This window comes from Salinisphaera sp. T31B1 (assembly GCF_040361275.1).
Taxonomy (GTDB): Bacteria; Pseudomonadota; Gammaproteobacteria; order Nevskiales; family Salinisphaeraceae; genus Salinisphaera.
The window spans coordinates 1-230,686 of the sequence record NZ_APNH01000001.1 but is presented as its reverse complement, the minus strand read 5'-3'; the positions used below and the strand labels follow the sequence as shown (position 1 = coordinate 230,686).

Sequence of the window (230,686 nt, the reverse complement as noted above, 5' to 3'; positions counted from 1 at the left end):
GTATCGCAGTCGCGACTACCGGCTGACATCGAGCGCCGACGAATCCGAAGCCGAGTTCCGTGTGCGGGTCCATCAGGTCGCGCGTCAGGCGCGCGATCAGGCGGTGGGCAAACTGCGTGATCGCTACGATCGCCAGCTTGCAGATTTGCAAACACGGCTGGCCGCCGCCGAAGCCGAGATTGCCGCCGAGACGGCCCAGACGAACCAGAAAACCGTCGAAAGCGTCGTATCGATCGGCAGCGCGTTGCTCGGCGCCTTTCTCGGCCGCAAGGCGGTCTCTGCGACCAATGCTCGCCGGATCGGCACCGCGGCGCGTGGCGTGGGTGCGATCGCGCAACAGCGCCGTGACCTGGCCGAGGCAAGAGCCGACGCCGCCGACATTCGCGCGCGGATCGAAGCCGCCGGCCAAGACTTCGACGCTGAGGTGGCTGCACTGGCGCCGCTGCCCGGCCCGGAAGGCCTGGCACTGGAGACGGTCATCGTACGGGCGAAAAGCAGCGACATCACGGTCCAGGCGGTGGCGTTGCTGTGGCTGCCCCATGTGCGCGCACCGGACGGGCGTATGCGACCCGACTGGCCTCAGACATGAAAAAGCCCGGCAACGCGCTGGGCGTCGCCGGGCTCGGCCGGATCGCGATGTCCCGTATCAGTCGATCGTGGCCGTGATCGTCTCGCGCTGCAGGTTCTCGTCGGCGTTGATATCGGCGTTCGAATACAGCAGCTTGCGGTAGTTCTTGGCCGAATAGCGTTCGTCCTGATCACGATAATGCGCCGAGCTCGGATCGTCGGACTGGCTGTAACTGACCAGCCCATAGCCCTGCGGGCCGGCATCGGAGAAGTTCAGCCCGAAGTGCCAGCTCGTACCGTAGCCGATCAGCCAGCCCTCGCCGTCGGCAGTGGACAGCCCGCCGGTGCCGGCAATCGTGCCCTGTGGCGCATAGCGGGGATAGCGAGTGCCGTCCTCGACGGCTGAGGTGTCCACGGACACGATATTGAAGCCCCCTTCGAAGTTCTGGTTGCCGTGCCAGGGAATGACATCGCCCGTCGGCTGAGCCGCAGCGCCGGTCGGGCTCGGCGGGCGTGCATCGTAGGGCTGCTGATACTGGATATCAGCCAGCGGGGCGTCGTAGTCGATGCCGGCCTGGTCGAGCCGGTTCAGGCCGGTAGCCAGGGCAACGAGCATTGGATCGTCCGACAGATCGTCATCGGCCGGATACGGCGTGCCGGGGGTGGTCTCCGGCTGGCTCGGATCGAACGCGACGCTGAACTGGGCCGGGTAGCCCGGGCTGAAGGCGCCGATGAACACGCGGAACACCTGGGCGCCGGTGCTGTTCAGATCGTAGACCCCGTTCCAGCCGGCCAGGGCGGCACAGCCGTCGGCTACCGACCGGCTGTTGTCGTCATCGTAGGCGATGGCTGTATCGCCGGCCGCATTGCAGCGCTCACGCAGTTCGTCGAGCAGCGTTTCTGCGTAGTACGCGCGGTTGGAATACAGCGCGTCGATGATCTCCTGGCCGGTGAACTTGCCGTCGCTGCCGGCGGGTGCGACCTGCGACAGACCGGCATCGGTCGGGTTCTCCAGCATGCGCAGTCCCATGCGCGTGCGCGGCGACAGAATATTCTCGGTCGGCCCGTACAGCGGCGAAAAGCCGGTGAGGAACTGTTTCGGGTTGGTCGCCCAGTAGCTGTCGTTGGAGTTCTGAACATAGTCGCTGCGCTGCAGACGCGGCATGCCGGCATAGCCGACGCGTCCGTTGCAGTCGTTGTCGACCCAGTCGTTGAGCGAACGACTGCCGTCCAGCAGGGTGAGGTTGCTGGCGGCCAGCGCGGCGACTACCGGGTTGGACGACACGCGCGCATTGAACGCCGTCAGTGCGCCCTGCGACAGCTGCGGCACGGATGTGCCGTCGATATAGAACGCTCGGCCGGCGTCGTCGGCATACATGGTGTTGACCCACAGGACACTGCCGCAGGCCTTGAACGGCTGCTGGAACTCGGCCAGATTGTCCGCCCTTCCCATGGCCAGCCATTGGTCCACGACCTGGCGCGCGGTTTCGATATTGGCGTCGCGATAGGTCACCGCGGTGGATCGGCCGGCAAAGGTGTCGCCCCAGGCCGGCAGCGCGCCGTTGATGGTATTGGCGGCCAGCATCGGGCCGTATTCCGAGTAGTAGAAGTCACGCTGGAACGTCAGCGGCTGCGCGGCGCCGACATTGACCTCCACCGAGATACGCTTGCTGGTGATCGGCTTTTCCTGGCCATCCTTGATATAAGTCAGCGGATCGCCCGATTTGAGGGTCAGGTCGTAGAGCGTGAAGTGCTGGGCGGTGGATACCGTATGCGTCCAGGCGACGTGCTCGTTAAAACCGATCAGCGGGATCGCCACGCCGATCAGGCCGGCGCCGTTGACGTTGTAGACGCCCGGCACGGTGATCTGGCTCTGGTAGAGTCGGCGGTTGCCGGTATAGGGAAAATGCGGATTGGCCAGCAGTGCCCCACGGCCGTTTTCGGTCATGTCGCCGCCGATGCCCCAGCCGTTACTGGCCATGCCGCGTTCGTGGTAGTCGCTCTTCAGGCCCAGCGTGGCCGGGGTGGCACGGCGCAGTGCCGCGGCCAGCTCGGGGGTGTCTGTCGACAGCGCGGCCGACGTGGCTGGTGCGGCGGGAGCAGGCGCCGGGCTCACGCCGGGCGGCACGGCGGCGAACAGCGGCCCCTGAACGAAGTTGTCGCCGCTGGCATAGAGCGCCACCAGCTGATAATAGGCGTACAGATCCTCTGCGGTGATATCCCGCACCCAGGGCGCCTGGTTGCACTTGGCCGGCAGGGCGGTCGGGTCGGTCTCGTCGACATACTTGTTATAGCCGGCGGCAAAACCACGCAGCATAGCCTGGGAAGCCGGCGTGAGTTCGTCGAACTCCTCGTTGGCCCGATCCAGCAGCCCCAGCGCCTTGTAGCTGAAGTCGGTCACGACGTTGACACCGATCGGCAGCGCATCGGCGACGTTCGGGCCGGGACCGTAGAACTTGGCGCGTTCACCGCGCGCCCGGATGATCGAGTCGGCGATGATGCACACGTTGTCGCGTGCCTGAACATAGCCCGAGCCGAAGCCGGCCGACTCGAGGTTGTCGGCGGTGATATGCGGCACGCCACCGGTCGTGGTGCGAATGGTTGCCTGCAGGTTTCCGTTCGGCGCGTTGATCTGTTCGTCGGTCAACGCGCCGCTGTCGTTGCCGGCCTGGCCGACATCGTCCACTCCATCGTCGCCGCCGCCGGATGAGCAGCCGCCGATAGCCCCCGCCACGAGCAACGCCGCGCCGGCCGTGCGCAGCGTGCGCATCCATTTGTTCTCGAACATGAATATCCCCCCGGATGAATCCAGTGCACCCGACGGGTGCATGAAGCACGATTTTAGCGCCAACCGGACCTCCGCGCTCTATGTCTCAAGCTAAGACTTTAGCCGTGTACATCGGGCGGCAGTGATGAACCGCAGGCCGACGTCGTGGTCTGACCAGACAGGCCGGACAGTCTGTGTTGCGGCTGCATCCGAGGCCGTTACCCACGGGTATATCATGAGGTCATGAACACTAAATTCTTGTATCCGCTGATTGGCTGCGTGCTGCTTGCAGGCTGTGCGAGCGGACCGGCCTATCGGCCGGCAGCACAGCCCGACGACTACGGTTATCGCGATACCCTGCTGACCAGCGACCGCTACCGGGTGAGCTTTGCCGGCGACTACGGCACGGCCCGCGAAACGGTGGAGAATTTCGCGCTGTTTCGTGCCGCCGACGTCGCCCTGGCCCACGGCGCATCCCGTTTCCGGATCAATTCGCGCGAGACCTCGCCGGTCACCAGCAATAGCGGCGGCGGGCCGTCGACCAGCATCGGCTACGGGTGGGGCTATCCGTTCTGGGGTACGGGCATCGGTTACTCGACCGGTGGCTACAGTCGTACGCGCTACGAAACTGTGCTGGAGATTCAGATCGGCCCGTCGGTGCCGGAATCCGGGCCCGAGGTCTACGATGCTGTGGAGCTCAAGCGCAACCTGTCGGCCGAGGTGGCTGCAGGCACCGGTTGAATCCGACCGCTCGGCCGGTCGTCGGATGTAGTCAGCGCAGCTTGAAGCTGACCGGAACGGTCAGAGCCAGCCGTTGCATGGGCACGCTGTCCGGCAGGGCGGGCAACGGGTCGGCGTCCTTGATCATCTTCTCGACGGCCTCGTCGAGCAACGCGTGGCCCGAGCTCTGGCGAATCTCCCAGTTCAGTACATGGCCGTTGCGGTCCATGACGAAATACAGCACGGCCGTGCCTTCCTGGCGCAGCCGCCGCGCGCGACGCGGATAGTCCTTATGGCGAGCCAGCCAGGAACGCAGCTCGCTGCGATAATCGGGCGGCGTGTCGGCCACGCTGCCGGTCGATCCAGCCTGTGTCCGATCCGAGGTCTGGGCGGCCTGGGCCGGCGCGTTGGTCGCATCCTGGCCGCCGGCCGGCTGTGCGTCCGGATTGCGACGCACGGCCGCCGTGGTGTCGGACGACGACTGAGTCCGCGGTGCCGGCTTGGGCTTGGGCTGCGGCTCGGGTTTGGGTTCCGGCTTGGGCGTGGGTTTTGGCTGTGGCTTGGGCTCAGGCTTGGGCTGCGGTTTGGGCGCGGGTTCGGGAACCGGCGTCGGCTCGGGCTCCGGTTCGGGCGCAGGCTCGGGGGCCGGCGGCTCGGGAACCGGTTCAGGTTCCGGCTGCGGCTCGGGCTCGGGTTCGGGCGTCGGTTCCGGCTCGGCCTCGGGCGCTGGCTCGGCGGGCTGCTCCGCTTCGGCCGGCTCCCCGCTCGCAGCCACCTGCTCGGGCTGTGGTTCGCCCTGGGTCGGGGCGAGCGCGATCCGCACGCCTGCGCCGCCGCTGTCTGCGTCGGCGAGCGTGTCCTCGACCTGGAAACGCAGCAGCAGCGCCGCATGTGCGGTAACGGCCAGCAGCAGAACCACCAGCCAATGTCGAAAGCCGATCCGTTTCATGGGTCGCGGTGCTGGGTCAGAAGGTTGACTTCGGCGATACCCGCGCCGCGCAGTGTGTCAAACAGGCCGGTGAGGGCGTCGGCCTTGAGTTTGCCGTCGGCCCGAATCTGGAGTGGCTTGTCGTGTGGCCAGTCGGCCAGGCGCGCGCTCAGCTGTGCCGACTCGATTGGCTCACCGCCGAATGCCAGACGGCCGTCGGCGGCGATCGAGAGCACCTCGCGGTCGAGCTGCGTGCTGGCTTCGGTGGACTCGGTGCTCGGCGGATCGAGCGCGAACGGCGGGTGCTGCGCCAGAACGCCGGCCAGCATGAAGAAGATCAACAGTAGAAAGACGATATTGATCAGCGGCAGGATGTTGTCTTCACTCGAGCGGGGGCGCTTGGGCGGCGCGATGATCATGAACCGCTCCCCGTGGCCAGAGACATCGGTGCGACGCCGGCACCGGATAGCGCATCCAGCGCCGAGACTGTGTCCTCCAGGTTGGCATCGGCCTCGGGCTGCACGATCACCGCAGAGATTTCGTCACGCTGACGAGCGTCTTTGAGCTCGGCGGCCAGCGCGGGCGCGGCCATGACGCGTTGCTGGTAATGCAGCCGGCCGTCGGCGTCGACGCGGACGACCGCCGGTGGTGTCTGGCCCGGCGTGGCCGCGCTCGTGCCGGTGACCAGGCCGATGGGTCGCCAATCGGTGAAGCTCGTGGCCAGCATGAAGAACACCAGCAGGATGAAGACCACGTCGATCAGGGGCGTCAGGCTGATCGTATGCCGCCGGCGTGGAATATGCTCGATGTGCATGGATCAGTAGGCATGCGAGGTACGCGGGGCGCGACGATCGGTCACCGCGCCGGCCGGTTGCTCTGCCTGGCGATCGAAGACCGCTTCATGCCGGGTGAAAAAGCGTGTCAGGCTGTCCTGCATGTCTTCGTGAAGGCGCTCGACGACCCGTTCGCACCAGTTCAGCGCCACCACGGCCGGAATCGCCACCACCAGACCCACCGCGGTGGTCAGCAGGGCCTCCCAGATGCCGTTGGACAGCACCGACGGATCGACCTGGCTGCCGGCACTGGCCAACTGCTGGAACGCGGTGATCATGCCCATCACCGTACCGAGCAGCCCCAGCAGCGGTGCGAGCGAGCCGATGACTTCCAGGGGGCGGAAATAGCTGCGCAATTCGCTTAAATGACGTGCGCCAACGCGGGCCGCCTCCTCGCGTACGACCCGTGTCTCGGCGCCCGAGCGGATACCGCGCATGGCCACGGCCAGCGCGTCGGCAATGGGGTTGCGCTTTGCTTCCAGCCGCGCGATCGCCCCGTCGCGGTCGCCCGATTGCCACTGTTCGATGGCCGGTTCGACGAAACCCCGCTGACCGACCCGGACGCTGAAAAACTGCCAAAGCTTGAGCAGCAAGATCGCCAGGCCGACGATCGACATCAGTACCAGCACCGCAACGACCGGCCCGCCCAGGCGCAGCAACTCGAACAGGCCGTTCAGATCGAAAACCGTGGAAGTATCGGGCGTCATGCGGAATCCCATGCAGACAGAAAGCGTGATCGCCGCGAAGGCGAGCCCGTGATTATGGCGCATACCACAGGTAAATGCGAACCATTACTATTTGTGCGACGGATTGTCGCACCGCGGTCTGCTTGTACGCGATCGAAGGTTTCGCGGGTTGCCATGCGCCTTTCGTCGTATGCAGTCCGTGGCCGCAAATGCGTATCCTGCGGGTAGTTGCGACTACAGCATGGAGCTTTGTTAATGGCCGACAGCAAGATCGAATCCGTCCTCAAGGAGGACCGCCAGTTCGAGCCGCCGCAGGCGTTCGTCGACAATGCGACGCTCAAGCCTGCCGACGTCAAGGCCCTGCGCGAAGCCGCCGCCGCCGACCACGAAGGCTTCTGGGCCGACCAGGCGCGCCAGCGCATCGACTGGCACAAGCCGTTCGAGCAGGTGCTCGACGATTCCGATGCGCCGTTCTTCAAATGGTTCGCGGACGGCCAGCTCAACGTCTCCTACAACTGTCTTGATCGCCATCTGGAGACCAAGGGCGACAAGACCGCCATCATCTTCGAAGGCGACGACGGCGAAGTCGAACACATTTCGTATACCGAGCTGCATGCGCGTGTCTGCCGGTTCGCCAACGCGCTCAAGGCCAACGGCCTGGGCAAGGGCGATCGCGCGGTGATCTATCTGCCGAACATTCCGCAGGCTGCGGTGGCGATGCTGGCCTGTGCGCGTATCGGCGCGATCCATTCGGTGGTGTTTGGCGGCTTCTCGGCGGTGTCGCTGCGCGACCGTATCGACGATGCCGAGGCCAAGATGCTCATCACCGCCGACGGCAACTATCGCGGCGGCAAGCTGATCCCGCTCAAGGAGACCGCTGACAAGGCGCTGTCGGAAGGCTGCCAGTCGATCGAGAAAGTCATCGTCTACAAGCGTGCCGACGCCGATGTGACCATGGCCGAGGGCCGCGATCTGTGGTGGCACGAAGCCGTCGACGGCCAGTCCGATACCTGCGAGCCGGAATGGGTGGACGCCGAGCACCCGCTGTTCATCCTCTATACCTCCGGTTCCACCGGCAAGCCGAAGGGTATCCAGCATTCCTCGGCCGGCTACCTGCTGGGCGCGATCTGTACCTGCCGCTGGGTGTTCGACTACGGCGACGACGATGTCTTCTGGTGTACTGCCGATGTGGGTTGGATCACCGGCCATACCTATATCACCTACGGCCCGACCGCCTGCGGCGGAACCCAGGTGATGTTCGAGGGTGTGCCGACCTATCCGGAACCCGACCGGTTCTGGAAGATGGTCGATACCCATCAGGTCACCATCTTCTATACCGCGCCGACCGCCATCCGCGCGCTCATGAAACAGGGCGACGAGTATCCGCAGCGCCATGCGCTGGATTCGCTGCGCGTGCTGGGTACCGTCGGCGAACCCATCAATCCGGAAGCCTGGATGTGGTATCGCCAGATGATCGGCAAGGAACGCTGCCCGATCGTCGATACCTGGTGGCAGACCGAGACGGGCGCCCACATGATCACGCCGATCGCCTCCAGTACCTCGACGAAACCGGGCTCGGTCACCCATGCCTTGCCGGGGATCGAGGCGGAGATCCTCGACGAGTCGGGTGCGCCGGTGACCGACGCCAACGCGGGCGGCATCCTGGTCATCACCAAGCCCTGGCCCTACATGCTGCGCACGATCTGGGGCGACCCGGCGCGTTATAAGGAAACCTATTTCGGCATGTTCGATGCGCACACCTATGTGGCGGGCGACTCGGCACAGCGCGACGAGCAGGGCAATTTCCGTATTCTCGGCCGTATCGACGATGTGGTGAACATTTCCGGGCACCGCATGGGCACGATGGAGGTCGAGTCGGCGCTGGTTGCGCACAAGGCGGTCGCCGAGGCGGCGGTCGTCAGCCGTCCGCATGACGTCAAGGGCGAGTGCATCATCGCGTTCGTGATTCTCAAGAACGACGACCCCAGCGACGAACTCGCATCCGAGCTGCGCGACTGGGTTTCCGAGCAGCTGGGAGCGATTGCCAAGCCCGAGGAGATCCGCTTCGCCGACGGATTGCCCAAGACCCGCTCGGGCAAGATCATGCGTCGGCTGCTGCGGACCGTGGCCCGCGATGAGGAGATCACCTCCGACGTCTCCACGCTCGAGAATCCGCAGATTATCGATCAGCTGCAAGCCAAGGGTAGCTAGCCGCGGGCAAAACCGCCGGTCGAATGCCCTGAATCCGGGCACGACCGGCGCCGATCAGGGGGTGGCCGGGCCGGCCGTGCGCATCGCGCCAGTCGGTTCCGGCCTTTTTTTATGGGCGTGTCCTGAATGCGACGCCCGGGACCCGCGCCAACGCGGATAATTCCAGCTGCTCCCGGGCGCGGCGTTTGTTGCCCTGCACAAACCGGCGTCAATTTCGTACACTTGAAACCAGGTTTCGCCAGGCGAGCCGTATTTTCTTGTTGTTCCAGAACCGATAAATCGTGGGGAGTTCGCGTGAGTCATTCAGTCGTCATTGCAGCGGCGGGTCGTACCGCCATCGGTCGCTTCGGCGGCACCCTGGCCGGAATCGATGCGCCGGCCCTGGGCGCGCACGTGGTGCGCGAGCTGCTGGCACGCCACGATATTCCGGGTGAGGCCGTCGATGAAGTCATCCTGGGCCAGGTGCTCACCGCCGGCTCGGGCCAGAATCCCGCGCGCCAGGCATCGATCAAGGCCGGTCTGCCCGACGGCGTGCCGGCGCTGACGATCAACAAGGTCTGCGGCAGTGGCCTCAAGGCGGTGATGATGGCCGCCCAGGCCGTCGCTCTCGGCGATGCCCAGCTCATCGTGGCCGGCGGGCAGGAGAGTATGAGTCGCGCGCCGCACGTGTTGCCGCACTCGCGTGACGGCCAGCGCATGGGCGACTGGTCGCTGGTGGATACCATGGTGCGCGACGGCCTGTGGGATGCGTTCAACGACTACCATATGGGCCAGACGGCCGAGAACATTGCCGCCAAGTACCGGATCTCGCGCGACGAACAGGATGCGTTCGCAGCACGCTCCCAGCAGCACGCCGAAGAAGCGCTCAAGCATGGTCGATTCGAAGACGAGATCCTGCCGATCGAGGTGCCACAGAGAAAAGGCGACGCGATCGCGTTCGCCCGCGACGAGGGCCCGCGCGCGGGCGTGACCGCCGAATCGCTGGCCGGGCTCAAGCCCGTCTTCACTCGCGATGGCAGTGTGACGGCGGGCAACGCCTCGGGTATCAATGACGGCGCGGCGGCGGTGATCGTGACCACCGAAGCGCGATGCCGGGAGCTCGGTCTGACCCCGCTGGTCACGATCGCCGGACATGCCAGCGCCGGCGTGGACCCGGCGTTCATGGGAATTGGCCCGGTCCCGGCGACCCGACGCTGTCTGGATCGCGTGGGCTGGCAGGTCAGTGATCTCGATCTGGTGGAGGCCAACGAGGCCTTCGCTGCCCAGTCGATCGCGGTGGCCCGACAGATGGAATGGGATATGGATCGCGTCAACGTCAACGGCGGTGCGATTGCGCTGGGGCACCCGATCGGTGCATCGGGCTGTCGTATTCTGGTCACGCTCGTCCACGAAATGATCAAGCGCGATGCCAAACGTGGCCTGGCGACGCTGTGTATTGGTGGCGGCCAGGGCGTGTCGCTGGCGGTCGAACGCTGAGCGGGCATGCACCGCCGGAGTGCAGCGGCGCTCGACAAACCGGATGGCGGATGCGTTTGGTCGGCATACGACCATGCGCGACCCGCCGTTTGCGGCCGATCGTGGGCCCCTGACCTGGCATCGGTCTTGCATTATCGATAGCGCATTACGATCCAGCGCCGTGTTGTTCTCCTCCAATACGCCCGCTCCCATCCCAACTCGATCGTGGTGCAATCGCGGCTTCCGGCCGGCGTGTTGTTGCGCCGGCCGGTTTTCTTCCGGCGGGATCAGCGGGCCCGCCGTGATGCGGGCAAACGCTAGTTCTGCCCGCCCAGTACGGGGGCGCGTTCACCGGGCGCATCGATCAGGCGCCGGCTGAGCAGGCTGCCGTCGGCGACGTACAGTTGGATCAGTGCCTGACGATAGGCGATGAAGGCATTGATCCGATCCAGCCGGGCACCCAGCAGATCGCGTTGGGCCTGGGCGACCAAAAGTGCGGTCGACCGGCCAACATCGAAACGGGCTTTTTCAGCCGCGAGTGTCTGTTCGCGAAACCGTACGGTCGCCGCCGAGGCCTCGATCTGGGCGGCGGCACGCCGTGCTTCGATCAGCGCATAGCGTACTTCCGCCTCGATCACTCGACCCAGATTGTCCAAGCTGGCACGGGCCTGTTCAGTGCTGGCCCGGGCGCGCCGGGCCAGGGCGTCGCCCGCCCGGTTGCCCAGCGGATATTCGAACTCGAGTGCGCCGGCTAGATCGTAGGTATCGCCGTTGTCGAGATTGCCGTAAGCATCGCTGTAGTTGCGGGCGAACCCGGTCTGGCCGAAGGTCACGAACAGATCCAGACGTGGCAGCAGCCCATTGCGGGTGGCCACGACCTCCAGTTCGTTGCGGGTGACCTCCAGCCGAGCTTGGTTGAGTTCGGGCCGCCGATCGCGTGCGAGCGCGACATAATCGGCCGGCGCATCCAGGGGCGCGGCTTCGGTGACCACCGGCGTGATCGGCACGATCGCCCGGCCGTAGAAGTCGCGGTCGGGGCGGCTGATCAGTTGTAACAGACGGGTCCGCAGGCGGGCCGCTTCGGCGCGACCATCGATGAGATCCTGGCGCCGGCGTGCTGCCTCGGCGGCGAATGCGGCCTGCTCGACTTCGGCGACCGTGCCGGCCTGGATCCGCAGTGCGGCCTCGCGCGACTGCTGCTCGGCCACCTCCAGCGCGTTCTCCAGAATGTCGATCCGCTCGCCTGCGCCGAGATAATTCCAGTAGGTCGATTCGACGTCGGCCACGAGCGACGTCACGAAACCGCGCAGCTGGTAGGCCGATGCCAGCGCATCGGCACGCGCCTGGCGCAGGGCAACGAGGTTACTGCGGATGCCGAAGCCGGCGAGCAGCGCCTGAGTGATCGTGATGCCGGCGCGCGTGCCAGCCTGACGCGGCGAGCGGTTCGAGGTCGCGAGATCCTGTTCCAGGCTCAATTCCAGTTCGGTACCGGTCGGCAGTCGCTGGCGAATCCCGGCTGTGGCGGTGTCCTGTTCGCTGCGAACGCTGAAATTGGACTGGATATCCTCGGACACCCGTTGGGTGACTTCGCGCGAGCGCTCCACGCGGGCGAATACGCTCGGGTCGAATACGGCGCGCTCGACGGCCGCGAAGGTCCCGGCAATGATCGGCGACTGGCGCTCGGCGCGCAGCGATGGGTTGTTCGTCAGCGCGTCGGCGACGGCCTGTTCCACACTTAGTTGCTTGCCTGTGTCGTTGTCGTCCCGGCCATAACCGGCCGGTAGCGGCAGACGGGCGAAACGCTGGCGATCACCCGGGGCGGGGGCATCGGGCTGGACGGCTGCTGCCGGGCTAGCCGGTGGCTCGGGCCAGACCAGGGCATCCGGGTCGAGATAGGCCAGCGCCGGCGTGGCGAGCGTGATCAGCGCGCCGGCCAGTGCACAGCGGAAACCAGCGATCGCCCGGCTCATGAGGCGGTTCCGCGCCGCGCCGGCCAGGCGCCGTGCACGCCGGCATAGACGACCGGGATCACCACCAGCGTGATCAGCGTGGAGGTCGTCATGCCGCCGATGACCGCCCGCGCCAGCGGCGCCTGTGACTCGGATCCCTCGCCCAGGCCGATAGCCAGAGGCACCAGCGCGAAGACGGTGGTCGCCGCGGTCATCAGGATCGGACGCAGCCGGCGCCGGCCCGCTTCGCGGACCGCGGCCAGCGGCGTATGGCCTTCCTGCTGCAGGTCGTTGGCCTGATCGACGATCAGGATCGCGTTATTCACCACGATGCCGATGAGCATCAAACAGCCCAGCAGCGACTGCGAGTTGATGCTTGTTCCGGTGGCCAGCAACGTGGCGACCACGCCGATGAGCGCCAGCGGCACGGTCACCATCACGATGAGCGGATCCACCAGCGACTCGTACAGACAGGCCATCACCATATAGACCAGCAGCAGTGCCAGGGCCACGTTCACGCCCAGTTCGCGAAACGCTTCGACCTGCTCTTCGTATTCACCGACCAGCTGGATATCGTAGTTGGCCGGCAGGGCGACCTCGTCGAGTGCGGTGTTCACGTCGGCAACCACCGAGCCCAGGTCGCGGCCGGCGATGTTGGCATAGACGGTGATCAGTCGCTGCTGGTTCTTGCGGTCGATCACGATCGGCCCGGTCGTGGATACGATCCGGGCGACATCGCCGAGTCGTACACGGGAGCCGTCCAGTGCAGCGACGGGCAGGTCAAGGATCTGTTCAGGGCTGACCTGCATCGGGTTGGCCAGTTGTACGCGGACCCGCACCTCGTCGCCGTCGTCCAGGAAATAGCCGGCGTTGGTCCCGGCGATCGCGGTCTCCACCGTCTGACCGATGGATTCGACGGTCACCCCGCGGTCGGCCGCGGCAGCCCGGTCGATGACGATATCCCGTTGGGGCGCGCCGCCCGAGCGCGAGGCGCGCAGATCGGTGATGCCATCGACGTTGCCAATGGCTTGTTGTACGCGCTGCGACAGTGTTTCGAGCACGCGGAAGTCATAGCCGCGTATCTCCATCTGCAGGCTTTCGTCCTCGCCGCCGCCGCTGAGCATGCGAAAGAAGAACGGCTGACGCGTACGCACGCGGATATCGGTATCCGGCAGCGTGCCGATGGCCGCGCGCAGATCGGCGGCCACCTCGCTACTGGACCGTTCGCGCAGGGCGCTGCCCGGCAGCTCGATCCGGATATCGGCCTCGGCGCCGGCTTCGGCTCGACGGCCGCCGCTGCCTACGGTGGTGACGATGCTGGCCCCGGCCGGCAGATGCTGGCGCACGATCGCCTCGGCGCGACGAGTCTGTTCGTCCATCAGCGCCAACCGGGTACCCGGCGGCATCTCCAGGCTGACGCGCACCTCGCCCTCGTCGGTGGCCGGCATGAACTCGGTGCCCAGCTGGGTGAGCCCGGCCATGGCCACCCCGCTTGCGATCGCGACCGCGCCGACCACCCAACGCGGCCGGCTCAGACCCGCATCCAGTGCGCGCGCGTAGCCATCGTGCAGGCGTTGATAGCCGGCGCTGGCCGCGACCACCAGACGCCGTGCACGGGCCGAACGCGGGGGCATCGGGCGGCCGATCAGATGGGCCGTGAGCATCGGCATCACCGACAATGCGACCGCGAGCGAGCACGCCAGCGCGAACGCCACGACCACGGCCAGCTCGCGAAACAGCTGGCCGGACAGTTCACGCGCGAACAGCATGGGTATGAAGATCGCCAGCGTGGTCAGCGTGCTGGCGATGATCGCGCCGGTGATCTCTTCGGTACCTCGGATGGCCGAGGCCTGGAGATCCTCGTCGAGTTCGGTCCGGCGCCGCTGGATGTTCTCCAGCACCACGATCGCCGAGTCGACCATCATGCCCACGCCCAGTGCAAGCCCGCCGAGCGTCATCAGGTTGATGGTGAACCCGGCGCCGTACATGAGCCCGAAGGTGGCGATCAGCGATACCGGTATGGCCAGTGATACCGCCAGCGCGGAGCGTAGATGACCGAGAAAGGCCAGCAGCACCAGCAGCGCGAGCACGCTGCCGTAGATCAGCGCGCGCGAGACGTTGGCGATCGAGCGGTTGATGTAGTCGGCGGTGTTGAAGAACGGTGAGATACGGACCTGCGGGAACTCACGGTTGAGTCGTGCGATTTCGCGTACCAGCCGGTCGGCCACTTCGACCGTGTTGGCCCCGGATTGCTTGCGCACGCCCATGCGCACGCCGCGCTCACCGTTGATACGTACCAGCCGCTCTTCGCGCTGCTGAGTGTCGGCCACGGTGGCGATATCAGCCAGGGTGATCGGTGTCCCATCGCGCACGAGCACCACCGAGCGGCGCAGGTCGTCGAGATCGGTGAACCGCCCGGGCGTACGCAATACCAGTTCCTGATTGCCGATCTCGATCGAGCCGGCCGGCAGGTTGCGGTTGGCCGAGGCCAGCGTGTCGCGGATGTCGGTCAGCGACAGATCGAGTGCGCGGACCCGGTCGATATCGAGATTGACCTGGATTTCGCGCTCCGGTTCGCCCCAGATCTCGACCGCGGCCACCCCGGGCAGCTGCTGGAGCCGGTACGACAATTGATTGTCGATCAGACGGCGCAGTTCGATGGGGTCGATGCCGCTGGCCAGGCCCAGCCCCATGACCGGCAGATCGGCGCTGTCGAACTTGCGCAGTCGGGGCCGGCCGGCATCGTCCGGCAACTCGTCGAGCTCCGAGAACAGCCGGTCGCGCACGTCGTTGGCCGCCTCGTCGATATCCACACCCCAGCCGAAGCGCAGGGTGACTTCGGCCCGGCCTTCCACTGACGCCGACTCCATCTCCTCGAGCCCCGGGGTGGCCGCCACGGCCTGCTCGACCCGTCGTGTGACCAGCTCTTCCATGGTCTCGGGCGATGCGTTTTCGTACTCGATCGAGATCGACAGCGTCGGGGTTTCGATATTGGGCAGCAGATCCACCGGCAGACGCGACAGGGCGACGCCGCCGAGCAGCAGTGCAATGGCGGTGATCATGCAGGTGGTGACCGGCCGGGCGACCGAAAACGCCGGCAACGACCTCATGAGGCGCGATCGGTCTCGCGGGCCGGGTTCGACCGGGCAGCGGGGCGGCTGTTGTCGTCAGCCTGCGCCGAAATGGCGATGCCATCCTCGAGCTGGGCCTGGCCGAGCGTGACGACGTCTCCGTCGAGATCGGCCGGCGCGGCGATGGCAGCGCGCTGGCCCGCCTCGAAGGCGACGGTCACAGCCACGAAGCGCGCCCGCAAAGGGCCGTCGGCCCCTGCATCGACCCGGAATACGCCGCGGCGTCCGTCCCGGGTGACCAGCGCGCTGCGCGGCACCACCGGCGCGTCGACCAAGCGCTGAGCTACCAGCCCCACCTGCACGAACATGCCCGGCGCGAGGTGGGCGTCGGCGTTGTCCACGCGCAGTTCGACCCGTGCCCGGCGTGTCTGTGGGTCGAACACCGGCGCGATACGTGTGATACGCGCGGTAAAGTCTGCCTCGGCGGCGCCGGCGACGCGCAGGCGGGCCTCCTGGCCTACCCGCAGGCTCGTGAACAGGTCTTCAGGCACCTGGATGATCGCGGTCAACGGGTCGATGGCGACCACCCGCATAAGGGCAGTGTTCGCGGCCACCGTATCGCCCGGCTCGACCATGCGCTGGCCGACCACGCGCGGACTCGTCTCGCCCGGCCAAACGGCGCGGATATCGGTATAGCCCAGGCGCACGCGCGCGGTCTCCACCTGGGCGCGGGCCTGGCTGATGCCGGCGCTGGCCACGGCGACGGCGGCACGGGCGTTGGTCGCTTCGGCCTGGGCGGCGTCGAGCTCCGCGGTGGCCGCGATGCCCTTGTCGTTGAGCGAGCGCACTCGCCCGAGCGTACGGTTGGCGGTGGCGGCATCGCCACGTGCCTGTGCCAGCTGGGCCTGGGCGACTTCGAGCTGGGCCTGTGCCTCGGCCAGTGCCTGACGGTATTCCTCGTCGTCCAGAGCGACCAGCGTGTCGCCACGTTCGACCGGATCGCCGATATCGACATTCACGGCCTGAACCTGGCCGGCGATCTTGGGGGCCACGGTCAGCACGGCGCTGGCTTCGAGCGTGCCGGCGAATTCGCGTACGTCCTCGACGGCCGTGCGCAGCACGGCTGTGGTCTGGACTGCGATGGTGGCCTCGGCATCGTCGGGCGGGACGGCCGGACCGCCGGTCAGGCGCCACAGGGCGAGCACGATCAGGCCGCCGACGATCAGGCCGATCAGTCCATAGCGGCGGCTCATGTGGATCGCCGGGTCGAGGCAGTGCAGGCAGGCATGGCAACAGTCTAGAGCAAAGCGAAAACCCTGGCGCGTGCATCCAAAAGCGTTGCGCGGCGCGATATCTATCCGGTAAAACAGATAGCGCGTACAGGGGGAGACAAATACAACGGCTGCGTCACGGCGCGGTCATCCGTGCCCGGCAGACTGATACGCCGGGTGCGACAACGAGGATGCGATTCGTGGCCATCATTCCACGCATACTCAAACTCGACGCCGGCGGACTGCCCGTGGAATGGGTGGATTGGCGCGAGGCGGTGAGTCTGTATTTCACCGACAAGATCGCCTGGGAGGCCGGCAGCGAGAAGATTCGGCTGCGTGGCGGCCGCTCGCGCGATACCGGGGCCCGCAGCGAGCTGTCGATCGACTCCATCATCGCGGTACGTGATCGCTCGCACCGGTTTGCACGAAACCTTGTGCCCGCGTTGACCCGGCGCGAGCTGTTTCATCGCGACGGCGGATTGTGTCTGTACTGTGGCACGCGGCTGTCGTTCGGCCAGATGCAGATCGAACACGTGCTGCCGCGCTCCAAGGGCGGCGCCCATGCCTGGACCAACGTCGTGTCCACCTGCGAGGCCTGTAACCGCTACAAGGACGACCGCACCCCGGAACAAGCCGGCATGAGTCTGCTGGCCCTGCCCTACGAGCCCAACTTGGCGGAATGGCTGATTCTGGCCAACCGCCGCATCCTGGCCGATCAACAGGCCTTTCTCGAACGGCTCGCGCCGCGCCGCTCAACCCGGCTTCAAGCCTGATCAGTTCGACGTCGTCGAGAACACCTTGCGTGCGATCGCGCTGCCGGCCGCGGCCGGATTGGCACGGATTCTGGCTTCCTGCTGGCCGATGACCGCAAACAGCCCGTCCAGGGCCTGCTGGGTGACATAGTCGTTGAGATCCAGGTTCAGCCCCGGCACGAACTTCAGCATGGGCTTGGCCTGTGAGGTGAGTGCTTCGTAGCGTGCCACGGCCTGGGACTCGGCGGTGGTACGTTCGATGATCGGCTGGAATCGGCTCGCGAGCTGGTCGCCGGAATGCTCGCGCAGATAATCGGTGGCCGCGGTGTCCGAGCCCTGCAGGATGCGATAGGCGTCGGCCATGCTCATCTGATTGATGGTTTCGCGCACGATCGGGCCGGCCTCGGCTGTGGCCTGTTCGGCGGCACGGTTCATCGACAGTTGCAGTGCGTCCATCTGGTCGCCGTAGCCGGCGGTGCGCAGCATGCTCGATGCCCGGCCCATCCAGCCGGGCAGGGCGATACGCAAGGCCGCATCGCCCCAGAAACCGTCGGTCTGGCCGAGTTGGGTCACCGCAGCTGATGCGCCATCGGCGAGCGCGGCCTTCAGGCCTGCAGCCACCTCGCTCTGCGGCAGGCCGCGTGCGCTGGCATCGGCGCTGGCCTGGCCGTTCATTCCTCCGACCATCTGCTTGACCCGGTCGCCCCAGTTCTGGGCGCTGGCCGCGGTTGTCGCCCAGAGCGCGCTGACGGTGATCAGGCCGATGAATACGCGTCGCATGGGCTCTCTCTTGGTGGCGGGGACACGATCATACCGTCTGTGACCGGCTGCACGGGCCCCCGTTCCCCAAGCGGTGCGCGCATACTCTGTCTCGCCGGCGCTCGGCCGGTGTCCGTCATGCGGGAGCGCAGCTCGTGCACACACAGTCGGTCGCTGGTTCGACCAGCCTTCGAGCGCTGGACGCGCTGAATTTCTTTCTGGCCGACGTGCGCGACGGCGTCGGCCCGTATCTTGCGATCTATCTGTTGGCTTCGCGATCGTGGTCGGCTGGCGATATCGGCATCGCCATGGCGTCGATGAGCGTTGCCACGCTTTTGGCTCAGACCCCGGCCGGTGCCTTGGTCGATGCCGTGGCCGCGCGCCGTCTGCTCATGGGCCTGGCCTCGACCGTCGTCGCCGTGGCCTGCGTGATGATGACCTGGTTCGAGGGGCTGTGGCCGGTGGTGATCGCCCAGGCCATGATCGGCGTGGCCGTGGCCGTTCTGGCGCCGGGTGTGGCCGCGATCACGCTGGGGCTGGTCGGCTATCGTGGCCTGTCACGGCGAACCGGGCGCAATGAAGCCTTCAACCATGCCGGCAATATCGCGGCCGCGGTCTGTGCCGGGTTGATCGGCCACTACGTGGCGCGAGAAGGCATTTTCTATCTCGTGGCCGTGTTCGCACTGTTCAGCGTGGTGTCGATCGCCTGTGTCAAACCCGACGAGATCGATGTGCGGCTGGCGCGTGGCGAACAGGCCGGTCATGACGAGGGCCCGGGGCGGCTGGCCGCGCTGCTGGCCGATCGGCGTGTGCTCGTGCTGGCCGCTGCGGTCACCCTGTTCCATTTCGCCAACGCGGCCATGCTGCCGCTGGTCGGACAGTATCTGTCATTGGGCAGAAACAGCGCCGCGTCGCTGTACATGTCGGCCTGCATCATCGTCGCCCAGCTGGTCATGATTCCGGTGGCGGTTGCCGCCGGCCGGCTGGCCGAACGCTGGGGGCGCCGGCCGGTATTCATGATCGGCTTCGCGGCGCTGCCGCTGCGCGGGGTGGCGTATGCGCTGAGCGATCATCCCGTCTGGCTGGTCGCCGTCCAGATGCTCGATGGCATCGGGGCCGGCGTCTTCGGTGTGCTGATCGTGCTGATGGTCTCGGATCTGACCCGCGGCACCGGCCGGTTCAATGTGACCCAAGGCGCACTGGCCACCGCCACCGGCCTGGGTGCGGCGGCGAGCAATCTGTCCGCGGGGTTCATCGTCGAGCGCTTCGGATACGGTGCGACCTTCTGCATGCTTGCCGGCGTGGCCGCGGTCGCACTGTCGGTGTTCGCGCTCGGGGTACCCGAGACCGCAACGCCGGTTGTCGCCGGGCCCACGCACACGCGATGATTGGATCGGCATGGATATTCCGCGCGAACAAATCACCGCCGGCATCCTGGCCGGTGGCGAGGGCCGGCGACTGGGCGGCCTCGACAAGGGCTGGTACGAGCTGGCCGGCCGTGCCCTGGTCGAGCATGTGCTCGAGCGCGTCGGCCCGCAGTGTGGGGCGGTGGTGATCAGCGCCAACCGGTCGCTGGCGCGTTATCGCGGGCTGAATCTCCCAGTGCAGCGCGACGACGATGACGATTATCGCGGCCCGCTGGCGGGAATTGCCGCCATCCTGCGTGCGGCACGCACCCCCTATGTCCTCACGGTGCCGGTGGATACACCGCTTCTGCCGGTCGATCTCGCCGACCGTCTGGCCAGCGCCATGCGCCCGAGCACCCAGCTTGCACGGGCCCATGCCGACTCACGCGACCAGCCGCTGCACGCGCTCATGCGGCGCGACGTGCTCGCGGAGCTGGAAACCGCGCTGTTCGCCGGTGTACGGGCGGTAACCGAGTGGCAGGCACGGCTGGACTGTCAATCGGTGGCCTGGGAGGAGCCCGAGGCTTTCGCCAATCTCAACCGTCCGGAGGATGCGCAGGCCATGGCGCGCCTGGTGGCCCGGCGCTAGCGTTCGGCTGGGCGCGGCGACGGGCGGCGTTTATGCTCGGCCCGGCAATCGAGCAAGGATCCGACCCCATGACGCAATCTTCTTCCGGCCCCGGTTTTCGTTCCACCCCCGCCGATCGGCCCATGCCGCTGGCCGAGGCACGGGCACGGATCGTCGAATCGATCACGCCGGTCGGCGGGTCCGAACGGATCGATCTGGCCGATGCGCTGTCTCGAGTGCTGGCCGAGGATGTGACCGCGCCGATCGATGTGCCCGGTGCGCCGAACTCGTCCATGGACGGTTACGGTTTCACGTTTGCCGACGCGCCGGCCGACGGGGCCCGGCTGCAGGTGGTCGGCGAAAGTCTGGCCGGTCATCCGTTCGGCGGCCGGCTCGACGCGGGTCAATGCATCCGCATCATGACCGGCGCGATGGTGCCGCCAGGCGTCGATACCGTGGTGATGCAGGAAAACACCCGCGAGGCCGACGGCCAATTGATTATCGATACGGCCCCGCGGCGCGGCGCCAATATCCGTCCCGCGGGCGAGGACCTGAGGCGCGGGCAGATCGTGATGCGCGCCGGTCAGTATCTGCGCCCGGCGGATATCGCCGTGCTGGCCTCGGTCGGTGCCGCCCGTGTCGAGGTGCGCCCGCGCCCGCGGGTGGCGTTCTTCTCCACCGGCGACGAGCTGCGTCCGATCGACGGGCCGATCCGCCCCGGCGAAATCTATGACAGCAATCGCTACGGGCTGGCGGCGATGCTCGCCGAGCTGGGTATGACCGGCATCAACCTGGGCGTCGTGGGCGATTCGCCCCAGGCCCTGCGCGCGGCCTTCGCCGAAGCCGCACAGGCCGATGCGGTGGTGACCAGCGGCGGCGTATCGGTCGGTGCAGCCGATTTCGTACTCGACGTGCTGGGCGAGCAGGGCCAGGTCGATTTCTGGCGTGTGGCGATCAAGCCCGGCAAGCCACTGGCCTTCGGGACCGTTGGCAACGCTCGGTTTTTCGGCCTGCCCGGTAACCCCGTCTCGACCGCGGTGACGTTCGTCCAGCTGGTCCGGCCGGCCTTGGTGCGTATGGCCGGCGGCGTGCCGGCCGTGCCCACGCGTTTCATGCTGCCCACGCAGACTGACCTGGACAAGCGTCCGGGCCGGGAGAATTTCCTGCGGGCACGTCTGCGCATGGACGCGGATACGCCCTCGGTCGAGGCGATCGATCATCAGGGCTCGGGGGTGATGCGCTCGATGAGTTCGGCGGACTGCTTCATCGTGTTGCCTGCCGATCAGGGCAAGGTCGCGGCCGGTACGCCGGTATGGGTCGAGCCGTTCGCACAGCCCGTATGGGGTTTGCCGGCGGGTTGACTCGGTCGGCCGCGCACCGAGCGGGCAATCGATCGTGCGCAATTGATTGCGCCGCTAGACTTTGGTCGCAGCCGCCACGCGCCCCGGCATGGCTCTGCTAGGCTGCCTGTAGCATCCAACAACAGGCGCTTGGCGCGCCTGATCTCGTTTCCAAGGGGGATACATGGCGGGTTTCTTCGACAAGTCCCATACCGTGGCCAAGCCCGGGTTCAACCGGTGGATGGTGCCGCCGGCGGCGCTGTGTATTCATCTGTGTATCGGCGAGGTGTATGCCTTTTCGGTGTTCAAGCTGCCCTTGACACGGATTCTGGGCGTGACCGAGTCCGCACCCGACGACTGGTCCCAGCCGACGCTGGCCTGGATATTTTCGCTCGCGATCGCCGTGCTCGGTCTGTCCGCCGCCTTCGGCGGCCAGTGGCTCGAGCGGGTTGGCCCGCGCAAGGCGATGGCACTGGCTGCAGCCTGTTTCGGCGGCGGTTTCATTGTCTCCGCGTTCGGCGTGTGGACACACCAGATCTGGCTGATCTATCTCGGCTACGGCGTGCTCGGCGGTATCGGCCTGGGCATCGGCTATATCTCGCCTGTGTCGACGCTGATCAAGTGGTTTCCGGATCGGCCCGGGCTGGCTACCGGCATGGCGATCATGGGCTTTGGCGGCGGGGCGATGATCGGTTCGCCGCTGTCGACGGCGCTGATGGCGTTCTTCTCGGGCCCGGATTCGGTGGGCGTCGGATCGGCGTTCATGGCCATGGGCGTGATTTATTTCTTATTCATGATGGTGGGTTCGCTGATCGTGCGTATCCCGGCCAAGGACTGGAAGCCCGCGGGTTTCGACCCCGAGCGCGATGGCAAGCAGGACAAGATGATCACGCGCAATCACGTGCACGTGAACGAATCGATGAAAACGCCGCAGTTCTACTTCATCTGGCTGGTGCTGTTTCTCAACGTGACCGCCGGTATCGCCTTGCTCGAGCAGGCATCGCCGATGGCACAGGAAATGGTCGGCGTGAGCGCGGCCGCAGCGGCCGGCTTCGTGGGTGTGCTGTCGATCTTCAACATGGCCGGGCGTTTCTTCTGGGCGTCGCTGTCCGACTATATCGGCCGCAAGCTGACCTATGTCTGCTTCTTCGTGATCGGCATGGTGCTCTATGCGCTGGTGCCCAACGTGGCCGCGGGCGGCAACGTCGTGTTCTTCGTGCTGGCGTGCTGCATCATCGTGAGCATGTACGGCGGCGGCTTTGCCACCGTGCCCGCCTATCTGCGCGATATCTTCGGCACCATGCATGTCGGCGCCATCCACGGGCGACTGCTCACCGCCTGGTCGGCAGCCGGCGTGGTCGGCCCGCTGTTGCTCAACCAGCTGCGCGAAGGCCGTATCGAGGCGGGTGTGGCGCCGGCCGATGCCTACACCACGACGCTCTACATCATGGTCGCCCTGCTGGGGGCTGGACTGGTGTGCAATCTGCTGGTCCGGCCGGTGGCCGAAAAGCACCATTACCAGGGAGATGTCAGCAACCCCGAATGAGCCAAGCCGCCCGATCGGGCGCTGGCCCGGGCCGGGCGCTACCGAACTCTACGTATTGATTGCGCCGAACGCGACAGGAGACAATGATGAATACCGATTCGACCGCTGCGGCCGAACACAGCACGACGCCCACCTGGCAGGTGGCCGCGCTCTGGATCATGGTGACCGTCCCCGCGCTGTGGGGATTCATCGAAACGCTGGTCAAGGCACTGCGCCTGTTTACCGGCTGATCGGCGATCATCCGATCCGGGCCCGTTGTGTCATGCACGAGGGGCCTTTTTTTTGCCCCCATTTTCAGCCGGCTGCTGATTGCAACCGGCTGTCCCTATAGTTGCGTAAACAGCCTATCGAATGCCGGGAGAGCTTGAATGGATGACGTAGCCGAGACGATCGAGATCCAGGTGGATGGGCGTACCATACAGGCACGCGTCGGCCAGCCGTTGCCCGAGGCCCTGGAGGCCGCCGGCATCTATCTGCCGCACCTGTGCTACCACCCGAGCCTTGGCCCGGTCCAGACCTGCGATACCTGTTTCGTGGAGGTCGACGGCAATCTGGTGCGCGGCTGCGGCGTGGCGGTCAAGCCCGGCCTGGATGTACGGCTCGACACCCGGAAAGCCCACGACGCCCGCCATGAGGGCATCAACCGTGTCGCCTCCAATCACGATCTGTACTGCTCGGTCTGTGACAACAACAACGGCAACTGCGAGGTGCACAACACTGTGCGCGACATGCACGTGCCCGGCCAGGTCTACGAATATCGCGGCAAGCCTTACGAGAAGGACTATTCCAACCCGTTCTATATCTACGACCCGGACCAGTGCATTCTGTGCGGGCGCTGTGTGGAGGCCTGCCAGAATCTGCAGGTCAACGAGACGCTGTCGATCGACTGGTCGCGCGAACGGCCGCGGGTGATCTGGGACGACGATGTCGCCATTGAAGACTCGTCGTGCGTGTCCTGTGGCCACTGTGTCACTGTCTGCCCGTGCAACGCGCTGATGGAAAAGACCATGCTCGGTCATGCCGGGCCGATGACCGCGTTGTCGCCTCAGGTCCAGGGCAAGTATCAGCAGCTCGGCCGATCGGCAATCGACCTGGTCAAGGCCGCCGAGCACACTACTGGCTTCGGCCCGATCTTCGCGGTCTCGGAAGTGGATGCCGCCATGCGCGAGACCGAGCTCAAGCGCACCAAGACGGTCTGTACCTACTGCGGGGTGGGCTGCTCGTTCGAAATGTGGACCCGCGGGCGCGAACTGCTCAAGGTCCAGCCGCAGCCGGAAGGCCCGGCCAACGGGATCTCGACCTGTATCAAGGGCAAGTTCGGCTGGGGCCATATCAACAGCGAAAAACGCCTGACCAAACCGCTGATCCGCGAAAACGGCGCCTTCCGCGAGGCCGAATGGGCCGAAGCCTATGCGCTGATCGCACGGCGTTTTTCCGAGATCAAGGCCGAGCACGGCCCCGATTCGCTCGCCTTCATCGCATCCAGCAAGTGCACCAATGAAGAAGGCTATCTGATGCAGAAGTTCGCCCGGGCCGTGATCGGGACGAACAATATCGACAACTGCTCGCGCTACTGTCAGGCCCCGGCTACAGAAAGCCTCTGGCGAACGGTCGGCTTTGGCGCGGATACCGGCTCGATCGCCGATCTGGAGGCCTCCGAGCTGCTGCTCATCGTGGGCTCGAACACCGCCGAGAGCCATCCGGTGATCGCCACCCGTATGAAGCGTGCGGCCAAGCTGCACGGCCAGAAGCATATCGTGGCCGATCTGCGTCGCCACGAGATGGCCGAGCGCGCGGACCTGTTCGTCCAGCCAGCGCCAGGCAGCGATCTGGTTTGGCTCAACGCCGTGGCCAAGTACATCGTCGACAACGGTCATGCCGACATGGACTTCATCACCGACCACGTCGAGTACTTCGAGGAGTACAAGACGTCGCTGGAACGCTATACGTTCGACTACGCGGTCCAGCACACCGGATTGAGCCACGACGAACTCCAGCGGATCGCCGACATGGTCATCGAGGCCAAGACGATGTGCGGTGTCTGGGCCATGGGCGTGACCCAGCATTCCATGGGGGCGGATACCGCCACGGCCCTGTGCAACCTGCTGGTGCTGACCGGCAACGTCGAGCGCTTCGCCACCGGCGGCTACCCGATGCGGGGCCACAACAATGTGCAGGGCGCGAGCGACTTCGGCTGCATGCCGGATCGCTTCCCGGGCTATCAGTTCGTCTCCGACGACGATACGCGCGCCGAGTACGAGAAGCTCTGGGGCGTGACGCTGTCCACCAACAAGGGCCTGGACAACCACGAAATGGTCGACGTCATCCACGAGGGCGGGCTGAAATCCCTGTACGTCGCCGGTGAGGACATGGCCATCGTGGACGCCAATGCCAAGCACGTACAGGCGGCCTTCGAGAAGCTCGACTTCTTCGTAGTACAGGACATGTTCTTCTCGCGAACCTGCGAATATGCCGATGTGGTCCTGCCGGCCAGCCCGTCGCTGGAGAAGGATGGCACCTTCACCAATACCGAACGCCGTATCCAGCGTATCTACGAAGTGTTTCCGCCGCTGGGCGACTCCAAGCCGGACTGGCTCATCCATACCGAACTGGCGCAGGCGATGGGCGCCGACTGGCACTACGAGCATCCGTCGCAGATCATGGCCGAGGTGACAAAGGTCTGTGATCTGATGGCCGGGGTGACCTACAGCCGCCTGGAAGGCTTCAAGTCCCAGCAATGGCCGGTTCGCGAAGACGGTACCGGCCACGAGCGGCTCTATAACGACGGCACCTTCCACTTCAAGGACGGCAACGCGCGTTTTCATCCGGTGCAATGGAACGAGCCGACCGACCAGCTCGATGCCGAGTACGACCTGCATCTGAACAACGGCCGGCTCCTCGAGCATTTCCACGAAGGAAACCTTACCGACGAGACGCCCGGCATCGTGTTCAAGCTGGTCGGTAATTTCGTCGAGGTCGGAGCCGATCTGGCCGCCGAACGCGGTCTCAAGCGCGGTTCGGTCGTACGGCTGATCTCGCGGCGCGGCGCGATTCGCGCCAGCGTCGAGATCACCGATCGTGTGGTCGGCAAGCAGCTTTACATGCCGATGCACGGCAAGAAGAACATCGAAGCCATCAACGTGCTGACCAGTTCGGTGACCGATAAGGACACCGATACGCCGGCCTACAAGGAGCTGGCTGTCAAGATGGAGCTGCTGTCCTATGAGGGCACGCCGCCGGTCAAGGAAAACAATCAGCGCAACCAGCCGCGCCACCCGACCAGCGGCGTGCAGGTCAGCGAGAAATGGCAGCGCAACGACTACGAACGTCCGCCCAAGCTGCGGCCGACCGGCAGCGGCCTTTAAGCGCCGATATCATGCGCAAGACGGGGCCGGCCACAGCGCGCCGGCCCGCTGGACCCGATTACGTGACCAGGAAGCATCGACCATGGCAGAACAGATCCACTATCGCCCGCCGCAGGCCAAGGGCCTGCGCGGCGAGACACAGGACGAACTGGAACGTCTCGAAGGCCGGCTGGGCGAGATCAACGGCCTGCTGGATGAGCTATACGCCTCGGGCATCATCCGCTGGCTCAAGGACTTTGCCGGCGCCTTTCCGCAGATATCGTCGATCGCGGTCGAGGGTATGAATACGCCGCAGGGCAAAGCCGGGCTTCGCAATCTGCTGGTCGTCGGCCAGCAGCTCGGCCGGATCGATCCCGACCGTCTGGAACGGGCCTTCGATTCGGCCAACGCCGGGCTGGACAAGGCGCGTGAAACCGCCGAGGGGCGTCACGACAGCGCCTACAACCCGCCGGGTGTGACCGGCGTGTTCAAGCTCCTCCACGACAAGGAGCTGTGGAGCGCGCTGGCCCCGGTCATCGAGGGGGTCAAGGCCTATTCCGCTGATCAGAAGGCCGCCGCGGAAAGGGACGACACGCCGGCTGACGATACCAAGCAATCCGGTTAGACAGTGCCGCCGTACCGACATGAGCGTACGGCCGGTCCGCCGTCGGGTCTCAGGCTGGCAGTGGCCGGGTGGATGCCGCTCAGATTACGCCGCCGGCGCGTAGTACGAACACGCCGAGCGTCATCGTCACGCTGGCGGCGAGCGTGGTCACGGCGACCATGTTCGCGGCCAGCTTCACGTTGCCGCCCATGGCCTGCACCATGATGAAACTGGCCGAGGCCGTCGGGCAGGCGAAGTACAGGAACATTAATCCCAGTTCGGCGTCCGAGAAGCCGAACGGCAGAGCGCCCAGCGTGGCCAGACCCGGCAGAATGGTCATCTTGATCGTACCGGCCGACAACGCGATGGAGCGGGCCTCATAGAGCGCAGCGACCGACAGCGATCCGCCGATACAGATCAACGCCAGCGGCAGGGTCATGTCGGCGAAATAATCGGCCGACGTCATGATCCACACGGGAACCGGCAGCGCCAGCACGGCCCATACGATCGCCACGAGGGTGGCCAGGATCAGCGGGTTGCCCAGCACGCCGCGCGTCATCCGCGCCCAGCTCGCGCGCTGGCCGGGCTGGTACCAGGTCAGCACGATCACGGACAGCCCGTTGTAGAGCAGAATGACCTCACCGACCAGGATGCTGCCCGCCGACAGCCCGAAATCGCCGTACATCGACGACGCCAGGGCCAGGCCCATGATCCCGCAATTGCCGCGAAACGCGCCCTGGACATAGACCCCGCGGTCGGCCTCGGGCACGCGCCAGATGGCCCACAGCCAGCACAACACGAAGCTCAGTACGGTGGCGACGCCGAAGTACGTGATCATCCCCGGTCGCAGTGCCTGCGACAGGTCGGCGCGGACGATGCTCACAAAGATCAGCGCCGGCATGCAGCCCTTGAAGACGATGGTCGAGGCCGAGCGAATGAAGTGATCATCGACCCAGCCGCCTCGACGCATGGCAATGCCCAGGAACACCATGGCGAACACGGGCAGCGTGACGTTGAGCGTCTGGATGAATATCTGGGACAGGCTCATGAGGTCAGGCGAGCGGGGGCGGCGACGCGCATAATTGTAACGATTCGTTGCACCATGAACACGCCCGCCAGATGAGCTTCGGCCGGCAGATCGGTTACCGTGGGGCCATGGAACGCCCTGTCGACACGCCAACCCCTGCGCCAAGCCAAACGCCGGCGGTCGATGCCGCGCGCCGGCGGATTCGCCTGTGTGCCTATGAACAGGGTCACTTTATCGAGCGCGACGATGCGCTGGCCGTCGAACGCGCACTGGAGATCCACGTCGCCGGCGCCGAGCCGCTGATCACCATGCGTACGCCGGGCGCGGATCGTGAGCTGGTGGCCGGGCTGATGCACGGTGAAGGCGTGATCCGCTCGCGCGAGGACATCGTCTATCTCAAGCCGGCCCCGGGCGAAGCCGATGTGATGCGGCTCATGCTTCGCCCCGAAGCCCGCGCCCGTCTCGATCGCGTCGAGCGCAACACCCTGGCCACCAGTGCCTGCGGGGTCTGCGGCAAGCCGAGCTTCTCGCCGCCCGTCCCACCGTCGAGTGCTGCGGCGCAGACCGGCGCGGCGCTGACGCCAGAGCTGCTGCTGTCGTTGCCGCATAGGCTGCGGGCGGATCAGGGCGTGTTCGAATCCACCGGCGGGCTGCATGCCGCCGGCCTGTTCGATGCCAGCGGTACGCTCGTCGGTCTGCGTGAGGACGTGGGCCGCCACAACGCGCTCGACAAGCTGATCGGCTCGGCACTGCTGGCTGGCGGCCTACCGCTGTCGGATCACATCCTGATGCTGTCGGGCCGGGCGAGCTACGAGCTGCTGCAGAAAAGCGTCATGGCCGGTCTGCCGGTCGTGTGTGCGATCTCCGCGCCGAGCAGCTACGCGGTTGCGCTGGCCGAGGAATTCGATATCACCCTGGTGGGTTTCCTGCGCGAGCATCGGTTCAATGTCTATGCCGGTGGATGGCGATTCGAGCCGGACGAACCGACCATAGCCGGCTAGCCAGCGACGCGACCGCGACGGCATGACACCATCGGCCAATTGATCGCGGCCGTTGTGCTCTGCTATTCATGCCATCCTGTGGAACGGTGTGCGTCGACGGCGCCCCTTACTCTCCTATCGATAACGAGGTTGAATATGATCAAACGAGCCTTTTTCGGCGCCGCCGCGCTCGCGCTGTCCAGCGTGGTGCTCGTCGGCTGCGGTAGCGGCGACGACGCGCAGAACGATACGGCGGCCGACAACGGTCAGGCCGCCGGCGAACAGTCGTCGGATCAGGCCTCGAATCAGCCGGTCAACATCATCTTCGGTACAGGCGGCACCTCGGGCAGCTACTACCCGATCGGCGGTGCGCTCAAGGGCGTGTTCGAAGCCAGCGATCAGGTCGACAACGTCCAGGTCGTCTCGACCGGTGCATCGGTGCAGAACATCAACAATATCGAGGACGGCACCAACCAGATGGCGATCGTAATGAGCGATGTCGCCTTCGATGCCATCAACGGCCAGAACCAGTTCGAGGGCCGCAAGGCCGATATCAAGACCATCGCCGGGCTCTACCCCAACGTGGTCCAGATCGTCGCCACCGCCAACAGCGGCATCAAGTCCGTGGCCGACATGAAAGGCAAGCGCATCGGCGTCGGCAAGGTCGGCTCCGGCGTGGAGCAGAGTGCGAAGAAGGTCCTAGAGGCCGCCGGCATGACCTACGACGATCTCGGCCAGGTCAGCCATACCGGCTATGCCGACAGCGTCACGGAAATGAGCAACGGCAACCTCGATGCTGCGTTCTTCACCTCGGGCGTACCCAATTCGAGCATCACCGGGCTTATGCAGAACACCGACGTGACCTTCGTCAACGTCGATGGCGACACGGCCAGCAAGCTGCTCGAGAAATATCCGTACTACGAGAAAATCGAGATTCCGGCGAATGCGCCCGAGCGCTACGGGCTGGATCAGGCCGTCAATACCGTGGCCATCCGCAACATCCTGATCGTGCCGGCATCGATGGACAAGGCCGTCGCCGAGGATCTGGCCAAGCGCTTCTACGACTATCTGGGCACCGACAAGGTCTCGGTGGGTGCACTCAAGAGCTTCGACCGGTCCACCATGGCGGACAACCTCGTGGTGCCGCTGGCTCCGGGCGCCAAGGCTTTCTATGACAGCATCGGTAGCGGCGAGACGAATGCGGGCCAGGGCAGTAACGCCGGTCAGAGCGACGGCCAGAGCGACGGTGGGCAAAGCGCGCCGGCAGGCGATAACAACGGCTGAGCATCGCCGACACGCGGCGGACGCGGATGAACCGAACGCCGATCACAGCGCGGTGGTTCGCTGCGTTCGCGCTCGTGGTGGTGCTGTGTCTCACGGCCGCGGCCTGTTTCTGGCCGCGGTCGTGGCTGGTCGTACGCCAGGCCGATACCGTTCGCTATGCGTTTGCCGGCGGCGAGGGCACCGAATTCGCCCTCCGGTGGACCCATTCGGTCGAGGAAGAGGACTGGATCGAAGAGTTCGCCATGCGTGATGGCCATATCGAAGTGGTGGCCACACGCTTCAAGACCTTCGGTGCCGGCGTTCCGTCTCATGCCGGGCGTTCGACCACGCTCGAGCATGGCTGGGTGGTCATGCGCGGCATCGACCGCGTGGTGGACCCGCTGTCGGTCCAAGCCGCGTCCGCCGAGGACTATCGCATGCGCTATGGTTCGCACTGGTTCGAACTCAGTGCAGGCCACCGACAACCCATACTGACCTTCGCCGCCGTTCGTGCGCCGTGGCTGCCCATGCTGGCGCCAGCGGTGCGCGGCTGGCTGGCCACACGCTGACAACCGCCATGAGCCAAAGCCCGAAGTCTTCATCCTCGATATCGGTGGCACCGGAGATCGCCTCGCGCGAGACGCTGGAGAAATACGATCGCGAAAGTGCCGTGCGCGACGGCCTGCCGCGCCCGGTGATGACGTTCGTGAGCGCACTGTGCGTGCTGCTCGCGCTGTTCCACCTGTATACGTCGTTCTCGGGGCCGCTCGTCGATGTGGTCCAGCGCAGTATTCATCTATACACGTTGCTCGGGCTGACGTTCATCATCTACCCGATGCTCAAGTCCGGCGCGCGTGACCGGGTGCCGTGGCCGGACGTGCTCTTTGCGCTCGTCTCGTTCGCCATCGGCTGCTACATGATGATCGCCGCCGACCGCGTGATCGCATCGGCTGGACGGATCAACAGTGTGGACATGTGGGTCGGCCTGGCCGCTCTGCTGCTGGTCATCGATGCTGCGCGAAGGGTCACCGGCTGGGGTTTGCCCGGCCTGGCGGCGATCTTTCTGGCCTACGGCTTCTACGCCAAGCTGTCGCTCTACCCGCAGCTGAGCGAGGCGATCGTGCTGGCGACCACGCGCCAGATCGTGTCGCATCTGGTCTATATCACCGAGGGCCTGCTGGGTACCGCGATCGCGGTCTCGGCCAGCTATATCATCCTGTTCATCCTGTTCGGGGCGTTCCTGGTCAAATCCGGGCTCGGCCAACTGTTCAATGACCTGGCGCTGACCATCGCCGGGCCGACCCGCGGCGGGCCGGCCAAGGTCGCGGTGATCGCCAGCGGATTCCTTGGTTCGATCAACGGCTCGGCGATCGCCAACGTGGTGACCACCGGCGCGTTCACGATCCCGTTGATGAAACGCACCGGCTACAAAGCCAACTTCGCCGGGGCAGTCGAGGCGGCAGCCAGCGTCGGCGGCCAGATTCTGCCGCCGATCATGGGCGCGGCGGCGTTCATCATGGCCGAGGTGCTGGGCGTGGCCTATACCCAGGTCATGCTCGCCGGCATCATCCCGGCGCTGCTGTTCTATCTGGGCATTCTGTTCCAGGTGCATCTGCGGGCCCTGCGCAACGGACTGTCGGGCATTCCGCGCTCCGAGCTGACCCCGCTCAAGGACGTCATGCTCAAGCGCGGCCATCTGCTGTTGCCGATGGTCATTCTGCTGTGGCTGATCTTCGAAGGCCGGGCGCCGTTCTTCGCGGCCTTCTGGTCGATCGCGGCGACCGTGCTCATCTGCGGTACCGCACGCCTGGTGATACCGCTGTCCGCGGTGCTGGTCGCGCTGGTCTTCGAGCCGCAGATCTTTGCCTTGCTCGATGGCCGCACGATGCCGGGGCTGCCGGCCTCCCGGCTGTGGCTGTTCGCGATCATTGCGCTGCCGCTGGCCATCAACGCCATACGCTCGCGGTTGCCGGTCGAATCCGAGGTCATGGATTTCGGCGACTGTCGCGACGCCATGGTCGAGGGCGTACGCAACGCCATTCCGGTGGCGATCGCCTGTGCGGCCGTGGGCATCATCGTCGGTATCGCCACCCTCACCGGCATTGCGCTCGATGCCGCCGATGCGGTGGTCAACATGGGCCAGGCCATTCCCTACGACATGCTGCGCCTGCTCGTGACCCTGGCGCTGACCATGATGGCGTCGATCGTGCTCGGCATGGGCCTGCCGAGTATTCCCTGCTATATCATCACCTCGACCATGGCGGCGCCGATCCTGCTGAATCTGCCGTTGTTCCGTGAACTGGCCGGCTCCAACGACACGGCCATCTTCGTGGCCCACATGTTCGTGTTCTATTTCGGCATCTTCGCGAACCTGACGCCGCCGGTGGCCCTGGCGGCCTATGCCGGCGCCGGCATTTCCGGCGGCTCGCCCAACGCGACCGGCGTGCAGGCGATGAAGCTCGCGATTGCCGGCTTCGTGGTGCCCTATATGTTCGTGTTCGCGCACAGCATGCTCATGATCGATGCCACCTGGGCCAACGTCGCCGCGGTGGCGGCCACCGGCGTGGTCGGTGTGCTGTTGCTGGCGGTGGCCGTGGAAGGTTATCTGCGTGGTCCGCTCGGCGCGCTGTGGCGTGTGCTGGCGCTGATCGGCGCACTGGCGCTGATCTATCCTGGTTTGATCAGCGACGCGATCGGCGCGGTCATCGCCGTGCTGCTGTTTTTTGTTGGGCGTGGCGACAGCGACACGAGCGCCGGCGGCGCGACGAAAACGGCGGCAGGCGCGGGCGCATAGCGTGACGCGTGGACCGTCGCCCGTGCCCACCGACGCCGGCCATGCGGTGGTAAACCTCGACCTTATGCATGGCCGGGCGCGGGCTGGCCTGCCTGGGGTGGGTCGTCACCGGCCGGAGAGATAGTCCGTCTCGGGCTGGCCGACGCCGCCTAGCGCCTTGTAGATACCGGCGACGCCCACATTGACCGCCAGCTCCGACACGGCCACTGCGTCCTCGGCGTCCAGCTGGATACGCTGTGCGTCGAGCAGATCGAGGAAGTCGAGCGCGCCGACGCGGTACTGCACGGCGGCCATATCGGCGGCGCGCGCGGCCGCGTCGGCCTGCTCCACGAGGCTGGCCAGCCGACGCTGCTCGTTTGCGTAGGCGGTCAGGCTGTTGCGGGTATCCTCCAGGGCGATCAGCACGGCCTTGTGATAACCGGCCAGCGCGGCATCCGCCTGGGCCTCGGTGGCCTTGAGCCGTGCGCGCAGCGAGCCGAAGTCGAAGGCGGCCCAGCTCACGGTCGGTGTAACCGACCAGGCGCGTGCGGCCTCGGCGCTGAAGTCGAACAGATCCGAGGCGTTGCCGGACAGAAACCCGACAAAACCGGTCACGTTCACACGCGGGAACAGATCGGCGGTGGCCACACCCACGCGCGCGGTTGCCGCGGCGAGCCGTCTTTCGGCGATTTGCACGTCGGGCCGTCGGCGCAACAGAGCGGCCGGGTCGCCGATCGGCAGCGCCTTGGCATAGGGCACGATCGGCGCGGGCGCCAGTTCGTTGTCCAGCGTGCCGGGGCGCTGGCCTAGCAGCACGGCAAGACGGAAGGCCGCACGGCGTTCGGCCGCCTGCAGCGGTGGGATACGGGCCTCGATGGCCTTGAACTGCGAACGGCTGCTGAACACATCGCGCTGCGAGATACGGCCGATCTCGTAGCGTATGCGGGTCTGGTCGAGCGTCTGCCGTGCATTGTCCAGATTGCGGTTGGCAACGCGGATACGACTCTGCGCGCCGCGCAACTCGAAATAGTTGCGTGCGACCTCGGCGGCCACCATGACCTCGGCCGATCGCAGCGCTGCCTGCTCGGCGCCCAGATCTGCGCGCGCGGCTTCCACCGAACGCCGTACGCGGCCGAACAGGTCGATCTCCCATCGGGCATCGAAACCGAGCCGGTACTGTTCGGTTTCGATCGGCGTGTCGGTCAAGCCGGGCTCCTGCTGGTCTCGGCGCGTATAGCTCGCCGCAACCGGCACATGCGGGGCGTAGTCGTATTGCCGGTCGTTAAAGATCGCACGCGCCGCGCGCACCCGATCCAGCGCAATCTGCAGATCCAGGTTCGAGCCGAGCGCGCGTGTGACCAGCGAGTCGAGTTCGGGGTCATCGAACTGGGCCCACCACGCCGCCTCCGGGCTCTGCGTGACGAAGGCGCTCTGATCGTCTGTCTGCAGCTCGGCGCCGGGCGTGACCGGCGGGGTGTAGTCCGGACCGACCGCGCAGGCGCCGAGCCCCAGCGTCAGCGCGACGAGCCAATAGCGTACTGTCATCGACGGTCTCCCGCGGGCGGCGCCAGTCGATCGGTGTGCATGCGCGTAGCGCGGGCACGCACGGCGCGGCGATGGGCGATCGATCGCGCGGCCTTGCGCACCAGCAGATAGAACAGCGGCGTGAGCATGAGCCCGAAGAAGGTCACGCCGATCATGCCGGAGAACACGGCCACGCCCATGGCTCGGCGCATCTCCGCACCGGCGCCGGTCGAGATCACCAGCGGCACCACGCCCATGATGAACGCCATCGAGGTCATCAGGATCGGCCGCAGGCGCAGTCGAGCGGCATCGAGCACCGCTCGGAGGGAGCTGGCACCTTCTGCTTCGCGATCGCGGGCGAACTCCACGATGAGGATCGCATTCTTGCTGGCCAGCGCCACCAGTACGATCAGCCCGATCTGGGTGAATATGTTGTTGTCGCCGCCGGAGATACGTACGCCGACCAGGGCCGAGAACAGCACCATCGGCATGATCAGGATCACCGCCAACGGCAGGCCGAGACTCTCGTACTGGGCCGCGAGCACCAGAAAGACCAGCACCACCACCAGGGGGAAGATGAGCAGGCCGGTGTTCCCGGCGAGGATCTGCTGATAGGTCAGGTCGGTCCACTCGAAGCTCATGCCGTTGGGCAGGCTCTGTTGGGCTACACGCTCCATGGCCGCCTGGGCCTGGCCGGTACTAAAGCCCGGCGCTGGCCCGCCGTTGATTTCGGCGGTGGCATAGCCGTTGTAATGCATGACCCGGTCCGGCCCGGAGGAGGCGTTGAGGGTGACGAACGCGCCCAGCGGAATCATCGCGCCGTCGGCGTTGCGGGTCTTCAGATGCAGGATATCGTCGGGCTCCAGACGGAATTCCGGTTCGGCCTGGACATTGACCTGATAGGTGCGCCCGAAGCGATTGAACTGATTGACATACAGCGAGCCGAGATAAACCTGCATGGTGTCGAACAGCTGCTGCAGGTTCACGCCCTGGGCGATCGCCTTGTCGCGATTCACCTCGGCATCGATCTGGGGCACATTCTGCTGGAAGCCGGTGAACAGTCCTTGCAGTGCCGGCTCGGCATTGCCGGCCGCGATCAGTTTCTGGGTTTCTGCGTACAGGGCCTCGGAACCCAGATCGGCGCGATCCTGGATCTGCATGCGAAAACCGCCGATCGTGCCGAGCCCGTTCACTGGCGGCGGCGGAAACACCGCCACGAACGCCTCCTGTATGCCCGCGAACTTCTGGTTGAGCGCAGCGGCGATCGCGCCGGCCGACAGATCCGCCGTGGACCGCTGCTCGAACGGGTCGAGGGTGACGAACACGATGCCGGTATTGGGGCTGTTGGTGAACCCGTTGATATTCAGTCCCGGAAACTGGACGGCGCTCTCGGCGCCCGGCTGGTCGGCGACGAGTTCGCCCATACGGCGGATCACCGCCTCGGTCCGGTCCAGGGTGGCCGCGTCCGGCAGCTGCGCGAAGGCCACCAGATACTGCTTGTCCTGCTGGGGCACAAAGCCGGTCGGCGTCTGGGCGAACCCCAGCCAGGTCAGACCGATCAGTCCGCCATAGACCAGTAGGGTGATGCCGCCGATACGAAATATGCGGCCAATGCCGTGCACGTAGCCGTTGGACAACGCCGCGAAGAAACGGTTGAACGGCCGGAACAGCCAGCCGAACAGTGTGTTGATCAGGCGGGTGGGCCTATCGGGTGCGGCGCCTTTCTCCTTGAGTAGAAGCGCCGACAGCGCGGGGCTCAGGGTGAGCGAGTTGAACGCCGAAATCACCGTGCTGATCGCGATCGTGAGCGCGAACTGCTTGTAGAACTGGCCTGACAGGCCACTGATGAACGCGGTCGGCACGAACACCGCGCACAGCACAAGCGCAGTGGCGATGATCGGCCCGGTCACCTCGCGCATCGCCTGGTGGGTCGCGGCCACCGGCGTGAGCCCGTTCTCGATATTGCGCTGTACGTTTTCGACCACCACGATCGCGTCGTCCACCACGATGCCGATGGCCAGCACCAGGCCGAACAGCGACAGCGCGTTCAACGAGAACCCGAACAGGTACATGACCGCGAAGGTGCCCACCAGCGATACGGGGACCGCGACCAACGGGATCACCGACGCCCGCCAGGTCTGGAGGAACAGGATCACGACGAGCACGACGAGCACGATCGCCTCGATCAGCGTATGCACGACATCGCGGATCGACTCGCGTACGAACACGGTCGGGTCGTAGACGATCTGGTAGTCCACGCCCTGCGGGAAGCTCTTCTTGAGCTCGGCCATTTTCGCCCGCACCCGCTCGGATATATCCAGTGCGTTGCTGCCCGGCCGCTGGAATACCGGAATCGCGGCGGCCGGCGCGTTGTCCAGCAGCGCCCGCAGCGCATAGGTATCGGCGCCGATCTGTACGCGCGCGACATCCTTCAGGTAGGTGATTTGGCCGAGGCCCCCGGTCTTGACGACGATGTTCTCGAACTCGTCGGCCGTCGTCAGCCGGCCTTTGGTGTTGATCAGCAGCTGGAAATCCGCGCTGCTGCGGGTCGGCGGTGCGCCCAGCTGACCGGCGGCGACCTGAATGTTCTGGTCGCGAATCGCAGCTACCACGTCGCCTGCGGTCATGTTGCGGCTCGCCAGCTTCTCCGGGTCGAGCCAGATGCGCATGGAATACTCGCCGGCGCCGAAGACCTGGACATCGCCCACACCGTCCAGGCGCGCCAGTTCGTCCTTGACCCGCACCAGCGCATAGTTGGCCAGATAGAGCCGGTCGTAGCGTTCGCTCGGCGAGACCAGATGCACCACCATGGTCAGATCCGGCGATGCCTTGTTGGTGGTCACACCCAGGCGCTGAACCTCTTCGGGCAGTTCCGGCAGCGCCTGCGAGACCCGGTTCTGTACCAGCACCTGGGCGGTGTCCGGATCGGTGCCCAGCGCGAAGGTGATGGTCAGCGTCATCACGCCGTCGGCGGTCGACTGCGAGGACTGATAAAGCATGCCCTCGACGCCGTTGATGGCCTGTTCCAGCGGGCCGGCCACGGTATCGCCGATCACCTTCGGGTTGGCGCCTGGGTAGCTGGCCTTGACCACCACGGTCGGCGGCACGACTTCGGGGTACTCGCTGATCGGCAGCAAGGGCAGGGCCAGAAGACCCACCAGCAGGATGAGCGTCGACAGCACGCCCGCGAAGATCGGGCGGCTGATAAAGAATTGCGAGAGTTTCATCGGGCGTATTCCGCCTGCGCAACCAGGCCGTGCGCCTGGTCGATAGACAGGCCAGGCAGTCGCGCGACGGCCGGCGATCCAGGCGCGGTTGCGGCCTCCACTTGTGCGAGCTGGCCGAGTGCGTCGTCGTCATTGCGCATCGATACCCGCTCGGGCGAGACGGTCTGACCAGGCATGACATGCTGCAAACCGTCGACCACGATCACGTCGCCCGCCTTCAGGCCCGATCGCACCACGCGCAGACCGCCAATCGACGGGCCCATCTCCACCCGTTGATATTCGACCGTATCGTCGGGCGTGAGCCGGAGCACGAAGCGCTTGTCCAGATCGGTTCCGATGGCCCGGTCGTCGATCAGCACGGTCTCGGTCGCAGCCCCGCCGACCAGGCGCATACGCGCGAACAGCCCCGGCGTGTATCGCCCCTCCGCATTGTCGAACTCGGCGCGCGCACGGATGGTGCCGGTATCGGGATTCATGCGGTTGTCGACGAAGTCCAGCGTGCCCGCGTGCGGATAAGCCGTTTCGCCGACCAGCCCCATGAACACGCCGGTGGCATCTGCGTCCGTGTCCTGCCGGATCAGCCGACGGTAGCCGAGATAAGCCTGCTCATCGACATCGAAATACGCATAGATCGGATCCTGGGAGACCACGGTGGTCAGCAGATCGCGGCTGTCGACCAGGTTGCCGGCGGTGATGACCGCGCGTGAGACGCGCCCGTCGATCGGCGAGCGCACACGGGTGAATTCCAGGTTCAGCCGGGCCGCCTCCAGGGCCGCTGCCACCGATCCCAGATCGCCTCGGGCGGCGGCGGCGGCTGCCGCGAACTAATCGTATTCCTGGGTCGAGATCGCATTGGCGCGCTGCAACTCGCGGGCCCGCTGGAAATCGGCACGGGCGAGCACCAGCGACGACGTGGCGCGTTGCTTTTCGGCGGTCAGCCGGTCGACGTCTGCCTGATAGGGGCGCGGGTCGATCTGGAAAAGCAGATCGCCCTTGTGGACGATCGCGCCGTCGGCAAACGCGACGCGATCGATATAGCCGTTGACCCGCGGGTGGATATCCACCGTATCCACGGCTTCCAGGCGTCCGGTGAATTCCTGCCACTGATGCAGCGACTTCACGACGACCGGCGCCACGGTCACCGTCGGCGGCGGGGCGGCGGCCTGTGGCTGTGCCGCGGTGGGCTGATACGCGCCATAGGCAAGGCAGGCGACGATCACCACGACCGCCAGTCCGACAAGCCCCAACACACCGCGGGCCCGGAATCTTGATCTACGCATGAGAACTCCCTTGAACGACTGCGAGCCTGGTCGCCGCCGATTGCGCCGGCTTCATGCGTATCGCAGGGAGTCGGCGGCTTGACATCGTTCGGTAACAAGCCGATTCTTTGAAAAATTGTTACCGGCCGGTAACGTCCTGGGATGGATGTTAGTTACCGGTCAGTAACATTTCAAGAGATATATCGTGCCGATCTGCACGGAGAGTGATAAGCCGCTGTGACCGAAGAAGTTATTACCCGAAAGAAAAAGCCGCGCGTACGCGATCGGATCTTCGCTGCCGCGTGCGAGCTGTTTTACTGGCAGGGGGTGCGTGCCGTCGGTGTCGATGCGATCGTCTCGGCGGCGGGGACCAACAAGATGAGTTTCTATCGTGCGTTCGCCTCGAAGGACGATCTGGTCGCCGCCTACGTGCGTCAGGAAGTCGAAGACAGCCTGGCCCACTGGCAGGCGATACTCGATGCGCATGCCGGGGATGCGCTGGCCCAGGCCAGAGCCTTCTTCAAGGCCCACCTGACCGAGACCTGTGCCGAGGCCTCGCGTGGGTGCCCGCTGTCCAACGTGGCGGTCGAGTTGTCCGAGACACAGCACCCGGCCAGGGCGATCATCGAGGAGTACAAGAGCGAGATGCGCCACCGCTTTCGCAAGCTCGCCGGCGAGATGGGCACGCCCACCCCGGATGCCCTGGGCGATACCCTGATGCTGCTCTGGGAAGGGGCCTATCTATCCCCGCTGACCTTCCACGCGCAGCGCGGCCCGGCACAGCACGTCGCCGACGCCGCGGAAGCGGTAATCAAGGCGTTCGTGCCGGCGGCGCAATCGGCCGCCGAGCCGGCGTCTTAAGCGCCGGCCGTGCCGGCCGCAGCGCGTGTCGCCGTCTGCGGCGGATATCAGGCCCGCTCGTGTGACAGGGTCGCGGTCTGCCGGTATGTGGAGGGCCCGACGGGCCGGCGGCCGGTGTCTGGTCGATCGACCGTGCCCGTGCCGTCATCGGCTTTAAACCAGAACAGTCCGGCGGCCGGGCCGAGCGTGGCAAACACCAGTACGGCGGTCGCCAGCGAGCTGTGGCTCAGCAACAAACCGAATACCGGCGCGCCGGCGGTCTGGCCGACGGCAACGGTGAGAAACCCGATCATCAGGCCCGTGCCCGGCCGCTCGGGCAGCGCCGTCGTCCCCCATACCAGATAGACGCCGGTCAGCATCACATAGGCTGCGCCAAACAGCGCGCCGCCGACCAGCGTGAGGCGCGGTGTGGTGAAGCCCAGCCCGGCGAGGGCGATGCCGAGCGCGAGTGCCGCAAGAAACACACGGTGGACGGTGTTGATCCCGAAACGGGCGGTCAGCCAGCCGGCGGCCGCGCCCAGCACGCCGGCCGAGCCGATCGCGATCCACAGCAGGCCGATCTGCCCGGTCGACCAGCCCAGCCGGATATGGGCGATCTCGCCGCCGAACGACCACAGCGCGGTGCTCGACGCGCCCATCAGAAACGAGGCGCCGATCAGACGGATGAGATTGGCGCCCAGCGCCGGTCGTTGCACGCGATGGCCGCGCCGCTCGCGGGTTCGACCGGCCGGCAGGCACACGAATGCCGCAACGCCCAGGCCCATCGCCACGCCCGCGAAGAGCGTGAACACCAGACGCCAGTCGTCGCCGAGCGCCAGCGCGAACGGCCCGGATAGGCACACGCCGGCGCTCGTGCCGGCGTTGATGACGGTGTTGGTCAGATCCCGTCGAGCGGGTGCGACCGCGTGGGCCACCGCATCGGCCATCGGCGGCGAGGCCAGCCCGGTGCTGGTGCCGGCCAGGATCACGAAGACGGCCAGCCAGGCGGGCGAGGCGCACAGGGCGATGCCCAGCATGCCGAGTGCGGCGACAGCCGCGGCCATGACCGCGACCGTGCGCGCACCCAGACGCTCCGACAGACGCGCCGAGCCGATGATCGCCACGCAATAGGCGGCGAACGCGCCGCCCGATATCACGCCCGCCAGCGACGACGACAACGCGAGATCTTCGCGGATCTGCGGCAGGAACAGGCCAAAGGCGAACCGGGCAAACCCGTAGCACACGGCGATCAGGCCGAAACCGACCGCGCCGATCCGCAACGCTGCACTCATTGGGGGGCCCCGGCGGCGATCAGCTGTTGCGCGCAGGCGCTAGCCGCATCGATGACGGCCGTGCCGCGGTAGGTGGCCGCTGCGGTCGCGCCTTCGAACAAGGCGAGTATCTGGTCGGTGAGATCATCGTCGACGGTACCGGTCTCGCGTGCGACCAGGTCGGCGATACGGGCTCGCAGCATGCGGTGGTAAGCCGTGACTTCGTCAGCGATGTCCCGAATATCGCCGCCGGTTTCGGCCAGTGCGCGGAAGAACAGGCAACCGCGTGCGCCCTCGGTGGCCGACCAGTTCCTGAGCGATGCGAACAGCGTGGTCGTGCTGGTGAAATCGGTCTGTTCGAAAAAGCGCTGCTGACGCGCAGCCAGCACACGGGCCATGAGCGCGTTCTTGTTGCCGATGTGCTTGTAGACGGTGCGGCTCGACAGCTTGCTTTCGCGAACCAGCCGCCCCATGCCGGTGGCGTTGAAGCCGTCGCGATCGAACAGGCGCTCGGCCGCGCTGAGTAGTTGCTTATCTATATCCATGGCCGAAGTGTAAAACGATCGTTTTACATCGGTCAATTGGAGGGGTCGGATCGACGCCCCTTGCTTGGTTGCGTTCGGATTCAACGCCAGGTCTGGATCGGGTCGCGGGTCGGCGGTCGGTCGACGCGCCGCGGGCGATATGTCTGTCGCGAACAATAGGCGGGCCCCGCGGTGCGGGCCCTGGCGCTCGGCGGCCATGGTCATGCGCCCCCGAATCTCTCAGCGCATCGGCATGCAGTTCGCGGGCGCGTACGTCCGGCCGCGCGACCCGGTCGGTTATGCAAGCCGACTATGCGTCAAGCATTCGACCGGCGGCCCGGGGCGCTGACCAGCACCACGCCGGCCACGATCGCGGCCCCGCCGGCCAGGAAGTTCCAGGTCAGCGGATCGCCGAGCAGCAGGGCGCCGAAGACCACGCCGAACACCGGCGACAGGAACGAGAACACGCCCAGCCGCGAGGCCAGATAGCGCCGCAGCAGCGCGAACCAGAGCAGCAGCACGGCAAAGGCGATTCCCAGCGTCTGAAAGCTCATGCTCAGCGCGACGGCCGGCGTGAGCGTGATCGCAGACAGGTCGCCGGTAAACGCGGCGGCGATCAGCATGCAGATCCCGGCAATGGTCAGCTGGTAGGACAGGGTCAGTACCGGGCGTTCTTCGGACAGGCGCGTGGTACGAATCACGACCGTGGTGGCGGCCCAGCCGAGCCCGGCCAGCGTGCCCAGCAGATCGCCCACGATCAGCGAACTCATCGCCGGCCCGTCCGCCGGGCTGGCGCCGGGCGCCATCGCACAGACGATGCCGGCAAAAGCGATGGCGATGCCGATCCAGTGGCGCAGGCCCAGCTGCTCGCCGGGCACCAGCCAGTGCAGGCCCAGCGCGGCGAATATCGGCGCGGTATAGAGAAACACCGACATATGCGAAGCGGTGGTATAGCCCAGGCCGATCGCCACGAAAGAGAATTCGGCGAGAAACCCGACGCCCACTGCGACGCCCGGCCAGAACACCGCGCGTGCATCGGCCAGCCGCACCCCGCGTACACGCGCGACCGCGATCACCAGGATCGCGGCGATCGCCGAACGAATGGCGATCTGGGCCAATGGCGCGATGTCCGCGGCCACCCACTTGATCGCGACCTGCTGCAAGCCCAGGGCCAGACAGAACACCAGCATGAGCAGGCTGCCCTGCAGATCGAGCGCGCGACGCTGGGTGTTCGGGCTGTGGTGGAGTTCGGCAGCGGGCGTGGCCATGGGTCAGCGCAGTTGTTGAGGGGCGCCCAGTGCAGCATCGCCGACCTGCCGCGGCAACCGATTAATATACCGGGCGAGGCTCAGGAAAACTCATGTCATGTCCGACCGTCTGCCGTTGAACGCACTCCGCATATTCGCCGTGGCCGCGCGCCAGGGCAGCTTCAAGGCCGCCGCCGAAACCCTGCATGTGACCGCCGGGGCGGTCAGCCGGCAAGTCAAGCTGCTCGAGCACGAACTCGGCGCGCCGCTGTTCGAGCGTCGGGCGCATGGCGTATCGCTCAACAGTCGGGGTCGGCGACTGGCCGATGCCCTGGCTCCGGCCTTGGCCGATATCGGATCGGCACTGGCCGAGGCCCGAGCCGCCCCGCGGAGTGCCCGGCTGACGGTCAGCGCGCCGCCGTCGTTCATCCAGCACTGGCTGCTGCCGCGTCTGGCCGCCTTCGAGACCCGCTACCCCGATGTAGAGATCGCACTCGATGCGAGTCAGCGGTTGACTGCGCCGGCCTGGCAGGGCGACAGCCCGCGTATCGCGATCCGGTACGGCCAGGGCCCGTGGCCCGGCGTGCGCACTATCGGCCTGCTCGCCGATGCGTTGTTGCCGGTGTGTGCGCCGCGCCTGCTGGCACAGGGCCCGCCCCTGGTCGAGCCGGCGGATCTCGCCCACCACCGGCTGCTGCACGTCGCCTGGCCGTCGGCGCTGCCGTTTCCCGGCTGGCGTGAATGGTTGGATGCAGCCGGTGCGACACAGGTGGATGCCAGCGCGGGCCAGCGCTACTCGCTGTTCGGCCTGGCACTGGACCAGGCGATCGCCGGCCGGGGCGTGGCGCTGGCCAGCAGTGTCGTGGTTGCCGACCGCCTGGCCAGCGGCGTGTTGATCGCGCCGTTCGGTGCCGACAGCGCGCTGGCCGCGCCCTGCGTGTACGACCTGTTGCTGCCCTTGGACGGCGCGCCGCCCGATCCCGCGCGTGTGTTCATCGACTGGCTGCTCGGCGAGGTCGAGGCCTTCGGCGCCCAGGACCCGGTCGGGGCGGGCCGGCCGTGAGGCATCGGCCGCCCTGGCCAGGGCAGGAAAGTTGCCTCAACAGAGCGGCCAGGTCTTCGGCCCCGGGGCGGCATGCGCCCGGCGGGGCTGCCCGAGGCCGATGAGCGTTGTAGCATAGGCGTCCCGCGAGCCCGATTGCGTCGTGCGTGGAGAGCATCCGCGCCGGCGACCCACCCAGCCAAAGAGCCGGCCCATGGATGAAAACGTCACCGTCATCGACCACCCGCTGATCGCCCACAAGCTGACGCTGATGCGGCGCAAGCACGCCTCGACCCAGAAATTCCGCAGCCTGCTGCGCGAGGTCGCCCATCTGCTGACCTACGAGATCACTCGCGATCTGGCGCTGACCACCGAACGGATCGAGACACCGCTGCAAGAGATGGACGCGCCGGTGCTGGCTGGCAAGAAGCTGTGTTTCGTATCCATTCTGCGGGCCGGCAACGGCCTGCTGGAAGGCATGGTGGAGCTGATGCCGTCGGCCCGCGTGGGCCATATCGGCATGTTTCGCGATCCGGATTCGCTGGAAGCCGTGGAGTACTACTGCAAGGTGCCGGGTGATATCGGCGAGCGCCGGGTGATCGTGGTCGACCCGATGCTGGCCACCGGCAATTCGGCGATTGCGGCGATCGGGCATCTGAAGAAAAAGGGCGCGAAGAACATGAAGTTCCTGTGTCTGCTGGCCGCGCCCGAGGGCGTGGCCGCGCTACGCGATGCCCACCCGGATGTGCCGATCTATACCGCGGCCATCGACGAGCGCCTGGACGATCACGGCTATATCCGGCCGGGCCTGGGCGACGCCGGCGATCGCATGTACGGCACCAAGTAGAACCATTGGCCGGCCGCGGGCCGCTTTCGGGGGAACGATGAGCCAGGAAGGCGAACACGCCGATTCGGCAGTCTATCGGCTGCGCGCACGCGATGCCGTACTGGGCGGGCAGATGCTGTTCGTGGCATTCGGCTCGCTCGTGCTGGTGCCGCTGCTCACCGGGCTGGATCCGAACGTCGCGCTGTTCACCGCGGGGGCGGGCACGCTGGTCTTTCAGGTGGTCACCCGCGGCCGCGTGCCGGTGTTCCTGGCCTCGTCGTTCGCCTTCATTGCGCCCATCATCTACGGCGTGCAGACCTGGGGCATTCCCGGCACCCTGTGCGGGCTGATGGCCTCGGGCGGCGTCTATATGCTCATTAGCGCGCTCATTCGCTGGCGCGGGGTCGGCGTGATCACGCGGCTGCTGCCGCCGATCGTCACCGGGCCCGTGATCATGGTCATCGGGCTCGTGCTCGCCCCGGTCGCGGTCAATCTCGCCACCGGGCTCAACGGCAACGGCGATGCCACCCTCGTGGCCGCCGGCCCGGCGATGACGGTTTCGGCGATCGCGCTGGTGGTCACCGTGACGGTGTCGCTGCTGGCCCGAGGCTTTCTATCATTGGTGCCGATCCTGGCCGGCGTACTGGCGGGCTATATAGCGAGCATTCCCTTCGGGCTGGTGGACTGGTCCGGCGTGGCCGCTGCGCCGTGGCTGACGATGCCGGCGTTCGTGATGCCCGAATGGAACTGGCAGGCCGTGCTGTTCATGGTGCCGGTGACCATCGCCCCGGCCATCGAGCACTTCGGCGATATCGTGGCCATCCGCTCGGTCACCGGCCGCGACTATCTCAAGGACCCGGGTATCGACCGCACCATGCTCGGCGACGGTCTGGCCACCTCCCTGGCCGCAATGCTCGGTGGCCCGCCCAACACTACCTACTCGGAGGTCACCGGCGCGGTCACGCTCACCCGTGCCTACAATCCGGCGCTGATGACCTGGGCCGCCGGGTTCGCCATCGTGTTCGCCTTCGTCGGCAAACTCGGCGCGCTGCTGGCCAGCATTCCCACGCCGGTGATGGGTGGGATCATCATCCTGCTGTTCGGCGCGATCATCGTGGTCGGCATGAACAGCCTGGTGAAATCCGGCGAAGACCTGTCCGAGCCGCGCAATCTGGCCATCGTCGGCCTGATTCTGGTCACCGGCATCGGTGGCCTGAGTTTCTCCGCCGGCGACTTCACCCTCGAAGGCATTGCCCTCGCCGGCGTGCTGGGGGTCGTACTCAATCTTATTCTGCCCCGAGCGGCCATCCGGCCCTGAACTTTCACGGCCGGCGCGGCCATCGCTCCAGTCCTGTTCTGCAAAGCCTCGGCTGGATCAGTCCCACGTTACTCGGCGTGGGGCTGCTTTTCACGTGTAGAACACGCCCGCCGCGGGCCAACTCGTCGCCCGGCTCGCACACGCGAGATTCTGACTAAATCTTTCTAATAGTGCGGAATTGCGCCCTTGTTGAATGTTCGTCTCGAGTTCGAACTATTATTGGCGGGGTAGAAGCGGAGGCGGGACGAACTCGGAAATTCGGTAGGCCGTTCAGACCGAGCCTGGCGCGATAACGGCCGCTGACCACCGTGCAGAAGATCGCGGTATGTCACGGCTGACAAGCGCTGGAGCGGCACTCGGCGACATTGCGCCGGGGCGGATCAACGTATCTGTCGTTGCTTATCTGTACTGGATGAATCGGCGCGGCGCATCGGCGAGCTGTGAAGGCCCCGGTTTCGGATGCTCATGGCCCGAATCTCGGGGCCGTGCTGTTTCGCTTCCGAAACAGCGGTTTTTGGCGGTCGGCGCCCCCGTTATCGGTGAGCTCTCCGTGTTTCGACTATGAGAAACACGACGCCCGTTGCCGGGCCGGTCGATCGGTCTTGGGGTAGGTCAGGTCATCATCGTCGAGGGGACGATCAAAATGTTCGGTAAGCGCGCTGGATTGAATGTGTCTCGGTGCGGGGGTCGGCTGGCGCCGGTACTCGGCTTGTCGCTGTGGACCGCGGTCGTCTTCCCTGCCGTAGCGCAGTCGCTGGCCACATCGTGCCCGGGGACTGTCTCGAACGGCGTGTGCAACGTGGGCAGTGCCACCACCAACGTATCGGGGGTGCTGTTGTCCTCCCAGGGCACGAACAACCCGGGCAAGGACAAGCCGGGCGGCACAGGTGGCAACCTCGACCTGCACAACACGAGCGATCGGACGTACAACGCCACCGGATCCCAGAACGTCATGCTCGGCGTCGTGTCGCTCGGCGGCCAGGCCAGCAGCGGCAACGGTACCAAGCCGGGTGGCGATGCCGGCTCGCTGAATCTCTACAACAGTGCGCGGCTACAGTATCTCGGCACGGCAAATAGCGGCTCGGGCGTCGCCAGGACGTTCGACGGCAGCGCCGCCAAGGGCATCTGGGACGATAACGGCATCATCTTCGGGCTGTATTCGGCGGGACGCGGCGGCAACGGCGGCACCGGCTCGGGCGATCTGTTCGACGACAAGGAAGAGCAGAGCGGCGGGATGGGCGGCGGCGGTGCGACCAACGATAAGGTACGCAATACCGGCAGCGTCGAGATCGTCACCGCCATGCCCTCGGGCGCGGTCGGGATTCTGGCCAGCAGCGTTGGAGGCGACGGCGGTCGACAGGACAGCGGCGTGTCCACGCTCGGCAGCGACGTAAAAGGCGGTGTCGGCGGGCGCACGCACCAGACGCACATCGAGAACGCCGGTCGAGTCAAGCTCTCCGGCAAGGCATCGAATCTGCTCTACGGCGTGGCCGCGGAAAGCTATGGCGGCAATGGCGGCAGTGAAGCACAGCGCGGCGGCGCCGCCGGCGATGTGCGCATCCAGCACGAAGACGACGGCACGATCGAAATCGAAGCCACGGACGCCAAGGGCGCGACGTTTCCCCGCGGTATCGCCGGCATCCATGCCTATGTCCAGACTGGCGACGGCTCGCAGTCCGACGACAACAGCAATCGCGGCGGGGCGGGCGGCCCGTTCATTTATCGAACATATACCTACAGCGATGGGTCGAGCGATCTCGACGTCATCCGTGTGGTCTCGGAAGGCGATATCTCGGTCACCGCGCGAGGATTCGTACCGCTGCGCTCGGCCGGCTTGCCGCCGTCGGAAGAGTCGGTGCCGGATGCACTCAAACCGATCGAACTGAGCGCGCAGTCGGGCGGCATCGTGGCCATCGCCCGCGGCGGGCGCGGTGGCAATTCGGCGCAACCGGATGTGGGCGATGCCAACCCCGGCGGCAACGGCGGGGGCGCGAGCAGCGAAGTCCCAGGCCTTTCGGTGCACGTCAAGCAGGAAGGCGGCAGCATTCTGACGTATGGCGACTATCTGAGCGGTATTTTTGCGGCATCCCGGGCCGGCGACGGCGGCACGGGCCGCGGCCAGGCCGATGCGGGCAATGGGGATACCGGGCTGGACGTGCGCGTCGAGACCTCGGGCACATCACGTATCGCCACCGACGGTACCCAGGCGATCGGTATCGCGGCACAGAGTGTGGGCGGCAACGGCGGCTATCAGGATTCGGACGGCGACGGTTTCGTCGATCTGTACGGCCCGAATGCCGGCGACAGCGGCAACGGCGGCAGCGTGCTGCTGCATACCAAAGCACAATGGAACAACGGCCCGGCGGTCTCCACCACCGGCAAGCAGGCACACGCGATTCGTGCGCAATCGCTGGGTGGTGCGGCCGGAGGCGCGAACGGCAGTTTCGTGATCGTGGGCTTCGAGGCCGATGCGGGCGCCGGCGGCGATGGCGGGCATGTACTGGTCGACAACCGATCCTGGCTGTCGACGCAGGATGATTTTGCGTTCGGTATTCTGGCGCAGTCGATCGGCGGTGGCGGCGGCGATGTCGGCGCTGGCGACCTGACCGATGCCACCGGGCTGATCGTCGTCGCCGGTTCGGGTGGGGACGGCGGCGACGGTGGTTTCGTGCACGTCCAGCAAGGCGGCAAGATCCAGACTGGCCGCAAGACACCGGCCTCGGGTGATCAGGCCGAGCCACAGATCACCGGCAAGGCCGCCATCGGCATCCTTGCGCAGTCGATTGGCGGCGGCGGCGGTACCGCCGGTGCCTCGACCGGGGTGGCCAGCGTCGGCGGCGTGGCCGGGTCCAACGGAACAGGTGGCGATGCCACCATCGATATCGTCGATGATAGCGACATACAGACCCAGGGCGACTTTGCGTTCGGCCTGATGAGCCAGTCGATCGGCGGCGGTGGCGGCGTCGGCGGCAGCGCACTGGCGCTCGATATCATTCTGCCGTCGGTCGCAGTCGGCGGCGCTGGCGGGGCGGGCGGCATGGGCGGCAAGGCGACCGTCAACAATCGCGTCGACAGCAACAACAACGCTCTGAGCAGCGGCAATTATCTGCAGATCGCCACCGAAGGCGCCAACGCCCATGCGATTGTCGCCCAGTCGCTGGGCGGCGGTGGCGGCAGCGGCGGCAATGCCTACGGCCTGGATGCCGGTGTCACCGGCACGGTCGACTATGCGCTGGGCGCCGGGGGCGGCGGTGATGGCAGTGCCACGCGCGTCGAACTCGATCGGTTCGCACTGCAGACCGCGGGCGGCCATGCGAACGGCATTCTCGCGCAATCGGTCGGTGGCAGCGGCGGTATCGGCGGCATGGCCGGCGGCGCCAGCGCGGGGCTGTATTTTTCCGGCTCGCTGAGTGTGGGTGGCGCGGGCGGTGATGGCGGCGACGGCAGCACAGTCGATCTGGCGCTGTCCAACGGCAACATCTTCACCGGTGTCGGCGTGTCCCGCGATGGGTTCAACCCCAGCATCGTCACCGACAGTCACGCCGTGGTCGCGCAGTCCATCGGTGGGGGCGGCGGCATGGGCGGCTCGGCCTATGGCAAAGCGGTGGTCAAGGAATTCGATGTCCCCGATACCGGCGGCGAGATCAACGTCGGTGCGGATACCAGCGTGTCGGTCGGCGGCAGCGGCGGCAGCGGTGGCGACGGTTCGTCGGTCAAGGTGGGTTTGTCCGATGTCGCCATAGAGACTCATGGCCAGGGATCACACGGCGTGCTCGCCCAGTCGATCGGCGGCGGCGGCGGCGTCGGTGGTTCGGCCTCGGCCAAGGGCGGCGCGATCGGCAGCCCGGTCGCAGCGCTCGAGGAACTGGTCGAAAGCATCAAGAAAGGCGGCGAAAACATCAAGACCTTGAAATACATCGTCAAGGATGTCGCCAATGCGATCACGCCGGATGCCTTGAACAAGGCAGCGCACGGCGGGTATGAAGAGCCCGTTGCCAACGGCCCGATTCAGCTGGATGACGAGGGCCAGCCGCTGCCCGATCAGGGCACGCCGGTGCTCGACGACAAGCCGCGAGAAGACGCCGGTCTGCCGCCGCTGGACGACGAGCCCGGCGAGCCCGGCGAGAAACCGAAAACGGTTCGGACCTTCATCGCACTGAATCTCAATTTCGCGGTCGGCGGGGACGGCGGAGACGGCGGCAAGGGCAAGGATGTCAGCGTCGACCTGCGCGACGATACATCCATCGTCACAAACGATGCCGTCAGCTACGGCGTGCTGATGCAATCCATCAGCGACGGCGGTGGTGCGGCCGGCGCAGGCGACGCCGAGTCGTTGAACATCGGCTCGGGCTTGACCTACAACGCAACCGTCGGCATCGGCGGCAAGGGCGGCAAAGGCGAAAAAGCCGGCGACCTGTTTCTGCACGTCGACGACACGAGCCAGGTCGGTACGCGCGGCAACAAGTCCACCGGCATCCTCATGCAATCGATCGGTGGCGGCGGCGGCACGTCCGAGGGCACCTCGTTCGGTGTCTACGGCACCATTCCGGTACTGGATTTTTCCCCGAGCCTGACCGTGAACGTTGGACGCACCGGGTCCGACGGCGGCGCCGGCGGCAATATCGATCAGATCGATTTCGCCGGCGGTATCGAGACCTACGGCGCCGACGCCGACGGCCTGGTGGTTCAGAGCATCGGTGGCTCCGGCGGTGCCGGCGGCGCGCAGGGCCCGGAATCAGCCAGCGGCGGATTCTTCCGTGACGTGTTCGAACTGCTCGAAGACGAAGAAAGCTGGATCGATGCGCGGCTGACGCTGGGCGGACGTGGTGGTAGCGGTGCTGACGGCGGCCACATCGGCGGCTTGAAGAACGACAGCGGTCAGTTCATCGACGCCAACGACGATGGCCGCGCCGACATCATGCGCTATTCGGGCCACATCAGGACCCACGGCGCATTTGCCGACGGCATGGTCCTGCAGTCGATCGGCGCCGGCGGCGGGCTGGGCGGGGTCGGTGTGGCCCAGAGCTCGATCTCGATCATTCCGGCCATTGCACATGGCGGCTCGGGCGGCGCGGCCGGCAACGGTGGCGACATCAACTACGGTTTCGACGGCGGCACCGTGCAGACCGGCGGCAATGGTGCGCTCGGTGTCTTCATGCAGAGTATCGGCGGTGGCGGCGGGGCCGGCGGCAGTGCCTCGCGCGCGCGTTGCGGGCGTCTATCGATCGGTGGCGGTCTGGAGGTTCGCGACTTCATCGAAGCGGCAAAAGAGCAACAAGAGGCACAGAAGGATTCGCGCAATCCGTATGTCCTGCCGGCTCCGGCCAAGAATCGTTATGCCCAGGAGGCCCCCGAGGGGGAATCCGAACGGTGTTTTGAATACTCTCAAGGCATCGACAACTTCGATGGCCATGCAGGCTCGGCCGGCGACGGCGGCACGATCGCGGCGGCCGCAGGCACAGGCGTGTCGAGCAAGATCTCGATTGCCACGGCCGGCGATTACAGTCCGGGCTGGCTTTTGCAATCGGTTGGCGCCGGCGGCGGCACCACCATCAACGGCGATAACAAGATCATCGTCATCGATGATCCGACCGATCCCGACTACGACGCCGACAACCCACCGCCCCCGGGGTCGAGTCAGGGCGACAACATGACCCAGATCTCGGCGATCTTCGGCGGTGCGGGTAACTCGAGCGGCCACGGCGGCGCGATTGCCATCGACAACGATTTCTCGATCACGACAGCCGGCAAGGGCGCGCCGGCCCTCATCGCCCAGAGCATCGGTGCGGGCGGCGGCCTGGGCCAGACCAGCGGTCTGGTCGAACTGGTGCTCGGCGCCTACGATGCAGCCGGCTATGGCGAAGCCGTGAGCGTGAAGGGCCAAAGTGCCGGTGTAGCAACCCAGGGCGAAGCCTCGCACGCCGTCGTGGCGCAATCGGTCGGCGGCGGCGGCGGGATGTTCATCGGTGAACTCGGCAGTCACCGGGAGGCCAACGATCCCGTCGTCTTCAGGCTCGGCAGCCAGGCCGACGGCCAGGGGGCAGGCGGCAGCGTGTCGATCGACATGAACAATGCGTCCAACGGCAACACCCCCTATGTGATGACCATGGGCCGGCATGCGCGTGGGCTCGTGGCCCAGAGCATAGGGGCAGGCGGTGGTCTGTTCACAGCGGTCGATGCCAATGGCTACGGGCCGTTGTCCGGGGTCGAGGCACGCCTTGGAAGTCTGGGCCACGGCACGGGCGGCAATGTCTCGGTCTTTACGACCGGCACCGTCAGCACCGCCGGCACGGGCGCCGATGCCGTGCTTGCACAGAGTATCGGCAGCGGTGGCGGCAGTGCCGATTTCAGCCTGTTGGAAGACGATCAGGCGTTCTTCTCGACGATCCGCCTGGGTGTCGAGAATGCGTCGAACGATGCCGTCGTGGCCGACTCGGGCGGCAACGTCGCTGCGAAGTTTCTGGGCAACAGCGGCGATCTGGCCAATATCAGCACGCAGGGCGAACAAGCTTATGGTGTGCTGCTGCAGACCATCGCCGGCGGCGGCGGGCTGCTGGATGTAACCGGGGATGCGCCGCTGCCGGATGTCGTACTGGGTGCGACCGGCATCGCGGCCGCCAATCCGCAGGCGGCGGCCGTGCCAGGCGGCACGGCGACGCTGACCGATTACATCGGGTCGCTGACGACCCAGGGCCGCAATGCGCATGGCATGGTCGTGCAGTCGATCACCGGTGGTGGCGGCGTGGTACGCAGCAGCGGCGGCACCTCCTCGGCTCGGCTCGGTCAGCAGTCGGCGATCGGCCCGCAGAAAGCCGGTGCGGTGAATATCGCCATCGGTACGCAGGGCGGCGTATCGACCACCGGCGCCAGCGCCATCGGTCTGGTCGCGCAGTCGATCGGCGGCGGCGGTGGCCTGTTCTCGGTGGGCGATGGCAGCGGCATCGATCGCGCCGATCTGGGCAGCAGCAACGCTAATTCGGCGGATGGCGGTGCCGTGTCGCTCAGGTGGATACAAGGCAAGCTGCTCACCTCGGGCGCGGGCGCGCACGGGATCCTAGCCCAATCGATCGGCGGCGGCGGTGGCCTGGCCGGTAATCCCGTGCTCTCCGAAGGCGTGGCCGCCGGTGTATGGGACAAGACCGCGGGTCAGACCCTCACCACCGAGGCGCGCGGCCAGGGCGGCGCCGTCTCGGTGGAAGTGGCCGGCCGATTGGGCGTGAGTGGTGACGGCGCAGCCGCCGTGCTGGCCCAGTCGATCGGTGGCGGGGGCGGGCTGGCCGGCACCCGCGACGGGCTGTTCCTCGGCCGTACGTCGACCGACGACAGTGCGGCCAGCGGCTCCGGCACAGTCGATGTCACGGTCGATACCAACGCCCAGGTGACAGCGACCGGCCGCAACAGCATCGGCGTGCTGGCACAAAGCGCAGGCGGTACCGATCACAGCGGCGCGGTGAACGTCGAGATTCTCGGCCAGGTCGCCGGCGGCGCCGGGCCCGACGGTACCGGCGTGACCATTCTCGGCAGCAACAGCGGTGATCAGTTGCACGTAGCCGAAGGCGGCACGCTTTCGGCCGCCTCTGGTACCGCGTATCGCTATCTATCGGCGAAAGACAGCGGGGCGAGCAGCATTGCCTATATCGACGGCGCGGTCGATGGCGATATGGAAGGCTATTACCGCAACGGCGATTCGTTCTCGATCTATGAGTCGGAAAGCGGCGGTTTCGACGACGAGTTCTTCGTGCTGGCCAGCGCCGGCACGCCGGTGCCATCGCAACGTGTAGGCGCATTGCGTATCGTCAACGGCACGACCGGCCGCCTGACCGGCGCCTCGCAGTACCTGGCCGATGTCGAAAACAACGGCGAACTGGTCGTGGGCCGCGGTGCAACCGATGAGACGCTGACCATCGCCGGCGATTTCCGCCAGACCGCAACCGGCCAGTTGATCACGGCGGCCGATTTCGTCGACGGCCGTGCAGGGCGCGTACACGTGAAGGGCAATACGGATCTCGACGGCGAGCTGACCGTTTCTCTTCGCAATATCGTCAAGCATCGCGAGGTCTCGGTACTCCAGGCTGACGGCGCGTTGACCGGCCAATTCGTGAAAGCTTCGTCTGCTCTGTTCGATTTCGAGCAGCGCATCGACGACGGTGCGCTGCACCTGACCGCAGCCGATGCACGAATCAACGCCGGACAATTCGGCCTCAACGATCACGAGGCCGGTATTGCGCGCTATCTCGAGACGGTCTACGACAGCGGCGATGCCGGCTTCGGACGTCTATTGGCCGCGGCCGACGACATTGCCGCGGCCGACCTGGCGGGCATGGGCACACGCTTTGGTTTGCGGTTACAGGAACTTGCACCGGGTGCACTGTTGGCTGACGCCGCCAGCAATCTGTCGCTTTCACAGCAGCGATTCGATGACCTGTTCGACTGCTCGGATCGCACGGCGCGGCGGCTTGTCGATAGCGAAGGCTGTGTCGCGGGTCAGATCCGTGCGACCGCGATCGATCAGGGTTCCGACAACCGGGTCGGCTACGACGGCCAGCTCTATGGCTTTTCGATCGCGGCACGTGAAGTGCCCTTGATGGACAACGTCACCGTCGCCGGCGCGATCGGCTACGACCGTAGCGATTTCGACGGCGACTATGACCTCTCCCATTCCGAAGGCGATATCTTCCATGCCAGTGTCGGCATTACCCAGCACTGGAACGGCTTCGCGTTGACCGGCGCGGTGGGCGGCAGCTACGCCTGGCAGGACACCGAGCGCCGTATCGATTTTCTCGGCGAGCGGCGCGTAGCACGGTCGGATCACCAGACGGCCTCTGTCGGCGGTCGCGTACGTGTGGCCTATGCGTTTGGCAAGCCCGACGGTTACGTCAAGCCGTTCGTCGACGTTGACGTCATTCGAAGCCAGGCGGACGGTTTCCGCGAGCACGGCGCCGGCGAAGCGAATCTGGTGGTCGATGCCAGCAAGGAAACCGCCGTTCGTATCACGCCGGCGGTCGAAATCGGGCGTGAATTTTCGGTCGGCGAGACGCTGACCGTCACCGGCGCAATCAATGGCGGCGTCAGCCTATCGAGCGTGGACAACTACGCCACCTCGGCCGGTTTTGCCGCGGCACCCGGCGATGCCCGATTCATTACCAACATTGCGGTACCCGATACGCTTGGGCGTGTCGGCGCTGTGATTCAGGTGAGTCGCTCTGAACGGCTTGGACTCGGCTTGCGCTACGACGGCGCCTACGGCGATCACTTCGACAGTCACGCGGGCAGTCTGCAGGCTACCTGGAGTTTCGATTGATCCGCCCAGAGCTGAAATCCAGATGACAGCACAATCTGTGTGCAGGGCTGAATCGAATCGGACCGACCCGCTCGAGGCAGTCTCTCGATAAGCGGCCGATGTGCATGCTAAAAGGGGGACCGGGCTCAAGTCCGCGCAGAGGGTCATCTGTCGATGACCCCGTGCGCAAGTCGGCCAGGGACGAGCCTCCACAGGCGCCAGCTCCAGCCCGTGTCCGGCAGCCGGGTTCCATCCGGCTGCCGGGCTCGTCGAACCGTCTGCCGGCGCGCTCGGGTCTTGCTTGCGCCGGCTTTCATGCCCGTCGTGACCGACTGCCGTGCAGCCGCTCGCGCCCAACGCCTACCGCCGGGCGGGATATCGGCTCAGCCGAGCGCTGTTCGGGGCGGCGCCAGATCCGTGTGGGGGCGATGCCGCACCATGGCATCGAGCGCGGACAATGCAGGAGACCAGCCCGTGGTGGCGGTGGCGGCAAAATAGGTCGTGACGCCGCCGATATCGGCCGGCAGATCCATAGAGTGAATCGCAAACCGGGATCGGTAGGCGGCGACCACGGTTTCAGGCAATAGGGCATAGCCCATGCCGGCGGCCACGCAGCCGAGGATGCCGTCGATCGAGCCGAACTCGAATATCCGTGCGCCGGCAATGCCCTGGCGATCCAGCAGACGTTCCACGCACTGGCGGTAGTGACAGCCCTGCTTGAAGGCCAGAAACGGCATCTCCAGCAGATCATCGGCCGACGGCATTACTGGGACAGGTCGATCAGCAACCAGGACCAGCGATTCGTGAAACGCTTCGACACGGTACAGGCGCGAATGCGGCACGGACCCCGCGGTGAAGGCGCAGTCCAGTGATCCTGCGAGCAGTTGTGCCACGATATCGGTGGTGGTGCCGGTCGCCAGACGCAGATCGACACCGGGATACTGCCGGTGGTAGGCAGCCAGCAGACTCGGAAGCCGTACCGCAGCCGTGCTTTCCATGGAGCCGATTCGCAGGACACCGTGCGGTTGATCGTGTCCGTTGAATGAGGCCAGCGTCTCGTCGTGCGCGGCGAGCGTGCGCCGTGCGTGGGTCAGCAGCGTATGGCCTGCCGGGGTCAGATGAATCGTCCCCTGACGAATGAACAAGGCAACTCCCAGCTCGGTTTCGAGCTTCTTGATATGCGCGGTCACGTTGGATTGGACCGTATGCGTCTGTTTCGCGGCGATGCTGAAGCTGCCGCTGGAGGCGGCCGCAACGAACAGGCGTAAAGACTGGAGCTGCATACGCGATGAGATATCTTAAAAAAGGATAACTGGAATCAGTATAAATCATTTTTAGTGAACGCATAGCTTGCCTATTCTCGTCCTCGACACCCGATCGCGATGGACTGGAACCCGTGACCGCAGCTCGGCATCAAACCGCGTCGAACAGCCCGGCGCTACTCGTGGGCCTGACCTCTACGCTGGTCGGAATCGGGCTGGCTCGATTTGCCTATACATCGCTCGTGCCGGCGGTGGTGGAAGCGCACTGGTTCACGACCTCGGCGGCGGTCTATCTCGGGGCGGCCAATCTGCTCGGCTATTTCATTGGGGCGGTGACCGCGCATACCGCGTCTGAGCGTTTCGGCGCGCGGGCCACCCTGGGCCTGTCGTTCGCACTGGTCACACTCAGCTTCATCGGCTGTATGCATGCGGCGCCGTTTGCCTGGTTCTTCGTCTGGCGGCTTTTGTCCGGGCTGGCCGGGGCATGGCTGATGGTGATTGGGCCGGCGACGGCGTTGGCGGCCACTGCCCCTGAACGACGGCCGATCGTCGGCACGCTGATGTTCATGGGCATCGGCCTCGGCGCCCTGCTGTCGGCCGTGGTCGTGCCCGGCCTGCTGCAGGCCGGCCTGTGGCTGACCTGGCTCGCCCTGGGCGTGCTGACGCTCATCGCAGGCGTGGTGGGCGATATCGCGCTGTATCGTCTGCCCCGGCCGTCTGCCGGCCACTCGGCCGTCGACCCGTCGGCGCCGGGCGTCGGTCCGGCCCTCTGGCCGGCGGTCGTGCTCGTGATCGGTGCCTATGCCTGCGAAGGTATCGGCTTCGTGCCGCATACCATGTTCTGGGTCGATTATCTGGCGCGTGAAGTCGGGGTGGGCATGGCCGCGGCCAATGGCCAGTGGGCGCTGTTCGGGCTGGGCGCGCTCCTCGGCCCGGTGGCCACGCGGTGGGTCGTGCCCAGGGCCGGCTGGCATATCAGCCTGACCCTGGCCTTCGCGCTCAAGTGCGTTGCCGTCGGCCTGCCGTTTGTCGCGATCGGCCTGTGGACACGGTCGCTGTCTTCAATCGCCGTGGGCGCACTCATACCCGGCATCGTGGCACTCACATCAGGCCGCCTGGCCGAGATGGTCGGCCCGGCCGAGCACAAGCGGCTCTGGGGCGTGGCCACCGCGGCGTTCGCCCTGGCCCAGGCGGTCGCCGGCTACGGCCTGTCCGCGCTTTATATGGCGGTCGGCCAATACCGGGTGACCTTCGGCATCGGCGCCGCCGTGCTGGGTCTAGGCGTGGTCATGGCCTGGTTCGGCCACCCGCGATATTTCGCGCGGCGGCGCGGGCTCAAAAACGCCGCGCGCGATGCGTGACGTGTGCCCCGGGCCAGAACCGTGCTCGTGCGAGACCCGATCGGTGGCGCCGCCGAGCCCGGCGATGCGGTCACGCGCCGGCTTTGGTGACGGTCGGTGGCCCGGGCCGTACTCGCGATACTCACACCCTGGGCGGCAGGGCCTGTCGCTCCGGTTCCAATACCCGTATGAAGGAGGATGTCATGGACGAACACGCACTGGGCGCACGATGCGCCGAGCTAATGAGCACGTGCCTGTATGCGAATATCGCTACGAGCGCCGACGATCAGCCGTGGAACACGCCGGTGACCGCGGTGGCGGACGATGCGCTGGCGATCTACTGGTCGTCGTGGGTCGATGCCGTTCATTCGAAGAATATCGATGCCAACCCACGGGTGTTCCTCACCTACTACGATTCCACCCGGCCGCGGGGCACCAACAACCATCGCTGTCTGTATCTGCGCTGTGAGGCGGCAGTGGTCACCGATGACGTCGAAGCGCGCAAAGCCCATCGATTGATCTATCCGGACGAGGACATCGATCTGGCCGGGTTCGTCGGCGACGGGCTCCGGCGGTTCTATCGCGCACGGCCGCTGCAGGCCTGGCTGAACTGCCTGTCCGAGCGGCAGGTCAGTGCCGATACGCTCGATATGCGCGAGCCTGTACCGTTGGAACGCATTCGCGCAGCCGTTTGATCCGCCGGCGATCAGCCGAACGCGCCGTGTCGCGAGTCAAGTCTCGCCCGGCGCTCCGCATGGCAGCCACGACGGATCACGAACCGCAGGGCCCGCGGTGGCCTTGTGAGTTCGGCATTGGCCGTCCGGGCAGACAGGGCGGATGAAAAAAGCCGCCGGCGCAGTGCGCACCGGCGGCTTTTTCACGACCGTGGCCAGCGCCGGCCTATTTCACGACATCGGCGATCGCGTTGCAGACATAGTCGAGATTGTCCTTCGACAGGCCGGCCACGTTGGCGCGCCCGGACTTGACCATATAGATGCTGTGCTTGTCGCGCAGCTGGGCGACATGATCGGCGGTCAGCCCGGTATAGGAAAACATGCCGCGCTGCTCGGCCACATGCGCGAACCGCTGGTCCAACCCGTGCGGGGCGAGTGCGGCGACGAAGTCCTGACGCAGCTGGTTGATCCGGCCGCGCATCTCGCCGAGCTCCTCGCGCCACATGGCGGTGAGTTCCGGCGAGTTGAAGATGGTGGCGACGATCGCGCTGCCGTGGGCCGGCGGGTTGGAATAGTTCTCGCGTGCGGTGATCGCCAGCTGCGAGCGTACGTCTTCCATGTCCTCGCTGTTCCGGGCGATGGCGATGAAGCAGCCGGTGCGCTCGCGGTAGATGCCGAAGTTCTTGGAGCAGGACTGGGTGATGATCACTTCATCGAGGTTTTCGGCCAGCAGGCGCACCCCGAAGGCATCCTCGTCCAGGCCGTCGCCGAAGCCCTGATAGGCGAAGTCCACCAGGGGCAGCAGGCCGCGATCGCGAACTACGTCCAGCACCTGTTGCCATTGCTCGTGCGACAGGTCGAAGCCGGTCGGGTTGTGACAGCAGGCATGCAGCAGCACGACATCGCCTTCGGGGATGGCCTTGAGCGCGGCGAGCATGCCGTCGAAGTCGAGCCGGTTGTCGGCATCGACATACGGATACTTCTCGAGATTCAGGCCGGCCGCGGAAAACACGCCCAGATGGTTGGGCCAGGTCGGATCCGACAGCCAGATCGATTTGCCCGGCAGCTGGCTGGCGATGAAGTCCGCGGCCAGGCGCAGCGCGCCGGTGCCCCCGGGCGACTGGGTTGCGCTCGCACGGTTGGCCGCCAGCACCGGGCTGTTCGCACCCAGCACGGTCTCGAGCACGAAGTGGCCATACTCCGGGTCGCCGTGCGAGCCGATATAGGCCTTGGTCTTTTCGTCGTCGATGAGCTGTTGCTCGGCGGCCTTGACCGCCCGCATGACCGGGGTTATGCCCTGTTCGTCGCGATACACACCGACACCCAGATCGACCTTGTCGGGGTTGCTGTCGTTGTTGAAAGCCTCGATGAGTCCCAGGATGGCATCGCCAGGGACGCGCTCAATCGGTTCGAACATGCGTGGCATTTCCTCGTTGGGTTGCGTCGGGCTGGCCCGACGCCATGCGGATTCGGCCAATAGTCTAACCGCTCGCGGGCGTTGCTGCCGAACCGGCCCGCGGTGTGCCGTACGGGGCCCACGACGCGGTCGTGGCGGCGCCCTGACAGGCCTCGTCCGGCCAGTCGCTGACCCGGCACCCGGCCGGCGACACGGATCGGCAACGACCGGTCGCGCATCGCATTGCCGATATCGCCCTCGTAGGCCTGCCACCGCAGCGGCTGTTCGCGCAGGGCACAGCGGGCGCCGGTGGCATCGTAGAACAGGCGATGCTCGGGGATGTCCGCGAGTTCGGTTCCGTCGTTGCCGGCTGGCTGGCATGCCGGCGCGAGACAGGCCAGCCGACGCGCGTGGCCGAGATGGCACGACAATCGGTGTGCGCCGGGTCAGGTTCTGACCCACCGCGCATGCCAGGCTCGCGCCATGAACGCTGCCGTCATGGACACCCGTCATCTGGCCACGCTCAACGACGCCCAGCGCGAAGCCGTCACCCACGGCCGCGCACAGTCCGGCGGCGTGGACGCGGGGCCGCTGCTGATCATCGCCGGCGCCGGCAGCGGCAAGACCCAGGCGCTGAGTCACCGCGCCGCGCATCTGGTGCTTGCCGGCGTGGATCCGCGCCGGATCCTGCTGCTGACGTTTTCGCGCCGGGCCGCCGACGAGATGGCGCGGCGGGCCCACCGTGTCGTGGCCGCATCGATGACCGCGCGCGGCCGGGCCAACCAGGCTGTGACTTTGCCCTGGGCCGGCACCTTCCACGCCGTGGGCGCGCGCCTGCTGCGCCTGCACGCCGACCATCTGGGTCTGGCCGAGAATTTCTCGGTCATGGATCGCAGCGATTCGGCGGATCTGCTGGATGTATGTCGCCAGCGTCTCGGTCTGGCTCGGGCCAGCGCACAACCCGGGGCGGCGCGTTTTCCGCGCAAGGACACCTGTCTGGGCATCTATTCGCAGACGATCAACCGCCAGATACCGCTGGCCGAGGTGTTGGAGACCCGATATCCCTGGTGCAGTGCGCATCACGACGCGCTCAAGCAGCTGTTCGCGGCCTATACCCAGCGCAAGCTCGAGCGGGCCTCGCTGGATTACGACGATCTGCTGCTTTACTGGGCGCTGATGATGCGTAACGACCAGCTGGCCGCGGCGGTGGCGGCGCGCTTCGACCATGTGCTGGTCGACGAGTATCAGGACACCAATACGCTGCAGGCCGAGATTCTCAAGCGTCTGTGTCCGAGCGGCCACGGGCTGTGCGTGGTCGGCGACGATGCCCAGGCGATCTACGGTTTTCGTGCTGCCGAAGTCGACAACATTCTCGACTTCGGCGATCACTTTCCCGGTACGACCCGGGTCACGCTGGAACAGAACTACCGGTCGACAAGCGCGATTCTGGACGCGGCCAACGCACTGATCGCCGAGTCCAGCCGCGGCTATGCCAAACGGCTGGTCAGCGAGCGCGGCGCCGGTACCAGGCCGCGCCATACCACGGTCGCCGACAGCCAGGCCGAGGCGGTGCACGTGGTGGACACGGTGCTCGAACGACGCGAGACCGGGGTCGATCTAAAGGCTCAGGCGGTGCTGTTCCGCAACGCGCATCATGCCAACGACGTGGAGGTCGAGCTGATCCGGCGCGATATTCCGTTCCGGAAGTACGGCGGGCTGAAATTCCTGGAAGCCGCCCACGTGCGCGACCTGCTCGCGTTGCTGCGGCTGGCCGACAACCCCAAACACGAGATCGCAGCCTTCCGCGTATTCCAGATGGTGCCCGGCGTAGGCCCGGCCGGTGCCCGCCATGCCGATGCGCATCTGGCTCGGCACAATCACCTGCTGGATTCGCTGGCCGGCTGTCGCATGCCGCGCGCCGAGCCTACCGCCTGGCAGGCGCTGGTCGAGCAGCTGGCCGGCGCCGCGGCGGATGCGCCGTGGCCGGCGCTCATCGAGCCGTTGGCCGCCTGGTACAAGACCCTGCTGGACCAGCGCTTCGATGCGCCGACCACGGCACGTGCCGGCGACATCGACGATCTGGTACGCATGGCCGGCCACTACGACAGCCGCTCGGCGTTCGTGACCGAGCTCACGCTCGACCCGCCCTCGGCCACCGGCGATCACAACGACGACGCCGACCTGGACGAGGACTACCTGGTGTTGTCGACCGTGCACAGCGCCAAGGGCCGCGAATGGGACAGCGTCTATCTGCTGCACGTGGCCGACGGGACGTTTCCCAACGAATACGCCACCCATAGCGCAGCGTCGCTGGATGAAGAGCGCCGGCTGATGTATGTCGCCATGACCCGGGCCAGGAATCATCTGGAACTGGTTTCGCCGCTGCGCTATTACGTCACCGAACAGCATCGCCACGGCGACCGGCATGTCTATGGCGCGACCAGCCGTTTTCTGACCCCGGCGGTCATGCAGCACTTCGAAACGGGCACCGACCGGCCCGCGGCCCGTGCCGCCGCCGAGAAGGCGATTGCCGACGTGCGGCTCGATCTGGGGTCGAGTGCGCTGGCGATGTGGGATTGACGGTCTTGAAGGCCCTGTGATCAGTGGGTGATGCGATGGGCGATCGCGCCTGGGACGTGGACTTGCGCTGCACCGGGTGCCGTTCGATCTGTGCATGGCAAGAATCGATGCCCCGGAGACGCGGCACGTCTGCGCTGTCTGGTCGATACAGCGCTGCGGCGCGACCGAGCGTATCTGGAGCGAGTCCACGGTCATGACTATGGGCTGCGAGTCGGCCGCCATCATGAAGACCGAGTCGTCCGACCGACCGGCGGCTGCCGACCATGACCGGCGGTCGTGCTAACTTTCAGGCATGGCTTGGGCATTACCGTGACGCTCATGAGGTCATTCTTTTCGCCTGGTCGCGGCGCGGGCCGGGCCCTGATGATCGCAGCCGGGCTATGGCTGGCAGGGGCGGCGCACGCCGAGCCGCAGCGGCTGCCCGGGCCGGTGGAGCGCCGCGGGCCGCCCCTCGCCATCTACCCGGAAATCGGGGTGCCGATCGATGCCCGAGCCGAGCACTGGCGTGGCAACTATCGTCCCGACGGCGATCGTCTGTACGGCTACGATGGCCAGCCGCGCGCCGGTACGATCTGTCGTGGCGACCGCGGCGCGACATGGTCCACACGTGCCGGCGCCTGCCCGCCCGGCCAGGCGCCGGAGACCGGCGGCCGGCGCTTGTCCACGCGTCCCTAGGACGTGTCGTTCGTCGCCGGGGGATACGGCAGGCGTGCGACAACGCTTCCGGGTTGCGGGCGCGAGCCCAGTCGGCGGCCGACATAAAGTAATCGGCCGACGCGCCGATAGGCGGGCTGTCAGTTCTATTGCGCGCCGCGACGAGCGGTGAGCCAAGAGTGCAACCGCCATGGCATCTGCGATCTCTTCTCTGGGTATCGGTTCCAATCTGGATCTGAGCGGGCTGCTGGACAGCCTCAAGAGCTCGGAGCAATCGCGCCTCACGCCGTTGAAGAATCAGCAGGCCAGCTATAGATCCCAGTTGTCGGCTTATGGCGTGCTGCAGGGCGCACTCCAACAGATCCAGACCGCAAGCAAGGCGCTGGGCAAGGCCACGCTCTACGACAGTATTCAGGTCTCGAGTGCGGCCGAGGCGTTCACGGTCTCCGGCGGCGCCGAGGCCGTGCCGGGCCGTTATGCCATCGATGTCGATCGCATCGCCCAGGCGCAATCGCTGGTCAGCGACGGGCAGGCGGCGCTCGACGCCCCGATCGGCCAGGGCGGCACCCTCACGCTATCGCTCGGTGATAGCGCCGGCCAGACCGGCGACAGCGTGGCGATCACGCTGGGCGCAGACGGCAGCAGCCTCGAAGGCGTGCGCGATGCCATCAACGAGGCTGGTATCGGTATCAACGCCTCGATCATCAACGACGGTAGCGCAGCCGGTTATCGGCTGGTGCTGTCCTCGGAAGATACCGGTACGGAGGCCCAGATCAGCGTCGCCGTGAGCGAGCCCGCGGGCGAGACGGCGTTGACCGACCTGTTGAGCTACGACAGTGGCACGGGCCGCGGCGCGTTGACTCAGACGGTCGCGGCGGAGAACGCGCTGCTGCGCGTCAACGGCGTGACCATCGAAAGCCCGAGCAACACGCTCGATGAGGCGATCCAGGGTATGACGCTGACCCTGTCGTCGACCACCGACACTGCACAGATCGTTTCCAGTACGCGCGACGACAATAAGATCAAGAAAGCGTTCGAGACCTTCGTATCCGCCTACAACCGTTTTCAGGGTGTGGCCAAGAGTCTGACCGCCTACGGCGGCGAGGACGGCGGCAACGGCGTGCTCATCGGTGATTCCACCGTACGCTCGATCAGCAATCAGCTGCGCGGCGCGCTCAACACGCCGATGGCCGACGGCGGTTTCTCGGCGCTGGCCGAGATCGGCGTATCGCTCCAGAGCGACGGCACGATGGCGCTCGACGACGACGCCTTCGACACCGCCCTGGCCGAGCGCCGCGGCGACGTGGCTGACCTGATGGCCGGCCCGCCCGATACCGACGCCGGCGGTGTGGCCGGCCTGCTGGGTACGACCCTCGAGCGGCTGGTCGGTGACGACGGCTTGCTGGCGGCCGCGCGCAGCGGCACCGAAAACCGGATCGACGGGCTCGACGAGCGGCTGAGCCGCATGCAGGACTCGGTGGACGCGACCATTGCCCGCTATCGCGAACAGTTCATCCAGCTCGACTCGCTGATGTCGTCGCTGAACTCGACCGGCAACTACCTCACCCAGCAGTTGAGCATGCTCAACAACAACCGAAACGACAAGTAAACCGAAGGTTTCAAGGAGACACCCATGGTGATGCACGCGCGTCAGGCCGCACATGCCTATGCCCACGTCGGCCTGCAGACCGGCGCGATGAGCGCCAGCCCGCATCAGTTGATTGTGATGCTGTTCGATGGCACCCACGCGGCGCTCAAGAAAAGCCAGTGGGCGATCGCCAACAACGATCTGGCGGCCAAGGGCCGTACGCTGTCCAAAGCCATCGATATCATCGAACGCGGCCTGCGTGCGGCCCTGGATTTCGAGCGCGGCGGCGAGATCGCCCAGCGTCTGGACAGCCTTTACGACTACATGGTGCGTACGCTGATGCGGGCCAATCTGCACAGCGACGCGACGCTGGTCGCCGAAGTCGATACGCTGCTGACTGACATCAGTTCGGCCTGGAAGCAGATCGGCCACGTCGCTGCGCCGGCCGTGCCGGCCTGACGGCTTTCTACCGAGACACCCCCGTGGAATACAGCAACGACATAATCGAGCGTTACCAGCATATCCTGACCTGGGGGCAGACCCTGCTCGTGCATGCACACAACGGTGACTGGGAAGCGCTGCTGGCGCTGCAGGACGAATATGTCTGTCATGTGGCGCAGCTGGCCGACGAGGAAAAGGATATCGATCTGGATCCGGCCACCCGGGCCCGCAAATACGAACTGCTGGTCGAGATATGTCGCGCCGAGGACAGCGTCCGTGGACTGCTGCATGAGCGGATGCGACAGCTCAGCAGCGTCATGACGCAGACGCGCAGCCGTCAGCAGGTCAGTCGGGCCTACGAGGTCGGAAGGCCGGGCTGACCGGCCCGGGTCGTCGGAGCGATCGGTCGTCCATGGCAAGTATCACGCCGATTCTGGATACGCTGCTGCCCCAGGTGCTGGGTCGCCGGGGTGATATCGAGCGTTTCAGCGCAACGCGCCCGAATTCGCCGCTGTCGGCGATCACCTCGATCGCATCGGTCCGCGAGACACCGGGCCGTGGCGAGCCCGGCGGACGCGCGACCGGGCCTTCCGAAGCGCTCGCCGGGAGCCGGTCGAGCCGCGCGGTCAGCGCGGCAGCGCCGGACGGTAACGAAACGCCGACCCGGGCGGCGGCCGGGGTGCGGGCAGCCGTATCGGACTCGCCTGGCCAGGCATCGTCGGCGCGGGCGCATCTGAGTCGGGCAGGCGAGACGATTGCCGCACTCATGGCGGGGCTTGCCGATGGGCCGGCAAAAGCGACCAGTCCGGCGCCGCCGCTGGTCGGCTCGACCGGCAGGATGCCGACGCCGGCGGCGCTGGCGCTGATACTGGGTCATCAGGTTGTCTACAGCGGTCTGTTTTACGAGTCGCATCTAGGCCAGTGGCTGGAAGGCCGGCGGCCGCTGTCGCAGTTGCGCCAGGAGCCGCAGGCCCAGCGGCCGGTGCGGCCGGCGTCCGAGCCGTCGTGGTCCGGGTCCGACGCGGGCGCGCCGGCGCCGTCGGCCAAATCGGCCGGCGACGTGGACGAGCGATTGTTGCCCTTGCTGCGACAACAGCTGGATATGCTCGATCAGCCGGTCTTCCGCTGGCAGGGTCAGGCCTGGCCGGGGGTGCCCATGGCGTGGCAGATAGAGCGCGAGCCCCACGATGACGACCGGGCCGAGGCGCATGGCGAAGACGAGATACGACCGGCGAGTCATCGCACGGCGCTGCGTCTGGACCTGCCAAGCCTGGGCAGGGTGGAACTGCAGCTGTCTCTGGGCAGCGGGCGTGTCGAGGTCTATGCCTGGGCCGAGCACAGCCACGGGCGTTCGATGCTCGAAGGCGACGCGACGACATTGGCCGAACGCCTGGAGCGAGCCGGCTGTGGCCATCCGCGGGTGCAGGTGCTACCGGCCATCGAGCCGAGCGCATCCACGTGAGCGAAACCGACGACGATCGCGAGGCGCGTCGCCATGCGGTGGCGCTGCGCTACCGGCCCGGAGAGGCCGCCCCGCGCGTGGTGGCCAAGGGCTATGGCGACATCGCCGACGCCATCATCGCCAAGGCCGACGAGCATGAGCTCTATACCCATCGATCGCCCGAGCTCGTGCGCCTGCTGATGGGCGTGGATCTCGATGCGGAAATCCCGCCCGAGCTCTATCGCGCGGTCGCCGAACTGTTGGCCTGGGTCTACGAACTGGAGACAGCCAGCAGCCAGTTCCGCTAGCTCCAGGCTGCGCGATCGGGCGCCGATGTATCGATGACGCTGAAATTCGGTTTCATCTTTAGTCGAACAGCGCGAGGCTTTGACTATCAAGGCATGACGCTGATCGTCAGGTGACGCGGAGCGGCACATGGCGGGGGTGGCCTGTTGTATGCACGCGGTGCTTTGTATAGTTTGAGCACGCACGGACAATTGCATATACAACAATTGCCGCGGGGGTTTACACGGGGAATGTCGCCCGATGTGTCATCACATCGTGGTGTTCTGCAGCGTTTGGTTCCGCGCCCGGATTCCAGGCGCCGCGCAGGCCGACAGGGGGCGTTTCGTCCGTGTGCAGGCTGTCGTGGCCGGACCATGCGTCATGGCGATAAGGCAACGGAATGAGTACTGAGCACTTGCTCGACGACGTACGCGACGTGAATCTGTCGTATCTGTTGCTCATGCAGCGGCTGATCAACAGCGACCGTGAGCTGGCGATGTTCCGGCTCAAGATCGATGAGGAGATGGCCGATCTGCTGAGCAAGATCCCCGTGCCGGATCTGGTCAAGCTCGCACGCTGCAACCAGTTGCTGTGCCACTTTTCCCTCGGCGATGCATCGGAGCTGTATTCCCTGGTGAATGCAAGCGAGGACGACGACATGCGGCGTGTGCACGCCGCGATCCTGTTGTCGAGTCAGGACAAGCGCGAAGGCCAGCGCCGTCAGGGTGAGCGTCGACAGGGCGATCGCCGGCAGGCCGATCGACGCACGCAAGCCGCCGGGGACTGGAGCGGGCCGGAGCGGCGTCGCAGCGATCGCCGTCAGGCAGAGCGCCGCACCGGCAAGGATCGCCGCCAGGCCGATCGCCGGGCCGGGCCGCCGGATTCCAAGTAAGCCAGACCGATGCGCCCGTCCGAGCAGCGACATGGCTGAAAAAAGCGTCATCGACGAAGCCAAGCAGATCAGCCTGGCGATCGAACTCATCACGCTCGGCGCACGGTTGCAGGTTCTCCAGACCGAGACCCAGATCAGCCGACGCCGGCTGATCAATCTCTACAAGGAAATTCATCACGAATCGCCGCCCAAGGGCATGCTGCCGTTCTCGACCGACTGGTATGTGACCTGGTTGCCCAATATCCATTCGTCGCTGTTCTACAACACCTATCTATACCTGCGGCGCAACCCCGAACGCAGCCGTATGCAGTCGGTGGTCAACGCGTACCGGCTGTATCTGGAACAGGTGCCTCTGCAGGACGACGGCAAACCGGTACTCACGCTTACACGCGCCTGGATGCTGGTGCGGTTTTTCGAAAGCGACATGATGCAGCTGTCCACCTGCCTCCGCTGTTCGGGGCGTTTCGTTGGCCATGCCTACACACTGGACAGCGATTTCGTCTGCGGGATCTGTCAGCCGCCCTCGCGGGCCGGCAAGACCAAGCGCCGCAAGGCAGCCCGGGCAGGTTCGGCCGCCGAACGCAGCAACTAGCCACGGGGTTTTCCGGGCCGGTCGCAGGGCACGTTCAAGCTTTGGCCGTCGGCGCCGTTATGACGCACTAACACCTCTTAAATGTGCGTGGCCTACCACGCCGGCAAGGGAAGCTTCGTGCTCATATTTGCGGGTTACGTCATCGTCATCGGTTCGGTACTGGGCGGCTATGCGATGGTCGGCGGGCATATGGGCGCGCTGTACCAGCCGGCCGAGCTGGTCATCATCCTCGGCGCCGGCCTGGGCGCGTTCGTGGCCTCCAACAACGGCAAGGGCATCGTGGCCACCATGCATACCCTGCCCAAGCTCATGCGCGGTTCGCACTATCGCAAGAGCGTATGCCTGGATCTGATGACGCTGTTGTATCTGCTGCTGGCCAAGGCCCGGCAGTCCGGGATCATGGCGCTGGAGCAGGATATCGAGAACCCGCAGGACAGCGAGTTGTTCTCGGCCTATCCGGGATTGCTGGCCGATCCGCTGATCATGCAGTTCGTCACCGATTATCTGCGCCTGATGATCAGCGGCAACATGGACGCCTTCGAGATCGAAGCGCTCATGGACCACGAGATCGAGACCTTCCAGCACGAAGCCGAAATACCGGCCAACGGCCTGGCGGCCATGGGCGATTCGCTGCCGGCGTTCGGCATCGTCGCGGCAGTGATGGGCGTGGTACACGCCTTGGGTGCGGCCGCGCTCGACCCGGAAGGCATCGGTCCGCTGATCGCACATGCCATGGTCGGCACCTTTCTGGGCATCCTGCTGGCCTATGGTTTCGTCTCCCCGCTGGCCGCCCGCGTGCGTGCCCAGGTGGAGGATGTCACCAAGATCCTGCAGAGCATCAAGGTCACGCTGCTGGCCCATCTGAACAACTACCCTCCGCCGATCGCCATCGAGTTCGGTCGCAAGGCGCTGTTCGCCGCTGAACGGCCGTCGTTCAACGAGCTCGAAAGCCATGTCCGTGAGGTCAAGTCCGCGCCTGCCCGCGAGCGCACGGCATGAGTGGCGCCGAGAGCCGTCGGCCGATCATCGTCAAGCGCAAGCGCCCCGTGGCCAAGCATGGCGCCCACGGGACGTGGAAGATCGCCTATGCGGATTTCATGACCGCGATGATGGCCTTCTTTCTCGTGATGTGGCTGCTCGGGGGCCTGAGCGACACGGAAATGGAACAGGTGGGCGACTACTTCCGCACGCCGCTGTCGGTGGCCATCGCCGGCGGCGATCGCAGCAGCGCCAGCGACAGCGTCATCCCCGGCGGCGGGGCCGATCCCACACGCACCGACGGCATGACGCGCATGCGTTTCACGCCCGACGCCACCACGGTGGACCGTCAGCGGCTCGACCGGCTCAAACGTCGCCTTGAAAGCCTCATCCACCAGGACCCTGCGCTCAACGCGATGTCGTCGCAGATCAAGATCGATATCGTCCAGGACGGGCTGCGTATCCAGATATTCGACGATCGCAATCGGCCGATGTTCGAACTCGGCAGTGCGCATATCCAGCCCTATATCCGTGATCTGCTGGCCGCGATCGCGCCGCGCCTGGATACGATGCCGAACCGGATCATCCTGACCGGCCATACCGACGACCTGCGCTATGCCGGCGGCGCGGCGAGCTACGGCAACTGGGAGCTGTCCAGCGACCGGGCCAACGCCGCCCGCCGTGCGCTGGTCGCCGCCGGTTACTCGCCCGACAAGCTGCTACGCGTGATCGGCGCTGCGGCCACCCAGCGGCTGCCCGGCGACGGGCCCAGCGCGGCCGTCAATCGACGCATCAGCATTCTCGTGCTCAACGCCGCTGCCGAACAGCGTATCCAGTCCGAAGGCCAGGCGCTCATGCCGCCGCCCGCCCCACGCAGGCCGGCCGCCCAGAGCGCGGATGGGCGTCCTGGGCCCGGGACGACACCGGCGGCGCAAGCGCTATCGCTGATCGACGGCGATGAACTGTTCGTCGGACCGTGGGCGAGCGCACCCGGCACGGCGAGCCTGTTCTGAGCGGGTCGGTTCGTCGAGCCGCGCGACTAAAGTTTGCTGTGCTCGATCCGATAGTGCGCCCGACACGATCGATTCATCCACGCGCCGGTCGGTGCGCCCCATGACGAGTCCTGGCATGGACATCAGCGAGTTCTATCAGACGTTCTTCGACGAAGCCGACGAGCTGCTCGACGACATGGAGCGCCTGTTGCTGGCCCTGGATCCGGCCGCGCCCGCCGACGAGGATCTGAACGCCATATTCCGGGCGGCCCATTCGATCAAGGGGGGCGCCGGCACGTTCGGCTTCGAGCCGTTGCAGGACACCACGCACCGGCTGGAGAATCTGCTGGATAGCGCCCGCCACCATGAACTCGTCCTGGACCAGGCCATCGTGGATGTGTTCCTGGAGACCCGCGATATCCTCAAGGCCCAGGTAGCGGCCTATCGCGAACAGGCCGAGCCCGACGCCGAGGCGTGTCGGCGGATCGGCGCGACATTGGCCACGCTGGCCGACACCACGGGTGGCCAGGCCGCCGTAAGCGCGGCGCCGCCCGCCGCAAGCGCAGCGATCGACGCCGAGTGCACCGAGGCGCCGGCTCTTCGGATCGATATTCGCGGCCGGGCCCCCGGCGAGCATGATGCGCTGGTCGAAGAGCTGGCGCTGTTCGGCGATGTGCTGACACGCGAGATCGACGGCGAGACGCTGGTGGTGCGATTGCGCTCGACGGTCTCGGCGGCGGATATCACCTCCGTGCTGTGTTTCGTGGTCGATGCCGACCAGCTGACGATCGTCGCGGACGACGACGAAGCGGCAGGCGGGGCACCGAGCGGTTGTTCGAACGGCGTGGCCGCCGATCGTGCGCCGGGCGCGAACGCGGGCGGGCGCACAAACCTGGAAGCAGCCGCCGCTCAGACGCGTTCTGCAGCCGCCGAGAGCACGTCGCTGCGGGTGGCGACCGACAAGGTCGATCGCATCATCAACCTCGTTGGCGAACTGGTGATCACCCAGTCGATGATCGAACAGGCCACGGCCGGGCTGCACGCCGACGTGGCCGCAGAACTGGCCGAGGGCATGGCCCAGCTGCAGCGCAACGCACGCGATCTGCAGGAGGCGGTGATGTCGGTACGCATGACGCCGATGGACTATGTGTTCAGCCGGTTTCCGCGCCTGGTGCGCGATCTGGGCCGCAAGCTCGGCAAGGAGGTCGAGCTGGCCACTGTCGGCGCCTCGACCGAACTCGACAAGGGGTTGATCGAGCGGATCATGGACCCGCTCACCCATCTGGTGCGCAACAGCCTGGACCACGGAATCGAGGCGCCGGCGGCACGCGAGGCCGCGGGCAAGCCGCGCGCCGGAACGTTGACGCTGGCGGCCCGTCACCAGGGCGCGAACGTGCTCATCGAGATCCGGGATGACGGTGCCGGGCTGAACCGGGATCGTCTGTTGGCCAAGGCACGGGAGAACGGGCTGGCGGTCGACGATGCAATGGCCGACGACGAAGTCTGGCAACTGATCTTCGCCCCCGGTTTTTCCACGGCACAAGCGGTGACCGACGTCTCTGGGCGAGGGGTCGGCATGGACGTGGTCAAACGCAACATCCAGCAGCTCGGCGGCCATGTGGACCTAATCTCCGAGCCGGGAATCGGCATCACCGTGCGTATCGTGCTGCCGCTGACCCTGGCGATCATGGACAGCATGTCGATCCGTGTCGGCGGCGAGGTGTTCATCATGCCGTTGGGGGCGATCGTGGAGTCCATACAGGTCCGCACCGAGCAGGTACGACCGGTGGCCGGCGGTGGCCGCGTTATCGAGGTCCGGGGCCAGTATCTGGCGCTGGTCGAGCTGCATCGAGTGTTCGATGTGCCTGCGGCCCGTACCGATCTATCCCGCGGCATCGTCATGGTCGTACAGAGCGAGGGACGGCCGTTCGCGCTGTTCGTCGATGAGCTGATCGGCCAGCAGCAGGTGGTGGTCAAGAATCTGGAAACCCACTACCGGAAAGTGCCGGGCGTATCCGCGGCGACCATCCTCGGCGACGGCAGCGTCGCGCTGATTCTCGATGTGCTCGCGCTGTCGCGTCTGGCCCGTCGTCCGCCGCCGTGCGTCCCTGCGCCATCCGTCACCATCGAACAGGAGACCGTGTCATGAGCCATGCACTCGCCCGCGATTCGCGCGAAGAGTCCAGCCACACCGAAGTGTTGGTATTCGCCCTGGGCGCCGAGGAATATGCCGTGAATATCCTCAAGGTTCAGGAGATCCGCGGCTACAGCAGCGTCACCCGTATCGCCAACGTCCCCGATTTCGTCAAGGGCGTGACCAACCTGCGCGGCGAGATCGTGCCGATCGTCGATCTGCGGCTGAAATTCGGGCTCGGCGAGGCCCGTTACGACGAGCAGACCGTGGTGATCGTGCTCAACATCGGTGAGCGGATCGTGGGGGTGGTGGTCGACAGCGTCTCTGACGTGCTCGGCCTGTCTGCCGAGCAGATCAAGCCGGCGCCGGACTTCGGGGCTGGCCTGGCGACCGATTACCTGCAGGGGCTGGGCAGCGTGGACGATCGCATGCTCATCATCGTGGATATCGATCGCATGATGACCAGCCACGAGATGGCGCTGGTGGAGGCGGCCGCGACGTGAGCATGGCAGCCCATGGTCGGCGCGCGGGCGCTGTCCGGTCAGGCGGACGCTGACGTGGTCGGAGATACGTCCGGCCGGGATCTGGTCTTCACCGATCGCGATTTCGTCCGTATCCGCGGCCTGATCCATGCGCGTGCCGGTATCGCCCTGGCCGAGCACAAGACCGAGATGGCCTACAGTCGGCTCGCCCGGCGTCTGCGTGCCCTTCGGCTGACGCGGTTCGACGACTATCTCGGCCTGCTCGAGACCAGCCCGGCGCACCCCGAGTGGGAGCATTTCGTCAACGCGCTGACCACCAATCTCACTGCGTTTTTTCGAGAGGCCTATCATTTTCCGTTGCTCGCCGCCCATGCCCGCAATCGGCGTCGGCCGCTTGCCGTCTGGTGCTGTGCGGCCTCGACCGGCGAGGAGGCCTATTCCATCGCCATGACGCTCGTCGAGACCCTGGGCGAACGCGCAGCCAGCGCATCGATTCTGGCCAGCGATATCGACACGCGAGCGTTGGCGCGCGCCCAGGCGGGCATCTACCCGCTCGCAGAGGTCGAAAAACTCTCGGAGACCCGGCGCAAGCGTTTCTTTCAGCGCGGCTCGGGTACCCGTGCCGGTCTGGCACGCGTGACCCCGGCGCTGCGATCGATGATCGAGTTCCGCCCCCTCAACCTGCGTACGCACGACTGGGATCTGTCCGGCCCGTTCGACGCGATCTTCTGCCGCAACCTCATGATCTATTTCGATCAGGCCACCCAGAAAGCGCTGCTCGATCGTTTCGCTGCGCTGATCGCCCCGGACGGGTTGTTGTTCGCCGGGCATTCGGAAAACTTCAGTGGCCTGACGAGCGCGTTCACGCTGCGCAGCCATACCGTCTACGAGCGCGCCGCCCGCGTGCGGGTGGCCTCGTGAGTCCGGCCGGTCGGCATTGTGTCGATCCCGTTTCCGGCCTGGTCTTGGTCAAGCTGTTGCCCGGCGAGGTTTTCGTGACCGCCGAGGATCTGCTGGTGACCACCGTGCTCGGTTCCTGTGTCGCGACCTGCCTGGCGGACCCGGTCGCCGGCGTGGGCGGGATGAACCATTTCATGCTGCCGGGTCCCGCCGCGGGGGTGCCGCTGGCCGGCGAGCGGCCGCTGCGCTACGGCCGGCCGGCGATGGATCGGTTGCTGGCGGCGCTGTATGAACAGGGCGCACGGCCCGACCGTATCCAGGCCAAGGCATTCGGCGGGGCGAGCGTGCTCGACGATCTCAGGGGCGCGCGTATCGGCGAGGCGAACGTCGATTTTCTGCGCGGGTACCTGGCCGAACACAATATCCACCTCGTCGCCGAGGATCTGGGCGATCGTTGCCCGCGTCAGCTGCAGTACCGGCCGGCCAGCGGGGTGGTGCGGGTACGGCGTCATGCCAATCGCGGTGCCGAGGTGATCGCACGCGAGCAGTCGTTGGCCAAGGCGATCAGGCGGGCCGCGCGCGCCGCGTCCGGGCCGATGGCGGGCACCCCGTGAAGGCCGTGATCAAGGTGCTGTGTGTCGACGATTCGGCGCTGATCCGCAGCCTGATCAGCGCGATCGTCGATGAGCAGCCGGATATGGCGATGGTGGCGACTGCCCCCGACCCGCTGGTCGCGCGTGAGCTGATCAAGCGCCACGACCCGGACGTGCTCACCCTCGACGTCGAGATGCCGCGCATGGACGGGCTCGACTTTCTGGAAAAGCTGATGCGTCTGCGGCCGATGCCAGTGCTCATGGTGTCTTCGCTGACCGAACGCGGCTCGGAAGCCACCCTGCAGGCGCTGGCCCTGGGCGCGGTGGATTTCGTGGCCAAACCACGCCTGAATATTCGCGACGGCATGCTCGACTATGCCGCCGAGATCGCCGCCAAGATCCGGGCCGCCGCCGCGGCCCGCCCACGCCGGGCCGCGACCAGCCACGAGTTGGCGCCTGCGCTGCGTGTGCCGCGAGTTTCCAGCGAGAAGCTGTTCATCGTGGGCGCATCCACCGGCGGCACGGAAGCGGTGCGCGAACTGCTCGTGCCGATGCCCCCGGATGCCCCGGCTGTGCTGGTCACCCAGCATATGCCGGCCGGTTTCACCGCGTCATTCGCACGACGTCTGGACAGCCTGTGCCGTATCCATGTCAAGGAAGCCGAGCAGGGCGAGCGCGTCCTGCCCGGCCATGCGTATATCGCGCCCGGCGGGCCGGCGCACATGCGCGTCGCGCGTAGCGGGGCGAACTACGTGATCGCGCTGGAGGAGTCGGCGCCGGTCAACCGGCACCGGCCGTCGGTCGATGTGCTGTTCGAATCGGCCGCCCGTCACGCCGGGCGTAACGCGGTCGGCATTCTGCTCACCGGCATGGGCAAGGACGGCGCCCGAGGACTTCTGGAAATGCGTGCGGCGGGTGCCGCCACGCTGGCTCAGGACGAGGCCACCTCGGTGGTCTTCGGCATGCCGCGCGAAGCGATCGCCCTGGGGGCGGCCGAACAGGTCGTGGCGCTGCCCCAGATGTCTCGACACGCACTGGCGGCGCTGGCCGCCGATACCAGCCACGGCCTGCGCATCTGATGCGGTGCAGGTCGATCTAGAACCGGCGCGAAGCGCCCTCTCTCAACCCGGAGCAATCGAAACATCATGGCCGACAAGAACCTTTCCTTTCTGGTCGTCGACGACTTCTCGACCATGCGCCGAATCGTGCGGAATCTGCTCAAGGAGCTCGGATACGCCAACGTCGACGAAGCCGAGGACGGCGTCGAGGCGCTGGAGAAACTGCGCGGCGGCGGATTCGACTTCGTCGTTTCGGACTGGAACATGCCCAATCTCGACGGTCTGGAGATGCTCAAGCAGATCCGGGCCGACGATGCGCTCAAGGCGCTGCCGGTGCTGATGGTCACCGCGGAGGCCAAGAAGGAGAACATCATCGCGGCCGCTCAGGCCGGCGCCAGCGGCTACGTGGTCAAGCCGTTCTCGGCGGCCACGCTGGAAGAGAAGCTCAACAAGATATTCGAAAAACACGGCATGTAAGACCGGGCACGTTCGTCGTACCCGTCAGGAGGAACCCCTAATGAGCGATGCAGCCCAGGCCGGCACAGCCGGGCATCCGGAGACACACGATCTGATCGGACGTATCGGCCAGCTCACCCGTGCACTGCACGACAGCATGCGCGAACTCGGTCTCGACAAGGAGGTCCAGAAGGCCGCCGAGGCGATTCCCGACGCGCGCGACCGGCTGTCCTATATCGCCACCACGACCGAACAGGCCGCCGAGCGGGCGCTGTCGTCGATCGAGGTCGCCCAGCCGTTGCAGGAGGCGCTGGAATCGCGGGCCGACGCGCTGTCCGATCGCTGGGACGAATGGTTTGCTGCGCCGGTAGCGCTGGCCGATGCCCGCGATCTGGTCGCCGATACGCGTGGATATCTGCGCCAAGTGCCCGAACAGGCGCGGGCAACCAGTGCCGAATTGCACAAGATCATGATGGCGCAGGATTTTCAGGATCTTACCGGTCAGGTGATCAAGAAACTGGTCGAGGTGATCCGTCGGATCGAGCATCAGCTCGTGGAAGTGCTGCTCGACAACATGGCAGACGATCGCGCGCGGACGCTGCTGGGCGATCGGCACGATCGCGAGCACCGCACATCGCTGGTCAACGGCCCGCAGGTGCGCGCCGATGCGGCCGATATCGTCACCGATCAGAGCCAGGTCGACGATCTGCTGGACAGCCTCGGCTTCTAGGCGCTGCCCATGACTCGCGCGGGTTCGGCGTCTGTGCCCGCGCTGCGCCGGGCGTCCAGCGCCGTGCAGCAGGCCAGCCAGCCCACGGTTCGCCACCAGCGCTGGCTCGCGGCGAGCCGGCGGTCGCGTGCCGATGGACAAGGGCCGCCCGGATTCGCAATGTCTGTCGCGACGACTGAACGACGTCTGCTGTGGAGATGCATCAGGCATCGAACGCCCAGGGTCCGACGGTGTCCGGGGCCAGACGATGCGCCGATAAGCACGCAATAGCGCCGCTATTCGCACGATCGTTGTCGCCGCGCGCCTCGGATAATGGCCGCGCCCAGCCTGGCCGTGAATCGACGGCGCATCGGAGCGTGCATGGCCGACGACAGCGACGAGGAAAAGACCGAACCGGCGACCTCCCGGCGTCTGGAAAAGGCGCGCGAGGAAGGGCAGGTACCGCGCTCGCGCGAGCTGGCCACGCTGATGCTGTTGTGTACCGGCCTGGGCGGGCTGTGGCTGGCGTCGGGCTGGACGGGCGAGCGCTTGGCCGATGTCATGCGCATGAGCCTGGCGTTCGATGCCGCGACCGCCATGGACAGCTCGCGATTGCTCGCCCGCCTCTGGGCTCAGGCGATGCTGGCCCTGGCCGCATTGGCGCCGGTGCTGGCGGCGCTGGCTGTGGTGGCCCTGGTCGCGCCCACCCTGCTGGGCGGCTGGCTGTTCTCGGCCAAGTCGATCAAGGTCGATCTCAAGCGCCTGGATCTGTTCAAGGGACTGGCGCGGCTGTTCTCCAGCCAGGCCGCCGCCGAGCTGATCAAGGCGATCGCCAAGTCGGTGCTGGTGGGCTCGGTCGCGGCCGTGTTCATCTACCGGCACATGCACGAACTGCTGGCACTCGCCGGCGAGCCCACCCGCGGGGCGCTGGTGCACGCGCTGCAGCTCGTGGTGGCCTGCTGTGCGCTGATGTTGCTGGCCTTCGTGGTCGTGGTGCTCATCGATGTGCCCTACCAGCTGTGGAGCCACCACAAGAAGCTGCGCATGAGCCCCGACGAGATCAAGAAGGAACACAAGGAATCGGAGGGCGACCCGCAGCTCAAGGCGCGGATTCGCCAGCAACAGCAGGCCATGGCGCGCAAGCGCATGATGAGCGAGGTCCCCAGGGCCAACGTCATCGTGACCAATCCGACCCATTTCGCGGTGGCGCTGGCCTATCGCGATGGAGAAATGGGCGCACCCAAGGTAGTAGCCAAGGGGGTCGATCACGTGGCTGCGCGGATTCGCGAGCTTGCCGCCGAACACGGCGTGCCGCAGCTGGCTGCGCCGCCGCTGGCGCGCGCGCTTTATCGCCACGCCGAGCTCGAGACCGAGATTCCGGCATCGCTGTATGCCGCGGTGGCCGAAGTGCTCGCCTGGGTGTTCCAGCTGGAGCGCTATCACCAGGGGCGCGGCGAGCGCCCGGCCGAGCCGGAGCGTATTGAAGTGCCGGCCGGTCTGGATACGGAGACCGCGCAGTGAACCAGACCATGACCGCGTTGTTCGGGCGTACCGGCCTGAGCGACGCGAGCCAGCTCAAGATGCTCGCCGGCCCGGTGCTGATCATTCTGATCATGGCGATGATGATCCTGCCCTTGCCGCCGTTCGTGCTGGATCTGCTGTTCACCTTCAACATCGCGCTGTCGGTGATGGTGCTGCTGGTGAGCATGTTCACCACCAAGCCGCTCGACTTCGCCGCCTTTCCTGCGGTGTTGCTGTTCGCCACCCTGTTGCGCCTGTCGCTGAACGTGGCCTCCACCCGGGTGGTGCTCATGCACGGCCATACGGGGCCGGGCGCGGCCGGCGACGTGATCGAGGCGTTCGGTGCGTTTCTTGTGGGCGGAAACTTCGCGGTCGGTCTGGTGGTGTTCCTGATCCTGATCGTGATCAATTTCATGGTGATCACCAAGGGGGCGGGACGGATCGCCGAGGTCGGTGCGCGCTTCACGCTGGACGCGATGCCGGGCAAGCAGATGGCTATCGATGCCGATCTCAACGCCGGTCTGATCGACGAAGAAACCGCCAAGATCCGGCGCCGTGAGACCTCCCAGGAAGCCGACTTCTACGGCTCCATGGACGGCGCCAGCAAGTTCGTGCGCGGGGATGCCATCGCCGGCATCCTGATCATGGTGATCAACCTGATCGGCGGCCTGCTCATCGGGATGGGCCAGCATGATCTGTCGGTCGGCGAGGCCGCGCGTACCTATACGCTGCTGACCATCGGCGACGGGCTTGTCGCCCAGGTGCCGGCGCTGGTCATCTCCACTGCGGCCGGCGTGACCGTATCGCGCGTGGCCAGCGACGAGGATGTCGGCCAGCAGCTCATCGGCCAGCTGTTCACCAACCCGCGGGTGCTGTTTCTTTGCGCGGGCGTGCTCGGTCTGCTCGGACTGGTGCCGGGCATGCCCAATCTGGTGTTCTTGCTGTTCACCGGCCTGCTGGGCGGGCTCGGCTGGTGGTTGGGCCAGCGCGAGCGCCTGCGGCTGGCCGCTGAGGCCGCCGAAACACCCCCGCCGACCGCTACGGCCGAAACCCAGGAGGCCAGCTGGGACGACGTACAGCTGATCGATGCGCTGGGGCTGGAAGTGGGCTATCGTCTGATCGGACTGGTCGACGCTCAGCAGAACGGCGAGCTGCTGCGCCGTATCAAGGGCGTGCGGAAGAAGTTCGCCGCCGAGATCGGATTTCTGCCGCCGGTGGTGCATATTCGGGACAACCTGGAGTTCGCGCCGCACACCTACAGCCTCGCTCTGCACGGCGTGGAGATCGGTCGCGGCGAAGCCTTTCCGGGCCAGTGGCTGGCCATCGACCCCGGGCATGCCAGCGGTACGCTCGAAGGCCGGGAAGGGGTCGATCCGGCGTTCGGCCTGCCGGCCACCTGGATCGAGGACGGCCATCGCGATCAGGCCGAGGCCCAGGGTTTCACCGTCGTCGACGCCGCGACCGTGATCGCCACGCATATCAACCATCTGCTTAGCGTCAACGCCAGCCGCATGCTCGGCCGTACGGAGACTCAGCAGCTGCTCGATCGGGTCAAGCAGGACGCGCCGGGACTGGTGGACGACGTCGTGCCCAAGCCCGTGGCCCTAAGTACGCTCACCGCGATCCTGCAGAACCTGCTCGACGAGGATGTCTCGATCCGCGATATGCGACAGATACTCGACGTGCTCGCCGTGCAGGGCGAGCACAGTGCCGATGCGAATGAGCTCACTGCAGCCATTCGTATGGCGCTGGGCCGCTCCATCGTCCAGCACTGGTTCGGGGCGGCGGCACAGCTGGAAGTGATGAGCCTGGACAGCCGGCTTGAGCAGATGCTGGCCCAGGCGCTGGCCAACGGCGGCGGCATGGAACCTGGTCTGGCCGAAACCCTGATGAGCCAGACCGAGGAGGCTGCCGCGCGTCAGGAAGGGCGTGGTGTGGCGCCGGTGTTGGTGGTCCAGCACGAACTTCGGCCGTTGCTCGCCCGTTTTCTGCGTCGACGCCTGCCGCGGCTGGCAGTGCTGTCGCAGAACGAGATTCCCGATGATCGCAGCCTGCGGGTGACCACGCTCATCGGCGGCAGCTGATCGTATGCGCCGGCGGGCGTTCGTAGCGCTGCTGTGGCTGGCTCTGGTACTTGCGGCGGCTTCGCCGGCCGGGCACGCGTGGGCTGCGGGCAGCTGGGTGGCCGAGGCCACCGCGCCGACGCTGCGCCAGCGGGGTTGGCGATATACCACGGCGATACTGCGCCCGCGTTCGAGTACGCCGGTCGCCGGCCGGGCGATCCGTTCCGTGAGCTGGCGCTACGGCTTCGGCTCGCCCGGCCCGGCGCCGGATGTCTGGCTGTGCGGGGCCGGGCGCTGTATTGACGCCTCGACGGCGGTCGGCCGGAGCACGGGCTTTGCGGGCCTGGCGCCGACCACCGGCTTTCGTTTCGTGTTCCGACTCGCCGGGCAGGGCATGCTGGCGGACCCGCGTCGCGGCGGGGCCTTGCAGCTCGTGGTCAATTTCGAATAGCGCGCGGCTGGTCTGGATACGCTTTGACCGCGTCACGCGCCGCCGGAAAAACGGCGGCCGGCCGGCGCGGCGCGCTGGCCGTCGGCGGCGTACAGATTCTGTGCCGAAGCCTGGCGCAAAAAACCGAGCGTGCGCCGGGCATGATCCAGTCGGGTGTCGATATGCAAGCCGTTGAGACGGTTGTGCGTGCGCGCGTCGTCGACCCGGGCGATAAATGTCTGCCAGAGGGCGGTACAGCCCAGCCGCTCGGCCAGCGCAGCCGCCCCGGCGGCATCCGTGGGATGGCCGTGGGCAGCCACGAGCTGCTGACGCCGGGCTTCCATGCGCTCGAGATCGGCGGCGAGGGCGCGCTTGGCCTCGGTGATGTCCGACAGCGTGTCGATGGCGACCGGCGTATCGGCGAGGATCGCGCGCTCGCGTTCGAGCACCGCGATGAACTCGCCCAGTCGTGCATGCTGGGCGGCGACATGCGCCTGGAACCCGTCGTTCATGAGGCCGTGCTACTCGTCGATCAGCGCACGGGCGCTGGCGATGATGCCGTCGGCGATACGGTCGGTGTCGATCTCCAGCCGGCCCTGGCTGATGGCCTCGCGGATCTCGGCGACACGGGCGGTGTCGATATCCTGCGACGTGTCGCTGGCCCGCGAGGCCTGGTAGCGAGCGGATTCGCGCGGCGCCTCGGCCGGCCCCGAGGGTCGGCTTGCCGCGGACTTGCCGGTCTCGCGCACGTCGGCAGAATGGATAGGACCGCGGTTCTGGGTCGGATCGATATTCATGACAGTCATCCTCGATTGGGCATGAGATGCGTCGGATGCCAGCAACATCGGCCAAGGCCTCGTTTACTTGAATACCGCGGCCGCATGCCGAAGCCGAGCTTAGCAGCCCGGGGCGGGTCGGGCGTCTGATGACCTCCGCCGTGATCGGTTGCGCATCTCCTACGGGTGATTCGAGCGCGGCCGATCGTCACGGCTAGCCGCCCACCACCACTTGGTTCGGCCCGTCGGCCACGCCGCGGACCACCGACCCGTTGTCGGTGCGTACACGCAGGCTTGCGCCGGCCGTTGCGCTGTCCAGCGCCTGGCCCTCGGTCGTGATCGCAAAGCCGCTGCCGCGCCGGATCACCCGCACGCGCGCGCCGCGTTCGATGGCCTTGGGCGGTGCCACCATGGACAGGCGTACCGGCATGTCGGCCGCGATACGCCGCATGGCCACCTGCCCGACCAGCTGATCGGCCCGGGTGGCGATATTGTCGGCCAGCCGCGTGATCTCGCCGGTCACGGCATGTACGTCCGCGGCGCGGACCACCTCACCGGGATTGATCGTGCGCGCGGCCACGTAATAGGGCGCGCTGATGGCGACATCGACCGGGTAGTAGCGTAGCGACGGCCGATCGCCCGGGCAGCGCACGCCTATGGTCAGCCGGCCAGTCATGCGCTGTGAGCGGCCTGGAAGGAACGGCTCGGGCTTGCGGCAGTGCGTCATGCGCGCCGCCTGCGCGGGGATCGCGATCTGTATCTGGTCGGGCGCATAGTCGCTGCGTTCGTGCACGAAGGCGGTGATCGCCCGTGCCACCGGTGCCGGCACATCGGCGGCAGCCGCTGTCACAGTGCCGGCCAGCATCATCAGCCCGGTCGCGAGCATGGCCGGCCGCCTCCGGTATCGGGCCTGATGGGGTCTCATCGCGGCATGACCTGTGGCTGAGCGTACGGATGACAACCTCGGGATTGTAGGCGGCCTCTCCTCGGGCCAAAGCGTGAACTACGTGTCAAAGCGTCGCCTATTCGATCGATAGCCTGCGTGGTCGGGTCCCTAGTATGGCGGCCTGACGGAGCCATTCCCGGGGGGGGGGGATCATGCTCGATCGACTCAACGCATCGCTTGCGTTCTACAAGCAGGCACTGGACCTGCGCGGCCAACGCCAGGAAGTGCTGGCGGCGAATATCGCCAACAGCGATACGCCCAACTACAAGGCGCGCGATTTCGACTTCAAGGCCGCGCTTGATCGCGCCATGGGCGACAACGCGCCGGCCGGCGGGCCGGCGCTGGGCCTGCGGACCACCTCGACCGGCCATATGGCTGCCCGGGCCGCCGGCCCGGCCGCGGATGGCCCGATGCTCGAATACCGCAACCCGTCCCAGCCCAGCCTGGACGGTAATACGGTCGACATGAACGCCGAGCGGGTCGAGTTCATGGAGAACGCGGTCCACTACCAGGCCAACCTGCAGATTCTGGGCAGCCAGCTCAAGGGTCTGAAGTCGGCCATGCAGCCCGAACGCTGAACGGGCACACGAGGAACAACGCAATGGCGATGTACAGCATCTTCAATACCGCCGGGTCGGCGATGAGTGCGCAGTCGCAGCGCATGAACGTGGCGGCCTCGAACATGGCCAACGCTGACAGCGTGGCCGGCCCGGACGGCGAGCCATACCGCGCCAAGCAGGTAATGTTCGAGCTGCAGGCCGAGCCGGGCAGCGCGATCGGCGGCGTGCGCGTGTCCGATGTGATCGAGGATCAGTCGCCGCTGCGCAGCGAATACAACCCCAGCCATCCGCTGGCCGACGACCAGGGCTATATCCAGATGCCCAACGTCAATCCCACCGACGAGATGATCAACATGATCTCGGCGGCCCGCTCCTATGAAGCCAGCGTGGAAGTGCTCAACACCAGCAAGGAGCTGATGTTGCGCACCCTGACGCTCGGCCAGTAACGGCAGACAACCCCATGGCCAACAACAGTCTCGGTGCGGTGTCACAGACCTCCACCACGGCCGCGGCCAGCGCGGCGGCGAACGCCGGCACCGGTCGCCAGAGCAGCGCCGACATGAGCGAACAGTTTTTGACCCTGCTCGTCGCCCAGATGCGTAACCAGGATCCGCTCAATCCGATGGACAACGCGCAGATGACCTCGCAGATCGCCCAGATCAACACCGTGTCGGGGATCAACGATCTCAACGATACGCTGGGCGCAATCAACGGCCAGATCGATACCAGCCAGCGCCTGCAGGCCAGTGCGCTGATCGGTCGCGACGTGCTGGTGCCCGGTCGCGAGATCGCCGTGGGCAAGGCGGGCGCCGCGACGCCCTTCGGCATGGAACTGCCCGCCGACGCCGCACAGGTGACCATCAGCATCAGCGATGCCATGGGCACGCTCGTGCATCAGTCGAGCTACGACGATATCCCTGCCGGTGTGCAATCGTTCCAGTGGGACGGGCGCGATGGCAGCGAACAGACCGTGGGCGAGGGCACCTATCGGATCGATATCCAGGCCGTGGATTCGGCCGGCCAGGCGATCGACGTACAGCCGCTGTCGATGGGGCGTGTGGGCGGCGTGGTTGCAGGCGACGGCGCGCCGAAGCTCGATCTCGGCCCACGCGGCATGGTTCCGCTCGACGATATCCGCCAGATCATCTGAGAACAGCGTGCGAAAGAGCACGCTATTCGAGCCAACACCGTTCACGCGCGGCGTGAATACTTCCCGGACACAACGCCAGAACAGGCAAGGGGACAACCATGGGTTTCACACAGGGCGTCAGCGGCCTGAACGCCGCGGCCAGCGGTCTCGACACCATCGGCAACAACATCGCCAACTCGCAGACGGTCGGTTTCAAGTCCGGCCGTAGCGAATTCGCGGATCTGTATGCCGGCGCCAAGACCGGGCTGGGTGTTCAGGTCACCGGCGTCACGCAAAGCTTCAACGGCGGGCCGCTGAACACCACCGGCCGCAGCCTGGACCTGGCCATCGACGGTGGCGGATTCTTCCGCCTGGCCAACGGCAATCAGACGGTCTACTCGCGCGACGGCCAGTTCCAGCAGACCAAGGACGGCAATATTGCCAATGGCCAAGGGGCCTTACTGACCGGCTACAACGTCACCAACTTCAACGATCCCAACGCCGCCGCGCAGATCAACGCCGGCGGCAATCCGGGGCCGATCCAGCTGCCCGCGGAAGGTCTGAATGCGCGTGCGACCACCGGCGCCTCGCTGCAGGCCAGCCTCGACGCGGGTGCGGCGATCATCGACGAGCCGTTCAACAGCGACGACGCCGCGACCTACAACTGGAGCACGCCCAGTACCGTGTTCGACTCGCTGGGTAATGCCCACAGCGTCAACCTGTACTTCACCAAGACCGGCGAGAATCAGTGGGCGGTCAACGGTGAAATGCCACTGGGCGACGAATCCTCGCTGGCCCGCACGGTCAGCGCCGACGGCGAGTATCCGGGCGACTTCAACCCCACGGCCAACGGCACCTATCGCGATATCCGCGTCGTGGACAACGGCGTGGAGCATCTGTACACCGCCGTGGTTTCGGGGGCCACCGACAACAACGGCACCTTCTCGGGCGGCCAGATTCGTTATGTCGAGCAGCTGCCCGAAGCCACGATGGCCTTCGATGCCAACGGCAATCTGGCACGCGCGACCCCGGCGGCCGGCGGCAAGGACGATACGCTCGCCGATTCGGCCGTGGCGTTCAGCCTGAATGCACGAAACGGCTCGGCGCCGATCGAGTTCGACTACGATTTCGCCGGCACGGCACAGACCGCACAGTCGTTCGCGGCCGGCAATCCGCAGCAGGACGGCTATGCCTCCGGCTCGCTGACCGGTATCGCGATCGCGGGCGACGGCATGATCCGCGGCACCTATTCCAACGGCCAGTCGTTGAACCTGGCCCAGGTGGCACTGGCCAGCTTCCGCAACGAGCAGGGCCTGTCGCCGGTCGGCGGCAATGCCTGGGTCGAGACGGCCGATTCGGGCCAGCCGGCGCTGGGTACCGCCGGCGTGGGCCAGCTCGGCAATCTGCTCGGCGGCACGCTGGAGGGCTCCAACGTGGATCTGTCTCAGCAGCTGGTGGACATGATCGTGGCCCAGCGCAATTACCAGGCCAACGCGCAGACCATCAAGACCCAGGATCAGGTCCTGCAGACGGCAGTCAACCTGCGCTGATCGGCAGGCGAACGGCGGCATAAGACATGGACAAGCTCATCTACACCGCGCTCAGCGGCGCGACCCAGACACTCGATCGTCAGGCCGTGGTGGCCAACAATCTGGCCAATGCCTCGACGGTCGGCTTCAAGGGCCAGCTGTCGATGTTCCGTGCCGTGCCGGTCAACGGCGCGGGCCATGCGACCCGTGCGATCGCCGCCGACACCACGCCCGCGGCGGATTTCGCGCCCGGCGCGATGACGCGTACCGGGCGTTCGCTGGATGTCGCCATCGACGGCGATGGCTGGCTGGCGGTCCAGGGCGATGACGCCGGCGAAGGCTATACCCGGGCCGGCGATCTGCAGCAGGACGCCGCCGGGCTGTTGCGCAGCAACGGGCACGTGGTGCTCGGTGAAGACGGCCAGCCGCTGGTGCTGCCGCTGCAGGCCGAGGTGTCCATCGCCGCCGACGGCACGATCTCGGCGCTGGGCGCGGGCGATGCGCCGGACACGCTGGCCGAGGTCGGCCGTCTGAAACTGGTCAATCCGCCGGTCGAACAACTGGTGCGCGGCGGCGACGGCCTGTTTCGGCTGCGGACCGGGCCCGGCGAACAGGCGACGCCGCTGGTGGCCGACGACACGGTGCGCGTGGTCGGCGGGGCGCTCGAACACAGCAACGTCAGCCCGGTCGAGGCGATGGTCGCCATGATCGGCAACGCGCGCCGCTTCGAGATGCAGATGAAGATGATCAGCACCGCCGACGAGAACGAACGCGGTGCCAACCGTCTGTTGTCGCTGAGCTGATTCACACACGCGGGCCGGCCGCTTTCGCGGTCGGCGTCAACACGCCGTGTCGACACCTGTCGCGCGGTTCACGGGGGAGTTCGTCATGATCCGTTCACTCTGGATCGCCAAGACCGGGCTGGAGAGCCAGCAGGTCAAGCTCGACACGGTCGCCAACAACCTGGCCAATGTTTCCACCAACGGGTTCAAGCGCTCGCGCGCGGTATTTCAGGATCTGCTCTACCAGGACATGCGCCAGCCGGGTGCATTGTCCTCGGTACAGACGAATCTGCCGTCCGGCATGCAGGTCGGCTCCGGCGTGCAGCCGGTCGCCGCCGAGCGACTGCATACCCAGGGCAACCTGGAGTCGACCGGCAATTCCAAGGATGTCGCCATTCAGGGTAAAGGCTTCTTTGCGGTGCAGATGCCCGACGGCACCACCAGTTTCACCCGTGACGGCGCCTTCCAGATCGACCAGAACGGACAGCTTGTCACTGCGTCGGGATTTCCGGTGGAGCCGGCGATCGTGATTCCGCCGAACGCCCTGTCGATCAGCATCGCCCAGGACGGCACCGTGTCGGTGACCCAGCCCGGCAGCGGCGAGAACGTCGAGGTCGGCCAGATGCAGCTGAGCACGTTCATCAACCCGACCGGTCTGCAGAGCATCGGCGACAATCTCTATCGCGAAACCACGGCCTCCGGCCCGCGCAACGACAGCATCCCGGGGCTCAACGGCGCCGGTCTGCTGCGACACAAGTTCGTGGAGACCTCGAACGTGAACGTGGTCGAGGAGATGGTCGACATGATCGCTACCCAGCGCGCCTACGAGATCAACTCGAAGGCGGTCGAGACCTCCGACCAGATGCTCCAGCGTCTGGCGCAGCTGTAAGCCGATGGCGCACGCGAACATGGTTCGCGCGCCGGGCAGGCGGTCAGCGCGTTTGTGGCGGCTGATCGTGACGCTGGCGTGTCTGGCGGGTCTGGGCGCGTGTGCGCAGTTGCCGCGCAAGAACGTCGTGGAAGGGCCGACCAACACGCCGCCGGCGCTGCCGGCCGCCGCGCCGGCCAACGGCTCGATCTTCGCCTCGGCCTATACCAAGCCGCTGTTCGAGGATCGGCGGCCACGCCAGATCGGCGATATTCTCACCATCGTTCTCGACGAAAACGTCAGCGCGACCAAAAGCTCGGCGGCCAACGCCTCGCGCGACGGCTCGCTGACATTCAAGCCGACCGTGGTGCCGGACGTGCTTGGCGGCCTGTTCGACGACCAGGACGCCGACCTGTCTGCGAAGCACGATTTCGACGGCCGCGGCGGCGCCAACGCCTCCAACACCTTCGTGGGTACGATTACCACCACGGTGATGAACGTACTGCCCAACGGCAATCTCGAAGTCGCCGGTGAAAAACGGATCGGCATCAACCAGGGCGTCGAGTACATCCTGTTCTCGGGCACGGTCAATCCGCGCATGATCCGTGCCGACAGCACGATTACCTCCAACCAGGTCGCCAACGTGCGCCTGGAATACTACGGCGACGGCTATATCAACGAGGCCCAGAACATGGGCTGGTTCCAGCGTCTGCTGCTCAACGTTTCGCCATTCTGAGGGCGTCGCTCATGCGTATGACCGTGTTCCGTTGTCGGCTGCCGCGTATCGCGCCGGGATTGATCGCAATCGCGACGACGCTTGCGATCGCAGGGGCCGCCCAGGCCGCACGGCTGGCCGATATCGCCAGTTTCCAGGGCGTGCGCTCGAACCCGCTGGTCGGCTATGGCCTGGTGGTGGGGCTGGGCAATACCGGCGATCAGACCACACAGACGCCGTTTACCGGCCAGGCGCTCAAGAACATGCTGACCCAGCTGGGCGTGACCATGCCCACCGGCACCAACATGCAGCTCAAGAACGTGGCCGCGGTGATGGTGACCGCGAGCCTGCCGCCGTTCGCCGGGCCCGGCCAGACGCTGGATGTGACGGTGTCCTCGATCGGCAACGCCAAGAGCCTGCGCGGCGGCACGCTGCTGATGACGCCGCTCAAGGGGGCCGATGGCCAGATCTATGCGCTGGCCCAGGGCAACGTGCTGGCACCGGGCATCAGCGCCGGCGCGGCCGGCAGCAGCGTGCAGGTCAACCAGACGGCGGCCGCGCGTATTCCCAACGGCGCGGTGATCGAACGCACGGTGGCCTCCGATCTGGCCGACAACGGCGAGATCGAACTGGAGCTCAAGGAAGCCAACTTCGATACCGCGCTGCGCACCATGAATGCGGTCAACCAGACGTTCGGACGCAACATCGCCAGCGCGCGCAACTCGCGGGTGATCACGCTGCAGACCCCGGTCGACGACAGCGCCAAGGTGGCCTTTCTGGCACGCGTACAGAATATCGACGTGACCCCCGGGCAGGCACGGCCGCGGGTCGTGATCAACTCGCGGACCGGCTCGGTGGTCATGAACACCACCGTGACGCTCGACCAGGCCGCGGTGGCCCACGGCAATCTGTCGGTGGTGATCGACTCCAACCCGATCGTCAGCCAGCCGAACGCGTTCTCCGGCGGGCAGACCGCGGTGGTGCCCAATGCGGACGTCACCGTGCAGGAGGGCAGCGGCGCGTTGAACATGGTGCGTGCCAGCGCGACCCTGCGCGACGTGGTGAACGCGCTCAACCAGCTCGGCGCCACCCCCACCGATCTGATGGCCATTCTGGAAGCGCTCAAATCCGCCGGCGCGCTCAACGCCGATCTGGAGATCATCTGATGGCGGTCGATGCCAGCGGCAGCTTTGCCCTGGATGTCCAGTCCATCACCCGGCTCAAGCATTCCGCGCGCGCCGCCCCACAGCAGGGCCTGAATCAGGCCGCGCGCCAGTTCGAGGCGCTGTTCCTGCAGAAGATGCTCGAGACCATGCGCGAGGCCATGCCCAAGAGCGGGCTGTTGCACAGCCATCAGAGCGATACCTACGACTCGCTCATGGACCAGCAATGGGCACAGACCCTGGCTCGTCGCGGCATCGGCCTGGCCGACATGATGACCCGACAGATGCAGCGTCCCGAGTCCCAGGGCGCCGGCGCGACGGATGCGGCGGCCGGTATCGCCACCGCCCGGCCGCGTGTGTTGTCGGCTTCCGAGGCGCTGCCGGGCGCCCCGGCGCCTGCGGCGCTATCCGACCGTCCGCGGCCGGTGGTCGATACCGCCGCGGCCCCGCCGTTGCGGGATGTGCCGGCCTACGCGCCAACGCCCCTGGTGGCCCTGGACGGGACGGCCGGCACGCGCGAGGCGGCTTCGCGGGCGCTACTGCCGGACCACGTCAACGCGTTCATCGATCGCATGGGCGGCGCGGCCCGCACGGCGGCCCGCGAGACCGGTGTGCCACAGCACCTGATTCTGGCCCAGGCCGCGCTCGAGACCGGCTGGGGCCGGCACGAGACCACCCGTGCCGATGGTCGGCCGAGCTACAACGTGTTCAATATCAAGGCCACCGGCTGGTCCGGCGACACCGCCGAGGTCATGACCCATGAATACGCCGGCGGCCAGGCCCGGGCCGAGCGCGCGGCCTTCCGGGCCTACGACTCCTACGACCAAGCCTTTGCCGACTATGCTCGGCTGATCAGTCGGTCGCCGCGCTATGCCGGGGTGGCCGCCGCGCCCAACGCCGCCGCCGCCGCACATGAACTGCAGGCCGCCGGCTATGCGACCGATCCGGCCTATGCCGACAAGCTGGTGGCGATCATGCGCCAGTTCGAGGGCGTGGGTACGGCCGCACCGGCCGTCGTCGAACTGAACACGAGCACGCCGTTGTTCGAGGAAGTCGCCGCCGATGACGCACGTATCGCGCGCAACGATCCGGGACTGACCCGTACCACGCCTGGCGCGATGACGACCGACAGGCCGCTGGCCACGGCCGCTGCCCGTGGCCTGGCCGAGCCGCCGGCCCAGGCCGAGACGCTGGCCCGGCTGTTCTAGAAGACGGTTGATGTGTCGTGCAAGTGCCGGGTCTTGGCATGCGCCGACATCCTCTCGCAGCGCGCTGTCGGACGATCTCTTGCCGGACACGCCGCCGGTTGCGGCAGGGGGACATGGGCCATCGGCCCATCTATGGTGCCGGCGCGTCGGCACAGGCGGTCGATTCAAGATCGTCGCCGGCTGGCCGTTAGTATCGACATGACCACGGCACGGGTCAGACACGTCACGGGAAGCGATTGAATGTCCAGTCTTTTCGGTATCGGCTATAGCGGCCTGAGCGCTGCCCAGAGCGGCATGTCGACGGCCAGCAACAATATCGCCAACGTCAATACGCCCGGCTATACCCGCCAATCGCTGCGTCTGGAGCAAAGCGCACAGTCCGGCGGTCAGGGCGGCGTGGGCGTGGGCGCGGTCCAACGCAACTATCAGCAGTATCTCAGCGGCCAGCTCAACGACGCTCGCAGTACGGCAAGCGCGCTGGACAGCCATCTCGGCCAGCTGTCGCAGATCAACAATCTGCTGGGTGACGGCGATGCCGGTCTGGCACCGCTCATGCAGCAGTTCTTTGCCGGCCTGCAGACGCTGGCGGGCAGCCCCGACGACGCCGCAGCCCGCGAATCGCTGTTGGGAGACGCCAACAGCATGGCCGCCCAGTTCCAGACGTTTGCCGGCTACCTCGACGATATGGGCCGCAGCGTCGCCACCCAGATGGAAGGCGCAGTGGGCCAGGTCAACAACTACGCCGAGCAGATCGACCGTCTCAACGAACAGATCACCCTGGCACGCGGACGCACCGGTGCCGAGCCCAATACGCTGCTCGACAAGCGCGATCAGCTCGTCTCGGAGCTGGGCCAGCTGATCAATATCGATGTCGCCATCCAGGACGGCAATACTTACAACATCACCGCCGCGGGCCAGCCGTTGGTGGACGCCACCGGCGCCCATTCGCTGGCATTGGTGCGATCGGCTGGCGACCCCACGCGCCGGGTGATCGCCTATGAAGCGCCGGGCGGCGCACGGCGCGAGCTCGACGCCTCCCAGATCAGCGGCGGCAGCCTCGGCGGCCTGGTCGCGTTTCGCGACGGCTCGCTGGAGTCGGCCACGCTGTCGCTCGATCAGCTGGCCCACGATCTGGCCGACAAGATCAACGACGTGCACGGCCAGGGCACCGATCTGGCCGGCAACCCCGGCACGGCGTTGTTCGAAACGGCGCGGCCGATCAGCCTCGACAACGCCCGCAATACGGGCACGGCCACACTTCAGGTCGCTTTCAGCGACGACGGCATGGCCGACATCGCGGCCAGCAACTATCGCGTGGCGTATGAAAACGGCCAGTACAGCGTGACCCGAGTCAGCGACGGCCAGCGTACCCGCTTCGGTAGCGACTCTTTTTCGATCGGCGGTGTCGATATTGCGGTCGAGGGCACGCCGAACGAGGGTGACTCGTTCCTGATCAAGCCGCTGGCCGGTGCCGCGGCAGCCCTGAATGTGTCGATCACCGACCCGGCCCAGATTGCTGCCGCCCAGGGCGGTGGCAGTGGCGACAATCGCAATGCCCAGGCACTGGCCGACCTGCAGAACGCCAAGACGGTCGAAGGCAATCGCAGCTTCAACAGCCAGTATGCCCAGCTGGTCAGCGATATCGGCAACCGAACCCGCACCCTGCAGGTCAACGGCGAGGCACAACAGACCCTGACCGGCGAGCTCGAGAACGCCCAGCAGTCGATTTCAGGCGTCAATCTCGATGAAGAGCGGGTCAACCTGCTGTATTACCAGCAGATGTATCAGGCCAACGCCAAGGTGATCGAGACCGCGGCCAGCCTGTTCGACACGTTGCTGGGCATTCGCGCCTAACCGATCGCAATTGCCCGTCAGGAGAGCTTTCATGCGTCTGAGCACCAACACGATCTACGCCATGGGCAGCCAGGCGATCCTGCGTCAGCAGAGTGAAGTGGCCGATATCGGCCAGCAGCTGGCCAGCGGTCGGCGTATCGTCACGCCCGCCGACGATCCGCGCGCCGCGGCCCAGGCGCTGAATGTCTCCCAGGCCGCCCAGGTCAACGCGCAGTTCGCCGACAGCCGCGAGATCGCCCGGCGGAGCCTGTCTGCCGAGGACAACGAGCTCGACAGCGTGATCGATGCCCTCACGGCGGCCAAGCCTCTGTTCGTGCAGGCCGGCAACGGCACGCTCAGCGACGCGGACCGCGACTCGATCGCCACCCAGCTCGAAGGCATCCATGCCCAGCTGCTGGGCAATGCCAACGCCCAGAACGGCAACGGCGGCTCGTTCTTCTCCGGTTACCGGACCGACGCGTCGGCGTTCCTCTTCGACGAGACCACGGGCGTGGCGACCTACAACGGCGATGCCGGCCGCCGCGAGCTGCGCGTGGACTCGTCGCGCACCATGCCGATCAACGATACCGGGCGCGACGTGTTCGCGAGCGTCACGGCCGGCGCACGCTATGTGGCGCGCGCCGGGGCCGACAACGCCGGAAGTGCGGTGTTCGCCGGGATCGGCGTGCGCGACAGCGCCGCGACCGACTACGGCGACAGCTTCGAGATCACGTTTGCAGACAATGCCGGCGAACTGAGCTACAGCGTTCGCAATACCACGACGGCCACGGACGTGGTCAGCGGGGCTGTCTTCGAACCCGGCCAGACGCTGACTATCGGCGCCAGCATGAGCCTGCGTATCGACGGGATGCCCGCCGACGGCGACGCCTTCACGCTGGGCAAGGGTCGCCCTGAAGACAGCAATATTCTGAATACCATCGCCGGCCTGGCGGCGCAGCTGCGCCAACCCGACGACGGGCCCGCCGCCGGCGCCGCACTGGCCAATACGCTCAACAGCGCCCAGCGACAGCTCGACAATTCGCTCGATAACGTGCTGTCGGTGCGTTCGTCGCTGGGCGCGCGTCTCAACGAGCTAGACGTGCTTGACCGGGCGGGCAGCAACCGTGACGTCAATTACAAGTCCAGCCTGGCCAATCTGCAGGACGTGGATCCGGTCAAGGCGATCTCGGATTATTCACTGGCCCAGGTGGCGCTGCAGTTCTCACAGAAGACGTTCGCCGACATTCAGCAGATGTCCCTGTTCAGTCTGGTGTAGGCCCGTGGCCATCGGCTGTTCGAACATCGCGCGGCGTTGAACCCGACGCGTCGGGGCTGGGTTCTGTCCGCCTCGATAGACGCCTGGCCTGAGCCGGTCGAACGGCTCGGCATCGCAGTCGCTCGACCGCGCCGTGTCGTGCGGCCGGTGGCCTGACGGGAGCGATCGGCAAAGCCGGCTCATGACAATGGTGCGCCGCATGCTGTATCGGTCTCGAGCGCCCGGTGATCGTCGCCGCGGGCGGCTTGTGCCCGGCCTAGCCGCCGGCCAGCGCGGCGGCCACATGGGCCATGGCCTCGAGCCCGGCGACGAACATGCGCGAGAACACGCTTCCCAGTTCCGGCGTCATGAACGCGAGCACGGTCAGCCCGGCCAGCAGGGTCAACGGAAAGCCGACCGAGAAGATCGACAGCTGCGGCGAGGCACGGTTTAGAATGCCCATCGTCAGGTTGATGGTCAGCAGCGCGGCGATCAGCGGCAGCGCCAGGCCCACGCCGGCGGTGAACACGGTCGCCCCCCACAGGGCGGCGGTCTGCCAACCCGCGGCACTTAGCCCGCCCGCCCCGATCGGCAGCGTGGTGAAGGTATCGGCCAGGATGCGCACCATGATCAGATGCCCGTCGAAGGCCAGGAAGAAAAGCATGGCGAAGGTGTTGAGAAACTGCGAGAGCACCATCGCGTTGGTGCCCATGGCCGCCGAGAAGAACGAGGCGAAGCCCAGGCCCATCTGCAGGCCGACATAGTCTCCCGCGGCCTGAACGGCGGCGAACACCACCCGCATCGTAAGCCCGATCGCGCTGCCGATCAGTATCTGCTGCACGAGCAGCCACACGCCGGTAAAAGATACAGGAGCCACGTCGGGAATACGGTCGACGGTGGGCGCGATCACCAATGCAAGGGCGACGGCGATGCCGATCTTGCCCAGGCGCGACAGCCCGTTTTCGCCGAAGACCGGCGCCACCGCGACGAATGCCAGAATCCGTACGAAGGGCCACAGGAACGCCATCGCCCAGCCGGTGAGCTCGTCCGACGTGAACTCGATCATGGCCGGTACGCGCCGGGGCTCAGCCGATCAGCCCGGGGATGGACAAAAACAGTGTTCGGGTGAAGTCCTGTATCAACCCCAGCATCCAGGGGCCGGCCACGATCAGCACCGCGAACACCGCCAGGATCTTGGGAATGAACGACAGCGTCATTTCGTTGATCTGGGTCGCGGCCTGAAAAAGGCTCACGATGAGGCCGACCAACAGGGCCGTGGCGAGCAGCGGTCCGGCCAGCAGCAGGGTGATCTTCATGCCCTGATAGGCCAGTTCCATGACGGTGGTGGGGCTCATCCGGTTTGGCTCCTCATCCCATGAAGAAACTCTGCGACAGCGAGCCCACGAGCAGGGTCCAGCCATCGACCAGTACGAACAGCATCAGCTTGAACGGCAGCGAGATGGTCGCCGGCGGCACCATCATCATGCCCAGCGACATCAGCACGCTGGCCACCACCAGATCGATCACCAGAAACGGGATGAAGATGGTGAAACCGATCTGGAAGGCGGTCTTGAGTTCGCTGGTCACGAACGCAGGCAGCAGCAGACGCATCGGTACATCCTCCGGGCCCTGCATGGGGGGCATGTCGGCGATGTTGGCGAACATGGCGATATCGGTTTCGCGGGTCTGATGCAGCATGAACTCGCGCATGGGCGCGGCGCCGGCCGACAGCGCCTGCTGAAAGGTCAACTCGCCAGCGGACAGCGGCTCGTAGGCCACCTCATAGACACGCTCGAACACCGGCGACATGACGAAGAACGTCAGGAAAAGCGCCAGGCCCAGCAGTACCTGGTTGGGCGGCGCGGTGGGTGTACCGAGCGCGCTGCGCAGCAGGCTCAGCACGATGATGATGCGCGTGAAGCCGGTCATCATCAGCAGCACCGCCGGCAGGAAGGCCAGCGAGGTCAGCAATACCAGCGTCTGTACCGATAGCGTCCATTCCTGGCCGCCGCCGGCCAGCGGTGCGCTGACGATACCCGGCAGCGGAGCGCCGGATTGCGCCAGTGCGGCGGTACTGGCCAGCAGAGCGAACATCATGCCGAACACACGTAGCCTGAGCACAACCCTCATCGTCGGCTCAGCGAGCGCGTGAACGCGACCAGCGCGCCGTGGCCTGACGAAGATTGTGGGCAAACGCGGTGCCGAATGTCGGCGCTGTATTGTTTGCCGGGCGCCCGTCTTGGGCGCTCGCCTGGGCGACGAGCGTGTGCAGCGTGTTCACCTGGCTCGGGGTCACCCCAAGCACCAGCCACTGATCGTCGATCTCGACGACCACCACCCGTTCGCGCTGGCCCACTGCGCGACTGGCGACGACCTTGAGCAACTCCGGGTTGTGCCCGCGTGCCCCGTTAAAACACCTCAACAGCCAGGCGCAGAGCAGGATCACGGCGATGACCGCGATCAGGCCTATCGAGGTTCGTCCCAACGTAGCGGCGTCCACGCCCGGACTGGGCTGCGCGAACCCGGGCTCGGCCTGGCTCGCCGAGTGCGTCTCGGTGGTCGGCGGGCATGCCCAGCCGGGCGAGGCCGCCGTCGAGGCTGTGTCCGGCCGCGACTCGCCGTGCGCGTCGAGCGGGGTGTCGGTCATCGGTTGAGCTTGTTGATGCGTTCGCTGCGGGTGACGATCTCTGTGATCCGGATGCCGTACTTGTCGTCGACGACCACGACCTCGCCCTGGGCGATGAGATAGCCGTTGATGAGGATATCCATGGGTTCGCCGGCCAGCCCGTCCAGTTCGACGATCGAGCCCTTGGCCAGGTCCAGCAGCTCACGGATCGTCAGCCGGGTCTGGCCGAGCTCGACCGAGAGCGTGACCGGAATATCCATGATCATGTCGAGCTCGCGCGGCGCGGGCGTCTCGTCATCGCCCTGCAGCGGCTTGAACACGCGTGCCTCGGCGCTGGTTGCCCGCGCAGTGTGCGACGCCTCCGCGGCCTGGTCTGCCTGCTCGGCCATGGCTTCGGCCCAGGCCGCCTGCGTCTGATCGCCCGCCTGCCCGGATGTGGCCTGCTCGCCCATGGCGGCTGCCCAGTCGTCTGCGCTCACCGGTGAATCTTCCCCGGAGCGGGATTTGTCGTCGGTCATGATTTTTTTCCCTGATACGAAGCGGGCGCGATGTGATCGATCACACGCGTGACCCGTAGCGCCTTGCGATCGCCGATACGTCCGTAATCGCAGTTGAAAACCGGCACCCCGTCGACCCGTGCGGTGATCTCGGCCGGCAGCGCGATCGGCAGTACATCGCCCACGGAGAGGCGCTGGACACGTCCAAGCGTGCTGGCCAGCTCGGTGAAGTCCGCGGTCAGGCGTACATGCGACTGCTTGACCTCGCCGGCGAGCTGATGGGTACGGAAGCGTTCTTCGTCCGGATCGGTCTTCTGCAGCGGCCCGGACAGCAGCTCACGGATCGGTTCGAGCATCGCGTAGGGCATGCAGATATGAAAATCGCTGCCGAAGGCGCCCACTTCGAGATGAAACGTGGTGTTGACGACCAGTTCGTTCGAGGTCGTGGTGATGTTTGCAAACTTCACCTGCATTTCGGCGCGCTGGTATTCCAGTTGGAGCGGGTAGACGCTTTTCCAGCCCTCGGCATAGCTGTCGAGGGCCAGGGCCAGCAGCCGCTGAATGATGCGCTGTTCGGTATGGGTGAACTCGCGGCCTTCGGACTTGGTCAGAAAACGTCCGTCGCCGCCGAACAGGCTGTCGACTACCAGATAGACAAGGTTCGGCGGAAATACCACCAGCGCATTCCCGCGCAAGGGCTTCATGCTTATGAGGTTGATATTGGCCGGTACCGGCAGATTACGGGTGAAATCGCTGTATTTCTGAATCTTCACCGAACCAACCGTAATATCCGCGCTGCGCCGGATGAGGTTGAACAGCGACATGCGAAAATGGCGGGCGAAGCGCTCGTTGATGATGTCGAAGGTATGCAGACGTCCGCGTACCACGCGCTGCTGAGAAGCCGGATCGAACGGGCGTACACGACGGCCGTTGGCGGCGTCGCTGCCGGCCGCTGGTTCGTCGTCGCCGCTCACCCCCTTGAGCAGCGAGTCGATTTCTTCCTGCGAGAGGATGTCGTCGTTGCTCATCGGGCTACTGAACGATGAAGTCGGTGAACAGCACGTTGTCCACGGCGACGGGATCGCCCTCGACGGTCAGCGGCTCGGCGATGCGCTCGCCAAGCTTTGTGGCCAGGGTCTGCTTTCCCTGGCTGGATACAAGATCTTCGGCGTGCTGATCGGACAGCGTCATGAGGATCCGGTTGCGCACCCGGGGCATGTAGTTGCCCAGCTGCGTGGCAGCACTCGCGTCGGCGACCTGTACCGACATGCGCACGTACAACACGCGGCCGCTGTCGCCGGCCAGGTTGACGGTCAACGGTTCGATCGCCACGAAGACCGGCTCCGGTGGCGGTACCCGGGTCGTCCGGGCCTGGTTGTCGGCAGGCTGGCCGTCATCGCGCATCATGAAATAGGTGGCGGCGACGGCGCCTGCCCCGACCGCCAGCACACCCAGCACGATGGTCAGCAGCAGGACGAAGGATATCCGGCCCGACTGGCGTTCGGACGGTGGCAACGGGTTCGAGACCATGGCTAGGACGATGACCTGTACAGAACGCATGTCGGGCATGCGGATGAAAACCAATCAGGCGAAAATATCGATACCGCCCGCCGGCGACCGGCCGTGGGCAATGGGTGTATCGGTGACCGCAACGCGCGAGTCAACGACAGCGTTTGCTGGCTCCGGCGCGCTGAAGTCGGCCGGTCGGTGCTGACCAGCGGACGAGTCTTGCTGGCTGCGCTGATCGCCGACCGACGTGTCGCCCAGCGCGATGCCGGCCTCGGCGAAGGCGTGACGCAGTTGCGGCAGGGCCGACTCGACGGCCGCGCGCACGTGAGCGTGTGGTGAGCTGAAATGCAGCTGGGCCTGTTCGCCCATCTTGAGCGAGATCTGCAGTTGGCCGAGCTCGCGAGGGTAGAGCGTGAGTTCGGCACGGCCACCGTCGGCGTGACTGAGCCGCAGCGACTGGCGGGTTACCGCGCGTTGCCAGGCGTCGCTGCCCAGCGGCGCATCGACAGGGCCAGCGAACATCGCGCCGGCCGGGACAGCGGCTGCTGCAGGGTGTCCGGCAGCGGCGCCCGACGGGATGGCGCTGGGCGTCGCCGAGGCCATGGCGCTCATGGAAACGGGCCCCGTATCCGAGTGCGCAGCGGCGCTGCGTGCCGTCGCGTCTCCGCCGGCCAGCGCCACGGTGCGTTCGATAGGTCGGTTGAAGCCGGCCTGCTGGACGGATTCCGCGGCCGAGCCGCCCTCGCGTGTGCTCAGCACATCGGCGAGGTTTGCCGGGGGCAGGGTGCGATCGGCCCGGGCGCGCGCGCCAGGGGCGTGTACCTGTCCCGCGCGTTCGGTCGTGACGGTATGCCGTGGTCGTGTGTCGGGTTGCCGGGCTGGATTCTCACCCGCGATTGCCGCCCGGGCGGGCAGCAGCGCCGGATCGATCACGCCGATCAGCGGATCGGACGTTGAGTCGTCCGCGGATTTGGTGGGCGAATCCGTATCGTTCGAGTCGCGGTCGCTGGTGGGCTCCACCTGGTGTGCGGGGCCGTCGCCGGCCTCGGGTCCGGGAGACCCGGTGCCATCGAGCATGGACCCTGCATGGCCACGCGTATCCGATGCCCCGCCGGCGGCCGCCGCCGAGTCCGGGCGATCGGCGCCAGCAGGCGACCGGCCGATCGCGGCACGACCGTCGCTGGGCTCTGGCCGTACCTCGGACGGCCGCGCCCGGGCTGTCCTGGCGCCGTTGTCGGCAGGCCCGGGGCCGCGCGTGCGCTCGGCCCCGCGCTCGTTCGAGCGCTGGCCCGTCTCACCCGAGTGCGGTCTGGGCGATGAGGCGTCGCTCGGCCGGACGCGCTCGACCTGACGTTGGGCCAGCGTTTCGGCGAAGCCGGGCTGGCCGGTATCGTATTGGCCGCTCGCGCGGGAATCGGCCGCGCGCCCGGCGGCCGGGCCGCTGGCTGCGGCCAGGTTGACTGGATGAACGCTCATCCCGGTTTCCCCCAAGAAAACTAGCGTGTGCCGCGCACGCCGAGGCGGCTGGCGAATTCGTCGGTGGTCTGCTGTTCGCGCTTGGCTTCGGCGCGGACCGCGCTGTCGCGGCGGCGAGTGGCCAGCACGTCGTAGGATTGCAGGCGGCGTTGGCGGTCCTGCCACTGGTGTTTGCCGCCGGCCACACGCTGTTCGCTATGCGCCAGCGCCTGCCGCTGGTGGGCGATCGCGCCATCGAGCGAAGTCAAGAAACGGCGGTAGTTGTCCAGACTGGCCATGCTCAGGCCTTCGGCCATATGAGCTTCCAGCCGTTGCCGATATTCCTGGCGATAGGCGATCAACGCATCAAGCTGCTGTTGTGAATGTCGATGTGCGTTGTAGAGCCTGCCCAGGGCGACGGCCGCGGCATCGCGCTGATCGGTCGCCAGTTCCAGCAGGGTATCCAGAGCGGTGGCCGCGGGCATCGAATCAGTCCTCCTGCGGGATCAGCTCGGCCAGCCCACGGCTGGCCTCGACGAAGTCGCTGCGCTGGTTCATGGGCTGCTGCAAGAAAGCCTCGAGCTGCGGGTACAGTGAGATCGCACGATCGAGCGTCGGATCGCTACCTGCGGCATAGGCGCCGACGTTGATCAGATCGCGGTTGCGTTCGTAGCGGGAGAACATGCGCTTAAAATACTGCACGTCCGCGAAATGCGTTTCGTCGATAAGCGCCGTCATTGCGCGACTAATCGAGGCTTCGATATCGATCGCGGGGTAGTGGCCGGCCTCGGCGAGCCGCCGCGACAGCACGAAGTGGCCGTCCAGGATCGCCCGCGCCGAATCGGCGATCGGGTCCTGCTGGTCGTCGCCTTCGGTGAGCACGGTATAGAAGGCGGTGATCGATCCCTTGTCGGGCGAGTCATTGCCGGCGCGTTCGACCAGAGTCGGCAGTTTGGCGAACACCGAAGGGGGGTAGCCCTTGGTGGCCGGTGGCTCGCCCACGGCAAGGGCGATTTCGCGTTGTGCCATGGCATAGCGGGTCAGCGAATCCATGATCAGCAGCACGTGCCTGCCGCGCTCGCGGAAATCCTCGGCCAGCCGGGTTGCATAGTCGGCGCCCTGCAGGCGCAGCAGGGCCGAGGTGTCCGCGGGGGCCGCGACAACCACGGCTCGGGCCAGACCCTGGGCGCCGAGGATGTTGTCGATGAAGTCCTTGACCTCGCGCCCGCGTTCGCCGATCAGCCCGACCACGATCACATCGGCGCTGGTGAAGCGCGCCATCATGCCCAACAGCACGCTCTTGCCGACGCCGGAACCGGCGAACAGGCCCAGACGCTGGCCGCGGCCCACCGTGAGCAGGGCGTTGATCGCGCGTACGCCCACGTCCAGGACATCGCTGATCGGCGCGCGCTTGAGCGGGTTGAGTCTGGGCCCGGCCAGCGAGGCATGGTCGGGCTCGACCAGCGGTCCGCGATCGTCGAGTACGCGCCCGCGTGCGTCGACCACCCGGCCCAGCAGTGCATCGCCCACCGGCAGCTGCTTTCCGGCGCCGGCCCGCGCGCCGGGCGGCGCGAGTACCGGCCATACGCGCGCACCTGGTACCAGCCCGGCGGTTTCCACGAACGGCATCAGCAGCAATCGGTCGCTGGTGAAGCCCACGACTTCCGCTTCGGCCAGCCGTCCGCCTTCGGCCTGCTCGATCCAGCAATGCGCGCCCAGCGCCAGGCGCAGACCGACCGCTTCGAGCACCAGTCCGCTGGCACGTACCAGGCGGCCGCGTTCACGGGTGCGGCTGAGCGTCGCGACCCGGTCGCGGGTTCGCCGTACGTGGGTCTGCCAGCAGTCCAGCAGCTGCTCGGCGGTGGGCTCGGACGGGGTCATCAGTGCTCGCCGTGGCCGACCGCGTGCAGCAGCCGACGCCAGCGATCGTCGGCGCTGGCGTCGATCTCGTTGTGTTCGGTCTCGATCCGGCAGTCGCCGCGGGCGAGATTGATATCGGCCCGTAGCTGCCAGCCGGCGGCGGACAATGCCTGCGACAGCGTCGTCTGAATCAGTGCCAGATCCTCGATGTTGACGAACAGCGTCGGCTCGCCGGTGAGCCCGGCATGGCCTTCCAGGAGTTCCTCGATATCGTCGAGGATGTGTTCGGGCTTGATCTCCAGGGCCCGGCCGGCGAGCTGGCGACCCGTCTCGATGGCCAGTTCCACCAGATCGTAGGCGAGCCGGTCCTCGAGCGCGTCGGCGGCCTGTCTGAAAGTCGCGGCCAATTCGCCGATCGGGGCCAGACATGCGGCCAGCTCGGCGGCCAAAGCGCTCTCGTGTTCGGCGCGCACCTTGGCCTCGCCCTCGGTATAGCCGGCAGCAAGACCTTCGGCGTGGCCGGCCTCGAAGCCTTTCTGCCGGGCTTCCTCCTTGGCGAGTTCGAACAGCGTCATGCTGATCTGGTCTTCGCGTCGACGCACCGGTGTAACGGACGGGCGCGGGCCGCTTTCGGCCACACGCCGTTCCAGACGGCCCATCTGCCAGCGTTGCCAGGGCGCCTGCGCATCGCTAGACATATTCGTCGTCGTCCTTGCTCAAGGTGATTTCGCCGGCGTCGGCCAAGCGTCGTACCTGATCCAGAATGCGCTTGCGCTCGGCCTCGACCTGCGACAAGCGCAACGGTCCGCGCATTTCCATGTCTTCGCGCAGCAGTTCGCCGGCGCGGTTGGCCATGTTGTCGGTAAAGCGCTGCTGCAACCCAGCCGAGGTGCCTTTCAAGGCAACGGCCAGCGTATTGGTATCCAGGTCCTGGAGCAGACGCTGGATGGTTCGATTGTCGGCGCTCTCCAGATCCTCGAAGACGAACATCTCGTCGAGGATCTTCTGGGCGAGCGCTTCATCGTGTATGCGCACGCTGTTGATCACGCTCTCTTCCTGGGCCGAGTTCATCAGGTTGAGAATCTCTGCCGCCGTATTGATGCCGCCCATCTTGCTGCGCTTGAGGTTCTGGCCGTCGAGCAGGCTCGATAGTACTTCGGTGAGTTCGGCCAGCGCCGCCGGCTGTACGCCGGAAAAGGTGGCTACCCGCAGTACGACGTCGTTGCGCAGGCTCTCGTTGAAGTGGGCAAGTACTTCGGAGGCCTGGGCACGCTCCAGATGCACCACGATGGTGGCGATGATCTGCGGATGTTCGTCGCGAATCATTTCCGCAACGACATTCGCCTCCATCATGTTCAGCGCGTCGATGCCGGCGCCCTGACCGGTGTCGAAGATATCTTCCAGCAGCCCCGAGGCGCGTTCCTCGCCCATCGCCTTGATCAGAATCGAGCGGATATGGTCGCTGGAGTGCAGATTGACGGCGCTGTATTGGTCGAGCTCTTCGTTGAACTCGCGCATGACCGCGCCGATGCGTTCGTTGGAGATATGGCTCAGCCCGGCCATGCGCAGGCCAAGCTCCTGAGCGCTGTGCGGTGGCAGGTGCTTGAACACCTCCGCGGCAGTGTCCTCGTCCAGAGCCATCATCAGGATCGCGCTACGCTCGATGCCGGCTTCATCGAATGGCGGCCTAGCCATTGGTCATCCATCCCTTGACGATCATCGCCACCATCCGCGGATCGTTGCGCGCGACCTCCTGTGTATTGTCGAGCAATGCGGTGTACTGCTGGCGCCGCTGCTGACGCAGGCGCGCCTCGCCGGCCTGCTCGTCGCCCGGCTCGGCCGCCGTGGCCGGTGCCGTGCCGGGTACGCCGGCCGCCGTACTCGCCGGAGCAGAGCCGGTCGCGCGTTCGAGCAGCGGCTTGACGAGCTTGCGCCAGAGCATCCACGCGACCACCACGAGCACCAGATACTTGAGCATCTGCTCGACCAGCGCGAGCAGCGCCGGCTGCTGCCACCAGGGGGCTGCAGCCGGCTCGGCCGCGGCCGGGGCCTGTGTGAAACGGGTATCGACGACTTCCAGCGAATCGCCGCGGTCGGCTGAATAACCGATGGCGCTGCGCACCAGATCACGGATCTGCTGCATGCGCTGGGGATCGACCGCTTGTGTAAGCGTATCGGTTTTCGTGGCCGGTGCGGCCGGGTCGTCATCGCTTGCCGGCGGCGTGAGGACTGCCATCGCCGCCCGGTTGATCACCACCGCGGCCGACAGACGGCGGATACGGCCTGTTTCGAGTTTGACGTGCTCGATGGTGCGATCAAGTTCGTAGTTGATCGTCGAGCCACTGACTGTCGTGCCATCGTCGCTGCCGCCGCGCTCCAGCCCGGTCGCACCGGCGGTCTGCAGCGCGCCGCTGTCTTCGGCCGACGACTCGGCCGGCGCGTTGATCGGCGATGGCTCGTCCGGGGCCGGACGGTTGCTCAACGCGCCCGGCACGCCGCCGATGCCGGCGCCGCCGTTGGCCAGGTTCAGACTGCGTTGCTCGCTGCGGACCGACGCTCGGTCGGGATTGCGGTTCGGGGCATAGGTTTCCTGGGTGCGTTCACCTACCGAGAAATCCACGTCGGCCACCACCTGGGCCCGTACGTTGTCCGCGCCCACGATCGGCGCGAGGATATCGCGGATGCGTTGACGATAGGCCGACTCGATCTGGGCGACATAATCGAGCTGATGGGCGCTGGCGCTGCGCCCCGGCCCGCCTGCCTGGTTCGACAACAGATGACCGGCGGCGTCGACCACGGTCACCGCATCGACAGGCAGTTGGGTCACGCTGCTGGACACCAGGTGCGCGATCGCGCTGACCTGGCCTTCGCTCAAGCTGCGGCCGTCGTACAGCTCGAGTACCACCGAAGCCGTGGGCGTGTCGCGGTCGCGCACGAACACCGACGATTCCGGAATGGCCAGGTGCACGCGCGCGCTGGCCACTTCGTTGACGGTCTCGATCGAGCGGGCCAGCTCGCCTTCCAGCGCGCGGTTGTAGTTGACGTGTTCGGCGAACTGGCTGATGCCGAACGACTGGTTATCCATCAGTTCGAAGCCCACGCCGGCGCCCTTGGGCAGGCCCTGGCCGGCCAGCGACAAACGGGTGCTATCGATGGCGTCGCGGGGCACCAGAATGGTGCTGCCGTTGGCAGCAAAACGATAAGGCACCTGCATCTGGTCGAGTTCGGCGATGATCTCGCCGCCGTCGCGATCGGACAGGCCCGAATAGAGTACGCCGTAGCTCGGCCCGCGGCTCCACAGCAGCACGCCGACCAGCACCGTGATCGCGACGGCCACGCCGACCACCAGCGGTAGTCGCGGGTTGGCGCGCAACTGTTCGAGCAGCCCGGGCTTGACCTGCCCGGCCGCGCCCGGCGGCGATTCGGCGCTGGCCATTCATTCCCCCCGTGAAGACCGGCCGTCTTGCCGACGGGGCCCAATCCAAAGATATGCCGGCTGGGGCCGTCGATGTCCGTGACGGACACCCTTGACCACGCCAGCGGGCTCGGCGGCCATTATTGCCTAGCCCTGTCTTTTCAAAGACATGAAAAGCCCGCTTTTTGGGCGCCATTTGCGCTGTTTGGCCATCCGGGACCTGAGCTACCCTGCCAGGCGTCCACGCGGCGGGCGTTGCTTCGCCGTGCTCGCTCGTCATGCATTAGGGAGTCGTCGAACGATCATGAGCGCTGTCGGCCCATTACTACAGAACGTCGTCCAGCAGCTGCAGGCTACAGCGGCACAGGCGACTACGAACCGCGATCCGATCGCCCACGAGGCTGGTTACGCACCGGACAGCTTCGCCGCTGCTCTGATGCATTCGATCGATCGGGTCGATGCTCTCAAGCAGACGGCCGTCGCCCAGGGGCACGCCTTCGAACGGGGCGAGCCCGGCATCGGTATCAACGATGTCATGGTCGATATGGAAAAGGCCGGCGTGGCCTTCGAAATGAGCGTTCAGGTCCGCAACCGCGTGGTCAACGCCTACAAAGACATCATGAACATGCAGGTCTAGGCGATCATGCCGAACCGGTAGGTCGGCTCGGCTGCACAGGCGAGCCGTCGGCGGCCCCCGGCGCAGCGACACGACGGCAGAGGGTCCGCCTGCGCGCGGCCGGCTCTCGGTCGTTGGCACAGGCCATCATGTGCGTATGCGCTACAACGAAGAAGGGGGCGCCGAAGCGCCCCCGTCCTGTGGTTCCGCGTTCAAGCGGTGGCCGGTTCTAGCCCAGCAGGGAAAGCACGCCCTGGCCGGTCTGGTTGGCCTGAGCGAGCACGGAGGTGCCGGCCTGCTGCAGGATCTGGGCCTTGGACATGTTCGAGACCTCGGTGGCGTAGTCGGTGTCTTCGATACGCGAACGGGCCGAGCTGATGTTGATGGTGGTGGTGCTGATATTGCTGATGGCCGAGTCCATCCGGTTCTGTACCGCACCGAGGTCGGAACGCAGATCGTCGACTTGCTTGAGAGCGGCGTCGAGTGCAGCCAGCGGATCGCTGGTCTTGGCGTTGGTAGCGAAATCGCCGTCGTTCACGGCGGTGGTGCCACCGGCCCCGACGTCGACCTTGCGACCGCTGTCGCTGACTACGCCGTCTTCGCTGATGTCGGCCTTGGTATAGCTGTAGTCGCCCGCCGTGCCCGACTGGATAGCGTACTGGGTGTTGCCGTTGTCGTCTTCATAGGAAACGACCGAGGAATCAGCTGCAACGCCGCTGGTGTCGAGCGTCACGCCCGTGCTGGTAACCGTCGCATCACTCTGGACGTCCTTCGCATCGCTGACCTTGCCGGTGACGTCCGTACCCGTGTCGGCAACGGTTCCATCCTGGTCGATCGTGGCCGCCGTGAAAGTGGTGACGGCTCCGTCGGTGTCGTTGGTGGTCACCGTCTTCACCGCGTACTGCGTGGTGCCGGCGTCGTCCTGATACGAGACAAGCTGCTCGGTGACATTGGGGTCGGCATCGGTGCCAGCGCCACCGTCGTCGGCGGTCAGAGCGCTCGTGTCCACGGTGACGGCCTTGCCGCCGCCGTTCACGTTGAATCGATCTAGACCCAGCGTGGAGGAGTCCATCTTCGACAGATTGATCGAGATGGTCTGGTCGTCCTTGTCGCCGACCTGGATCTTGATCTCGGTCTTGGAGCCGTCGAGAACGTTGGTGCCGTTAAACGACGTCTGCTCGGATATACGGTTGATCTCGCCCAGACGCTGATCGATTTCGTTCTGGATGGACTCCAGGTCCGATGCGGAGTTGGTGCCGTTGGCAGCCTGTACGGTCAGCTCGCGCACGCGCTGGAGGTTGTCGTTGACCTGATCGAGCGCGCCTTCGGTGGTCTGGGCCAGCGAGATGCCGTCGTTGGCGTTCGACGAAGCCTGTTCGAGACCCTTGATCTGGGAGGTCATGCGGTTGGCGATGGCCTGGCCAGCGGCATCGTCCTTGGCGCTGTTGATCTGGCTGCCCGACGACAGTCGCTCGATGGCGCTGTTGAGGGATTTCTGGGATTGGCTGAGGTTGTTCTGGGCAACCAGCGACAGCGTGTTTGTGTTGATGGTGAAAGACATGATCGAGTCCCCTGGTTAGGTATGAAAGCGTTGGCGGTGTCGCCTTGTTGCGACGGGTCATGGCCGCCGCTGGCGGTTCTATCGTCACCGTCGCCCGCTTCTTTAATCGTCCGGTCGCGGCCGGATTTTCTCCCGTGTTCGCGTGCAATCCGGCGAGCAGCCGCCGAAACCCGGGCCTGTTCGCGGCATGGCCTGGCCCGCCGGGCGCCAATAATCGACGGGTCGATACGCGGCAGGCCCTGGGTCAGGCCGGTTGGGGCGAGGCATGCCCCGGGTTTTCGAAGGACGACTGCATGTACACGGCGCAGGGAACGATCGATCGATCGCAGGTCATAGAGCAGTACCTGCCCATGGTGCGGCGCCAAGCGCTTGCGCTGCGGGTGCGTCTGCCGTCGAGCGTGGATCTGGACGATCTCATTCAGGCCGGCATCGTGGGCCTGCTCGATGCGCTGGATCGATTCGACGCCGGCCAGGGGGCCTTGTTCTCGACCTATGCATCGCAGCGGGTGCGTGGGGCGATGATCGACGAGTTACGCAGCCGCGACTGGCTGCCGCGCAGCGTGCGCCGCGCCAGCCGTGAGCTCAACCGTGCGATCCAGCGTCTCCAGCACCGTCTCGGCCGAGCCCCGAGCGAAAGAGAGATCGCCGGCGAGCTCGATATACCGCTGGACGAATATCACCGACTGCTCTACGACGTGAACAACGGATTTATCGAAGCCTACGAGGAAAACGGCACCGATGAGACCAGTGCCACGGTGGTATCGGACGAGGTGACCATGACCGCCGGCCCCGTGGAGGCCCTGCTGGCCTTCGGCGAACGAGAGGCACTGGCCGCGGCCATCGAAGAATTGCCCGAGCGCGAAAAGCTGCTGCTCGCGCTGTATTACCAGGAAGACCTCAACCTGAAAGAGGTCGGGGCGGTACTCGGGGTCGGAGAGTCCCGCGTATGTCAGCTGCACAGCCAGGCCGTGTCCCGGCTGCGCGCCACGCTGGCCGCCACCGCCTGAGCCGGGCCGCGGTCGCGCCCGCCCGAGGGCTGATGGGGCCGACACGCGCCGCTGCGAACCCGCGCTCGGAGCGAATCGCCGCGGGTCTTAAAGTCCATCCGACGGCGGCCGATAGTCGGCGCAACACCACCGTTGCTGGATGCTGTGGGAACGACTGACGCCGACCCGGCGCCGAGCGGACCCGGTATGCCGGGTAGTGATCGCGGGCATTTCACGCACATCGACGGTGTTGACGATCGACCGCTGGCTCAATACCTGGAAAACCCTCGATGCTGAATATCAATAAAAGTGTGAAGGCCAAGCTCGGCCTCGGATTCGGGCTGATTCTGGCCCTTCTGTGCGGACTGGGCGGCTATGCGTTGTATGCGCTGGATCACAGTAACCAGACCGTCGATGTCATGTACAACAAGAATCTCAGCGGCCTGCGCGATATCGCCAAGGTCGACAGCCTGATCGCAGGGCTGCGCAGCGACATCACCGAGGAGATGCTGGGGCAGTCTTCGGCCGGCATCCAGGCGTTCGTCGAGGCCATGCAGGCCGAACGTCGCGAAATCGGACAGCGCTGGGCGGCCTACTATCCGGACAAGCTGACCTCGGCAGAAGAGCGCACCGCCGCAGACAAGGTCTGGGCCGAATATCAGGCCGTCACCGAGCGGCTCGACGCATTCGTGGCCGAGCTCAACAGCGGCGGCACCTATGCTGCCAGCGTGTTCTATACGGACAATGTTCAGGCCAGTTTCGATGCGCTGCGCGGCCAGTTGAACAACCTGGAGGACTACCAGGTCGAACGCGCAGAAGGCTTCTACAACAACACGGCCCAGATCGGCCAGCGTGATCAGATGCTCATCGTGGCCGCGATCATCGCGGCCGTATTGCTGACGCTGGTCATCACCTGGCTGCTCACCCGCATGATCACTCGGCCGTTGCTCGGCGCGCGCCATCTGGCCGAATCCATCGCCGACGGCCATCTCGACAACGACGTGCGCACCGATCGCGGGGATGAGTTCGGCGTCGTGCTCAACGCTCTGGGCGCGATGCAGGCCCGTCTGGCTGAAATGGTACAGAAAGTGCGCGCCGGCTCTGAAGCAGTCAGTACGGGGACCAGTCAGATCGCCTCGGGCAACGACGAACTCAGCAGCCGTACCCAGCAGCAGGCCGCCAACCTCGAACAGACGGCGGCTTCGATGGAGCAGATGACCTCGACGGTCAAGCAGAACGCCGACAACGCTGCACAAGCCGATCAGCTGGCGCGCGGGGTCCGGGCCCAGGCCCACGAAGGCGGGGAGGTGGTCGGCCGCGCCGTCGAATCCATGCAGAAAATCGAAGAGGCCAGTCGCCGGATCGTCGATATCATCAGCCTGATCGACGATATCGCCTTCCAGACCAACCTGCTGGCCTTGAACGCTTCGGTCGAGGCCGCACGTGCCGGCGAGCAAGGCCGCGGGTTCGCGGTGGTCGCCTCGGAAGTGCGTAACCTGGCCAGCCGGAGTGCGGCGGCGGCCAAGGACATCAAGGGGCTGGTCGAAGACAGTGCCGCCAAGGTGCGGGATGGCTCGGCGCAGGTCTCGCAGTCGGGCAAGACGCTTGACGAGATCGTCGAGAACATCAACAAGGTCAGCGATCTCGTGGCCGAGATCGCCGCAGCCAGCAAGGAGCAGTCCAGCGGTATCGAACAGGTGAATCTGGCGGTCTCGGAGATGGACAGCATGACTCAGCAGAACGCGTCGCTGGTCGAGGAATCCGCGGCCGCCAGCCGATCGCTGGAAGAACAGGCCAATGCGCTTCGGGCCCAGGTGGCGTTCTTCAAGGCGGAGCGCTTGCAGGCGATCGACGCCGAAACGGCTGCAGAAACCGAGACCGACGAAGCCGACCGGGACAGCCGCCTGCCGGCTCCGTCCTCGGAACGCTCGGCTGATAAAGCCGGGGCTGTACCGGTATCAAGGCCGGCGCCATCGTCGCGGGCGAGCGTGGCCATGAACGTGGCCGACGAGGGTGAGTGGGCTTCGTTCTGATCGGCAGGCAACGCGGTTGGGCCATGGGCGCCTTGGCGCCGGTGGGCCCTGCGTCGCCGCGCGTACGCGACCCGGAGTTGTTTGATCACGCCAAGCGGTGAGACCGCCCGGCCGGGAACGGCCGGGCGGTCTCGCTTGTCAGCACACCGACAGATCGAACGGCTGGCGGACTCGGTCTGCGCCTGGCCTGACGTCGCCCGGGACGGTCCGCGCAGCCAATTGCTATTTGCCGATGTCCTCGTTCCAGAGCTCGGGTTGGGCGGCGATGAACTCCGTCATCAACCGGCGACAGTCGGTGTCGTCGAGCACGGTGACTGTCACGCCGCGATCGCGCAGGTGGGCTTCCTCGCCCATGAACGTCTGGTTTTCGCCGACGACCACGTGCCGAATGCCGTAGAGCAGAATCGCGCCGCTGCACATCGCACACGGCGACAGCGTCGTGTAGAGGGTGACGTCCTTGTACCAGGCGCCGGGGCGCCGCCCGGTCGATTCGAATGCGTCCATCTCGCCGTGCAGGATCGCACTGTCGCGCTGGACGCGGCGGTTGTGGCCGGCGCCGACGATATCTCCGTCCCTGACCAATACGCAGCCGATCGGCACGCCTCCTTCGTCGTAGCCGGCACGTGCTTCGGCCAGGGCAGCCTGGATGAATGGGGCGTGGTCCATGTTTCGTGGTCCTGGTGGAATAGAGGCCGGTGAAGTCTAAGCATCCGCAGCGGATGACGACAGCACTGCTCGGCATTTGTGCGGATGGCACCTCAACGCCCGACGGCGTTGAATAGGTTGTCACCGGATTGTATGGGTGTCGGGTATGACCGCCGATCCGCTCAAAGGTTATCGCGACAAGCAGACCGCTCGTATCGGTTCGCCACCGTGTGGCCGGGCCGCGCATCGGCCGATCTTCGTGATCCAGAAACACCGTGCCTCGACGGTGCACTATGATTTCCGGCTCGAGATCGACGGCGTGCTCAAATCCTGGGCCGTGCCCAAGGGCCCGTCGACCGATCCACGGGATAAACGGCTTGCTATCGAAACCGGCGATCATGCGCTGGGTTATGCCGACTTCGAAGGCGTCATCCCGGCAGGGCAGTACGGCAGCGGAACGGTGATGGTCTGGGACATCGGCGCCTACGATCGCGCAGCCGGCGACAGCGAGCGGTCGTTGGCCGAGTGCTGGGCCGACGGGCACCTGCATGTGCTGCTCCACGGCGACAAGATCCGCGGCGGCTATGCGCTGACGCATTTCCGCACCGAGGGCCGCACACGGCAGTGGTTGCTGATCAAGACCGATGATGCCGAGGCGGATGCCCGCCGTAAGCCGGTCCGTACCGAAAACCGGTCGGCACTGACCGGCCGCAGCATGGCCGATATCCAGCGCGCGGATGACGATCATGCCTGAGCAATATCACCACCGCGCGGTGTCACGCCGGGGTTCGGCTCGGCCACGAACGGGAAGACGCGCGCGGCGGCCCGCCACGTCGAATGTAGCGCCGCTCGTGCCCCGCGCTCGGGCGTTTCATGGCCGTTGGCGACGCCACGGCGCCGTCGCCGCGCGCTCGGTAGCCGGACGATGACCGACCGGATCGCCAACGCCGACAAGATTTTCTTTCCGGATACGGGGCTGACCAAAGGCGATCTGGCGGCGTACTACCGCCGTATCGCGCCGGTCATGTGTCCACACCTGGCCGGTCGCCCAATCACCCTCAACCGGTTTCCCGACGGGATCGACGGCACTTATTTCATCCAGAAAAGCGTCTCGGACCATTACCCGAACTGGATCGATTCGGTCACGGTGTCCAAGGAAGACGGGCATATCACCCAGCCGCTGATCGACAACGCAAGCGCACTTGCATATTTCGTCGGCCAGGGCGCGGTTGCCTTTCATGTGTGGTTGTCGCGTCACGACCGCCCGCACCATCCGGACCGTCTGATCTTCGATCTCGACCCGCCCGACGACGACTTCGCCGCGGTAGCATCGGCCGCGCGGGCGGTACGCGATAGGCTGAAGGCGCTCGGCCTCGTGTCGTTCGTGATGACGACCGGCTCGTCGGGGTTGCACGTGAGCGTGCCGTTGGATCGGAGGGCCGATTTCGATCGGGTCCGCGCCTTTGCCGCGCGTGTCGCCGAATCGCTCGTTGCGGATGCGCCGGATACGTTGACCACCGCCCATGCCAAGGCCCGACGCGGCGACCGGCTGTATCTGGATATCGGCCGCAATGCCTATGCCCAGACGGGTGTAGCGCCGTATTCGGTACGGCCGAAGCCGGGCGCGCCGATCGCCACCCCGCTTGCCTGGGGCGAACTGGGTGATCGCCGGCTGCATGCGCAGCGGTTTCATATCGGCAATATCTTCCGGCGGCTGGGGCAGCGCGAATGTCCCTGGTCGGACATCCAGCGCCGTGCGCAGAGCCTGGATCAGGCCATCGAGGCACTCGACGCAGCGCCCTGAGCCTCGGGCCGTTGTATCCTGCACGCGGATCATGAATCCGCGCCGAGCCCGATCGACGGCACCACGATCGTTAAACGGGCGGGACCCGGCGGGTCACACGACGAGACCATCGGTCGATTCGGCTATGCAATCCAGGCGATCGCCGTCGTTACGCAGCGCCGATACGGCGGTTTGTGGGCCCGGGGGGCAATGCGGCGGGCTCGCAATGAGATGACGCCGGCGGACCTGGCCCAACGCACGCGTGGCTGTTCGCCCGGCCAAGCAACGGGTCGTCGGTATATGCTTCGTGCCGGCGTCACCGTTAGCCTGGCCGGCCCACTTCGCATGGGCAATGGTTTCAAAGCGGCTGGGTTCGGGCTTCGATCGGCGGTCCCGACCGGAGTTCGCCGGGTTGTGGGCCAGACGGCAGGGCGATCGTCGAGCCCGGAACGGGTTCTGCGCGACGATGAGCGACTCGACTACGACACAGGACACGAGGCGGCATGGCCGCGCTAAAGGATGACCCTCTGATGAGCAGTGAATACCCGGTTTCGTCCGAATGGGCGACCCACGCCGATGAAGGATTTCTCGCGCTTGTGGGGCCGGTCCTCGAAAGACGCGACGGCGATGCGCTCGTTCTCGGCGTGGCCACCGAGGCCAAGCATCGCAACACGCGTGGCGTGGTCCAGGGCGGGATGCTGGTCACGCTCGCCGACCGGGCCATGGGACGCCGGGCGCGGCTGGCGATCGACGGCGGGCCGGTGGCCACCGTGCAGCTCGATACCCACTTCGTCTCGGCTGCCGAGATCGGCGAGTTCCTGCAGGCGCGAGCGACGCTGATTCGGTTGACGCGGTCGCTGGTATTCGTCGAGGCCACGGTGAGCGTCGACGAGCGTCTGGTTATGACCGCCCGCGGGCTGTGGAAACGGATGAAAGACCACGGTAGGGTCGAGCCGGCTCGGCCGCCGACAGGTGGAAATGGCTAGCGTGCCAGGACACAGAAGCGCGCTTCGAGGAGGTCGCCAAGTAGACATGCGTCGATCTCGATCTCCAGACCGCGCCTGCCGCCGCTGACGTAGATCGTCGGGAAATCGCCTGCGGACACATCGATGAAACTGCGTAGCGGCTTCTTCTGGCCGAGTGGGCTGACGCCGCCGAGGACGTAGCCGGTGGTCTTTTCCACGCGTACCCGGTCGGCCATGAAGGCCTTCTTTGCACCGGCGGCTGCAGCCAGACGCTTCATATCCAGGCGCGCAGCCACCGGCACGGCCGCCACCACGAGTTCGTGGCTGTCGAGTTCGACCACGAGCGTCTTGAATACCCGCGCCGCGGCGACGCCCAGCTGGTTGGAGGCGTCGATACCATAATCACTGTGCGCTGTGGACGGCTCGTAGGTGTGCAGGCGGTATTCCGTCCGGTGAGCATCCAGCAGTCGGGTGGCAGGGGTCATTGCATGTGCGAACGGGTTGCAGGGGGCAGGCGCACGGAACAGCCGGGCGTGCCGATCACCCGCCGATATATGACATCTCGACCCGGCCGTCGGCATCCTTGCCGCGACGGCTGGCCGTCTGCTCGCCGCGGATCTCGGAGTAGCGATCGTCACGCGCACGCCAGATTCCGGCCAGCAGATCGGTCAGTTCCGCGTCGGTGGCACCGGCGCGCATCGGGCCGCGGATATCGCGCCCGTGAACGCCGAACAGACAGGTATACAGCTCACCGATTGCCGACAGCCGGGCGCGCGTGCAGCCGCCACAGAACGGCTGCGATACCGACGCAATGATGCCGATCTCGCCGGCGCCGTCGTCGTAGTGCCAACGATTGGCTGTTTCGCCCGGTGTATTCGCCGCCGCCCGCGTGATCGGATGTACCGCACGGATCGTATCCACGATTTCGCGGGCGGTGACGACCTGTTCCATGCGCCAACCATTGGATGTGCCCACGTCCATGAACTCGATGAAACGCAGGACCACGCCGGTATGGCGAAAGTGTTCGGCCATCGGCAGGATCTGGTGTTCGTTGACGCCGCGCTGGAGTACGCAGTTGACCTTGACCGGCCCGAGCCCGGCGGCACGCGCATTGTCGACGGCCGCAAGCACTTTGGAGGCCGGATAGCCCACGTCGTTGATCGACTTGAACAGCTCGTCGTCGATCGCATCCAGGCTGAGCGTCACGCGATTGATACCGGCGGCCCTGAGTTCGCGGGCGCGCTGTTCGGTGAGCAAAGAGCCGTTGGTGGTCAGGCAGATATCCTCGATACCCTCGATCGCGGCCAGCCGGGCGACCAGTACGTCCAGGTCCCGGCGCAACAACGGTTCGCCGCCGGTCAGCCGGAGCTTGGTCACACCCAGACCCGCGGCCAGGCGGGACAGCCGCTCGATCTCGTCGAAGTCCAGCAATTCGGCGCGCGGCAGGAACAGGTGCTCGGACCCGAACAGATGCCGCGGCATGCAGTAGGTGCAGCGAAAGTTGCAGCGGTCGGTCAGCGAAATCCGCAGATCCCGCAGAGCGCGTGCGCGCGTATCGGTAACGGCAGCGGTCGAGGTCATGGCTCTATGATCGGGGCTTTCGCTGCGACTCTCAAGCCTCGGGCCGATGGCTGTCGCTGGACAATCGTTTCGCCTGCCAGCCAGATTCGCTTGTACCGGGGTCCGGGTGCGAAGATTAGCGCACGCGTACCCGGTCTCCGGGTGCGACATCGTGCCTCTATCGTTATACGACTTTCGTAGTATATTGCTGGAGGCCGTCGCGACCGGTTCGAGCTCGCCTCGAGCTGGCCCCGCCACGCCAGGGAAACCACCCGGAGTATCGTCGATGTCATTGGATCCGGAAATCCTGTCGCGAATCCAGTTCGCGTTCGTTGTTTCCTTTCATATCCTGTTCCCGGCATTCACGATCGGCCTGGCCAGCTGGCTGGCCATGTGTGAAGGACTGTATCTGGCGACATCGAGAGATGTATTCCGTCGGCTGTACCAGTTCTGGGTGAAGATCTTCGCCGTGTCCTTCGGCATGGGCGTGGTGTCGGGCATCGTGATGAGTTTTCAGTTCGGCACGAACTGGTCGGTGTTCGCCGAGGCCACCGCGCCGGTGCTCGGACCGTTGTTCTCATACGAAGTGCTGACCGCGTTCTTCCTGGAGGCGACCTTCCTCGGCATCATGCTGTTCGGCTGGAACAAGGTGGGTCCGAGGCTGCATTTCTTCGCCACCGCCATGGTCGCCATCGGCACCATGCTGTCGGCGTTCTGGATTTTGTCCGCCAACTCCTGGATGCATACGCCCGACGGCTTCGAGCTGCGCGACGGCATCTTCTATCCGGTCGACTGGTTCAAGATCGTATTCAACCCGTCGTTCCCCTATCGGCTGGTGCACATGGTGCTGGCGGCCTACCTGACCACCGCCTTCGTGATCCTGGGCGTCGGGGCGTGGTATCGCCTGCGCGACACCGCCCACGAGTCCGCGCGGGTGATGCTCATGATGGGCGTCGGTTTCGTGTCCATCGTCACGCCGCTGCAGATCGTGGCCGGCGACTTCCACGGCCTGAAGACGCTGGAATACCAGCCCGCCAAGATCGCGGCCATGGAAGCCCACTGGGACACCGAGCGGGGTGCGGCTCTGGCCCTTTTCGCCTGGCCCGATAGCGCAGCTGAAACCAATCATTTCGAGATCGCGATCCCGAATCTGGCCAGTCTGATCCTTACCCACGAATGGAACGGCGAACTGGTCGGACTCAAGGATTTCCCGCGCAGCGAGCGACCGCCGGTCGCGCCGATCTTCTTTTCGTTCCGGATCATGGTGGGGCTGGGGATTCTCATGCTGATCGCCGGCATGAGCGGGCTGTGGCTGGCCTGGCGGCGCCGGTTGTTCGATACGCCCTGGTATCACCGTTATCTGGTCGCAATGACGCCATCGGGTTTCATCGCCGTGCTCGCCGGCTGGATCACCACCGAGATCGGCCGCCAGCCTTATACCGTCTATGGCCTGTTGCGCACATCGGACTCCGTCTCGCCGGTCGGCGCGCCGAGTGTGCTCGCCACGCTGGTCACATTCGTGGTCGTCTACGGCATCGTCTTCGGCGCCGGGTTGTACTACATCCTGCGCGTGGTGCGCACCGGGCCGGAGCGGCCGCCGGTCGATCCCAAGCCGGATCCCTATGCCACGCCGGCCCGGCCGTTGTCGTATCCGAACGAATCCGTAGGGGAACGCTCATGACCACGATGGAACTGCTGCCGCTGGTGTGGTTCGGCATCATCGGCTTCGGCGTGATCATGTATGTGTTGCTCGACGGCTTCGTGCTGGGCATCGGCATCCTGTCGGGCTTTGCTCACGGCGAACACGAACGCGACATCATGATGAACTCGGTCGCCCCTATCTGGGACGGTAACGAGACCTGGCTGGTGCTGGGCGGTGTCGGTCTGCTGGCCGCCTTTCCGCCGGCCTACACGGTGCTGTTGCCGGCGCTTTATCTACCGCTGTCGCTGATGCTGATCGCGCTGATATTTCGCGGTGTCGCCTTCGAATTCCGGTTCAAGGCCAATCGCCCGCTGGGCTGGAACATGGCGTTCAACCTGGGTTCGATCGTGGCGACCTTCTGCCAGGGCGTGACGTTGGGCGCGATCGTGCAGGGCATCGACGCTGAGGGCGCACAGTATGTGGGGGGTGCCTTCGACTGGCTGTCGGCCTTCACGCTGCTCACCGGCTGTGCGCTGGTGGCCGGCTACGCGCTGCTGGGCGCGACCTGGGTGGTGATGAAGACCTCCGGCGTGTTGCAGGCCAAGGCCTACGGCTGGAGCCGCATGCTGCTGACATCGGTGATCGTGTTCATGGCGCTGGTCAGCCTGTATGTGCCGTTTCTCGACGGCAACTATGCCGAGCGCTGGTTCGGTTTTCCGCACGCGCTGTTGATGGTGCCCTTCCCGCTGGCCGCGATCGCGGTCTCCTACGGGCTGTACTGGAGTGTGGCTCATCGCCACGAGCATCTGCCGTTTCTGTTGTCGCTGGCGATGTTCGTGGTCGGCTATGCCGGTCTGGCCGCGAGTTTCTGGCCGCATATCATCCCGCCGCATCTGACTATCTGGAACGCGGCCTCGCCGCCGGAGACCCAGGGGTTTCTGATCGTCGGACTGGGTTTTCTGCTGCCGTTCATCCTGTTCTATACCGGCTGGTCGTACTGGATCTTCCGCGGCAAGGTCACCCGTGACATGGGTTACCACTGATGCCGCGCCAGGCTAACGTCGAACACGGCAAGCGCCGCAACCGGATGCGCCTGGGGGACAGCGCGCGCCGTCTGCTGTGGTTCGTCGGATTGGCCGCGGCGAGCCTGATCGTGTGCGCCACGGCGGCACTGGTGTTCCGCGAAGTCATCTTCTTCGTGCTGGAGCACTAGCGCCGCGGCGAGCGGGTGCGATCGCGCCGTGGGGCCGGCGTGGTTCGATCGCGACGCGCTCACGGGATCCTCACGGCTCGACTGGGACGCCGGATTGCTCTCGAATCGCGAGGAAAACCGCGGCTTTGCGCGGCTCGGGGCGCCACGCGCGTTCGCTAGCCTGTCATGAGCACGCTACGCTCGCGTTTTCCTGGCGGCCACGTGTATCGACCTCGGGTGCGCCTGTCATTACTCAATCTGAGGTTCTCCCAGGCACATGAACGCTGTCCGACGAACGCCTGTCGGCTGGACGCTGGCCGACCTGATCGATTTCGAGGCGCTGCTCGCTGGCATGTCCGAAGACGATATCGCCGGTGATCGGCTCTATTTCGCCCGGGATATCCGTCCGCAACTCGGCGCCGGCAGCGAGATCGCGCGGCGGCGACGCGGCCTGCGATTGTGGTTGGCCATGCGCGCCCAGCACACGCCGCCCGTGCCGGGGCGTCTGTGGCGCCGCGGGCGCAGCGTGGCCGAGCTGGGTCTGTCGCTGGGCATGGCCCTCGCCGGATTCATTCTCGTCGCGGGCCTGTGTGCCGGTGTATCGCAAAGCGTGCACGTCATCGTGTTCTTCGCGCTGACGTTGATCGTGCCGTGGGCGGTGTTCGTGCTCTGGGCGATCGTGCGCATCGCAGGGCAGGGTAGCGGCCAGGCCCTCGAGCGGCTGTTGGATCTTGGTCTGCGTCTGGGCGCGGGTGTGACCGGAGCCGAGCCAGATGGCGTTGCCGCGGACTGGCGCGAACGTCTGCTCGAAGGCCGACAGCCCAGACGAGCGCTGGCGGCGGCCCTGGGCGGCACGCTCCAGCGTGGCGGGCTGGGTTTCAGCGTCGGCCTGGTCGCGGCCTTCATCGGCTGTCTGATGATCTTCGATGTGCGTTTCTACTGGGAAGCCACGCCCGAGACGGGCGGACTGATGCAGTCATCGGTCCAGGCCATTGCCACCCCCTGGCAATGGGCCTGGCCGGCTGCGGTGCCGAGCACTGCGGCTATCGAATCCAGCCGTGCGCGTTTCGTCGACGGGGTCAAGCGCGTGCCCGACACGCCGGCCAGTGCCGGCGCTTGGTGGCGTTTTCTGTTGATGTCGCTGTTGGTCTGGGGCGTGCTCCCGCGCCTGCTGCTGATCGGCTACTTCGGTTGGCGCGAACACCGAGCGCTGGCCAGGCTGGATTTTCAGGCTCCGCGGCACCGGGCGTTGTGGCGTGGGCTGACCGCAGTCGAACGCGGTGCGGTCGCAGCCGCGGCAGCCGATGGTGCGCTGGTGCTCGATGTCGGTGGCAACGGGGTGAGCGGCGACGAACTGCGCGGGTTCTGTCTGCGAGCGCTGCGATTGAATCCTCAGGCGGTGCACCGTATCGACGTGCTCGACGAGGCCGAGCAGGCTGCGGCCGATTCGGCGCTGGCCGACGCCCCGGCTCATGTCCTGCTCGCGGTGGCAGACTGGAGTCTGTCGCCGCGTCAGGCGGCGGCGCTGCAGGCACGGGTGCGAAACGCCGCCGGCGCGGATACACCGGTGACCTGGGTGGTGATCGGGCAGGGCGAGGGCCGCTGGAGCGCGCCGGCGGACGAGCATATGGCCCGCTGGACCCGTTTCGTGGATGGCCTGCGCGATCCGGCCACCGAGGTGGCCGCGTTTGACCCGGGAGCCTGACATGAATCCGGTCGAACCAACACCCGGCCAGTGGGTGACTGACGAGGTGCCCTGTTTCGCCGTCGTGGGCAAGGTCAATATGGGCAAGTCGGCGGTGCTGGCCACGCTGCTCGAAGAGGACGACGACCGCATCATCCGCATCTCGCCCGAGCCGGGCGAGACCACCCGGTGCCAGCGGCTGTCGCTGGTGCTCGACGGCGTGGAACGATTGCGGTTCATCGATACCCCTGGCTTTCAGCGACCGGTGGATGCCCTGCGTGCCATCCGCGGGCTGCATGGCAATGACCAGACCACGCCCGGGCTCGATGTGCTGCGCCGTTTCGTCGAGCGCTATCGCAGCGGCGGGGAGTTCCAGGACGAGTGCCGCCTGCTGGAACCGCTGCTTGAAGGGGCCGGCATCCTGTATGTCGTCGACCCGGGTGTACCTGTCCAGGACAGCTTCCTGGCCGAAATCGAGATTCTTCGGTTTTCCGGACGGGCTCGGCTGGCGGTGCTCAATCGACGCGGCGCGTCCGAAGGCGCCTTCGAAGCCGACTGGCGTGCGCATCTGGGGCAGGCGTTCAATCTCGTGCGCGGCTTCGATGCCCATCAGGCTCGGTTTACCGCACGGCGGGAGCTGCTGGCCGCGCTCAACCAGATCGACGAGCGCGACCGCGATCATCTGGATGCGACCCTGGCGCTACTGGATGCCGAATGGGCCCAGCGCCGGGAGACCGCCGCCGAACATATCCAGTCGTTCCTGCAAGACGCGCTGCGGCTCAGAGAACGGCGGACCTATGACGAAGATGGCCCGGCGCCGGCCACGGCAAGGCGCGAGGCCGAAAAGACGGCGGCCGCGCGCTACTTCGAGCGCATGAGCGTGCTCGAGCGCGAAACAGCCGATGCGCTGCTGGCCATCTATCGGCATACGGCGGTCCGGGCCAAGCCGCGCGACGGGTTCGGCGACGATCTGGATCTGACCAGCGACGAGACCTGGCGCCGGCTGGGATTGAACCGCCAGCAACTCACGGTCGCCAGTGCAGCGGCCGGCGCAACCGCCGGTCTGAGCATCGATGCCGCCACGTTCGGCCATTCCATGGGACTCGGAGCGATCATCGGCGGTATCGGCGGCGGCGCGCTGGCTTTCTTCAAGGGCGATGCCCTGCCCACGCTCAAGGCGGACCTGGGACCGCTGGGCGCGTTGGGTGGCCGTCAGATCACGCTCGGCCCGCCGCGCAACCCCAATTTCGCCTGGGTGCTGCTGGATTCCATTCTCATCCGTTATCGCCAGATTCTGTCGAGGGCCCATGCGCGCCGCGGGGACGGCGAGCTCGACGCGCTCGCCGAGCCCGAGCACAGCATCGCGCGGGATATGCCCACCGCCCGACAGAAGACGTTGGCGAAATGGTTTCGACAGGTCATCCGTGACCAGCACGACGAAACCCGTACCGCCGAGGCCTTCGCGGCGATCGTCGATACGCTCGTCGATCTCGAAAACGATCTCTAGACCGCGCACCGATCACGACCGCTTGGCGAAGCGGGCACGACCGGCGCGCGGGCCGGGTCGCTGTTACGGCATGACCGGCGGGTGATAGGGCAGGGTATAGCCGAGTAGCCAGCCGACAATCAGCACGGTCGGTGCGAGAAACACGAAGTAGATGAAGGTGAATCCCACCACGCTTCGCGCCTGAAGAGACAGCAGACCGAGGATCGGCAGCATCCAGAACGGGTTGAGCAGGTTCGCGACCGACTCGGCCGCCCCATAGATATTGATCAGCCAGCCCAGATGGCTGTGCAACTCGTTGCCGGCCTGAAGAATATAAGGTGCCTCCAGCACCCATTTCGCCCCGGCCGAGGGGATGAATACGCCAACGACGTAGGAATAGATCGCGACCACCGGCGGCAGCAGCTGTGGGCTCGCCAGGCTGGCGAACATGTCGCCCAGATAATCGGCCACGGTCTGGCCGGCCGGATTCTCGGCGGTCATCAGCACGGCCGCGACCGCCGCATAGATCGGAAACTGGATCAGTACCGCCCCGATCGAGGGCACGGCTTCGGCGACTGCCTTGAGAAATCGGCGTATACGAAAGTTCAGCAGTATGGCGAGGGTCAGCGTGATGAAGATGTAGTTGTTCAGATTGGAGATGGTGGCCGCAAACCCGTTGTCCCATATCTGCATGGAGATCCAGCACGCCATGACCGCGCCGGTGATCAAGGCCAGCGCCGGGTGGTCTGACAGAAAATCCCCCGGTCGGCGTTCAGCCGATGCCTGGTCGTCGGCATCGCTGTCGGCGAACAGGGCCGCGGCATTGATCCCCATGCTCTCGGCGGTGTGTACCGCTGCCCCGCGCGGGGCGGTGCAATAGGCCACGAACAGGCCGACCGTGGCCATGGCAGCGATCAGCACGGCGTTCTGCCAGAGGAAGACGGTCTCGGTCAGCGGAATATAGCCGGAGATCGCGAGCAGCTCTGGGGGCACGCTGGCCGGTGTGGCATGCAGTAGGGCAGCGGTGGAGGACAGCCCGACCATGTTCGTGCTGCCGGTACCCAGCAGACCCGCTGCTGCGGCCGCACGCAGATCCATGTTCAGGCTGGGGCGCGCAGCGAGCGCCATGACCAGAAATGCGCTGAACATCATGCCAAAGCCCCAGTTCAGCAGCCCAGCGATCATGCTCATCAGAGCAATGAACGCGATCGCGCCCGGTCCGCTGCGAGGCACGGCAGCCAGGGCTTCGATCATCCGACGGATCGGCGGGGCGGCCGCAAGTGCGAAGCCGGTCAGGATCACCATGGCCATCTGGTAGGTGAAACGAGTCAGGTTCCAGTAGTTGTCACCGACGGCCGAAACGATATCGGTCGGCCGTGCGCCGATCAGCAGAGCGGCACCGGAGACGATCACCAGTGCCAGCAATGCGATCACATAGGCATCGGGGAACCAGCGCTCTGTCCAGGTCGTGACTGCCAAAGCGATGCGCTCCAGGCGGCTGCCCGGCGGAGCGTCGTCGCTGCTGTCGTAACCGCGCGTGCGGCCGAGTTCGCGTTCATCGATCGCCATATGTTTTTCCTTATAGGGAACTGGCTATGCCTGTATGCCGACCGATATAACGGTTCGAGTTTTGCTCGGCCGGCGCCGAACGAGCGCAACCACACTTGGCAGCGTCGAGCGTCCCATAATATGGACCGCAGTTCTATAATTTAATCTAGACTTTAGTCGTAGTCCAGAGCCGGGGCCGACGAGGCCCGGGCCAGGCGATCGGGGCGTGTCAATGCGCTCCACTTCCCGAGCTATGGCGACGGCACGATCGTAACTAGAGCCGGATCGTCACGGGCCGGCCCCGGCAGGCGGGCGGCGGCTAAGTCGTCTGGCTACTGCAAGTATCTGATATCGAAAATTATTCAATCGATCGATTGTGTCGAGGTCAGCGCGTGCCGATGGCGCCTGACGCGCGATCGGCTGTTCGGCTCAGGCACGTGACCATCAGAATCCGCCTCGCCTGGGTGGGTAGCGGATCGCGGCATGGGCCGCCAGGTCGGCCATGTCTTGACATCACCGGAACGCGACAATAATCTGAATAGCAAAATAGCGTTCCAAATAATAGAACAATTATAAGCGCTGGCTGATGGTTGGCCAGTATCGACCGTGTGAACGAGGAGCAAGCCATGTTGAAACGACTGGCCGCCTTTTTTTCAGCCTTTTCCCGGCAGTTCATCCCGACGCCGTTTGCCTTCGCCATCATGCTGACGGTGCTGGTATTCGTTTTCGGAATCGTGCTCGCCGGCGCGGGCCCGCTGGAGATGGTCGATTACTGGTACGACGGCTTCTGGGGACTGCTCAAGTTCTCCATGCAGATGGTGGCCATTCTGCTTTTCGGCTATGTGCTGGCCGAGTCGCCGCCGGTACAACGGGTGATCATCCGGCTGGCCAAGCTGCCCAATTCGGCCGGTACGGCGGTCATGCTCGTCTGCCTGCTTTCGGTCGGCGTGTCGTTCATCAACTGGGGGCTGGGCCTGATCATCGGTGCCGTATCCGCCCGGGAAATCTGTCTTCAGGCCAAGCTCCGGGGCATTCGCGTGCACTATCCGCTGGCAGTCGCCGCCGGGTTTGCCGGTGCCACCACATCGCAGGGCGGGCTGTCGTCGACCACGTCGTTGCTGGTCAATACTCCCGATCATTTCCTCTCCGATCAGATCGGACTGATACCGCTGACCCAGACCGTGCTTTCGCCGTTGAACCTGATCGTTTCGGCCGCCCTGCTGATACTGCTGCCGTGGGTCTGTCGACGCATGCACCCGACCGGCGACGGCATCCGGGCGGTCAGTGATAAGGAAATCGGCGTCATGCGGGCGGCGAGCGACAGCGGGCGTGTCGACGTGGCCGATGCACCGGTGGACGGCGGGGCCCGGAGCGTCGGCGCGGCCGCGGTCAGCACGGAAGTACCGCCGGCTCGACACACATTCGCCGAGCGGGTCGAGAACTCCCGCCTGCTGACGCTATGTATCGTGGCGCTGGCGCTGGGCTACATCATCAAGTTCTTTATCACCAACGGGTTCGATCTGAACCTAAATATCGTGAACTTCACGTTCCTGACTCTCGGGCTGATCGCCTACGGCCGGCCGATCGCCTATGTCCGCGCCATCGACCGCGGTATCAAGACCTGCGGCCAGATCGTGCTCCAGTTTCCCTTCTATGCCGGGATCATGGGCATGATGGCCGGTTCGGGGCTGATCACCCTGTTCGCCCAGGGCCTGGTCAATATTTCGACGGTGCATACCTTCCCGCTGATGACCACGCTGAGCGCAGCGTTCGTCAACCTGATGGTGCCGTCGAACGGCGGCCAGTGGGCGGTCCAGGGGCCGATGCTCATCGAAGCGGCGCGTTCGGTGGGGGCTGATATTCCGACCACCGTGCTGGCGTTTTCCTACGGTGACGAGCTGACCAACGGCGTGCAGCCAATGTGGATGCTGCCCCTGCTCGGCGTCACCGCGCTCAAGGCACGAGACATCCTGGGCTATACCGCGCTGATGATGATCGTCTCCACGGCGATCTTCACCGTCAGTCTGCTGTTTATCGCTCCGTTGTTCTACTGAATCGAATGCATATTCAAAACGATACGACGGCGCTGGTGACCGGCGCGGGCAGTGGTATCGGTCGCGCCCTGGCCCTGGCCCTGGCCGACCGCGGCGCGCGGGTGATCTGTGCAGACCTGACCGCCGCCCGGGGCGAGCAGACGGCAGGTGCGATCCGCGCGCGTTCAGGGCGCGCGGAGGCGATCGCGCTGGATGTCTCTTGCCTGGATAGCTGGACGACTGCCTGTGGGCATATCCGTTCGACCATCGGCTGGGTCGACATCATCTGCAACAACGCCGGTACGACCTGTGGCAAGTCGGGCGTCGGCGAGATCGCGTTCGCCGACTGGGATCGGCTGATCTCGACCAACCTGTCGGGTGTGCTGTACGGCAGCCGGCTGTTCCTGTCCGATCTCTATCGAGGGCATGGCCCGGGCCACATTCTGAATACCGTCTCGATCTGCGGGGTGGTGACCGGTTCGGGCAGCGGTGCGTACATCGCCTCGAAATTCGGTGCGCTCGGGCTCAGCGAGGCGCTGTATTTCGACACGCTCGATTCCGAGGTGTCGGTATCGGTGCTGTGTCCGGGATTCGTGAAGACCGGCCTGGCGACCCAGGCGCCGCGCGGTAACGAATGCGGCGAGCCGGTGCCCAGGACCAACCATGCGGCGATCGACAACGGTATGGATCCGGCCGCGCTCGCCGCGATGGCCGTCCGCGGCATCGAGAACGAGCAATTCTATCTGATGAGCCATCCCGAATATGCGGCGGTGGTGCGTAGCCGTCATCGCCAGATCGAGCAAGCGCTGACCAGCGCCGAGCGAGGCGATGGCCGACAGGACGACGTGCGCGTGCTGGCTGCTGGCTGGGCACAAGGAGACATGCATGGTTGATGAAAATAACTGGCCCGATCGCACCGTTGTCGTGACCGGCGGGGCGCGCGGGCAGGGCGCGGCACTGGCGGCCAAGCTCGTGGCTCGCGGTTGCCGGGTGGTGGTCGGTGATGTCCGTGAGGACGAAGGCCGGGCTCTGGCGGAGCGCCTCGGTGCGCAATGTGAATTCGTCGTGCTGGATGTGGCCGACCCGGACAGCTGGCAGGCACTCAAGACGGTGGTCGCCCGTACCGGTCGTCTGGACGGGTTGGTCAACAACGCCGGCATCTTCGATCCGCGGCCGATTCTCGATACCGATGTGGCGCTGTTCCAGCGTCATGTGGCGGTCAACCAGCTGGGCACGTTTCTCGGCTTGAAGTTCGCTGCCGAGCTGGCCGACGGGGCGGATCTGTCCGTGGTCAACATTTCGTCGATCTCGGGGCTGCGCGGCACCGGCGGGGCGGCGTATACGAGCACCAAGTGGGCAGTGCGAGGCATGACCAAGATGGCCGCGGCCGAACTGGCCGAGCACGGCATTCGCGTGAATTCGGTGCACCCCGGGCTGATCGACACGAAGATGATCGAGGCCATCGACCCGGACCGGCTGGCTCGGCGTACCGCACAGATTCCGATGCAGCGCCGTGGCTCCGAGGACGAGGTGGTCGACGTCGTGCTGTTTCTGCTGTCGCCGGCCAGCCGTTATGTCAACGGCGCGGAAATCGCGGTCGACGGCGGCCTGTCGGTCTAGCAGAGTCATGCTCAGCCGCGACAGTCGCGATCTGCTCGAACAGCGCCTGGCCGAGGGCCGGCTGGCCTACGAGCACTACCGTGTCGATGAGGCCCGGGCGCTGATCGCCGCCGCCCAGACCCCGGCCCGGCATCCGCTGCTCGAAGGCCGTACCGGGCGATGCTGGCGTACGGCGGTCACGTGCCACGCTGCGCTGACGGTGTTCGAACCCGAATCGGACTCGATCGTGCCGCGCCCAGTGGTGATCTATATGCACGGGGGCGGCTGGGTGTTCGGTGAGCTGGAAGCCCACCGGTTGCTGTGTGCGCGCCTGGCCGCGCGCAGCGGCTGGGTGGTGGCGTCGGTCGATTATCGGCTGGCACCCGAGCACCCGTTTCCCGCGGCCTATGAAGACTGTATCGCGGCGCTGGGCTGGCTGCGGGCGAATGCGGGTTCGCTTGCCCTGGACAGCCAGCGCGTGGTGCTGGCCGGGGACAGCGCCGGCGGGACGCTCGCCGCGGCCGTGGCCGAGCACGCCGCCGAGGCCGGTATCGGCCTGTCGGGCCGGATTCTGATCTATCCCTCGCTCGACCAGTGCACGGTCTACCCGTCGGACAGTATCGACGTACCGGGCATGGCGGTCACCGGCCGCACGATGGCGTGGTTCCGCTCTCTGTATTTTCCCGCGGCGGCCGACCGGGCGGGGGCACGGGCCTCGCCGCTGACCCCGGGCCCGGACGCCGCCGCCGCGCCGACGCTGATCATCAGTGCTGGCTATGACCCGCTGCGCGACGAGGCTGTCGAGCACGCTGCGCGCTGCCAGGCACGCCGGGCGGGTGCATGCACCCATGAACACTATCCCGGCGAGCTTCACGGTTTCCTGACCGTGGGGCCCGATTTTGCGGCATCCGGCCATGCGTTGGCTGCGATGACCGGCTTTCTATCCCGAATCACAGACTGAAAGGAGATCCATTCATGTCCGACCCGATAGAGCGCCATGACGCGCTGGTGGTGGGTGCCGGTTTTGCCGGCGTCTATGCCCTGCACCGTTTGCGTACGCTGGGCCTGAATGCGCGTGCGGTGGAGGCGGGCGCCGACGTGGGTGGCACCTGGTATTGGAATCGCTACCCGGGTGCGCGTTGCGATACCGAGAGCATGCAGTACTCCTATTCGTTCTCGGACGAGATCCAGCAGGAATGGGACTGGTCCGAACTGTATGCGGCACAGCCGGAGATTCTCGCCTACATCAATTTCGTGGTGGACCGTCTGGCGCTACGGGATCATATCGACTTCAATACATGCCTCAGCTCGCTGCGCTACGACGCCGAGACTGCGTTGTGGCGCGCGGCGTTCGACGATGGCCGTCAGGTCGAGGCAACCTACTGCGTGATGGCCACCGGCTGCCTGTCGGTGCCGAAGGTGCCGGATATTGAAGGGCTGGAACACTTCCAGGGGCGGCTGCTCAAGACCTCCGAATGGCCGTCCGAACGCCCGGATTTCAGCGCCGACCGCGTCGGTCTGATCGGCACCGGTTCGTCGGGGATCCAGACGGCGACGACGATCGCCGCCGATTGTCGGCAGCTGACGGTGTTTCAGCGCACGCCGAACTATTCGGTGCCCGCCAACAATCGCCCCATGAGCCAGGGGTATATCAAGGCATGGAAGAGCGATTACGCGAATCGCCGCGAGCAGGTGCGCCAGACCCGCAACTACACGCTCTACAACAACCCGGGCCAGCGCTCCGGACACGAGCTGACCGAACAGCAGCTCGACACGCTGCTCGAGGCGGAATGGCAGATCGGCGGTATCGGCTTTCTCTATGCGTTCAACGATGTGACCCGAGACCGCGAAGTCAACGAAGCGGTGGCGCGTTTCGTGCGCAAGAAGATCGGCGAGATCGTGGACGACCCGGATACCGCGGCCGTTCTGGCGCCCAGTGACTATCCGATCGGCGCCAAACGCATCTGTGTGGATACCGGGTACTACGAGATATTCAACCACGACCATGTGGACGTCGTGGATATCAAGGCCGATCCAGTGGCCGGCGTGACCGAGACCGGCGTGCGGCTGAACAGCGGTCGCGAGTTCGAACTCGATACGCTGGTGCTGGCCACCGGGTTCGACGCCATGACCGGCGCGCTCAGCCGGATCGACATCCGCGGCCGCGACGATCTGCCGCTGTCGCAGGAATGGGCGGCCGGGCCGAAAACCTATCTGGGCCTGATGGTCGCCGACTTCCCCAACCTGTTCCTGGTGACCGGTCCGGGCAGCCCGTCGGTGTTCTCGAACATGGTCCCCTCGATCGAGGAGCACGTGGACTGGATCACCGAGACCGTCGCCGACCTGGAGCGTCGTCAGGACCAGACCGTCGAACCCACCCGCGACGCCCAGGAAGACTGGATGGCCGAAGTCGACGCCGTGTCGCGGCGTACGCTCATGCGCGAGGCCAACTCCTGGTATCTGGGAGCCAACGTCGAAGGCAAACCGCAGGTATTCATGCCTTATATCGGCGGTTCGGCCGTCTATGCCCGCATTCTCAAGCAGCGCACGACGAACGATATGGAAGGTTTCGTATTTCGCTAGTTCAGCGCCGATGGCAGCGGCCGCGGCGCGCTATCCGCGACGAGCCGCCCGTTCGGTGTTCGGTGTTTATCAATCGGAAATCTCATGGATAATCAGACCTACGACTATGTCATCGTCGGCGCGGGTACCGCCGGCTGCGTGCTGGCCAATCGCTTAAGCGCCTGTGGCCGCAATAAGGTGCTGCTGCTCGAAGCCGGGCCGGAGGATCGCAACCCCTGGATCCACGTACCGCTGGGCTACGGCAAGACGATCTACGACGAACGCATCGCACGCCAGTTCGAGACGGACGCCGGGCCGCAGATGAACGGTCGCAAGATGGTCTGGCCCCGCGGTGTCTGTATCGGCGGCTCCAGTTCGATCAACGGCATGGTCGTGATCCGCGGTCAGGCCGAGGACTACGATCACTGGGCTGATCAGGGCAACGCCGACTGGTCCTGGGACCGGGTATTGCCGTATTTTCGCAAGCTGGAGAAGAACACCCGCGGCGAGTCGGCGTTGCATGGGGGCGACGGCCTGCTGTGGGCTTCCGACATGCCGGTCAAGGACGAACTCATGGAGGCGATATTCGACGGCGCCCAAGAACTCGGCCTGCCGAAGAACACCGATTTCAACGGCGCCAGCCAGCTGGGGGCCGGCTACTACCAATTCTTCATCCGCCAGGCGCGCCGGTGCAGCGCGGCGGTGGCCTATCTCAAGCCAGCCCGGGCGCGGGAGAATCTGACCGTCAAGACCGAGGCTTTCGTCACACGCGTGATCTTCGAAGGCCAGATTGCCGTCGGCGTGGAGATTCAACACGACGGGCAGACGCAACAGATACGCGCCGAGGCGGAAGTGATTCTGGCTGCCGGCGCGCTGCAGAGCCCGCAGCTGTTGCAGCTGTCCGGAATCGGGCCCTCGGCGCTGATACGCGAACACGCTATTCCCGGGGTATCTGCGCTCGAAGGGGTCGGACAGAATCTGCAGGATCATCTCCAGATCCCGGTGACCTACCGGATCAAGAAGAAGATCACGCTCAACGATGATCTCAACAGCCTCTGGCGCAAGCTGGGACTGGGCATGAAGTACGCGCTGTTCAAATCCGGACCGTTATCGATGCCGGCCGCGACCGCCGGCCTGTTCGCCAAGGTGTTGCCGTCGTCGGATCGTGCGGACGTGCAGTTCCATTTTTCCAAGGTGACCGCCGAAACCGTACGCTACCGGCCACACAAATGGTCGGGGGCGACGTTCTCGGTCTGCCAGCTGCGACCCGAATCGCGCGGCGAGCTGTCGATACAAAGCCGGGATCCCCGCATGCAGCCGAAAATTCAGGCGAACTATCTGAGCACGGCGACCGATCGGGATTGCGCGGTGGGTGGCATTAAGCTCGCCCGCGCGCTGGCCGCGACCGAGGCGCTACGTGCCTATATCGACTGCGAGGTGCTACCCGGCACGGCGCATCGCGATGACGAGGCCCTGCTCGAACATGCGCGTGAAAAGGGCGCGACCATCTATCATCCGTCGGGGACCTGCAAGATGGGCACCGATGCACAGGCCGTCGTGGACCCGCAGCTCAGGGTTCATGGCGTCGAGCGCCTGCGAGTGGTCGATTGTTCGATAATGCCGACGTTGATTTCCGGCAACACGAATGCGCCCACGGCCATGATTGCCGAAAAGGCCGCCGACTACATATTGCACCGGCAGACAGCGGTCGCCGCCTGAGCGGGCCGCGGCCAAACGTTCGCGATGAATAGGGCCGAGCCGACCCCAACCGGGTCGGCCGTGCGCTCGAGCGCGCGATCGCAACGAAGGTGGGTTGCCGTCCGGCGGTTCAGGTTGGGCCGCCGTGGCGCGCACTGGCGCCGAGCCGCACCGACAGCTGGCGGCCGATCGTCTTGATCTCATCGGTGAGCGCTTCGATACGGTCTTCGGCCATCCGGTCACGGGGCGCCGAGATGCCGATCGCGGCAACGACCTCGTCCAGGGCCGAAAAAATGGGCACGGCCAGGCCATAGGCGCCGCCGCGCCATTCGCCGCGGTTCACGGCGAACGTCTGTTCGCGGACCGCGTCGAGCTCGGCGCGCAGTGCGCTGGGATCGGTGACGGTGCTGTCGGTGAATTTCTCGATCCCTGCGATCGCCCGGTCGATGCGCTCGGGGCGGCTGAATGCCAGCGCGGCCTTTCCGGTGGCCACACAGATGGCCGGCGCGCGCCCGCCGATACGGGTGAAGGTGCGTACCGCATGGCGGGCTTCAAGCTTGTCGATATAAATCACGTCGATATCGTCCAGGATCGACAGATGCGTGGTTTCGCCGGTCATTTCGTTCAATCGATCCAGGAACGGGCGGGCTTCCTGCTTGAAATCCAGCCGTTCCACGGCCTTGGACCCCAGAGACCATACGCGAAGGGTCATGTGGTAGCGCCGACTTCGCGAATCCTGGGCGACATAGCCCAAGGTCTGGAAGGTGGCCAGTACGCGATGGGCGTTGCTGCGCGTCAGCCCGCAGGCTTCGGCCAGTTCGCTCACCGATGCAGGCTCATCGAAGTCGGCGAGCGTCTCCAGGACCTTCATGCCCTTTATGAGTGTTTTATCCATAAACAGAAGGCGCAGCGGTGGAACGATCGGTCCGTGAACTTGGCGATGTCGGGCGACCGGCAGCGCGGCAGCCGGATTTCAGGTTGTCCGCCGACCCAGCAACGGTGGTGGCGATGGGTTCGGCCTGACCGGACTCACACTGGCCGCCTGCCTGCCGGCGCACCGGCCTGCGGCTGGTCGGCGGCGCGTGCGCCAGGTTGCACACGGCGGCGCGAGCGCCAGAAAACGATCGCGAACAGTACAAGCGCCACTGCGTGCCCGTACCAGGGCATGGGCCAGAGCAGCCCGATGCCACAGGCCAGAACGAGGACTCGCTCGACGATATTGAGCCGGCTTTCCAGATAGCCGGACATGCCGCCGGCCAGCGCATACAGCCCGACCGCCGCCCAGCCGAATATGGCCAGGGCGGTGCCCACATCGCCGGATAAGAACGGCGTGAAGGCGAACAGCAGCGGGATGATATAAAGTCCCTTGGCCATCTTCCAGGCCTCGAACCCGGTTCGGAACGGGCGGCTGCCGGCGATGGCGGCTGCGGCAAACGCGGCGATGCACACCGGCGGTGTGACGTTGCTGTCCTGGGACAACCAGAAGATGATCATGTGAGCCGACAGCAGCGCAGTCGTTACCACGCCGGCCGAGAGCACCTGATCCGAAACCTGGCCCATCATCGGGGCCGGCACCTGATCGACCAGCGTCGCGGCGGCGGCATGTCCCATCGGCTGGCCCAGCCCGTCGGCGCCGGCCACGCCCAGGGCCTGCAGCATGGTGACCAGCTGTTGCGGGACGTCTCCGCCAGCGATGGCCGACACCAGGTGGCCGTGCACGATCATCTCGGACAGCGCCGGTGCGGCCATGGTGGCCAGGATGATATACGACGCGGTCACCGGCAGCCCCATGCCCAGCACCAGCGAGACCAGGCCGATGAGGCCGATGGCGATCAGCACGTTGCCATGCGACCAGCTGTCGATCATCAGGCCGAATGTGTTGCCGATGCCTGTCGTGCCGAGCATGTTCACGACGATGCCGATGCTGATCAGCAGTACGGCAGTCGGGATCATCGTGCGTGAGGCTTCCGCCAGGGTGCGGATGGCGCGCACCGGGCCGATCGGCTGGGCGGTGAACCAGGACACGACCACGATCGAGGCGATGCCGGCGACCGCGGCCATCTCCGGCGTGTAGTCCGCGGCGAGCATGCCCACCAGCACGATCAGCGGCAGCAGATGCATCCAGCCCTGGGCCAGAACCTGCAGAAAACGTGGCGTATCGTCCTCGATGTCGGCGATATCGTATTTCTGAAGGTTGATACGAATCCAGCAGGCCACCGAGAGCAGATACAACAGCGCCGGCAGCAGGGCGACGCCGATGATCGTGGCATAGGGGATCTGGGTGTAGTTGGCCATCACGAACGCGCCGGCGCCCATGATCGGCGGCATCATCTGGCCGCCCGTCGAGGCCGCGGTTTCCAGCCCGCCGGCAAATTCCGGTCGAAAACCCGCCCGTTTCATCATCGGAATGGTCACGGTGCCGGTCGAGGCGACGTTGGCGGCTGCCGATCCCGAGATCGATCCCATCATGCCCGAGGCGGCCACCGCCACGAAGCCGGGTCCGCCGCGCAGACGACCGGTCGCCGACCGTGCCAGGTTGACGATGAAGTCGCTCGCCCCGGAACTGGCCAGAAAGGCGCCGAAGATCACGAACAGGAATACGTAGGCATAGGAAATGCGCGCCAGCGAGCCGAACAGTCCGTCGGGGCCGAAATAACTGCGGTAGAGGATCACCTCGGCCGACAGCCCGGGGAAATGGAATACGCCCGGCAGGTACTGACCCAGTCCGCCGGCGTAGCCGAGCGCGGCCAGCACCATCAGGGGAATCGCCCAGCCGACCGAGCGGCGTACGAACTCCAGGGCAAGCACCACGCAGGCGATCGAGAACAGCCAATCGCTGGCAATGAAGTTGACGCTGCGCGCATACAGCGCGTTTTCCATGACGAACAGATAGACCACACAGGCCACGGCCAGTAGCGCGGCCGCGTAGTCCAGCGCCACGATCAGCGGATGACGGGCGTGGCGGGGCGCCAGCGAATAATGCAAGGCGCACAGGAAACCGAACGAGGCAAAGTGCAGTGCGCCGATGCGCAGATCCGAGATGGGCGTGAACGTCACCAGATACAGATGCAAGGCGGCGATTGCCGCGGCGATCGCGGTCATGACGTAGCCGTTGCGATCGGGCTGGCTGCCGGCAGGCGGCGTCGCCACGGGCGTCGGGTTCGGGTCAGCCATGGATCTCCTCCAGGTTCGCGATATGGGCGACGCGTCTCTAGCGGGCGTTCGGCCAATCGATCGTACGGTTCGACAGACACGGGCCGCCGCGGCTGGTGAAGTGCCTACGGCGGGTGGTCAGTCGTCTTTGTGTCTGTTCTAATATATGGATCGTCGTTCCACAAAATGTATCTATGCGTGAGCGCGTTTGTCAATTGCATGACCCCGTGCCTGAAAACCCGCGCACGTCGGAGGGCGTGGGGCTGGTGCCGCTATCCGGCAGCTGGGGCTCACGTCGTTGACAAGCCGGGCGGAACACGGCTAGCTTGAATATGGAACGCACTATCAATATTCAGAACAACGGCTGACGGCCGATCATGCGAGGGAGAAAACAATGAAATCAATCAAGCGATTAGTGGCCTGCGCCGCGGTGGGAGCGATGCTCGTGCTCGGGGCGGCCCAGACGGCTGGGGCGGCCGGCCAGTCCTATATCCTGGCTACGGCGACACCCGGCGGCACGTTCTACCCGGTCGGCGTCGGGCTGGCCTCCCTGACCAAGGTCAAACTCGAACCCAAGACCGGTATCTCGCTATCGGCGATCAGCACAGCCGGCTCGGGAGAGAACATCAAGCTGCTGAGAGAGGATCAGGCTCAGTTCGCGATTCTTCAGGGCGTGTTCGGCGCCTGGGCGTGGGAAGGCGAGGGCCGGCTGGCCGATGCCGGCAAACAGCAACAGCTGCGCTCTATCACGATGCTGTGGTCCAACGTCGAGCATTTCGTGGTCCGCAAGAAATTCGTCGATACCGGTACGATGGCCGATATGGATAACCTGGTCGGGGGACGGTTTTCCATCGGCCGTCGCAACTCGGGAACGGAAGGCTCCGGCACCACGCTGTTGACCAATCTCGGCTATGACGTGAACGCCGACTTCAACCTAATGCATCAGGGCTACGAAGGCTCGGCCAACGCATTGCAGAACGGCGTGATCGGCGGCATGAACACGCCCGGCGGGGTGCCGGTCTCGGCGGTGACCCGGGCTTACGCTGCGATGGGCGACGATGTCCAGGTGCTGGACTTCACCGACGAGGAAATGGCCAAGGCCAACGGCAAGTATTCGCTGTGGACACGCTACGACATTCCGGCCGGCACGTATCCGAATCAGGACAAGGCCATCCACACCGTCGCCCAGCCCAACTTCCTTGTGGTCAATGCCGATGTTTCCGAGGACGATGTCTATAAGATCACCCAGGCGATCTACGAGAACCTGCCGTTTCTCAACAGCGTGCATTCGGCGACCAAGGTCATGAGTCTGGAGCATGCGCTGGCCGGTCTGCCCATGCCGCTGCATCCGGGCGCGGCGCGCTACTTCCGCGAACAGGGCGTCGAGATTCCGGACGCCTTGCAGCCGCCCGAGGCATAGGTCGAACCAGGTTCGCCGCCCGGCACGGCCCGTATTTCTATTGCTTAAATCAAGGAGACACCATGGACAGCCCGTTAGGCGGCGTCACCGTCATCGAGTTCTGCAACGTGGCTGCCGGCCCGTTCTGCGGCATGTTGCTGGCCGACATGGGGGCCGACGTGATCAAGGTCGAGAACCCCAACGGGGGTGACAGCCTCCGTGCCTGGCCGCCGATCACCGATGGCTATAGCGAGAACTTTGCTTCGCTGAACCGCAACAAGCGATCGGTGGCACTGGATCTCAAGAACGAGACGGATCGTGACAATGCCCGGCGGCTGTGTGAGAGCGCGCAGGTCGTCATCGAGAACAACCGCCCGGGCGTGATGGCCCGGCTGGGTCTGGGCTACGAGGAACTCAGCCGGGTGAATCCGGCGTTGATCTATGCTTCGATATCGGCGTACGGGCAGACCGGACCGCGCGCCCAGGAAGGTGGATTCGATCTGACGGTGCAGGCGATGAGCGGCATCATGAGCATCACCGGCGAACCCGGCGGGGCACCGGTCAAATGTGGCGTGCCGCTGGCCGATTTCTCGGCGGGGCTGTATGCGGCCTATTCGGTCGCCTCGGCGCTTCGCTCGGCCGAGAAGACCGGCCAGGGCGCCCATATCGATGTGCCCATGCTGGGCGCGACGCTCGGGATCGCCGCACTGCAGACCTCCGAGTATTTCGGCAGCGGCCGCGACCCGGAAAAGCTCGGCAGCGCGCATCCGCGAAATGCGCCCTACCAGGCGTTCGCCGCGCGCGACGGCTATTTCGGTATGGCGGCAGGCAACGATGCCCTCTGGAAGAAAGTGTGCTCGGTGGTCGACCGACCGGCGTGGCTGACCGATCCAAGGTTCGCATCACCCACCGACCGGGCAGCCCACCAGACCGAACTGCGCGAGATGCTGGAGGCGATCTTTGCCGAGGCCGATAGCGAAACCTGGCTGGCGCGCTTCCGAGAAGCCGGCGTGCCGTGTGCGCCGATCAACCGGTATTCCGAGGTGCTGGCCGATCCTCAGGTCGAGCACATGGGCTGGGTCCAGCCGCTGGAGCTTCCCAACGGTGTGGCGACCAAGACGTTCGGCTCGCCGGTACGTTTTTCAGGGGTCGGCCAGGGCGTGCGCCGTCGGCCCCCCGAGCTCGGCGAGCATACTGCCGAGGTACTGGCCGAGATGAATGGGCGGGCCACGGCATGAGCGAGCTGTTGACCGTCGATCGCACCGCCGGTGGCGTCACGCTGACGCTGAACCGGCCTGACAAACGCAACGCTTTGTCGGCCGAATTGGTCGAGGCATTGATCGACGCGGTAGATGCCGCACATGCCGAAGCCGCCGAGGTCATCGTGCTCGCCGGACGAGGAAAGAATTTCAGCGCCGGCTTCGATTTCTCGGGGTGGCAGGACGCCAGCGAAGGCGATCTCGTGCTGCGCTTCATTCGGATCGAGACGCTGCTCCAGAAGCTGGCCTGGTCACCTGCGGTGACCATCGGCCTGGCCCATGGCCGCAATTTCGGTGCCGGAGTCGACCTGTTCGGTGCCTGTCGACGTCGTATCGCGACCGATGAAGCGAGTTTTCGCATGCCGGGGCTTAACTTCGGGCTGGTGCTGGGCACGCGCCGCTTTGCCGCCTGCGTGGGCGCGGATACTGCGCGCGAGATCCAGTCGTCGACGCGTACTTTCGACGCCGAGGAAGCGCATCGGATCGGCTTCGTCACCGAGACGGCCGCCGTCGACGCATGGTCGGCGCTGGTAGACGACGAGTTCGCTCGCTCGCCGGATCCCGCCCGTGCGCTGCTGCACGGCGCGCTGGACGATGCGCAACCGGACCGGGATCTGGCCCGGCTCGTGCGTTCGGCGGCCGCGCCTGGTCTCAAATCGCGTATTGCCGCTTACCTGGCGCCCGCCGACAAGGCGTGAGCCCTCTTAGACAGGAGCATGATCATGTCCTCCGGATACATCAGTAAAGACAAGCGTATTCCACTGGCCGATCTCGCCGCCAAGATCACCGACGGCGCTTCGGTTGCGTTGGGCGGTAGTTTTCTGCATCGCGGGCCGTTCGCGCTGGTACGCGAGCTCATTCGCCAGGGGCGGCGCGATCTGGAGATCGTCAAACAGTCGCCCGGCTACGATATCGATATCCTCTGTCGTGCCGGGGTGGCCTCGAAAGCGCGGGCCGGCATCGTGGCGATGGAAGGCAACTTCGGACTCGCGCCGTATTACCGCAAGGCGGTGCAGGACGGCGCGCTCACACTCGAAGAGCATGCCTGTGCGAGTCTGACCGCCGGCTTGCGCGCGGCCGCCTTCGGTGTGCCGTTCCAGCCGTGCGGCGGTCTGCAGGGCAGCGCCTTTCCCAAGCTCAACGAATGGCAGCAGATCGACGACCCCTACGGCAGCGGCCAGTCGGTGTTCGTGATTCCGGCGATCCGTCCCGACTACGCAGTGATCCATGCCAGCGAGGTGGATGCCGCCGGTAACGTCCGTGTCTACGGCACCGCACACTGGGACCGCATCATGAGCCGTGCCGCGGACAAGGTACTGGTCGTGGCCGAACGCTGTGTCGATACCCAGACCTTCGTCGACGCGCCCGAAACGACGCTGATCCCTTATTTCATGGTCGAAGCGGTCAGCATTTGCCCGCGGGGCGCGTGGCCTGGGTCGAATCATCCCGACTACGACATCGATTACCCGGCCGTCGAGGCCTATCTGGAACAGGGCGACGACGTGCTCCAGCGCCATCTGGACAGCGCACCGGAAGTCGACGCCGACACACAGCGGAGTATGGCGCATGGCTGAGCAGTGGAGCGGTTTTTCCTATGTCGTGACCAATCTGGCGCGTTTCATTCGGCCGGAGGAGATCACCTTCTCCGGCGTGAATTCGACGCCGCCCATGCTGGCCTGTCTGCTGGCCAAACGCGCCTACGACTGGGACTTCATCTATATCAACGTAGCTGGCGGCGTCGATCCGACGGTCGAGAAGGTGCCGCTGTCGAGCTCCGACCCGGCGCTGGCGAACGGTTCGGCATCGATCTTCTCCAATGAGGATTTCTACGATCTGTGCACCCGTGGACGTATGGATCTGACGTTCCTGGGCGCGGCCCAGATCGACGGCGAGGGCAACGTCAACAATTCCGCGATCGGCGACTGGCACAAGCCCAAGGTGCGTCTGCCCGGCGGTGGGGGCGGGGCGGTCATGCTGCCTACCGCACGCCGCGCCTGTACCTGGCGTACCGAGCACTCCACCCGCACGCTGGTCGACAAGCTGCACTTTCTGACCTCCTGGGGCGGAATGAGCGGCGTGGTGACGCCGATCGCGGTGTTCGTCAAGCGGGACGGGCGGCTGGCGCTCGAATCCTGGCATCCGGAGGTCGAGCTCGAGGAAGTGCGCGAGCGGACGGGCTTCAGCTTCGATGCCAGCCAGGCCGCCCCCACGGCACCGCCGACCGAGGCCGAGCGGGCCGCGCTCGCCGCGATCGACCCGGATGGTCGTTTCGAGCAAGACGCTGCCATCAAGCTTCACTGAGGACACCATGCCCGAATCGACTCTTATTGCCGCCTATCGTCATCTCTGGACAAGTGACGACTGGCGCGATCGCGAGGCCCTGGCCAGCGACGACCTGACGCTCAGTTATGCCGAACTGCAACATCGGGTGCATACATTGGCCGGCGCGTTGGTGGCCGCGGGACTGCAACCCGGCGAGGTCGTGGCGCTGTCGATGGCGCGCACCGGTGACAGCGTCTGCGTGCTGCTGGCCATCCTGTTCGCCGGTGGGTCGGTCTGCCCTTTGGAGCCGCGGTTGTCGGCCGAGGAGGTGGGCGCGCGTCTGACCCGTATAGGCTGTCGGCGGGCGGTTACCGACACGACGCTCGTGCATCAGTTCGCTCACATGACGGATATCGACGTCGTGGATCGAATCAAGCTCAACGGCACCGACGGACCGGGCGCGCCCGAGGATCGCGTCGGACCGGATACGCCGGCGCTGACGCTTTTTACCTCGGGTAGCACCGGTACGCCGAAGGCCGTACAGCTCACCCACCGGGCGCTGGCCAACAATGCGTTCGGTCTGATTCGCCATACCGGTCTGACCCGTTCCGACCGGCTGCTGCATGTGATGCCGATCTATCACACCAACGGCATCAACAATCAGATTCTCGCGCCGCTGGCTGCCGGTGCGCGCATCGCGTTCGCGCCGCGTTTCCGTGCTGCCGATATGCCGGAATTGATGGCGCGCTACCAGCCGACGCTGGTCTCGGGCGTGCCCACCATGTATTCGCGCATGCTCGCCTACAGCTTCGATGACCGGGCCACCGCCCACCTGCGCATGATCCGCTGCGGATCGGCGCCCATCACGCCCGACCTGCACCGCCGTATCGAAGCCGCGCTGGGCGCGCCGGTGGTGGTGTCCTACGGGCTGTCGGAGGCGACCTGCACCTCGACCATGAATCCGCCTGATGATCGACGCATCGGGTCGGTCGGCACCACGCTGGTCAATCAGACGGTGGCTTTGCTCAAGACTGACGCGGACGAGCGCGTGGGTGCAGGCCAGCAGGGCGAGATCGCAATCGCCGGAGACAACCTGATGACCGGCTATCTGGATGAAAACGGGCGTCCGGATGCCTCGGTCATCGCCAGCGGCTGGCTGCGTACCGGCGATCTCGGTCGTTTCGACGACGATGGCTATCTGTTCATTACCGGGCGGATCAAGGATGTGATCATCCGCGGTGGCGAGAATATTCCGCCCGGGATGATCGAGGACGTGGTGACCGCACACGCCGGCGTCGAAGCCTGCTGTGTCGTCGGTCAGCCGGACGAGGACCTGGGCGAGGTCCCGGTGATGTTCGTGGTCGCCGCCGGCGATCAAAGCCCCAGTGCGCAGGATCTCATCGACCGGGTGGAGACACAGCTTTCACGCGCCCATCGCCCGGCAGCGGTCTGGTTCGTCGACAGCTTGCCTGAGAACGCCGTCGGCAAGGTTGATCGCAAGACGCTGGCCCGGCGTGTCGTCGAGCAGAGCGAAGGCGCCGCTACCTCCTAGCTGGGGATGGCGGCGGCGCCCCGGTGGATTCAGCCGTTGCCGCCGCCGCTCTGGCGCTCGACCGCCTGCTGGATACGCTCATAGCTGACCGCGCCCGAGAACAGCGTATCGCCGACGATGATCGTCGGCGTGGCGCGCAGGCCGATGGCTTTGCCGGCCTCCTGATTCTGGCTGATCACCTCGTCCGGGCCACCCTGGGTCATGCATTGTTCCAGTCGATCGGCGTCGACGCCCGATTCGACGGCCATATCGAGAAACATGGAGGTCGGATCGTCGCGCTGGGACCAGTCGCGCTGGGTTTCGAACAGCCGGTCGTGGTAATCCCAAAACCTGCCCTGGCGGGCTGCACAGCGCGCGGCGACAGCCGCCTGCTTGGCATGGGCATGCATCGGCAGCGGGAAGTCGAAGAACACGAAACGTGCCTTGCCGGATTCCACCATCTCCTCACGAATCCGTTTGGCCGTGGGCGCGAACGATCCGCAGGCCGGGCACTGATAATCGGCGAATTCGCGAATCGTGATCGGCGCGTCTGGCTTGCCGACGGATTCGCCCAGCGCGTCGTAGGTGTCCTCGAACTGGCTGATCAGGCTCGCATCCAGCGTGCGCGTATTGTCGTTGCCGGCAGATGGCGCCGAGGGCGACGAACGGAAACTGATGACCAGAATGGCGAGGATGATCAGCACACCCAGGATGAGGGCGGGCATGAACAGAGCACCAAACAGGCTCGACCGGGCGTTGTTCTGGCTCATGCGGTGGCTCCTTGTGCCGACAGGAAAAAACCAGCGCGCATCATAGCCTTTTGCCGGGCCTGGGTCAGGCAGGCCGGCCCGCGATCTTGCACCAGCCCGGAACGCGCACACCTCGCCATACCGGGTCGCTGAGACTGTGTCGTCTGGGAGACCAGGCTGGGCAGGCCCCGAATACAAGAAAGGGGCCGGACGGCCCCTTTCAGATCATGCCGTTGCCCCGGCAGAAAACGCGCGATCAGTGCGTTGCGTCGTCGGCGGCGTCCTGGGTGTTGTCGGCTGCATTGTCGACCGCGTCGCCGGTGGCGTCCGCGGCGTCGCTGGTTTCACCCTGAGCCCGATCGATGAGGTCGTTGGTGCCCTTCTTGATCCGAGTCCAGGCGTCGCTCGCGGATTCCTTGGTCTGCTGCCACGCGTCGCTGGCCTGCGACTGGGTGTTGTTCCACCACGCGTCGTTGTAAACCGGGTAGCCGCTGAGCTGGCTCGCGTCGGCGTTGAGCGTCACGCGATAGTTCGGCTCGGTCGGCTTGTCGCCACTCAAGGTTTCGACCGACAGCTGATCGGGCGACACCACATACGATTTGCCGCCGAGTCCGAACTTGCCCTCGGTCTCGACGATGAACGACTTGATCTGCATGTTGTTGTCCAGGATCACATCCTCGACCTCGCCGACCGCATCGTTCGAACCGCTGACGTAGACATCGGCGTCCATCAGTCGGTCGGCCGAATAGACTCCTTCGGGTTGTGCGGCGAATGCCATGCTGGTCGAGGCGGCGAGCGCGATGCCGATCAGGCCGGTGGTGGTGGTTTTACGAATGCTCATGATCCAGGTCCCTCTGAATAAAAGATAATTCGCGTCGTATCCTAGATTCGCCAACTGAACGCCGGCTGAAAGGACGTGGCTTATTCAGAGCTGGGGAGGGCGGCAGTCAATGCCGCAATCAGCCGCGCGATCAAGGCTGATCGTTGGCTGTTGCGTCGTTCGACACGCCAGAGCGGACGCCTCAGGGCCAGGCTGGGCAGATCGATGAACTGCACCCGCGACAGCGCACTGGCCTGGGTGGCGGCGTGCCGGCTCACGCAGGCCAGGCCCGCTCCGGCAGCAACGGCGCGCACGATCGAGCCGCTGTCGTCGATGACCAGCGCTGCGTGCGGCGCAGCCAGGCCGGCCAGTGCGAGGCTGTGTTCGAACACTGCGCGGGTGCCCGAACCGGGCTCTCGGGCGACCCAGGCATGGCGGGCCAGATTGTCCGCGGCTACGGTTTCGGTCGGATAATCGGGTGGGGCGATGATCTGCAGCGTATCGGTGGCCCAGGCGTGGGCGTCCAGGTCGTCGCGCTGTGACGGTCCCTCGATAAAGCCCAGATCGGCCTCGAAATCGGCGACGCGGCGTTCGGCGGTCGCACTGTTGCCGGAGACCACGGTCACGGCCAGCCCCGGATGCTCGCGACGAAGACGTGCCAGGGCCTGCGGCAGGATATAGCGGGTGATTGTGCTCGATGCGGCTAGTACCACACGGCCGACGATCGGCTGGTCGGCGCGTTCCGGCGACAGCCGCGTATCGATCGCGCCCAGTGCGGCCATCGAGGGGGCGGCCAGTTCGAGCAGCTGACGGGCGTCTGCGGTCGGGATCAGCGCCCGGCCGTGCCGTTCGAAAAGCGTCACATCCAACGCCAGGGCCAGCTCGCGCAGCGCCTGGCTGACCGCCGCCTGGCTCAGATGCAGCACCTCGGCCGCACGCCGCACCTGGCCGGTGCGCACGACGGTCGCGAAGATATCGAGTTGGCGAAGTGTGAAACGCGGCGCGGTCATTACTCAATGATAAGCAAAACCGAACGGTTGGATCGATATAATTCGATTTTAAGTAATCGTCGTTCGGCCTAGCTTGGCTGTCTACCGACTCCGGGAGATAGTTATGAGTGCTGAACAGGCGACCACCACCCCCCAATTCAAAGATTCGCCCGGGGTGTTGGCACGTGTGCCGGGCATTCTGCCTGGTCTGCTTTTGTGTATCGCGCTCGCGGGCGTGTCATACGCGATCGCCTCCTGGCCGGCGCTCAACGAAGTCGTGCCGTTGTCGGCGTTGACCGTGGGCATTCTCGTGGGCGTGCTGCTACGCCTTTGCGTGCCGTTGCCGGCCCGGGTCGAGCCGGGCATTCGCTGGACCCTTCACTATCTGCTGCGAGCCGGCATCATTCTGCTAGGTTTCCGGATCGTGTTGCAGGACATGCTGTCGGTCGGGTTCGGCGGACTCGCGCTGGTGGTGGTGGCCGTGACGACCACGATCCTGCTCGCCGTGGTTCTCGGTCGTGCGCTCAAGCTGCCGGATACGCTGAGCCTGCTGGTCGGCTGTGGCACGGGGATCTGCGGTGCCTCGGCGGTGGTCGCGGTCGACGGCGTCATCAAGGGGCGCGAGCAGGATGTCGCCTGTGCGATCGCCATGGTGACGGTCTTCGGCACCATTTCGATGTTCGCCTACCCGGCCATCGCCCACGCGATCGGCCTGTCGGAAGCGGTGTATGCGACCTGGGCGGGCAGTTCCATCCACGAGGTCGCGCAGGCGGTGGCTGCCGGTTTTGCCTTCGATCAGAACGCGGGCCTCGATGCCAGCCTGTTCAAGCTCTCGCGCGTGGCCATGCTGGCGCCGGTATGCGCGGTACTGGCGGTGTGGTGGCGGCGGCGCGCGCGCCAGGATGGCGACGGCGACGCGGCCGGGCGTTCGAGCGCGCCGTTTCCTCTTTTCGTGCTGTTGTTCGTGGTCATGGTCGGCGTGAATTCATTCGTGCCCATGCACGAAACCACGCGCACGACCCTGACCACGATCGATTCGGCCCTGCTGGCCGCCGCAATGGTAGCCATGGGTCTGCAGACCCGGCTGGTGTCGGTCGCTCGGCTGGGCTGGCGCCCGCTTTTCCTGGGCGCGGCGATCACGCTCTGGATCAGCGCGCTCGCCTTGAGCGGCGGTCTACTGCTTCACGGCTAGTCGTCGGTCTGTCGCCGCGGGCGCCCGCCCGCGGCCCGTCCGCACATGCATGCGCGCCGGCATGAACACGACGCCGGTGCGCATCGTTGTCCCAAGTAGTGCCGCTACGCCCCTATCGGCGGCACTCGGGCTGCGATATCTACGCGCTAGCGGCTCCGACCCGGCCGAGCAGGCGGACGGCGCGGGCGCATCGGTTTGTCCCGGGCCCGCGTAATTCGTTGTAACTTGTGAGGCGGTCATAGTCTGCGACAATGCCGACGATGATCGTTCGACCCTTTCGCGTGATCGCACAGGGGCGTAATATTAGTTGCACTGCACAATGACCGTTCCAGCAGACCGCATGTCGCGGTACGGCACGAGATGGAACAGCGGTCAGTTGTGCCAGCGAAGAGCCGCGCAGCCGCCCGACCCAGGGTCGTCCGGTGGGCTCGGCGATCACTGGTGGACCGGGCTCAAGGCAAGGTGATGTTCGTGAAAATGTCGAGACAAGGGAAGCACTCCGTGCGCCGATGGCTGCTGTTGTGTTCGAGCCTGTCGATGGTGCTGCTGCTCAGCGGCTGCGGTGTCGACGACTGGATTCAGGTGTTCCGGCTGGACACGCTGGTGACGTTTTTCACGGCCGGCCCGGTGGCCGCCTATGAACGCAACGTCATGCTGTTCACCTTCACCGTCATGCTGTTCGTGCTTGTGCCGGTGGTCGGTTTCACGTTGTGGTTCGCCTGGCACTATCGCTCGGGCAACAGGCACAACACCTATACGCCCAACTGGCACCATTCCGGGCTTCTGGAGGGCTTTCTCTGGGGTGGCCCGGTCGTGATCATCGTGGTCCTTGCGGTGATGACCTGGGTGACCACCTTCGATCTGGACCCTTACAAGCCGCTCGAGTCGGAGCACCCGACCGTCCGGGTTCAGGCGATCGCGATGGACTGGAAATGGCTGTTCATCTATCCCGACTACAACGTCGCGGCCGTCAACGAACTGGCCATGCCCGTGGATGCACCGCTGCAGATCGACCTGACCTCGGCAACCGTCATGAACGCGTTCATGATTCCGCGGTTGGGCAGCCAGATTATGGCCATGTCGGGCATGCGTACCCGCCTGCATCTGATGGCCGACAAGAAGGGCACCTTCTTCGGCAAGAACTACCAGTACAGCGGTGACGGATTCGCCGGCATGAACTTCGAGGCTCATTCGATGAGCCAGCAGGACTTCGATCAGTGGGTCGCCAAGGCGCGGGCTGCATCCCGTCCGCTCGATCTGGCGGCCTATCGCCAACTGGTCGAACCCAGCAAGAAAGTCGAACCGATCCTCTATTCCTCGATCCGGGACGGCCTGTTCGACTACGTCATTCAGCGGTTTCAGACCGGCGATGGCAAGGTGCCGCCGCCGGATCGACTGACCGATCGCTGATCTCTAGCGCCGCGAGGACATGATGTTCGGAAAACTCACGCTCGAAGCCTTTTCCCACGATAGCCTGATCATCGTATTCGCCAACGTGGTGATGATCGGTGCCGGGCTCTTGGTGGTTGGTCTGGTCACCTACTACCGTCAATGGGGTTATCTGTACCGCGAATGGTTCACGACCGTGGATCACAAGAAGATCGGCGTGATGTACATCATCATCGCGCTGATTTTCCTGCTGCGCGGATTCATCGATGCCTCCATGGTCCGTGCGCAGCAGGCCACCGCCGGCCCCGGCATGGACGGCTATCTGCATGCCGGTCATTTCGCCGAGCTGTTCACCGGCCACGGCACCATGATGATCTTCTTCATGGCGATGCCGTTTCTGGTCGGCCTGATGAATATCGCGATCCCGCTGCAGATCGGCGCGCGTGATGTGTCCTATCCGCTGCTGAATGCCATCAGCCTCTGGCTGACCGCCGCGGCCGGCGCGCTGGTCATGATCTCGCTGCTGATCGGTCAGTTCTCCGAGGCGGGCTGGTCCGGTTACACGCCGTTCTCCGGACTTGAGGCCAGTCCGAGCAGCGGGGTGGACTACTGGATCTGGGCGTTACAGATATCCGGTATCAGTACAACGCTGACCGGGATCAATTTCCTTGTCACCATTCTGAAAAAACGCGCGCCGGGCATGGGCTTCATGCGCATGCCCATGTTCACCTGGACGGCGCTGTGCACCAATATCCTGATGGTGCTGGCCTTCCCGGCGCTCACCGCCGCGCTCGCCCTGCTCGCACTCGATCGTTCCGTCGGAACCCATTTCTTCACGGGTACGATGGGCGGCGACCAGATGATGTATATCAACATGTTCTGGGTCTGGGGTCACCCGGAAGTCTATATCCTGGTTCTGCCGGCCTTCGGTGTGTTCTCTGAAGTCACCGCCACCTACTGCAACAAGCGCCTGTTCGGTTATACGTCGATGGTCTGGGCGACCATGGCGATTGCGTTCCTGTCATTCACGGTGTGGGTGCATCACTTCTTCACCATGGGTCAGGATCCGCTGCGCAATGCCGCCTTCGGCATCGCCACGATGATCATCGCCATTCCGACCGGCGTGAAGATCTACGACTGGATGTGGACGATGTTCCGTGGACGCATCGAATTCAAGCTGCCGATGCTATGGCTGATCGGGTTTCTGATCACCTTCACCATGGGCGGAATGAGCGGCGTGCTGCTGGCTATTCCCGGCGCCGACTTCAAGATGCACAACAGCCTCTTCCTGGTCGCGCATTTCCATAACGTGCTGATTCCCGGAACCATGTTCGGGCTGCTTGCCGGTTTCTACTACTGGTTTCCCAAGTCATTCGGCTTCACGCTGGACGAAAAATGGGGCCGGCGTTCGTTCTGGGGCTGGTTGATCGGGTTCTATGTGGCTTTCGTGCCGCTGTACATGCTCGGCATCATGGGCATGCCGCGTCGCATGGTCACCTATGACAACCCGGCCTGGCAGATCTGGCTGATCATCGCCGCCATTGGCGCGATCATCGTTGCCTACGGCATCTTTTCGATGTTCATGCAGATATACGTCAGCGTGCGGGATCGAGAGAAGAATCGAGACCTGTCCGGCGATCCGTGGGGCGGGCGTACGCTCGAATGGTCGATCGCCTCGCCGCCGCCGGAATACAACTTCGCCGTGATTCCGGAAGTCCGCGATCGCGATGCCTTCATGGAAATGAAGGTCAACGATACCGCCTACCTGCGTCCGGAACGCTACGAGGACATCCACATGCCTCGCTCCACGCCGATCGCGATCGTCATCGCCGGCCTGGCGTTCTTCTTCGGATTTGCCTTTGTCTGGCATATCTGGTGGCTGGCCGGGCTGTGCCTGGCGGGCATCGTGGGGTCGGTGATCGCGCGAAGCTTCAACACCGACACCGAGTTCGTGATTCCGGCCGAGGAGGTCGAGCGCACCGAGGATGCGTTCCATCGCCAGCTGGAAGCCGACGGCGCGTTCGAACGGGTCAAGGGCCTCAAGCACTATGGCGACGAGCGCTCGCCGCATGCGCATCTGGCCGAGCCGGTCGAGCGAGGTACGCCGGCATGATGTTCCACTGCACGCATCCTCGAGGCATTTGTGATGGCGTCTAGCGATACCAGTTTGAAAACCGTTCTGGCAGCGGCCCGTGCGGATACCGAAGTCAACTTCGGTTTCTGGGTCTATCTCATGAGCGATGTGATCATCTTCTCGATGCTCTTTCTCGTTTATGTGGATCTGTCGCAACGCTACGCGGGCGGGCCCACCGCATCGGAAGTCTTCGAACTCAGAGGCGTCTTTCTGGAGACGATGGCGCTGCTGTTCTCGAGCCTGACGTTCGGCATGGCGATGGTCAGTCTGCATCAGGGGCACAAGAGTCGGGTCATGGCCTGGCTGGGGGCAACGTTCGTGCTGGGCGCGTTCTTCCTGGGCCATGAGCTCAGCGAGTTCATCAAGCTCGTGCACGAAGGGGCCTCCTTCACGCGCAGCGGGTTTCTATCGGCCTATTTCGGCCTGGTGGGCACCCACGGGACGCACGTCTTCTTCGGCCTGATCTGGGTGGTCGTCATGGTCGTCCAGATCCAGCTGCACGGGCTGACCGCGCCGATCGCCTCCCGGCTGGCGCGCCTGAGCCTGTTCTGGCATTTCCTGGATCTCGTCTGGATCTGCGTGTTCTCGACCGTCTATCTTCCCGGAGTGATGCAATGAGCCATTCGACCGACGCTACCCCCGGGCACGCGCCGACCGCTCGCGGCTATCTCATCGGGTTCGTGCTGGCGCTGGTTCTGACCCTCATTCCTTTCGGCGTGGTGGCCTTCGGCCTGTTGTCGCAGGGGATGGCGCTGATCGTGATTGCAATCGCAGCGATTCTTCAGCTGGCCGTGCACCTGCGATTCTTCCTGCACCTGGACATGTCGACCGAGCAGCGTTGGAACACGATTTCCATTCTGTTCTCGCTGCTGATCATGGTGGTGATGGTCGGCGGCACGATGTGGCTGTTCTACAGCCTGTACGTGCGCCACATGATGGTTGGCCACTAGCCATCGAGCGAGTGGGATAAGTCGCCGCGGGCGGGTGCCCGCCGGCACCCGGCCGGACACGGGCCAGGCGTTGCCCCGCCGCGTGGACGTGATCTGCGGCGAGCGCTGTTGAGGCCCGCCGGTAAGCCGGTATAGTCGATAAAGGGGATGAGCCAGACCAAGTCCATGCATGATCGACGTTACGAGGCTGCGCCAGAGCGCTACGATCCGCGTGAACCTCATCCAGAAGGCCAGACGAGTGAGTCGGCGAGCGGCGCCGAATACGCCGAGGACCGGACCATGCCCTTGATCTATTCCATCGTCGCGATTGCCCTCGGCGCGGCCGTGGGTGCCAACATCCGCTGGGCACTTGGTCTCGGGCTTAACACGCTGCTGCCACAGATGCCGCCCGGCACGCTGGTGGCCAACCTGCTCGGAGCATTCCTGATCGGCGTGGCAGTCGCTGCGTTCTCGGCGTTGCCGGAGCTGTCGTCGTTCTGGCGCCTGATGGTCGTCACCGGCTTCCTGGGGGCGCTGACCACTTTCTCTACCTTCTCGGCGGAAGTGTTCACCCAGATCCAGGCCGGACGGCTGGGCTGGGCGTTTGCCGGCATCGCCGTACACGTGATCGGTTCGCTTGCGATGACCGGGCTGGGGCTGGGGGCATTCGCCCTGTGCCGACGCCTGATGGGTGGCCACTGATACGCTGGAGATCGGTTATGGTCGTCTAAACCGTTGCCCGATCGACAGAGAGGCTCTGCATGAAAGGTTTCGAGGTCATCTTCATCGCTCCGAGCGCACGCCGCCATGATGGCAAGCCGGTACTCGACGCGATCGCCGACATGGCACAACGCATGGGCATCAAGCGCATGACTCGGCGAGTCGATGCGATGGGTAAAGGGGCCAGCGGCCATGTCCACTCCGCGCACTTCTTCGAACAGGCGGACCAGCCCGAAGAGCTGATGTTCGTCCTCGACGGTGGCGACGCCGACCGGCTGATCCGTGAGGTCGAAGGCAGCGGCGCCGACACGTTGTGCATCCGTCGTTCGATCGAGTACTGGGCCTTCGGCGAGGATTGATCGCCGCCCGGCGTGGGCTTCAGATCGTCTTCTGGTTGACCCGCTTCGACAACGCTTCGGGTGCCTCCCGGCGCTCGGAGTAGCGATCGGTCAGATAATCGGTATGGTCGCGTAGTAGGCGGGTGAATTTCACCAGTTCTTCCATCACGTCCACCACGCGGTCGTAGTAGGGCGAGGGGTGCATGCGCCCGGCTTCGTCGAACTCGTTGAACGCCTTGGGCACCGACGATTGGTTCGGAATGGTGAACATGCGCATCCAGCGCCCGAGCAGGCGCAGCGTGTTGACTACGTTGAACGACTGCGAGCCGCCGCAGACCTGCATCACCGCCAGCGTGCGGCCCTGGGTCGGGCGCATGCCGCCGAGCGACAGCGGCAACCAGTCGATCTGCGACTTGAATACGCCGGTCACGCTCCCGTGGCGCTCGGGGCTGCACCAGACCTGGCCTTCCGACCAGAGCGACAGCTCGCGCAGTTCGGCGACCTTCGGATGCTCGGCCTCGGTCTCGTCGGGTAGCGGCAGACCGTGCGGGTCGAAGATACGTGGCTCGGCCCCGAACGCCTCAAGCAGCCGCGCGGCCTCTTCAGTAAGCAGCCGACTGTAGGAGCGTTCGCGCAGCGATCCGTAGAGCAGCAGGATACGCGGGGCGTGATCGCGGGCGCTGGGCGTGGCGTCGGCGCGCACGGTCAGGTGTTGCGGCTCGAGATTCGGCAGGTCGTTCATGGGCATGTCGGTATCGGTTCGCGGTCGAGGACAGTCACCGGCCCAGCACCACCAGCCAGCCGGCCAGCGCGGTCAGGGTGACGAGCAGCACGGGCACCGTCAGCACGAGGCCGATCCTGAAATACTGGCCCCAGCCGATGGTCAGGCCCTTGCGGGCGAGCACGTGCAGCCAGAGCAGGGTGGCGAGACTGCCGATCGGCGTGATCTTGGGCCCGAGATCCGAGCCGACCACGTTGGCATAGATCATCGCCTGCTGGGTGAGATCGGAGACCTGGCTGGCATCGATCGACAGGGCCACCACCAGCACCGTGGGCATGTTGTTCATGATCGACGAAAGGAACGCGGCGATAAAGCCGGTGCCGATGGTCGCCACCCATAGCGACTGGTTGGACAGCAGGTCCAGCAGGGCAGCGAGCTGGGTGGTCAGGCCCACGTTCTGCAGGCCGTAGACCACCAGATACATGCCCAGCGAGAAGACCACGATATCCCAGGGCGCGCCGCGGATGACCTTGACGTTGTCGACCACATGCCCGCGGGCGGCGACCGCCAGCAGCACGGCCGCGCCGATGGCCGCGACCGCGCTCACCGGCACGCCCAGCGGCTCGGCGACGAACAGGCCGACCAGCAGCAGGCCCAGTACCCACCAGCCGGCGGCGAACACGGCCGGGTCGCGGATCGCGGACTGCGGCTCGCGTAGGTCGCTCGGGTCGAATCGCGCCGGGATATCGCGCCGGAAATAGGCATAGACCATGCCGATCGAGGCGAGCACCGAGACGATATAGACCGGCGTCATTACCGCGGCATAGCGGCCGAAGCCCAGATCGAAGAAATCCGCCGAGACGATATTGACCAGGTTCGAGATCACCAGCGGCAGGCTGGCGGTATCGGCGATGAAGCCGGCGGCCATCACGAACGCCAGCGTGGCCCCGGCCGAAAACCCGAGCGCGAGCAGCATTTCGAACACGATCGGCGTGAGGATGAGCGCCGCCCCGTCGTTGGCGAATACCGCCGAGACCAGCGCGCCCAGCAGCATGACCAGCACCAGCAGGCGCGGGCCGCGCCCGCCGCCGTAGCGGGCGACATGCAGAGCCGCCCATTCGAAGAACCCGGCTTCATCGAGCGTCAGGCTGATCAGGATGATCGCCACGAAGGTGAAAGTCGCATTCCAGACGATGCCCCAGACCGTGGCGACATCGCCGACGCCCACCACGCCGGTGGCGAGTGCGACGATCGCACCGGCCGCGGCACTCCAGCCGATGCCCAGCCCGCGCGGCTGGGCGATCACCAGCGTCAGCGTGGCGACGAAGATCAGAATGGCGATGACGGTCATGAACGATCCTGGGCAGCGATAGGCCGGGCTAGCGGGACGTAGCCCCTTGCTCGGCGAGCAGGGCGCGAACGTGCTCGCGAATACGATCGCGCGTATCGGCGAATATGGCGGCGATTTCGGCGTCGCTGCCAGTCGCCCCGGCCGGATCGTCGATCGGCCAGTGCTGCTTGTTCGTGCCGCCCGGCAGTAGCGGGCAGTGCGCGTCGGCGTGGCCACAGACCGTGATCACCCGATCGGCCCAGTCGAGATCGGCGTCGGCCAGGATCGCCGACTGCTGGCCAGAGATATCTACGCCGGCCGCAGCCATGGTCGCGACCGCGTTCGGGTTCAGCCCGTGGGCCTCCAGGCCCGCCGAGCGCACGGCGATCGCGTCCCCGCCCAGATGCCGGGTCCAGCCTTCGGCCATTTGCGAGCGGCAGCTGTTGCCGGTGCACAGGTAGAGAATATTCATCGAAAGTCCTTGAACAGCGGGGCGAATCAGTTGCTGCAGCGGCCGTCCGGGCGGTCGGGCATATGCGCCAGTCGGCGGGCGTCGTCGACGAACGGCGGGCGGTTGCCGTGTTCGGCGATCACGGCATCCAGCGTCGTGCGCGCCCATGAAGGCAACGTGTCGGCCAGCCGGTAATACACCCAGATACGTTCGCGCCGATCGGCGACCAGGCCGGCCTCGCGCAGCCGCTTGAGATGGCGCGAAATCTTGGGCTGCGAGAGTTGAAGCGCATGAACCAGCTCGCAGACACACAGCTCGCCGTGGATGACGATCAGTGCCAGACAGCGCAGACGTGTGTCGTCGGCCAGGGCCTGAAAAAGCGTCTCGGTTGACGAGGCAAGCGCCCAACGCGGCGTGGTGGCGGGTGCGCTCATGGCTCAAGGCGGGACAAGTCGTCGGTAGGCTCAGGCACAGGCGCTCCGATGCGCCACGATTCAGGGCTTTGGCGATCGTTCATTGTCGTATATGGGTTTCCATATATACGGACGGCAGAATATACCGCGCACCGCATATTGCAAGCCGGATCGGATGCCGTGGTCCCGTGCGCCGGGCGTCGGCGGCGTCGTAAGTCCTAGCGCGCGGCCGTGATCAGACCCGGCAGGTCGTTGAAATCGGTGAAACGGGTCAGTCTCGCGGCCGGGTGATGGCCGATCGCGCCACCGGGGTCGTAGCCGAACACGCGCATGCCGGCGCGGCGGCCGGCCTCTACGCCGGCATCGCTGTCCTCGATCACCGCACAGGCAGACGGTTCGACATCCATTGCCGCTGCGGCCAGCAGGAACAGATCGGGCTCCGGCTTCCAGGCGCCGATGGTATAGGCGCTGAATACCAGCTCGCCGAAGTAGTCTGCCAGCCCCGTCGAGTTCAGGGCCACGCCGAGTTTCTTCTCCGGGCCGCTGGAGGCGACACATTTCGGCAGGTCGATCGCTTGGATGGCGTCATGCACGCCCGGCATGGCCTTCAGTTCGCGCTCGAACAGGTCATACATGTGCTGGCGATAGCGCTCGGTGAAATCGTTGGCGAGCTGCACGTCGTGACGTTCGGCGAGCGTGCGGGTCATGGTTTCGAAGCGCCCGCCCCGGAACTCGGCCTCGATCGCTCGTGCATCGAGCGTCACGCCGTGATCGGTCGCGAACAGGTCCGCCACGCCGCGCGCGTTCAGGGGCTCGCTATCGACGAGCGTGCCGTCGCAGTCGAAGATCACGCCAGCGATCGGCAGACGTGCGGATGATGCATCGGTTCGGGGCATGGCCGGAGTGGTCGAAGGCTCAGACAGCCGGGTGTGGGGGCGCCTGGGCCCAACACAAGCCGGGCGTGTCCAGCCGACCGGCGGCGAACGCCCGCCCTGTCAATCGTGACCGGGGTCTTCGGCTGCGGTCACGCGACAGCGCCGGCTCTCCTGGACAAAACGCCAGCCGCCGATGAGTACCACCAGAATGCCCAGACCGGCCAGCGCGATACCGGTGTAGACCACCAGTCGATGATCGAACCATTTGGCCATGATCAGACCCAGCCCGATCAGCGATACGCTGGTTCGCAGATAGGCCAGCAGCGTCCGCTCGTTGGCCAGGCGTGTGCGGCTGAGTGCCAGCCAGTCGCGTGTAATGAGCGTATCCGGATCCATGCGGGGATAGTGCGATCGCTTGCGCATGAGAGGTCGCCGGTTGCCGAGCGGGGCCATGCCCCGAGTATAGAGCCCCGGCGGCCAAGCCGGGCGGTTGAGCCACTCTCGATCCGTCGTCGAGTCTGATTCAGAACATTCAGTATTGACTGAAATTTCGGCGCTGGCTAATGTCGCCGCCATGAACGAAACGCCTGCGGCTGTCGCCGACTTTATCGAACGCATGGGCCTGTCGGCGCAAGCCGACGGCCTGCCCCGTATCGCCGGCCGCATGCTCGGCTATTTCATCATTCACGGCGGGCCGGCCAGCCTGAACCGGCTGGCGGTGGATCTACAGGTCTCCAAGGCCAGCATCAGCACCAATGCACGAATTCTGCACGGTTTGGGCGTGCTCGAAGCCACCGCCGTGCCCGGCGATCGGCAGGACTACTACCGACTGGCCGAACGGCACTATTTGCGCATGCTTGAAGGCTATGTCACGCGCATGGGCACGCTCAGCGAATCGCTGGCCGCGACCGAGCGTGACCTGCCCGACAGCTGGCCGGGCGCGCGCGAGCGACTGGCCGACATGCACCGTTTCGTGGATGTCGCCCGCGACCATACCCGCGACCTGATCGAGCGGCTGTCGTCCGATCACGCCGTCAGCGACTCAGACCCAGATCGTGGCTAAGTCGGGCGGTATCCGGCCGATCTGGATCGTTGCGCTGATCGTCGCCGTACTGGCGGGCTGGCTGGCCTCCGGCATGCTCGGCGATCGAACCGGCAGCCCGTCCGAGCCGGCCGAAACGAACGCGCCGCAGGCCGTCGGCGTATCCACGCGTAAGTCCGATGCCGAGACCGTCTGGCGGGAAGCCGAACTCAACGGGGTGACCGCTCCGGACCGGGCCGTGACCCTTCGTGCCCGTACCGCGGGCCGGGTGCAGTCGATCGGCGCCGAGCGCGGCAGCCGCGTAGCCAGCGGCGACCTGCTCGTCCGTATCGCCATCGACGATCGGGCCGCGGCTCGTAGCGAAGCCCGGGCCGTGGTGGAACAGCGTCGTCTGCAGTACGAGGCAGTGCGACGCATGTCGGAAAGGGGCTACCAGACCCGCACCGATCTCGCCCAGGCCAAGTCCGATCTGGAGGCCGCCAGCGCGCGGCTGGCCGAGGTCCAGCAGGATATCGACAATACGGTCGTACGCGCGCCGTTCGCCGGCGTGCTGGAAACACGTCCGGTCGAGGTCGGCGACTATCTGGGCGTCGGCGACGAGGTCGCCCGGGTCATCCAGCAGGATCCATTCGTGGTTGCCGGGGATTTGTCCGAGGCCGATGTCGCCTTCGTCGAGCCGGGCCAGCCCGGGCGGGCCCGGCTGATCGACGGGCGGCTGGTCGAAGGGCGGGTCCGTTATGTCGCTACCGAGGCCGATCCAGAAACCCGGACTTACCCCGTGGAACTGGAGATCGACAACCCCGAGGGGCGATTGGTCGCCGGTGCATCCGCCAAGCTGATGCTGCCGCTTGAACAGGTCCGTGCGCACGCGGTGGCCGCCGACCTGCTCACGCTCGACGAGTCCGGCAATATGGGTATCAAGACGGTCGGCGAGGACGGCACGGTCGTGTTCTACCCCGCCGATATCGTCAAGTCCGACGGTGGGTCGCTCTGGCTGGCCGGGCTGCCGCCGACGGTCGAGTTGATTACCGCCGGCCAGGGCTTCGTGCGTGCCGGCGATGCCGTGCGGGTGGTCGATGCGCCGACTGCCGCGCGAGCCGGCGCGGTAGGCGAGCGCGAAGGCGTGGACGCCGTGCCCGGCGCATGAACGCCCTGATCGCCGCGGCCTTTTCACGGCCGCGAACCGTCGTGCTGGGGCTGGTGGTGATTCTCGTCGCCGGCGCCATGGCTTATCGCGATATCCCCAAGGAATCGTCGCCGGACATCACGATTCCGACGATCTATGTCTCGATGACCCATCAGGGCATCTCGCCGGAGGACGCCGAGCGCCTGCTGGTCAAGCCGATGGAACAGGAGTTGCGTTCGATCGAGGGCCTCAAGGAGTTGAGTGCCACCGCATCCGAGGGGCATGCCAGCGTGATCCTGGAGTTCGAGGCCGGGTTCGATCCCGACGATGCGCTGGACGACGTGCGCAACCAGGTCGATATCGCCAAGGCCGATCTGCCGGACGAGACCGACGAGCCCGTCGTCGAGCAGGTCAACGTCGCGTTGTTTCCGGTCTTGGTGGTCAACCTGTACGGCGATGTCTCCGAGCGTGTGCTGGTGAGTCTGGCCGAGAATGTCCAGGATACGGTCGAGGCGATTCCTGGCGTACTCGAGGCCGATATCGCCGGCGACCGCGATGAACAGATCGAGATCAATATCGATCCGCTCAAGCTCGAAACCTATCGACTGTCGCTGGATCAGGTGTTCAATTCGGTCCAGCAGAACAACCAGCTGGTCCCTGCCGGGTCGCTGAGCTCGGGGGCCGGCGAGTTCTCGATCAAGGTGCCGGGCGTCATCGACAATCTGGATGCGCTGCGCAATACCGCGATCAAGCGGGTCGACGGGCGCGTGGTCACGGTCGCCGATGTGGCGACCGTGCGGCGCGCGTTTGCCGATCGCGAAGGCTTTGCCCGACTCAACGGTCAGCCTACCCTGGCGCTGGAGATCACCAAACGTATCGGCGCGAACATCATCGATACGAACGCGGCGGTGCGCACGGCGGTCGAGCGCATGGCCAGTACCTGGCCGAACGCCGTGCGCGTGAACTTCTCGCAGGACGCCTCCGAGGACGTGGTCGATCTGCTGGGCGATCTGCAGAACAACGTCGTCAGCGGAATCCTGCTGGTGATGATCGTGATCGTGGGCATACTGGGACTGCGGGCCGGCACGCTGGTCGGCGTCTCGATCCCCGGCTCGTTTCTGCTGGGTATCCTGGTACTGGCGATGCTGGGCCTGTCGGTCAACATCGTGGTGCTGTTCTCGTTGATTCTCGCGCTCGGGCTGCTGGTCGACGGCGCGATCGTGGTGGTCGAACTGGCCGATCGGTTTCTGGCCGAGGGCGAATCGCGCAGCTCGGCCTATATGCACGCCGCCCAGCGCATGGCCTGGCCGATCGTGTCGTCCACCGCCACCACGCTGGCCGCCTTCGCGCCGCTGCTTTTCTGGCCGGGCATGGTCGGCGAGTTCATGCGCTATATGCCGATCACCCTGATCGCGGTGCTGACGGCGTCTTTGTTCATGGCCATGATCTTCGTGCCCACGTTGGGTGCTGTGATCGGCGGAGCCGCGCCGGGCGGTGCCGCGGCGATCTGGCAGCCGGGCCAGCCGCTACGAGGGGCGACCGGCGTCTACGTGCGGCTGCTGGAGATGTTCGCCCGTCATGCCGGCAAGACGGTGTTCGGCGCAGTGTTTCTGTTCTTCGCAGCGATCATCGCCTATACCAGTTTCGGTCGCGGCGTGGAGTTCTTTCCGGACATCGCGCCCGACAACGCGGTCATCCAGGTCCATGCACGCGGCCAGCTGTCGGTCGACGAGGCCGATCGACTGGTACGCCAGGTGGAGGCCAGGGCGCTGGCCATGCACGCTTTCGAGTCGGTCTACACGCGGGTCGGCACGAGCGGCAATGCGTTCCGCCAGGGTACGGGCGATGACGTGATCGGCCAGGTGCAGCTGGAGTTCAAGCCCTGGGACGTGCGCCGTCCGGCCGCCGAGGTGCTCTCGGAACTGCGGCGCGCCGTGGCCGACATTCCCGGGGTGCGCACGGATGTGCAGCAACAGAGCCAGGGGCCGACCCAGGCCAAGCCGATCGAGATTCAGATCGCCGGACCGGACATGGCCGCACTCGAGACCGCGACCGCCTTCGTGCGCCGCGGCATGGCCGAGGTCGGGGGCTTCACCGATATTCAGGACAGCCGCTCGACCCAGGGCCTGGAATGGCGCATGAACGTCGACCGGGCCCAGGCGAGCCGGTTCGGGGCCGATGTCGCGACCATCGGCCAGGCCATCCAGCTGGTCACGCAGGGTATCAAGGTCGGTGAATACCGCCCGGACGATGCCGCCGACGAGCTGGATATCCGTGTCCGCTACCCTGAACGCGATCGCAGTCTGGCCGCGCTGGACGCGTTACGGGTCCAGACCGAGCGCGGGCTGGTACCCATGAGCAACTTCGTCGAGCGAGAGCCGGCGCCCAAGGTTGAGAACATCGAGCGTACCGACGGCCAGCGCACGGTCACCGTGGACGCCGGAGTGGCCGCCGACCGCCTGGTCGCCGATCAGCTCGTATCGCTCCGGCACTGGATCGAGGCCAACGTCGAGGCCGCACAGCTGGATCCGCGAGCGAGCCTGACGTTCAAGGGCGAAAGCGAGGACCTAGCCGAGGCAGAGGCGTTTCTTTCGCGCGCGTTCGGGGTGGCCGTGGCGCTGATCGGCGTGATCCTACTGACCCAGTTCAACAGTTTCTACCAGTCGTTTTTGATCCTGTCGGCGGTGATGTTCTCGACCATCGGCGTGTTGCTGGGACTGCTCATCGCCGGCCAGCCCTTTGGCGTGGTGATGAGCGGTATCGGCGTGATCGCACTCGCCGGTATCGTGGTCAACAACAATATCGTGCTCATCGATACCTACAACGTGAACCGCGCCGCCGGCCTGGATGCCTGGAACGCGGTGCGCCAGACCGGCGCCGAACGACTGCGCCCGGTGGTGCTGACCACGGTCACGACTATTCTGGGGCTGTTGCCCATGGTGCTGCAGATGAACGTGGATATCATCGGCCGTTCGATCACCTTCGGGGCCCCGTCCACGCAGTGGTGGACACAGCTGGCGACCGCGATCGTGGGTGGGCTGCTGTTCTCGACACTGCTGACGCTGATTCTCACGCCCTGTCTGCTCATCCTGGGGGCGCGCGCCAGCCAGGCCTGGGCCGGGCGCTCGCGCATGCGGGGCGCAAGGTGAGAGTCATCGGTATCCGGCTCTGGTGGACGCTCGGGCTGTGCCTGACGGTGGCAGCGCTTCCGGCCGGCGCTGGTCAGAACCTGCTGGACACCTATGACCAGGCACTGCGCAACGATACCGACCTGCTGAGCGCGAAAGCCGAGGCGGGCGCCGCAGGGGCGCGTTATCGTCAGGCACGCGGGCAGCTACTGCCATCGCTGTCGGCCAGCGCCGGTTATACCGAGGTGAGGCAGGATCAGACCTTCGAAAGCCCGGACGGCGGCGATGCGCTTGGGGGCGGGCTGTTCGGCGCCGGCGATGGCGGGCCTACCTCCTCGACCCAGAACTCCTATTCGCTGGATCTCAACCAGCCGCTGTTCAACTGGACGGCCTGGCAGAACAAGGACGCCGCAGCTGCGCGTCACCAGGCCGCACGGCTGTCGCTGTCGGTCGCCGAACAGGAGCTGATCGTGCGTGTGAGCCAGGCGTATTTCGATGTGTTGGCCGCGCGCGATGCGCTTGAGGCCGCCCGCGAGCAGCAGGATCAGATCCGCCGCCAGCTCGACCGTGCCAATGCCGCATTCGATGCTGGTCTCGAGCCGATCACCGATCAGCAGGAGGCCCAATCGAGCCTGGACAGCGCCGAGATCGATGCCATAGACGCTGAAAACGAACTCGCCACCGCGCGCGATGCGCTGATCGGCCTGACCGGTCGTGCGCCGTCGCCGCTGTCGGGCATTGCCACCGATACGTCGCTTCCGGCCGCCGACACGGCCACGCGCGATCGTCGGGACTGGCTGGATCTGGCCATGCTGCGCTCGCCCTCGGTGGCCGCCGCGGATGCCGAATGGCGGGCCGCGCGCCAGGAGGTCTCCGCGCAGCGTGGCGGCCATTTCCCGACCGTGGACCTGGTCGGCAGCATTGGTCGCCAGGAACAGCTGTTCCCCTTCGGTGCCAACGGCGGCCAGGCCAACCTCATCGACGAGACCCAGTCGATCGGAGTGCAGCTGCAGATGCCGCTGTTTTCCGGCGGGGCGACCACCGCCGCAGTGGCCGAAGCCCAGTACAACGCGGAGCAGTCGCGCTTGGATCTGATCGATGCCCGTCGACAACTGCTGATCGATATCAACAACGCCTATCGCGATGTTCGGGCCACGCGCCGGCGGGTGGCCGCGCTGGACCGCGCGATCGCATCGGGCGCGACCGCGCTGGACGCTGCCCGGGCGGGCTATCAGCTGGGTAACCGCACGGTGCTGGATGTGATCGCCGCGGAAATCACGCTGGTCGACCGGCGGGCCGATCGCAAGCGCGCCTGGTACGACCACGCGCTGGCCCGGCTCCAGCTCAACCGCGCTGCCGGCGTGCTCGATTTCGACGAGCTGGCGCGTATCAACGCCTATCTGCACGGCGCCGAGACCGCCGACTCGAAAGCCGAGGGGGGCAGCCGGTGAATCGGCTACCATCGCCGTGACGGCACAGCGCTCATGTATAGTGACAACGAGCGATGTCAACATGGCGCGGCGTGTCGCGCGCGTGCGTGATCGGCGTCTGCCTACAACAACAGCGACTCGAGGAGCCCGGCGCCGGACGTCAGACCGCGTGCCCCACTATCGATGGACGGTCATTTTCTCTATCTGAGCGCCGAGGCATGGAAATATCTTTCCATGCCCGTGATCAGCGCGATCGTCGGCTACGTGACCAACGTCGTCGCGATCAAGATGATGTTCCATCCGATCGAGTTCGTCGGCGTCTGGAAGCCCTACCTGGGCTGGCAGGGCATCGTGCCACGCAAGGCGTCCAAGATGACCGGCATCTCGGTGGACACGATCACCGAATCGCTGATCACCGAAGACGAGATCTTCGGCCGGCTGGATCCGGACCGGGTCGCCGCCGAGCTCGAGCGGCCGATGATCGAGATGACCGATGAGATCACCGATCAGGTCATGCATCGTCATCATCCGGCACTTTGGGAAGCCATGCCGCAGATGGTTCGCGCCCAGGTCAAGCGGCGGGTGCGAAACCAGGCGCCGGCGATCGTGCGCGAATTGATGAACGAAGTGCGCACGAACGTGCGCTACATGTTCGATCTCAAGGGCATGATTACCCGCGTGCTTGTCCGCGAAAAGAACCTGCTCAATCGCATATTTCTGGAGACCGGACGCGACGAATTCGTCTTCATCGGCCGGTCGGGCGCCTATTTCGGGTTCGCGTTCGGCCTGTTGCAGATGGCGATCTGGGCTTTCTTCCAGCAATGGTGGCTGTTGCCGCTGTTCGGGCTGCTCGTCGGCTGGGCGACCAACTGGCTCGCTCTGAAGATGATCTTCAACCCCAAAAAACCGATTCGTATCGGCGGGCTGACTTTTCAGGGCCTGTTCTTCAAGCGCCAGCAGCAGGTCGCCGCCGACTACGGCAGCCTGGTCGCCACCCAGATACTCACGCCACAGCACATACTCGAAGAGATCCTGTCCGGCCCTTACGCCGAGAAGCTGTTTGCGATGGTCCAGCGCGAGGTCCAGCAGGCGATCGACGACAGTGCGAGCGTGGCGCGTCCGTTCGTCACCTGGACGCTGGGCAGCGACGACTACGAACAGATCAAGGCCGAAGCGGTACGCGAGGTGCTCGCCCGCATGCCCGAGACCCTGTCGCACATGACCGGCTATGCCCATGATGCAATGGCGATTCAGGACACGCTGGTCAGCCGTCTCCAGAGTCTTACCCCGCGCCAGTTCGAGGGCATGCTGCGCCCGGCGTTCGAAGAGGATGAGTGGATCCTGATCGCAGTGGGCGCAGCACTGGGCCTGGCGGTCGGCTGGTTCCAGTTGATCGTTCTGTTCTCGAGCGTATTCATGGAGCGCTTTGGCGGCTAGGCTGGCCGGCCGGGGAACGGCCGGCCGGACCGGTCGTACGGATTTCGGAGTAGTGCAGATGGCGAGAAAGAAAAGTCTGACGGTGCGCACCCCGCGTGCAGTGCAGTTTCTGCGCAGTGCGGCACGCGCTGCCGAGGACTGGCCGGTGGCCGGCTCGGCTGTCCGTCGTTTCCAGGATGCCGAGAGCTGGGCCATGGCCGAACTCGCACAGCGCTTGGATCAGATCGCTGAAGAGGCCGCCGAAGGCGCCGCTCGCCAGCGCCGATCGCGTGAGGCGCCGCGCGCACCGGCTCAAATATTGGCCGGACTGCTGGCCGAGTCCCGCAGGGTCGACCCGGACGCGGCACGCGATAGGCTCTATCGTCAGACGTTGTCGCGCATGGTGCCCGACCAGGTGGCGATGATGGCGCTGCTGGCGGACAAGGGCATCGCACCGTTATGTCATGTCGCCGCGGGGCGGTTGCCAGCCGGGCCGGTATCGGCCGTGGTGCTGACCAATGCCAGTTCGCTGGGACGCGATGCCGGTGTCCTGTTGCGCGATTACGTGCCGCAGTACATGACCGAGTTGCTGGCTCTCGGCGTATTCGAGGCTGGCCCTGAGGAAGAAAGTCTGGCCGATCAGTACGAACTGTTGCTCGCCGATACCCAGCTGCGTACCACCATGGATCGTATTCGTCGCGAGATGAAGCTCTACCCGCGGCTGCAGCGTTTTTCCGTGCACATGAGCGAATACGGTAAAGCGCTGTGGCATGACTGCCGGCCGGCGCCAGCTTCCGGCGGCGGTGGCCAGGCGCCCGGCGGCGTGCCGCCCGCCTGATTGCGTCTCGAGGCGGGGCTGTTATGCTTTGCCGATCAAATGAAAATTAATATTTTCACCCGCTGCGAGGCGTGATCGCCGCCCGCGGCCGCCGAGGAGACCATCGATGAGCGAACGCACTGCCCGCCGGCCATCCGACGACACGATCAGCGCCTGGCAACTGCTCAGGCCGACGGCGGACAAGCTGTCGGGCGTCGATCGCCTGCTCAAGGGCGTGGGCTTGCTGCTGATGTCGCGCTTTCGCGAGAACATGACCATCGCCACGCTCATCGAGGCGCATGCCGGCAAGCGCCCACAGCAGGATGCGTTGACGTATCTCGACCAGCGCTATACCTATGCCCAGTTCAACGCCGCCGCCAATCGGTTCGCCCGGACTCTGAAGGCCGGCGGCATCGGCCATGGCGATGTGGTTGCGATCCTGCTGGACAACCGGCCCGAGACGCTGCTTCTGGTCGCCGCGCTGGCCAAGCTCGGCGCTGCGGCGGCCATGTGCAATACCAAGCAGCGCGGCGAGGTACTGGCCCACAGCCTGGGCACGGTGGCCCCCAAGGCGATCCTGATCGGCCCGGAGCTGCTGGAGGCCTTCGAGGAAATCCGCGACAGTGACGCAGCCCGCACGCTGGACCCGGTCTGGTTCGTCGGCGCCACGGCGGGGGACCGCGCACCTGAGGGCCTGCACAACTTTCTGGATGCCGCTGCCGGCCAGGCGACCGGCAACCTGGACGATTCGAGCCGCGTATCCAGCAGCGATACCTGCTTCTATATATTCACCTCCGGCACCACGGGCATGCCCAAGGCTTCGCGGATGAGTCACAGCCGCTGGCTGCGCGGCGGCGCCGGCATGGGAATGGCCGGGCTGCGCCTGACCCCGCGCGATCGCTTCTACTGCGCGCTGCCGCTCTATCACAACAACGCGTTGACGGTGTCCTGGGCGTCGGTCCTGTGTGCCGGCGCGACGTTCGCGCTGGCGCCGAAGTTCAGCGTATCCGGCTTCTGGCCGGACATACGCCACCACAAGGCGACCGTGTTCTGCTATATCGGCGAGCTGTGCCGGTATCTACTGGCCGCCGAACCGGATGCCGATGACCGGCGACACGCCGTGCGCGCGGTGATCGGCAACGGTCTGCGTCCGGATATCTGGGACGAATTCAAGGCCCGGTTCGGTATCGAACGCGTCTGCGAATTCTATGGTGCCAGCGAAGGGAACCTGATATTCGTCAACGGTTTCAACATGGATCGCACCGCCGGTTTCTGTCCATTGCCCTATGCCGTGGTTGCCTACGATCCGGAGACCGAAGAGCCGGCCGTTGATGCCGATGGCCGCATGACCCAGGTTGATAAAGGCGAAGTGGGTCTGTTGCTGAACAAGGTCACCGACTTCGCCCCGTTCGAAGGCTATACCGACAGCCAGGCGAGCGAGAAAAAGCTCCATCGCGGCGTGTTCGCCAAGGACGACTGCTATTTCAACACCGGCGATCTGGTGCGCGATCAGGGCATGCGACATATCGCCTTCGTGGACCGGCTCGGCGACACTTTCCGCTGGAAGGGCGAGAACGTGGCCACCACCCAGGTCGAGAACGCGCTCAACGCGTTCGACGCGATCGCCGAGTCGGTGGTCTACGGCGTGGAAGTGCCCCATAACGACGGCCGGGCGGGCATGGCGGCCATCACCCCGCACGACTCGCTCGAGGCGATCGACTGGCGAGGCCTGGTCTCGCACCTGCGCGATACCCTGCCGGCCTACGCGATCCCGGTGTTCATCCGGCTACGCCCGGAGCAGGAGGTCACCGGCACCATGAAATACCGCAAGGTGGATCTGAAGAAGGCCGGCTATGCACCGGAAGGCGACGAGCCGGTCTACATTCTCGAAAACGGCGCTGATACGTATGTCGAGCTCGACGACAGCCGGCGTGCTGCTCTCGACGAGGGACGGCTATCGGTCTGAAGCGCGGCGGTGTGCCGGGTCATTCGCTCGGCATTTCGCCGTCGAGCGGGTCGGCGCTGCCGTCGGTCGGCTGATAGTGCTGGGCGCCGAAGATCATCGCCCGGAACAGGATCTTGGCCTCGCGGGCCATCTCCATGGCCGACAGTCCGGTCTCCTCGGTCAGCCACTCGGCGATCAGTTCGTTGAACATGCCGACCAGCGCGATCGCCGGCAGGTGGTAATCGCGCTCGGGCAGCACGCCGTTATCGGCCATCAGGCTGGCATAGCGTTCGATGATATCGGCCAGATTGTGGGTGGTCTGACGCCGTTTCTTTTCCATGATCTCGGAGACGCCGACCGCTTCGATACACAGGATCCGGCCGCGCCTGGGGTCTTCGAGTAGATAGAACACCGCAGATTCGATGGTATCGGCCACGCGCTGGGTCAGCGGCGTGCGCGACTCGGTCAGCGAGGTGCGCACGATCTGTTCCATGTTGTCGACCAGGGCGGCGTGGACGGCGTGCAGGATCGACTCCCGGCCCTCGAACTGTTCATAGAAATGCCGGGTCGAGACCTTGGCGTGGGTGCACACCGCCTCGATAGGGGTCGCAGCGTAGCCGCGCTCGCCGAACAGCTCGGTCCCCGCGGCGATCAGCCGCTCGTGGCGTTGTTTGCGCAATTCCTCGGCCGAGAGGCCGCGATAACCGCGGCGGCGGCCGCGGCCGCGACCGGGGCTGGTAGTGCTCTGATTGTCTTTCACTGGTTCATGCCTGCTTGACGGCCTACAACGGCTTGGTATTATCTGAAAACAATTCTTTTTCGAAAATGGTACGCCATCTCGTCGCTGTCTGACATGGGGTCGGACAGCCAAACGGCAAGCCATAGGACAACGGATAGACCGCCATGACAGCTTTGATCGCTGCACTCGTCATCATCGGACTCTACTGGGCGCTGCTCTACCGGGGCGTGTCGCTGGCCGTTTTCACCGGCGTCACGGCCGCGGTGGTCGTCGCGCTGGCCGTCACCGGCCTGATCGGCCCGATCGGCTTTCTGGTCGCGGCCATCGTGTTCGGCGTGCCGCTGGTCGTATTCAACATCGTACCGCTGCGCCGGGCGCTGCTGACCCGCCGTCTGTACGGCGTGTTCCGCAAGATTCTTCCCGAGATGGGGGCGACCGAAAAAGAGGCGCTCGAGGCAGGCGATGTCTGGTGGGAGGCCGAGATGTTCCGCGGCCGGCCGGACTGGAGCCAGCTGCTGGATTTCAAGCTCACCCGGCTCACCGACGAAGAACAGTCGTTTCTCGATCACGAGACCGAGCAACTCTGCGCGATGATCGACGACTGGCAGGTTCACTTCGAGCTCAAGGATCTGCCCGAGGACGTCTGGGACTATATCCGCAACAATGGTTTTTTCGCCATGCTCATTCCCAAGGAGCACGGCGGTCTCGGTTTTTCTGCCTACGGCCAGTCCTGCGTAGTGGCCAAGATCGCCACGCGTTCGCTGACCGCGGCGGTCACGGTGATGGTGCCCAACTCGCTCGGCCCGGGCGAACTGCTCACTCATTACGGAACCAAGGAGCAGCAGGACAAATGGCTGCCGGGCCTGGCCTCCGGCAAGGAGCTGCCGTGCTTTGCGCTGACCGGCGTGGAAGTCGGTTCGGATGCCACGAAGATGCCCGACACGGGAGTGGTCTGTCAGCGCACGGTCGACGGCGAACAAGTGCTCGGGTTGAGCCTGAATTTCAACAAGCGCTATATCACCCTCGCACCGGTGGCCACGATGATGGGTCTGGCCTTCAAGCTCAAGGATCCGGACGGGCTGTTGGGCGATCCCGATACCGTGGACTACGGCATTACCTGCGCCCTGCTCAAGACCGACACGCCCGGCGTGAATATCGGCCGCCGACATTATCCGGGCGCCGTGTTCATGAATGGTCCGATCCAGGGCGAAGACGTGTTCGTGCCCCTCGATGCGATCATCGGCGGGCCGGAGCAGGCCGGCAAGGGCTGGCGGATGCTGGTGGAATGCCTGTCGGCCGGGCGCGGTATCTCGCTGCCGGCGCTGTCCACGGCCACCGGCAAGGGTATGTACGGCATCACTTCCGCCTATTCCCGGATTCGACGCCAGTTCGGCACCGAGATCGGCAATTTCGAAGGCGTCCAGGAACAGCTCGGCGTGATCGGCGGCTATGCCTATATTCTGGAGAACGTGCGCAACCTGACCGCCTCCGGGGTGGATCACTGCACGCCCAGCGTGGTCACGGCGATGATCAAGTACCACGCCACCGAGATGATGCGTACGGTCATCAACAACGCCATGGATATCCATTCCGGACGCGGCATCATCATGGGCCCGCGCAACTACCTGGCGGCTGCCTATCAGGCGCTGCCGGTGGCGATCACCGTCGAGGGCGCCAATATCATGACTCGCAGCCTGATGGTCTTCGGCCAGGGCGCGATTCGTTGTCATCCGTACGTCTACAGCGAGATGGAGGCGGCACACAATCCCGACTTCGACGCCGGCCTGGCCGAGTTCGACCGACTGCTGTTCTCGCACATCGGTTTTTCGGTCAATCGCGCGGTACGCGCCTTGACTCTCGGTTTGACCGGCGCACGTATTGCCAAGGCGCCGGTAGATGGCGAGATGGGGGTCTATTATCGCCACATGGAGCGCTTTTCCGCGGCGCTGGCCTTCTGTGCCGACCTGTCAATGGGCACGCTCGGCGGTGCGCTCAAGCTCAAGGAATCCACCTCGGCCCGGCTGGGCGACGTGTTGTCGCACCTGTATATGGCCTCGGCGACGCTCAAGGGTTACGCCGAGCACCAGGACACCGACGAGGATAAGGTTCATGCGACCTGGGCGCTGGAGTACCATCTGCACGAGATCGAAAACGCGTTCCACGACTTCGTGCGCAATTTCCCGGTCAAGGCGGCCCGCCCGATCCTCAAGCTGGTCGCGCTGCCCACAGGCCGACGGTTTGCCGGTCCGACCGACGACATGAATAGCGCACTCTGCGACATGATGCTGAACATGAAACTCGACACGCCGTTCGGCAAGCGCATGAGCTATGACATCTATATCGGTCGCGGCGAGAACGACCCGACCGGCCGCCTGATCAACGCGTTCGAGAAGCTGCAGGCCGTGGATGCCGAGTACAGTGCGTTTCTGCGTGCGATCAAGCACGGGGAGGTCACCGGCGAGACTGTTGCCGAGCAGCTGGCCAGCGCGGTCGATAACGGCACGCTCACGCAGGCCCAGGCGGATGCGATCGCCGAGTATGACAAGCTGCGCTACGATGTCCTGCTGACCGACGACTTCAGCAAGGAGTACCTGCTCAACCCGATGTCCGAGTCCGCCCGCGAGGCCGAGGGCCGGCCCGTCGACCTTCGCAAGGCCTCATGACCCGCTCACTGCTCGGTGCCCGCCTGGTCGACGTCGACGAAGGCGGGCTTGCCCACCTCACTGGCGTGGACGCCGGGGGCGAAGTCGCGCCGCGCTCGGTCGGGTTGTCGGCGTCTGCGCTGGATTCGATCTGGGGCGGCGTCGAGGCGATGTATCGCACTGGCGCCTACCCGGCGATCACCTTCTGTCTGCGCCGGCGTGGCGAGATCGTGCTCAATCGTTCCATCGGTTATGCCCGCGGCGGCGGCCCGGGCGAGCAGCCGGGCGTGTATGCACGCCTGGCCGAGCCCGACACGCCTATCTGTCTGTTCTCCGCGAGCAAGGCAATCACCTCCGTGCTGGTGCACAAGCTCGCCGAGGAAGGCGGGATCGATCTGGATGCGCCGGTATCGCGCTACGTGCCCGAATTCACCGGCGGCGGCAAGTCGCGGACCACCATTGCCCAGGTGCTCTCCCATCGCGGCGGTTTTCCCATGTTCAACGTGGATGCCTCCGAGCAGGGAGCGGAGACGTTGATGGATTGGGATCGCTGTATCGAGCTGATCTGTGCCGCGCCCGCGGAAAAGGCAGGCAAGCGGCTGTCCTACCACGCGATCACCGGCGGGTTCATTCTGGCGGAGGTGATCCGGCGGGTTACCGGCGAGGCGTTCACGCACTATCTGGATAGCCGGCTCCGCCAACCGCTGGGCATGCGGTATTTCACTTTCGGTCTGGACGGACGTTCTCGCGGCCGTGTGGCACGCAATTACACGGCCGGCCAGCCAGTGCGGTTCCCACTATCGGTCATCGCCCGAAACGCGCTGTCGGCGGGCTTCGAAGAGGTCGTCGATGTGTCCAACCGCGATTTCTTCATGGATGCGGTGGTGCCGGCCGGCAACTTGTATGCGACCGCCGAAGAACTCTCCCGGTTCTATCAGATGCTGCTCGATGGCGGCCTATGGAACGATCGGCGGGTGATGGAGCGCGAAACCGTTGCACGCGCGGTGCGTCCGGCCGTGCGCTTGCGCTATGACCATACGCTCAAAATCCCGATGCGCTACAGCGAGGGCATGATGCTCGGCGTCAACCCATTCGGCCTGTACGGGCCGATGACCGGGCAGGCCTTCGGCCACCTCGGGTTCATGAACATTCTCGGCTGGGCCGACCCGGCCCGCGAGATCACCGCCGGCCTGCTGGTCACCGGCAAGGCTATTCTCGGCGGCCATCTCCTGGCGCTCGGCCAGCTGCTCAGCAGTATCTCCTGGCAATGTCGAAACAGCTGAACACCCGACACCTGCCCGATCGTCGTTCTGCGTCGGCGGCGCGCCCGGTCACTCCGAACGATGCCGGCAGCCGACGGGTCTGGGTGCGCGGCGGGATGGCGCTGGCCTCCGATGTGTTCCTGGGCAGTGTGAACATCGTCAACGGCGTACATCAGGCGGTCACGCGCACCGTGGCACGGTTGAATCCCGCAGCCACGCCGATCGGTCGTGGCAGCGACTTCGTATACGACCGGGTGCGCGATATCGGCCGGCTGAGTTTTTTCGGCTTGAGCCAGAGCGTCGGTCTGGTCGAAGCACTCATACCCGCGCGCAAGCGAGAGCTGCCGGAGCGTCTGTCACTCGGGTTTCATAGCGCGCTCAATGGCGCGTTTGGCGATTATCTGGAGCGCAGCGACAATGAACTGGCGCTGTCGATGACACTGGTGGACAGCCAGGGGCGGCCCATCTCGCCGACCGCTAACGGCCTGTCGGTGGCGATGGACGAGCCCTCACCGCGGCTGGTCGTGCTGATTCACGGCCTGGGCCTGAACGATCGCCAGTGGCAACAGGGCGAGCGCGCGGACTTCGGCACGCGCCTAGGCCACGATCTCGGCTACAGCGCGCTGCGCCTGCGCTACAACAGTGGGCGCCATATTTCCGAAAACGGGCGCGAGCTGGCCGATCTGCTGGAACGTCTGGTCGCCGCCTATCCGATACCCATCGAACGACTGACGCTCATCGGCCACAGCATGGGTGGGCTGGTTGCCCGTAGTGCCTGTCATTACGGAGCTCTGGCCAGGCTGCGCTGGGTCGACTGTCTGGCCGATGTCGTGTGCCTGGGTTCGCCGCATCTCGGGGCGCCGCTGGAGCGTCTGGGCCATCGTGTGACGTTCTCGCTGACGCGGCTGTCCTACACGCGGCCATTTGCAGCGCTCGGCGATATCCGCAGCGCCGGTGTGAAGGATCTCAGCCACGGCTACCTGCGCGATGAGGACTGGCAGAAGAACACGGCCAACAGCGCTGAAAGCGTGCCGTCGGCAGCAACCCCGACGCCCGACCATGTGGGCCATTTCCTGGTCGCGGCCACGCTCGGCCGGCGGAGCGATGATCCGGTCGGTCGCTGGCTGGGAGATCTGCTCGTGCCGGTGACCAGCGCCGTGGGCCACTCCGAGATTCCCAGTCGTCGGCTACCCGCCCGCGATCAGGACGGCCGCGTGTTTTATGGCATGAATCACTTTGCTCTGCTGCATCACGACAGTGTCTATGGTGCGATTCTCGACTGGCTCTCGCCGCGGGTGGAACGCGCCGCCGGACGCGGCCCGTCCACGCTCGAATCGCCGCGTGCGTGACCGCCGGCAACGATTGCATCCGACCATTCAACAAGGGAGCCCTAGCCCATGTCCGATCTGGAAGAACGCTTCAAGCAGGCCGTCCACAAGGTCAACAACGCGCCTGAAGACGGCGATTTCAAGCCGTCCAACGAGTACAAGCTCAAGATGTACGCGCTATACCGACAGGCGACCGACGGTGACGTGTCGGGAAAGAAGCCGGGTATGCTGAATCCGATCGCCCGCTACAAATGGCAGGCCTGGCATGACGTCAAGGGGATGGATCGCGAGGAGGCGATGAGCGAGTACGTCGCCGAAGTCGACAAGGTCGAAGCGCAGTACGGTTAGTTCGGGCCCCGAGCCAGTCCGTGCGCTCAGGCTGCGAGTGCACGGGCGAGTGCGCCGGACCCACAGGCGGCACGCGCGCGTGTGCGCGTGTCGTTGTCGAGCGTTCGTGCGGCCTGTTGCAACGGGGCCATTGCGGCATCGTCGCTTTGCAGGCGGACATCCAGTTCGGACAGAAACGGCGCGCGCTCGTGTGCCGCGACGTCGATCATGCGCCGGCAGCGCTCGGCGCCCATGCCCGGCAGCTGATTGCGCAACGCGGCCCACAGATCATTGGTTACCACCGAATCGATCACGCTGCGCACGATCACGGTCTCGTCAAAGGCCGGCTGGTGCGACAGGCTGGCGATCGCATCGTCGGGCAGATCGTCGGCCAGTTGGAGCAGTGCCGGCCATAGATCGTTCTCGGCGGCGGCGCGGATGAGCGAATCCAGCGTGGCCGCATCCTGGGCCAGGGCCAGCTCGGCCAGGGCCCGTCGCGATATCGGTCCAATGCGCAGCAATGTCGAGATGACTTCCGGCCAGAGATCCTGTGCCGCGGCTGCCCGGATCACGGCTTCGCGCCGCTCGATGTCCAGATATTCAATGACCCGGTCGAGCTGTTCGCTGCTTTCCACGAAAAAACTGATCTCGAGTAGATCGGCCTCGTCGGCGATCGCGTCGGTGGCAGCGAACAGGGTTTTCGTCGGCAGCACGTCCACGAATCGACCCATCGTGATGTATTCCCGGCGTTGCAACAGAATACGGGTGATCGCGACGGCTCGGTCCACAGGGAACCCAGCAATGATCGGCCGGGCGCGGACCGGGTCGAGTTGCAGGCAGGTCTCGGCAAGGAACGTATCCGACAGCCGGTCGGCCATCTCGATGGCCCGGTCGGTGGGCATTTCCCCGGCGATGCGTCCGGACAGCGTCGGGCCGAGCACCCGTTCCGATATGCGTGCGCTGATGGCCAGCGGCAAGAACGACGACAGGCGAGCGAAGCCACTGAAGCTTGAGCGGAACTTTTCGAACAGCGCATCGGTGATGCCTTCACGCAGTGCCCGCAGGCGGCCGGCTTCCAGATACGCCAGATATTCGACGTCCTCGACATCCGTATCCAGAATGCGCGCTAGTTTGACCAGTTCGGCGCGGGTCGCGGCGTCCTTCATCCGAGGAACAACTTCTGGACGCGTTTTCGAAACGGCGCGGGCACCATGCGTACCGCATCCTCGAGTGCGGTCTCGAGCATGTGCCGCTGACGGGCCGCGGCATGGCGCATCATGCGTTCTAGCTGCTCGCGCTCGTCCGGCGGCAGGCCGTCGATGATTGCCCGCGTTCGCGAGTCGATCGGTAGGCTGTCCTGATCCTGGCTCATGTACTCGTTCCTCGGCACCGGTGACGCATGCACGGCGCCGGTGCCCCGTGAGACGGAAGCGATGCTACATCAAAGCCGCCGCCATCGCAGCGTCTTATTCGGGCTATTTCCAAATTCGGAAAATAAATCTGTTCTTCAAAAATGCACGTCTGACGAAGTCTTTGACATTCGACCCGCTTTAATTCAATCATGTTGCACTGCACGACGATCGCCCCGACGGCCATCGTCTAATGCCAATTCGAGGAATCAACATGAGTGACTATCTGGTTCGAGCGGCATCCAATCCGACGCTGCGCAACGTGATCAAGACGGTCGGGCTGCCCACGCCGGCCGAGTTGGCGCGTGCGGAAGGCCCTTATCAGGACCGTTTTCTGGATGCCCAGACCGTGCTGGTCGGCGCTGGTGGGCGAGCGAGCGCATTCAACGAAGTCGAAAAGACGCTCAAGACCACGGGCGCGACCGTGGAGCGCTCGGATCGCCCGCGGCCGCGCGACGATGCCAAGTACGATGCGCTGGTCTTCGACGCCACGGGCATGGACGACGTCGCCGAGCTCACCGCTCTCTACGAGTTCTTCCATCCGGTGGCTCGCAAGCTGACCCGCAACGCACGGGTAGTGGTGCTCGCGAGCCTGCCGTCGGCCATGGACAACCTCCAGGCCGCGGTCGCTGCACGTGCGGTCGAAGGGTTCGTCCGATCGTTGGCCAAGGAGATCGGCGGCTTCGGTTCAACGGTCAACATGCTCTATGTCGAGCCGGGTGCAGAGTCGCGCATTGCCGCGCCGCTGCGCTTTTTCCTGTCCGACTACAGTACGTTCGTGGATGGACAGCCACTGACCGTGACGGCCGGGGGCCCCATGCCCGAGGCCGTGCCCACGACTCAGCCGCTTCAGAACAAGGTCGCACTGGTGACCGGCGGCGCGCGCGGTATTGGTGCGGCCACTGCCAACCGCCTGGCCCGCGAAGGCGCTCACGTGGTCTGCCTGGACATCCCGCAGGATGCGGAAACCCTGGAGGCGACGGTCGGCGAGTTCGGCGGTACAGCCCTGGCACTGGATATCACCGACGACAACGCGCCGCGTCAGATCGCCGATTTCCTCACCGAGAAATTCGGTGGCGTGGATATCGTCATTCACAATGCCGGTGTGACCCGCGACAAGACGCTGGCCAACATGCCCGAGCATTACTGGGACATGGTTTTGTCGATCAATCTGGCTGCAATCGTGAAGGTGGATGCGGTGCTCACCGGCGAGCAGGTCATCAACGAGCATGGCCGAGTGGTGTGTCTGTGTTCGATCGGCGGCATCGCCGGCAACCGTGGCCAGACCAACTACGGCGCGACCAAGGCGGGCCTGATCGGCTTCGTCGAGCGGCGTGGGGTCACCGAGCGCGAGCGCGGGGTGACCGTCAACGCCGTTGCGCCGGGCTTCATCGAAACCCGCATGACCGCCGAAATGCCGTTTGGCGTGCGCGAAGGCGGCCGGCGTCTGTCGTCGCTGTCTCAAGGCGGCGAGCCGCGCGATGTGGCCGAAGCGATCACGTTCCTGGTCACTCCGGGGGCCGGCGGCGTGTCGGCAAATGTATTGCGCGTCTGTGGCCAGAGTCTGATCGGGGCCTAGTCGGCGCGTCGTCGGGTGGCGATCCCGTTGCGGCGGGTCGCCTCGAAGAGGCCTTGTCCGGGCCGGTCCTGGTAGACACGACCGGCCTTTTTCATGTGCGCTCGCTCATCCAGCCGGCAATCCGTGGCCAGACCCGCTCTCGCGCCGGCCGGCTCACCACCAGTCCGGGGTGGTCGAAATCCTCCGGATACCCGGTCGCTCGACCGAGCCGTTCGAAGGTCCGGTCGGTGCTGGCGAAATGGTCGACGAACCGTCGACAGCCCTCGCTCGGGTCCACGCGGTCGGCGGCGCCGGACAGCGCAAGAACCGGTATATCGATCGTCGACAACGCTTGTCGGATATCGGGCCTGCGTCGCCCGCTTTCGACCCAGCGGGTGGCGTCGATGATCGCTGCGAGCGGTTCGTTCTCGGGCCCCAGCCCGGCTGCACGCGCCGGGAAATGGCCGCGAAGACGCGCCAGCCCTCGGGTGAGGCGATTCGCCGGCCAGTCGAGCATGCGTTTGCCGACTTCGAACTGGCTGGCCAGTAGCACCAGACCGGCCATCCGTGCCGTGCACAGATAGTCGGCACAGGCCAGCGCGCACATGACGCCGCCGAATGAATGGCCGACCCAGAACGCCGGTACCGGGTGCCGTGTCCATACCCATTGCTGGACCGCCGGCAGATCGTGTTCGACGTGTTCCGAAAGACCTGCACGGCCGCGGCTGGGCGGCGAATCGGACAGCCCGCGCCGCTGCACGATGAATACCGGATGCCCCCGTTCGGCCAGATAGGCGGCCAGGCCGACGCCGCGATCCGACAACCAGAAACGCCGCCCCGTGAACATGCCGGGCACCAGCACGACGGGTGGCCGGCGCGCCATCCCGGGCCCGGCCACCGATGTCAGTGCACAGCCACCACCGTCGCCGGCCGCAATCGTATGTGTCTCGGAGCGCATGGGCCGCTCAGCCGCGAACCACGCGCCAGACGATCGCGATCACACAGGCGCTCACCCCGGCGGTCAGCAGCCGGCGCAGCTGCAAGAACGTGCGCGACTGCCAGCCGCGGCGCGCGCCGTACTCGTCGACCAGCCAGGCCAGCAACAGGGCGCCCAGCAACAGCAGGATGCGCCAAGGGTTGGCGGTCAGCAGCGCGGCCCAGGCGATCAACGCCGGGATCACCGGCCAGATCATGTCTGGCCAGCCGGCCTTGTTGCGCGACAGCAGCCGCCCCCACTGCACGCCGCCGATAAAACCCACGATCGTGGCCAGATAGGGCATGAGCCAGCGTAATGCGGTACCCGCATCGAGCGTGGAACCGGTATAGGCGTATGTGACGCCGGCCAGGAATGGCAGCAGCGCGGCCAGCCCGAGCAGGGCGGCGAGGGTCATCGGAGAACGATTCTGGGCCATGGATGAATTCATTGCAGGTGGGCGGAAGCCGGGCTGGCAAAGTGCGCAAGCAGCGCCCGAACCAGCGGTTTCATGAAATAGTTGTCGGTCGGCATGAGGGTGACGTGAATACCGGCCTCGCGCAGCCGCTCGGCCACGAGCGGCCCAACGGCCGCTACGCACAGCCGGTTCATGGCAGCCACGAGCGCGTGGTGCCGATCGTGGCGCGATGCCACCTTGAGCAGTCGTTTGACCTGGGGGGAACTGGTGAAGGCCACGGCATCGAGCTCTCCGGCGACCAAGCGCTCGACGAATGCCAGCACCTGAGGCTCCTCGGCCTCGTCGGCATACACATACGGCGCCACCGGCAGCGCGTGCGCGCCGCGCGCGGCGAGAAAATCCATCAGCGGACGATTGGGATCGGTGCCGTAGAGCTGTACGCCCATACGTCGGCCGGCTAGAGTCTCGCCGGCCAGCGCGTCGATCACACCGGCGGTGGTCGGTGTGGTTGCCGACAGATCCGAGCCCAGGCCATAGCCGCGCAACTCACGCCCGGGCTTGGGCCCGCGCGTGATGGCACGAGCGCCATCGAACCGTTCGATCAGCCGGGTGAGCCGTCGCGCGTCTTCACGGCCGGCCAGATCGGTGAGGCGGCGTACCCCTTCGCCGGTCAGCCAGATCATGTCGTCCAGGCCATGCGCAATGACGTCGTCGATCCAGGCGTTCACGCCGTCGGAATCCGGGCTGTCGCGGATATCCACCAACGGGCATCGGTATACGCGGGCACCGCGACGTTCGAGCATGTCGGCAAACAGATCGAGCTGACGGGATTCCGGTATGCCGATACGACGGCCCTGGAAAGACACACCCTGTGACGATTCGGCCATGACGGGACTACCCGGGTCGCGGTATAAAACGGGATACAGGTCAGTGTAACGATCGTCGTGGACGCTGTGTGTTTGCAGCGCATGCTGCACTGCGGCAAACTGTCATCGAACACTGTCAGGATCGACATATCCAAGGAGCGATCATGGCGCTGATACTCATATGCGGACTCTTTGCTGCGATGGCAGCCGTCGCGCTCTATCTGCTGTGGCGGGCCTATCAACGCCTCGAGGCACTGGAGGGCGAAATGGCCACGCTCGCCCATGACCTGGCGAACGCCAACGAAGAACTGGCCGGCGTACTCGCCGAGGTCAGCGGCAGCCGTATCCTCGTCGAGATCATCAACCCGATGACGCTGGCTCGGGCGCGTTCGCGCTGGGGCGGTGCGCTGGTCGGCGTGGCGCCTCGGCTGATTCGCCGACGTGTCTATGAAATCGTCGCCCGCGAGATGAAGCAACAGCTCGGTGATCAAGGCGTGGAAGCCCACCTCGATATTTTCCACCCGACCGGCTCATGATCATCACAGCCGGCGTATTCATCGCACTGCTGGCGGTCATCGTCACCGCACTGCGGCTGACCGCGGCCATCGATGCCGCCCGACGCAGGCTGCGAGTGCTGGTCGGCGGCTATGGCGACGCCGGATTGCTGGTCGAGGCGCGCCAGCGTCTGCGCAAACGCCAGCAGCGGGTCGAGACCGTGGTCGATACCGGGGCCACCGGTGTGCAGGCGGCCCACCGCTCGCTATCCGGTTTGTTCGGAGGCGACCGCAACCAGGGGGCTAAGGTCTACGACAGCATTCGCGGGGTCAATCGAAGCATCGGCCGGACGGTGTCCGGACTGTTCGCCCCGCGGCCGAAGAAGCACAGCGAAACGCTGGAGGAATGGCGGCGCCACCAACAGCCGAGCCCGCCCAGCAATGATCGCCGCGACGAGCGCTCGCGGCAGCCGCCGGATCGGTAGTCGCCGTGGTTCTCATCCGGGTGAGACGATACGTCGGTAGCCGCCAGCGATGAGGGCCGCGATATCGAGCTGGATGCGGGCGAGATTGGCCTGCGGCGGATAGGCCAGGTACATCGACTGCCATTCCGGATTCCATTTGTCCTTGAATGCACGCAGGCCCTTGTAGTTGTAAAGCCGGTTGCCGTGCTCGAAGGCCAGCCGTGCGATCTGTTCGGCCGTGTTCGCCCATGGGGTATCGCCGACGCCGGCCAACGGCGCCATGCCCAGTGAAAACCATTCATAGCCCTCAGCGGCGGCCTTCTGCATCAGACTCACGAATAGAAAATCCATCGTGCCGCCCGGCGCATCGATCGTATGGCGCATCAGATCGATGGAATATTCCTGTCGGTGACCGTAGCTGGGCAGAATCGATGCGAACGCCTTGAGCTCGCCGTGGGTGTCGTGCACGACAGCGACCGGCGCTCGCTGCAGATAGGCGGCGTCAAAACGTCCGAGCGAGAAACGCTTCTCGGCCGGCCGGTCGCCCAGCCAGTCGTCGGATACCCGCTGCAACGCGGTCAGCGTGGCTGTATCGAACGGCGGCTCGAGCAATTCGAACGTCAGGCCCAGCCGTGCGGCGCGATTGATTGCACCCCGCTTGTCCTGGTTGGCTTTGCCGGTCATGGAGAATTGCCGCAGGTCCACGCGCGCGATCTCGCCGAGCTTGAACAGCGAAAACCCACTGTCCAGATACAGCGACAGATGCGCCGGCTCGACCTGATAGAACACGGGCGTGCAGTGTGCGGCTTCGGCGAAGCGGCGGAATTCGGTCACCGCGCGCCGCAGCGCCTCCGGCTCGCCGACCGGGTCGCCCAGTGCCACGAGCCGATCTCGGACCGGCGCATAGCCGATCAGCGCCTGCTCGTCGGCGGTGTGAAACAAGGCCTTGTCGCCGATCATGAGCAGGTGGGAATACCCGTTCGAACCGTGGGCCTCCAGCCACTGGCCCAATCGATCCAGGCGGGCGGAGTCGGGCAGCTCGAACGCCGGGCGCGGCCAGCGCGGCCACGTCCAGACCACGAGCACGATCAGGCTGATCACGGCCACGAGCGCACCACGTGCAAAGCGCGCGTCGTGCTGGCCGAAAGCGAACGACAAGACAGCCCAGCCCTGGCCGCCATAGAGCGCCTGGCCGAGCAGCAGATAGATCAGCAGCGCAACGACCAGCGCAGCGGTCCATTGCCAGGCGCCGAGTTGTCGGCCCAGACTGCCCTGTTGATCGAACGCGCCGCGGGCGGCGAACAGCAACACGGCGATCGCGATGAGCAGCAGGCTCGTGCCCCAGTCCAACCCGCGCAGCAGCCCGGCGGCCGCGCCGGCCAACAGCAGCGCAATAGCCAGCCACAGTGCGCGCCGAAGGCGCAACGACAGCCCGCGCGCCGCGGCGATCAGCGTCAGACCCACCGCCACACTGGCCAGATGACTGGCCTCGACCGCGGCCAGCGGCACCCAGTCGCGCAGCACCCGGGTCCGCTCGATCAGGTTGGGAAAGGCCGCCCCGCCAAGCAGCACGATGCCGGCAAGACCAGTCAGACCGGCCAGCACACGGATGCCGAGCTCGCCGATGCGAGCCAGCGGCCACTGCAGCAGATCGACGACCGGGTGAGCACGGATCGTCGTGGCCAGACGGCTGCTGCGCAGCAGATCGAGGCCGAGCAGAATCGCCAGCAACAGCGGCACCAGATAGTAGCTGCAGCGAAACACCACGATGGCCGCGATGCTCTGGTTGGCGTCCGCGCCCTGGGCCACCAGCAGGCTGGCCAGGGCGATATCGAACACGCCCAGGCCGCCCGGTAGAAAACTCGCCACGCCGACCGCGGCGGCCAGAGCGAAGGCGCCAAGCACGACCGTCGGTGCGAGGCTGATGCCCACGGCCGCCAGGCAGGCCCAGAGCAGCAGCCCGGCCATCAGCCACTCGACCAGCGAGGCGCTCAGAAAGGCGGCGATATAGCGTGGCGACAAGCCTGGCAGCGCGGCCAGGCGGCCCCGCCGCAGGTATTTCGTGCCCGTTAGCAGCGCATACACCGGTAGGTAGCAGGCAACGGCCACGAGCACGAGCGTGATCAGCCATGCTGGCAGCGCGCCGACCTGGGTCAGGTCGGGGCGCACCACCAGTATCGCCAGGCACAGCGTCGCCAGACCGAGCGGGCCCGATAACGTGACCAGGCCGGCATAGCGCACCGCCTCGCGCGTATCCGTGCCGCCGCGAACCAGCATCAATACGCGCAGGCCCGAGCCGGTCACGCCGGACAGGCCTGCGATGTTGCTGATGCCCGACGCCACGAGCGCGGTACGCAGGCTGGCCGTGGCGCGCCGGCGCAGCCCGAGCACGGCCGAAGCCAGCATGTCGTAGCCGCTCATCGCCGCGACTGCGACCATGCCGCCCACGGCCAGACCGAGAAGCTGTACGGGCGGAACCGAAGCAAGCGCGCGCTGGATTTCGCGCAGGTCCACGTGGCGTGCATCGACGATCAGCACCGCGGCGACGATCGCCAGTAGTACCAGCGGCGCGGCACGGCGCAGCAAGCTCAAGGCTGCGTGAGAATCCGGGCGATCGGACGGTAGGGAATCCGAAGACATGGGCAAGTATCCGATGGGTGGGGCTGATGGTCGCGTGTTGAGGCGTGTCTAACCTAGCCGGGGTCGGGCCGCCTGTCACATCGACTATCGATCGCCCATGCTAGGGTTTGAGCGATTGGCGGCCCAACCGGGTCGTGCCCAAGGGCCGTGACCCGCCTGCCGAGCGAGTTTGAATCCATCAGCTAAAAGGCCACTGCGCGTCCATGAACAGAAAGACCAAGATCGTCGCCACTCTAGGCCCGGCGTCCGACTCGCCCGAGGTGCTCGCGCGGTTGTTCGAGGCCGGGGTGAATGTGGTCCGGATCAACTTCTCCCACGGCAGCGCCGACGATCATCGGGCACGGGTTGCACGCGTACGCGAGGCAGCCGCGGATCTGGGTCTGCCGGTGGCCGTGCTGGCCGATCTGCAAGGGCCCAAGATCCGAATCGAATCGTTCGTCGAGGGCAGCGTGGAGCTCGAGAACGGCCAGACCTTTACCCTCGATACCCAGCTGGCGGCCGATGCCGGAACCGTCGACCAGGTCGCGATTCACTATCCCCCGCTGCTCGAGGATGTCCGGGCTGGCAGTCACCTGTTGATCAACGACGGTGCGATTTCCTTGGCCGTGGATTCGGTCGACGACCATCGTATCGTGTGCACGGTAGAGGTCGGCGGCACGCTGTCCGGCCGCAAGGGCGTGAACCTGCGCGGCGGCGGGCTTTCGGCCGGCGGGCTGACCGACAAGGATGCCGAGGACATCCGTGTGGCCGCCGAACTCGAAGCCGACTATCTGGCGGTCTCGTTCGTGCGCGGCGCAGCCGACATGCACGCCGCCCGTCGCATGGTCCGCGAGGCCGGAGGCAAGGCGCGTCTGTGTGCCAAGATCGAACGCGCAGAGGCGATTGCTGCCCTCGACGAGATCATCGCCGCCTCCGATGCGGTCATGGTCGCCCGCGGTGATCTGGGGGTCGAGATCGGTGACCCCGAATTACCTGGGGTGCAAAAGCGCATCATAGCCCAGGCCCGCGAGATGAACCGGTTGGTGATCACGGCCACCCAGATGATGGAATCCATGATCGAGAATCCGACGCCGACCCGCGCCGAGGTACTGGACGTGGCCAATGCCACGCTCGACGGCACGGATGCGGTCATGCTCTCGGCCGAAACTGCGGTCGGACGCTATCCGGTACAGACGGTCGCCGCGATGAGCCGGATCTGTGTGGGCGCCGAGCGCGAGGCCACGGCCGACCGGCCGGCCAGCGGGCTGGCCGCGCATTTCGAGCGCACCGACGAGGCCATCGCCATGGCCACCATGTACACCGCGCGGCACATGCATGCCGACGCCATCATCGCGCTCACCGAATCGGGCACCACCGCGATGCTGATGTCGCGCCAGGACACGCATATCCCGATCTTCGCTCTGACCCAGTATCCGGTGACCGAGCGATATCTGGCATTGTGCCGTAACGTGTTCCCGGTCGCTTTCCGTCCGTCCGAACTCAACGGCGTAGTGCCGGTCGCCGAGGCTGTCGATTGCCTCAAGCGCCGCGGTGAGCTGGCCGCCGGCGACCGTGTACTGCTCACCAAGGGCGACTTCACCGGCCCGGGCGGCACCAACGCCATGAAGATCATCACGGTCGATTGACGCGCCCGGGCCTACCTGACCCCGGCGGGCTATCGTTTCGACCGGCCCGAAGCGGTCTCGAATAGAGCCGGATCGCGTATCGCAAGCGTTTAGGTCATTTAGATTGCCATGTTGTTTCAGGATGTTCTGACAATCCGGGCTGGCAGGAACGCGCGCAGCGCGCTGTCCGAATACGGCCTGTCGCCCGATCGTATCGGGGCGCTGGCCGGTGCCGCCGGCGGGCCGAAATGGCTGATCCTCGGGGCCCTGGATCGCTTTCTGTTCGGTGAGTGGCTGGCAGATGCCCGTCAGCCGATCGAGCTGCTCGGCTCGTCTATCGGGGCTTGGCGGTTCGCCGCTGCCTGCCACCCCAACGATCCGGTCGGCGCGATCGATGCGCTGGAGCGAGCCTATATCGGCCAGTGCTACAGCCGCCGCGCCGATCGAAACGAGATCAGCGGAACGGTCCGGCGCGTGTTCGATCGCTTTTTCAGCGACGATGTCCTGGAGGGCGTTCTCACCCATCCCCGCTATCGGCTGCACGTGGTCACCGTGCGTTCCCGCGCGCTCACGGCCAGCGAACACCGCGGCCTGTTGTCGGTGGGGTCGGCACTGGGCGCGCTGGCCAACGCCGGCTCGCGGCGTACGCTGCGCTGGTTCTTCGAGCGCGTGATCTTCTCGCGCCAGCGGGGCACGATTCGCTGGGCGGACGACGGGCTGGGTGCGCGGACGGTGGCATTGACGCCGGCGAACGGCCGCGACGCGGTCTATGCCAGCGGCAATATTCCGTTGATGATGCGCGGCGTCGTCGATCCAGGGGGCGCGCCGCCCGGCATCTATCGTGATGGCGGTATCACCGACTACCATCTCGATCAGCCGATCGTGAAACCGTCCAGCGCCGCGCCGATCGTGCTCATGCCGCATTTCGACGAACGGCTGGTGCCCGGCTGGTTCGACAAGAGCCTGCCCTGGCGCGGCCCGCGCCATGCCGACAATACCCTGCTGATTGGCCCGGGTCCCAAACTGCGTGAACGTCTGGTCGACGGGCGGGTCCCCGATCGCAAGGATTTCTACCGCTATGCCGAGGACGACGCGGGCCGGCTGGCGGCCTGGCGACAGGCCATCGACGCCGGCCGCTGGATGCGCGATGCGTTCGCCGAGTTCGCCGCCGTCGACGACCCCGTTCGATTCGTCAAGCCGCTATGACCCGTACCCGCGTGATCCTGGCCTCGGCCTCACCGCAACGCACCCGCCTGCTCGACCAACTGGGCGTGGCCCATACCGCCGTGCCGGCCGATATCGATGAAACACCGCGCGTGGATGAGCCCGCCCCGGCGCTGGCCGAACGGCTGGCGCGAACCAAGGCCGAGGCGTTGTCTGCGGCTTACCCGCAAGCGCTGATCATCGGTTCTGACACCGTGGTGGCCCACGGTGGATCGATATTCGGCAAGCCGGGCGATGCCGCCGAAGCCGGGGCGATGCTGACGCGGCTTTCGGCGGCGACACACGAGGTGTACAGCGGCGTGGCGGTGCTTTCCTGTGGCCGGTTGCATAGTCATATCCGGCGCAGTTCGGTGACCCTGCGGGCGCTGACCGATGCCGACATCGCAGCCTATATCGCCAGCGGTGAACCGTTTGGCAAGGCTGGCGCCTATGCCATTCAAGGCCGCGGCGCGTTGTTCGTGCAGCAGTTGGAGGGCAGTTACTCAGCCGTCATGGGGCTGCCGTTGTTCGAACTGGGCGAACTGCTGGCCGCCGTTGGCTTCGACCCGCTGGCCGCGAGCTAAATCGCATCCGACGGGCAGATACACGGCCTGGCGGTGACCGGCGCCGCCGGAGCCCGTGTCTGGCGGCGATGCGGACTCAGTCGGCGTGGCCGCCGGCCGCATCGCCCCAGCGTTTCTCCAGGATCGCGTCACGGCGACAGGATGCGCGATAGAACTTGTAGCGAAGCGGATTCTTCCGATAGTAGTTCTGGTGGTAATCCTCGGCGGCATAGAATGTGGTTGCCGGCACGATTTCGGTGACAATCGGGCTGGGCGCGTCGGGGTCGTTCTCTAGGGCGGTCTTCGATGCCTCGGCCGCTTTGGCCTGAGCGTCGTCGACGACGAATATCTTGCTGCGATAGGAATCGCCGCGGTCGCAGAACTGGCCGCCGTCGTCGGTCGGATCCACGTTGTGCCAGAACACGTCGAGCAGGGTGTCGTAGTCCGTTTCGGCTGTCTTGTAGACGATCTTGACCGCCTCTGAATGGCCGCTGGTCTCGGCGGTGACGTCGCCGTAGCTCGGGTCGTCCACGTGGCCGCCGGTATAGCCCGAGGTGGTCGAAACCACGCCCGGCACCGGGTCGAAGGCCGCCTCCATACACCAGAAACAACCGCCGGCGAAGATCGCGACCGCTTCGCCGTCTCCGGCATCGGATACGAACGGTTGCTGCGGACCGGCCGGTGCGGCCACGGCAGCCATGGCGGTCAGCGCAAGCATCAGCACCGCCAGTAGACGGCGGACCGGCTGTCGGCTGGCAACGGTGTGGGATAGAGCGTTCATGGTTTTCATGGCGTTATCCTAGTTCGGTCGGTACGCACAAACATCACGGATCGGTCACGCCCGCTCGAGTTCCGGCAGGCCGACGGCGAGCCCGGCTGCCAGCAGGCTCGGCAGGGTCAGCGCAGCCACTGCCACCCAGGCGCCGAGCGAGCCCAGTCCTGCGACCGCGCCGCCGCCGGCCAGCAGGATGATGCCGATGGTGGTGTTGGCGACCGCGGTGAGCTGAGCGCGGTTGTCTTCGTCTCCCAGGTCGGTGAGATAGGTCTTGCGGCCCAGGCGAACGCCGGCGTGCAGACCGGCCAGCAGAAAATAGCCGATGGCATAGGGCCAGACGCCGAACGCCGCACCCAGTTCGAACGCCGCGCAGACTGCGACCGCCAGATTCAGGATTGCGGCCAGAACGCCAGTGAGTATCAGTACGCTGCGGGCCGAGCGATCGGAAAAACGGCCCCATACCGGCGCTGAAACCAGCGACGCCAAGCCCGACAGCGCCAGCAGAACGGCGAGATTGCCAATAGCATTGCCGCCGCTGCTGCGTGCCAGTTCGGCGTAGTAGGGCGCGGCCAGCGCGGTGGCCACGAGCAGGCCGCGAACCGCGATGAAACGCGCAAACGCCGGTTCGCGGCGAACGAGTCCCAGACTGCGCCAGGCCGTTTTCAGGGCGTTGCCACCGCCCTCGGTTGCACCGGGCTGTTCGCGCAGGCTCGCGAATACGACCGCGGCGAACAGCCATGCGACGCCTGCAAACCCGAGTAGTAGCAATATCGGAGCAAGCGAACCGGTATCGACCGGCGAAAACCACAGCACCGCGCCGAGTGCCATGGCCACCCCACCGGCCGCACTGGCGGCATATCCGGACAGCGTGCCGCGTCGTGTCTTGGCAATGGTCTTGCCCTGGACATCCTTGTAGGACACCGAGCAGACGCCACGGCCCAGCGAAAACAGCGCGAGCAGAAGCAGGACCGCCGCGCCGGCCGCGACCGCCGGCAGTGCCAGCGCTGCGACGATCATCGCGATCACGCTCGTGCCCTGGATGGCGGCCCCGGCAACCCAGAACCCCTTGCGCCGTGGGCGGGCGCGCATCCAGCCGGCCACGGCCAATTGCGGTAGCAGCGCCAGCGACTCGCGGATCGGCACCAGCAGGCCGGTCATCCACACCGGGGCGCCGATAGCGCCCATCAGCCAGGGCAGCACCAGCTTCGGGCTGGCCACCAGATCGCCTGTCTTGTTGGCCAGCAGGGCGATCAGATGGATGAAGAAGTTTGTCGGCTGTTCGCGGCAGGCCGTAGCCGAGATATCGGTGCAAACGCGCGCATTCTCGTCGCCGGTCACCAGGTCATACAGATCGCGCACCGCGCTCTCGTCGGGGGTGGCGGATGGCCGTGCTGCGCTCATCGGCGCTCCTTGTCGATAGTGTTCGTTCAGCGGTCGGCCGAGCCTTTCCAAGGCATCAGTCGAGTTCTAGCGCCGACACCAGTCGCCGTGTCCGATCGTCGGCCAGCGCGGGTCGCGCCGCGCAATCCACAGATAGATCCAGGCGCTGCCGTGGTCGGTGGCGATATATCGACGCGTGTAGTGGATCGGGTAATCCTCGAGCACGTCGAGCGCGGCGAACGTCTCGTCGTCGACGTCGAACACATCGCCGGTGAGCGCGGTATCGCCTGTATCGAGCGCGGCCGGATAGGGCCCCGTATCCAGCAACGTGTAGGCCGGCGGCGTGATATACGCACCCCGATGCATCGCGGTTGCCAGGTAATGATGATTTCGTTCGCCGGGCCGCAGCGTGCCGTAGACGAAGACCCGGTTCACGGGATCGATCGCGGTCGTTCCATCGGGGTATGCTAGCCGACATGTCCGGCCTGACAACAGCGCGATGAGCACACCGGTGACAATTCGGGAAGCGGCCACGGTCGCGTTGCTGCGCGATCGCTGCGCACAACTGGAAGTTCTGCTGCTGAGACGCCATTCGGCGCATGTATTCGCAGCCAACGCCTATGTGTTCCCGGGCGGCGCCGTGGACCGTGCCGACGGCGATGCCGGCCTGGCGGCCCGTGTGGCCGGTGGGCTGGAGTACGCCGAGGCGTGTCTGGGCGATACCGGGGCGCCGACCGCCTACTGGACGGCCGCGATTCGGGAATGCTTCGAGGAGGCCGGCATGCTGATCGCCTGCGAGGCCGGGCATGTCGAGGCCGATCGTCATCGCCGGCTGCGCGATGCGCTCAACAACGGTGACATGCCCTGGGCGGCCGTCATCGACGCGCTGGATCTGACGTTTCATCTGGAGAGGCTGGTGTATTTCTCGCACTGGACGACCCCGGCGGGCGCGCCCAAGCGCTATTCGACCCGTTTTTTCGCAGCCCATGCGCCGGTTGGCCAACAGGCCTTGTGCGATGGTAGCGAGACCATTCAGGCTTGGTGGGCGCGTCCGGCCGATGCCCTAGCCGCCTGCGAACGCGGCGAGATTCATCTGATGACACCCACGCGCGCCACGCTGCGCCGGCTGGCCGGCTATGCCGATGCCTCGGCCGCACTGGACGGTCTCGCCGAGCGGATCACCGTACAGGCATGAGTGATTTGACCGGCCAACGGTGCGAATTGGCACCCGGCATCGTGCGGGTAACCGCGCCCAACCCCAGTCCCATGACGGGCCCGGGCACCAATAGCTACGTACTCGGCAGCGGGCCTTGTGTGATCGTCGACCCGGGGGTGGACGACGCCGATCATCTGGCCGCCTTGCGGGCGGCAGCGCCCGGCGTGATCGCCGCTATCGTCATCACTCATCGCCATCCCGATCATGTCGGTGGGGCGGCCCGGCTGGCTGAGAGCACCGGCGCGCCGATACGTGCCTTCGGCCATCACAATCACGGTGCCTACGATGCGCCGCTGATTGTGGACGAGCCGCTGAACGACGGCGACGCCATCGCCTTGGGTGGCATGACGCTCGATGTGCTGCATACGCCCGGCCATGCGGCCGATCATCTATGCCTTTATGCGCGTGAAGCCCGCTGGCTGTTCGCTGGCGATACGGTCATGGCCGACGTGACGGTGGTTATCCTGCCGCCCGACGGCTCGATGAGTGCGTATCTGGACAGCCTTGCCCGGCTGCGTGCGATGGACATCGATACCATTGCGCCGGCCCACGGCCATCTGCTGGACGATCCGGCAGCGGTGCTGGCACATATCGTGGGCCATCGACTGGACCGGGAAGACCAGGTCCGTCGCGCGCTCGCCCGCGGCCCCACCACGGCCCGCGCGATTGCCGCCGTTCTCTATCCGGATATCGACCCGCGGCTGGCCGGGATGGCGGCCACGCAGGTCGAAGCGCATCTGATCCGTCTGGCCGAGCACGGAGAGGCCGTGGCCGATGACCACGGCTGGCGTCGGACGGCCTGACTGGACCGGCTAGAACCCGGGCTTTCCGGCCAGGTATTCGTGTTCGGCGTCGGTAGTGCTGCGGCCGAGCGCGACGTTGCGCTGCGGATAGCGGCCAAAGCGTTCGAGCACCGCACGATGGTTACGCTCGTGGCCGAGCGGGATTTCCAGGCCCGGCTGTGAATACAAGCGCAGTGCCTGGTCGTGGATCGTCAGCGACTCACTGTGCATGAACGGCATATAGGCGAAATGGCGGTGGTCGGTGTCCAAGCAACGGTCGTGGCCATCTGCCACCAGCGTCTGAGCCAGAGCCAAGGCCAGTGGATCCTGGGCGAAGGCCTGTGCGGTTGCGCGATGGATATTGCGAGAGAACTGGTCCAGTACCACAATCTCGGCCACACGGCCGGTCGGCGTGTCCCGCCAGCGCCACAGTTCGCAGGCGGATGCCGCGGTCAGGGTAGGGCCGAAGGTTCGAGCGATCCGACGATCCAGCGCGGCATCGGCACGGAACCACTGGCGCCGCTCTAGAGACTCGAACCAGAACTCGAGCACGTCGCCGGGGCGGGCGAGGTCATTCATCGTTGGTCAGTCGGTAGGCGCAGCGCGCAGTGTGTCATCAAGAAAACCCTGGGTGGCCGCCCAGGCACGTCGTGCGGCGGTTTCGTCGTAGGCCACGCCTTCGATCCCATAGGCATCGGCAGCCGGGTTGGTGAATGCGTGCTCGGCATGACCGTACATGGTCAGACGCCAGTCGAGCCCCGGGCGGGCGTTCAGCGCCTGGGCAAAACGGCTGACATCGGCCAGCGGAACCATCGGATCCGCCGCACCGTGGAGTACCAGGATTGCGGCACCGGGCGTGTCGTCGTCGCCGGGCGGCGGCAGGTGGCCATGCAGGCTGACCACCGCGTCCAGGGGCGCGCCGCTATAGGCCAGCTCCAGCACGCTGGTGCCGCCGAAACAGAAACCGATCGCGCCCAGATGATCCGCATCGACCTGCGCACGGGCGGCCAGTACGTCGAGTGCGGCGCGCCCCAGGTTGCGCAGCTGGGGTTTGGCCGCCTGCGACCATCGAGCGGCCTCGTCGGGCTGGTCGGTGGTACGGCGATTGCCATACATGTCGGCAGCGAACGCGACATAGCCGGCCTCGGCGAGCTGGCGTGCACGCTGTTTGGCATAGTCGTTGAGCCCCCACCATTCGGGCACCACCAGCACGCCCGGCCGTGGGTCTTGACTGGCGTCGTCGTAGGCCAGATAGCCGATATGCGGCACGCCGTCGACGCTATAGTCCACCGCTTCGGTATGGATGGCCGCAGAGGCAGGCAGCGCCGAAGTCAGCGCGATAAGCACGAACAGGCAGAAAGCGAAGCGATACATGACATCGACGGTCGGCGCGAGTGATCGTTGGACGGTATCGCAAACGGCGGGGCCGGGCGAGCGCCCGGGCGCGTTTAGTGGCCGGCACCCGGCGGCGCCGAGGCCTCGCGGGTACTGCCGAGCAGCAGTATGACGGGTGTCAGACCGATGAAGATCACCCCCAGCAGCCAGAAGTCGTCCAGGTACGACATCAGCTGAGCCTGCTCGCCGACCAGTTGCGCGATGGCGGCCACCGCCTGATGACGCGCCGCATCCAGCCCGGCACCCATCTCGGTGAAATGCCGGGTCAGTGAATCGACCAGTGAGGCATACTGCGGATCGTAGGGGGTGACATGCTCGACCAGCACGCTCTGGTGATACTGGGCGCGCCGAGCCAGCCAGGTGGTGACCAGCGAGATGCCCACGCTGCCGCCGATATTGCGGGCCAGATTGACGAACGCCGAGATCTGATCGGTCTTGTCGGCGGGCACACCGATATAGGCCACGTTGGTCAGCGGGATGAACAGGAACGCGATCCCGAGCGTCTGGAAAATACGGGCCGTGACCAGCTGGTCGAAGGTCACGTCGGCGTTGAAGCCGGCGATATGGAACATCGACAAACCGACCGTGATCAGCCCGAAGGCCACCATCCAGCGGGCCTCGATCCGCCCCGACAGATAACCGACCACCGGCATCATCACGACAATGGCAAAGCCGCCGGGCGAGATCACCAGTCCGGCCAGGGTCGAGGTATAGCCGAGCACGGCCTGCACGAATTGCGGAATCAGCAGCGTCGAGCCCAGCAGGACGAAGCCGAGCATGAACATCAGCAGATTGGCGACCGCGAAATTGAAGTAGCGGAACAGCCTGAAATCCATGATCGGGTGCCGATGGAACAGTTCCCAGAGCACCAGCGCGCTCAGACAGGACACCGCGATCACGGCCATCGCCAGGATGAACGACGAATCGAACCAATCATTCTGCTGACCCTTGTCGAGCATGATCTGCAGACAGCCCAGGCCGAGTGCGAGCAGGGCGAAGCCGATATAGTCGATGGTGAAGCCATCGGCCATCTTGGCCCGGCGGGCTGCCTCGTAGGCCGCGGTGTCCTTGACCAGCGGGATGGCCAGCGCCAGCAGCACGATGCCCACCGGCACGTTGAGCAGAAAGATCCAATGCCAGGACGCGTGATCGGTGATATAGCCGCCCAGCGTCGGGCCGATGGCCGGAGCAAAGACCACCGCCACGCCGTATATCGCAAAGGCCATGCCGCGCTGGGCCGGCGGGAACGAATCGGCGAGGATCGCTTGCGAGACCGGCTGGAGACCGCCGCCGCCGGCTCCCTGGAGAATACGAAAGACGATCAGCCAGCCCAGCGAGGGCGCCAGCCCGCAGGCCAGCGAGGCGATCGAGAAGATCACGATCGAGATGATGAAAAACCGCTTACGGCCCAATACCTGTGAAAACCAGCCGGAAATCGGCAGGACGATGGCGTTGGAGACCAGATAGGAAGTCAGTACCCAGGTGGCCTCCTCCTGACTGGCCGACAGCGAGCCGGCGATATGTGACAGCGACACGTTGGCGATGGAGATATCGAGCACCTCCATGAACGCGGCCAGGCCGACCACCGCGGCGATCAGCCAGCGGTTGGCCGGATATTGCGGCGACGCGGCCATGTCAGCCGGCTGGGCCGGGCCGGTGGCGCTCACGGCCGGGCGTCGGCCGTCGCCGCAGTCTCGGTCGCCGGATGGGCCGCATGATCGATCGGCCGCGGCTGGGCGGCGACGTTGACGGTCGGCACCACCGACATGCCCGGCGTCAGGCCGATATCGTCGACGGCGGCCGGGTCATCGAACACGATCTTGACCGGCACGCGCTGGACGATCTTGACGAAGTTGCCGGTCGCGTTTTGCGGCGGCAGCAGCGAGAACGTCACCCCCGAGCCGGGCTGGATGGACTCGACGCGCCCGTGAAGTGTGCGGCCGGGGAAGGCGTCGACCTCGATATCAACCGGTTGACCGGGCCTCAGGCGGGCCAGCTGGGTCTCCTTGAAATTGGCCACCACCCACGGGTCGTCGGCAACGATCGCGAGCGCGGCCTGGCCGGCACTCATGTGACTGCCGACCAGCACTGATTTCTGCGCGACCTTGCCGGCCTGCGGGGCCCGTACCTCGGTGTACGACAGATTGAGCCGGGCGCGTTCGAGCTCGGCCTCGGCCTGGGCGACCCGCGCCTTGGCGGTCGAGGCCTGCGACTGCTTGAGCGCGATCTGGTCGGGTGCCGACTGCGCCTGAGCCAGCTGCGCCTGCGCCTGGCTGACGCGCGCCTGCGCCGATGTCGCCGTGGTGTTGGCCTGATCCAGCTGCTGGCGGGAGACCTCGCGCTTGGCATACAGCGACCGATAGCGTTTGGCATCGGCCGCGGCCCGGCTGGCCTCGGCGCGGGCGGTCTGCAGCCCGGCGCGGGCGGATTCGATATCGGCATCGCTGGTCTGGCGGGTCACCGACAGTTCGCGTTGGCTGGCGTTGTAGGACGCGCGCGCAGCCTGCAGGCTGGCTTCCGCGCTGGCCAGCGCGGCCTGATAGTCGGCAGGATCGAGCGTGAACAGCGCATCTCCGGCTTCGACGTGCTGATTGTCGCGCACGAACACGTCGATGGCCGTCCCGGTTACCCGTGGCGCGATCTGGACGATATCGGCTTGTACATAGGCGTCGTCGGTGCTGACCTGATTGCGGGTCAGCCACCAATAGAGGCCGGCGGCGAGCGCACAGACCAGCGCCACGAGGACCGCGATGATCGCGACCTTCCGGCCCTTGCCCGACGACGGCGCCGGCGCGGCCTGTGCGGTGTCCGTGGGTTCGGCGGTGCTGGTTTGGCTCATGGTGCGCTGGACTCGAGTCGGAACTGCTGGGCCGCGCCGAGAGCCGCGGCGAGATTGATACGGGCGCGCGTGTAGTCGGCCAGCGCAGCTACCTGGGTGTTGCGCGCGTCGGCCAGCGAAGCCTGCGCGTCGACCACCTCGATGTTGTCGGTCAGCCCGTTGGCGAACCGGTCGCGTGACAGGTTCAATTCGCGTTCGGCCAGACCGAGCGCCGCCTGGGCGGCATCGACCTGATCGGCCAGCGTGGTCAGCGTACGCCGGGCAAGGCGAACGTCCTGTTCGACCTGCTGGCGGGTATCTCGATACTGGATGCGCTGCTGAGCCAGGCGGCTGGCGGCACTGTCTATCCGGGCACCGATCGCGCCCCCGTCGAAGATGGGAATCTGAATCTGCGCGCCCACGGTGTAGGTGTCTTCGTCGTTTTCGCGATAGGTGTTGCCGGATTCGCCGTAGTCCGCCATGGCCGACAGGGTGGGCAGCCGCTGACCGCGAGCGGCGGCCAACAGCTTTTCGCGCTGGTGGATCTGCCGTGCGGCCAGGCGAATCTCCGGGCGCGCAGCCAGTGCGCGCCCGAGTGCGTCGGAGATATCGCCGTCGGCCACCGCGCGAAAGGCCAGACGGTCGGATAATGCCAGCGGGGCGTTGAGCGGCAGCCCGACCGTTCGCGCCAGCCGGATATCGGCCCGTGTCTGATCGGTTCGGGCCTGCGCCAGCCGTGCCCGCGCCCGCGCCTGACGGGTCTGGGCCCGGGTGACGTCGACTCCCGTGGCAATGCCGACGTTCTCCTGGTCGGTGGCCAGATCGGTCAGTGTCCTGGACAGATCGAGATCGGCCTGTGCGGCGGTGACCGACTCGCGCGCAGCCAGCGCCTGTACATAGTCGAGCGCGGCCTGGGTGGCGACCTGCTCACGGGCAACGGCGAGCTGGTCGTCCGCGATCTCCTCGCCGATCTTTGCGCCCTGGTACTGCTGCCACGCACTGTAGTCGAACAGGCTCTGGCGCAGCGTCGCGCGGGCATCGAAGCTGTTGTAGGTGACCACGCTGGGAAAGGCCAGCCCGCCGGCGGCGGCTGCGTTGCCGCTGCCCGACAACGCCGAACCGAAGTCGATGCCCTGGGCGGCAAGATTGGTCTGACGACGGGACTGGCTGACATCGGCCGACACATGCGGTAGGAACGCCGAGCGGGCTTCGGCCCGGCTGCCGGCGGCTTCGTCGCGCCGGGCATCGGCCAGCAATGTCTGTACATTGGTTGCCAACGCGCCGTCGATGGCCTGTTGCAACGACAGCGAATAGGCGCTGTCGGCGGTGACCGGCTGCGCCCGGCCCGGGCCCGCCGCGAAGACAAGCACTGCGCCGCATAACAGCGCGACGATCGGATGGCGGGGATGGATCATGATTCGATCACTCGCGTCAGCAGGTCCTTGAGCAGGACGCGTTCAGACTCGTTCAGCGCGGTCAGCAATTCTTCGGTCGAGGCCCGGGCCGCGGGACGGATGACCTCCAGCGCCGAGAGCCCGTCCGCAGTCAACACCACACGGTGGGCGCGTCGATCCGCCGGGTCGCGTTCGCGGGTCAGCCAGCCGCGCTGTTCCATGGCGTCGATGAGATAGGTCGTGGTGGTGCGGTCGACGCCGAGTAGTTCGGCGATATCGCTCTGGCGCAGGCCTGCATTGGCTTCCAGCGCCAGCAGCGCCGCGTACTCGCGGCCCGAGACCGACAGCTCGGCGGTATGTTTGTCGAACAGCGCCAGTTGACGCTGGTGCGACTTGGCCAATAGATAACCCAATCGGCAGCGTATCGACTCCGGCAGAAAAACCGCCATGCGCAGGACCCTCCATGGCCTGTATGGCGATTATTGTAATTAACAATAATCAGCAGTCAATACTATTTTTTTGACTGATCATGTTTGACAGATCCGCGGTCGGCCGATGGCCGCCCGCGAGTCCGACGCTGGCCCGTGGACTTCGAGCCAGCCTCCAGGACGCGCGTGCCTAATCGCGTGACGGCAGAGACGGTCACCCATCAGCCGGGAAGGCACGCTCGATCAGCGCCGGGTAATCCAGAGGCGCGGCGACCGTGCCATAGGCCAGGCCCCGGTCGCCGGTCAGGCGTGCGCTACAGAACGCTTCGCCGACCCAGGGCGTCTGGCCGGTGAGCAGAATGGCCGCCTGCAGCCCGCGCGCTATGGCTTCGGCAAGCCGCCGCGCAGCGACCGGATCGGTCGGCCGGTCGCGCAGCCGGGCGTCGAGCTCATCGCAGTGGCGATCGTAGGCCGGGTGCCGGCCGCGTGCGCGTTCAAGTTCGCTGGCCAGCGCATCCAGACTGTCTGGACTGCGCGCCAGCGCACGCAGCATGTCCAGGCACTGCACGTTGCCCGAGCCTTCCCAGATCGAATTGAGCGGCGACTGGCGGAACAGTCGGGCCAGCATCGATTCTTCCACATAGCCGGCGCCGCCCAGGCATTCCTGGGCCTCGTTCACCAGCGGTGGGGCCGCCTTGCAGATGAGGTACTTGCCCACTGGGGTGGCGACACGCGCCAGACGACGCTCATGATCTTGTGTCGACTCGAACGCATGAGCCAGGCGCATCGACAGCGCCATGGCCGCTTCGGATTCGAGCGCCATGTCGGCCAATACGTGCTGCATCAGCGGCGCATCGATCAGGTGCGTGCCGAAGGCCTTTCGATAACGGCAGTGATGAATCGCCTGGATCAATGCCTGGCGCATCAGCCCGGCCGAGCCGAGCATGCAGTCCAGGCGCGTCTGCGAGACCATTTCGATGATCGTGGCCACGCCGCGGCCGGGCTCGCCTACGCGGTAGGCCTCGGCTTCCACGAACTCGACCTCGGACGACGCGTTCGAGCGGTCTCCGAGCTTGTCCTTGAGCCGCTGAATGGCCAGCGTATTGCGCTGGCCGTCGCGCCGCCAGCGAGGCAGCAGGAAACAGGACAGCCCAAAATCGGCCTCCTGTGCAAGCACCAGAAACGCATCGCACATCGGGGCGGAGAAGAACCATTTGTGCCCGGTGACGTGGTGGACGCCGTCGCCGGCGGCGATCGCCTGCGTGGTGTTGCTGCGGACGTCCGAGCCGCCTTGTTTCTCGGTCATGCCCATGCCGATGGTCAGACCGCGTTTGTCTGCGGCCGGCCGGCTGCTCGGATCGTATTCGTTGGCGAGAATACCGGGCAGCCAGCGCGCGGCCAGATCCGGGGCATGACGCAGGGCCGGCACGGCTGCGTGCGTCATGGTGATCGGGCACATGGTGCCCGCTTCCATCTGGTTGTGTTGGTAGACCAGCGCCGAGCGCACCACCTGGGCGCCGGCGCGATCGGCGGTCCAGGTCAGCCCGTGCAGGCCGTGTTCCTTGGCCAGCTGCATGCTGCGGTGATAGGCCGGATGGAACTCGACCTCGTCGATCCGATGTCCATAGCGATCGAACGGCTTGAATTGCGGCGGGTTCTCGTTGGCCTCGAAGCCGATCTCGATCAGTTCATCACCGGCAATCGCGCCGTAGGCTCGCAGCCGATCGCTGCCCCATTCGCCGCCCTCGCGGGCCACGGCTTCGATCAGCGCAGGGTCGGTGGTGTAAGCGTTGTAACCGACCAGCGGCGGCGGCTGGTTGGTGACGTCGTGGGTGACGAGCCGGGTACGCGGGCGATAGGGGCTGGCAGTCATGGCGATCACGCGATCGGGGATCGATCGCCGCATTGTGCCGCAGCTCCGCGCACGAGCTAAAGGAAAAGCGCGATTACCGGAATCGCCGATGCCGCGCAAAAAAAAGCCGACCCTCGGGCCGGCCGTGACACGGGGCATACCCCCGAAGCCACTCGATACTGGTGCAGACGGTGCTCATGTCGACTGCCTGGGCAGCAGTCTAATCGCGCGCGTGGGCGCTTTCGAGTGAATCTTTTGTGACGGGTCTGCGTTGCTGCCATTGGTCGCGCATGGCAGCGAGCTGGTCGGCCGGCAAGGGAATCAGTCCGAGCGTCTTGAGCCAGCCGCGCGGGCTGGCCATGGGATCGGACAAGAACAGCTGCACGTATTCGTCCATGCCCGGCACCTTGCCGACGTGCGCGTTCTTGACATAGAAGAAAAGCGACCGTGAGATCGGATACCGCCCGGACGAGATCAGTTCACGCTCCGGCTCAACGCCATCGATACTCGCGGTCTGGATCTTGTCCCGATTCTCCTCGAGAAAGGAAAAGCCGAAAATACCCAGCGCCGTCGGATTCTGAGCCAGCTTCTGTACGATCAGATTGTCGTTCTCGCCGGAAGGCACGAACTTGCCATCCTGCCGGATGGTGGGCACCGCCTCCCCATAGCCGTCGATATGGGCCGCGCCGTAGCCGACGACCAGTTCGTCGAACGCGTCACGCGTTCCCGAGGAGGTCGGCGGGCCGTAGATGAGGATCTCGCGGTCGGGCAGCGAAGGGTCGATCTGGTTCCAGCGTTGGTAAGGATTGGCCACGAGTTTGCCGTCGACCGGTACCCTGGCCGCCACGGCCCGGGTCAGCTGTTCGCGCGTCAGTGCAAGCGGCGGGTTGCCGCGTTTTTCCCCGATCACGATGCCGTCGTAGCCGAACATGATCTGGGTGATGTCGGTCACGCCGTTGGCCTGGCACATGGCCAGTTCTGAGGGCTTCATCGTACGCGAGGCGTTAGTGATGTCCGGGCTGTTTTCAGCGACGCCTGCACAGAACAGCTTGAAGCCGCCTCCCGACCCCGTGGCCTCGACGACCGGCGTACGCAGGTCCGTGGTGGCGCCCAGCTCCTCGGCCACGTAGGCGGAAAACGGATACACGGTCGAGGAACCGACGATGCGCATCTGTTCGCGGGAATACGCCTGGGCGCTCGATCCGGCGTCGCGCGCCTCGCAGCCGGCCAAGCCGATTCCGACCAGGGCGATCAGGCTCAAAAGCGCGACATGCACCGTGCCGACGGACCGGCTCATGGGCGGCTCCGTGTCGACGCGTCGCTGCGAAGGCCGTTCATCGGACCGGCGCCGAGGCGGTCGGTGCCGCGGTATCGGTCGGCAGTCGGGTCACGGGGGCGAACTCGCCCACGAACGATATCTCCGGGGTCAACCAGTACCCGGTCTCGCGCTGCACCCGCTGCTGGACATGCATGATGAGTGCGCAGACATCGGCCGCACGGGCTGCGCCGTGGTTGACGATGATGTTCGCATGCCGGGGTGATATCTGGGCATCGCCACAGGCCAGGCCCTTGAGACCACATTCGTCAATCAAGCGGCCGGCACCGATGCCCTCGATCTTGCGGAAGATCGAGCCCGCGGAAGGCTCGCTATCCAGCGGCGGATGGCGTTCGGCCCGCCAGCGCAGATTTTCCTCCATGATTCGGGTCAGCGTCGCCGCCGGCGCGGGTTCCAGTTCGAACGTGGCGCTCAGCACGACATCGTCGCGAGCGTGCAGGACCGACTGGTCGTAGCCGAATTCGAAGTAGTCCACGTCCACGCGCCGGCGCTGGTTGTCTGCGGTCAGCAGCTCCGCGGACTCGAGCACTTCGCCGATGAACATGGTCCGTTCGCGTGCCGGGGCCGGGGACAGGAAATGCAGGTTCTGCCAGAGTGCGCCGCCGACGGTCGACGGAATGCCCACATAATGTTCCAGCCCCGACAGCCCCCGCGCCACCGCCGCGTCGATCAGGTCGGGATAGACCAGCACGCCGCTGTCAGCGGTGATACAGGTGCCGCGCGCGGTGATCGTCCGGGCCTGGTTGGCGATCACCAGCCCGGCAAAGCCGCGATCGCCGATCAGGATGTTGGCACCGCGGCCGAGCAGGAAATAATCGATATCGAGTTCGCGTGCGGCGCGCACGGCCGTGGCCAGCGCTTCGGCCGTGCGCGCCTCCACATATAATGCGGCCGGGCCGCCGATACGAAAACTCGTGCGCGCGGCCAAGGGCACGTCACGCTGCAGCGCTGCGCCCAGGCGGCGGGCCAGCGCACGCTGCTGGGCGAGGGTGGGCGTACGGGGTTTGCGCATCGGCGGTCGAGCTACTGCGTGGGCGATCGATTCGGGCGTAATACTCGGGGTGTGCGCGGGCGATTACAAGCATGCGGCATGGTGTCGAGCCACCGGCGATCGCTGCCGCGTTGTGACGGTTTGGCGTAAGCTGCGATCAGCCATGTTCGTCCGAGAGACCCGTTTTGCCTGAACCGCAGCGCATCGTCGTATTCGATCTCGACGTCACGCTCACCCGCTACGACACGTTCCTGCCGTTTGTGATCGGCTATCTGCGTTACCAGCGCAAGCGACGCAGCCTGTCGCTCTGGCGGCTGGCCTCGCTGCTCAAGTTCTGGCGCTGGGGCGATCGCACCTGGGTCAAGACGCAGGTGCTGCGTGCCTTCGTCGGCGGCCAGCCCAGAGCCCGGCTGGAGGCCTGGGCGGATCGATTCGTCGAGGAACTCATGGAAGATGCCATGCGCGAACAGGGCCTCGAGCAGTTGCGTCGGCATCAGAGCGACGGCGCACGCGTGATCCTGGCCTCGGCCAGCTTCGATATTTATGTCAAACGCCTCGGCGCGCGTCTGGGTATCGATGAGGTTCTGGCCACCCGCACCGCGTGGAGCGCGCGTGACCGGCTGGTGGGCATGGACGGCGAGAATTGCCGGGACGATGAAAAGCTGCGCCGTATCCAGGCCCTGGATGACGTGCCCGACAACGGCGTCGGGGTCACGGCCTATTCGGATTCGCATGCGGATCTGCCGCTGCTGTCGTGGGCGGAGAACGGGGTTGCGGTCTGTCCTTCCAAGCGGCTGTTTCATCAGGTCGGCGGGTTGGGAATCGAGGTCGCGCGCTGGTGAGTGCCTCGGCCGTGCTGCTGGCGGTGTCCGTGGTACTGGCCAGCGTGGCGCAGATCCTGCTCAAGCACGGCATGACCGCCGCCGCCGAACGTCCCGGCCACCCCTGGCTGCGACCCTTGCGCGAGCCGCTGGTGCTGCTCGGCATGAGCGTGCAGGTGGTTCTGACCTGTTTCTGGCTGGTCGTGCTGTCGCATATCGATGTCAGCCTGGCTTTTCCCGTGCTGGCGCTGAGCTATGTCGCAGTGCTCGTGTATTCCGGGCTGTTTCTGGGCGACGCGGTCGGGCTGCGCCGTTGGTGCGGGGTGTTGTTGATCGTGCTGGGCGTCGGCGTACTGGCTTATGGCGCTTGAACGCCGCTCGCTGATCAGCGTCGCGCTGCTGCTGGTGTCGGTGACGCTGATCGCCGCCGGCCAGTTGCTCATGCGCCGCGGCATGCTCGAATTCGGGCAGATCGACTCTTTCGCAGCGTTCGTCAATCTGGTGTGGAGCGGGCTGGCCGCGCCCTCGACCATCGCCTACGTCTGGGCCGGCATGATCGTCTACGCCGCCGCCGTGATGGTCTGGCTACAGGTGCTCTCGCGCATGGCACTGAGCCTGGCGTTCCCCATGATGAGCCTGAGCTATATCGCCGTGTATATCGGCGCTGCCTTCTGGCCGGCGCTGGACGAGCCGATTGGCCCGTATCGCCTCGCGGGCACCGGGCTGATCATGCTCGGTGTAGCGCTGGTGGCGCAGTCGCGTCAAGGATAGAAACGACGCCCGACGTCGCTCGGTAGAGTGCCGATCGGACAAATTCAGATCGGATCATCACCTTGCCGGTGGCGACGCTCAGCGGCGCTCATGCAGGTCGCGGCTGGCTTGCCGCGATGTTGCTGGAGCCATGGAAAACGTCAGCTGGTCGGCGCCGGGTTGTCGAAGCCGCAATCCTCGCGTGAGGTGCACACCAGTTCCGGCCTCGCCGCATCGATAGCCAACAGTTGCACATCGGCGTTCCCGAGGGACACACCGAGCGCATTGAGTACCGGGTCGAGCACCGGAGCGAGCGCGGCGGCAAGCGGACCTGAAAGCAGAGCATTTACCGGATCCAGAATTCTGCCGACAGGCAGGAGGTTGATGCCGACGATATCGACATCGAGATCGACATCGGAGAGCAAACCCTGGAGCAGAGACTGGGTATCGAGCACCGAACCCACCGCGAGCGGCGGTGTCGGCAAGTCGTTCTCGAGATCGCGGACTTCGAAAGTGCGGCGCCCTCCGTCGCGCAGTACCTGGGTATCCGCTCTGACGCCGACCAGTGCATTGGCGGGTATGGGCAGGAAAAGCAGGCTGAGGTCGTCGATCAAGCCAATCTGGGTCGCGCGAACATCCTGGTCGCCGTCGTTGTCGATATCGTCGAATTCGCCCGCGGTGGCTCTCAATGCCGAAGTGTCGGTGGAAATCTCGACGCGGTAGCTACGCCGGTCGGGTGTCGGGCATTCGATGGATTCGAGATGCGCGATCCCCGGTGCCGCCTGGACGATCAGCGGAAGATTGAGAAGCCGCAGGCTTAGGATGCCGATATTTATATCGAGTAACTTTATCTTCACGGCGACAGCCACCTGGGCGGATTTGGCCTCGGTGCGATAACCGCCGTCCGCGCGCCGCCCAGCCGGACCTTCGGCGATCTTGCCGGACTCGAGCAGCCGGACTTGAGCGCTCACGCTGGCAATGCCGGGCACGTTCAAAGCCAGCGGCAGATTGACGGCCGAGTCGCGCTGGGAGGCCGCCAGCTGTGCGGCCGCGTTGACGATCTGTCCGGCATTCAGCCTGAGATCTGTACCGACGTCGTCCGCGATATCGAGAATGCTCAGCAGGGATGCCGCATTTGCATCGGACGGAAACAGATCCGCCAGGCTGTCAACCAGTCCGGACACCTGATTGCTGACGGTGCCGCCGAGATTTTTCAGTGCCTCGTTCAGGCTGGTCTCTAGCAACTGCTGATGGGTCGCTACACCGGCATCTATGTCGAGCAGATCGGCGAGGCTGACGAAGACGTTCGCCAGATCGCCCTTCTGCGCGGCACCGATATCGATCGGCAGAAGCTGTGCCAGTAAAGGCGGATCGATGCCTGCCAGCGTCGTGCCGATACCGATCTGGGCTCTGGCATGGGCCGCTGCACCGGCCGTTGCGGCCAACTCGGTGGTGCCCGAGAAAAGCGAGAACAACGGTGTAAAGTTCTGAGTCAGCGTCAGCCGCACGGCGTCGGCTTTGGTGTTCGCGTTCTGAATCGGCTGGATGGTCCGCAGGCCGGTCGCTGAATCGCTGATCAGGCTGGCCTGTTCAAAGCGCGCTATGTCAGGGGCCGCGGACGGATCGAGCGCGTTGTAATTGTTGGCAACGCTGGCTTGGGCCGCGGCGCGCCCACTGTCGACATTCAGGTCCGTTCGGCAGCCGCTGACCTGTCGCGCCGCATCCAGCGCCGCAAGATTGGCGGCCGACTGCAGTTTCGCCTGGGCGGCATAGAGCCGGCCCGTGTCCACCACCAGCGCCAGCAACGCCACGGCCGCCACGATGAACGCGGCGGTCATGATCAGGATCGCGCCGCGTTGGCGCGAAGGTCGGGATGGCGAGCGGGCAGTCACGTCGAGCGGGCTTCGCAGTCGCTGGCCGGCGGGCGCGGCATGTGTCGGGGCTACTCGTAAGCTATCGGCGTTCATCGCCGGTTCTGAATACGGCGTATGTGCACGAGCGATTCCAGCGCGTAGACTTGCGCGGCTTCGTACAGACTTTGACGGCATGGCAACAGTCGAATACACCGTGACGCCCGTGAACGCGGCGGCGCATCGGTTCCGGGTCGAGATGCGCGCAGAGGTGCGCGCTGGCCGGCCGTTGCGTCTGAATCTCGCGACCTGGATTCCCGGCAGCTACGTGATCCGCGATTTCGCCCGCCACCTGCTGTCTATCGAGGCGTACTGCGACGGGGGGGCGGTAGCCGTTGACCCGGTGTCGCGTCAGGCCTGGACGTGCACGCCGTCGGGGACACGGCTGACCGTGATCTGCGAGTTCCATGCCCGCGACGAATCGGTCCGGGCGGCGTTCCTTGACGACCGGCGTGGATTTTTCAATTTCACATCGCTGGCGCTTAGGGCGGAGGCCATGGGCAATGCCCCCTGTGCGGTCACGATCGAGCCGCCGACGGGCATCGACGACTGGCAACTGGTGACCACGCTGGCCGCCGAGTCGGTCGATGCGCGCGGTTTCGGACGCTACGTGGCCGCCAGCTACTGGGATCTGATCGATCATCCCGTAGCCATGGGGCGTGCGATCGAGCGGGTCGATTTCGAGGTGCGCGGGGTGCCCCACGCGTTCGTGCTTCTGGGTCACCACGATGCCGACACCCGTCGTCTGGCTGTCGATCTGGCCGCGGTCTGCGAAGCACAGGCAGCCGTATTCGATGCGTTGCCGGCCGGTCAATACCTGTTCTTCGCGCAGGTCACGCCGAAGGGGTTCGGTGGGCTCGAGCATCGCGAATCGAGCGTGCTTCAGGTCCCGCGCGATGCGCTGCCCAGTGCCGTGGCCGATGCGGCCACGCGCCGCGAGGCCTATGAGACGCTGCTCGGGCTGTGCAGCCACGAATACTTCCATCTCTGGAACGTCAAGCGGATACGTCCGGCCGCGGTCGCGGCAAGCGATCTGGCCGAAGAGGCCTATTTCGACGATCTCTGGGCCTATGAAGGGGTGACGTCCTACTACGACGATCTGGGGCTGGTGCGTGCCGGGCTGCTCAGCGAGCAGGGGTACCTCGACCGGTTGGCCAAACTCGCCACCCGGATCGATCGAACTCCAGGCCGTCACCGTCAGAGTCTGGCGCAATCCAGCTTCGATGCCTGGCTGAAGTTCTATCGTCCCGACGAGAACACGCCCAACGCGGTGGTCAGCTATTACGGCAAGGGTGCCCAGTTGGCGCTGGCGCTGGATCACAAGCTGCGTGTCGAGACCGGCGAGCGCATCACCCTCGACGACGTGATGCGACAGATCTGGCTCGATTACGGTCAGTACGACCGGCCCGTGCCCGAGCACGGCCTGGCGGCGATCGCCGGTCAGCTGAGTGGACTGGCACTGGATGATTTCTTCGAACGTCATCTGCATACCACTGCCGAAGCGCCCTGGGCCGACTGGCTCGCCGACTTCGGCCTCGTCGCCTCGTGCGCGCCCGCCGGCGACGACGCGGCCGTGCTGCTGGGGCGGCTGGGCGTCCGGCTGGGCTCGGAGTTGCTGCCGCGGGTGCAGAACGTGCTGGACGACACGCCCGCCCGGGCCGCGGGCTTGGCGGCAGGCGATCGCCTGGTCGCCTTCGACGAACTGGAAGTCGGGACCGGCCTGGCTGGCCGACTCGCCCGGTATCCGGCCGGGGCGGCGGTTCGCGTGCATCTGTTCCGCGGCGACGAGCTGCTGGTGCGCACTCTCACGCTGGGCGACGCGGCGGCTCCGGTCTGGCAGCTGAGCATCGACGAATCCGCCGACCCGGCGGCCCATGCGCGGCGAGCGCGCTGGTTGCACCATGACGTTTCACAGCCCTGATCACTGGGTCGCACCGGACGCGGCCGATACGCTGTGCGCGCTGTTCGCCGCGCGGGTAGCGGCCAGCCCGGATGCTCCGGCCTATCGATTCTATTCGCCGCGGCGGCACGAGTGGATCGAACTGAGCTGGCGTCAGGCCGGCGACCGCGTAGCGGCCTGGCGCGCGGTGCTGATCGCCCAAGGTATCCGCCACGGCGATCGCGTGGCCATCATGCTGCGCAACAGTCCGGAGTGGCTGTGCGTCGATCAGGCGGTGATGTCGCTGGGAGCGATCACCGTCGGTTTGTTCTGTGCCGATACCCCCGCCGCCAACGCGCGCCTCATCCACCACAGCGGCGCGCGACTGCTGATCGCGGTCAAGGCGCACTGGGTACATCGGATCGTGGCCGCCGACCGTTGTCCCGAGCTGGAGGGCGCTTTGGTGTTCACCGGCGAGCCCGGCGACGAAGCGCGTATCCGCAGTGCGGATACGGCCCTGGCCGCCGCACAGGGGCGGATTGACCACGGCTGCGATGTCGGCGCCGGGGATCTGGCGAGCCTGGTCTATACCTCCGGCTCGTCTGGGCGCGCCAAGGGTGCGATGCTCACCCATGCCAACCTGTTGTCCAACGCGCATGCCTGTGCGGCGGCGCTGCCGATCATCGAAGACGAGCATGCGTTGTCGTATGTGCCGCTTCCGCACAGCTACGAGCGGGTGGTCAACGCCTATCGGGCGATGATCACTGGCGGCACGATCACGTTCTGCCGGCATCCTCGGTTTCTGGGGTTGACGCTGGCGCGTACGCCGGTGACGACACTGGTCGGCGTACCGCGGGTCTATGAACGGTTCTATGTTGAGCTCGGCCGATGGCTGGCGCGTCGACCTCGATGGCTGCAGCGTCTGGTGCGGTTCACCATCGACCTGGGCGAATCGGTGCACGAGCGGCGCCAGGGCCGCACGCGCCGGCATCTGCGGCATCTGCTGTGGCCGATCCTGGAGCGCCTGGTTGCGCGGCGGTGTCTGAGCCTGTTCGGGGCCGATATGCAGGTCGCGATCTCGGGAGCGGCGGCGCTGCCTTACCCGGTGGCACGCACGCTGGTCGGTCTGGGGGTGCCGGTGCTGCAGGGCTACGGGCTGACCGAAGCCGGGCCGGTGGTCAGCGTCAATCGAATCCACGACAACGAACTCGACAGTGTCGGTATCGTGCTCGACGGTGTCGAGACCAAGATCGGACCGGACAATGAGCTGCTGGTGCGCGGGCCGGGCGTGATGCGCGGCTACTGGCGCGACGAACAGGCCACCGACAAGACGATCTCGGCCGGGGGGTGGCTGCATACCGGCGACAAGGTCAGCCGGCTGGACAAGAAGCGGCTGTATCTGACCGGCCGTATGAAGGAGGTCATCGTGATGACCACGGGCGAGAAAGCGTCGCCCGAGCCGATCGAGCAGGCGTTATGCCTGGACGAGCTGGTCGAACGGGCGGTGGTCGTCGGCGAGGCGCGCCCGGTGCTGGCGGCGATCGTGAGCTGTCCGGCCGATGTGCTTGTGCCGGTGATGCGGCGACTGTCACTGGACCCGGCCGCGCCGGCGAGTCTGGCCAGCAGCCGGCTGGAGAACTTCTTCATCGAGCGTTTTGCCCGCCTGCTGGCCGCCTACCCGGCCCATGCACAGATTCGGCGGGTCGCAATCACCACCGACCGCTGGAGCCAGGACAACGGCCTGGTCACGGCCACCGACAAGACCCGGCGCCGGCGCGTGGCGCGCTGTTATGCTCGCGATATCAACCGCCTGTACGGGCGGCGTGCGCCGGGGGAGAAGACCGACGTGTCGCAGAACACGAATCTGGGGTAGGACGAGACACACCGGACGCCTCGGGCCGGGGGTGACCGGCGCCCGGCGTCGGGTCGAAGTTTGCAGGAGAACGGCATGCATACGCTGCTCGTCGCGTTCGTGATTGCGGGCGCTTATCTGATCGGCTCCCTGTCGGGAAGCCTGCTGCTGGCGCGCGCCTTCGGTCAGGCCGATCCGCGTACGCTGGGCAGCGGCAACGCCGGCGCGACCAACGCGTTGCGGACCGGCGGCCGCGGCTTCGGTGGGGCCGTACTGGTGTTCGATCTGGTCAAGGGCATGGTTGCCGGCGGGCTGCTCCCGTTGATTGCGGGTGTTTCCCCGGCGGTGGCACTGGCCTGCGGGGCGGCGGCGGTGATCGGCCATGTCTACCCGGTGTTTTTCGGCTTTCGTGGCGGTAAGGGCGCCGCTACGCTGATCGGTGTCCTGCTCGTGCTCCTGCCCGGCGCACTGCTGGTCGGGTTCGCGGTATGGGTGACTACGCTCGTGGCCAGCGGGTTCGTCGGCCTGGCGACGATGCTCGGCATGCTGGCCGTGGCCTTGGCCGTGCTGGTCGCGCCGGCGGCTACGGTGGCGGCGAAGTGGTTCGTCGTGGCAATGACGGTCGTGATCGTCTACACCCACCGCGAGAACATACGGCGTATGCGGGCGGGCAACGAGAATCGGTTCGCTCGGGCCATGCTGCGGCGGCGTCGATGACCGTCGCGAGCCTGGTGAGGCTGCTGGCCGACGGACAATGGCATGCCGGGCCGGCGCTGGCAGCGCACCTGGGCGTCAGCCGGGCCGCCGTATCGGCGCGGGTCGCCGATCTGCGCGCCATGGGTCTGGATATCTATTCGGTGGCCGGGCGGGGCTATCGGCTGCGGATGCCGATCGAACTGCTCGATGCCACGCGTATCCGGCGTGGGTTGAGCGGCGCCTGCGCTGCCGCACTCGATGAGCTGGTGGTCGCCGAACGGCTGGACTCGACCAACGCGGAACTGGCCCGGCGGCCGGGCGGGGTCACGCGGGCGTGTCTGGCCGAGTACCAGTCGGCTGGACGGGGGCGCGCTCAGCGTGCCTGGGCCTCGCCGTTCGCGGCGAATCTCTATCTGTCGGTGGCGCGTGAGATGCACGCCGCGCCGGCCGCGCTCGGCGCGTTGAGCCTGGCGGTAGGCGCCCGCGTCGCCGAGGCGCTGGAAGCCCTGGGCGCGACCGACATCGCGCTCAAGTGGCCGAACGATCTGTGGGCCGGCGAGCGCAAGCTCGGCGGCATTCTCATAGAACACCGCGGCGAGGTGGGCGGCGGCGCGCGGCTGATCGTCGGTCTGGGCTTGAACGTGGCCATGGAGCCGGCCCAGGCGAGCGCTATCGATCAACCCTGGACGCGGCTGGCCGATCACTGCGAGGTTCTGCCCGAGCGCAATCGCCTGGCCGCGGCGATGCTCGAGGCCGTGCTGACCGCGATGATCGAATTCGAAGCAGATGGCTTTGCGGTGTTCCGTGAGCGCTGGGCGACATACGATCGTGTACGTGACCGGCCGGTGCGCGTCATCGAGGCGCGTGGCGAACGGCAGGGGGTGGCCCGCGGCATCGCCGACGACGGCGCGCTACGGGTCGAGATCGACGGCCAAATGGTTGCGGTCTATTCGGGCGATGTGAGCCTGCGGGTGGCCTCGTGAATCTGCTGGTCGATATCGGCAACACACGGGTGAAATGGGGCCTGGCGCGGGATGGTGTGCTGGCCGATACCGGCGCGATCTGGCGTGAAGGCTCACCGGACTGGACGTCCGCGTTGCCCCAGGCCGATATTCGCGCGATCTATGTCGCCACGGTGGCTCACGACAGCGCGCTCGAAGCGCTGACCGGGTTCGCCCGGCGCTCGGGGCTGGCGCTCCATCGGGTCACCAGCCAGGCCCGCTCGGGTGATCTGGTCAACGGCTATGCCGAGCCCGAGCGTTTGGGCGTCGACCGCTGGATGGCCTGCATCGCCGCACAGGCGCGCGGCCAGGGCACGGTGCTGGTCGCCGATGTCGGCACGGCACTCACCCTCGACTGGGTGGACGCCGACGGCGCGCATGGCGGGGGCCTGATCGCGCCGGGCGTGAACAGCATGCGGGTGGCGCTGCGCCGGGCGACCCAGCTGCGTCCGACGCATACGCCCGACGAGCATGCCTGGTTGGCTCGCGATACCGACAGCGCGATCGCCGCGGGCACGCTGCGCTGCGCGATCGCGTTGCTGGACGCGGCTGCAGCCGAACTCCTCCCCGAGCGGCTGCTGTTGACAGGCGGCGAGGCGACCCTGGTCGCGCCGCGACTGGCTCGGCCCTGGCAAGTCGCCCCCCATCTGGTGCTCGAAGGTCTGGCCGTGCACGCCGAGCGGGCATCGCGGGCTGGCCATGTCGTCGCCGAGCGTTCAGAATAACGCCTCGCGTGCTTCATCTTCATTGCTAGCACGCGCTCCTCAAATGCCGGCGTAGCTCAGTTGGTAGAGCAACTGATTTGTAATCAGTAGGTCGCGGGTTCGACTCCTGTCGCCGGCTCCACTCTTGTTTTTTCGTAGACGGTGCTCCGGTGCCCCGACGGCTGTCGCGTGACGATGGTCGGGCGATGCGGCGCGTTCTCATCCGCCGGCAGCGTACGCCGAGACCCGGCGTGTCTGCAGGATCGCCGGGCGTTGCGATGTGCAGCCACGGTGCACACATTGCCCCGTCAGCATCGTTGCGGTGCACCATAGCCAGCGCCGATCACGTCATCGACGGCGGCGATTTGACAGGGTTTCGACGAAGTGTATTGCTGTGATTCACGGCGTGTTGTCGCGACATGCCCGATTACCGTGCATAACACCGATAAAAGGTCGAAACGATGGCGAGGAGTAACGGCAAGGTCGATCCGCAGGTCGCGGCGATCTGTGCGATCCATGCGGCCAGCAATGGTCCGCTGCTGCCGATTCTGCACGACGTGCAGGCGCATTACGGCCATGTGCCCGATGACGCGATCCAGCAGATTGCCGACGAGCTGAATCTGTCGCGCGCCGAGGTCTATGGCGTGGTGACGTTCTATCACGATTTCCATCGCAAGCCACAGGCGACGCATACCCTCAAGGTCTGTCGTGCCGAGGCATGTCAGTCGGTCGGCGGGCGCGAGGTCTGGTCGGCGGCCAGTACGGCCTCGCAGGCCAACGCCGACGTGGCGCTGGAGGCTGTCTACTGTCTGGGCAACTGTGCCTGCGCGCCGTCTGTCCAGCTGGACGGTCGCACCATCGGGCGCATGAGCCCCGAGCGAGTTGCTGGCTTGTTCAGCGGTCAGCGCGCGGGGGCCCCGTCATGAAATACTTCGTGTCCAAGGACAGTGCGGCGGTTTCCATCGGCGCCGAGGAAACGGCGGCGGCCATCGCACGTGCCGACGGCGCTGAAGTGGTGCGTACCGGCTCACGCGGGTTCTATTGGCTCGAGCCGCTCGTCGAGATCGAGCACGAAGGCCGTCGTGTCGGCTTCGGCCCGGTCCAGGCCGACGAGGCAGGTGCAGTGCTTACTGCCGTCGAAGCCGGCGACTTCGAGTCGCATACGGCCTATGTGGGCGACATCGATACGCTGTTGCGCGAGCAGGGTCAGCGCCGTTTGACGTTCGCCCGCTGCGGCGTGATCGACCCGCTGGACTGGCCGGCGTTCGTGGCGCATGGCGGATCGGCGGGGCTGCGTGCCGCGCTGGCCAACAGCGGTCAGGCGATCGTGGATTCGGTCAAGGAGTCCAGCCTGCGCGGACGCGGTGGCGCCGGCTTCCCCACCGGTATCAAGTGGCAGACGGTGCACGATGCGCCGGGCTCGCCCAAATATGTCGTATGCAACGCCGACGAGGGTGACTCGGGCACCTATGCCGATCGCATGATCATGGAAGGCGACCCATTCACCCTGTTCGAGGGTATGGCGATAGCGGGTATCGCGGTGGGCGCCGAGCACGGCTATATCTATCTGCGCTCGGAGTATCCCGACGCCGAACGCACGCTCAGGGCTGCGCTCGAAGTCGCGCGTGCCGAGGGCATGCTCGGCGACGATGTGTTCGGCTCCGGCAAGGCGTTCGATATACAGGTGCGTATCGGCGCCGGCGCATATATCTGCGGGGAGGAGACCTCGCTGCTGGAATCGCTGGAGGGCAAGCGTGGGTTGGTGCGCTTCAAACCGCCGTTGCCGGCCATTCAGGGATTCATGGGCCAGCCCACGGTCATCAACAACGTCATCACGCTGTCCAGCGTCCCGGCCATCATGGCTCAGGGCGCGGCCAATTATCAGGATCTGGGCATCAACAAGTCGCGCGGGACGCTGACCATTCAGCTCTGCGGCAATGTAGCCAGGCCCGGGCTCTACGAAATGCCGTTCGGCGTGACGCTCGATCATCTGATCAACGCGATCGGCGGCGGCACGGCCAGTGGTCGTCCGGTGCGTGCAGTTCAGGTCGGCGGGCCGTTGGGCGCCTATGTGCCCGTGGCCCATCTGGATACGGAGCTGGGCTATGAAGAGATGGCCGAGGTCAAGGCGATGATCGGCCATGGCGGCGTTGTGGTCTTCGACGATACGGTCGATATGGCCCAGCAGGCGCGTTTCGCCATGGAGTTCTGCGATATCGAATCCTGTGGTAAGTGCACGCCCTGTCGCGTGGGTTCGGTGCGCGCACAGGAAGTCATCGATCGCATCATCGAAGCCCGTGATACCGATGCCGATATCGCGCTGTTGCGCGAGCTGTGCGACACCATGATCAACGGTTCGCTGTGCGCGCACGGCGGCATGGCGCCGTTCCCCGTGCTCTCGGCGCTCAACCATTTCCCGCAGGATTTCGGCGTGGCCGAGCCCGCCGTCACCGCCTAGCGTCAACCGCTCGGCCATAACGACACGAACAGGAGGTCGCCATGGCATCTGTGAATCCGATCAACTACGGCACGCCCGAGCGCGCGTCCGATACCCAGATCACGCTTGAGATCGACGGCCAGTCGGTGACCGTGCCCGAGGGCACTTCGGTCATGCGGGCCGCCATCGAGTCCGGGATCGATGTGCCCAAGCTCTGTGCTTCGGACATGCTTGAACCGTTTGGCTCATGTCGGTTGTGTCTGGTGGAGATCGACGGCCGCAAGGGCTACCCGGCATCGTGCACCACCCAGGTCGCCGAGGGCATGAAGGTCGCCACTCAGACCGACAAGCTCAACCAGATTCGCCGCGGCGTGATCGAGCTCTACATGTCGGATCATGCTGGGTCGACCAAGACGCCGGATGACGGCGTGGGTGACGACGAATTGCTGGGGCTTGCCCGCGATCTCGGGGTCACCGAGAACCGCTACGGCAAGAACGGTCGAAACCATCAGGGCGCGGTCGTCGACGATTCCAATCCCTACTTCGATTTCGACGCCAGCCGCTGCATTGTGTGCTCGCGCTGTGTGCGGGCCTGCAACGAAACCCAGGGCACCTTCGCGCTCACCGTGGACGGCCGCGGCTTCGCTTCGATGATCAGCGCAGGTACCGACAGCGACAACTTCCTGGATTCGGAATGCGTGTCCTGCGGCGCGTGTGTGCAGGCCTGTCCGACCGAGGCGCTGGTCGAGAAGGATGTCATCGAGAAAGGCGTGCCCGATCGGTCGGTCACTACGACCTGTGCCTACTGCGGCGTAGGCTGTTCGTTCAACGCCGAGCTCAAGGGCGATGATGTCGTTCGCATGGTCCCGGCCAAGGAAGGCAAGGCAAACCAGGGCCATTCCTGTGTCAAGGGTCGTTTCGCCTGGGGCTATACCAACCATCCGGATCGCATCACCAAGCCCATGATCCGAGAACGGATCACCGATCCCTGGCGGGAGGTCAGCTGGGATGAGGCGATCGGTTTCTCGGTCGACAAGATCAATGCGATCCGCGACGAGTACGGGCGCGGGGCACTGGGCGCCATCACCTCGTCGCGGTGCACGAACGAAGAGACATATCTGGTCCAGAAGCTGGCACGGGCCGTGTTCCGGACCAACAACGTCGACACCTGCGCCCGGGTCTGTCACTCGCCGACCGGCTACGGGTTGAATTCCACCTTCGGCACGTCGGCCGGCACCCAGGATTTCGTGTCTGTCGAGCAATGCGACGTGATCCTGGTGATTGGCGCCAACCCCACCGATGCGCATCCGGTGTTCGGCTCGCAGATGAAACGCCGTCTGCGGGAAGGCGCACGCCTGATCGTCGTCGATCCACGTGCGATCGATCTGGTGCGGTCACCGCATGTCCAGGCCGACTATCACCTGCAGCTCAAGCCCGGCACGAACGTCGCGCTGGTCAATGCCATGGCGCATACCATTCTCAGTGAAGGGTTGGAGAACCGCGTATTCGTCGAGCAGCGCTGCGATATCGACGAGTACGAGGGCTGGCGCGAGTTCATCCTGCGCGAAGAGAACAGCCCAGAGAACACCGAGCAGTATACGGGCGTGCCCGCATCGATTCTGCGCGAAGCCGCTCGGCTTTACGCCACCGGCGGCAACGGTGCGATCTACTACGGCTTGGGCGTGACCGAGCACAGCCAGGGTTCGACCATGGTGATGGGCATGGCCAATCTGGCGATGGCCACCGGCAACATCGGCCGTCCCGGCATGGGTGTGAACCCGCTGCGCGGTCAGAACAACGTGCAGGGCTCCTGCGACATGGGCTCGTTCCCGCACGAACTGCCCGGCTATCGGCATGTCTCCGACCAGAGCGTTCGAGATATCTACGAGGCGGAGTGGGGCGTGGCCATCGATGCGGAGCCGGGGCTGCGCATCCCCAACATGATCGACGCCGCCACCGACGGCACGTTCAAGGCGCTGTATGTACAGGGCGAGGATATTCTCCAGTCCGATCCCAACATCAAGCATATCGCCGCGGGCCTGGCGGCCATGGAATGCGTGATCATTCAGGATATTTTTCTGAACGAAACCGCCAGCTACGCTCATGTGTTCCTGCCGGGCTCAACGTTCCTTGAAAAGGACGGCACGTTCACCAACGCCGAGCGGCGTATCAATCGGGTGCGCAAGATCAAGACCGCACCCGCCGGCTATGCCGACTGGGAGATCACCCAGTTGCTGGCCCAGGGGCTGGGTTATCCCATGAATTACAGCCATCCGTCCGAGATCATGGATGAGATCGCACGCACCACCCCGACCTTCAAGGGTGTGAACTTCGACAAGATCGACGCACTGGGCAGCGTGCAATGGCCGTGCAACGACGACAACCCGGAAGGTACGCCGGTGATGCACGTGGACAATTTTGTGCGCGGGAAGGGCAAATTCATGCTCACGCCGTTCCAGCCGACCGAGGAGCGCGCGAACCGCCGTTTCCCGCTGCTGTTGACCACGGGTCGCATCCTGTCTCAGTACAACGTGGGTGCCCAGACCCGACGGACCGCCAATCGTTTGTGGCATGCCGAAGACTGGCTTGAGATCCATCCATCCGACGCCGAACTGCGAGGGATCAAGGACGCCACCCTCGTGGCGGTCGCCTCGCGTATGGGTGAAACCACTCTGCGTGCCAAGGTCAGCGAGCGCATGACGCCGGGCGTGGTCTATACCACCTTCCATTTTCCGGAGACCGCGGCCAACGTCGTGACCACCGAATTCTCCGACTGGGCCACCGAATGCCCGGAGTACAAGGTCACGGCCGTTGAAGTGCGCCCGTGCAACACGTTGTCCGAGTGGCAGCAGCGTTATCTGGACACGCGTGAACGCCAGCAGCAGATCGAGGGCGATCAGCCGGTACGCGACCCGGACAGCGTCGCGGCCGGCGTGGGCGCAGGCGACTCGGATTGGGAGCCAGCCGAGTAGCGCCAGCGCGCCCTCGGCGCGCGGCGCGGCGTCGCGTTCGGTGGCGTCGCGCCGGCGGCGGGCTTTGGTGGATTTTTCCGGGGCCGACGCAGGGTCTTTCGCAGTACACGAGGAGCTTATCGATGGATGACGACAAAATGGTGCGTCAGGCCAACCAGATCGCCGACTATTTCAAGGTTTATCCGCAGCAGCGGGCTGAGGAGGGCGTGGAAGGCCATATCCGCAAATTCTGGGAGCCGCGCATGAAGGCTCAGTTGCTGGCCTACGCAGCGGCCGGCGGCGAAGGCTTGCATCCACTGGTCCTTGCGGCGATCGACTCGATCCGGTCGAGCCAGACGGGCGAACCGGCCTGACGGCAGAGATCACTCGCGCGCGCCGCAACGCGGGGTCAATGGAAACGGCTCGCTATCGCGACACAACTCGAATAGCGCCGATACCAGCGGCGACAGCGGCTCGCGTGCCAGGGTAACCAGCCCGACGCGATACGACGGCTCGGTGTTTTCGAGGTCCACCGCGCGGATCGAGGCGTCGGGGCCCAGCAGTTCGCTGAAGTAGGCGGGCAGGATGCTGCACAGGCCGGCGAACTTGATATGGGCCCAGACATTGATGATCGAATCCGTTTCCACCGGCACCACGGGCAGGCGTTGCGCCAGTTCGAACGCATGGTCGATGATCCGGCGGTTCTGCATGTTTGGGGTGAGCAGGCATAGCGGCTCGCCAGCCGCCTCATGCCAGCCGATCGTCTCGCGTGCGCGCCAGGGGTGTGTGTCGGGCACGAACAGGCAATAGCGCTCGATATACAGCTCGGCGGTGTGCATGTGCCGTACGGGCTCGTTGTCGAGATAGGTGATGCCGGCATCCAGCTGGAACTCCTGGATCTCGCGCAGGATCTCGTCCGACGTGCGGGAGTAAACCGAAAACGTCACATCCGGATAGCGCTCGCGCATCTGGCTGGTCAGGCTGACCGCCATGGGCAGCGCCGAAGGCACGACCCCGAGTGCCAGGCGGCCGGCCAGGCCGCCTTTCAATGCGGTGAGCTCTTCTTCCATGGCCGAGCAGTCGCGCAGGATCGCCTGTGCCCACTGCAGCACGCGATGCCCTTCGCGGGTTAGATCGTGATAGCGCTGGCCACGCTCGACGATCGGAACGCCGAGCTCCTGTTCGAGCTGGCGTATGCGCCCGGACAGCGTGGGCTGCGTGACATGACAGCGCTCGGCGGCGCGGGTGAAGTGGCGTTCCTCGGCGAGCGCCACAAGATACTGTAATTGCTTGATGTCCATGGCGCCTTCTCTTGGGCGTTCGTGACGGGCGGGTCGGTTGTAGTCATGATACGGGCATCCGCAACCTTGCGGTTGTCGATTAGCGGTTGACATTCGGCCCGTGATTCCCAACAATGCGCGGCTCGATTGTGGAGGGATACCCAAGCGGTCAAAGGGAACAGACTGTAAATCTGTCGGCTCAGCCTTCGGAGGTTCGAATCCTCCTCCCTCCACCATTTGATACATCGCAGCAGGAAGATAAGGACTGGTGGTCGCGGCGAGTGAAAAGCCGGACCGAGGAGGGTTCGAACCGATAGAGGTTCGACGAGGGCGCGAAGCGACCGAGAAGGGTCGCGGTACGCGACCGGCCCGCAGGGTGAGACGCGAAGCGTCGAATAATCCTCCTCCCTCCACCATAAAATCTGAAACTCGCAAGATTCGAGCGGCTTCATCAGGCGGTTTTGAGTACGTGAGGGTTGTAGGAGGTGTCCGAGCCGACAGGGGTTCGACGAGGCGGCAGCGCCGAATGATCCTCCTCCCTGGAGCGTTCTCGTGAGCGGCTTTGCATAGGCACGGTTTTGCGGGTGCATCGCCACCCCAGGCAGCGCTCTTCGAGGCAGCGCCGGGTGTGGCGAGAATTAAGCGGTTGACAGCGCGGGCGTAGTTCAATGGTAGAACCTCAGCCTTCCAAGCTGATGATGCCGGTTCGATCCCGGTCGCCCGCTCCAGTTTGCGCATCGCGATGCGCTTGACGATTTAGGCCCATGTAGCTCAGCGGTAGAGCACTTCCTTGGTAAGGAAGAGGTCACCGGTTCAAGTCCGGTCATGGGCTCCACTATTCGCCGATCGAAAGGTCGGCGTCGCGGTCGAACATGCCGAGGCCGCGGGCGAAGAGGCGTAGCGTGCGATGCGCGCGGCTCGATAATCCACGGCAACCAAGACGAAAGGCGAGCAATGTCCAAATCCAAATTCGAGCGTAACAAGCCGCACGTAAACGTCGGCACGATTGGTCACGTCGACCATGGCAAGACGACTTTGACGGCCGCGTTGACGGTGGTCTCGAACCGTTTGTTCGGTTCGGAGCTGTCGGCGTTCGACATGATCGACAAGGCGCCGGAAGAGAAGGCGCGTGGTATCACGATTTCGACGTCGCACGTCGAATACGAAAGTGAAGCGCGTCACTACGCGCACGTGGACTGCCCGGGTCACGCCGACTACGTCAAGAACATGATCACGGGTGCCGCCCAGATGGACGGCGCGATCCTGGTGGTGAGTGCCGCCGACGGCCCGATGCCCCAGACCCGAGAGCACATCCTGCTTTCGCGTCAGGTCGGTGTTCCGCATATCGTCGTGTTCCTGAACAAGGCCGACATGGTCGATGACGAAGAGCTGCTCGAGCTGGTGGAAATGGAAGTGCGCGAGCTGCTCGACGCCTACGAGTTCCCCGGCGACGACACGCCGGTGATCATCGGCAGCGCGCTCAAGGCACTGGAAGGCGACGAAGGCGAATTCGGCACGGAAGCCATCGCCAAGCTCGTGCGCGCCATGGACGAATTCATTCCGGAGCCCGAGCGTGCCGTGGACGGCGCGTTCCTGATGCCGGTCGAAGACGTGTTCTCGATCTCCGGTCGTGGCACGGTGGCCACCGGCCGTGTGGAGCGCGGCATCGTCAACGTCGGCGACGAGATCGAGATCGTGGGCATCAACCCCACGACCAAGACCACCGTCACGGGCGTCGAAATGTTCCGTCGTCTGCTCGACCAGGGTCAGGCCGGCGACAACATCGGCGTGCTGCTGCGCGGCACCAAGCGCGAAGACATCGAGCGCGGTCAGGTGCTGGCCAAGCCGGGCAGCATCACCCCGCACACCAAGTTCGAGTGCGAAGTGTACGTGCTGAAGAAAGAAGAAGGCGGCCGTCACACGCCGTTCTTCAAGGGCTACCGCCCGCAGTTCTACTTCCGCACCACGGACGTCACGGGCGCCTGTGAGCTGCCGGCGGACACCGAGATGGTGATGCCGGGTGACAACGTCACGATGAATGTGGAGCTGATCCACCCGATCGCGATGGAAGAAGGCCTGCGCTTCGCCATTCGTGAAGGCGGCCGCACCGTCGGTGCCGGCGTCGTTACCAAGATCACGGCATAGAATCGTAGCGGGTCCGATCGGGCCGCAGGCGTCATCGGCACAGCCGATGACGCCTGCGGCCTTGTCGTCTGCGACACATGGGTGTCGCACGCAGTTGTCAAACGGCAAATCTGTGATAACATCCGCCGTCCTTTTTCGCGGGCGATAAAGTTTCGCGCTTAGGCCAGTAGCTCAATTGGCAGAGCAGCGGTCTCCAAAACCGCAGGTTGGGGGTTCGAGTCCCTCCTGGCCTGCCACGCGAAGCGAAATCGTTCCTTTTTTCGGTCGAATCGTCGATGGCAACCCAAGAACAACGTACGAGTTCAGTGCTCGATACGGCGCTGCTATGGCTCGCCATTGCCGTGCTGCTGGCAAGCATGGTCGGCTACTACTACTTCACCGCGCACACCGACGTGGTGCGCGTGCTGGGTCTGCTGGGCGGCGTCGTGGTGGCGGTGCTCATCGCGTTGCAGACCGCTGTCGGCAAATCGGCGTGGTCCTACTGTCTGGGCGCGCGCACCGAGATGCGTCGCATGGTCTGGCCGACGCGGCGCGAAACCGTGCAGACAACGCTCATGGTCGTGGTGGTCGTGCTGATTCTGGCGATCTTCATCTGGGCGCTTGATATCGTGCTGGCATGGGCTGTCACTTTGCTTACCGGTCGCGTCTAGGCGCGCAAGGCAGAAACTTATGGCCAAGCATTGGTATGTGGTTCACGCCTTCTCGCAGTACGAGAAGAAGGTGCGCGACTCTCTCAAGGAGCACGCTGCCCGCCACGGCATGGAAGACTACTTCGGCGACATTCTCGTGCCGACCGAAGAGGTCGTCGAGATCAAGGACGGCCAGCGCCGGACGACTGAACGCAAGTTCTTCCCCGGATATGTGCTCGTGCACATGGAGATGAACGACGACACCTGGCATCTGGTCAAGGGCGTGCCGCGCGTGCTCGGCTTCATCGGCGGAACGGCTGACCGGCCGGCGCCGATCTCCGATGCCGAGGCCGACCAGATTCTCAATCGGGTCGAGGAATCTGTCGAAAAGCCGCGGCCCAAGACCGTGTTCGAGCCCGGCCAGGAAGTGCGCGTCATCGACGGCCCGTTCGCCGATTTCAACGGCGTGGTCGAGGAAGTCAACTACGAGAAGAACCGTCTGCGCGTGGCGGTCACGATCTTCGGGCGTTCGACGCCCGTCGACCTGGAGTTCGATCAGGTCGAGAAAAGCTAGCGTCGCGTCAGCGCGTTGCATGTGTGCCGTTGTCCGTCGTGCGGCGGGTAGCGATTTCAATCATCACAGGGAGCCCGGGTCAGGCCCGCGGCGTCAGAACCTGAAGGAGTAGTCATGGCTAAGAAGATTGCAGGCTATATCAAGCTGCAGATCCCGGCCGGCAAGGCCAATCCGAGCCCGCCCGTGGGTCCGGCCCTGGGTCAGCACGGCGTCAACATCATGGAGTTCTGCAAGGCGTTCAACGCCGAGACGCAGGACATGGAGCCGGGTCTGCCGACGCCGGTGGTGATCACCGTGTTCTCAGACCGCAGCTTCTCGTTCATCAAGAAGACCCCGCCGGCGGCGATCCTTCTCAAGAAGGCCGCGAACATCAAGTCCGGCGCGGCCGATCCGCTGCGAGACAAGGTCGGTACCGTGACCCGTGCGCAGGTCGAAGAGATCGCCGAGACCAAATGGCCGGATCTCAATGCGGCCGATATGGACGCAGCGGTCCGCATCATTTCCGGCAGTGCCCGTTCCATGGGCATCAAGGTGGAGGGCTAAGTCATGGCGAAAATGTCCAAGCGCAAGGCGGCCATCCGCGAGCAGATCGACCCGGTCAAGGTATATCCGGTCGAGGAGGCGCTCGAACTGCTGAAGAAGCTGGCCAGCGCGAAGTTCCAGGAGTCGGTCGAAGTTGCCGTCAACCTGGGCGTGAACGCGCGCAAATCGGATCAGAACGTTCGCGGTTCGACCGTCATGCCCAATGGCACCGGCAAGAGCGTGCGTGTCGCCGTGTTCACCCAGGGTGAAAACGCCGACAAGGCAACCGCCGCCGGTGCCGACGTCGTGGGTCTGAACGACCTGGCCGAGCAGGTCCAGGCTGGTGAGATCAATTTCGACGTGGTCGTGGCCACGCCGGATGCTATGCCCGTCGTGGGCCGTCTGGGTCAGATTCTGGGTCCGAAAGGCCTGATGCCGAACCCGAAGACAGGCACGGTCACAGCCGATGTCGAAACCGCAGTGCGCAATGCCAAGGCGGGTCAGGTGCAGTACCGTACCGACAAGGCCGGCATCATTCATTGTGCGATCGGCAAGACGAGCTTCGACAACCAGGCGTTGATCGAGAATCTGAATGCGCTGATCGCAGATCTGAAAAAGGCCAAGCCGGCCAACGCCAAGGGTGTGTATTTCAAGAAAGTGTCGCTGTCGACCACCATGGGTCCGGGCCTTGCCGTGGATCCGGGTGCGACTACTGCGGCATAAGCCACATTTGCCGGCGCGTCGTAGGCGTGCCGGCGTGGCAACCGAGTTCTTTGCAGCGCAGTCAGCTCCATTAGGTGGCTGCGTCGTCAAAGACCGTTAGGCGGGCCGAAGGTTTCGGCCCTTAAAGGCGACGACGCCAGCCTACGCAGATGACGTAAGCCGTTCGATCCGGTTCGCCGGCGAGAGCGGCAGTCGTCGAGAAAGGGTTCGTTCCGGCGAGCCCGATCAATCCTCCGGCAGATTGTCTGTCGGTATGTCTAGGAGTGATGACTATGGCCATGAGTTTTCAAGCCAAGCAGGCCATGGTGGCAGAAGTCAGTGACGTGGCGACGCGCGCGCATTCCGCAGTGCTTGCGGAATACCGCGGTCTCACGGCCGGTCAGATGGATGCCCTTCGCGTGAACGCCCGCCAGGGCGGAGCGTATTTGAAGGTCATCAAGAACAATCTGGCCAAGCTGGCATTGAAGGGCACGGACTACGAATGCATGAGCGATGCGTTCGTCGGGCCGGTGATTCTGGGGTTCTCTCTGGAAGATCCGGGTTCGGCGGCACGTGTGGTCAGCGAATTTCGCAAGTCCAACGACGCCCTTAAGGTTACGGCGATTTCGTTCAACGGGCAGCTGCTGCCCGGCGAGCAGCTCGATCGCCTGGCCAAGCTGCCGACTCGTGACGAGGCGCTGGCTCAGCTGATGCGTGCCATGAAGGCACCCATCGAGAAGCTGACCCGCACCACCCGCGAGCCGGTCGCCAAACTCAGCCGTACCGTGGCCGCAGTCCGCGACGAAAAGCAGGCTGCTTGAAGTATTTGAATCGGGCCTGTCGGCCCCAAACGTATTAGGAGTCTATGATGGCTGCAACCAAGGAAGAAGTACTCGAAGCGATCTCCGAGATGTCCGTGATGGACGTCGTCGAGCTCGTCGAGATGATGGAAGAGAAGTTCGGCGTGTCCGCCGCTGCGCCGGTGGCCGTGGCCGCTGGTGGCGCTGCCGGCGGCGAAGCCGCCGCTGCCGAAGAGCAGACCGAGTTCGATGTCGTGCTGGCCAGCTTCGGGGACAACAAGGTCTCCGCGATTAAGGCGGTCCGTGCGATCACCGGTCTGGGCCTCAAGGAAGCCAAGGAAATGGTCGAGTCCGCGCCTGCCACTCTGAAGGAAGGCGTCGACAAGGCCGAAGCCGAAGAGATGAAGACCAAGCTTGAAGAAGCCGGCGCCAAGGTCGAGCTCAAGTAAGGCAGGTAGCGAAAAGATATTGCATTACGCAATAACTTGACGCATCTGGGAGAATGGCTGGTAGCGGCAACGCTGCCGGCCTTTTCCCGTTGCCGCTGCTCGCCGCGCGCGCTATCCGGCCACGAAAACTTGAAGCCGTTTCGTGGTAAGTCCAACCAGAGGGTTGAGTGACATGGCCTACTCGTTTACCGAGAAAAAACGCATCCGCAAGGACTTTGCAAAACAGCCGTCCGTTCTGGAGATGCCGTTCCTGCTGGCAACCCAGATCGATTCGTACCGGCAGTTCCTGCAGAAGGATCTCAATCCCGAAAAGCGCGCGCTCGCCGGCCTTCATGCGGCGTTCTCGTCGGTGTTCCCGATGGCCAGCCATTCGGGTAGTGCTGCCCTGGAGTATGTCAGCTACCGTCTGGGCGAGCCTGTCTTCGATGAGAAGGAATGCCGTGTTCGCGGCATGATCTACTCGGCGCCGCTGCGGGTCACCGTGCGTCTGATCATCTACGATAAGGACAGCAAGGCCAACCCCAAGCCGGTCAAGGATATCAAGGAGCAGGAAGTCTACATGGGCGAAATGCCGCTCATGACCGACACCGGCACCTTCATCATCAACGGCACCGAGCGTGTCATCGTCAATCAGCTGCATCGCAGCCCCGGCGTGTTCTTCGATCACGACCGCGGCAAGACGCACAGCTCGGGCAAGTATCTTTATTCCGCGCGCGTGATTCCCTATCGCGGGTCGTGGCTGGACTTCGAGTTCGACCCGAAGGACAACGTCTACGTGCGTATCGACCGTCGCCGCAAGCTGCCGGCGACGATCCTCCTGCGCGCGCTCGGTTATGACACCGAGCAGATGCTCGAGATCTTTCACGAGACCAACATGTTCCATCTGTCCGACAAGGGCGTGGAAATGGAACTCGTGCCCGAGCGGCTGCGCGGCGAGACCGCTACTTTCGACATCAAGGCGGGCAACGATGTGGTGGTCGAGGAAGGCCGTCGTATCACCGTGCGCCATATCAAGAAGCTCGAGGAGGCCGGCGTCGACAAGCTGGAAGTTCCCGAGAACTATCTTGTGGGCAAGATCCTGGCGCGCGCGATCATCGACACCGATACCGGTGAGGAACTGGCCGCCGCCAATACCGAACTGACCGAGGAGCTGGTCGATGCGCTGCGCATGGCCGGCATCAAGGACGTGCCCACGCTGTACGTCAACGATCTGGATCACGGTCCGTATATTTCGAGCACGCTGATGGTCGACCCATCGACCACGCCGCTTGAAGCACTGGTCGAGATCTACCGCATGATGCGTCCGGGCGAGCCGCCCACGAAGGATTCGGCCGAGAACCTGTTCGAAAACCTGTTCTTCAATCCGGATCGCTACGACCTGTCGGCCGTGGGTCGCATGAAGTTCAATCGCCGTCTGGGCCGCGAGGAGGCCACCGGTGAATCGGTGCTTTCCAAGGAAGACATCATTGCGGTGCTTCGCGAGCTGGTGTCGATCCGCAACGGCGTGGGCACGACCGACGATATCGATCATCTGGGCAACCGTCGAGTGCGCTCGGTGGGTGAGATGGCAGAAAACGCTTTCCGTACCGGTCTGGTGCGTGTCGAGCGTGCAGTGCGCGAGCGCTTGTCGATCGCCGAATCCGAAGGCCTGATGCCCCAGGACCTGATCAACGCCAAGCCAGTTGCGGCCGCGGTCAAGGAATTCTTCGGTTCGTCGCAGCTGTCGCAGTTCATGGATCAGAACAATCCGCTGTCCGAGGTCACGCACAAACGCCGCGTGTCCGCGCTCGGGCCGGGTGGTCTGACCCGTGAGCGTGCCGGCTTCGAAGTGCGCGACGTACATCCGACCCACTATGGCCGTATCTGCCCGATCGAGACACCGGAAGGCCCGAACATCGGTCTGATCAACTCCCTTTCGGTCTACTCGCGGACTAACGAATACGGGTTTTTGGAAACGCCCTATCGCAAGGTCGTGGACGGCAAGGCGATCGACGAGGTGGAGTACCTGTCGGCGATCGAGGAAGGCCGGTATGTCATCGCCCAGGCCAACGCTCGCGTCGACGAGTCCGGCGCGCTGGTCGACGAGCTGGTCTCCTGCCGTCATCTCAACGAGTTCACGATGGCCTCTCCGGACCGCGTCCAGTACATGGACGTCAGCCCGAAGCAGATTCTGTCGGTGGCCGCTTCGCTGGTGCCCTTCATCGAGCACGACGACGCCAACCGTGCGCTGATGGGTTCGAACATGCAGCGCCAGGCCGTACCGTGCCTGCGTGCCGATAAGCCGTTGGTGGGTACCGGTATCGAGCGCAAGCTGGCGATCGACTCCGGCAACGCGGTCACCGCGCGCCGCGGCGGCGTGGTCGACAAGGTCGACGCTTCGCGTGTCGTGGTGCGTGTCTATGACGAAGAGACGTCCGCCGACGAGGCCGGTGTCGATATCTACAACATGGTCAAGTACACGCGTTCGAACCAGAACACGTGTCTCAACCAGAAGCCGTTGGTCAAGCCGGGCGATCGGATCCAGCGCGGCGACGTGCTCGCCGACGGGCCGTCGACCGATATGGGCGAGCTCGCGCTGGGTCAGAACCTGCTGGTCGCCTTCATGCCCTGGCATGGCTACAACTTCGAGGATTCGATCCTGATTTCGGAGCGCGTGGTCGAGGAAGACCGCTTCACCTCGGTGCACATCGAGGAGCTGACCTGCGTCGCGCGCGAGACCAAGCTCGGGCCGGAAGAGATCACGTCGGACATCCCGAACGTGAACGAGTCCGCGCTGGGCAAACTGGACGAGTCGGGCATCGCCTACATCGGCGCCGAGGTCAAGGCCGGAGATATTCTCGTGGGCAAGGTCACGCCGAAGGGCGAGACCCAGCTCACCCCGGAGGAAAAGCTCCTACGGGCCATCTTCGGCGAGAAGGCATCCGACGTGAAGGACTCTTCGCAGCGGGTGCCGCCGGGCATGGATGGTACGGTCATCGATGTGCGTGTGTTCACGCGCGACGGCGTCGAGAAGGACGCACGTGCCCTGTCTATCGAGGAAGACGAGCTCAGCGAGGTACGCCAGGATCTGGCCGATCAACAGCGTATCTTCGAAGACGATCTGTTCGATCGTCTGCGCTCCATGCTGCTGGGTCAGGTCGCCGACGGCGGCCCGAACAAGCTCAAGGCTGATGCGAAGATCACGGCCGACTATCTGGACGGTCTGGATCGCGGCAAGTGGTTCGATATCCGTCTGGCCGATGAGTCGGCCCAGTCCCAGCTGGAAGCCATCGCACAACGGCTCAAGGATCAGAAGGCCGACTTCGAGCGTCGTTTCACCTCGAAGAAGGAGAAGATCACCCAGGGCGACGAGCTCGCGCCGGGCGTGCTGAAGATGGTCAAGGTCTATCTGGCAGTCAAGCGTCGGGTCCAGCCCGGCGACAAGATGGCCGGCCGCCATGGCAACAAGGGCGTGATTTCGCAGATCGTGCCGGTCGAGGATATGCCGTATCTGGAAGACGGCACCCCCGCCGATATCGTGCTCAACCCGCTGGGTGTGCCGTCGCGCATGAACATCGGTCAGGTGCTGGAGACGCATCTGGGCTGGGCGGCACGCGGTATCGGGCTGCGTGTGGGCGAAATGCTCGAGCAGCAGAAGGCCGTCGGCGAGATTCGCGAGTTCCTGAAGAAGGCGTATTACACCGAAGGTGGCGCCCAGGAAGACATCGACAGCCTCAACGACGACGAGATGCTCACCCTGGCCGGCAATCTGGTGGGCGGCATGCCCACGGCCACCCCGGTGTTCGACGGGGCCAACGAGGACGAGATCCGGGCCCTGCTTAAGCTGGCGGGCCTGCCCGAATCCGGCCAGGCGACGTTGATCGACGGGCGGACCGGCGAGCAGTTCCAGCGTCCGGTCACGGTCGGCTATATGTACATGCTCAAGCTCAACCATCTGGTCGACGACAAGATGCATGCCCGCTCGACCGGCCCGTACTCCCTGGTCACCCAGCAGCCGCTGGGCGGCAAGGCGCAGTTCGGCGGCCAGCGCTTCGGCGAGATGGAGGTCTGGGCACTGCAGGCTTATGGCGCGGCGTACACGCTCCAGGAAATGCTCACGGTGAAGTCGGACGATGTGACGGGTCGTACCCGCATGTACAAGAACATCGTCGACGGCGATCACCAGATGCATGCCGGCATGCCGGAGTCGTTCAACGTGCTGACCAAGGAAATCCGTTCGCTCGGCCTGAATATCGAACTCGAGGAAGACGATTAGTGACGGGTGCGACGGCCCGGCCTGGCCGGGCCGTTCGCGACGGTGCCCATCGTCGTGTGACCTGCGTAGCCCCTCACGATCCGGAGTAGGACATGAAAGATCTGCTGAATCTGTTCAAGAGCGCCGAAGACGTCGAAGAGTTCGACGCCATCAAGATTGGCCTGGCCTCGCCCGAGACGATCCGTTCGTGGTCGTTCGGTGAGGTCAAGAAGCCCGAGACCATCAATTACCGTACGTTCAAGCCCGAACGCGACGGTCTGTTCTGTGCCCGGATCTTCGGCCCGGTCAAGGACTACGAGTGCCTGTGCGGCAAGTACAAGCGCATGAAGCACCGCGGCGTGATCTGCGAGAAATGCGGCGTCGAGGTCACCCAGACCAAGGTTCGTCGCGAGCGCATGGGTCATATCGACCTGGCGTCGCCGGTCGCCCATATCTGGTTCCTCAAAAGCCTGCCGTCCCGTATCGGTCTGCTGCTGGACATGCCGCTGCGAGCGATCGAGCGCGTGCTGTATTTCGAGGCCTACGTGGTCACCGACCCCGGGATGACGCCGCTCGAGCCGAATTCGCTGCTCTCGGAAGAAGAGTATCTGGATACGGTCGAGCAGTACGGCGATGAATTCGACGCCAAGATGGGCGCCGAGGCCGTGCTCGATATCCTCAAGAACATGGACATGGCCGCCGAAGCTCAGCGCATGCGCGAAGAGTTGTCGGCCACCGGTTCGGCGACCAAGATCAAGCGTCTTGGCAAGCGCCTGAAGCTGCTGGAGTACTTCCAGCAGTCGGGCAACAAGGCCGAATGGATGATCATGCGCGTGCTGCCGGTGCTGCCGCCGGACCTGCGTCCGCTGGTGCCGCTGGATGGCGGGCGGTTCGCGACCTCGGATCTCAACGATCTGTATCGTCGCGTGATCAACCGCAACAACCGTCTGCGGCGTCTGCTGGAGCTCAACGCGCCGGACATCATCGTGCGCAACGAAAAGCGCATGCTGCAGGAATCGGTGGATGCGCTGATCGACAACGGCCGTCGCGGCCGTGCGATCACCGGGTCCAACCGCCGCCCGCTCAAGTCGCTGGCCGACATGATCAAGGGCAAGCAGGGCCGTTTCCGTCAGAACCTGCTCGGCAAGCGTGTCGACTACTCGGGCCGTTCGGTCATCGTGGTCGGCCCGACGCTCAAGCTGCACCAGTGCGGTCTGCCCAAGAAGATGGCGCTGGAGCTGTTCAAGCCGTTCATCTATTCGCGCCTGCAGCGTCTGGAGCTCGCCTCCACGATCAAGGCCGCCAAGAAGATGGTCGAGCGTGAAGAGCCGGAAGTCTGGGACATGCTCGAGGAAGTCATCCGCGAGCATCCGGTCATGCTCAACCGTGCGCCGACCCTGCATCGTCTGGGTATCCAGGCGTTCGAGCCGGTGCTGATTGAAGGCAAGGCGATCCAGCTGCATCCGCTGGTCTGTACTGCCTTCAACGCCGACTTCGACGGCGATCAGATGGCCGTGCACGTCCCGCTGTCCATCGAGGCGCAGCTGGAAGCGCGCGTGCTGATGATGGCGTCGAACAACATCCTGTCGCCCGCCTCCGGTGCGCCGATCATCGTGCCCACCCAGGACGTCGTGCTGGGCCTGTACTGGATGACTCGCTCGCGCGTCAACGCGCTCGGCGAGGGGATGACTTTTGCCGATGTCTCCGAGGTCTATCGGGCCTATGACGCCCAGCAGGTTGATCTGCAGGCGCATGTGAAGGTGCGGATCCAGGACACGGAAGTCGACGAGGACGGCCATCAGACGCCGATCACGCATATCGTGGACACCACGGTGGGCCGTGCGCTGCTGTCGGAAATCTTGCCGAAGGGTCTGCCGTTTGAGTTGATCAACCGGGAACTGGGCAAAAAGACGGTTGCCGAGGTGATCAACTCCAGCTACCGGAACGTCGGCTTGAAGGACACGGTGGTGTTCGCAGACCAGCTGATGTACACGGGTTTCCGTATGTCGACCAAGGCCGGCATTTCGATTGCCGTCGGCGACATGGTGATCCCGGAAGAAAAGGGCACCGTGCTCGCGCGCGCCGAAGACGAAGTCAAGGAGATCGAAGATCAGTACACCTCCGGTCTCGTGACCCAGGGCGAGCGGTATAACAAGGTCATCGATATCTGGTCCCGTGCCAACGAGCAGATCGCCAACGCGATGATGGAAAAGCTTGGCACCGACGAAGTCACCGACGCCGAAGGCGTGGCGGTCGATCAGACATCCTTCAATTCGATTTTCATGATGGCCGATTCGGGCGCGCGAGGTAGTGCCGCCCAGATCCGTCAGCTGGCCGGCATGCGCGGCCTGATGGCCAAGCCGGATGGCTCGATTATCGAAACGCCGATTACCGCGAACTTCCGCGAGGGTCTGAACGTACTCCAGTACTTCATCTCCACGCACGGTGCGCGTAAAGGCCTGGCCGATACTGCCTTGAAGACGGCCAACTCGGGTTACCTGACGCGCCGCCTGGTCGACGTGTCGCAGGACGTCGTGATCACCGATCACGATTGCGGCACCGACAAGGGCATCATGATGTACCCGATCGTCGAAGGCGGCGATGTGGTCGAGCCGTTGCGCGAGCGCGTGCTCGGCCGCGTGCTGGCCTCGGATGTAGTGGACCCGGCCACCAACCATACCCTGCTCGATGCCGGCACTCTGCTGGCCGAAAAGGAAGTCGAGCTGCTGGAGACCAACTCCATCGACGAGGTCCATGTACGCAGTCCCATTACCTGTGAGGCTGACTTCGGCGTCTGTGCCCAGTGTTACGGGCGTGATCTGGCTCGCGGCGAGCAGGTTTCGATCGGCGAATCGGTGGGCGTCATCGCCGCCCAGTCGATCGGCGAGCCAGGCACGCAGCTGACCATGCGCACCTTCCACGTGGGTGGTGCGGCCTCCCGTGCGGTCTCGGCCGATGGTGTGGAGGTCAAGACCGCCGGTACGGTCAAGCTCCATAACATCAAAACCGTCGAGCACGCCGAGGGCGGCCATCTCGTGGCCGTGTCGCGCTCCGGCGAGATCGGTGTCATGGACGAGAACTACCGTGAGAAGGAGCGCTACAAGATCCCTTACGGGGCCCGTCTGCACGTCGCCGAAGGCGACCAGGTGGATGCTGGCGCCCGTCTGGCCGACTGGGACCCGCATACCCATCCGATCATCTCGGAAGTCGCCGGTAAGGTGAAGTTCGAGGAGTTCATCGAGGGTGTAACGGTTCAGCGCGAGATTGACGAGATCACCGGCGTGTCGACGCTGGTGGTCACCGAACCCAAGTCGCGTGGTTCGGCGAACAAGGATCTGCGTCCGGTCATCAAGCTGATCGACAATGACGGCAACGAGCTGAACTTCCCGGGCACGGAAATCCCGGCCGCCTACAGTCTGCCGCCCAAGGCGATCGTCGTGGTCGAGGACGGGCAGGAAGTCGTGGTCGGTGACGTCACGGCCCGTATTCCGCAGGAGTCGTCCAAGACGCGCGACATCACGGGTGGTCTGCCGCGCGTGGCGGACCTGTTCGAGGCTCGCAAGCCCAAGGTTCCGGCAATCCTTGCCGAGGCCGCCGGTACCATTCGCTTCGGCGAGGCGACCAAGGGCAAGCAGCGTCTCAAGATCGTCGATTCGGACGGGTATGAGAACGAGATCCTGATTCCGAAGTGGCGCCAGATCAACGTGTTCGAGGGTGAGCACGTCGAGAAGGGCGAAATCATCTCCGACGGCGAGCCCATGCCGCACGATATCCTGCGCCTGCAGGGCATCGCCAAGCTGGCTGACTATCTGGTCAAGGAAATTCAGGACGTCTACCGTCTGCAGGGCGTACGCATCAACGACAAGCACATCGAGGTGATCGTGCGTCAGATGCTGCGCCGGGTGGAAATCACCGATGCCGGTGACACCTCCTTTCTGCAGGGCGAGCAGACCGAGTACCAGACACTGCTGGCCGAGAATCGTCGTGTGGAAGCCAAGGGCGAGATCCCGGCGACCTACGAGCGGTTGTTGCTGGGCATCACCAAGGCGAGTCTGTCGACGGAGTCGTTCATCTCGGCGGCGTCGTTCCAGGAAACCACGCGCGTGCTGACAGAAGCCGCCGTACGGGGCGCACGGGACGACCTTCGCGGCCTGAAAGAGAACGTCATCGTGGGCCGCCTGATCCCGGCTGGTACGGGGCTGGCATACCATGAGCAGCGTCGTCGCGAACGGATGGGTCCGCTGGATCTGCATGGGCCGCTCACGCCCAAGCCCGCCGAGCCGGCGCCGGTCGAACCGGACGTCTCCGAGGCGGAGTCGACCAACGAAGATTCGGCGTGATACTGCGGTGGCGGGCTCGGCCTTGACAGCCGGGTCTGCCACCATTAGTATCCGCCGTCCTCTATCGGCAGTCCGGCTTGTGTCGGACTGCCTTGTTTTTTTCATCGATCGAGCAGGGTGACGACGTGTCTACGGTCAACCAATTGGTCCGCAAGGGCCGCAAAGACAAGCGCCAGAAGAATGACGTCCCCGCGCTGCAGGGCTGTCCTCAGCGTCGCGGCGTGTGCACGCGCGTGTACACCACGACGCCGAAAAAGCCGAACTCCGCGCTGCGTAAGGTCGCGCGCGTGCGGCTGACCAATGGCTACGAGGTCGCCAGCTATATCGGCGGCGAAGGCCACAATCTTCAGGAGCACTCGGTCGTGCTCATCCGTGGCGGTCGTGTCAAGGATTTGCCCGGTGTGCGCTATCACACGGTGCGTGGTGCGCTGGACGCCTCGGGCGTCGAAGCGCGTCGCCAGGGTCGTTCCAAGTACGGCGCCAAAAAGCCGAAGTCCTAGACCTCGCGCACCCGTCCAAACGAATACGGAAATCTAGCTTATGTCCCGTCGTGCATCCGCGCCGCGTCGCGAAATCCTTCCCGATCCGCGTTATCACAGCGAGCTCCTGGCCAAGTTCATGAACATGATCATGGAAGATGGCAAGAAGTCGAAAGCCGAGGCGATCGTCTACGGCGCGCTGACCCAGATCGGTACCAAAAAGGGTACGGACGAGCCGCTGGAAGTACTCGAGGAGGCGCTGGACAACGTGCGCCCGGCTGTCGAGGTCAAGTCGCGTCGTGTCGGTGGTGCGACCTATCAGGTGCCGATCGAGGTGCGCGCGGTACGTCGTACCACGCTGGCCATGCGCTGGGTGATCGATGCGGCGCGCAAGCGCGGCGAACATTCCATGGCGCAGCGCCTGGCCGGCGAGCTCATCGATGCGTCCGAGCATCGGGGTGCGGCCGTCAAGAAGCGTGAGGACACGCATCGCATGGCCGACGCCAATAAGGCCTTCTCGCACTTTCGCTGGTAGCCGCGCGACCTTTTCGCGCGACCCATTTCGCAAGAAGCCAAAGAGACAGCATTCACATGGCCCGCAAACACCCCCTCGAGCGTTATCGCAACATCGGCATCATGGCGCATATCGATGCCGGCAAGACGACCACGACCGAACGCGTCCTGTACTACACGGGCATTTCCCACAAGATGGGCGAAGTGCACGACGGCGCCGCCGTGATGGATTGGATGGCCCAGGAGCAGGAGCGCGGCATCACCATCACGTCTGCCGCGACCACCTGTTTCTGGCAGGGTATGGAGCAACAGTATCCGGAGCAATACCGGATCAACATCATCGATACTCCCGGCCACGTCGACTTCACCATCGAGGTCGAACGTAGTCTGCGCGTGCTCGACGGTGCGGTGTGCGTGCTTGACGCCAACGCTGGCGTCGAGCCGCAGACTGAAACGGTGTGGCGCCAGGCGAACAAGTACCACGTGCCGCGGATCGTGTTCGTCAACAAGATGGACAAGCTGGGTGCCGACTACTGGCGCTGTCTGGAAATGATGCGTACGCGTCTGGCGTCCACGCCCATCACGATCCAGCTGCCGATCGGCGCCGAAGACGAATTCGAAGGCGTGGTCGACCTGATTCGCATGCAGGCGATCTACTGGAATGAAGAGGATGCGGGCCGGACGTTCGAGGCGCGTGACATCCCCGAGCATCTTCAGGCCGACGCGGAGAAGTACCGCGAAGAAATGATCGAAGCCGCGGCGGAAGCCGACGAAGAGCTCATGGAGAAGTACCTCGAGAACGGTGAGCTGACCACCGACGAGATCAAGGCGGGTCTGCGCAAGCGTACGATCAACAACGAGATCACGCTGACTATCTGTGGCACGGCCTTCAAGAACAAAGGCGTGCAGGCGATGCTCGACGCGGTCATCGATTATCTGCCCGCGCCGACCGAAGTGCCGGCGATCAAGGGCGTTGATGCCAACGATCCGGACAAGGCGATCGAGCGCGGCGCGAGTGACGAAGAGCCTTTTGCGGCTCTGGTGTTCAAGATCGCCACGGACCCGTTCGTCGGTTCGCTGTCGTTCATTCGTGTCTACTCCGGCGTGCTGTCGTCGGGTGACGCGGTGTACAACCCGATCGAGAACAAGAAGGAGCGCGTCGGCCGTCTGTTGCAGATGCACTCCAACACCCGTGAAGAGATCAAGGAAATCCGCGCTGGCGATATCGCCGCGGTCGTGGGACTCAAGAACGTTACGACCGGCTATACGCTGTGCGCCCCGGATTCGCAGGTCATTCTCGAGCGTATGGAGTTCCCGGAGCCGGTGATCGCCGTCGCCGTGGAGCCCAAGACGAAATCCGACCAGGAGAAGATGGGCGTGGCGCTGTCGAAGCTCGCGCAGGAGGATCCGTCCTTCCGTGTGCGTACCGACGAAGAGACCTCGCAGACGATCATCTCCGGTATGGGTGAGCTCCATCTCGAGATCATCGTCGACCGCATGAAGCGTGAGTTCGGCGTCGAAGCCAATGTCGGTGCGCCTCAGGTGGCCTACCGCGAAACCATCCGCAAGGAAGTCGAACAGGAAGGCAAGTTCGTTCGTCAGTCCGGCGGTCGCGGTCAGTACGGTCATGTCTATCTGCGCATCGCGCCGCAGGAAGAGGCCGGCGCGGGCTACGAGTTCGTCAACGCCATTACGGGCGGCGTCGTGCCGAAGGAATACATTGGCGCGGTCGATAAGGGCATTCAGGAGGCCATGCAGAACGGCGTGGTCGCCGGGTATCCGATGGTCGATATCAAGGTCACTCTCTACGACGGCTCCTATCATGACGTCGACTCCAACGAGTCCGCGTTCAAGATCGCCGGCTCGATGGCATTTAAGGACGGCGCCCGCAAGGCGTCGGCTGTTCTGCTTGAGCCGATGATGGATGTCGAGGTGGTGACGCCCGAAGACTACATGGGCGACGTGATGGGCGATCTGAATCGCCGTCGCGGCAACCTGAAGGGCATGGAAGACATTCCGACCGGCAAGCAGTTGTCTGCGTCCGTGCCGCTGTCGGAGATGTTCGGTTACGCGACCGATCTGCGCTCGATGAGCCAGGGGCGTGCAACCTACACCATGCAGTTCGACAGCTATGCACAAGCGCCATCGCACATTGTCGAAGCGCTCACACGAAATCAACAGGCCTAAGAGGAACGCATCGTGTCCAAATCCAAATTCGAGCGTAACAAGCCGCACGTAAACGTCG

199 protein-coding genes, 5 tRNA genes, 1 other RNA gene and 1 pseudogene (1 of these 206 cut by a window edge) are annotated in these 230,686 nt (G+C 65.4%); 134 read left to right on the top strand and 72 right to left on the bottom strand.

Features of this window, described 5'->3' with window-relative positions; translation table 11 throughout:
* A protein-coding gene (locus T31B1_RS01030; RefSeq protein ID WP_353247600.1) for an ATP-binding protein crosses the window boundary here: on the top strand, positions 1-589 show its end. The gene continues 1,859 nt to the left of window position 1, outside the view; only the last 589 of its 2,448 coding nucleotides appear in the window; its start codon lies beyond the left edge, outside the window; the stop codon is at positions 587-589.
* 57 nt (positions 590-646) lie between these two features.
* Here T31B1_RS01030 and T31B1_RS01025 read toward each other — a convergent pair whose 3' ends face one another.
* Positions 647-3,355 (bottom strand): penicillin acylase family protein, encoded by a 2,709-nt coding sequence (locus T31B1_RS01025; RefSeq protein ID WP_353247599.1) that lies wholly within the window; start codon positions 3,353-3,355, stop codon positions 647-649.
* Positions 3,356-3,577: 222 nt separating this feature from the next.
* Between T31B1_RS01025 and T31B1_RS01020 the strand changes: the two genes are divergently transcribed.
* Positions 3,578-4,075: a CC0125/CC1285 family lipoprotein gene (locus tag T31B1_RS01020; RefSeq protein ID WP_353247598.1), complete on the top strand. Its 498-nt coding sequence runs from the start codon at positions 3,578-3,580 to the stop codon at positions 4,073-4,075.
* Positions 4,076-4,106: 31 nt separating this feature from the next.
* On the opposite strand, the gene T31B1_RS01015 is transcribed toward T31B1_RS01020, so the two are convergent.
* Genes T31B1_RS01015 through T31B1_RS01000 form a run of 4 tightly spaced genes read right to left on the bottom strand, consistent with a single transcriptional unit; the run spans position 4,107 to position 6,522 of the window.
* Positions 4,107-5,003: an energy transducer TonB gene (locus tag T31B1_RS01015; RefSeq protein ID WP_353247597.1), complete on the bottom strand. Its 897-nt coding sequence runs from the start codon at positions 5,001-5,003 to the stop codon at positions 4,107-4,109.
* Positions 5,000-5,401, bottom strand: coding sequence for an ExbD/TolR family protein (locus T31B1_RS01010; RefSeq protein WP_353247596.1), 402 nt, complete (start codon positions 5,399-5,401; stop codon positions 5,000-5,002). Before T31B1_RS01010 ends, T31B1_RS01015 begins: the two co-directional genes overlap by 4 nt.
* A complete protein-coding gene (locus tag T31B1_RS01005; protein ID WP_353247595.1) occupies positions 5,398-5,796 on the bottom strand; it encodes an ExbD/TolR family protein in 399 nt (132 codons plus the stop codon). Before T31B1_RS01005 ends, T31B1_RS01010 begins: the two co-directional genes overlap by 4 nt.
* A gap of 3 nt (positions 5,797-5,799) precedes the next feature.
* Complete coding sequence (locus tag T31B1_RS01000) at positions 5,800-6,522, bottom strand: MotA/TolQ/ExbB proton channel family protein (RefSeq protein WP_353247594.1); 723 nt, start codon at positions 6,520-6,522, stop codon at positions 5,800-5,802.
* A 234-nt stretch (positions 6,523-6,756) separates the two neighbouring features.
* On the opposite strand from T31B1_RS01000, the gene acs reads away from it, so the two are divergent.
* Together acs and T31B1_RS00990 are read left to right on the top strand one after the other, a co-directional pair.
* Positions 6,757-8,712, top strand: coding sequence for an acetate--CoA ligase (acs, locus tag T31B1_RS00995; protein WP_353247593.1), 1,956 nt, complete (start codon positions 6,757-6,759; stop codon positions 8,710-8,712).
* Positions 8,713-9,006: 294 nt separating this feature from the next.
* On the top strand, positions 9,007-10,188 hold the full coding sequence (locus tag T31B1_RS00990; RefSeq protein ID WP_353247592.1) for an acetyl-CoA C-acetyltransferase: 1,182 nt from the start codon (positions 9,007-9,009) through the stop codon (positions 10,186-10,188).
* Positions 10,189-10,484: 296 nt separating this feature from the next.
* Here T31B1_RS00990 and T31B1_RS00985 read toward each other — a convergent pair whose 3' ends face one another.
* From T31B1_RS00985 to T31B1_RS00975, 3 genes are read right to left on the bottom strand one after another with little or no spacing between them, the layout of a single operon-like run.
* Positions 10,485-12,137 carry a TolC family protein gene (locus T31B1_RS00985; protein ID WP_353247591.1) on the bottom strand — a complete coding sequence of 551 codons (1,653 nt, stop codon included), beginning with the start codon at positions 12,135-12,137 and terminating at the stop codon, positions 10,485-10,487.
* On the bottom strand, positions 12,134-15,226 hold the full coding sequence (locus T31B1_RS00980; protein ID WP_353247590.1) for an efflux RND transporter permease subunit: 3,093 nt from the start codon (positions 15,224-15,226) through the stop codon (positions 12,134-12,136). The genes T31B1_RS00985 and T31B1_RS00980 overlap by 4 nt, the downstream gene beginning before the upstream one ends.
* On the bottom strand, positions 15,223-16,440 hold the full coding sequence (locus T31B1_RS00975; protein ID WP_353247589.1) for an efflux RND transporter periplasmic adaptor subunit: 1,218 nt from the start codon (positions 16,438-16,440) through the stop codon (positions 15,223-15,225). Before T31B1_RS00975 ends, T31B1_RS00980 begins: the two co-directional genes overlap by 4 nt.
* A 218-nt stretch (positions 16,441-16,658) precedes the next feature.
* Between T31B1_RS00975 and T31B1_RS00970 the strand changes: the two genes are divergently transcribed.
* Positions 16,659-17,231 carry an HNH endonuclease gene (locus T31B1_RS00970; RefSeq protein WP_353247588.1) on the top strand — a complete coding sequence of 191 codons (573 nt, stop codon included), beginning with the start codon at positions 16,659-16,661 and terminating at the stop codon, positions 17,229-17,231.
* Here T31B1_RS00970 and T31B1_RS00965 read toward each other — a convergent pair whose 3' ends face one another.
* Entirely contained in the window at positions 17,232-17,990 is a 759-nt protein-coding gene (locus T31B1_RS00965; protein WP_353247587.1) for a DUF4197 domain-containing protein, read from the bottom strand.
* 134 nt (positions 17,991-18,124) lie between these two features.
* Here T31B1_RS00965 and T31B1_RS00960 point away from each other — a divergent pair, with 134 nt between their 5' ends.
* From T31B1_RS00960 to T31B1_RS00930, 7 genes are all read left to right on the top strand, one after another.
* Positions 18,125-19,357, top strand: a complete 1,233-nt coding sequence (locus T31B1_RS00960; protein ID WP_353247586.1) for an MFS transporter — start codon at positions 18,125-18,127, stop codon at positions 19,355-19,357.
* Between the two features lie 10 nt (positions 19,358-19,367).
* Entirely contained in the window at positions 19,368-19,964 is a 597-nt protein-coding gene (mobA, locus tag T31B1_RS00955) for a molybdenum cofactor guanylyltransferase MobA (protein WP_353247585.1), read from the top strand.
* Between the two features lie 68 nt (positions 19,965-20,032).
* Complete coding sequence (moeA, locus tag T31B1_RS00950) at positions 20,033-21,304, top strand: molybdopterin molybdotransferase MoeA (RefSeq protein WP_353247584.1); 1,272 nt, start codon at positions 20,033-20,035, stop codon at positions 21,302-21,304.
* Positions 21,305-21,467: 163 nt separating this feature from the next.
* On the top strand, positions 21,468-22,829 hold the full coding sequence (locus T31B1_RS00945; RefSeq protein WP_353247583.1) for an L-lactate MFS transporter: 1,362 nt from the start codon (positions 21,468-21,470) through the stop codon (positions 22,827-22,829).
* 86 nt (positions 22,830-22,915) lie between these two features.
* Positions 22,916-23,059: an MFS transporter small subunit gene (locus T31B1_RS00940; protein WP_353247582.1), complete on the top strand. Its 144-nt coding sequence runs from the start codon at positions 22,916-22,918 to the stop codon at positions 23,057-23,059.
* 138 nt (positions 23,060-23,197) lie between these two features.
* Positions 23,198-26,194 carry a formate dehydrogenase subunit alpha gene (gene fdhF, locus T31B1_RS00935; RefSeq protein WP_353247581.1) on the top strand — a complete coding sequence of 999 codons (2,997 nt, stop codon included), beginning with the start codon at positions 23,198-23,200 and terminating at the stop codon, positions 26,192-26,194.
* A gap of 82 nt (positions 26,195-26,276) precedes the next feature.
* Positions 26,277-26,798: a hypothetical protein gene (locus T31B1_RS00930; RefSeq protein ID WP_353247580.1), complete on the top strand. Its 522-nt coding sequence runs from the start codon at positions 26,277-26,279 to the stop codon at positions 26,796-26,798.
* Between the two features lie 79 nt (positions 26,799-26,877).
* Here the strand turns inward: T31B1_RS00930 and T31B1_RS00925 are convergent, their stop codons facing one another.
* Positions 26,878-27,825 carry an AEC family transporter gene (locus T31B1_RS00925; protein WP_353247579.1) on the bottom strand — a complete coding sequence of 316 codons (948 nt, stop codon included), beginning with the start codon at positions 27,823-27,825 and terminating at the stop codon, positions 26,878-26,880.
* A gap of 107 nt (positions 27,826-27,932) precedes the next feature.
* Here T31B1_RS00925 and fdhD point away from each other — a divergent pair, with 107 nt between their 5' ends.
* From fdhD to T31B1_RS00905, 4 genes are all read left to right on the top strand, one after another.
* Positions 27,933-28,805 carry a formate dehydrogenase accessory sulfurtransferase FdhD gene (fdhD, locus tag T31B1_RS00920; RefSeq protein ID WP_353247578.1) on the top strand — a complete coding sequence of 291 codons (873 nt, stop codon included), beginning with the start codon at positions 27,933-27,935 and terminating at the stop codon, positions 28,803-28,805.
* 135 nt (positions 28,806-28,940) lie between these two features.
* Complete coding sequence (locus T31B1_RS00915; protein ID WP_353247577.1) at positions 28,941-30,068, top strand: TAXI family TRAP transporter solute-binding subunit; 1,128 nt, start codon at positions 28,941-28,943, stop codon at positions 30,066-30,068.
* A 26-nt stretch (positions 30,069-30,094) separates the two neighbouring features.
* Positions 30,095-30,616, top strand: coding sequence for a DUF1850 domain-containing protein (locus T31B1_RS00910; RefSeq protein ID WP_353247576.1), 522 nt, complete (start codon positions 30,095-30,097; stop codon positions 30,614-30,616).
* Positions 30,617-30,624: 8 nt separating this feature from the next.
* Entirely contained in the window at positions 30,625-32,841 is a 2,217-nt protein-coding gene (locus tag T31B1_RS00905; RefSeq protein WP_353247575.1) for a TRAP transporter permease, read from the top strand.
* A gap of 105 nt (positions 32,842-32,946) precedes the next feature.
* Here T31B1_RS00905 and T31B1_RS00900 read toward each other — a convergent pair whose 3' ends face one another.
* The 4 genes and pseudogenes from T31B1_RS00900 to T31B1_RS00885 form a co-directional block, all read right to left on the bottom strand.
* Positions 32,947-34,365: an efflux transporter outer membrane subunit gene (locus tag T31B1_RS00900; RefSeq protein WP_353247574.1), complete on the bottom strand. Its 1,419-nt coding sequence runs from the start codon at positions 34,363-34,365 to the stop codon at positions 32,947-32,949.
* Positions 34,362-37,571 (bottom strand): efflux RND transporter permease subunit, encoded by a 3,210-nt coding sequence (locus T31B1_RS00895; protein ID WP_353247573.1) that lies wholly within the window; start codon positions 37,569-37,571, stop codon positions 34,362-34,364. The genes T31B1_RS00900 and T31B1_RS00895 overlap by 4 nt, the downstream gene beginning before the upstream one ends.
* Positions 37,568-38,377 (bottom strand): annotated as a pseudogene (locus tag T31B1_RS00890) (efflux RND transporter periplasmic adaptor subunit); the annotation flags it as partial. The pseudogene T31B1_RS00890 and the gene T31B1_RS00895, both read right to left, overlap by 4 nt.
* Positions 38,378-38,395: 18 nt before the next feature.
* Positions 38,396-38,851: an efflux RND transporter periplasmic adaptor subunit gene (locus T31B1_RS00885; RefSeq protein ID WP_353247572.1), complete on the bottom strand. Its 456-nt coding sequence runs from the start codon at positions 38,849-38,851 to the stop codon at positions 38,396-38,398.
* 216 nt (positions 38,852-39,067) lie between these two features.
* Between T31B1_RS00885 and T31B1_RS00880 the strand changes: the two genes are divergently transcribed.
* Positions 39,068-39,691, top strand: a complete 624-nt coding sequence (locus T31B1_RS00880; RefSeq protein WP_353247571.1) for a TetR/AcrR family transcriptional regulator — start codon at positions 39,068-39,070, stop codon at positions 39,689-39,691.
* A 47-nt stretch (positions 39,692-39,738) separates the two neighbouring features.
* On the opposite strand, the gene T31B1_RS00875 is transcribed toward T31B1_RS00880, so the two are convergent.
* The 3 genes from T31B1_RS00875 to T31B1_RS00865 form a co-directional block, all read right to left on the bottom strand.
* Positions 39,739-40,962, bottom strand: a complete 1,224-nt coding sequence (locus tag T31B1_RS00875) for an MFS transporter (protein ID WP_353247570.1) — start codon at positions 40,960-40,962, stop codon at positions 39,739-39,741.
* On the bottom strand, positions 40,959-41,486 hold the full coding sequence (locus tag T31B1_RS00870) for a TetR/AcrR family transcriptional regulator (protein ID WP_353247569.1): 528 nt from the start codon (positions 41,484-41,486) through the stop codon (positions 40,959-40,961). Before T31B1_RS00870 ends, T31B1_RS00875 begins: the two co-directional genes overlap by 4 nt.
* Before the next feature lie 296 nt (positions 41,487-41,782).
* The gene (locus T31B1_RS00865; protein WP_353247568.1) at positions 41,783-42,733 is read right to left on the bottom strand and encodes a DMT family transporter; all 951 of its coding nucleotides are present in this window, start codon (positions 42,731-42,733) and stop codon (positions 41,783-41,785) included.
* Positions 42,734-42,830: 97 nt separating this feature from the next.
* Here T31B1_RS00865 and T31B1_RS00860 point away from each other — a divergent pair, with 97 nt between their 5' ends.
* The 4 genes from T31B1_RS00860 to T31B1_RS00845 all read left to right on the top strand — a co-directional run bounded on the left by T31B1_RS00860 (position 42,831) and on the right by T31B1_RS00845 (position 55,199).
* Positions 42,831-43,775 (top strand): LysR substrate-binding domain-containing protein, encoded by a 945-nt coding sequence (locus T31B1_RS00860; protein WP_353247567.1) that lies wholly within the window; start codon positions 42,831-42,833, stop codon positions 43,773-43,775.
* 193 nt (positions 43,776-43,968) lie between these two features.
* Positions 43,969-44,601, top strand: a complete 633-nt coding sequence (gene upp / locus T31B1_RS00855) for a uracil phosphoribosyltransferase (RefSeq protein WP_353247566.1) — start codon at positions 43,969-43,971, stop codon at positions 44,599-44,601.
* Between the two features lie 37 nt (positions 44,602-44,638).
* Entirely contained in the window at positions 44,639-45,898 is a 1,260-nt protein-coding gene (locus T31B1_RS00850; RefSeq protein WP_353247565.1) for a uracil-xanthine permease family protein, read from the top strand.
* Positions 45,899-46,568: 670 nt separating this feature from the next.
* A complete protein-coding gene (locus T31B1_RS00845; RefSeq protein WP_353247564.1) occupies positions 46,569-55,199 on the top strand; it encodes an autotransporter outer membrane beta-barrel domain-containing protein in 8,631 nt (2,876 codons plus the stop codon).
* Positions 55,200-55,561: 362 nt separating this feature from the next.
* On the opposite strand, the gene T31B1_RS00840 is transcribed toward T31B1_RS00845, so the two are convergent.
* On the bottom strand, positions 55,562-56,461 hold the full coding sequence (locus T31B1_RS00840; protein ID WP_353247563.1) for a LysR substrate-binding domain-containing protein: 900 nt from the start codon (positions 56,459-56,461) through the stop codon (positions 55,562-55,564).
* A 113-nt stretch (positions 56,462-56,574) separates the two neighbouring features.
* Between T31B1_RS00840 and T31B1_RS00835 the strand changes: the two genes are divergently transcribed.
* Positions 56,575-57,801 carry a YbfB/YjiJ family MFS transporter gene (locus T31B1_RS00835; RefSeq protein WP_353247562.1) on the top strand — a complete coding sequence of 409 codons (1,227 nt, stop codon included), beginning with the start codon at positions 56,575-56,577 and terminating at the stop codon, positions 57,799-57,801.
* Between the two features lie 182 nt (positions 57,802-57,983).
* Positions 57,984-58,475 (top strand): pyridoxamine 5'-phosphate oxidase family protein, encoded by a 492-nt coding sequence (locus T31B1_RS00830; RefSeq protein ID WP_353247561.1) that lies wholly within the window; start codon positions 57,984-57,986, stop codon positions 58,473-58,475.
* Positions 58,476-58,680: 205 nt separating this feature from the next.
* Here T31B1_RS00830 and T31B1_RS00825 read toward each other — a convergent pair whose 3' ends face one another.
* Positions 58,681-59,871, bottom strand: a complete 1,191-nt coding sequence (locus T31B1_RS00825) for an amino acid aminotransferase (RefSeq protein ID WP_353247560.1) — start codon at positions 59,869-59,871, stop codon at positions 58,681-58,683.
* Positions 59,872-60,333: 462 nt separating this feature from the next.
* Here T31B1_RS00825 and T31B1_RS00820 point away from each other — a divergent pair, with 462 nt between their 5' ends.
* The 21 genes from T31B1_RS00820 (at position 60,334) to T31B1_RS00720 (ending at position 80,660) form a co-directional block, all read left to right on the top strand.
* On the top strand, positions 60,334-62,430 hold the full coding sequence (locus T31B1_RS00820) for an ATP-dependent helicase (RefSeq protein ID WP_353247559.1): 2,097 nt from the start codon (positions 60,334-60,336) through the stop codon (positions 62,428-62,430).
* Between the two features lie 318 nt (positions 62,431-62,748).
* Positions 62,749-63,105 carry a hypothetical protein gene (locus tag T31B1_RS00815; protein ID WP_353247558.1) on the top strand — a complete coding sequence of 119 codons (357 nt, stop codon included), beginning with the start codon at positions 62,749-62,751 and terminating at the stop codon, positions 63,103-63,105.
* Positions 63,106-63,274: 169 nt separating this feature from the next.
* Positions 63,275-64,693, top strand: coding sequence for a flagellar filament capping protein FliD (gene fliD / locus T31B1_RS00810; protein WP_353247557.1), 1,419 nt, complete (start codon positions 63,275-63,277; stop codon positions 64,691-64,693).
* A gap of 30 nt (positions 64,694-64,723) precedes the next feature.
* A complete protein-coding gene (gene fliS, locus T31B1_RS00805) occupies positions 64,724-65,131 on the top strand; it encodes a flagellar export chaperone FliS (protein ID WP_353248717.1) in 408 nt (135 codons plus the stop codon).
* Positions 65,132-65,154: 23 nt separating this feature from the next.
* Entirely contained in the window at positions 65,155-65,493 is a 339-nt protein-coding gene (locus T31B1_RS00800; protein ID WP_353247556.1) for a flagellar protein FliT, read from the top strand.
* 32 nt (positions 65,494-65,525) lie between these two features.
* On the top strand, positions 65,526-66,575 hold the full coding sequence (fliK, locus tag T31B1_RS00795) for a flagellar hook-length control protein FliK (RefSeq protein WP_353247555.1): 1,050 nt from the start codon (positions 65,526-65,528) through the stop codon (positions 66,573-66,575).
* Positions 66,572-66,862, top strand: a complete 291-nt coding sequence (locus tag T31B1_RS00790) for an EscU/YscU/HrcU family type III secretion system export apparatus switch protein (protein ID WP_353247554.1) — start codon at positions 66,572-66,574, stop codon at positions 66,860-66,862. Before fliK ends, T31B1_RS00790 begins: the two co-directional genes overlap by 4 nt.
* Before the next feature lie 377 nt (positions 66,863-67,239).
* A complete protein-coding gene (gene flhD / locus T31B1_RS20050; RefSeq protein WP_502950902.1) occupies positions 67,240-67,731 on the top strand; it encodes a flagellar transcriptional regulator FlhD in 492 nt (163 codons plus the stop codon).
* Positions 67,732-67,762: 31 nt separating this feature from the next.
* On the top strand, positions 67,763-68,323 hold the full coding sequence (gene flhC / locus T31B1_RS00780; RefSeq protein ID WP_353247553.1) for a flagellar transcriptional regulator FlhC: 561 nt from the start codon (positions 67,763-67,765) through the stop codon (positions 68,321-68,323).
* 117 nt (positions 68,324-68,440) lie between these two features.
* On the top strand, positions 68,441-69,322 hold the full coding sequence (motA, locus tag T31B1_RS00775) for a flagellar motor stator protein MotA (RefSeq protein ID WP_353247552.1): 882 nt from the start codon (positions 68,441-68,443) through the stop codon (positions 69,320-69,322).
* Complete coding sequence (gene motB / locus T31B1_RS00770) at positions 69,319-70,314, top strand: flagellar motor protein MotB (protein ID WP_353247551.1); 996 nt, start codon at positions 69,319-69,321, stop codon at positions 70,312-70,314. Before motA ends, motB begins: the two co-directional genes overlap by 4 nt.
* Before the next feature lie 115 nt (positions 70,315-70,429).
* Positions 70,430-72,442: a chemotaxis protein CheA gene (gene cheA / locus T31B1_RS00765; protein WP_353247550.1), complete on the top strand. Its 2,013-nt coding sequence runs from the start codon at positions 70,430-70,432 to the stop codon at positions 72,440-72,442.
* Positions 72,439-72,930 carry a chemotaxis protein CheW gene (locus tag T31B1_RS00760; RefSeq protein ID WP_353247549.1) on the top strand — a complete coding sequence of 164 codons (492 nt, stop codon included), beginning with the start codon at positions 72,439-72,441 and terminating at the stop codon, positions 72,928-72,930. The genes cheA and T31B1_RS00760 overlap by 4 nt, the downstream gene beginning before the upstream one ends.
* A gap of 12 nt (positions 72,931-72,942) precedes the next feature.
* Positions 72,943-73,830 carry a CheR family methyltransferase gene (locus T31B1_RS00755; protein ID WP_353247548.1) on the top strand — a complete coding sequence of 296 codons (888 nt, stop codon included), beginning with the start codon at positions 72,943-72,945 and terminating at the stop codon, positions 73,828-73,830.
* Positions 73,827-74,423, top strand: coding sequence for a chemotaxis protein CheD (locus T31B1_RS00750; RefSeq protein ID WP_353247547.1), 597 nt, complete (start codon positions 73,827-73,829; stop codon positions 74,421-74,423). The genes T31B1_RS00755 and T31B1_RS00750 overlap by 4 nt, the downstream gene beginning before the upstream one ends.
* Entirely contained in the window at positions 74,420-75,481 is a 1,062-nt protein-coding gene (locus tag T31B1_RS00745; protein WP_353247546.1) for a protein-glutamate methylesterase/protein-glutamine glutaminase, read from the top strand. Before T31B1_RS00750 ends, T31B1_RS00745 begins: the two co-directional genes overlap by 4 nt.
* A gap of 66 nt (positions 75,482-75,547) precedes the next feature.
* Positions 75,548-75,937, top strand: coding sequence for a chemotaxis response regulator CheY (gene cheY, locus T31B1_RS00740; RefSeq protein WP_353247545.1), 390 nt, complete (start codon positions 75,548-75,550; stop codon positions 75,935-75,937).
* Between the two features lie 40 nt (positions 75,938-75,977).
* Positions 75,978-76,646: a protein phosphatase CheZ gene (cheZ, locus tag T31B1_RS00735; RefSeq protein ID WP_353247544.1), complete on the top strand. Its 669-nt coding sequence runs from the start codon at positions 75,978-75,980 to the stop codon at positions 76,644-76,646.
* A gap of 360 nt (positions 76,647-77,006) precedes the next feature.
* Entirely contained in the window at positions 77,007-78,146 is a 1,140-nt protein-coding gene (flhB, locus tag T31B1_RS00730; protein WP_353247543.1) for a flagellar biosynthesis protein FlhB, read from the top strand.
* An 8-nt stretch (positions 78,147-78,154) separates the two neighbouring features.
* On the top strand, positions 78,155-80,230 hold the full coding sequence (flhA, locus tag T31B1_RS00725) for a flagellar biosynthesis protein FlhA (protein WP_353248716.1): 2,076 nt from the start codon (positions 78,155-78,157) through the stop codon (positions 80,228-80,230).
* Positions 80,231-80,234: 4 nt separating this feature from the next.
* A complete protein-coding gene (locus T31B1_RS00720) occupies positions 80,235-80,660 on the top strand; it encodes a flagellar protein FlhE (RefSeq protein WP_353247542.1) in 426 nt (141 codons plus the stop codon).
* A gap of 32 nt (positions 80,661-80,692) precedes the next feature.
* Here T31B1_RS00720 and T31B1_RS00715 read toward each other — a convergent pair whose 3' ends face one another.
* From T31B1_RS00715 to flgA, 3 genes are all read right to left on the bottom strand, one after another.
* On the bottom strand, positions 80,693-81,151 hold the full coding sequence (locus T31B1_RS00715; RefSeq protein ID WP_353247541.1) for a flagella synthesis protein FlgN: 459 nt from the start codon (positions 81,149-81,151) through the stop codon (positions 80,693-80,695).
* Positions 81,152-81,160: 9 nt separating this feature from the next.
* Positions 81,161-81,436 carry a flagellar biosynthesis anti-sigma factor FlgM gene (flgM, locus tag T31B1_RS00710; protein ID WP_353247540.1) on the bottom strand — a complete coding sequence of 92 codons (276 nt, stop codon included), beginning with the start codon at positions 81,434-81,436 and terminating at the stop codon, positions 81,161-81,163.
* Positions 81,437-81,629: 193 nt separating this feature from the next.
* Positions 81,630-82,301, bottom strand: coding sequence for a flagellar basal body P-ring formation chaperone FlgA (gene flgA / locus T31B1_RS00705; protein WP_353247539.1), 672 nt, complete (start codon positions 82,299-82,301; stop codon positions 81,630-81,632).
* A gap of 212 nt (positions 82,302-82,513) precedes the next feature.
* Here flgA and flgB point away from each other — a divergent pair, with 212 nt between their 5' ends.
* The 11 genes from flgB (at position 82,514) to flgL (ending at position 93,424) form a co-directional block, all read left to right on the top strand.
* Positions 82,514-82,939, top strand: a complete 426-nt coding sequence (gene flgB / locus T31B1_RS00700; RefSeq protein WP_353247538.1) for a flagellar basal body rod protein FlgB — start codon at positions 82,514-82,516, stop codon at positions 82,937-82,939.
* A gap of 23 nt (positions 82,940-82,962) precedes the next feature.
* Entirely contained in the window at positions 82,963-83,367 is a 405-nt protein-coding gene (gene flgC / locus T31B1_RS00695) for a flagellar basal body rod protein FlgC (RefSeq protein ID WP_353247537.1), read from the top strand.
* Between the two features lie 14 nt (positions 83,368-83,381).
* A complete protein-coding gene (locus T31B1_RS00690; protein ID WP_353247536.1) occupies positions 83,382-84,071 on the top strand; it encodes a flagellar hook assembly protein FlgD in 690 nt (229 codons plus the stop codon).
* Positions 84,072-84,169: 98 nt separating this feature from the next.
* The gene (locus T31B1_RS00685; RefSeq protein WP_353247535.1) at positions 84,170-85,600 is read left to right on the top strand and encodes a flagellar hook protein FlgE; all 1,431 of its coding nucleotides are present in this window, start codon (positions 84,170-84,172) and stop codon (positions 85,598-85,600) included.
* A 26-nt stretch (positions 85,601-85,626) separates the two neighbouring features.
* The gene (flgF, locus tag T31B1_RS00680) at positions 85,627-86,382 is read left to right on the top strand and encodes a flagellar basal-body rod protein FlgF (RefSeq protein ID WP_353247534.1); all 756 of its coding nucleotides are present in this window, start codon (positions 85,627-85,629) and stop codon (positions 86,380-86,382) included.
* 85 nt (positions 86,383-86,467) lie between these two features.
* Positions 86,468-87,250: a flagellar basal-body rod protein FlgG gene (gene flgG, locus T31B1_RS00675; RefSeq protein ID WP_353247533.1), complete on the top strand. Its 783-nt coding sequence runs from the start codon at positions 86,468-86,470 to the stop codon at positions 87,248-87,250.
* A 19-nt stretch (positions 87,251-87,269) separates the two neighbouring features.
* Entirely contained in the window at positions 87,270-87,965 is a 696-nt protein-coding gene (locus tag T31B1_RS00670; RefSeq protein WP_353247532.1) for a flagellar basal body L-ring protein FlgH, read from the top strand.
* Positions 87,966-87,976: 11 nt separating this feature from the next.
* Entirely contained in the window at positions 87,977-89,110 is a 1,134-nt protein-coding gene (locus T31B1_RS00665) for a flagellar basal body P-ring protein FlgI (protein WP_502950901.1), read from the top strand.
* Complete coding sequence (gene flgJ, locus T31B1_RS00660) at positions 89,110-90,315, top strand: flagellar assembly peptidoglycan hydrolase FlgJ (protein ID WP_353247531.1); 1,206 nt, start codon at positions 89,110-89,112, stop codon at positions 90,313-90,315. Before T31B1_RS00665 ends, flgJ begins: the two co-directional genes overlap by 1 nt.
* Before the next feature lie 240 nt (positions 90,316-90,555).
* On the top strand, positions 90,556-92,169 hold the full coding sequence (flgK, locus tag T31B1_RS00655) for a flagellar hook-associated protein FlgK (protein ID WP_353247530.1): 1,614 nt from the start codon (positions 90,556-90,558) through the stop codon (positions 92,167-92,169).
* 31 nt (positions 92,170-92,200) lie between these two features.
* On the top strand, positions 92,201-93,424 hold the full coding sequence (gene flgL, locus T31B1_RS00650; protein WP_353247529.1) for a flagellar hook-associated protein FlgL: 1,224 nt from the start codon (positions 92,201-92,203) through the stop codon (positions 93,422-93,424).
* A gap of 256 nt (positions 93,425-93,680) precedes the next feature.
* Here flgL and fliR read toward each other — a convergent pair whose 3' ends face one another.
* The 13 genes from fliR to fliF are packed head-to-tail and all read right to left on the bottom strand — an operon-like array spanning position 93,681 to position 104,786.
* Complete coding sequence (gene fliR, locus T31B1_RS00645) at positions 93,681-94,469, bottom strand: flagellar biosynthetic protein FliR (protein ID WP_353247528.1); 789 nt, start codon at positions 94,467-94,469, stop codon at positions 93,681-93,683.
* 19 nt (positions 94,470-94,488) lie between these two features.
* On the bottom strand, positions 94,489-94,758 hold the full coding sequence (fliQ, locus tag T31B1_RS00640; RefSeq protein ID WP_353247527.1) for a flagellar biosynthesis protein FliQ: 270 nt from the start codon (positions 94,756-94,758) through the stop codon (positions 94,489-94,491).
* A 13-nt stretch (positions 94,759-94,771) separates the two neighbouring features.
* Positions 94,772-95,533, bottom strand: a complete 762-nt coding sequence (gene fliP / locus T31B1_RS00635) for a flagellar type III secretion system pore protein FliP (protein WP_353247526.1) — start codon at positions 95,531-95,533, stop codon at positions 94,772-94,774.
* Positions 95,534-95,540: 7 nt separating this feature from the next.
* A complete protein-coding gene (gene fliO / locus T31B1_RS00630; RefSeq protein WP_353247525.1) occupies positions 95,541-96,050 on the bottom strand; it encodes a flagellar biosynthetic protein FliO in 510 nt (169 codons plus the stop codon).
* The gene (gene fliN, locus T31B1_RS00625; RefSeq protein WP_353247524.1) at positions 96,047-96,547 is read right to left on the bottom strand and encodes a flagellar motor switch protein FliN; all 501 of its coding nucleotides are present in this window, start codon (positions 96,545-96,547) and stop codon (positions 96,047-96,049) included. The genes fliO and fliN overlap by 4 nt, the downstream gene beginning before the upstream one ends.
* The gene (gene fliM / locus T31B1_RS00620) at positions 96,544-97,554 is read right to left on the bottom strand and encodes a flagellar motor switch protein FliM (protein ID WP_353247523.1); all 1,011 of its coding nucleotides are present in this window, start codon (positions 97,552-97,554) and stop codon (positions 96,544-96,546) included. The genes fliN and fliM overlap by 4 nt, the downstream gene beginning before the upstream one ends.
* Positions 97,555-97,558: 4 nt before the next feature.
* A complete protein-coding gene (fliL, locus tag T31B1_RS00615; RefSeq protein WP_353247522.1) occupies positions 97,559-98,086 on the bottom strand; it encodes a flagellar basal body-associated protein FliL in 528 nt (175 codons plus the stop codon).
* Positions 98,087-98,110: 24 nt separating this feature from the next.
* The gene (locus tag T31B1_RS00610) at positions 98,111-99,511 is read right to left on the bottom strand and encodes a flagellar hook-length control protein FliK (protein ID WP_353247521.1); all 1,401 of its coding nucleotides are present in this window, start codon (positions 99,509-99,511) and stop codon (positions 98,111-98,113) included.
* A gap of 20 nt (positions 99,512-99,531) precedes the next feature.
* A complete protein-coding gene (gene fliJ / locus T31B1_RS00605; protein ID WP_353247520.1) occupies positions 99,532-99,975 on the bottom strand; it encodes a flagellar export protein FliJ in 444 nt (147 codons plus the stop codon).
* Positions 99,976-99,979: 4 nt separating this feature from the next.
* On the bottom strand, positions 99,980-101,371 hold the full coding sequence (gene fliI / locus T31B1_RS00600; RefSeq protein ID WP_353247519.1) for a flagellar protein export ATPase FliI: 1,392 nt from the start codon (positions 101,369-101,371) through the stop codon (positions 99,980-99,982).
* Positions 101,371-102,048 (bottom strand): flagellar assembly protein FliH, encoded by a 678-nt coding sequence (locus T31B1_RS00595; protein ID WP_353247518.1) that lies wholly within the window; start codon positions 102,046-102,048, stop codon positions 101,371-101,373. Before T31B1_RS00595 ends, fliI begins: the two co-directional genes overlap by 1 nt.
* Positions 102,041-103,045 (bottom strand): flagellar motor switch protein FliG, encoded by a 1,005-nt coding sequence (gene fliG / locus T31B1_RS00590; protein ID WP_353247517.1) that lies wholly within the window; start codon positions 103,043-103,045, stop codon positions 102,041-102,043. Before fliG ends, T31B1_RS00595 begins: the two co-directional genes overlap by 8 nt.
* The gene (gene fliF, locus T31B1_RS00585) at positions 103,038-104,786 is read right to left on the bottom strand and encodes a flagellar basal-body MS-ring/collar protein FliF (protein WP_353247516.1); all 1,749 of its coding nucleotides are present in this window, start codon (positions 104,784-104,786) and stop codon (positions 103,038-103,040) included. Before fliF ends, fliG begins: the two co-directional genes overlap by 8 nt.
* A 283-nt stretch (positions 104,787-105,069) precedes the next feature.
* Here fliF and fliE point away from each other — a divergent pair, with 283 nt between their 5' ends.
* Complete coding sequence (fliE, locus tag T31B1_RS00580; RefSeq protein ID WP_353247515.1) at positions 105,070-105,402, top strand: flagellar hook-basal body complex protein FliE; 333 nt, start codon at positions 105,070-105,072, stop codon at positions 105,400-105,402.
* A gap of 208 nt (positions 105,403-105,610) precedes the next feature.
* Here fliE and T31B1_RS00575 read toward each other — a convergent pair whose 3' ends face one another.
* A complete protein-coding gene (locus T31B1_RS00575) occupies positions 105,611-106,942 on the bottom strand; it encodes a FliC/FljB family flagellin (RefSeq protein WP_353247514.1) in 1,332 nt (443 codons plus the stop codon).
* Positions 106,943-107,235: 293 nt separating this feature from the next.
* Between T31B1_RS00575 and T31B1_RS00570 the strand changes: the two genes are divergently transcribed.
* Positions 107,236-107,949, top strand: a complete 714-nt coding sequence (locus T31B1_RS00570) for an RNA polymerase sigma factor FliA (protein WP_353247513.1) — start codon at positions 107,236-107,238, stop codon at positions 107,947-107,949.
* 269 nt (positions 107,950-108,218) lie between these two features.
* Positions 108,219-109,961, top strand: coding sequence for a methyl-accepting chemotaxis protein (locus T31B1_RS00565; protein WP_353247512.1), 1,743 nt, complete (start codon positions 108,219-108,221; stop codon positions 109,959-109,961).
* A 222-nt stretch (positions 109,962-110,183) separates the two neighbouring features.
* Here the strand turns inward: T31B1_RS00565 and T31B1_RS00560 are convergent, their stop codons facing one another.
* Positions 110,184-110,627 carry a nucleoside deaminase gene (locus tag T31B1_RS00560; RefSeq protein WP_353247511.1) on the bottom strand — a complete coding sequence of 148 codons (444 nt, stop codon included), beginning with the start codon at positions 110,625-110,627 and terminating at the stop codon, positions 110,184-110,186.
* Between the two features lie 145 nt (positions 110,628-110,772).
* On the opposite strand from T31B1_RS00560, the gene T31B1_RS00555 reads away from it, so the two are divergent.
* From T31B1_RS00555 to T31B1_RS00545, 3 genes are all read left to right on the top strand, one after another.
* Positions 110,773-111,360, top strand: a complete 588-nt coding sequence (locus tag T31B1_RS00555; RefSeq protein WP_353247510.1) for a DNA polymerase ligase N-terminal domain-containing protein — start codon at positions 110,773-110,775, stop codon at positions 111,358-111,360.
* Between the two features lie 171 nt (positions 111,361-111,531).
* Positions 111,532-112,410, top strand: a complete 879-nt coding sequence (gene ligD / locus T31B1_RS00550; protein ID WP_353247509.1) for a non-homologous end-joining DNA ligase — start codon at positions 111,532-111,534, stop codon at positions 112,408-112,410.
* A 509-nt stretch (positions 112,411-112,919) separates the two neighbouring features.
* Entirely contained in the window at positions 112,920-113,375 is a 456-nt protein-coding gene (locus T31B1_RS00545) for a PaaI family thioesterase (protein WP_353247508.1), read from the top strand.
* Here the strand turns inward: T31B1_RS00545 and ybaK are convergent.
* Together ybaK and moaA are read right to left on the bottom strand one after the other, a co-directional pair.
* The gene (gene ybaK, locus T31B1_RS00540; protein WP_353247507.1) at positions 113,372-113,839 is read right to left on the bottom strand and encodes a Cys-tRNA(Pro) deacylase; all 468 of its coding nucleotides are present in this window, start codon (positions 113,837-113,839) and stop codon (positions 113,372-113,374) included. The two genes, T31B1_RS00545 and ybaK, sit on opposite strands and share 4 nt — an antisense overlap.
* Positions 113,840-113,894: 55 nt before the next feature.
* Positions 113,895-114,935 (bottom strand): GTP 3',8-cyclase MoaA, encoded by a 1,041-nt coding sequence (gene moaA / locus T31B1_RS00535; RefSeq protein ID WP_353247506.1) that lies wholly within the window; start codon positions 114,933-114,935, stop codon positions 113,895-113,897.
* Between the two features lie 265 nt (positions 114,936-115,200).
* Between moaA and T31B1_RS00530 the strand changes: the two genes are divergently transcribed.
* From T31B1_RS00530 to T31B1_RS00510, 5 genes are all read left to right on the top strand, one after another.
* Positions 115,201-116,595 carry a cytochrome ubiquinol oxidase subunit I gene (locus T31B1_RS00530; RefSeq protein ID WP_353247505.1) on the top strand — a complete coding sequence of 465 codons (1,395 nt, stop codon included), beginning with the start codon at positions 115,201-115,203 and terminating at the stop codon, positions 116,593-116,595.
* Positions 116,592-117,599, top strand: a complete 1,008-nt coding sequence (cydB, locus tag T31B1_RS00525) for a cytochrome d ubiquinol oxidase subunit II (protein ID WP_353247504.1) — start codon at positions 116,592-116,594, stop codon at positions 117,597-117,599. Before T31B1_RS00530 ends, cydB begins: the two co-directional genes overlap by 4 nt.
* Complete coding sequence (locus tag T31B1_RS00520; RefSeq protein WP_353247503.1) at positions 117,599-117,769, top strand: hypothetical protein; 171 nt, start codon at positions 117,599-117,601, stop codon at positions 117,767-117,769. Before cydB ends, T31B1_RS00520 begins: the two co-directional genes overlap by 1 nt.
* Before the next feature lie 256 nt (positions 117,770-118,025).
* A complete protein-coding gene (locus tag T31B1_RS00515; RefSeq protein ID WP_353247502.1) occupies positions 118,026-119,453 on the top strand; it encodes a DUF2868 domain-containing protein in 1,428 nt (475 codons plus the stop codon).
* Position 119,454: 1 nt separating this feature from the next.
* The gene (locus tag T31B1_RS00510; RefSeq protein ID WP_353247501.1) at positions 119,455-120,939 is read left to right on the top strand and encodes a DUF3482 domain-containing protein; all 1,485 of its coding nucleotides are present in this window, start codon (positions 119,455-119,457) and stop codon (positions 120,937-120,939) included.
* 63 nt (positions 120,940-121,002) lie between these two features.
* Here T31B1_RS00510 and T31B1_RS00505 read toward each other — a convergent pair whose 3' ends face one another.
* The gene (locus T31B1_RS00505) at positions 121,003-122,487 is read right to left on the bottom strand and encodes a TIGR00366 family protein (protein WP_353247500.1); all 1,485 of its coding nucleotides are present in this window, start codon (positions 122,485-122,487) and stop codon (positions 121,003-121,005) included.
* 605 nt (positions 122,488-123,092) lie between these two features.
* On the opposite strand from T31B1_RS00505, the gene T31B1_RS00500 reads away from it, so the two are divergent.
* The 6 genes from T31B1_RS00500 to T31B1_RS00475 all read left to right on the top strand — a co-directional run bounded on the left by T31B1_RS00500 (position 123,093) and on the right by T31B1_RS00475 (position 130,379).
* On the top strand, positions 123,093-124,520 hold the full coding sequence (locus T31B1_RS00500; RefSeq protein ID WP_353247499.1) for a short-chain fatty acid transporter: 1,428 nt from the start codon (positions 123,093-123,095) through the stop codon (positions 124,518-124,520).
* Positions 124,521-124,525: 5 nt separating this feature from the next.
* Entirely contained in the window at positions 124,526-125,392 is an 867-nt protein-coding gene (locus tag T31B1_RS00495) for an SDR family NAD(P)-dependent oxidoreductase (protein ID WP_353247498.1), read from the top strand.
* A complete protein-coding gene (locus tag T31B1_RS00490; RefSeq protein WP_353247497.1) occupies positions 125,385-126,119 on the top strand; it encodes an SDR family NAD(P)-dependent oxidoreductase in 735 nt (244 codons plus the stop codon). The genes T31B1_RS00495 and T31B1_RS00490 overlap by 8 nt, the downstream gene beginning before the upstream one ends.
* A gap of 7 nt (positions 126,120-126,126) precedes the next feature.
* Complete coding sequence (locus T31B1_RS00485; protein ID WP_353247496.1) at positions 126,127-127,059, top strand: alpha/beta hydrolase; 933 nt, start codon at positions 126,127-126,129, stop codon at positions 127,057-127,059.
* 14 nt (positions 127,060-127,073) lie between these two features.
* The gene (locus T31B1_RS00480) at positions 127,074-128,681 is read left to right on the top strand and encodes a flavin-containing monooxygenase (RefSeq protein ID WP_353247495.1); all 1,608 of its coding nucleotides are present in this window, start codon (positions 127,074-127,076) and stop codon (positions 128,679-128,681) included.
* Between the two features lie 84 nt (positions 128,682-128,765).
* The gene (locus T31B1_RS00475) at positions 128,766-130,379 is read left to right on the top strand and encodes a GMC family oxidoreductase (RefSeq protein WP_353247494.1); all 1,614 of its coding nucleotides are present in this window, start codon (positions 128,766-128,768) and stop codon (positions 130,377-130,379) included.
* Positions 130,380-130,488: 109 nt separating this feature from the next.
* On the opposite strand, the gene T31B1_RS00470 is transcribed toward T31B1_RS00475, so the two are convergent.
* Positions 130,489-131,253, bottom strand: coding sequence for an IclR family transcriptional regulator (locus T31B1_RS00470; protein WP_353247493.1), 765 nt, complete (start codon positions 131,251-131,253; stop codon positions 130,489-130,491).
* Between the two features lie 134 nt (positions 131,254-131,387).
* The gene (locus T31B1_RS00465) at positions 131,388-133,532 is read right to left on the bottom strand and encodes a TRAP transporter permease (RefSeq protein WP_353247492.1); all 2,145 of its coding nucleotides are present in this window, start codon (positions 133,530-133,532) and stop codon (positions 131,388-131,390) included.
* A gap of 373 nt (positions 133,533-133,905) precedes the next feature.
* Here T31B1_RS00465 and T31B1_RS00460 point away from each other — a divergent pair, with 373 nt between their 5' ends.
* The 6 genes from T31B1_RS00460 (at position 133,906) to T31B1_RS00435 (ending at position 139,983) form a co-directional block, all read left to right on the top strand.
* Positions 133,906-134,931 carry a TAXI family TRAP transporter solute-binding subunit gene (locus T31B1_RS00460; RefSeq protein ID WP_353247491.1) on the top strand — a complete coding sequence of 342 codons (1,026 nt, stop codon included), beginning with the start codon at positions 133,906-133,908 and terminating at the stop codon, positions 134,929-134,931.
* A gap of 62 nt (positions 134,932-134,993) precedes the next feature.
* Entirely contained in the window at positions 134,994-136,148 is a 1,155-nt protein-coding gene (locus T31B1_RS00455; RefSeq protein ID WP_353247490.1) for a CaiB/BaiF CoA transferase family protein, read from the top strand.
* Entirely contained in the window at positions 136,145-136,867 is a 723-nt protein-coding gene (locus T31B1_RS00450) for an enoyl-CoA hydratase/isomerase family protein (protein WP_353247489.1), read from the top strand. Before T31B1_RS00455 ends, T31B1_RS00450 begins: the two co-directional genes overlap by 4 nt.
* A gap of 24 nt (positions 136,868-136,891) precedes the next feature.
* The gene (locus T31B1_RS00445; protein ID WP_353247488.1) at positions 136,892-137,743 is read left to right on the top strand and encodes a CoA transferase subunit A; all 852 of its coding nucleotides are present in this window, start codon (positions 136,892-136,894) and stop codon (positions 137,741-137,743) included.
* Positions 137,736-138,470, top strand: coding sequence for a CoA-transferase subunit beta (locus T31B1_RS00440; RefSeq protein ID WP_353247487.1), 735 nt, complete (start codon positions 137,736-137,738; stop codon positions 138,468-138,470). Before T31B1_RS00445 ends, T31B1_RS00440 begins: the two co-directional genes overlap by 8 nt.
* A gap of 7 nt (positions 138,471-138,477) precedes the next feature.
* Complete coding sequence (locus T31B1_RS00435) at positions 138,478-139,983, top strand: class I adenylate-forming enzyme family protein (RefSeq protein ID WP_353247486.1); 1,506 nt, start codon at positions 138,478-138,480, stop codon at positions 139,981-139,983.
* Between the two features lie 29 nt (positions 139,984-140,012).
* On the opposite strand, the gene T31B1_RS00430 is transcribed toward T31B1_RS00435, so the two are convergent.
* The 3 genes from T31B1_RS00430 to T31B1_RS00420 all read right to left on the bottom strand — a co-directional run bounded on the left by T31B1_RS00430 (position 140,013) and on the right by T31B1_RS00420 (position 142,541).
* Positions 140,013-140,732, bottom strand: a complete 720-nt coding sequence (locus T31B1_RS00430; RefSeq protein ID WP_353247485.1) for a DsbA family protein — start codon at positions 140,730-140,732, stop codon at positions 140,013-140,015.
* A gap of 235 nt (positions 140,733-140,967) precedes the next feature.
* Positions 140,968-141,552, bottom strand: coding sequence for a PRC-barrel domain-containing protein (locus T31B1_RS00425; protein WP_353247484.1), 585 nt, complete (start codon positions 141,550-141,552; stop codon positions 140,968-140,970).
* Between the two features lie 80 nt (positions 141,553-141,632).
* The gene (locus T31B1_RS00420) at positions 141,633-142,541 is read right to left on the bottom strand and encodes a LysR substrate-binding domain-containing protein (protein ID WP_353247483.1); all 909 of its coding nucleotides are present in this window, start codon (positions 142,539-142,541) and stop codon (positions 141,633-141,635) included.
* A gap of 103 nt (positions 142,542-142,644) precedes the next feature.
* On the opposite strand from T31B1_RS00420, the gene T31B1_RS00415 reads away from it, so the two are divergent.
* From T31B1_RS00415 to T31B1_RS00385, 7 genes are all read left to right on the top strand, one after another.
* The gene (locus T31B1_RS00415; protein ID WP_353247482.1) at positions 142,645-143,712 is read left to right on the top strand and encodes a YeiH family protein; all 1,068 of its coding nucleotides are present in this window, start codon (positions 142,645-142,647) and stop codon (positions 143,710-143,712) included.
* A gap of 501 nt (positions 143,713-144,213) precedes the next feature.
* The gene (gene cyoA / locus T31B1_RS00410; RefSeq protein ID WP_353247481.1) at positions 144,214-145,122 is read left to right on the top strand and encodes a ubiquinol oxidase subunit II; all 909 of its coding nucleotides are present in this window, start codon (positions 144,214-144,216) and stop codon (positions 145,120-145,122) included.
* A 22-nt stretch (positions 145,123-145,144) separates the two neighbouring features.
* Positions 145,145-147,214 carry a cbb3-type cytochrome c oxidase subunit I gene (locus T31B1_RS00405; protein ID WP_353247480.1) on the top strand — a complete coding sequence of 690 codons (2,070 nt, stop codon included), beginning with the start codon at positions 145,145-145,147 and terminating at the stop codon, positions 147,212-147,214.
* 54 nt (positions 147,215-147,268) lie between these two features.
* A complete protein-coding gene (cyoC, locus tag T31B1_RS00400; RefSeq protein ID WP_353247479.1) occupies positions 147,269-147,853 on the top strand; it encodes a cytochrome o ubiquinol oxidase subunit III in 585 nt (194 codons plus the stop codon).
* The gene (gene cyoD / locus T31B1_RS00395) at positions 147,850-148,185 is read left to right on the top strand and encodes a cytochrome o ubiquinol oxidase subunit IV (protein WP_353247478.1); all 336 of its coding nucleotides are present in this window, start codon (positions 147,850-147,852) and stop codon (positions 148,183-148,185) included. Before cyoC ends, cyoD begins: the two co-directional genes overlap by 4 nt.
* A gap of 285 nt (positions 148,186-148,470) precedes the next feature.
* Positions 148,471-148,866, top strand: coding sequence for a fluoride efflux transporter CrcB (gene crcB / locus T31B1_RS00390; protein WP_353248714.1), 396 nt, complete (start codon positions 148,471-148,473; stop codon positions 148,864-148,866).
* 59 nt (positions 148,867-148,925) lie between these two features.
* Positions 148,926-149,243 (top strand): DUF190 domain-containing protein, encoded by a 318-nt coding sequence (locus T31B1_RS00385; protein WP_353247477.1) that lies wholly within the window; start codon positions 148,926-148,928, stop codon positions 149,241-149,243.
* A gap of 19 nt (positions 149,244-149,262) precedes the next feature.
* On the opposite strand, the gene arsH is transcribed toward T31B1_RS00385, so the two are convergent.
* The 6 genes from arsH to T31B1_RS00355 all read right to left on the bottom strand — a co-directional run bounded on the left by arsH (position 149,263) and on the right by T31B1_RS00355 (position 153,435).
* Complete coding sequence (gene arsH, locus T31B1_RS00380; protein WP_353247476.1) at positions 149,263-149,964, bottom strand: arsenical resistance protein ArsH; 702 nt, start codon at positions 149,962-149,964, stop codon at positions 149,263-149,265.
* A 34-nt stretch (positions 149,965-149,998) separates the two neighbouring features.
* Positions 149,999-151,294 carry an arsenic transporter gene (locus T31B1_RS00375; RefSeq protein ID WP_353247475.1) on the bottom strand — a complete coding sequence of 432 codons (1,296 nt, stop codon included), beginning with the start codon at positions 151,292-151,294 and terminating at the stop codon, positions 149,999-150,001.
* Between the two features lie 28 nt (positions 151,295-151,322).
* On the bottom strand, positions 151,323-151,745 hold the full coding sequence (locus T31B1_RS00370) for an arsenate reductase ArsC (RefSeq protein WP_353247474.1): 423 nt from the start codon (positions 151,743-151,745) through the stop codon (positions 151,323-151,325).
* A 26-nt stretch (positions 151,746-151,771) separates the two neighbouring features.
* Positions 151,772-152,158, bottom strand: a complete 387-nt coding sequence (locus T31B1_RS00365) for a metalloregulator ArsR/SmtB family transcription factor (RefSeq protein ID WP_353247473.1) — start codon at positions 152,156-152,158, stop codon at positions 151,772-151,774.
* Positions 152,159-152,355: 197 nt separating this feature from the next.
* Positions 152,356-153,033 carry an HAD family hydrolase gene (locus tag T31B1_RS00360; protein ID WP_353247472.1) on the bottom strand — a complete coding sequence of 226 codons (678 nt, stop codon included), beginning with the start codon at positions 153,031-153,033 and terminating at the stop codon, positions 152,356-152,358.
* A 99-nt stretch (positions 153,034-153,132) separates the two neighbouring features.
* A complete protein-coding gene (locus tag T31B1_RS00355) occupies positions 153,133-153,435 on the bottom strand; it encodes a DUF202 domain-containing protein (RefSeq protein WP_353247471.1) in 303 nt (100 codons plus the stop codon).
* 151 nt (positions 153,436-153,586) lie between these two features.
* Here T31B1_RS00355 and T31B1_RS00350 point away from each other — a divergent pair, with 151 nt between their 5' ends.
* The 7 genes from T31B1_RS00350 (at position 153,587) to T31B1_RS00320 (ending at position 163,937) form a co-directional block, all read left to right on the top strand.
* On the top strand, positions 153,587-154,075 hold the full coding sequence (locus T31B1_RS00350; RefSeq protein WP_353247470.1) for a GbsR/MarR family transcriptional regulator: 489 nt from the start codon (positions 153,587-153,589) through the stop codon (positions 154,073-154,075).
* Complete coding sequence (locus tag T31B1_RS00345; protein WP_353247469.1) at positions 154,068-155,201, top strand: efflux RND transporter periplasmic adaptor subunit; 1,134 nt, start codon at positions 154,068-154,070, stop codon at positions 155,199-155,201. Before T31B1_RS00350 ends, T31B1_RS00345 begins: the two co-directional genes overlap by 8 nt.
* Positions 155,198-158,329, top strand: a complete 3,132-nt coding sequence (locus tag T31B1_RS00340) for an efflux RND transporter permease subunit (RefSeq protein WP_353247468.1) — start codon at positions 155,198-155,200, stop codon at positions 158,327-158,329. The genes T31B1_RS00345 and T31B1_RS00340 overlap by 4 nt, the downstream gene beginning before the upstream one ends.
* Positions 158,326-159,759 carry a TolC family outer membrane protein gene (locus tag T31B1_RS00335; protein WP_353247467.1) on the top strand — a complete coding sequence of 478 codons (1,434 nt, stop codon included), beginning with the start codon at positions 158,326-158,328 and terminating at the stop codon, positions 159,757-159,759. The genes T31B1_RS00340 and T31B1_RS00335 overlap by 4 nt, the downstream gene beginning before the upstream one ends.
* A 162-nt stretch (positions 159,760-159,921) precedes the next feature.
* Entirely contained in the window at positions 159,922-161,175 is a 1,254-nt protein-coding gene (locus T31B1_RS00330) for a DUF445 family protein (RefSeq protein WP_353247466.1), read from the top strand.
* A 58-nt stretch (positions 161,176-161,233) separates the two neighbouring features.
* Positions 161,234-161,992 (top strand): Abi-alpha family protein, encoded by a 759-nt coding sequence (locus tag T31B1_RS00325; RefSeq protein ID WP_353247465.1) that lies wholly within the window; start codon positions 161,234-161,236, stop codon positions 161,990-161,992.
* A gap of 106 nt (positions 161,993-162,098) precedes the next feature.
* Positions 162,099-163,937 carry a long-chain-acyl-CoA synthetase gene (locus tag T31B1_RS00320; RefSeq protein ID WP_353247464.1) on the top strand — a complete coding sequence of 613 codons (1,839 nt, stop codon included), beginning with the start codon at positions 162,099-162,101 and terminating at the stop codon, positions 163,935-163,937.
* 19 nt (positions 163,938-163,956) lie between these two features.
* On the opposite strand, the gene T31B1_RS00315 is transcribed toward T31B1_RS00320, so the two are convergent.
* Positions 163,957-164,676: a TetR/AcrR family transcriptional regulator gene (locus tag T31B1_RS00315; protein ID WP_353247463.1), complete on the bottom strand. Its 720-nt coding sequence runs from the start codon at positions 164,674-164,676 to the stop codon at positions 163,957-163,959.
* Positions 164,677-164,819: 143 nt separating this feature from the next.
* On the opposite strand from T31B1_RS00315, the gene T31B1_RS00310 reads away from it, so the two are divergent.
* From T31B1_RS00310 to T31B1_RS00295, 4 genes are read left to right on the top strand one after another with little or no spacing between them, the layout of a single operon-like run.
* A complete protein-coding gene (locus T31B1_RS00310) occupies positions 164,820-167,318 on the top strand; it encodes an acyl-CoA dehydrogenase (RefSeq protein WP_353247462.1) in 2,499 nt (832 codons plus the stop codon).
* Positions 167,315-168,580 (top strand): serine hydrolase domain-containing protein, encoded by a 1,266-nt coding sequence (locus tag T31B1_RS00305; protein WP_353247461.1) that lies wholly within the window; start codon positions 167,315-167,317, stop codon positions 168,578-168,580. Before T31B1_RS00310 ends, T31B1_RS00305 begins: the two co-directional genes overlap by 4 nt.
* Entirely contained in the window at positions 168,565-169,908 is a 1,344-nt protein-coding gene (locus T31B1_RS00300; RefSeq protein ID WP_353247460.1) for an esterase/lipase family protein, read from the top strand. The genes T31B1_RS00305 and T31B1_RS00300 overlap by 16 nt, the downstream gene beginning before the upstream one ends.
* Before the next feature lie 48 nt (positions 169,909-169,956).
* A complete protein-coding gene (locus T31B1_RS00295; RefSeq protein ID WP_353247459.1) occupies positions 169,957-170,235 on the top strand; it encodes an acyl-CoA-binding protein in 279 nt (92 codons plus the stop codon).
* 26 nt (positions 170,236-170,261) lie between these two features.
* On the opposite strand, the gene T31B1_RS00290 is transcribed toward T31B1_RS00295, so the two are convergent.
* Positions 170,262-171,380: a hypothetical protein gene (locus T31B1_RS00290; protein ID WP_353247458.1), complete on the bottom strand. Its 1,119-nt coding sequence runs from the start codon at positions 171,378-171,380 to the stop codon at positions 170,262-170,264.
* Positions 171,377-171,586, bottom strand: a complete 210-nt coding sequence (locus T31B1_RS00285; RefSeq protein WP_353247457.1) for a hypothetical protein — start codon at positions 171,584-171,586, stop codon at positions 171,377-171,379. The genes T31B1_RS00290 and T31B1_RS00285 overlap by 4 nt, the downstream gene beginning before the upstream one ends.
* Positions 171,587-171,837: 251 nt before the next feature.
* On the opposite strand from T31B1_RS00285, the gene T31B1_RS00280 reads away from it, so the two are divergent.
* On the top strand, positions 171,838-173,202 hold the full coding sequence (locus T31B1_RS00280) for a 3-oxoacyl-ACP reductase (protein ID WP_353247456.1): 1,365 nt from the start codon (positions 171,838-171,840) through the stop codon (positions 173,200-173,202).
* A gap of 91 nt (positions 173,203-173,293) precedes the next feature.
* Here the strand turns inward: T31B1_RS00280 and T31B1_RS00275 are convergent, their stop codons facing one another.
* From T31B1_RS00275 to T31B1_RS00265, 3 genes are read right to left on the bottom strand one after another with little or no spacing between them, the layout of a single operon-like run.
* Entirely contained in the window at positions 173,294-174,139 is an 846-nt protein-coding gene (locus T31B1_RS00275) for an alpha/beta fold hydrolase (protein WP_353247455.1), read from the bottom strand.
* Between the two features lie 7 nt (positions 174,140-174,146).
* Positions 174,147-174,593 carry a DUF3429 domain-containing protein gene (locus tag T31B1_RS00270; protein ID WP_353247454.1) on the bottom strand — a complete coding sequence of 149 codons (447 nt, stop codon included), beginning with the start codon at positions 174,591-174,593 and terminating at the stop codon, positions 174,147-174,149.
* Positions 174,594-174,601: 8 nt separating this feature from the next.
* On the bottom strand, positions 174,602-175,459 hold the full coding sequence (locus T31B1_RS00265) for a uroporphyrinogen-III synthase (protein ID WP_353247453.1): 858 nt from the start codon (positions 175,457-175,459) through the stop codon (positions 174,602-174,604).
* A 143-nt stretch (positions 175,460-175,602) separates the two neighbouring features.
* Here T31B1_RS00265 and T31B1_RS00260 point away from each other — a divergent pair, with 143 nt between their 5' ends.
* Positions 175,603-175,974, top strand: a complete 372-nt coding sequence (locus T31B1_RS00260; RefSeq protein ID WP_353247452.1) for a hypothetical protein — start codon at positions 175,603-175,605, stop codon at positions 175,972-175,974.
* Positions 175,971-176,417: a hypothetical protein gene (locus T31B1_RS00255; RefSeq protein ID WP_353247451.1), complete on the top strand. Its 447-nt coding sequence runs from the start codon at positions 175,971-175,973 to the stop codon at positions 176,415-176,417. Before T31B1_RS00260 ends, T31B1_RS00255 begins: the two co-directional genes overlap by 4 nt.
* Positions 176,418-176,429: 12 nt before the next feature.
* Here T31B1_RS00255 and mprF read toward each other — a convergent pair whose 3' ends face one another.
* Positions 176,430-179,036, bottom strand: a complete 2,607-nt coding sequence (mprF, locus tag T31B1_RS00250) for a bifunctional lysylphosphatidylglycerol flippase/synthetase MprF (RefSeq protein ID WP_353247450.1) — start codon at positions 179,034-179,036, stop codon at positions 176,430-176,432.
* 203 nt (positions 179,037-179,239) lie between these two features.
* Here mprF and pyk point away from each other — a divergent pair, with 203 nt between their 5' ends.
* From pyk to T31B1_RS00235, 3 genes are all read left to right on the top strand, one after another.
* Positions 179,240-180,661 carry a pyruvate kinase gene (gene pyk / locus T31B1_RS00245; RefSeq protein ID WP_353247449.1) on the top strand — a complete coding sequence of 474 codons (1,422 nt, stop codon included), beginning with the start codon at positions 179,240-179,242 and terminating at the stop codon, positions 180,659-180,661.
* Positions 180,662-180,769: 108 nt separating this feature from the next.
* On the top strand, positions 180,770-181,846 hold the full coding sequence (locus T31B1_RS00240; protein ID WP_353247448.1) for a hypothetical protein: 1,077 nt from the start codon (positions 180,770-180,772) through the stop codon (positions 181,844-181,846).
* A complete protein-coding gene (locus T31B1_RS00235; protein WP_353247447.1) occupies positions 181,843-182,427 on the top strand; it encodes a Maf family protein in 585 nt (194 codons plus the stop codon). The genes T31B1_RS00240 and T31B1_RS00235 overlap by 4 nt, the downstream gene beginning before the upstream one ends.
* 76 nt (positions 182,428-182,503) lie before the next feature.
* On the opposite strand, the gene msrA is transcribed toward T31B1_RS00235, so the two are convergent.
* The 3 genes from msrA to T31B1_RS00220 form a co-directional block, all read right to left on the bottom strand.
* Positions 182,504-183,196 (bottom strand): peptide-methionine (S)-S-oxide reductase MsrA, encoded by a 693-nt coding sequence (gene msrA / locus T31B1_RS00230; RefSeq protein ID WP_353247446.1) that lies wholly within the window; start codon positions 183,194-183,196, stop codon positions 182,504-182,506.
* A gap of 45 nt (positions 183,197-183,241) precedes the next feature.
* A complete protein-coding gene (locus T31B1_RS00225; protein ID WP_353247445.1) occupies positions 183,242-184,582 on the bottom strand; it encodes an MFS transporter in 1,341 nt (446 codons plus the stop codon).
* 66 nt (positions 184,583-184,648) lie between these two features.
* Positions 184,649-184,996 (bottom strand): gamma-glutamylcyclotransferase family protein, encoded by a 348-nt coding sequence (locus T31B1_RS00220; protein ID WP_353247444.1) that lies wholly within the window; start codon positions 184,994-184,996, stop codon positions 184,649-184,651.
* Positions 184,997-185,072: 76 nt separating this feature from the next.
* On the opposite strand from T31B1_RS00220, the gene T31B1_RS00215 reads away from it, so the two are divergent.
* Complete coding sequence (locus tag T31B1_RS00215; RefSeq protein WP_353247443.1) at positions 185,073-185,756, top strand: NUDIX hydrolase; 684 nt, start codon at positions 185,073-185,075, stop codon at positions 185,754-185,756.
* On the top strand, positions 185,753-186,580 hold the full coding sequence (locus tag T31B1_RS00210) for an MBL fold metallo-hydrolase (protein ID WP_353247442.1): 828 nt from the start codon (positions 185,753-185,755) through the stop codon (positions 186,578-186,580). The genes T31B1_RS00215 and T31B1_RS00210 overlap by 4 nt, the downstream gene beginning before the upstream one ends.
* A 9-nt stretch (positions 186,581-186,589) precedes the next feature.
* On the opposite strand, the gene T31B1_RS00205 is transcribed toward T31B1_RS00210, so the two are convergent.
* The 9 genes from T31B1_RS00205 to murB form a co-directional block, all read right to left on the bottom strand.
* Positions 186,590-187,138: a DUF924 family protein gene (locus T31B1_RS00205; RefSeq protein WP_353247441.1), complete on the bottom strand. Its 549-nt coding sequence runs from the start codon at positions 187,136-187,138 to the stop codon at positions 186,590-186,592.
* 6 nt (positions 187,139-187,144) lie between these two features.
* Positions 187,145-187,933: a dienelactone hydrolase family protein gene (locus T31B1_RS00200; protein ID WP_353247440.1), complete on the bottom strand. Its 789-nt coding sequence runs from the start codon at positions 187,931-187,933 to the stop codon at positions 187,145-187,147.
* 74 nt (positions 187,934-188,007) lie between these two features.
* The gene (locus tag T31B1_RS00195) at positions 188,008-189,621 is read right to left on the bottom strand and encodes a DHA2 family efflux MFS transporter permease subunit (protein WP_353247439.1); all 1,614 of its coding nucleotides are present in this window, start codon (positions 189,619-189,621) and stop codon (positions 188,008-188,010) included.
* Positions 189,618-190,793: an HlyD family secretion protein gene (locus tag T31B1_RS00190; RefSeq protein ID WP_353247438.1), complete on the bottom strand. Its 1,176-nt coding sequence runs from the start codon at positions 190,791-190,793 to the stop codon at positions 189,618-189,620. Before T31B1_RS00190 ends, T31B1_RS00195 begins: the two co-directional genes overlap by 4 nt.
* Positions 190,790-192,187, bottom strand: a complete 1,398-nt coding sequence (locus T31B1_RS00185) for a TolC family protein (protein WP_353247437.1) — start codon at positions 192,185-192,187, stop codon at positions 190,790-190,792. The genes T31B1_RS00190 and T31B1_RS00185 overlap by 4 nt, the downstream gene beginning before the upstream one ends.
* On the bottom strand, positions 192,184-192,615 hold the full coding sequence (locus tag T31B1_RS00180) for a MarR family winged helix-turn-helix transcriptional regulator (protein WP_353247436.1): 432 nt from the start codon (positions 192,613-192,615) through the stop codon (positions 192,184-192,186). The genes T31B1_RS00185 and T31B1_RS00180 overlap by 4 nt, the downstream gene beginning before the upstream one ends.
* Positions 192,616-192,808: 193 nt before the next feature.
* Positions 192,809-194,467, bottom strand: a complete 1,659-nt coding sequence (locus T31B1_RS00175) for an isovaleryl-CoA dehydrogenase (RefSeq protein WP_353248713.1) — start codon at positions 194,465-194,467, stop codon at positions 192,809-192,811.
* Between the two features lie 199 nt (positions 194,468-194,666).
* Positions 194,667-195,743 (bottom strand): PstS family phosphate ABC transporter substrate-binding protein, encoded by a 1,077-nt coding sequence (locus T31B1_RS00170; RefSeq protein ID WP_353247435.1) that lies wholly within the window; start codon positions 195,741-195,743, stop codon positions 194,667-194,669.
* Positions 195,744-195,780: 37 nt separating this feature from the next.
* On the bottom strand, positions 195,781-196,794 hold the full coding sequence (gene murB, locus T31B1_RS00165; protein WP_353247434.1) for a UDP-N-acetylmuramate dehydrogenase: 1,014 nt from the start codon (positions 196,792-196,794) through the stop codon (positions 195,781-195,783).
* Between the two features lie 164 nt (positions 196,795-196,958).
* Between murB and T31B1_RS00160 the strand changes: the two genes are divergently transcribed.
* From T31B1_RS00160 to T31B1_RS00150, 3 genes are read left to right on the top strand one after another with little or no spacing between them, the layout of a single operon-like run.
* The gene (locus T31B1_RS00160) at positions 196,959-197,615 is read left to right on the top strand and encodes an HAD family hydrolase (protein ID WP_353247433.1); all 657 of its coding nucleotides are present in this window, start codon (positions 196,959-196,961) and stop codon (positions 197,613-197,615) included.
* The gene (locus T31B1_RS00155) at positions 197,612-197,965 is read left to right on the top strand and encodes an EamA family transporter (RefSeq protein WP_353247432.1); all 354 of its coding nucleotides are present in this window, start codon (positions 197,612-197,614) and stop codon (positions 197,963-197,965) included. Before T31B1_RS00160 ends, T31B1_RS00155 begins: the two co-directional genes overlap by 4 nt.
* Positions 197,955-198,365 (top strand): DMT family transporter, encoded by a 411-nt coding sequence (locus T31B1_RS00150; RefSeq protein WP_353247431.1) that lies wholly within the window; start codon positions 197,955-197,957, stop codon positions 198,363-198,365. The genes T31B1_RS00155 and T31B1_RS00150 overlap by 11 nt, the downstream gene beginning before the upstream one ends.
* A gap of 140 nt (positions 198,366-198,505) precedes the next feature.
* On the opposite strand, the gene T31B1_RS00145 is transcribed toward T31B1_RS00150, so the two are convergent.
* Positions 198,506-200,311 (bottom strand): pilus assembly protein TadG-related protein, encoded by a 1,806-nt coding sequence (locus T31B1_RS00145; RefSeq protein WP_353247430.1) that lies wholly within the window; start codon positions 200,309-200,311, stop codon positions 198,506-198,508.
* A 79-nt stretch (positions 200,312-200,390) separates the two neighbouring features.
* On the opposite strand from T31B1_RS00145, the gene T31B1_RS00140 reads away from it, so the two are divergent.
* From T31B1_RS00140 to T31B1_RS00095, 10 genes are all read left to right on the top strand, one after another.
* Entirely contained in the window at positions 200,391-202,175 is a 1,785-nt protein-coding gene (locus tag T31B1_RS00140) for a M61 family metallopeptidase (RefSeq protein WP_353247429.1), read from the top strand.
* Positions 202,156-204,006, top strand: a complete 1,851-nt coding sequence (locus T31B1_RS00135) for an AMP-dependent synthetase/ligase (RefSeq protein ID WP_353247428.1) — start codon at positions 202,156-202,158, stop codon at positions 204,004-204,006. The genes T31B1_RS00140 and T31B1_RS00135 overlap by 20 nt, the downstream gene beginning before the upstream one ends.
* A 75-nt stretch (positions 204,007-204,081) precedes the next feature.
* Positions 204,082-204,702 (top strand): glycerol-3-phosphate 1-O-acyltransferase PlsY, encoded by a 621-nt coding sequence (gene plsY, locus T31B1_RS00130; RefSeq protein WP_353247427.1) that lies wholly within the window; start codon positions 204,082-204,084, stop codon positions 204,700-204,702.
* On the top strand, positions 204,699-205,664 hold the full coding sequence (locus tag T31B1_RS00125; RefSeq protein WP_353247426.1) for a biotin--[acetyl-CoA-carboxylase] ligase: 966 nt from the start codon (positions 204,699-204,701) through the stop codon (positions 205,662-205,664). Before plsY ends, T31B1_RS00125 begins: the two co-directional genes overlap by 4 nt.
* On the top strand, positions 205,661-206,407 hold the full coding sequence (locus T31B1_RS00120; protein WP_353247425.1) for a type III pantothenate kinase: 747 nt from the start codon (positions 205,661-205,663) through the stop codon (positions 206,405-206,407). The genes T31B1_RS00125 and T31B1_RS00120 overlap by 4 nt, the downstream gene beginning before the upstream one ends.
* A 45-nt stretch (positions 206,408-206,452) precedes the next feature.
* Positions 206,453-206,528, top strand: a tRNA-Thr gene (locus tag T31B1_RS00115).
* A gap of 319 nt (positions 206,529-206,847) precedes the next feature.
* Positions 206,848-207,312: an NAD(P)H-dependent oxidoreductase subunit E gene (locus T31B1_RS00110; protein WP_353247424.1), complete on the top strand. Its 465-nt coding sequence runs from the start codon at positions 206,848-206,850 to the stop codon at positions 207,310-207,312.
* Positions 207,309-208,844: an NADH-ubiquinone oxidoreductase-F iron-sulfur binding region domain-containing protein gene (locus T31B1_RS00105; RefSeq protein ID WP_353247423.1), complete on the top strand. Its 1,536-nt coding sequence runs from the start codon at positions 207,309-207,311 to the stop codon at positions 208,842-208,844. Before T31B1_RS00110 ends, T31B1_RS00105 begins: the two co-directional genes overlap by 4 nt.
* Before the next feature lie 41 nt (positions 208,845-208,885).
* Positions 208,886-211,795, top strand: coding sequence for a formate dehydrogenase subunit alpha (fdhF, locus tag T31B1_RS00100; protein ID WP_353247422.1), 2,910 nt, complete (start codon positions 208,886-208,888; stop codon positions 211,793-211,795).
* A 122-nt stretch (positions 211,796-211,917) separates the two neighbouring features.
* Entirely contained in the window at positions 211,918-212,148 is a 231-nt protein-coding gene (locus T31B1_RS00095) for a formate dehydrogenase subunit delta (RefSeq protein ID WP_353247421.1), read from the top strand.
* Positions 212,149-212,157: 9 nt separating this feature from the next.
* Here the strand turns inward: T31B1_RS00095 and T31B1_RS00090 are convergent, their stop codons facing one another.
* Positions 212,158-213,075 carry a LysR family transcriptional regulator gene (locus tag T31B1_RS00090; protein ID WP_353247420.1) on the bottom strand — a complete coding sequence of 306 codons (918 nt, stop codon included), beginning with the start codon at positions 213,073-213,075 and terminating at the stop codon, positions 212,158-212,160.
* 130 nt (positions 213,076-213,205) lie between these two features.
* Here T31B1_RS00090 and T31B1_RS00085 point away from each other — a divergent pair.
* From T31B1_RS00085 to fusA, 17 genes are all read left to right on the top strand, one after another.
* Positions 213,206-213,290 (top strand) — tRNA-Tyr (locus tag T31B1_RS00085).
* A gap of 46 nt (positions 213,291-213,336) precedes the next feature.
* A non-coding RNA gene (locus tag T31B1_RS00080) (RtT sRNA) lies at positions 213,337-213,470 on the top strand.
* 238 nt (positions 213,471-213,708) lie between these two features.
* Positions 213,709-213,782: transfer RNA gene (locus T31B1_RS00075), tRNA-Gly, on the top strand.
* A 32-nt stretch (positions 213,783-213,814) separates the two neighbouring features.
* Positions 213,815-213,889, top strand: a tRNA-Thr gene (locus tag T31B1_RS00070).
* A 119-nt stretch (positions 213,890-214,008) separates the two neighbouring features.
* On the top strand, positions 214,009-215,199 hold the full coding sequence (gene tuf, locus T31B1_RS00065) for an elongation factor Tu (protein WP_353247419.1): 1,191 nt from the start codon (positions 214,009-214,011) through the stop codon (positions 215,197-215,199).
* A 160-nt stretch (positions 215,200-215,359) separates the two neighbouring features.
* A tRNA-Trp gene (locus T31B1_RS00060) sits at positions 215,360-215,435 on the top strand.
* Between the two features lie 39 nt (positions 215,436-215,474).
* Entirely contained in the window at positions 215,475-215,849 is a 375-nt protein-coding gene (gene secE, locus T31B1_RS00055; RefSeq protein WP_353247418.1) for a preprotein translocase subunit SecE, read from the top strand.
* A 19-nt stretch (positions 215,850-215,868) separates the two neighbouring features.
* Entirely contained in the window at positions 215,869-216,402 is a 534-nt protein-coding gene (nusG, locus tag T31B1_RS00050) for a transcription termination/antitermination protein NusG (RefSeq protein WP_353247417.1), read from the top strand.
* 114 nt (positions 216,403-216,516) lie between these two features.
* A complete protein-coding gene (rplK, locus tag T31B1_RS00045) occupies positions 216,517-216,945 on the top strand; it encodes a 50S ribosomal protein L11 (RefSeq protein ID WP_353247416.1) in 429 nt (142 codons plus the stop codon).
* 3 nt (positions 216,946-216,948) lie between these two features.
* Entirely contained in the window at positions 216,949-217,647 is a 699-nt protein-coding gene (rplA, locus tag T31B1_RS00040) for a 50S ribosomal protein L1 (RefSeq protein WP_353247415.1), read from the top strand.
* Between the two features lie 272 nt (positions 217,648-217,919).
* On the top strand, positions 217,920-218,447 hold the full coding sequence (gene rplJ / locus T31B1_RS00035; protein ID WP_353247414.1) for a 50S ribosomal protein L10: 528 nt from the start codon (positions 217,920-217,922) through the stop codon (positions 218,445-218,447).
* Positions 218,448-218,494: 47 nt separating this feature from the next.
* Entirely contained in the window at positions 218,495-218,875 is a 381-nt protein-coding gene (gene rplL, locus T31B1_RS00030; protein ID WP_353247413.1) for a 50S ribosomal protein L7/L12, read from the top strand.
* 172 nt (positions 218,876-219,047) lie between these two features.
* Positions 219,048-223,130, top strand: a complete 4,083-nt coding sequence (gene rpoB, locus T31B1_RS00025) for a DNA-directed RNA polymerase subunit beta (RefSeq protein WP_353247412.1) — start codon at positions 219,048-219,050, stop codon at positions 223,128-223,130.
* Positions 223,131-223,222: 92 nt separating this feature from the next.
* Positions 223,223-227,449, top strand: a complete 4,227-nt coding sequence (rpoC, locus tag T31B1_RS00020) for a DNA-directed RNA polymerase subunit beta' (RefSeq protein WP_502950900.1) — start codon at positions 223,223-223,225, stop codon at positions 227,447-227,449.
* Positions 227,450-227,574: 125 nt separating this feature from the next.
* The gene (gene rpsL, locus T31B1_RS00015) at positions 227,575-227,949 is read left to right on the top strand and encodes a 30S ribosomal protein S12 (RefSeq protein WP_120097584.1); all 375 of its coding nucleotides are present in this window, start codon (positions 227,575-227,577) and stop codon (positions 227,947-227,949) included.
* A 40-nt stretch (positions 227,950-227,989) separates the two neighbouring features.
* Entirely contained in the window at positions 227,990-228,463 is a 474-nt protein-coding gene (rpsG, locus tag T31B1_RS00010) for a 30S ribosomal protein S7 (protein ID WP_353247411.1), read from the top strand.
* 56 nt (positions 228,464-228,519) lie between these two features.
* Complete coding sequence (gene fusA, locus T31B1_RS00005) at positions 228,520-230,628, top strand: elongation factor G (RefSeq protein ID WP_353247410.1); 2,109 nt, start codon at positions 228,520-228,522, stop codon at positions 230,626-230,628.
* Positions 230,629-230,686 lie beyond the last annotated feature (58 nt).

What these genes read in the sequence shown, in the direction of transcription:
- T31B1_RS01025 (WP_353247599.1), bottom strand. Translation starts at nt 3,355, where the DNA reads ATGTTCGAGAACAAATGGATGCGCACGCTGCGCACGGCCGGCGCGGCG.
- T31B1_RS01020 (WP_353247598.1), top strand. Translation starts at nt 3,578, where the DNA reads ATGAACACTAAATTCTTGTATCCGCTGATTGGCTGCGTGCTGCTTGCA.
- T31B1_RS01015 (WP_353247597.1), bottom strand. Translation starts at nt 5,003, where the DNA reads ATGAAACGGATCGGCTTTCGACATTGGCTGGTGGTTCTGCTGCTGGCC.
- T31B1_RS01010 (WP_353247596.1), bottom strand. Translation starts at nt 5,401, where the DNA reads ATGATCATCGCGCCGCCCAAGCGCCCCCGCTCGAGTGAAGACAACATC.
- T31B1_RS01005 (WP_353247595.1), bottom strand. Translation starts at nt 5,796, where the DNA reads ATGCACATCGAGCATATTCCACGCCGGCGGCATACGATCAGCCTGACG.
- T31B1_RS01000 (WP_353247594.1), bottom strand. Translation starts at nt 6,522, where the DNA reads ATGACGCCCGATACTTCCACGGTTTTCGATCTGAACGGCCTGTTCGAG.
- acs (WP_353247593.1), top strand. Translation starts at nt 6,757, where the DNA reads ATGGCCGACAGCAAGATCGAATCCGTCCTCAAGGAGGACCGCCAGTTC.
- T31B1_RS00985 (WP_353247591.1), bottom strand. Translation starts at nt 12,137, where the DNA reads ATGAGCCGGGCGATCGCTGGTTTCCGCTGTGCACTGGCCGGCGCGCTG.
- T31B1_RS00980 (WP_353247590.1), bottom strand. Translation starts at nt 15,226, where the DNA reads ATGAGGTCGTTGCCGGCGTTTTCGGTCGCCCGGCCGGTCACCACCTGC.
- T31B1_RS00975 (WP_353247589.1), bottom strand. Translation starts at nt 16,440, where the DNA reads ATGAGCCGCCGCTATGGACTGATCGGCCTGATCGTCGGCGGCCTGATC.
- T31B1_RS00965 (WP_353247587.1), bottom strand. Translation starts at nt 17,990, where the DNA reads ATGCGACGCGTATTCATCGGCCTGATCACCGTCAGCGCGCTCTGGGCG.
- mobA (WP_353247585.1), top strand. Translation starts at nt 19,368, where the DNA reads ATGGATATTCCGCGCGAACAAATCACCGCCGGCATCCTGGCCGGTGGC.
- moeA (WP_353247584.1), top strand. Translation starts at nt 20,033, where the DNA reads ATGACGCAATCTTCTTCCGGCCCCGGTTTTCGTTCCACCCCCGCCGAT.
- T31B1_RS00945 (WP_353247583.1), top strand. Translation starts at nt 21,468, where the DNA reads ATGGCGGGTTTCTTCGACAAGTCCCATACCGTGGCCAAGCCCGGGTTC.
- T31B1_RS00940 (WP_353247582.1), top strand. Translation starts at nt 22,916, where the DNA reads ATGAATACCGATTCGACCGCTGCGGCCGAACACAGCACGACGCCCACC.
- fdhF (WP_353247581.1), top strand. Translation starts at nt 23,198, where the DNA reads ATGGATGACGTAGCCGAGACGATCGAGATCCAGGTGGATGGGCGTACC.
- T31B1_RS00930 (WP_353247580.1), top strand. Translation starts at nt 26,277, where the DNA reads ATGGCAGAACAGATCCACTATCGCCCGCCGCAGGCCAAGGGCCTGCGC.
- T31B1_RS00925 (WP_353247579.1), bottom strand. Translation starts at nt 27,825, where the DNA reads ATGAGCCTGTCCCAGATATTCATCCAGACGCTCAACGTCACGCTGCCC.
- fdhD (WP_353247578.1), top strand. Translation starts at nt 27,933, where the DNA reads ATGGAACGCCCTGTCGACACGCCAACCCCTGCGCCAAGCCAAACGCCG.
- T31B1_RS00915 (WP_353247577.1), top strand. Translation starts at nt 28,941, where the DNA reads ATGATCAAACGAGCCTTTTTCGGCGCCGCCGCGCTCGCGCTGTCCAGC.
- T31B1_RS00910 (WP_353247576.1), top strand. Translation starts at nt 30,095, where the DNA reads ATGAACCGAACGCCGATCACAGCGCGGTGGTTCGCTGCGTTCGCGCTC.
- T31B1_RS00905 (WP_353247575.1), top strand. Translation starts at nt 30,625, where the DNA reads ATGAGCCAAAGCCCGAAGTCTTCATCCTCGATATCGGTGGCACCGGAG.
- T31B1_RS00900 (WP_353247574.1), bottom strand. Translation starts at nt 34,365, where the DNA reads ATGACAGTACGCTATTGGCTCGTCGCGCTGACGCTGGGGCTCGGCGCC.
- T31B1_RS00895 (WP_353247573.1), bottom strand. Translation starts at nt 37,571, where the DNA reads ATGAAACTCTCGCAATTCTTTATCAGCCGCCCGATCTTCGCGGGCGTG.
- T31B1_RS00885 (WP_353247572.1), bottom strand. Translation starts at nt 38,851, where the DNA reads ATGCGTAGATCAAGATTCCGGGCCCGCGGTGTGTTGGGGCTTGTCGGA.
- T31B1_RS00875 (WP_353247570.1), bottom strand. Translation starts at nt 40,962, where the DNA reads ATGAGTGCAGCGTTGCGGATCGGCGCGGTCGGTTTCGGCCTGATCGCC.
- T31B1_RS00870 (WP_353247569.1), bottom strand. Translation starts at nt 41,486, where the DNA reads ATGGATATAGATAAGCAACTACTCAGCGCGGCCGAGCGCCTGTTCGAT.
- T31B1_RS00865 (WP_353247568.1), bottom strand. Translation starts at nt 42,733, where the DNA reads ATGGCCACGCCCGCTGCCGAACTCCACCACAGCCCGAACACCCAGCGT.
- T31B1_RS00860 (WP_353247567.1), top strand. Translation starts at nt 42,831, where the DNA reads ATGTCCGACCGTCTGCCGTTGAACGCACTCCGCATATTCGCCGTGGCC.
- upp (WP_353247566.1), top strand. Translation starts at nt 43,969, where the DNA reads ATGGATGAAAACGTCACCGTCATCGACCACCCGCTGATCGCCCACAAG.
- T31B1_RS00850 (WP_353247565.1), top strand. Translation starts at nt 44,639, where the DNA reads ATGAGCCAGGAAGGCGAACACGCCGATTCGGCAGTCTATCGGCTGCGC.
- T31B1_RS00840 (WP_353247563.1), bottom strand. Translation starts at nt 56,461, where the DNA reads ATGCAGCTCCAGTCTTTACGCCTGTTCGTTGCGGCCGCCTCCAGCGGC.
- T31B1_RS00830 (WP_353247561.1), top strand. Translation starts at nt 57,984, where the DNA reads ATGGACGAACACGCACTGGGCGCACGATGCGCCGAGCTAATGAGCACG.
- T31B1_RS00825 (WP_353247560.1), bottom strand. Translation starts at nt 59,871, where the DNA reads ATGTTCGAACCGATTGAGCGCGTCCCTGGCGATGCCATCCTGGGACTC.
- T31B1_RS00820 (WP_353247559.1), top strand. Translation starts at nt 60,334, where the DNA reads ATGAACGCTGCCGTCATGGACACCCGTCATCTGGCCACGCTCAACGAC.
- T31B1_RS00815 (WP_353247558.1), top strand. Translation starts at nt 62,749, where the DNA reads ATGAGGTCATTCTTTTCGCCTGGTCGCGGCGCGGGCCGGGCCCTGATG.
- fliD (WP_353247557.1), top strand. Translation starts at nt 63,275, where the DNA reads ATGGCATCTGCGATCTCTTCTCTGGGTATCGGTTCCAATCTGGATCTG.
- fliS (WP_353248717.1), top strand. Translation starts at nt 64,724, where the DNA reads ATGCACGCGCGTCAGGCCGCACATGCCTATGCCCACGTCGGCCTGCAG.
- fliK (WP_353247555.1), top strand. Translation starts at nt 65,526, where the DNA reads ATGGCAAGTATCACGCCGATTCTGGATACGCTGCTGCCCCAGGTGCTG.
- flhD (WP_502950902.1), top strand. Translation starts at nt 67,240, where the DNA reads ATGAGTACTGAGCACTTGCTCGACGACGTACGCGACGTGAATCTGTCG.
- flhC (WP_353247553.1), top strand. Translation starts at nt 67,763, where the DNA reads ATGGCTGAAAAAAGCGTCATCGACGAAGCCAAGCAGATCAGCCTGGCG.
- motB (WP_353247551.1), top strand. Translation starts at nt 69,319, where the DNA reads ATGAGTGGCGCCGAGAGCCGTCGGCCGATCATCGTCAAGCGCAAGCGC.
- cheA (WP_353247550.1), top strand. Translation starts at nt 70,430, where the DNA reads ATGGACATCAGCGAGTTCTATCAGACGTTCTTCGACGAAGCCGACGAG.
- T31B1_RS00760 (WP_353247549.1), top strand. Translation starts at nt 72,439, where the DNA reads ATGAGCCATGCACTCGCCCGCGATTCGCGCGAAGAGTCCAGCCACACC.
- T31B1_RS00755 (WP_353247548.1), top strand. Translation starts at nt 72,943, where the DNA reads ATGGTCGGCGCGCGGGCGCTGTCCGGTCAGGCGGACGCTGACGTGGTC.
- cheY (WP_353247545.1), top strand. Translation starts at nt 75,548, where the DNA reads ATGGCCGACAAGAACCTTTCCTTTCTGGTCGTCGACGACTTCTCGACC.
- cheZ (WP_353247544.1), top strand. Translation starts at nt 75,978, where the DNA reads ATGAGCGATGCAGCCCAGGCCGGCACAGCCGGGCATCCGGAGACACAC.
- flhB (WP_353247543.1), top strand. Translation starts at nt 77,007, where the DNA reads ATGGCCGACGACAGCGACGAGGAAAAGACCGAACCGGCGACCTCCCGG.
- flhA (WP_353248716.1), top strand. Translation starts at nt 78,155, where the DNA reads ATGACCGCGTTGTTCGGGCGTACCGGCCTGAGCGACGCGAGCCAGCTC.
- T31B1_RS00720 (WP_353247542.1), top strand. Translation starts at nt 80,235, where the DNA reads ATGCGCCGGCGGGCGTTCGTAGCGCTGCTGTGGCTGGCTCTGGTACTT.
- T31B1_RS00715 (WP_353247541.1), bottom strand. Translation starts at nt 81,151, where the DNA reads ATGAACGACGGGTTCCAGGCGCATGTCGCCGCCCAGCATGCACGACTG.
- flgM (WP_353247540.1), bottom strand. Translation starts at nt 81,436, where the DNA reads ATGAATATCGATCCGACCCAGAACCGCGGTCCTATCCATTCTGCCGAC.
- flgA (WP_353247539.1), bottom strand. Translation starts at nt 82,301, where the DNA reads ATGCTCGCGACCGGGCTGATGATGCTGGCCGGCACTGTGACAGCGGCT.
- flgB (WP_353247538.1), top strand. Translation starts at nt 82,514, where the DNA reads ATGCTCGATCGACTCAACGCATCGCTTGCGTTCTACAAGCAGGCACTG.
- flgC (WP_353247537.1), top strand. Translation starts at nt 82,963, where the DNA reads ATGGCGATGTACAGCATCTTCAATACCGCCGGGTCGGCGATGAGTGCG.
- T31B1_RS00690 (WP_353247536.1), top strand. Translation starts at nt 83,382, where the DNA reads ATGGCCAACAACAGTCTCGGTGCGGTGTCACAGACCTCCACCACGGCC.
- T31B1_RS00685 (WP_353247535.1), top strand. Translation starts at nt 84,170, where the DNA reads ATGGGTTTCACACAGGGCGTCAGCGGCCTGAACGCCGCGGCCAGCGGT.
- flgF (WP_353247534.1), top strand. Translation starts at nt 85,627, where the DNA reads ATGGACAAGCTCATCTACACCGCGCTCAGCGGCGCGACCCAGACACTC.
- flgG (WP_353247533.1), top strand. Translation starts at nt 86,468, where the DNA reads ATGATCCGTTCACTCTGGATCGCCAAGACCGGGCTGGAGAGCCAGCAG.
- T31B1_RS00670 (WP_353247532.1), top strand. Translation starts at nt 87,270, where the DNA reads ATGGTTCGCGCGCCGGGCAGGCGGTCAGCGCGTTTGTGGCGGCTGATC.
- T31B1_RS00665 (WP_502950901.1), top strand. Translation starts at nt 87,977, where the DNA reads ATGCGTATGACCGTGTTCCGTTGTCGGCTGCCGCGTATCGCGCCGGGA.
- flgJ (WP_353247531.1), top strand. Translation starts at nt 89,110, where the DNA reads ATGGCGGTCGATGCCAGCGGCAGCTTTGCCCTGGATGTCCAGTCCATC.
- flgK (WP_353247530.1), top strand. Translation starts at nt 90,556, where the DNA reads ATGTCCAGTCTTTTCGGTATCGGCTATAGCGGCCTGAGCGCTGCCCAG.
- flgL (WP_353247529.1), top strand. Translation starts at nt 92,201, where the DNA reads ATGCGTCTGAGCACCAACACGATCTACGCCATGGGCAGCCAGGCGATC.
- fliR (WP_353247528.1), bottom strand. Translation starts at nt 94,469, where the DNA reads ATGATCGAGTTCACGTCGGACGAGCTCACCGGCTGGGCGATGGCGTTC.
- fliQ (WP_353247527.1), bottom strand. Translation starts at nt 94,758, where the DNA reads ATGAGCCCCACCACCGTCATGGAACTGGCCTATCAGGGCATGAAGATC.
- fliP (WP_353247526.1), bottom strand. Translation starts at nt 95,533, where the DNA reads ATGAGGGTTGTGCTCAGGCTACGTGTGTTCGGCATGATGTTCGCTCTG.
- fliO (WP_353247525.1), bottom strand. Translation starts at nt 96,050, where the DNA reads ATGACCGACACCCCGCTCGACGCGCACGGCGAGTCGCGGCCGGACACA.
- fliN (WP_353247524.1), bottom strand. Translation starts at nt 96,547, where the DNA reads ATGACCGACGACAAATCCCGCTCCGGGGAAGATTCACCGGTGAGCGCA.
- fliM (WP_353247523.1), bottom strand. Translation starts at nt 97,554, where the DNA reads ATGAGCAACGACGACATCCTCTCGCAGGAAGAAATCGACTCGCTGCTC.
- fliL (WP_353247522.1), bottom strand. Translation starts at nt 98,086, where the DNA reads ATGCGTTCTGTACAGGTCATCGTCCTAGCCATGGTCTCGAACCCGTTG.
- T31B1_RS00610 (WP_353247521.1), bottom strand. Translation starts at nt 99,511, where the DNA reads ATGAGCGTTCATCCAGTCAACCTGGCCGCAGCCAGCGGCCCGGCCGCC.
- fliJ (WP_353247520.1), bottom strand. Translation starts at nt 99,975, where the DNA reads ATGCCCGCGGCCACCGCTCTGGATACCCTGCTGGAACTGGCGACCGAT.
- fliI (WP_353247519.1), bottom strand. Translation starts at nt 101,371, where the DNA reads ATGACCCCGTCCGAGCCCACCGCCGAGCAGCTGCTGGACTGCTGGCAG.
- T31B1_RS00595 (WP_353247518.1), bottom strand. Translation starts at nt 102,048, where the DNA reads ATGTCTAGCGATGCGCAGGCGCCCTGGCAACGCTGGCAGATGGGCCGT.
- fliG (WP_353247517.1), bottom strand. Translation starts at nt 103,045, where the DNA reads ATGGCTAGGCCGCCATTCGATGAAGCCGGCATCGAGCGTAGCGCGATC.
- fliF (WP_353247516.1), bottom strand. Translation starts at nt 104,786, where the DNA reads ATGGCCAGCGCCGAATCGCCGCCGGGCGCGGCCGGGCAGGTCAAGCCC.
- fliE (WP_353247515.1), top strand. Translation starts at nt 105,070, where the DNA reads ATGAGCGCTGTCGGCCCATTACTACAGAACGTCGTCCAGCAGCTGCAG.
- T31B1_RS00575 (WP_353247514.1), bottom strand. Translation starts at nt 106,942, where the DNA reads ATGTCTTTCACCATCAACACAAACACGCTGTCGCTGGTTGCCCAGAAC.
- T31B1_RS00570 (WP_353247513.1), top strand. Translation starts at nt 107,236, where the DNA reads ATGTACACGGCGCAGGGAACGATCGATCGATCGCAGGTCATAGAGCAG.
- T31B1_RS00565 (WP_353247512.1), top strand. Translation starts at nt 108,219, where the DNA reads ATGCTGAATATCAATAAAAGTGTGAAGGCCAAGCTCGGCCTCGGATTC.
- T31B1_RS00560 (WP_353247511.1), bottom strand. Translation starts at nt 110,627, where the DNA reads ATGGACCACGCCCCATTCATCCAGGCTGCCCTGGCCGAAGCACGTGCC.
- T31B1_RS00555 (WP_353247510.1), top strand. Translation starts at nt 110,773, where the DNA reads ATGACCGCCGATCCGCTCAAAGGTTATCGCGACAAGCAGACCGCTCGT.
- ligD (WP_353247509.1), top strand. Translation starts at nt 111,532, where the DNA reads ATGACCGACCGGATCGCCAACGCCGACAAGATTTTCTTTCCGGATACG.
- T31B1_RS00545 (WP_353247508.1), top strand. Translation starts at nt 112,920, where the DNA reads ATGAGCAGTGAATACCCGGTTTCGTCCGAATGGGCGACCCACGCCGAT.
- ybaK (WP_353247507.1), bottom strand. Translation starts at nt 113,839, where the DNA reads ATGACCCCTGCCACCCGACTGCTGGATGCTCACCGGACGGAATACCGC.
- moaA (WP_353247506.1), bottom strand. Translation starts at nt 114,935, where the DNA reads ATGACCTCGACCGCTGCCGTTACCGATACGCGCGCACGCGCTCTGCGG.
- T31B1_RS00530 (WP_353247505.1), top strand. Translation starts at nt 115,201, where the DNA reads ATGTCATTGGATCCGGAAATCCTGTCGCGAATCCAGTTCGCGTTCGTT.
- cydB (WP_353247504.1), top strand. Translation starts at nt 116,592, where the DNA reads ATGACCACGATGGAACTGCTGCCGCTGGTGTGGTTCGGCATCATCGGC.
- T31B1_RS00520 (WP_353247503.1), top strand. Translation starts at nt 117,599, where the DNA reads ATGCCGCGCCAGGCTAACGTCGAACACGGCAAGCGCCGCAACCGGATG.
- T31B1_RS00515 (WP_353247502.1), top strand. Translation starts at nt 118,026, where the DNA reads ATGAACGCTGTCCGACGAACGCCTGTCGGCTGGACGCTGGCCGACCTG.
- T31B1_RS00510 (WP_353247501.1), top strand. Translation starts at nt 119,455, where the DNA reads ATGAATCCGGTCGAACCAACACCCGGCCAGTGGGTGACTGACGAGGTG.
- T31B1_RS00505 (WP_353247500.1), bottom strand. Translation starts at nt 122,487, where the DNA reads ATGGCGATCGATGAACGCGAACTCGGCCGCACGCGCGGTTACGACAGC.
- T31B1_RS00500 (WP_353247499.1), top strand. Translation starts at nt 123,093, where the DNA reads ATGTTGAAACGACTGGCCGCCTTTTTTTCAGCCTTTTCCCGGCAGTTC.
- T31B1_RS00495 (WP_353247498.1), top strand. Translation starts at nt 124,526, where the DNA reads ATGCATATTCAAAACGATACGACGGCGCTGGTGACCGGCGCGGGCAGT.
- T31B1_RS00490 (WP_353247497.1), top strand. Translation starts at nt 125,385, where the DNA reads ATGGTTGATGAAAATAACTGGCCCGATCGCACCGTTGTCGTGACCGGC.
- T31B1_RS00485 (WP_353247496.1), top strand. Translation starts at nt 126,127, where the DNA reads ATGCTCAGCCGCGACAGTCGCGATCTGCTCGAACAGCGCCTGGCCGAG.
- T31B1_RS00480 (WP_353247495.1), top strand. Translation starts at nt 127,074, where the DNA reads ATGTCCGACCCGATAGAGCGCCATGACGCGCTGGTGGTGGGTGCCGGT.
- T31B1_RS00475 (WP_353247494.1), top strand. Translation starts at nt 128,766, where the DNA reads ATGGATAATCAGACCTACGACTATGTCATCGTCGGCGCGGGTACCGCC.
- T31B1_RS00470 (WP_353247493.1), bottom strand. Translation starts at nt 131,253, where the DNA reads ATGGATAAAACACTCATAAAGGGCATGAAGGTCCTGGAGACGCTCGCC.
- T31B1_RS00465 (WP_353247492.1), bottom strand. Translation starts at nt 133,532, where the DNA reads ATGGCTGACCCGAACCCGACGCCCGTGGCGACGCCGCCTGCCGGCAGC.
- T31B1_RS00460 (WP_353247491.1), top strand. Translation starts at nt 133,906, where the DNA reads ATGAAATCAATCAAGCGATTAGTGGCCTGCGCCGCGGTGGGAGCGATG.
- T31B1_RS00455 (WP_353247490.1), top strand. Translation starts at nt 134,994, where the DNA reads ATGGACAGCCCGTTAGGCGGCGTCACCGTCATCGAGTTCTGCAACGTG.
- T31B1_RS00450 (WP_353247489.1), top strand. Translation starts at nt 136,145, where the DNA reads ATGAGCGAGCTGTTGACCGTCGATCGCACCGCCGGTGGCGTCACGCTG.
- T31B1_RS00445 (WP_353247488.1), top strand. Translation starts at nt 136,892, where the DNA reads ATGTCCTCCGGATACATCAGTAAAGACAAGCGTATTCCACTGGCCGAT.
- T31B1_RS00440 (WP_353247487.1), top strand. Translation starts at nt 137,736, where the DNA reads ATGGCTGAGCAGTGGAGCGGTTTTTCCTATGTCGTGACCAATCTGGCG.
- T31B1_RS00435 (WP_353247486.1), top strand. Translation starts at nt 138,478, where the DNA reads ATGCCCGAATCGACTCTTATTGCCGCCTATCGTCATCTCTGGACAAGT.
- T31B1_RS00430 (WP_353247485.1), bottom strand. Translation starts at nt 140,732, where the DNA reads ATGAGCCAGAACAACGCCCGGTCGAGCCTGTTTGGTGCTCTGTTCATG.
- T31B1_RS00425 (WP_353247484.1), bottom strand. Translation starts at nt 141,552, where the DNA reads ATGAGCATTCGTAAAACCACCACCACCGGCCTGATCGGCATCGCGCTC.
- T31B1_RS00420 (WP_353247483.1), bottom strand. Translation starts at nt 142,541, where the DNA reads ATGACCGCGCCGCGTTTCACACTTCGCCAACTCGATATCTTCGCGACC.
- T31B1_RS00415 (WP_353247482.1), top strand. Translation starts at nt 142,645, where the DNA reads ATGAGTGCTGAACAGGCGACCACCACCCCCCAATTCAAAGATTCGCCC.
- T31B1_RS00405 (WP_353247480.1), top strand. Translation starts at nt 145,145, where the DNA reads ATGTTCGGAAAACTCACGCTCGAAGCCTTTTCCCACGATAGCCTGATC.
- cyoD (WP_353247478.1), top strand. Translation starts at nt 147,850, where the DNA reads ATGAGCCATTCGACCGACGCTACCCCCGGGCACGCGCCGACCGCTCGC.
- T31B1_RS00385 (WP_353247477.1), top strand. Translation starts at nt 148,926, where the DNA reads ATGAAAGGTTTCGAGGTCATCTTCATCGCTCCGAGCGCACGCCGCCAT.
- arsH (WP_353247476.1), bottom strand. Translation starts at nt 149,964, where the DNA reads ATGAACGACCTGCCGAATCTCGAGCCGCAACACCTGACCGTGCGCGCC.
- T31B1_RS00375 (WP_353247475.1), bottom strand. Translation starts at nt 151,294, where the DNA reads ATGACCGTCATCGCCATTCTGATCTTCGTCGCCACGCTGACGCTGGTG.
- T31B1_RS00370 (WP_353247474.1), bottom strand. Translation starts at nt 151,745, where the DNA reads ATGAATATTCTCTACCTGTGCACCGGCAACAGCTGCCGCTCGCAAATG.
- T31B1_RS00365 (WP_353247473.1), bottom strand. Translation starts at nt 152,158, where the DNA reads ATGAGCGCACCCGCCACCACGCCGCGTTGGGCGCTTGCCTCGTCAACC.
- T31B1_RS00360 (WP_353247472.1), bottom strand. Translation starts at nt 153,033, where the DNA reads ATGCCCCGAACCGATGCATCATCCGCACGTCTGCCGATCGCTGGCGTG.
- T31B1_RS00355 (WP_353247471.1), bottom strand. Translation starts at nt 153,435, where the DNA reads ATGCGCAAGCGATCGCACTATCCCCGCATGGATCCGGATACGCTCATT.
- T31B1_RS00350 (WP_353247470.1), top strand. Translation starts at nt 153,587, where the DNA reads ATGAACGAAACGCCTGCGGCTGTCGCCGACTTTATCGAACGCATGGGC.
- T31B1_RS00340 (WP_353247468.1), top strand. Translation starts at nt 155,198, where the DNA reads ATGAACGCCCTGATCGCCGCGGCCTTTTCACGGCCGCGAACCGTCGTG.
- T31B1_RS00330 (WP_353247466.1), top strand. Translation starts at nt 159,922, where the DNA reads ATGGACGGTCATTTTCTCTATCTGAGCGCCGAGGCATGGAAATATCTT.
- T31B1_RS00325 (WP_353247465.1), top strand. Translation starts at nt 161,234, where the DNA reads ATGGCGAGAAAGAAAAGTCTGACGGTGCGCACCCCGCGTGCAGTGCAG.
- T31B1_RS00320 (WP_353247464.1), top strand. Translation starts at nt 162,099, where the DNA reads ATGAGCGAACGCACTGCCCGCCGGCCATCCGACGACACGATCAGCGCC.
- T31B1_RS00310 (WP_353247462.1), top strand. Translation starts at nt 164,820, where the DNA reads ATGACAGCTTTGATCGCTGCACTCGTCATCATCGGACTCTACTGGGCG.
- T31B1_RS00305 (WP_353247461.1), top strand. Translation starts at nt 167,315, where the DNA reads ATGACCCGCTCACTGCTCGGTGCCCGCCTGGTCGACGTCGACGAAGGC.
- T31B1_RS00300 (WP_353247460.1), top strand. Translation starts at nt 168,565, where the DNA reads ATGTCGAAACAGCTGAACACCCGACACCTGCCCGATCGTCGTTCTGCG.
- T31B1_RS00295 (WP_353247459.1), top strand. Translation starts at nt 169,957, where the DNA reads ATGTCCGATCTGGAAGAACGCTTCAAGCAGGCCGTCCACAAGGTCAAC.
- T31B1_RS00290 (WP_353247458.1), bottom strand. Translation starts at nt 171,380, where the DNA reads ATGAAGGACGCCGCGACCCGCGCCGAACTGGTCAAACTAGCGCGCATT.
- T31B1_RS00285 (WP_353247457.1), bottom strand. Translation starts at nt 171,586, where the DNA reads ATGAGCCAGGATCAGGACAGCCTACCGATCGACTCGCGAACGCGGGCA.
- T31B1_RS00280 (WP_353247456.1), top strand. Translation starts at nt 171,838, where the DNA reads ATGAGTGACTATCTGGTTCGAGCGGCATCCAATCCGACGCTGCGCAAC.
- T31B1_RS00275 (WP_353247455.1), bottom strand. Translation starts at nt 174,139, where the DNA reads ATGCGCTCCGAGACACATACGATTGCGGCCGGCGACGGTGGTGGCTGT.
- T31B1_RS00270 (WP_353247454.1), bottom strand. Translation starts at nt 174,593, where the DNA reads ATGGCCCAGAATCGTTCTCCGATGACCCTCGCCGCCCTGCTCGGGCTG.
- T31B1_RS00265 (WP_353247453.1), bottom strand. Translation starts at nt 175,459, where the DNA reads ATGGCCGAATCGTCACAGGGTGTGTCTTTCCAGGGCCGTCGTATCGGC.
- T31B1_RS00260 (WP_353247452.1), top strand. Translation starts at nt 175,603, where the DNA reads ATGGCGCTGATACTCATATGCGGACTCTTTGCTGCGATGGCAGCCGTC.
- T31B1_RS00255 (WP_353247451.1), top strand. Translation starts at nt 175,971, where the DNA reads ATGATCATCACAGCCGGCGTATTCATCGCACTGCTGGCGGTCATCGTC.
- mprF (WP_353247450.1), bottom strand. Translation starts at nt 179,036, where the DNA reads ATGTCTTCGGATTCCCTACCGTCCGATCGCCCGGATTCTCACGCAGCC.
- pyk (WP_353247449.1), top strand. Translation starts at nt 179,240, where the DNA reads ATGAACAGAAAGACCAAGATCGTCGCCACTCTAGGCCCGGCGTCCGAC.
- T31B1_RS00240 (WP_353247448.1), top strand. Translation starts at nt 180,770, where the DNA reads ATGTTGTTTCAGGATGTTCTGACAATCCGGGCTGGCAGGAACGCGCGC.
- T31B1_RS00235 (WP_353247447.1), top strand. Translation starts at nt 181,843, where the DNA reads ATGACCCGTACCCGCGTGATCCTGGCCTCGGCCTCACCGCAACGCACC.
- msrA (WP_353247446.1), bottom strand. Translation starts at nt 183,196, where the DNA reads ATGAAAACCATGAACGCTCTATCCCACACCGTTGCCAGCCGACAGCCG.
- T31B1_RS00225 (WP_353247445.1), bottom strand. Translation starts at nt 184,582, where the DNA reads ATGAGCGCAGCACGGCCATCCGCCACCCCCGACGAGAGCGCGGTGCGC.
- T31B1_RS00210 (WP_353247442.1), top strand. Translation starts at nt 185,753, where the DNA reads ATGAGTGATTTGACCGGCCAACGGTGCGAATTGGCACCCGGCATCGTG.
- T31B1_RS00205 (WP_353247441.1), bottom strand. Translation starts at nt 187,138, where the DNA reads ATGAATGACCTCGCCCGCCCCGGCGACGTGCTCGAGTTCTGGTTCGAG.
- T31B1_RS00200 (WP_353247440.1), bottom strand. Translation starts at nt 187,933, where the DNA reads ATGTATCGCTTCGCTTTCTGCCTGTTCGTGCTTATCGCGCTGACTTCG.
- T31B1_RS00190 (WP_353247438.1), bottom strand. Translation starts at nt 190,793, where the DNA reads ATGAGCCAAACCAGCACCGCCGAACCCACGGACACCGCACAGGCCGCG.
- T31B1_RS00185 (WP_353247437.1), bottom strand. Translation starts at nt 192,187, where the DNA reads ATGATCCATCCCCGCCATCCGATCGTCGCGCTGTTATGCGGCGCAGTG.
- T31B1_RS00180 (WP_353247436.1), bottom strand. Translation starts at nt 192,615, where the DNA reads ATGGCGGTTTTTCTGCCGGAGTCGATACGCTGCCGATTGGGTTATCTA.
- T31B1_RS00175 (WP_353248713.1), bottom strand. Translation starts at nt 194,467, where the DNA reads ATGACTGCCAGCCCCTATCGCCCGCGTACCCGGCTCGTCACCCACGAC.
- T31B1_RS00170 (WP_353247435.1), bottom strand. Translation starts at nt 195,743, where the DNA reads ATGAGCCGGTCCGTCGGCACGGTGCATGTCGCGCTTTTGAGCCTGATC.
- murB (WP_353247434.1), bottom strand. Translation starts at nt 196,794, where the DNA reads ATGCGCAAACCCCGTACGCCCACCCTCGCCCAGCAGCGTGCGCTGGCC.
- T31B1_RS00150 (WP_353247431.1), top strand. Translation starts at nt 197,955, where the DNA reads ATGGCGCTTGAACGCCGCTCGCTGATCAGCGTCGCGCTGCTGCTGGTG.
- T31B1_RS00145 (WP_353247430.1), bottom strand. Translation starts at nt 200,311, where the DNA reads ATGAACGCCGATAGCTTACGAGTAGCCCCGACACATGCCGCGCCCGCC.
- T31B1_RS00140 (WP_353247429.1), top strand. Translation starts at nt 200,391, where the DNA reads ATGGCAACAGTCGAATACACCGTGACGCCCGTGAACGCGGCGGCGCAT.
- T31B1_RS00135 (WP_353247428.1), top strand. Translation starts at nt 202,156, where the DNA reads ATGACGTTTCACAGCCCTGATCACTGGGTCGCACCGGACGCGGCCGAT.
- plsY (WP_353247427.1), top strand. Translation starts at nt 204,082, where the DNA reads ATGCATACGCTGCTCGTCGCGTTCGTGATTGCGGGCGCTTATCTGATC.
- T31B1_RS00125 (WP_353247426.1), top strand. Translation starts at nt 204,699, where the DNA reads ATGACCGTCGCGAGCCTGGTGAGGCTGCTGGCCGACGGACAATGGCAT.
- T31B1_RS00110 (WP_353247424.1), top strand. Translation starts at nt 206,848, where the DNA reads ATGGCGAGGAGTAACGGCAAGGTCGATCCGCAGGTCGCGGCGATCTGT.
- T31B1_RS00105 (WP_353247423.1), top strand. Translation starts at nt 207,309, where the DNA reads ATGAAATACTTCGTGTCCAAGGACAGTGCGGCGGTTTCCATCGGCGCC.
- fdhF (WP_353247422.1), top strand. Translation starts at nt 208,886, where the DNA reads ATGGCATCTGTGAATCCGATCAACTACGGCACGCCCGAGCGCGCGTCC.
- T31B1_RS00095 (WP_353247421.1), top strand. Translation starts at nt 211,918, where the DNA reads ATGGATGACGACAAAATGGTGCGTCAGGCCAACCAGATCGCCGACTAT.
- T31B1_RS00090 (WP_353247420.1), bottom strand. Translation starts at nt 213,075, where the DNA reads ATGGACATCAAGCAATTACAGTATCTTGTGGCGCTCGCCGAGGAACGC.
- tuf (WP_353247419.1), top strand. Translation starts at nt 214,009, where the DNA reads ATGTCCAAATCCAAATTCGAGCGTAACAAGCCGCACGTAAACGTCGGC.
- secE (WP_353247418.1), top strand. Translation starts at nt 215,475, where the DNA reads ATGGCAACCCAAGAACAACGTACGAGTTCAGTGCTCGATACGGCGCTG.
- nusG (WP_353247417.1), top strand. Translation starts at nt 215,869, where the DNA reads ATGGCCAAGCATTGGTATGTGGTTCACGCCTTCTCGCAGTACGAGAAG.
- rplK (WP_353247416.1), top strand. Translation starts at nt 216,517, where the DNA reads ATGGCTAAGAAGATTGCAGGCTATATCAAGCTGCAGATCCCGGCCGGC.
- rplA (WP_353247415.1), top strand. Translation starts at nt 216,949, where the DNA reads ATGGCGAAAATGTCCAAGCGCAAGGCGGCCATCCGCGAGCAGATCGAC.
- rplJ (WP_353247414.1), top strand. Translation starts at nt 217,920, where the DNA reads ATGGCCATGAGTTTTCAAGCCAAGCAGGCCATGGTGGCAGAAGTCAGT.
- rplL (WP_353247413.1), top strand. Translation starts at nt 218,495, where the DNA reads ATGGCTGCAACCAAGGAAGAAGTACTCGAAGCGATCTCCGAGATGTCC.
- rpoB (WP_353247412.1), top strand. Translation starts at nt 219,048, where the DNA reads ATGGCCTACTCGTTTACCGAGAAAAAACGCATCCGCAAGGACTTTGCA.
- rpoC (WP_502950900.1), top strand. Translation starts at nt 223,223, where the DNA reads ATGAAAGATCTGCTGAATCTGTTCAAGAGCGCCGAAGACGTCGAAGAG.
- rpsG (WP_353247411.1), top strand. Translation starts at nt 227,990, where the DNA reads ATGTCCCGTCGTGCATCCGCGCCGCGTCGCGAAATCCTTCCCGATCCG.
- fusA (WP_353247410.1), top strand. Translation starts at nt 228,520, where the DNA reads ATGGCCCGCAAACACCCCCTCGAGCGTTATCGCAACATCGGCATCATG.